174 protein-coding genes, 5 pseudogenes and 1 CRISPR repeat array are annotated in these 194,097 nt (G+C 72.8%); of the genes and pseudogenes, 98 read left to right on the forward strand and 81 right to left on the reverse strand.

Going from position 1 to position 194,097, the window contains the following annotated elements:
* Positions 1-219 precede the first annotated feature (219 nt).
* Positions 220-1,581, forward strand: a complete 1,362-nt coding sequence (gene ltrA, locus ACIQ87_RS19075) for a group II intron reverse transcriptase/maturase (RefSeq protein ID WP_402407865.1) — start codon at positions 220-222, stop codon at positions 1,579-1,581.
* Between the two features lie 140 nt (positions 1,582-1,721).
* Here ltrA and ACIQ87_RS19080 read toward each other — a convergent pair whose 3' ends face one another.
* The 3 genes from ACIQ87_RS19080 to rpmG all read right to left on the reverse strand — a co-directional run bounded on the left by ACIQ87_RS19080 (position 1,722) and on the right by rpmG (position 3,185).
* The gene (locus tag ACIQ87_RS19080; RefSeq protein WP_402407868.1) at positions 1,722-2,120 is read right to left on the reverse strand and encodes a hypothetical protein; all 399 of its coding nucleotides are present in this window, start codon (positions 2,118-2,120) and stop codon (positions 1,722-1,724) included.
* A 615-nt stretch (positions 2,121-2,735) separates the two neighbouring features.
* Positions 2,736-2,987: a type B 50S ribosomal protein L31 gene (locus tag ACIQ87_RS19085; RefSeq protein ID WP_402407870.1), complete on the reverse strand. Its 252-nt coding sequence runs from the start codon at positions 2,985-2,987 to the stop codon at positions 2,736-2,738.
* A gap of 33 nt (positions 2,988-3,020) precedes the next feature.
* On the reverse strand, positions 3,021-3,185 hold the full coding sequence (gene rpmG, locus ACIQ87_RS19090) for a 50S ribosomal protein L33 (protein WP_360501696.1): 165 nt from the start codon (positions 3,183-3,185) through the stop codon (positions 3,021-3,023).
* A gap of 157 nt (positions 3,186-3,342) precedes the next feature.
* Between rpmG and rpmB the strand changes: the two genes are divergently transcribed.
* The 5 genes from rpmB to rpmF are packed head-to-tail and all read left to right on the forward strand — an operon-like array spanning position 3,343 to position 5,495.
* Positions 3,343-3,579 carry a 50S ribosomal protein L28 gene (rpmB, locus tag ACIQ87_RS19095; RefSeq protein ID WP_396530462.1) on the forward strand — a complete coding sequence of 79 codons (237 nt, stop codon included), beginning with the start codon at positions 3,343-3,345 and terminating at the stop codon, positions 3,577-3,579.
* A complete protein-coding gene (gene rpsN, locus ACIQ87_RS19100) occupies positions 3,579-3,884 on the forward strand; it encodes a 30S ribosomal protein S14 (protein WP_402407873.1) in 306 nt (101 codons plus the stop codon). Before rpmB ends, rpsN begins: the two co-directional genes overlap by 1 nt.
* Complete coding sequence (locus ACIQ87_RS19105; protein WP_402407876.1) at positions 3,881-5,053, forward strand: CobW family GTP-binding protein; 1,173 nt, start codon at positions 3,881-3,883, stop codon at positions 5,051-5,053. Before rpsN ends, ACIQ87_RS19105 begins: the two co-directional genes overlap by 4 nt.
* Positions 5,054-5,075: 22 nt before the next feature.
* A complete protein-coding gene (rpsR, locus tag ACIQ87_RS19110) occupies positions 5,076-5,318 on the forward strand; it encodes a 30S ribosomal protein S18 (protein WP_402407879.1) in 243 nt (80 codons plus the stop codon).
* Between the two features lie 12 nt (positions 5,319-5,330).
* Complete coding sequence (rpmF, locus tag ACIQ87_RS19115; RefSeq protein WP_402407882.1) at positions 5,331-5,495, forward strand: 50S ribosomal protein L32; 165 nt, start codon at positions 5,331-5,333, stop codon at positions 5,493-5,495.
* Between the two features lie 50 nt (positions 5,496-5,545).
* Here the strand turns inward: rpmF and ACIQ87_RS19120 are convergent, their stop codons facing one another.
* The 7 genes from ACIQ87_RS19120 to ACIQ87_RS19150 all read right to left on the reverse strand — a co-directional run bounded on the left by ACIQ87_RS19120 (position 5,546) and on the right by ACIQ87_RS19150 (position 13,423).
* Entirely contained in the window at positions 5,546-7,390 is a 1,845-nt protein-coding gene (locus ACIQ87_RS19120) for a putative Ig domain-containing protein (protein ID WP_402407884.1), read from the reverse strand.
* A gap of 130 nt (positions 7,391-7,520) precedes the next feature.
* Positions 7,521-8,183 carry an ABC transporter substrate-binding protein gene (locus ACIQ87_RS19125; protein ID WP_402407886.1) on the reverse strand — a complete coding sequence of 221 codons (663 nt, stop codon included), beginning with the start codon at positions 8,181-8,183 and terminating at the stop codon, positions 7,521-7,523.
* Positions 8,184-8,291: 108 nt separating this feature from the next.
* Complete coding sequence (locus ACIQ87_RS19130; RefSeq protein WP_402407889.1) at positions 8,292-10,484, reverse strand: heavy metal translocating P-type ATPase; 2,193 nt, start codon at positions 10,482-10,484, stop codon at positions 8,292-8,294.
* A gap of 4 nt (positions 10,485-10,488) precedes the next feature.
* The gene (locus ACIQ87_RS19135) at positions 10,489-10,794 is read right to left on the reverse strand and encodes a DUF1490 family protein (protein WP_402407892.1); all 306 of its coding nucleotides are present in this window, start codon (positions 10,792-10,794) and stop codon (positions 10,489-10,491) included.
* 15 nt (positions 10,795-10,809) lie between these two features.
* Complete coding sequence (locus tag ACIQ87_RS19140) at positions 10,810-11,721, reverse strand: metal ABC transporter permease (RefSeq protein ID WP_402407894.1); 912 nt, start codon at positions 11,719-11,721, stop codon at positions 10,810-10,812.
* A complete protein-coding gene (locus ACIQ87_RS19145; RefSeq protein ID WP_402407897.1) occupies positions 11,718-12,995 on the reverse strand; it encodes an iron chelate uptake ABC transporter family permease subunit in 1,278 nt (425 codons plus the stop codon). The genes ACIQ87_RS19140 and ACIQ87_RS19145 overlap by 4 nt, the downstream gene beginning before the upstream one ends.
* The gene (locus ACIQ87_RS19150; RefSeq protein WP_402407900.1) at positions 12,920-13,423 is read right to left on the reverse strand and encodes a hypothetical protein; all 504 of its coding nucleotides are present in this window, start codon (positions 13,421-13,423) and stop codon (positions 12,920-12,922) included. The genes ACIQ87_RS19145 and ACIQ87_RS19150 overlap by 76 nt, the downstream gene beginning before the upstream one ends.
* Positions 13,424-13,604: 181 nt before the next feature.
* Between ACIQ87_RS19150 and ACIQ87_RS19155 the strand changes: the two genes are divergently transcribed.
* Genes ACIQ87_RS19155 through ACIQ87_RS19180 form a run of 6 tightly spaced genes read left to right on the forward strand, consistent with a single transcriptional unit; the run spans position 13,605 to position 18,726 of the window.
* Positions 13,605-14,555: a metal ABC transporter solute-binding protein, Zn/Mn family gene (locus tag ACIQ87_RS19155; RefSeq protein WP_402407903.1), complete on the forward strand. Its 951-nt coding sequence runs from the start codon at positions 13,605-13,607 to the stop codon at positions 14,553-14,555.
* On the forward strand, positions 14,552-15,400 hold the full coding sequence (locus tag ACIQ87_RS19160) for a metal ABC transporter ATP-binding protein (RefSeq protein WP_402407905.1): 849 nt from the start codon (positions 14,552-14,554) through the stop codon (positions 15,398-15,400). The genes ACIQ87_RS19155 and ACIQ87_RS19160 overlap by 4 nt, the downstream gene beginning before the upstream one ends.
* A complete protein-coding gene (locus tag ACIQ87_RS19165; protein ID WP_402407908.1) occupies positions 15,391-16,296 on the forward strand; it encodes a metal ABC transporter permease in 906 nt (301 codons plus the stop codon). Before ACIQ87_RS19160 ends, ACIQ87_RS19165 begins: the two co-directional genes overlap by 10 nt.
* On the forward strand, positions 16,293-17,135 hold the full coding sequence (locus ACIQ87_RS19170) for a metal ABC transporter permease (protein WP_402407911.1): 843 nt from the start codon (positions 16,293-16,295) through the stop codon (positions 17,133-17,135). The genes ACIQ87_RS19165 and ACIQ87_RS19170 overlap by 4 nt, the downstream gene beginning before the upstream one ends.
* Positions 17,136-17,154: 19 nt before the next feature.
* Positions 17,155-17,574, forward strand: a complete 420-nt coding sequence (locus ACIQ87_RS19175; protein WP_402407912.1) for a Fur family transcriptional regulator — start codon at positions 17,155-17,157, stop codon at positions 17,572-17,574.
* Positions 17,575-17,586: 12 nt separating this feature from the next.
* Positions 17,587-18,726 carry a GTP-binding protein gene (locus ACIQ87_RS19180; protein ID WP_402407916.1) on the forward strand — a complete coding sequence of 380 codons (1,140 nt, stop codon included), beginning with the start codon at positions 17,587-17,589 and terminating at the stop codon, positions 18,724-18,726.
* A gap of 29 nt (positions 18,727-18,755) precedes the next feature.
* Here the strand turns inward: ACIQ87_RS19180 and ACIQ87_RS19185 are convergent, their stop codons facing one another.
* The 3 genes and pseudogenes from ACIQ87_RS19185 to ACIQ87_RS19195 all read right to left on the reverse strand — a co-directional run.
* A complete protein-coding gene (locus ACIQ87_RS19185) occupies positions 18,756-19,622 on the reverse strand; it encodes a TIGR03943 family putative permease subunit (RefSeq protein WP_402407919.1) in 867 nt (288 codons plus the stop codon).
* Complete coding sequence (locus ACIQ87_RS19190) at positions 19,619-20,587, reverse strand: permease (RefSeq protein WP_402408268.1); 969 nt, start codon at positions 20,585-20,587, stop codon at positions 19,619-19,621. The genes ACIQ87_RS19185 and ACIQ87_RS19190 overlap by 4 nt, the downstream gene beginning before the upstream one ends.
* A 651-nt stretch (positions 20,588-21,238) precedes the next feature.
* Positions 21,239-21,352, reverse strand: a pseudogene (locus ACIQ87_RS19195) (exodeoxyribonuclease III); the annotation flags it as partial.
* Between the two features lie 122 nt (positions 21,353-21,474).
* Here ACIQ87_RS19195 and ACIQ87_RS19200 point away from each other — a divergent pair.
* Positions 21,475-23,106 carry a recombinase family protein gene (locus ACIQ87_RS19200; RefSeq protein ID WP_402408270.1) on the forward strand — a complete coding sequence of 544 codons (1,632 nt, stop codon included), beginning with the start codon at positions 21,475-21,477 and terminating at the stop codon, positions 23,104-23,106.
* Between the two features lie 43 nt (positions 23,107-23,149).
* A complete protein-coding gene (locus ACIQ87_RS19205) occupies positions 23,150-24,400 on the forward strand; it encodes an IS256 family transposase (RefSeq protein WP_402407922.1) in 1,251 nt (416 codons plus the stop codon).
* A gap of 187 nt (positions 24,401-24,587) precedes the next feature.
* Here ACIQ87_RS19205 and ACIQ87_RS19210 read toward each other — a convergent pair whose 3' ends face one another.
* From ACIQ87_RS19210 to ACIQ87_RS19235, 6 genes and pseudogenes are all read right to left on the reverse strand, one after another.
* The gene (locus ACIQ87_RS19210; protein ID WP_402407924.1) at positions 24,588-28,358 is read right to left on the reverse strand and encodes an endonuclease/exonuclease/phosphatase family protein; all 3,771 of its coding nucleotides are present in this window, start codon (positions 28,356-28,358) and stop codon (positions 24,588-24,590) included.
* Positions 28,359-28,472: 114 nt separating this feature from the next.
* Positions 28,473-28,922: a peptidase inhibitor family I36 protein gene (locus ACIQ87_RS19215; RefSeq protein WP_402407927.1), complete on the reverse strand. Its 450-nt coding sequence runs from the start codon at positions 28,920-28,922 to the stop codon at positions 28,473-28,475.
* 129 nt (positions 28,923-29,051) lie between these two features.
* Positions 29,052-29,384: a hypothetical protein gene (locus ACIQ87_RS19220; RefSeq protein WP_402407930.1), complete on the reverse strand. Its 333-nt coding sequence runs from the start codon at positions 29,382-29,384 to the stop codon at positions 29,052-29,054.
* Positions 29,371-30,095 (reverse strand): annotated as a pseudogene (locus ACIQ87_RS19225) (molybdopterin-dependent oxidoreductase). The gene ACIQ87_RS19220 and the pseudogene ACIQ87_RS19225 overlap by 14 nt, the downstream one beginning before the upstream one ends.
* Before the next feature lie 80 nt (positions 30,096-30,175).
* Entirely contained in the window at positions 30,176-30,601 is a 426-nt protein-coding gene (locus ACIQ87_RS19230; protein ID WP_402407932.1) for an organic hydroperoxide resistance protein, read from the reverse strand.
* 55 nt (positions 30,602-30,656) lie between these two features.
* Positions 30,657-30,860, reverse strand: a complete 204-nt coding sequence (locus ACIQ87_RS19235; RefSeq protein WP_402407935.1) for a hypothetical protein — start codon at positions 30,858-30,860, stop codon at positions 30,657-30,659.
* 340 nt (positions 30,861-31,200) lie between these two features.
* Between ACIQ87_RS19235 and ACIQ87_RS19240 the strand changes: the two genes are divergently transcribed.
* Positions 31,201-34,026 (forward strand): AAA family ATPase, encoded by a 2,826-nt coding sequence (locus tag ACIQ87_RS19240; RefSeq protein WP_402407937.1) that lies wholly within the window; start codon positions 31,201-31,203, stop codon positions 34,024-34,026.
* 9 nt (positions 34,027-34,035) lie between these two features.
* Here the strand turns inward: ACIQ87_RS19240 and ACIQ87_RS19245 are convergent, their stop codons facing one another.
* Entirely contained in the window at positions 34,036-34,782 is a 747-nt protein-coding gene (locus ACIQ87_RS19245) for an alpha/beta hydrolase (protein WP_402407940.1), read from the reverse strand.
* Positions 34,783-35,013: 231 nt separating this feature from the next.
* On the opposite strand from ACIQ87_RS19245, the gene ACIQ87_RS19250 reads away from it, so the two are divergent.
* Positions 35,014-36,081: an alpha/beta fold hydrolase gene (locus ACIQ87_RS19250; RefSeq protein WP_402407942.1), complete on the forward strand. Its 1,068-nt coding sequence runs from the start codon at positions 35,014-35,016 to the stop codon at positions 36,079-36,081.
* Between the two features lie 33 nt (positions 36,082-36,114).
* Positions 36,115-36,315, forward strand: coding sequence for a hypothetical protein (locus ACIQ87_RS19255; protein ID WP_402407945.1), 201 nt, complete (start codon positions 36,115-36,117; stop codon positions 36,313-36,315).
* Positions 36,316-36,393: 78 nt separating this feature from the next.
* Here ACIQ87_RS19255 and ACIQ87_RS19260 read toward each other — a convergent pair whose 3' ends face one another.
* Positions 36,394-38,022: a tannase/feruloyl esterase family alpha/beta hydrolase gene (locus tag ACIQ87_RS19260; RefSeq protein ID WP_402407948.1), complete on the reverse strand. Its 1,629-nt coding sequence runs from the start codon at positions 38,020-38,022 to the stop codon at positions 36,394-36,396.
* Between the two features lie 212 nt (positions 38,023-38,234).
* Here ACIQ87_RS19260 and ACIQ87_RS19265 point away from each other — a divergent pair, with 212 nt between their 5' ends.
* On the forward strand, positions 38,235-39,095 hold the full coding sequence (locus ACIQ87_RS19265) for an alpha/beta fold hydrolase (RefSeq protein ID WP_402407951.1): 861 nt from the start codon (positions 38,235-38,237) through the stop codon (positions 39,093-39,095).
* A gap of 214 nt (positions 39,096-39,309) precedes the next feature.
* Here the strand turns inward: ACIQ87_RS19265 and ACIQ87_RS19270 are convergent, their stop codons facing one another.
* From ACIQ87_RS19270 to ACIQ87_RS19295, 6 genes are all read right to left on the reverse strand, one after another.
* On the reverse strand, positions 39,310-42,030 hold the full coding sequence (locus ACIQ87_RS19270; protein WP_402407954.1) for an AAA family ATPase: 2,721 nt from the start codon (positions 42,028-42,030) through the stop codon (positions 39,310-39,312).
* A gap of 65 nt (positions 42,031-42,095) precedes the next feature.
* Positions 42,096-42,422, reverse strand: a complete 327-nt coding sequence (locus tag ACIQ87_RS19275) for a hypothetical protein (protein WP_402407956.1) — start codon at positions 42,420-42,422, stop codon at positions 42,096-42,098.
* A 481-nt stretch (positions 42,423-42,903) separates the two neighbouring features.
* Complete coding sequence (locus ACIQ87_RS19280; protein WP_402407959.1) at positions 42,904-43,068, reverse strand: hypothetical protein; 165 nt, start codon at positions 43,066-43,068, stop codon at positions 42,904-42,906.
* Between the two features lie 123 nt (positions 43,069-43,191).
* Positions 43,192-44,526: an alpha/beta fold hydrolase gene (locus ACIQ87_RS19285; protein ID WP_402407962.1), complete on the reverse strand. Its 1,335-nt coding sequence runs from the start codon at positions 44,524-44,526 to the stop codon at positions 43,192-43,194.
* 47 nt (positions 44,527-44,573) lie between these two features.
* Entirely contained in the window at positions 44,574-44,933 is a 360-nt protein-coding gene (locus ACIQ87_RS19290) for a hypothetical protein (protein WP_402407964.1), read from the reverse strand.
* Between the two features lie 58 nt (positions 44,934-44,991).
* Entirely contained in the window at positions 44,992-45,336 is a 345-nt protein-coding gene (locus ACIQ87_RS19295; RefSeq protein ID WP_402407966.1) for a hypothetical protein, read from the reverse strand.
* 212 nt (positions 45,337-45,548) lie between these two features.
* On the opposite strand from ACIQ87_RS19295, the gene ACIQ87_RS19300 reads away from it, so the two are divergent.
* The 5 genes from ACIQ87_RS19300 to ACIQ87_RS19320 all read left to right on the forward strand — a co-directional run bounded on the left by ACIQ87_RS19300 (position 45,549) and on the right by ACIQ87_RS19320 (position 50,930).
* The gene (locus ACIQ87_RS19300) at positions 45,549-46,382 is read left to right on the forward strand and encodes an SDR family oxidoreductase (RefSeq protein ID WP_402407969.1); all 834 of its coding nucleotides are present in this window, start codon (positions 45,549-45,551) and stop codon (positions 46,380-46,382) included.
* A 124-nt stretch (positions 46,383-46,506) separates the two neighbouring features.
* A complete protein-coding gene (gene abc-f / locus ACIQ87_RS19305) occupies positions 46,507-48,141 on the forward strand; it encodes a ribosomal protection-like ABC-F family protein (protein WP_402407971.1) in 1,635 nt (544 codons plus the stop codon).
* Positions 48,142-48,220: 79 nt separating this feature from the next.
* Positions 48,221-49,906: an ABC-F family ATP-binding cassette domain-containing protein gene (locus tag ACIQ87_RS19310; protein ID WP_402407974.1), complete on the forward strand. Its 1,686-nt coding sequence runs from the start codon at positions 48,221-48,223 to the stop codon at positions 49,904-49,906.
* A gap of 157 nt (positions 49,907-50,063) precedes the next feature.
* On the forward strand, positions 50,064-50,342 hold the full coding sequence (locus ACIQ87_RS19315) for a hypothetical protein (RefSeq protein WP_402407977.1): 279 nt from the start codon (positions 50,064-50,066) through the stop codon (positions 50,340-50,342).
* Positions 50,343-50,579: 237 nt separating this feature from the next.
* The gene (locus ACIQ87_RS19320) at positions 50,580-50,930 is read left to right on the forward strand and encodes a helix-turn-helix transcriptional regulator (protein ID WP_402407980.1); all 351 of its coding nucleotides are present in this window, start codon (positions 50,580-50,582) and stop codon (positions 50,928-50,930) included.
* A gap of 9 nt (positions 50,931-50,939) precedes the next feature.
* On the opposite strand, the gene ACIQ87_RS19325 is transcribed toward ACIQ87_RS19320, so the two are convergent.
* Complete coding sequence (locus ACIQ87_RS19325; RefSeq protein WP_402407982.1) at positions 50,940-52,073, reverse strand: ISAs1 family transposase; 1,134 nt, start codon at positions 52,071-52,073, stop codon at positions 50,940-50,942.
* Between the two features lie 212 nt (positions 52,074-52,285).
* Positions 52,286-53,089, reverse strand: coding sequence for an exodeoxyribonuclease III (locus ACIQ87_RS19330; RefSeq protein WP_402407985.1), 804 nt, complete (start codon positions 53,087-53,089; stop codon positions 52,286-52,288).
* 354 nt (positions 53,090-53,443) lie between these two features.
* On the opposite strand from ACIQ87_RS19330, the gene ACIQ87_RS19335 reads away from it, so the two are divergent.
* The gene (locus tag ACIQ87_RS19335; protein ID WP_402407987.1) at positions 53,444-54,217 is read left to right on the forward strand and encodes a GntR family transcriptional regulator; all 774 of its coding nucleotides are present in this window, start codon (positions 53,444-53,446) and stop codon (positions 54,215-54,217) included.
* Between the two features lie 139 nt (positions 54,218-54,356).
* Here the strand turns inward: ACIQ87_RS19335 and ACIQ87_RS19340 are convergent, their stop codons facing one another.
* From ACIQ87_RS19340 to ACIQ87_RS19350, 3 genes are all read right to left on the reverse strand, one after another.
* Positions 54,357-55,520 (reverse strand): ROK family transcriptional regulator, encoded by a 1,164-nt coding sequence (locus ACIQ87_RS19340; RefSeq protein WP_402407991.1) that lies wholly within the window; start codon positions 55,518-55,520, stop codon positions 54,357-54,359.
* Positions 55,521-55,767: 247 nt separating this feature from the next.
* Positions 55,768-56,145 (reverse strand): hypothetical protein, encoded by a 378-nt coding sequence (locus tag ACIQ87_RS19345; protein WP_402407992.1) that lies wholly within the window; start codon positions 56,143-56,145, stop codon positions 55,768-55,770.
* Positions 56,146-56,232: 87 nt separating this feature from the next.
* The gene (locus ACIQ87_RS19350; RefSeq protein WP_402407995.1) at positions 56,233-57,777 is read right to left on the reverse strand and encodes a hypothetical protein; all 1,545 of its coding nucleotides are present in this window, start codon (positions 57,775-57,777) and stop codon (positions 56,233-56,235) included.
* A gap of 353 nt (positions 57,778-58,130) precedes the next feature.
* Here ACIQ87_RS19350 and paaK point away from each other — a divergent pair, with 353 nt between their 5' ends.
* The 3 genes from paaK (at position 58,131) to ACIQ87_RS19365 (ending at position 60,786) form a co-directional block, all read left to right on the forward strand.
* Positions 58,131-59,465 carry a phenylacetate--CoA ligase PaaK gene (gene paaK / locus ACIQ87_RS19355; protein WP_402407997.1) on the forward strand — a complete coding sequence of 445 codons (1,335 nt, stop codon included), beginning with the start codon at positions 58,131-58,133 and terminating at the stop codon, positions 59,463-59,465.
* A 99-nt stretch (positions 59,466-59,564) separates the two neighbouring features.
* On the forward strand, positions 59,565-60,236 hold the full coding sequence (locus ACIQ87_RS19360) for a class I SAM-dependent methyltransferase (protein WP_402408000.1): 672 nt from the start codon (positions 59,565-59,567) through the stop codon (positions 60,234-60,236).
* A gap of 112 nt (positions 60,237-60,348) precedes the next feature.
* Positions 60,349-60,786: a GNAT family N-acetyltransferase gene (locus ACIQ87_RS19365; protein WP_402408002.1), complete on the forward strand. Its 438-nt coding sequence runs from the start codon at positions 60,349-60,351 to the stop codon at positions 60,784-60,786.
* Positions 60,787-60,992: 206 nt separating this feature from the next.
* Here ACIQ87_RS19365 and ACIQ87_RS19370 read toward each other — a convergent pair whose 3' ends face one another.
* A complete protein-coding gene (locus ACIQ87_RS19370) occupies positions 60,993-62,429 on the reverse strand; it encodes an aminopeptidase P family protein (protein ID WP_402408005.1) in 1,437 nt (478 codons plus the stop codon).
* 111 nt (positions 62,430-62,540) lie between these two features.
* On the opposite strand from ACIQ87_RS19370, the gene ACIQ87_RS19375 reads away from it, so the two are divergent.
* From ACIQ87_RS19375 to ACIQ87_RS19390, 4 genes are all read left to right on the forward strand, one after another.
* The gene (locus tag ACIQ87_RS19375; protein WP_402408008.1) at positions 62,541-63,158 is read left to right on the forward strand and encodes a helix-turn-helix domain-containing protein; all 618 of its coding nucleotides are present in this window, start codon (positions 62,541-62,543) and stop codon (positions 63,156-63,158) included.
* 78 nt (positions 63,159-63,236) lie between these two features.
* Positions 63,237-63,875 (forward strand): DUF6461 domain-containing protein, encoded by a 639-nt coding sequence (locus tag ACIQ87_RS19380; RefSeq protein ID WP_402408011.1) that lies wholly within the window; start codon positions 63,237-63,239, stop codon positions 63,873-63,875.
* Between the two features lie 100 nt (positions 63,876-63,975).
* Entirely contained in the window at positions 63,976-64,536 is a 561-nt protein-coding gene (locus ACIQ87_RS19385; RefSeq protein ID WP_402408014.1) for a GNAT family N-acetyltransferase, read from the forward strand.
* A 183-nt stretch (positions 64,537-64,719) separates the two neighbouring features.
* On the forward strand, positions 64,720-65,118 hold the full coding sequence (locus ACIQ87_RS19390; RefSeq protein ID WP_402408017.1) for a hypothetical protein: 399 nt from the start codon (positions 64,720-64,722) through the stop codon (positions 65,116-65,118).
* Positions 65,119-65,236: 118 nt separating this feature from the next.
* Here ACIQ87_RS19390 and ACIQ87_RS19395 read toward each other — a convergent pair whose 3' ends face one another.
* Complete coding sequence (locus ACIQ87_RS19395; RefSeq protein ID WP_402408020.1) at positions 65,237-66,592, reverse strand: tetratricopeptide repeat protein; 1,356 nt, start codon at positions 66,590-66,592, stop codon at positions 65,237-65,239.
* Positions 66,593-66,718: 126 nt separating this feature from the next.
* Between ACIQ87_RS19395 and ACIQ87_RS19400 the strand changes: the two genes are divergently transcribed.
* Both ACIQ87_RS19400 and ACIQ87_RS19405 read left to right on the forward strand, forming a co-directional pair.
* The gene (locus ACIQ87_RS19400) at positions 66,719-67,306 is read left to right on the forward strand and encodes an NAD-dependent epimerase/dehydratase family protein (RefSeq protein WP_402408022.1); all 588 of its coding nucleotides are present in this window, start codon (positions 66,719-66,721) and stop codon (positions 67,304-67,306) included.
* Positions 67,307-67,355: 49 nt separating this feature from the next.
* Positions 67,356-68,362, forward strand: a pseudogene (locus ACIQ87_RS19405) (DegT/DnrJ/EryC1/StrS family aminotransferase).
* A 21-nt stretch (positions 68,363-68,383) separates the two neighbouring features.
* On the opposite strand, the gene ACIQ87_RS19410 reads toward ACIQ87_RS19405, so the two are convergent.
* On the reverse strand, positions 68,384-69,262 hold the full coding sequence (locus ACIQ87_RS19410) for a glycosyltransferase family 2 protein (protein ID WP_402408023.1): 879 nt from the start codon (positions 69,260-69,262) through the stop codon (positions 68,384-68,386).
* A 26-nt stretch (positions 69,263-69,288) separates the two neighbouring features.
* On the opposite strand from ACIQ87_RS19410, the gene ACIQ87_RS19415 reads away from it, so the two are divergent.
* Positions 69,289-70,038: a hypothetical protein gene (locus tag ACIQ87_RS19415; RefSeq protein ID WP_402408026.1), complete on the forward strand. Its 750-nt coding sequence runs from the start codon at positions 69,289-69,291 to the stop codon at positions 70,036-70,038.
* A gap of 11 nt (positions 70,039-70,049) precedes the next feature.
* A complete protein-coding gene (locus ACIQ87_RS19420; protein ID WP_402408028.1) occupies positions 70,050-71,420 on the forward strand; it encodes a hypothetical protein in 1,371 nt (456 codons plus the stop codon).
* 23 nt (positions 71,421-71,443) lie between these two features.
* Here the strand turns inward: ACIQ87_RS19420 and ACIQ87_RS19425 are convergent, their stop codons facing one another.
* Positions 71,444-72,484 (reverse strand): Scr1 family TA system antitoxin-like transcriptional regulator, encoded by a 1,041-nt coding sequence (locus ACIQ87_RS19425; protein WP_402408031.1) that lies wholly within the window; start codon positions 72,482-72,484, stop codon positions 71,444-71,446.
* Positions 72,485-72,597: 113 nt separating this feature from the next.
* On the opposite strand from ACIQ87_RS19425, the gene ACIQ87_RS19430 reads away from it, so the two are divergent.
* Both ACIQ87_RS19430 and ACIQ87_RS19435 read left to right on the forward strand, forming a co-directional pair.
* A complete protein-coding gene (locus ACIQ87_RS19430; RefSeq protein ID WP_402408033.1) occupies positions 72,598-72,915 on the forward strand; it encodes a hypothetical protein in 318 nt (105 codons plus the stop codon).
* An 8-nt stretch (positions 72,916-72,923) separates the two neighbouring features.
* The gene (locus ACIQ87_RS19435; protein WP_402408036.1) at positions 72,924-73,151 is read left to right on the forward strand and encodes a hypothetical protein; all 228 of its coding nucleotides are present in this window, start codon (positions 72,924-72,926) and stop codon (positions 73,149-73,151) included.
* Between the two features lie 223 nt (positions 73,152-73,374).
* On the opposite strand, the gene ACIQ87_RS19440 is transcribed toward ACIQ87_RS19435, so the two are convergent.
* The 4 genes from ACIQ87_RS19440 to bioB are packed head-to-tail and all read right to left on the reverse strand — an operon-like array spanning position 73,375 to position 77,226.
* Positions 73,375-73,821: a hypothetical protein gene (locus ACIQ87_RS19440; protein WP_402408039.1), complete on the reverse strand. Its 447-nt coding sequence runs from the start codon at positions 73,819-73,821 to the stop codon at positions 73,375-73,377.
* A 52-nt stretch (positions 73,822-73,873) separates the two neighbouring features.
* Positions 73,874-74,632 carry a dethiobiotin synthase gene (bioD, locus tag ACIQ87_RS19445; RefSeq protein ID WP_402408042.1) on the reverse strand — a complete coding sequence of 253 codons (759 nt, stop codon included), beginning with the start codon at positions 74,630-74,632 and terminating at the stop codon, positions 73,874-73,876.
* Positions 74,629-75,945, reverse strand: a complete 1,317-nt coding sequence (locus tag ACIQ87_RS19450; protein ID WP_402408045.1) for an adenosylmethionine--8-amino-7-oxononanoate transaminase — start codon at positions 75,943-75,945, stop codon at positions 74,629-74,631. The genes bioD and ACIQ87_RS19450 overlap by 4 nt, the downstream gene beginning before the upstream one ends.
* A gap of 27 nt (positions 75,946-75,972) precedes the next feature.
* Positions 75,973-77,226 (reverse strand): biotin synthase BioB, encoded by a 1,254-nt coding sequence (bioB, locus tag ACIQ87_RS19455; protein WP_402408047.1) that lies wholly within the window; start codon positions 77,224-77,226, stop codon positions 75,973-75,975.
* Positions 77,227-77,341: 115 nt separating this feature from the next.
* On the opposite strand from bioB, the gene ACIQ87_RS19460 reads away from it, so the two are divergent.
* Both ACIQ87_RS19460 and ACIQ87_RS19465 read left to right on the forward strand, forming a co-directional pair.
* Positions 77,342-77,491 carry a hypothetical protein gene (locus tag ACIQ87_RS19460; RefSeq protein ID WP_402408050.1) on the forward strand — a complete coding sequence of 50 codons (150 nt, stop codon included), beginning with the start codon at positions 77,342-77,344 and terminating at the stop codon, positions 77,489-77,491.
* 112 nt (positions 77,492-77,603) lie between these two features.
* The gene (locus tag ACIQ87_RS19465) at positions 77,604-78,464 is read left to right on the forward strand and encodes a hypothetical protein (protein WP_402408051.1); all 861 of its coding nucleotides are present in this window, start codon (positions 77,604-77,606) and stop codon (positions 78,462-78,464) included.
* A gap of 148 nt (positions 78,465-78,612) precedes the next feature.
* On the opposite strand, the gene ACIQ87_RS19470 is transcribed toward ACIQ87_RS19465, so the two are convergent.
* The 5 genes from ACIQ87_RS19470 to ACIQ87_RS19490 all read right to left on the reverse strand — a co-directional run bounded on the left by ACIQ87_RS19470 (position 78,613) and on the right by ACIQ87_RS19490 (position 85,676).
* Positions 78,613-81,105 carry a DEAD/DEAH box helicase gene (locus ACIQ87_RS19470; protein ID WP_402408273.1) on the reverse strand — a complete coding sequence of 831 codons (2,493 nt, stop codon included), beginning with the start codon at positions 81,103-81,105 and terminating at the stop codon, positions 78,613-78,615.
* Positions 81,106-81,494: 389 nt separating this feature from the next.
* Positions 81,495-82,145, reverse strand: coding sequence for a hypothetical protein (locus ACIQ87_RS19475; protein ID WP_402408054.1), 651 nt, complete (start codon positions 82,143-82,145; stop codon positions 81,495-81,497).
* Positions 82,138-82,893, reverse strand: coding sequence for a hypothetical protein (locus tag ACIQ87_RS19480; protein ID WP_402408057.1), 756 nt, complete (start codon positions 82,891-82,893; stop codon positions 82,138-82,140). The genes ACIQ87_RS19475 and ACIQ87_RS19480 overlap by 8 nt, the downstream gene beginning before the upstream one ends.
* Before the next feature lie 6 nt (positions 82,894-82,899).
* Positions 82,900-85,191 carry a hypothetical protein gene (locus ACIQ87_RS19485; RefSeq protein WP_402408060.1) on the reverse strand — a complete coding sequence of 764 codons (2,292 nt, stop codon included), beginning with the start codon at positions 85,189-85,191 and terminating at the stop codon, positions 82,900-82,902.
* Between the two features lie 32 nt (positions 85,192-85,223).
* Positions 85,224-85,676 carry a WXG100 family type VII secretion target gene (locus ACIQ87_RS19490; RefSeq protein ID WP_402408062.1) on the reverse strand — a complete coding sequence of 151 codons (453 nt, stop codon included), beginning with the start codon at positions 85,674-85,676 and terminating at the stop codon, positions 85,224-85,226.
* A 175-nt stretch (positions 85,677-85,851) separates the two neighbouring features.
* On the opposite strand from ACIQ87_RS19490, the gene ACIQ87_RS19495 reads away from it, so the two are divergent.
* Positions 85,852-87,060, forward strand: coding sequence for an 8-amino-7-oxononanoate synthase (locus ACIQ87_RS19495; protein WP_402408065.1), 1,209 nt, complete (start codon positions 85,852-85,854; stop codon positions 87,058-87,060).
* 22 nt (positions 87,061-87,082) lie between these two features.
* Here ACIQ87_RS19495 and ligD read toward each other — a convergent pair whose 3' ends face one another.
* A complete protein-coding gene (gene ligD / locus ACIQ87_RS19500; RefSeq protein ID WP_402408067.1) occupies positions 87,083-88,090 on the reverse strand; it encodes a non-homologous end-joining DNA ligase in 1,008 nt (335 codons plus the stop codon).
* Positions 88,091-88,156: 66 nt separating this feature from the next.
* On the opposite strand from ligD, the gene ACIQ87_RS19505 reads away from it, so the two are divergent.
* Positions 88,157-89,218: an ATP-dependent DNA ligase gene (locus tag ACIQ87_RS19505; RefSeq protein ID WP_402408070.1), complete on the forward strand. Its 1,062-nt coding sequence runs from the start codon at positions 88,157-88,159 to the stop codon at positions 89,216-89,218.
* Positions 89,219-89,293: 75 nt separating this feature from the next.
* On the opposite strand, the gene ACIQ87_RS19510 is transcribed toward ACIQ87_RS19505, so the two are convergent.
* A complete protein-coding gene (locus tag ACIQ87_RS19510) occupies positions 89,294-90,775 on the reverse strand; it encodes a serine hydrolase domain-containing protein (protein WP_402408073.1) in 1,482 nt (493 codons plus the stop codon).
* A 572-nt stretch (positions 90,776-91,347) separates the two neighbouring features.
* Between ACIQ87_RS19510 and tdh the strand changes: the two genes are divergently transcribed.
* Together tdh and ACIQ87_RS19520 are read left to right on the forward strand one after the other, a co-directional pair.
* Entirely contained in the window at positions 91,348-92,376 is a 1,029-nt protein-coding gene (tdh, locus tag ACIQ87_RS19515; protein ID WP_402408076.1) for an L-threonine 3-dehydrogenase, read from the forward strand.
* A gap of 30 nt (positions 92,377-92,406) precedes the next feature.
* Positions 92,407-93,600, forward strand: a complete 1,194-nt coding sequence (locus tag ACIQ87_RS19520; protein ID WP_380704996.1) for a glycine C-acetyltransferase — start codon at positions 92,407-92,409, stop codon at positions 93,598-93,600.
* 195 nt (positions 93,601-93,795) lie between these two features.
* On the opposite strand, the gene ACIQ87_RS19525 is transcribed toward ACIQ87_RS19520, so the two are convergent.
* The 3 genes from ACIQ87_RS19525 to ACIQ87_RS19535 form a co-directional block, all read right to left on the reverse strand.
* Positions 93,796-95,331 carry a TolB family protein gene (locus ACIQ87_RS19525; RefSeq protein ID WP_402408079.1) on the reverse strand — a complete coding sequence of 512 codons (1,536 nt, stop codon included), beginning with the start codon at positions 95,329-95,331 and terminating at the stop codon, positions 93,796-93,798.
* A gap of 154 nt (positions 95,332-95,485) precedes the next feature.
* Positions 95,486-96,925, reverse strand: coding sequence for a hypothetical protein (locus ACIQ87_RS19530; RefSeq protein WP_402408082.1), 1,440 nt, complete (start codon positions 96,923-96,925; stop codon positions 95,486-95,488).
* A 151-nt stretch (positions 96,926-97,076) separates the two neighbouring features.
* On the reverse strand, positions 97,077-98,510 hold the full coding sequence (locus ACIQ87_RS19535) for a TolB family protein (protein WP_402408084.1): 1,434 nt from the start codon (positions 98,508-98,510) through the stop codon (positions 97,077-97,079).
* 216 nt (positions 98,511-98,726) lie between these two features.
* Between ACIQ87_RS19535 and ACIQ87_RS19540 the strand changes: the two genes are divergently transcribed.
* The 6 genes from ACIQ87_RS19540 to ACIQ87_RS19565 all read left to right on the forward strand — a co-directional run bounded on the left by ACIQ87_RS19540 (position 98,727) and on the right by ACIQ87_RS19565 (position 104,830).
* On the forward strand, positions 98,727-99,638 hold the full coding sequence (locus ACIQ87_RS19540) for a LysR family transcriptional regulator (RefSeq protein ID WP_402408086.1): 912 nt from the start codon (positions 98,727-98,729) through the stop codon (positions 99,636-99,638).
* A gap of 111 nt (positions 99,639-99,749) precedes the next feature.
* The gene (locus ACIQ87_RS19545; protein ID WP_402408088.1) at positions 99,750-100,292 is read left to right on the forward strand and encodes a TetR/AcrR family transcriptional regulator; all 543 of its coding nucleotides are present in this window, start codon (positions 99,750-99,752) and stop codon (positions 100,290-100,292) included.
* 216 nt (positions 100,293-100,508) lie between these two features.
* Positions 100,509-101,108, forward strand: coding sequence for a sugar phosphate isomerase/epimerase family protein (locus ACIQ87_RS19550; protein ID WP_402408091.1), 600 nt, complete (start codon positions 100,509-100,511; stop codon positions 101,106-101,108).
* A gap of 38 nt (positions 101,109-101,146) precedes the next feature.
* On the forward strand, positions 101,147-102,100 hold the full coding sequence (locus tag ACIQ87_RS19555) for a Gfo/Idh/MocA family protein (RefSeq protein WP_402408093.1): 954 nt from the start codon (positions 101,147-101,149) through the stop codon (positions 102,098-102,100).
* Between the two features lie 225 nt (positions 102,101-102,325).
* Positions 102,326-104,194, forward strand: a complete 1,869-nt coding sequence (locus ACIQ87_RS19560) for an endonuclease/exonuclease/phosphatase family protein (RefSeq protein WP_402408096.1) — start codon at positions 102,326-102,328, stop codon at positions 104,192-104,194.
* Between the two features lie 87 nt (positions 104,195-104,281).
* Positions 104,282-104,830, forward strand: a complete 549-nt coding sequence (locus tag ACIQ87_RS19565) for a GNAT family N-acetyltransferase (protein ID WP_402408098.1) — start codon at positions 104,282-104,284, stop codon at positions 104,828-104,830.
* Positions 104,831-104,940: 110 nt separating this feature from the next.
* Here ACIQ87_RS19565 and ACIQ87_RS19570 read toward each other — a convergent pair whose 3' ends face one another.
* The 3 genes from ACIQ87_RS19570 to ACIQ87_RS19580 form a co-directional block, all read right to left on the reverse strand.
* Positions 104,941-107,316 carry an ATP-binding cassette domain-containing protein gene (locus ACIQ87_RS19570; RefSeq protein ID WP_402408101.1) on the reverse strand — a complete coding sequence of 792 codons (2,376 nt, stop codon included), beginning with the start codon at positions 107,314-107,316 and terminating at the stop codon, positions 104,941-104,943.
* A 67-nt stretch (positions 107,317-107,383) separates the two neighbouring features.
* Positions 107,384-107,797, reverse strand: coding sequence for a VOC family protein (locus ACIQ87_RS19575; protein WP_392871222.1), 414 nt, complete (start codon positions 107,795-107,797; stop codon positions 107,384-107,386).
* Positions 107,798-107,993: 196 nt separating this feature from the next.
* Entirely contained in the window at positions 107,994-109,217 is a 1,224-nt protein-coding gene (locus ACIQ87_RS19580) for a C40 family peptidase (protein WP_402408104.1), read from the reverse strand.
* Between the two features lie 336 nt (positions 109,218-109,553).
* Between ACIQ87_RS19580 and ACIQ87_RS19585 the strand changes: the two genes are divergently transcribed.
* The 7 genes from ACIQ87_RS19585 to ACIQ87_RS19615 all read left to right on the forward strand — a co-directional run bounded on the left by ACIQ87_RS19585 (position 109,554) and on the right by ACIQ87_RS19615 (position 121,375).
* Positions 109,554-111,281, forward strand: a complete 1,728-nt coding sequence (locus tag ACIQ87_RS19585) for an acyclic terpene utilization AtuA family protein (RefSeq protein WP_402408107.1) — start codon at positions 109,554-109,556, stop codon at positions 111,279-111,281.
* Positions 111,278-112,876 carry an acyl-CoA carboxylase subunit beta gene (locus ACIQ87_RS19590; protein ID WP_402408110.1) on the forward strand — a complete coding sequence of 533 codons (1,599 nt, stop codon included), beginning with the start codon at positions 111,278-111,280 and terminating at the stop codon, positions 112,874-112,876. The genes ACIQ87_RS19585 and ACIQ87_RS19590 overlap by 4 nt, the downstream gene beginning before the upstream one ends.
* A gap of 98 nt (positions 112,877-112,974) precedes the next feature.
* On the forward strand, positions 112,975-114,951 hold the full coding sequence (locus tag ACIQ87_RS19595) for an acetyl/propionyl/methylcrotonyl-CoA carboxylase subunit alpha (RefSeq protein WP_402408111.1): 1,977 nt from the start codon (positions 112,975-112,977) through the stop codon (positions 114,949-114,951).
* Positions 114,952-114,964: 13 nt separating this feature from the next.
* Positions 114,965-116,137, forward strand: coding sequence for an acyl-CoA dehydrogenase family protein (locus tag ACIQ87_RS19600; RefSeq protein WP_402408113.1), 1,173 nt, complete (start codon positions 114,965-114,967; stop codon positions 116,135-116,137).
* Between the two features lie 277 nt (positions 116,138-116,414).
* Positions 116,415-118,013, forward strand: coding sequence for a 4-coumarate--CoA ligase family protein (locus ACIQ87_RS19605; RefSeq protein ID WP_402408115.1), 1,599 nt, complete (start codon positions 116,415-116,417; stop codon positions 118,011-118,013).
* Between the two features lie 113 nt (positions 118,014-118,126).
* Positions 118,127-118,747 carry a TetR/AcrR family transcriptional regulator gene (locus tag ACIQ87_RS19610; protein ID WP_392871252.1) on the forward strand — a complete coding sequence of 207 codons (621 nt, stop codon included), beginning with the start codon at positions 118,127-118,129 and terminating at the stop codon, positions 118,745-118,747.
* Positions 118,748-118,894: 147 nt separating this feature from the next.
* Positions 118,895-121,375, forward strand: coding sequence for a SpoIIE family protein phosphatase (locus tag ACIQ87_RS19615; RefSeq protein ID WP_402408118.1), 2,481 nt, complete (start codon positions 118,895-118,897; stop codon positions 121,373-121,375).
* Between the two features lie 94 nt (positions 121,376-121,469).
* Here the strand turns inward: ACIQ87_RS19615 and ACIQ87_RS19620 are convergent, their stop codons facing one another.
* The 8 genes from ACIQ87_RS19620 to ACIQ87_RS19655 form a co-directional block, all read right to left on the reverse strand.
* Positions 121,470-123,041, reverse strand: a complete 1,572-nt coding sequence (locus tag ACIQ87_RS19620; protein WP_402408121.1) for an MFS transporter — start codon at positions 123,039-123,041, stop codon at positions 121,470-121,472.
* Positions 123,038-123,670 carry a TetR/AcrR family transcriptional regulator gene (locus tag ACIQ87_RS19625; RefSeq protein WP_402408123.1) on the reverse strand — a complete coding sequence of 211 codons (633 nt, stop codon included), beginning with the start codon at positions 123,668-123,670 and terminating at the stop codon, positions 123,038-123,040. Before ACIQ87_RS19625 ends, ACIQ87_RS19620 begins: the two co-directional genes overlap by 4 nt.
* A gap of 160 nt (positions 123,671-123,830) precedes the next feature.
* Positions 123,831-124,223, reverse strand: coding sequence for a cell division protein SepF (locus ACIQ87_RS19630; RefSeq protein WP_402408126.1), 393 nt, complete (start codon positions 124,221-124,223; stop codon positions 123,831-123,833).
* Between the two features lie 282 nt (positions 124,224-124,505).
* Positions 124,506-125,021, reverse strand: a complete 516-nt coding sequence (locus ACIQ87_RS19635) for a DinB family protein (protein WP_402408127.1) — start codon at positions 125,019-125,021, stop codon at positions 124,506-124,508.
* Between the two features lie 81 nt (positions 125,022-125,102).
* Positions 125,103-125,849, reverse strand: a complete 747-nt coding sequence (locus tag ACIQ87_RS19640) for a TVP38/TMEM64 family protein (RefSeq protein WP_402408130.1) — start codon at positions 125,847-125,849, stop codon at positions 125,103-125,105.
* 48 nt (positions 125,850-125,897) lie between these two features.
* Positions 125,898-126,476, reverse strand: a complete 579-nt coding sequence (locus ACIQ87_RS19645; protein ID WP_402408133.1) for an RICIN domain-containing protein — start codon at positions 126,474-126,476, stop codon at positions 125,898-125,900.
* Between the two features lie 17 nt (positions 126,477-126,493).
* Entirely contained in the window at positions 126,494-127,273 is a 780-nt protein-coding gene (locus ACIQ87_RS19650) for a dienelactone hydrolase family protein (protein WP_402408135.1), read from the reverse strand.
* A 94-nt stretch (positions 127,274-127,367) separates the two neighbouring features.
* On the reverse strand, positions 127,368-128,657 hold the full coding sequence (locus ACIQ87_RS19655) for an MFS transporter (RefSeq protein ID WP_402408137.1): 1,290 nt from the start codon (positions 128,655-128,657) through the stop codon (positions 127,368-127,370).
* 105 nt (positions 128,658-128,762) lie between these two features.
* On the opposite strand from ACIQ87_RS19655, the gene ACIQ87_RS19660 reads away from it, so the two are divergent.
* The 11 genes from ACIQ87_RS19660 (at position 128,763) to ACIQ87_RS19710 (ending at position 139,217) form a co-directional block, all read left to right on the forward strand.
* On the forward strand, positions 128,763-129,947 hold the full coding sequence (locus ACIQ87_RS19660) for an ROK family transcriptional regulator (RefSeq protein ID WP_402408140.1): 1,185 nt from the start codon (positions 128,763-128,765) through the stop codon (positions 129,945-129,947).
* 91 nt (positions 129,948-130,038) lie between these two features.
* Positions 130,039-130,455 (forward strand): molybdopterin-binding protein, encoded by a 417-nt coding sequence (locus ACIQ87_RS19665; protein ID WP_402408143.1) that lies wholly within the window; start codon positions 130,039-130,041, stop codon positions 130,453-130,455.
* A gap of 108 nt (positions 130,456-130,563) precedes the next feature.
* Positions 130,564-131,022, forward strand: a complete 459-nt coding sequence (locus ACIQ87_RS19670) for a hypothetical protein (protein WP_402408145.1) — start codon at positions 130,564-130,566, stop codon at positions 131,020-131,022.
* The gene (locus ACIQ87_RS19675; RefSeq protein WP_402408146.1) at positions 131,019-131,723 is read left to right on the forward strand and encodes a glycerophosphodiester phosphodiesterase; all 705 of its coding nucleotides are present in this window, start codon (positions 131,019-131,021) and stop codon (positions 131,721-131,723) included. The genes ACIQ87_RS19670 and ACIQ87_RS19675 overlap by 4 nt, the downstream gene beginning before the upstream one ends.
* A gap of 198 nt (positions 131,724-131,921) precedes the next feature.
* Entirely contained in the window at positions 131,922-133,028 is a 1,107-nt protein-coding gene (locus ACIQ87_RS19680) for an AI-2E family transporter (RefSeq protein ID WP_402408149.1), read from the forward strand.
* A gap of 59 nt (positions 133,029-133,087) precedes the next feature.
* Positions 133,088-133,966 (forward strand): virginiamycin B lyase, encoded by an 879-nt coding sequence (locus ACIQ87_RS19685; RefSeq protein ID WP_402408152.1) that lies wholly within the window; start codon positions 133,088-133,090, stop codon positions 133,964-133,966.
* A 298-nt stretch (positions 133,967-134,264) separates the two neighbouring features.
* Positions 134,265-136,037, forward strand: coding sequence for a cytochrome c oxidase subunit I (gene ctaD, locus ACIQ87_RS19690; RefSeq protein ID WP_402408276.1), 1,773 nt, complete (start codon positions 134,265-134,267; stop codon positions 136,035-136,037).
* Positions 136,038-136,155: 118 nt separating this feature from the next.
* Positions 136,156-136,689 carry a hypothetical protein gene (locus ACIQ87_RS19695; RefSeq protein ID WP_402408154.1) on the forward strand — a complete coding sequence of 178 codons (534 nt, stop codon included), beginning with the start codon at positions 136,156-136,158 and terminating at the stop codon, positions 136,687-136,689.
* A gap of 134 nt (positions 136,690-136,823) precedes the next feature.
* Positions 136,824-137,540, forward strand: coding sequence for a response regulator (locus ACIQ87_RS19700; protein ID WP_402408157.1), 717 nt, complete (start codon positions 136,824-136,826; stop codon positions 137,538-137,540).
* A 208-nt stretch (positions 137,541-137,748) separates the two neighbouring features.
* A complete protein-coding gene (locus ACIQ87_RS19705; RefSeq protein ID WP_402408159.1) occupies positions 137,749-138,150 on the forward strand; it encodes a pyridoxamine 5'-phosphate oxidase family protein in 402 nt (133 codons plus the stop codon).
* Positions 138,151-138,377: 227 nt separating this feature from the next.
* Complete coding sequence (locus tag ACIQ87_RS19710; RefSeq protein ID WP_402408162.1) at positions 138,378-139,217, forward strand: alpha/beta fold hydrolase; 840 nt, start codon at positions 138,378-138,380, stop codon at positions 139,215-139,217.
* 63 nt (positions 139,218-139,280) lie between these two features.
* On the opposite strand, the gene ACIQ87_RS19715 is transcribed toward ACIQ87_RS19710, so the two are convergent.
* Positions 139,281-140,978 (reverse strand): GAF domain-containing protein, encoded by a 1,698-nt coding sequence (locus ACIQ87_RS19715; protein ID WP_402408278.1) that lies wholly within the window; start codon positions 140,976-140,978, stop codon positions 139,281-139,283.
* A 602-nt stretch (positions 140,979-141,580) separates the two neighbouring features.
* Here ACIQ87_RS19715 and ACIQ87_RS19720 point away from each other — a divergent pair.
* Together ACIQ87_RS19720 and ACIQ87_RS19725 are read left to right on the forward strand one after the other, a co-directional pair.
* Complete coding sequence (locus ACIQ87_RS19720) at positions 141,581-142,432, forward strand: universal stress protein (RefSeq protein ID WP_402408165.1); 852 nt, start codon at positions 141,581-141,583, stop codon at positions 142,430-142,432.
* Between the two features lie 196 nt (positions 142,433-142,628).
* Positions 142,629-143,636 (forward strand): Acg family FMN-binding oxidoreductase, encoded by a 1,008-nt coding sequence (locus tag ACIQ87_RS19725; RefSeq protein ID WP_402408166.1) that lies wholly within the window; start codon positions 142,629-142,631, stop codon positions 143,634-143,636.
* Positions 143,637-143,807: 171 nt separating this feature from the next.
* Here ACIQ87_RS19725 and ACIQ87_RS19730 read toward each other — a convergent pair whose 3' ends face one another.
* From ACIQ87_RS19730 to ACIQ87_RS19740, 3 genes are read right to left on the reverse strand one after another with little or no spacing between them, the layout of a single operon-like run.
* On the reverse strand, positions 143,808-144,287 hold the full coding sequence (locus ACIQ87_RS19730) for a copper chaperone PCu(A)C (protein ID WP_402408169.1): 480 nt from the start codon (positions 144,285-144,287) through the stop codon (positions 143,808-143,810).
* A 2-nt stretch (positions 144,288-144,289) separates the two neighbouring features.
* Positions 144,290-146,527: a heavy metal translocating P-type ATPase gene (locus ACIQ87_RS19735; RefSeq protein ID WP_402408171.1), complete on the reverse strand. Its 2,238-nt coding sequence runs from the start codon at positions 146,525-146,527 to the stop codon at positions 144,290-144,292.
* The gene (locus tag ACIQ87_RS19740; RefSeq protein WP_402408174.1) at positions 146,524-146,685 is read right to left on the reverse strand and encodes a hypothetical protein; all 162 of its coding nucleotides are present in this window, start codon (positions 146,683-146,685) and stop codon (positions 146,524-146,526) included. Before ACIQ87_RS19740 ends, ACIQ87_RS19735 begins: the two co-directional genes overlap by 4 nt.
* Positions 146,686-146,986: 301 nt before the next feature.
* On the opposite strand from ACIQ87_RS19740, the gene ACIQ87_RS19745 reads away from it, so the two are divergent.
* A complete protein-coding gene (locus tag ACIQ87_RS19745) occupies positions 146,987-148,768 on the forward strand; it encodes a TROVE domain-containing protein (protein WP_402408281.1) in 1,782 nt (593 codons plus the stop codon).
* A 61-nt stretch (positions 148,769-148,829) separates the two neighbouring features.
* Positions 148,830-149,285 (forward strand): hypothetical protein, encoded by a 456-nt coding sequence (locus ACIQ87_RS19750; RefSeq protein WP_402408175.1) that lies wholly within the window; start codon positions 148,830-148,832, stop codon positions 149,283-149,285.
* A 4-nt stretch (positions 149,286-149,289) separates the two neighbouring features.
* Here the strand turns inward: ACIQ87_RS19750 and ACIQ87_RS19755 are convergent, their stop codons facing one another.
* The 4 genes from ACIQ87_RS19755 to ACIQ87_RS19770 form a co-directional block, all read right to left on the reverse strand.
* Positions 149,290-149,691, reverse strand: coding sequence for an NTP pyrophosphohydrolase (locus tag ACIQ87_RS19755; protein ID WP_402408178.1), 402 nt, complete (start codon positions 149,689-149,691; stop codon positions 149,290-149,292).
* Positions 149,692-149,726: 35 nt separating this feature from the next.
* Positions 149,727-150,677 (reverse strand): hypothetical protein, encoded by a 951-nt coding sequence (locus ACIQ87_RS19760; protein WP_402408181.1) that lies wholly within the window; start codon positions 150,675-150,677, stop codon positions 149,727-149,729.
* Between the two features lie 59 nt (positions 150,678-150,736).
* Positions 150,737-151,150: a PPOX class F420-dependent oxidoreductase gene (locus ACIQ87_RS19765; RefSeq protein WP_402408183.1), complete on the reverse strand. Its 414-nt coding sequence runs from the start codon at positions 151,148-151,150 to the stop codon at positions 150,737-150,739.
* 148 nt (positions 151,151-151,298) lie between these two features.
* Positions 151,299-152,615 carry a D-alanyl-D-alanine carboxypeptidase family protein gene (locus ACIQ87_RS19770; RefSeq protein WP_402408185.1) on the reverse strand — a complete coding sequence of 439 codons (1,317 nt, stop codon included), beginning with the start codon at positions 152,613-152,615 and terminating at the stop codon, positions 151,299-151,301.
* 142 nt (positions 152,616-152,757) lie between these two features.
* Here ACIQ87_RS19770 and ACIQ87_RS19775 point away from each other — a divergent pair, with 142 nt between their 5' ends.
* Entirely contained in the window at positions 152,758-152,955 is a 198-nt protein-coding gene (locus tag ACIQ87_RS19775) for a hypothetical protein (protein WP_402408188.1), read from the forward strand.
* On the opposite strand, the gene ACIQ87_RS19780 is transcribed toward ACIQ87_RS19775, so the two are convergent.
* The gene (locus ACIQ87_RS19780) at positions 152,952-153,815 is read right to left on the reverse strand and encodes a TetR/AcrR family transcriptional regulator (RefSeq protein ID WP_402408190.1); all 864 of its coding nucleotides are present in this window, start codon (positions 153,813-153,815) and stop codon (positions 152,952-152,954) included. The two genes, ACIQ87_RS19775 and ACIQ87_RS19780, sit on opposite strands and share 4 nt — an antisense overlap.
* 81 nt (positions 153,816-153,896) lie before the next feature.
* Between ACIQ87_RS19780 and ACIQ87_RS19785 the strand changes: the two genes are divergently transcribed.
* The 3 genes from ACIQ87_RS19785 (at position 153,897) to ACIQ87_RS19795 (ending at position 159,574) form a co-directional block, all read left to right on the forward strand.
* Positions 153,897-154,748 (forward strand): siderophore-interacting protein, encoded by an 852-nt coding sequence (locus ACIQ87_RS19785; RefSeq protein ID WP_402408193.1) that lies wholly within the window; start codon positions 153,897-153,899, stop codon positions 154,746-154,748.
* 198 nt (positions 154,749-154,946) lie between these two features.
* Positions 154,947-158,447, forward strand: coding sequence for a S8 family serine peptidase (locus ACIQ87_RS19790; protein ID WP_402408196.1), 3,501 nt, complete (start codon positions 154,947-154,949; stop codon positions 158,445-158,447).
* Between the two features lie 158 nt (positions 158,448-158,605).
* The gene (locus tag ACIQ87_RS19795; protein WP_402408198.1) at positions 158,606-159,574 is read left to right on the forward strand and encodes an alpha/beta fold hydrolase; all 969 of its coding nucleotides are present in this window, start codon (positions 158,606-158,608) and stop codon (positions 159,572-159,574) included.
* Positions 159,575-159,648: 74 nt separating this feature from the next.
* On the opposite strand, the gene ACIQ87_RS19800 is transcribed toward ACIQ87_RS19795, so the two are convergent.
* The 3 genes from ACIQ87_RS19800 to ACIQ87_RS19810 form a co-directional block, all read right to left on the reverse strand.
* Entirely contained in the window at positions 159,649-161,076 is a 1,428-nt protein-coding gene (locus ACIQ87_RS19800) for a VWA domain-containing protein (RefSeq protein WP_402408200.1), read from the reverse strand.
* Positions 161,073-161,945, reverse strand: a complete 873-nt coding sequence (locus tag ACIQ87_RS19805) for an AAA family ATPase (protein ID WP_402408203.1) — start codon at positions 161,943-161,945, stop codon at positions 161,073-161,075. Before ACIQ87_RS19805 ends, ACIQ87_RS19800 begins: the two co-directional genes overlap by 4 nt.
* Before the next feature lie 206 nt (positions 161,946-162,151).
* Positions 162,152-162,820, reverse strand: a complete 669-nt coding sequence (locus ACIQ87_RS19810) for a Tat pathway signal sequence domain protein (protein ID WP_402408205.1) — start codon at positions 162,818-162,820, stop codon at positions 162,152-162,154.
* Between the two features lie 589 nt (positions 162,821-163,409).
* Here ACIQ87_RS19810 and ACIQ87_RS19815 point away from each other — a divergent pair.
* From ACIQ87_RS19815 to ACIQ87_RS19830, 4 genes are all read left to right on the forward strand, one after another.
* Entirely contained in the window at positions 163,410-164,138 is a 729-nt protein-coding gene (locus ACIQ87_RS19815) for a TetR/AcrR family transcriptional regulator (protein WP_402408208.1), read from the forward strand.
* Positions 164,139-164,324: 186 nt separating this feature from the next.
* Complete coding sequence (locus ACIQ87_RS19820) at positions 164,325-164,981, forward strand: DUF6230 family protein (protein ID WP_392913207.1); 657 nt, start codon at positions 164,325-164,327, stop codon at positions 164,979-164,981.
* 2 nt (positions 164,982-164,983) lie between these two features.
* Complete coding sequence (locus tag ACIQ87_RS19825; RefSeq protein WP_402408211.1) at positions 164,984-165,514, forward strand: DUF6114 domain-containing protein; 531 nt, start codon at positions 164,984-164,986, stop codon at positions 165,512-165,514.
* 226 nt (positions 165,515-165,740) lie between these two features.
* On the forward strand, positions 165,741-166,982 hold the full coding sequence (locus ACIQ87_RS19830) for a globin domain-containing protein (RefSeq protein ID WP_402408213.1): 1,242 nt from the start codon (positions 165,741-165,743) through the stop codon (positions 166,980-166,982).
* Between the two features lie 59 nt (positions 166,983-167,041).
* On the opposite strand, the gene ACIQ87_RS19835 is transcribed toward ACIQ87_RS19830, so the two are convergent.
* Entirely contained in the window at positions 167,042-168,445 is a 1,404-nt protein-coding gene (locus ACIQ87_RS19835) for a selenium-binding protein SBP56-related protein (RefSeq protein WP_402408216.1), read from the reverse strand.
* 177 nt (positions 168,446-168,622) lie between these two features.
* On the opposite strand from ACIQ87_RS19835, the gene ACIQ87_RS19840 reads away from it, so the two are divergent.
* The 3 genes from ACIQ87_RS19840 (at position 168,623) to ACIQ87_RS19850 (ending at position 172,929) form a co-directional block, all read left to right on the forward strand.
* Positions 168,623-170,938, forward strand: coding sequence for an ATP-binding protein (locus ACIQ87_RS19840; protein WP_402408218.1), 2,316 nt, complete (start codon positions 168,623-168,625; stop codon positions 170,936-170,938).
* A gap of 18 nt (positions 170,939-170,956) precedes the next feature.
* Positions 170,957-171,928 carry an alpha/beta hydrolase gene (locus tag ACIQ87_RS19845; protein WP_402408220.1) on the forward strand — a complete coding sequence of 324 codons (972 nt, stop codon included), beginning with the start codon at positions 170,957-170,959 and terminating at the stop codon, positions 171,926-171,928.
* Positions 171,929-172,134: 206 nt separating this feature from the next.
* Complete coding sequence (locus ACIQ87_RS19850; RefSeq protein ID WP_402408284.1) at positions 172,135-172,929, forward strand: spermidine synthase; 795 nt, start codon at positions 172,135-172,137, stop codon at positions 172,927-172,929.
* Positions 172,930-173,025: 96 nt separating this feature from the next.
* On the opposite strand, the pseudogene ACIQ87_RS19855 reads toward ACIQ87_RS19850, so the two are convergent.
* Positions 173,026-173,256: pseudogene (locus tag ACIQ87_RS19855) on the reverse strand (GNAT family N-acetyltransferase); the annotation flags it as partial.
* A 230-nt stretch (positions 173,257-173,486) separates the two neighbouring features.
* On the opposite strand from ACIQ87_RS19855, the gene ACIQ87_RS19860 reads away from it, so the two are divergent.
* From ACIQ87_RS19860 to ACIQ87_RS19900, 9 genes are all read left to right on the forward strand, one after another.
* Entirely contained in the window at positions 173,487-173,729 is a 243-nt protein-coding gene (locus tag ACIQ87_RS19860; protein WP_402408222.1) for a hypothetical protein, read from the forward strand.
* A 5-nt stretch (positions 173,730-173,734) separates the two neighbouring features.
* Positions 173,735-174,247: a DUF6879 family protein gene (locus tag ACIQ87_RS19865; protein ID WP_402408224.1), complete on the forward strand. Its 513-nt coding sequence runs from the start codon at positions 173,735-173,737 to the stop codon at positions 174,245-174,247.
* Positions 174,248-174,255: 8 nt separating this feature from the next.
* Positions 174,256-175,104 (forward strand): helix-turn-helix domain-containing protein, encoded by an 849-nt coding sequence (locus tag ACIQ87_RS19870; protein WP_402408226.1) that lies wholly within the window; start codon positions 174,256-174,258, stop codon positions 175,102-175,104.
* A 94-nt stretch (positions 175,105-175,198) separates the two neighbouring features.
* Complete coding sequence (locus tag ACIQ87_RS19875; protein ID WP_402408229.1) at positions 175,199-175,465, forward strand: hypothetical protein; 267 nt, start codon at positions 175,199-175,201, stop codon at positions 175,463-175,465.
* Between the two features lie 181 nt (positions 175,466-175,646).
* A complete protein-coding gene (locus ACIQ87_RS19880) occupies positions 175,647-176,156 on the forward strand; it encodes a hypothetical protein (protein ID WP_402408231.1) in 510 nt (169 codons plus the stop codon).
* Positions 176,157-176,228: 72 nt separating this feature from the next.
* Positions 176,229-176,897 (forward strand): class I SAM-dependent DNA methyltransferase, encoded by a 669-nt coding sequence (locus ACIQ87_RS19885; RefSeq protein WP_402408234.1) that lies wholly within the window; start codon positions 176,229-176,231, stop codon positions 176,895-176,897.
* A 579-nt stretch (positions 176,898-177,476) separates the two neighbouring features.
* A complete protein-coding gene (locus ACIQ87_RS19890) occupies positions 177,477-177,680 on the forward strand; it encodes a hypothetical protein (RefSeq protein WP_402408236.1) in 204 nt (67 codons plus the stop codon).
* Positions 177,681-178,038: 358 nt separating this feature from the next.
* Complete coding sequence (locus tag ACIQ87_RS19895) at positions 178,039-178,569, forward strand: hypothetical protein (RefSeq protein WP_402408287.1); 531 nt, start codon at positions 178,039-178,041, stop codon at positions 178,567-178,569.
* A 112-nt stretch (positions 178,570-178,681) separates the two neighbouring features.
* Positions 178,682-179,007: direct repeats of the CRISPR family, unit length 21 nt; unit sequence CCCCGCGAGCGCGGGGCCGAC.
* 828 nt (positions 179,008-179,835) lie between these two features.
* Complete coding sequence (locus ACIQ87_RS19900) at positions 179,836-180,432, forward strand: hypothetical protein (protein WP_402408238.1); 597 nt, start codon at positions 179,836-179,838, stop codon at positions 180,430-180,432.
* Between the two features lie 285 nt (positions 180,433-180,717).
* On the opposite strand, the gene ACIQ87_RS19905 is transcribed toward ACIQ87_RS19900, so the two are convergent.
* Both ACIQ87_RS19905 and ACIQ87_RS19910 read right to left on the reverse strand, forming a co-directional pair.
* The gene (locus ACIQ87_RS19905; protein WP_402408240.1) at positions 180,718-181,440 is read right to left on the reverse strand and encodes an LURP-one-related/scramblase family protein; all 723 of its coding nucleotides are present in this window, start codon (positions 181,438-181,440) and stop codon (positions 180,718-180,720) included.
* A 195-nt stretch (positions 181,441-181,635) separates the two neighbouring features.
* On the reverse strand, positions 181,636-182,001 hold the full coding sequence (locus ACIQ87_RS19910) for a hypothetical protein (RefSeq protein ID WP_402408243.1): 366 nt from the start codon (positions 181,999-182,001) through the stop codon (positions 181,636-181,638).
* Between the two features lie 94 nt (positions 182,002-182,095).
* Here ACIQ87_RS19910 and ACIQ87_RS19915 point away from each other — a divergent pair.
* Positions 182,096-182,407 (forward strand): annotated as a pseudogene (locus ACIQ87_RS19915) (hypothetical protein); the annotation flags it as partial.
* Positions 182,408-182,477: 70 nt separating this feature from the next.
* On the opposite strand, the gene ACIQ87_RS19920 reads toward ACIQ87_RS19915, so the two are convergent.
* The 3 genes from ACIQ87_RS19920 to ACIQ87_RS19930 form a co-directional block, all read right to left on the reverse strand.
* A complete protein-coding gene (locus tag ACIQ87_RS19920) occupies positions 182,478-182,855 on the reverse strand; it encodes a nuclear transport factor 2 family protein (RefSeq protein ID WP_402408245.1) in 378 nt (125 codons plus the stop codon).
* 97 nt (positions 182,856-182,952) lie between these two features.
* Positions 182,953-183,258, reverse strand: a complete 306-nt coding sequence (locus ACIQ87_RS19925) for a hypothetical protein (protein WP_402408247.1) — start codon at positions 183,256-183,258, stop codon at positions 182,953-182,955.
* Positions 183,259-183,407: 149 nt separating this feature from the next.
* A complete protein-coding gene (locus ACIQ87_RS19930) occupies positions 183,408-184,082 on the reverse strand; it encodes a hypothetical protein (RefSeq protein ID WP_402408250.1) in 675 nt (224 codons plus the stop codon).
* A 1,183-nt stretch (positions 184,083-185,265) separates the two neighbouring features.
* On the opposite strand from ACIQ87_RS19930, the gene ACIQ87_RS19935 reads away from it, so the two are divergent.
* The 4 genes from ACIQ87_RS19935 (at position 185,266) to ACIQ87_RS19950 (ending at position 188,919) form a co-directional block, all read left to right on the forward strand.
* Positions 185,266-186,081: a class I SAM-dependent methyltransferase gene (locus ACIQ87_RS19935; RefSeq protein ID WP_402408253.1), complete on the forward strand. Its 816-nt coding sequence runs from the start codon at positions 185,266-185,268 to the stop codon at positions 186,079-186,081.
* A gap of 202 nt (positions 186,082-186,283) precedes the next feature.
* Positions 186,284-186,949: a DedA family protein gene (locus tag ACIQ87_RS19940; RefSeq protein WP_117486626.1), complete on the forward strand. Its 666-nt coding sequence runs from the start codon at positions 186,284-186,286 to the stop codon at positions 186,947-186,949.
* Positions 186,950-187,134: 185 nt separating this feature from the next.
* Complete coding sequence (locus tag ACIQ87_RS19945; RefSeq protein WP_402408257.1) at positions 187,135-187,806, forward strand: O-methyltransferase; 672 nt, start codon at positions 187,135-187,137, stop codon at positions 187,804-187,806.
* A gap of 213 nt (positions 187,807-188,019) precedes the next feature.
* Entirely contained in the window at positions 188,020-188,919 is a 900-nt protein-coding gene (locus ACIQ87_RS19950; RefSeq protein WP_402408259.1) for a Gfo/Idh/MocA family protein, read from the forward strand.
* A gap of 157 nt (positions 188,920-189,076) precedes the next feature.
* Here ACIQ87_RS19950 and ACIQ87_RS19955 read toward each other — a convergent pair whose 3' ends face one another.
* Positions 189,077-190,192, reverse strand: a complete 1,116-nt coding sequence (locus ACIQ87_RS19955; protein ID WP_402408262.1) for a hypothetical protein — start codon at positions 190,190-190,192, stop codon at positions 189,077-189,079.
* 306 nt (positions 190,193-190,498) lie between these two features.
* Between ACIQ87_RS19955 and ACIQ87_RS19960 the strand changes: the two genes are divergently transcribed.
* Both ACIQ87_RS19960 and ACIQ87_RS19965 read left to right on the forward strand, forming a co-directional pair.
* Positions 190,499-192,517 (forward strand): transglycosylase domain-containing protein, encoded by a 2,019-nt coding sequence (locus tag ACIQ87_RS19960; protein ID WP_402408263.1) that lies wholly within the window; start codon positions 190,499-190,501, stop codon positions 192,515-192,517.
* 347 nt (positions 192,518-192,864) lie between these two features.
* A partial coding sequence (locus tag ACIQ87_RS19965) for a BTAD domain-containing putative transcriptional regulator (protein ID WP_402408266.1) occupies positions 192,865-194,097 on the forward strand: 1,233 nt, incomplete at its 3' end.

The following is a 194,097-nucleotide window of genomic DNA, read 5'->3' on the forward strand; positions in this document are numbered from 1 at the left end:
GTCGGAAGGTTGTCCTGGGAACTGGAGAGGGCCTACTCGGCCCCGGGCATGCGGCCCGGGAGCGTGGCTCGCCTATAACCGGCGGAACCGGGAAGTGGCGGGCTGCCGAGAGGCAGTCGGAGGGGGCCGTAGTAGTGCCGATCGACGGGACAACACAACCCGTCAGGAGCGAAGGGCCCCTGCTTCATCGATGCGTGACACGAACAAGGAGGTGCCCGGGTGAGTGCCGAATCGGCTATGTCCGCCCGCCGGGAGGACACAGGCCGCGGTGAGCGGCGTCCTCTGGACAAGGTCCGAGCCTTGCAGTGGACGCTCTACCGCTGTGCCAAGCAAGAACCCGAACGCCGGTTCCACGCCCTGTACGGCCACGTCCACCGCATGGACGTCTTGTGGCGGGCGTGGTCCAGCGTGTGTGCGAACCGGGGCGCCCCCGGCGTGGACGGCGTGACCGTCGACGCGGTGGCCGCCGCCGGGGTGGATGAGTTCCTCCAGGGCCTGTCGGATCGTCTGCGGACGCATACGTATCGTCCGTCGGTGCTGCGGCGGGTCCAGATTGCCAAGCCGGGGCGGCCGGGGGAGTTGCGGCCGCTGTCGGTCCCCACTGTGGTGGACCGGGTGGTGATGACGGCCGCGAAACTGGTTCTCGAACCGGTCTTCGAGGCCCAATTCACCGAGGCCAGCTACGGTTTCCGGCCCAAGCGGTCCGCGATCGACGCGTGCGAGGCCGTGCGCGTCGCGGCGAACCAGCGGCAGGAATGGGTGTTCGAGGCCGACATCCGGGACTGCTTCGGGACGATCGACCACGACGCGCTGATGGTCCAGGTGGCCCGGCGGGTGGTGGACCGCTCGATGCTGAAGCTGATCCGGGCGTGGCTGCGGATGGGAGTGCTGGAGGGCGGGGTGACCTCCCCGACCGGGGCGGGGACCCCGCAGGGCTCGCCGATTTCTCCGTTGCTGGCCAACGTGGCCCTGCATGTCCTCGATGAGGCGTGGCAGACGCACGGCCGGCGGGCGGGGACGTTGGTGCGCTACTGCGATGACTTCGTGGTTCTGTCGCCGACCAGGCAGCGTGCCGAGCAGGCGCGTGAGCTGGCGGCGGAGGTGCTGGGCAGGCTCGGGATGCGGTTGCATCCGGAGAAGTCCGGCATCGTCTGCCTCACCAGAGGTGGACAGGGTTTCGATTTCCTCGGATTCCATCACCGGAAGGTGGAGTCGTGGAAATGGCGGGGCAGGTTCTACCTGCAACGCTGGCCTTCGGCGCGGGCGTTGGGGGTGCTGCGGGACAAGGTCCGAGCGGCGACCTCCCGGTCCCGGACCGAACGGCCGGTGGCCGCCGTGGTGGCCGACCTCAACCCCGTTCTTCGGGGTTGGGCAGCGTACTTCCGCAACGGGAACTCCGGGCGGAAGTTCAACGCGATTGACGGCTACGTCCACGAGCGGTTGGCGATCTTCGCCAGCCGGAAGCACGGGCTCGCGGGTCGGAACTGGACCACGCGTTTCACCTACGCGTGGATCACTCGGCTCGGGGTCTACCGCCTGACCGGGAACGTACGCGGGGCGACGGCGCATGCCAGCCGGTGAACGGTGTCGGAAAGCCGTGTGCGGGAGAACTGCATGCACGGTTTGAAGCGGCGGGGACTGGAAACGGAGCATCAGCCACCGCGCCAGTCCCCGACCCTACTAGTGCCGCATCAAGCAACGTTCGCCCTACTCGGAGGACGTTAAGTCCGTTTCTGGTAGCGGCCACGTCCGGGTTGGTCGAGGAGTCCCTGACGAACGAGTCGTCCCAGGCGGGAGCGGGTGACGTTGATCGAGGGCTCGTCGGTGGGCAGTGCGAGGAGTTCGTGGAGGTCGCGAACCTGGAAGACCTGTCCGGGGTGCTCGTTGAAGGCGGTCACGATGCGCTGGTAGACGGTGGCGGGCTCCTCGGAGGCCTGTGCGTGGTCGGGCGGGGCGAGGCTGTCGATGACCTTGCGGGTGGTGACGATCTCGGCGAGGCGGGCCTCGACCTCGGCCATGGCGCGGGTGAGTTGCTCGATCTGATCTCGCAGGCCGTCGGCGCGTGCGGTGGTCTCGTCGTGTTCGGCCTGCAACAGCCGCAGGAGTTCGGTGACGTTCACGCGGCCAGCCCCACCTCGTCGCGCCAGGCGGGGCTGGGCACGACTACGGCAGCTCGAATGCGCCGGCAGTACGGCGTAGGCCCGGATACGAGATAGTCCCGACGCCCTACCACCCCCGGCTGGGACGGCTGATGTCGTCGTGGGAGCCGGGGTGTAGGAGCCACTTCTGCTGCTGTTCGGCACGCCGCGATCGGAGCCTCGTCACCGACTGCTCCGATGGCGGCAGGCTATCCTTCTTGGTCGCGGTCATGCTGGGAGGTCGAGTGGCACCGCCACGCGAATCGCCGTTTGACAGTCTGCAAGGCCCGCCTTGCCGATCCACTGGGCCGTCGGTCACGATCACACCGCCGCCGTCACCATTCCGAAACTCTGGAGCACGGCCGTCTGAACGCCGCACAGCTCGGCGGTGAGGGACGGGCCGCCCTCCGCCAGGCTCACGACTGGCCGTCACAATTACGGCCCGGCATACCGTGGCGGCCGAGGTGCCGGCGTCTTGGGGCCGCGCCCGCCCCGTGCTTCCTCTCCTTGGAGGCCCGGGCATTCGACGGCCGTGGCGGCAAGCTCAGCGGCGCAGTGCGCCAGTCGATCGGCCTGGGCCGGGGGTCGCCGGCCCGGTCAGCGCTGGGTGGTGCCGTAGCGGCGCCGGAAGCGTTCGACGCGGCCCTGGGCGTCCAAGACGCGAGTTTTGCCGGTGTAGAAGGGGTGGCTGGCGGACGAGACCTCGACGTCGATGACCGGGTAGGTGTTGCCGTCCTCCCACTCGACGGTCTGAGTGCTGGTGGCGGTGGAGCGGGTGAGGAAGGCGAGGCCGCCGGTCTTGTCGCGGAAGACGACGGGGCGGTAGTCGGGGTGGATTCCGGGCTTCATGAGGTTGGTCCTCCGGGTGATCTGGGGTGGTGGTCAGCGCTCTTCGCGGAAGTCGACGTGCCGCTTGGCGACAGGGTCGTACTTGCGCAGGACCAGCCGGTCGGGGTCGTTGCGGCGGTTCTTGCGGGTGACGTACGTGTAGCCGGTGCCGGCGGTGGAGCGGAGCTTGATGATCGGGCGCAGTTCGTTGCGGGCCATGGATGTCCCCTCGGGTGGCGTTGATGACACCAGTATATAGCGAAATGAAATCCGTTTTCATCTAGGCTAGTGTGAGTTGCGCTTCCGGGGTCGTCGCGCCGGCCCCGGGAGCGTGACCGTCTGCCTGCCCACACGATCCGCAACGGAGTCGTCCCCCATGTCCGCTCACTGCCAACTGACCGGCCGCAAGCCGTCCTTCGGCAACGCCATCTCCCACTCGCACCGCCGCACCAGCCGCCGCTTCGACCCCAACATCCAGCGCAAGCGCTACTGGCTGCCCAGCGAGGGCCGGTACGTCCGCCTCACGCTCAGCGCCAAGGGACTGAAGACCGTCGACGTGATCGGCATTGAAGCCGCCGTCGCCCGCATCCGCGCCCGGGGGGAGAAGGTCTGATGGCCAAGCAGAGCAAGATCGCCAAGAACGAGCAGCGTCGCCAAGTCGTCGCCCGGTACGCCGAGCGCCGGGCCGAGCTGAAGCGGGTCATCGCCCACCCGGCCGGCACACCCGAGGAACGCGCCGCCGCGCAGCGCCGGCTGGCCCGCCAGCCCCGCGACGCCAGCGCCACCCGGGTCCGCAACCGCGACAGCGTGGACGGCCGTCCACGCGGCTATCAGCGCGCCTTCGGCCTGTCCCGGATCAACCTGCGCAGCATGGCCCACGCCGGACAGCTGCCCGGTGTCCGCAAGGCGAGCTGGTGAGCACGGTGCCCGAACACGTCAGACTCCCAGTCGTGGTGGTGGCCGGCCTGCACCGCGCCGAACGCCGCCGCGCCGTTCAGGAGTTGCTCGACGGCTGCGTCGACGGCATCGTCCTCCACCATGACCTGCGGGACGCCTCGCGCGGCACAGTCCACCGCGAACTGCGCAACAGCAACGGCGTGTACGACACCGTTGAGCTCCCGCTGACCAACGACTGCGCCTGCTGCGCGCTTCGCGAGGACCTGCTGCCGGAATTGGTGGGGATAGCCGAGGCCGGGCAGCACGGCCTGGCCGTCGTCGAACTGTGGGGCGGCAGCGATCCGCACCCGGCGGTCGAGGTGATCGCCGGCGGCGAGGTGGGCGGCCGGCCGATGGAGGAGTTCATCGAACTGACGGGTGTGGTGGTCGCGGTCGATCCCGATCGGCTGCTGGGCGAACTCTCCGTCCCGGACGACCTCGAGGAGCACGGGGAGCACACTTCCGCAGAGGACACCCGCACGCGTGCCGAGGCGCTCGCCCACCAGATCGAGTACGCCACCACCATCGCCGTCGCCCGCGGCGGCGAGACTGGGCTGGCGATGCTGCGTCAGCTGCACCCGACCGCCCGGCGGGTCCTGCTCGGGAACGGTGAGCTGCTGCGGGCCGGGCTCGGCGGGTTCGACGTGGCCGCCACCCGCGACCGGGTGAACCCGGCGCTCGCACTGCTGCCGCAGCAGGCCGACGAGGCGGGGGTGGCCACGCTGGTGTGGGAGCGGCGGCGTCCGCTGCACCCGGGCCGGCTGTATGAGGCGCTGGAGCTGCTGGTGCCGGCCGCGCAGCGCAGCCGGGGCCGGTTCTGGCTGGCCAACCGGCCCGAGCAGATGCTCGCGTGGGACGCCGCCGGGGCGAACCTCGTCGTCGAGGAGTGCGGCCCCTGGCTCGCCTCGTTGCCGGACGCCGCCTGGGAGCTGTACCCGCCCGCGCGGCGGGCCGCCGCGGCCCTCGACTGGCATGCCGAGCACGGAGATCGCATTCAGCAACTCGTGTTCATCGCCGAGGGTTTGGACGTCGACGGGATCACCGAGCTGCTCGACTCCTGCCTGCTCACCGACACCGAACTGATGGCGGGGGAGACCGGTTGGAAGGCCCTGCCCGACGCCTTCGAGGACCTGCTCGAACCCGTCTCCTGAACGACCGTACGAAGGACCCGACATGGCCAAGCGCCCCGGCGGCGGCAAGCCGCCCCGCCCGCGCCCGAACCCTCTCATCGAGGCGGGCATCACCTACATCGACTACAAGGACACCACTCTGCTGCGGAAGTTCATCTCCGACCGCGGCAAGATCCGCAGCCGCCGGGTCACCCGGCTCACCGTCCAGCAGCAGCGAGCCATGGCGCGGGCGATCAAGAACGCCCGCGAGATGGCGCTGCTGCCCTACGCCTCCACCGCCCGATAGGAGAGACCTCCCATGGCCGTTCCCAAGCGAAAGACCTCCCGCAGCAACACGCGCCACCGCCGCTCGCAGTGGAAGGCCGCGGCCCCGCAGCTCGTCCCGATCACCGTCGACGGGCGCGAGCACCTGGTCCCGCGCAACCTGGTCCGCGCGTACGAGCGCGGGCTGATCAGTCCGTGAACGCGAGGGGCCGCAGCGCGCGTGCGCTGCGGCCCCGAACCCTTTCCCGGTCAGGAGGTGGTGAGGGCCGTGTCGTCGATGACGAAGCTGGTCTGGAGGGAGGAGCCCTCGGTGCCGGTGAACTTGACGGTGACGCTCTGGCCGGCGAAGGCGCTCAGGTCGTAGCCGCGCAGGGTGTAGCCGGCGGCCGCGTTGACGTTGCTGAAGGTGGCCAGGGTGGTGCTGCCGGCCTGGACGGTCAGCTTGTCGTACGCCGTCGAGCCGGATTCACCGGTGTCGATGTGCAGGTAGAAGCTGAGGGTGGCCTTGCAGCCGGCCGGGATGGTCACCGTCTGGGCGAGGGTGTCGGTGTGGCTGGAGCCGTAGCCGTCGAGCCAGGCCTTCCAGCTGCCGCCGTGCGCGGGCTCGCTGCTGCCGTTGTCGATGACGCCGGCGCTGGCCGTCCAGGGTGCGGCGCTGCCGGTCTCGAAGCCGGGGTTGCCGAGCAGTTGGGTGGCGGTGCAGCCGCCGGTGCCGGTGACGGTCCAGGTGAAGGTGGTGGAGCCGCTGGCGCCGGTGGTGTCGGTGGCGGTCACCGTCATGGTGGAGCTGCCGGCGGTGGTCGCGGTGCCGGTGATCAGGCCGGTGGAGGCGTTGATGGACAGGCCGGCGGGCAGGCCGCTCGCGCTGTAGCTGAGGGTCTGGCCGGAGGCCGAGTCACTGGCGTGGATCTGCAGGCTGACGGCCGAGCCCTGGGCGGTGCTCTGGTTGCCCGGGTTGGTGACGGTGAAGGTGTCCCCGCCGGTGCCGCCGTTCGTGAAGGCGGCGGTGCCGTTGGGGGTGCCGAGGCCGGTCGGGCCGTCGTAGCCGCTGCCGGCGGTGCACAGGTAGGCCGGGGAGCAGCTGCCGTTGGCGCCGGTGGTCACGTCGTAGAGCGAGCCGGTGTGGGCGTACGGGTAGGAGGCCGGGTGGGTGCCGGTGGCCGGGGTGCCGGCGAGGGCGTAGACGGCGGCGATGATGGGGGCGGAGGCACTGGTGCCGCCGTAGACGTTCCAGCCGGAGCCGCCGTAGGTCTGGTAGACCGCGACGCCGGTGGCCGGGTCGGCGACGGCGGAGACGTCGGCGACGGTGCGCTTGCCGCAGCCGGTGTCGTGCTGCCAGCTCGGCTTGGCGTCGTAGGCGGAGCAGCCGGAACCGGCGCCGTTGCCACCCGAGCTGCTGCCCCACACCTTCTCGCTCCAACCACGGTCGGTGGAGGCGCGATTGAGGCTGGTGCCGCCGACGGCGGTGACGTACTGGGAGGCCGCCGGGTACTCCACGCCATAGCCGGAGTCACCGGAGGAGACGGTGATCGCGACGCCCGGGTGGTCGAAGTAGCTCGCGTCCGAACTCGGGTCGGTGGAGTCCTCGGAGCCGCCGTAGCTGTTGGAGACGTACTTGGCGCCCATCGAGACGGCGGTGTTGACCGCGGCGCCGAGGTTGTCCATGGTCGCGCTGTCGGCCTCGACCAGCAGGATGTGGCAGTTCGGGCAGACGGCGCTGACCATGTCGACGTCGAGGGAGATCTCGCCGGCCCAGCCGCTGTCGGCGGTCGGGTAGCTGGTGCCGCCGCGCTGGTCGACCTTCTTGAAGCAGCCATTGGCGGTGGTGCAGGCCGGCAGGCCGTACTGGGAGCGGTAGGCGGCGAGGTCGGATTCGGCGTTGGGGTCGTCGTTGGCGTCGACGATGGCGACCGTCGCGCCGGAGCCGCCGGAGCCGCCGGAGGCGGGGAGCTTGTAGGCGGAGGCGAGGTCGCTCGGGCCGTAGCCGGACGGCAGGATGTTCGGCGCGAGGCTGTGCTGCTGGACGACGTCGGTACGGGCGAGCGCGAGGCAGGCCATCTCGCCGGGGTGGCTCGGGGCCTCGCACAGCCGCATGGTGGTGACGCCACTGGACCGGCCTTCAGCCCGTTGAGGCGGGCGCCGGCGTCGGCGACCGAGAGCAGCTCGACCTCGTCCAGGTACGGGCCGCCGCCGAGTGCGGTGCCCCAGTAGTCGGAGCGTGCGGTCAGCAGGCTGCTCGCGCCCGGGACCAGCTCTTGGGCACGAACGGACCGGAGCCGACGGCGTGTTCGAAGTCCGCGGTGCCGGCCGGGAAGACGAACATCGACTGGGCGAGCGCCAGATCGAAGAAGCCGTCCGGGGACTTGAGCGCGAGGACAGCGGTCCGCGGGTCCGGGGCCGTGGAGGCGGCCGGGTCGAGCGCACTGAGCAGGCCGCTCTGCGTGGTCGGGTTGGCGGCGAGGGTGCGCAGGCTGAAGAGCACATCCTCGGCGGTCAGCTTCCGGCCGTCGCTGAAGGTCACGCCGTCGCGGACGCGGACGGTCCACCGGGTCGCGTCGGCGCTCGGTTCGACGGACTCGGCCAGCCGCCAGGCCGGCCTGCTGTTCTCGATCTCGCCGAGGGTGTCCCAGATCAGCCGGGCCCGGACGTAGTCGATCGCACTGCCGGTGGCCTGCAGCACGCTGGTCGACTCGGCGGCGGAGCCCGCGAAGGCGGCCCGCAGGCGCCCGCCCTTGCGCGGCGCGGCCGAGGCGTCGGTCACCGCCGCGAGCGGTGGGCGGGTGCCGTCGCTGCCGCAGGCGGCCAGCAGACCGGCGACGGCGGCGGCCCCGATCCCGGCTCCGGCGCCTCTGAGGATGGAGCGGCGGGTTATCTGATCAGGAGTCACGTGGTCCTCATTCGAGCGGGCGAAAGGGTGGGCATGACTCTAGATTAAAACGATAATGCTTTTCAATAAGTCCGCCGCGAGGGGCGGTCCATGGTGATCGGGGCGGCCTCACCGCACCCGGCGGTCCTCCAGCGGCGCCGCGTGCCGCACCGGGCCGGGCTCGCCTGGCAGGTGGGGGGTGTGGTTGACCAGGCGGGCGGAGTTGCCGACCACGGCGATGCTGCTGGTGTTGTGCAGCAGCGCGGCGAGGACGGGGTTGAGGGAGCCTCCGGCGCCGGCGAGGAGTCCGGCGAGGTTGACGCCGATGGCCAGGCCGTAGTTCTGGCGGACGACGCGCAGCGTGTGGCGGCTGAGTTCGACCACGGCCGGGACCTGGCGCAGGTCGTTGCCGGCGAGGGCGATGTCGGCGGTCTCCAGGGCGACGTGCGAGGAGTGCTCGCCCATGGAGATGCCGACGTCGGCCAGGGCCAGGGCGGGGGCATCGTTGGTGCCGTCGCCGACCATGGCCACCAGATGGCCCTCGCCTTGGAGGTCGCGGATGATCTGGAGCTTGGCCTCGGGCAGCGCGTGGGCGTGCACCTCGCTGATGCCGAGAGTGTCGGCGACGACCTGGGCGGTCTCCGGCGTGTCACCGGTGAGCAGCAGGATGCGGGTGACACCGAGGTCCCGGAGCTGCCGGACCACGGTGTCGGCCTCGGCGCGGACCGCGTCGGAGACTCCGAGCATGCCGATCAGGTCCTCGTCGTGGGCGAGACAGATGATGGTCTCGCCGCGGGCGCGCAGCTGCTCGGTCCACCGCTCGGCCTGGTCGGGCAGCGGGACCCCGTGCCGGCGCAGCAGGGCCGGGCTGCCGACCAGGAGTCGGGTGCCGTCGAGTTCGGCGCGCATGCCCATGCCGAGGACGACCGCACAGGCCTGGTGGATCGGCACCTGGACGTGCTGCTCCTCGCTGTGCCGGACGATGGCCTGGGCGAGCGGGTGGCGGGCGTGCAGTTCGCCGGAGGCGGCGAGGCTGAGCACGTCGTCAGCGGTGAAGTCCTCGCTGAAGGTGACGACGCTGGTGACCAGCGGGCGGCCGAGGGTGAGGGTGCCGGTCTTGTCGAAGACCACGGCGGTGACCCGGCCGATGCCCTCCAGGTGGGTGCCGCCCTTGATCAGGGCGCCGTGCCGGGCGCCGGCGCCGATGGCGGCGCTGACGGCGGTCGGGGTGGCCAGGCCGGCGGCGCACGGACAGGCGATCAGCAGCATGGTCATCGCGCGGCGGGCGTCCCGGGTCAGCAGGTAGGTGCCGGCCGCCAGGGCGAAGGAGACCGGGACGAAGCGCCGGGTGAAGCGGGTGGCGACGGTCTGGATCGGGGCACGGTCCGCCTGGGCCTCCTCGACCCGGTTGATGATCCGGCCGACCGTGGTGTCCCGGCCCACCGCGACCGCCCGGACGGTGAGCGATCCGGAGGTGACCAGCGTGCCGGCGTACACCTCGGAGCCCTCGCGGGCGTAGACGGGCAGCGCCTCGCCGGTGATGGCGGCCTGGTCGACCAGGGCCTCGCCGGTGAGCACCAGCCCGTCGACCGGGATCTTGTGGTGCTCGTAGACCGCCACCATGTCGTCGACGGCGACCTGCTCCAGCGGGGTCTCGACCTCGACGCCCTCCTCGCGGACCAGCCAGACCCGCTCCTCGCCGATCGCCAGCAGGTCCTCGATCGCCCGGCGGGTCCGGCGCAGGGTCAGGGTCTGCAGGAACTCGCCGATGTTGAGCAGCCAGAGCACGGTCAGCGCGACCACGTTCTCGCGGAGCAGCAGCGAGATCACCGTGGCGGCGGTGACCAGCGAGTCCGTCCCGGGGCTCCGGCGGCCCAGCAGGGTACGCAGCGCGCCGCGGAAGAACGGCAGGCCGGTGAAGACGGTCACCGCGCCCAGGAGCCCGGCGGACCGGCCCGCGACCAGTGGAGGGCGGCGCAGCAGCAGCCGGCGCAGCGCCACCAGGGCGAGCACGGCGCCGCCGACCACGAGGCGGGCCACCTCGCCGGTGGAGGAGTCCGGCATCGAGCGGCTCGCCCGGGCGGGCGCCGTGGCGGGCGGCGGCTCGTCCAGGCGGGCGACGAGCCGGTCCACGTCCAGGTGGTCGGGCACCAGCCAGATGACCACACTGCCGGTCCGGGGGAAGATCCGCAGGGCGCGGAACCCCTCCAGGCCGGCCAGCCGCTCATCGACGACCCCCGCGCATCCGGGCTGCGTCCGCAGCCAGGGCACGGTCAGTCGTACCCGGCCGGAGGCCACGGACCGTACGACGACGCCGGACATCGTCTCAGTGCTCGTGGTCGTGTGCCTCGGTGCTCGCCGCCGACGGCGGCGGCACCTCCTCGCCGAGCGAGGAGCGGGCCTCGGCGAGCATGTCGCCCGCCTTGAGCCGGGCCTCCTCGGCGGCGCCGGAGATCCACCGGCCGGCCACCAGGCCGCCCGCGATGCCGTTGACCAGCATGCGGCGGGCCGCCGGTTTGGCATGCGGTGCGGCCTGCGCCGCTCCGCGCAGGACCAGGCCGCCGACGACGCCGGAGACGGTGTAGTGCAGCAGACGGCCGGCGGCTGAACCGGCGATGGCGGCGGGGTGCATGGATCTCTCCTTCGCTCAGGGCTCCCCGGGAGCCTGGCGAGCAGGTCTCTCTTCCAGTCTGCGCGTCGGGGGCGGGGCGGGACGATGGTGCGCGCGTCGCCGGGGTGGCCGGACGACGAACGTCGCCGCGTAGACGGCGGTCGCGGCGGCCAGGATCGCGAAGCTCGGCGGCAGACCCGGCACGGCGTACGAGAGCGCCAGGCCCGCCCACATCTCGGTGACCGCCAGAGCGCAGGACAGTGCCAGTGCACGGTACGGGCGGTCCGTCAGCCGCTGCGCCGCACCGGCGGGCGCGGCCAGCAGCCCGAGCAGCAGCAGCGCGCCGACCGCCTGGGTCGCCTCGGCGGTGGCGACCCCCACCAGGGCGAGGAAGGCGAAGCCGAGCAGCCGGACGGGCACCCCGCGGGCCGCCGCCACCGCCTCGTCGAGCGAGGCGAACAGCAGCGGCCGGGCCACCAGGAGCAGCAGCAGACAGACGCCGCCCGCGATCAGGGCCGCCGTCCGGGCCCGATCGGCGGTCAGGCCGAAGATCGACCCGAAGAGCACGCTCACTCCCGCGTTGCCGTGGGCGCTGCGCGAGGTGGTGTAGAGGGTCAGGAAGAAGACGCCGAGGCCGAGCACCCAGGAGAACACGCTGCCGATGACCACGTCGTCGGCCCGGCCGGTGCGCCCGAGCGCGCCGAGCAGCAGGGCGCCGGCGACGGTCGCGCCGAACAGGCCGAGCCGGAGGTCCCAGCCGAGCGCGAGCGCGGCCAGCACGCCGGTGAACGCGACGTGGCTGAGCGCGTCCGCCGTGAACACCTGGGCCCTCAGCACCAGGAAGTAGCCGACGATGCCGCAGGCTGCCGCGATTGCGGTGCCGGCCAGCAGGGCGTTCGCCATGAACGGCTGCGAGAACGGATCGGCCAGCGCGGTGGCAACGCTCATCGCGCACCGCCCGTCGGTACGGCCCTGGCGGCCGCCGACACACGGCGGAGTGCACCGGCGACGGTTCGGCCGAGTCGGACGAGGACGTAGCCGCCGAACGCGAAGCTGGTCAGGAAGAACCCGATCGGGTAGGGCGAGGAGAAGGCCACCACCAGCGCCAGCCAGGTCACCGCCACCGCGATCAGCACCGTCAGGGCCAGGCCGAGCCCGGGCCTCCCGGTGAGCGCCTGGGCCGTCGCCGCCGGCATGACCAGCAGCGCGAAGACCAGCAGCGTGCCGGTGATCTGGCTGGTGGCGGCCGTCGCGGCGGCGAGCAGTAGGAGGAAGAGCACCGACAGCGCACGCACCCGCACGCCCCGCCCGGCAGCCACCTCCGGATCCACCGAGGCGAACAGCAGCGGGCGCCCGATGGCCGCCAGCACCAGCAGTACGACGGCCGCCACCGCCGCCAGCACGGCCACCTGGCCGACGGTGATGCCCAGGAAACTGCCGAACAGCAGTGCGTTCACCCCGCCGAGGGAGCCTCGGTACAGCACGACGAAGAGGTAGCCGCAGGCCAGCAGGAACGACTGGACCGTCCCGGTCAGCGCCGACTCCTGCGCACCGCTGAACCGGCCCGCGCGCGGCACCGCGGCGATCACCAGCGCCGCCACCAGGCAGAACGCGAAGTACCCGGTCAGCGCGGACAGGCCGAGCAGCACCGCTCCGGCCGCCCCCGGGAAGCCGACCAGCGCCAGCGTGTGCCCGGTGAAGCTCTGCCGCCGCAGCACCATGAACCAGCCCAGCGCGCCGGCCAGCACCGCCGTCATCGTCCCCGCCGCGAAGGCGTTGACCATGAACGGGTACGACCAGATCGGCCCGCCCGCCGCGTGCCACTCCTCAACCGCCGCCATCGGTTCGGTGAGCAGCAGCCAGCCGCCGGGGGTGAGCAACTCGGCGAGACCGTGTGCGGCGCCCTCCGGGTCGTGGGCGGCGGCCAGCACGTCCGCGCCGATCACCACGTCGAAGGAGTGCGGGCGAAATCCCTGGTGGTGGGGATCGTGGTGGACGTCGAAGCGGGCGAACCGCACCCGCGGGCGGGTGCCGGTCCGTGCGCGGGCGGCATCGAGGAGGAGGTCGGACGCCTCGGTGCAGAGGTAGTCCACCGCCGTGCCCGGCCTGCCCTCGGCCGCGAGCACCCGGGTGACGGCCTCGGTGGTCACGCCGGTTGCGGCGCCGACCTCCAGCACGCGCAGGGGGCCGGGGCCGGGGTGGGTGGCGGCGATCCGCCGCACCGCCGTGCCGAGGGCGGCGCCGAGGTAGCGGCCGGCCTGAGGTGGGTGGTCCGCGAGCGGGCGAGGTCGGCGAGGAGCTCGTCGGCCCGCTGCTCCCGTTCGCCGCAGTGCACCGTTCCGCCGGTGAGCAGGGTGGCGAGCGCCAGGTCGACGGTGAGCCCGCAGGCCGGGTAGAGCACGGTGTGTCGGATCGGCGGCGGGCCGAGGATGCCCGCCCAGTACTGCAGTTGCTGGTCGTACGGGTCCTTCTCCCAGGCGGGGAAGGCCAGTTGCGTCGCGAGCCGGGCGGCCATAGCCTCCGGCAGACCGCCCGGCGGCACGTCGCCGGCCAGCAGCTCGGCACCGCTGACCGGGTGGCCGTCCGCGACCAGGACCGGTCGGTCGCCGGCCTCGCGCAGCACGCGGACGAGTGGAGAGCTGGAAGCCACGGCGGTTACTCCCGGGTCGGTGGAGGGGCCGGACCAATGAACCACGGAACCCGCCGCGAGCGAGGTCAAGATTCGGTAATGATTTTCATATTTGCCTAAACGTGCTGGTGATGAAAACCGTTCCCATCTAGTGTTTGGCCTCGTCTCCCCATCTCTCCCATCCGCGAGGAGCACTCCAGCCATGCGTACTGCCCTGCCCGCCCGCCTCGTCAGACTCGCCGCCGTCGCGGTCGCCGCGCTGGCCGCCACCAGTGCCTGCTCGACCGCGCCGGCCAAGAGCACCACCTCCCAGGACACCGCTGGCGGCTCCGGCAAGGTCGTCCAGGTCGCCGCCGCCGAGAGCTTCTGGGGCTCGCTCGCCGGCCAACTCGGCGGCGACCACGTGAAGGTGACGAACATCATCAGCAACCCCGACGCCGACCCGCACGACTACGAGCCCACCGCCGCCGACGGCCGCACCGTCGCCGGCGCCCAGTACGTCATCACCAACGGCATCGGCTACGACGCCTGGTCCGACAAGCTGATAGCCGCCAACCCCGCGCCGAGCCGCACCGCCCTCAAGGTGGGCGACCTGGTCGGGGTCAAGGAGGGCGGCAACCCGCACCAGTGGTACTCCCCGGAGAGCGTGCACAAGGTGGTCGAGCAGATCACCGCCGACCTCAAGAAGCTCGACCCGGCCGACGCGGCCCACTTCGACCAGCGCAAGGCCGACTTCCTCGGCAAGACCCTCGCCCCGTACGACCGACTCATCGCCGACATCAAGGCCAAGTACGCCGGCACCCCGATCGGCGCCTCCGAGTCGATCGTCACCCCGCTCGCCGAGGGCCTCGGCCTCAAATTGCTCACCCCCGAAAAGCTGTTGGACGCCGTCAGCGAGGGCACCGACCCGACCGCCGCCGACAAGGCGAGTGCCGACGAGCAGATCAAGTCCAAGCAGATCAAGGTCTACGTCTACAACAGCCAGAACGACACCCCGGACATCAAGGCCCAGGTCGAGGCCGCCAAGGCCCAGGGCATCCCGGTCGCCACCGTCACCGAGACCCCGACCCCGGCCGGCGCCCCCTTCCAGGACTGGCAGACCACCGAACTCCAGGGCATCGCCGACGCGTTGAAGCAGGCGACCGGCAAGTGACCACCGCACCGATCGAGCACGCCGTGGCCACCGAGGCCCCGGCCCCCACCCCCGATCCGGTCCTGGAGCTGCACGGCGCGGCCGTGCGGGTGGGCGGCCGCACGCTCTGGTCGGACGTCGATCTCACCGTCGGAGCCGGGGAGTTCACCGCCATCCTCGGCCCCAACGGGGTCGGCAAGTCCACCCTCGTCAAGACCCTCCTCGGCGCCCACCCCGCCGCCGCGGGCCAGGTGAGCGTCCCGGCCCGCGCCGCCATCGGATACCTCCCGCAGCGCCGCAGCTTCGACGCCGGCGTGCGCATCCGAGGCATCGACGTCGTGCGCCTCGGCCTGGACGGCCACCGCTGGGGCATCCCGCTGCCCGGAATCCACCGCGCCCGCCGCCGCGCCGAACACCGACGCATCGACGAGGCCATCGCATCGGTCGGCGCCACCGGCTACGCGCACCGGCCGATCGGCCAGTGCTCCGGCGGCGAACAGCAGCGACTGCTGCTCGCCCAGGCCCTGGTCACCCGCCCACGCCTGCTCCTGCTCGACGAGCCGCTGGACAGCCTCGACCTGCCCAACCAGAGCGCCATGGCAGCCCTGCTCGGCCGGATCTGCCGCGAGGACGGCGTCGCCGTCGTCATGGTCGCCCACGACGTCAACCCGATCCTCCACCACCTGGACCACGTGGTGTACCTGGCCGAGGGACGAGCCGTCACCGGCAGGCCCGAGCAGGTGATCACCTCGGACACCCTCAGCCGCCTCTACGGCGCGCCCGTCGAGGTGCTGCGCACCGCCGACGGACGGCTGGTCGTGGTCGGCGTCCCGGAAGACTGCAGGAGCTGTGGCCCGTGCTGCTAGCCGACACCGCCTCACCGGCCTTCTCCTGGAACCTCGTGGCCGACTTCCAGCAGATGTGGGCCTACCCCTTCATGGTCAACGCCTTCCGGGCCGGCACCGTCGTCGCCGTCGTCGCGGCCGCCGTGGGCTGGTTCATGGTGCTGCGCCGCCAGACCTTCGCCGGCCACACCCTGTCGGTGGTCGCCTTCCCCGGCGCCGCCCTCGCCACCCTGCTCGGGATCTCCACCACCTTCGGCTACCTCGGCGCCTGCCTGGGCGGCGCGCTCGTCATCGCCCTGCTGCGCGACCGGGGCCGAGCCGGCGTCGTCGAGGAGTCCGCCGGGACGGGCACCGTGCAGGCCTTCGCGCTGGCCTGCGGCTTCCTGTTCGTCACCCTGTACAAAGGGCTGCTCGGCGGGCCGCAGGCGCTGCTGTTCGGCACCTTCCTCGGCATCACCACCGAGCAGGTCATCGTGCTGACCGTTGTCGGCGCGTCCGTACTGGCCCTGCTGGCAGTGATCGGGCGGCCGCTGCTGTTCGCCTCGCTCGACGGCGAGGTCGCCGCAGCGCGCGGAGTGCCCGTGCGGCTGCTGGGCTTCGGCTTCCTCCTGCTGCTCGGCGCGGCCGCCGCCGAGGCCGGCCAGATCACCGGCAGCCTGCTCGTCTTCGCCCTGCTGGTCATCCCCGCCGCCACCGCACAGGTACTCACCGCACGTCCGGCCCTCGGCCTGCTGCTCGGAGTCCTGCTCGCCCTCGCCGCCTGCTGGCTCGGCCTGATCGCCGCCTTCTACCAGCCCTACCCGCTCGGCTTCTTCGTGACCACCTTCGCCTTCGCCGGCTACCTCCTCGCCCACCTCGCCCGCGCGGTGGCCGGCTTCCTCGGCCGCGCCCCGCTGCCGACAGGAGCACCGGCATGACCACCGTCCTCCACCAGGCCTTCTTCCAGCACGCCCTGCTGGCCGGCACCGCGATCGCCCTCGCCTCCGGCCTGGTCGGCTACTTCCTCGTGCTGCGCGCCCAGACCTTCACCGGGGACACCCTCAGCCACGTCGCCTTCACCGGCGCGATGGCGGCCCTCGCCGGCGGGTACGACCTGCGCCTCGGCCTGTTCGCCGCCACCATCGGCGTCGCACTGCTGCTCGGCCTCCTCGGCCGCCGCGGCCGGCCCGACGACGTCGTCATCGGCACCCTGTTCTCCTGGATCCTCGGCCTCGGCACCTTCTTCCTCACCCTCTACACCACCCACCGCAGCACCACCCAGGGCAACGCGGGCATCAGCGTCCTGTTCGGCTCCATCTACGGCCTGAGCGGCGCCCAGACCGTGACGGCCGTCCTGATCGCCCTCGCGGTCAGCGCCACCGCGCTGCTGATCGCCCGGCCGCTGCTGTTCGCCACCCTCGACGAGGCCGTCGCCACCGCGCGCGGGGTACGCACGGGCGCGCTCGGCCTCGCCTTCCTCGCCCTGGTCGGCGCCTGCGCCGCCGAGGCCACCCAGGCGGTCGGCTCCCTGCTCCTGCTCGGCCTGCTGGCCGCGCCCGCCGGCACCGCCCTGCGCCTGACCGACCGGCCGTACCGGGCCCTCGCGCTCTCCGCCGCCCTCGCCGTGCTGGAACTGTGGGCCGGTCTGGCGCTGAGCGCCGCCGCGCCGCAACTGCCGCCGAGCTTCGCCATCATGGCGATCGCGGCGGCCTGCTACGGCGCCACGGCGCTGGTCCGCCCGGCCGCCCGCGCGGCCGACCGCCGGGCCACGGCCTGACCGGGACGGGGCGGCGGCTGTGACGAGGACCCGACGGACACCGGTGCCGGCCTGGCGGGAGACCCCGCAGCAGGTGCTCGTCCGGCAGTGGCTCGCCGCCTGCCCGGGCTTCGTCAGCGCCCAGGCACTGCACCGGCGGATGGTCACGGAGGGTGGTGCGGTCGGGCTGAGCACCGTCTACCGCGCCCTGGCCGCACTCACCGGAGCCGGTCTCGCCGACATCGTCCGGGACGACTCCGGCGAGCGCCTCTACCGCCACCGGCCGGAAGCCCACCACCAGCACTACCTGGTCTGCCGCCGCTGCGGCCGCAGTCTCGCGGTCGACTCCGAACAGGTCGAGGCATGGGCCGCGCGGATCGCCGAGGAGTCCGGCTTCAGGGACGTCCACCACACCGTCGAACTCGCCGGCGTCTGCACTACCTGCACCACCGATGACTAGGAAAGCGAACCCGTGAACACCACCCACCGCCCCCTGCCAGTCACCGTCCTCTCCGGCTTCCTCGGCGCGGGCAAGACCACCGTGCTCAACCACGTCCTCCACAACCGCGCGGGAATGCGGGTCGCGGTAATCGTCAACGACATGAGCGAGATCAACATCGACGCGGCGCTGGTCCGCGACGGCGGAGCCGCGCTTTCCCGCACCGAGGAGCGGCTGATCGAGATGACCAACGGCTGCATCTGCTGCACCCTGCGCGACGACCTGCTGGAAGAGGTCGACCGGCTCGCCCAGGACGGCCGGTTCGACTACCTGCTGATCGAGTCCAGCGGCATCTCCGAGCCGATGCCCGTCGCCGCCACCTTCTCCTTCGCCCGCGACGACGGCGCCACGCTCACCGACGTCGCCGCCCTCGACACCATGGCCACCGTGGTCGACGCCGCCAACTTCCTCCCCGAACTCGTCAGCGGCGACGAGCTGGCCGCGCGCGGCCTCGACCAGTACGAGGACGACGAACGCACCGTCAGCGACCTGCTGATCGACCAGGTCGAGTTCGCCGACGTCATCGTCCTCAACAAACTCGACCTGGTCGGTGAGCAGGAAGCCGTACGGCTGCGGGCCGCCCTCACCCGACTCAACCCCGCAGCCCGGATCGTCCCGGCCCGGCACGGCCGGGTGGACCCCGCCGAACTGCTCGGAACCGGCCGCTTCGACGTCGAACGCGCCCAGCAGGCCCCCGGCTGGGTCGCCGAACTCAACGGCGACCACATCCCCGAGACCGAGGAGTACGGCATCTCCAGCACGGTGTTCCGCGCCGAGCGGCCCTTCCACCCCGGCCGGCTCTGGGAATTCGTCACCGAAGACCTGGACGGCGGCGCCTACGGCACCGTCCTGCGTTCCAAGGGCTTCTTCCGCCTGGCCACCCGGCCGCACGTCACCGGCCTCTGGTCCCAGGCCGGCTCGGTCGCCCGCTTCGAACCGGCCGGCGTCCACGCCGACAGCCAGGGCCAGGAACTGGTCTTCATCGGCACCGCACTGAACGCCGACGCCCTGCACGACCGGCTCGCCGCCTGCCTACTGGCCGACGGCGAGCCGATCCTGCGGGGCGAGGACCCGTTCCCCGCCTGGGAGGCGCACGGCGACTGCCCCGTTTAGGGGCTACTGGTTTCGTGGTTTCGTAGCGGCTACTGGTCCGAGGGCGGGATGTCCCGATACGGGGCGCGCGGCTGGGGGACGGCGTGCTGCTCGGAGACGTCGATCCTCGGCGCTGCGGTGGCCGGTGCGTCCGGGGTGGGCTTCCAGACGCCGGTGAGGTCCACCCAGCTGTCCGCGGCCGGGGCCGCACCGGCGGTGTGCACCAGGACGCGCAGCCGACGGGCGTCGGCCGCACAGCAGCTGACGACGAGCCGGTTGAGGTACCACTCGCCGGGCTGTGCGCCGGGGGAGACGAAGCCGGTGAGCCGGACCTTGCGGTCCGCCAGGCTCTTGTTCGGGTCGCGGCTGCGGCCGATGAACTCGGTCAGCGACATCGGCGTCGGCACCGTGACGGAAGCACCGGAATCGGCCGCGCTGCCCGGGGCGGCCGGCTGCTCGGACAGGTCGGCGTACTTCGCGGGTTCGACGACGGCGTCCGAGCCGTCCCGGGAAGCGGTGAAGGAACCGAGCGGGGGCGGGGTGAGGCAGAGCAGCAGCACGGCGGGGATGGTCAGCAGCCAGGCCACGCGCGGGCCGTGGTCGTGATCGTGCCCTTCCCCGTGTCCGTGTCCGTCGTCCTTGACGGGCCGGAGCCAGACCGCGTTGCCCTCGGCGTCCCGGCCGAACCGCATCACCGGCTCCTGCCGGTGGGCGGTCACGCGGCGCACCACGCCCGCGATCCCGAGCCCGAGCAGCACGATCCCCGAAGCGATCAGCGGGATCCGCAGGCCCTCCTTGACGTACTGCAGGAACACGTCGCTGCCGACGGTGATCCGCAGCAGGGCGGCGCCGACGAGTGCGACGAGCAGGGACGGGGCGAGCCCCCGGACGGCGGCCTTCACAGCAGTGGCCTTCACAGTGCCCCTCCGATCACGATGCTGGCGACAACGGCGACCAGGAAAGTCGCGCTGGAGAAACGGAGCGCGAAGGCGCGCCCGAAGGCGCCCGACTGGAGGGCGATCAGCTTGAGGTCGACCATCGGGCCGACGACCATGAAGGCGAGCCGGGCGGTGGGGGAGAAGCCGGTGAGGGAGGCGGCCACGAAGGCGTCCGCCTCGGAGCAGACCGCCAGCACCACGGCGAGGAAGGCCAGCACGGGCACACCCAGCCACGGCGAGTCGGAGAAGATCCGCAACACCGACGGCGGGACGAGCACGTTGAACGTCGCCGCGGCCGCCGCGCCGACCACCAGGAAGCCGCCCGCGTGCAGGAAGTCGTGCTGCAGTCCGCGCCGGAACTCCTCCAGCGGATTGCGCGCACCCTCGCCGTGACCGGTCGAGCTCTTCGGCAGCCGCAGCCACTCCGGCCGGCCGAACGCCACCCACAGCCAGCCCATCACGACCGCCGTGGCGAGCGAGGCCAGCAGCCGGGCCAGCACCATCTCCGGCTTGCCCGGGAAGGCGATCGCGGTCGCGACCAGCACCACCGGGTTGATCGCGGGCGCGGAGAGCAGGAACGCCAGGGCCGCCGCCGGAGCCACCCCGCGCCTCATCAGGCTGCCGGCCACCGGGACGGACGCGCACTCACAACCCGGCAGGACGGCGCCGGCCACTCCCGCCACCGGCACGGCGAGCGCCGGGTTCTTCGGCAGCACCCGGGTGAACACCCGCTCCGGGACAAACGCCCCGATCGCGGCCGACACCACCGTGCCCAGCACCAGGAACGGCACGCCCTGCACCACGATGGCGACCATGACCGTCCGCCAGGTCTGCACACCGCCCGCGTCCCACACTGTTACCAGCGCGGCCGCCGCCACGACCGCCGGTACTCCGATCAGCAGCGCCGACCTCCAACGTGGTGGCGGGGTTTCCGCCGGCGCCACTGGGAGGTGCCGGACGCTGCCGAGACTCGTCTCCACCAAGGTGACCGCTCCTCAGCCCACTCGCCGCCGATGCGTCGGCGAGACCTGTCTGCTCACCGTCATGTTCGGGGAGCCGGGGACAGAGTAGCGGTGATAATCATATTCATCTAGGTCTTCCGTACCGCTTCCGCAGTCGGTAGCCTGCGTTCACGGGCGGGTCCGACACCGCCGTGACCTCGGCGTTTCCGGTGCGGGTGCGAAGCACCTCAAGGGCGTCGTCGACGACGGCCGCGACCGGCCGTCAGCAGTGCTGCCGGGTGATCGGCGGAGGCGATCAGCGCGGCGAACACGGTGGTGACCGGCACCAGGCGGCCGTCGTCCTGCTGGTCGTTCGGGCCGATAGTTCCCGGGCCGGGTCTCGCTCTTCGCGCCCGCCTCCCAGCGACTGCCACTCCGTCTTGCCTCAGGAAGTGGTTTGCTCCCACGGCTCGGTGTGGGTGTGCACCACTCGCCCGGACCCGGGTGGCCGGGCGGGAGTCAGAAGGTGCTGGAGGGAACGGGATCGTCCGGCGCAGCCAGGCCGGGTCGCCCTTCGTCTGAATAGGCGGACGGGTATCGAGGCGAGTGGGCAGACATCCCGGTCTCCTGCGCCGTCCTGTCGATGGAGAGTTGTCAGAACTGGTGGTCGAACACTGCGGTGACGGGTGCGTGGTCGCTCCAGCGTTCGGCGTGAGACGCGGCGCGCTCGACGTAGGCCTCGACGGCCCTGTCGGCCAGGCCTTTTGTACAAACACATAGGTCAACCCTCCAGCGGATGGACGCCTTTTCTAAAAGAGTCCACTCGTTCGAGTGTGGGCTGTTCGAGGGTGTCCGCTGGCCTGGGCGGTAGGGGACCTCCTGTGAGCATCATGACGGCTTTGGCGCCGGTTCGGGCGGTGGTTGGTTCGCGTGTGTCGGACACGCACGGGGACGAGGGCAAGGTCTCGCATCTGGTGCAGGCGGAGTCGGCGACAAGGCACGCGGTCTCGAAGGAGTGGGAGATCGTCGGGTCCTTCGAGGACCTGGATGTCTCTGCTCAGATCACGCCGTGGAAGCGCCCGGACCTGGGGCCGTGGCTGACCGAGCGGCAGGGTGAGTGGGACGCGTTGGTGTGGGCGAAGGTGGACCGGGCGTTCCGGTCGGCGAAGGACTGTGCGGACGTGGCGCACTGGGCGGAGGAGAATCACAAGGTTCTGGTCTTCACCGACGATGGCATCACCCTGGACTACCGGGAGGGTCGCGAGTCGTCGTTCGGGAACGAGTTGGCGAAGGTGTTCCTGATGCTGGCGTCGATCTTCGCGGAGATGGAGCTCAAGCGGATCAAGGCCCGGGTGACCGCCGCGCACAAGCACCTGCGCAAGACGGACCGCTGGGCCGGCGGACAGCCGCCGTACGGGTACCGGATCGTCGACCGCCCTGGTGGAGGCCGCACCCTCGAACCGGACCCAGTCACGTCCGAGGCCGTGCGCTACATGGGCAAGCTCCTCCTGGAGGGGATGAGCCAGTGGATGATCGCCATGGCCCTGGAGGCCGCAGGCTTCGACACGCCGTCGATGCACGCGTACAAGAACCAGGGCGAGTCGTACTCGAGCAAGCGCAAGACGCCGCCGTCGAACCACTGGAATCCGACCAGCGTGGGGAAGATCCTGCGTTCGCCGGCGACGATGGGCCTGAAGCTGACCGGCCGCTCCGTGAAGGCGCGCAAGATCGCCCGGGACGCGAAGGGCCTGCCGATCCGGATGGCCAAGCCGCTGTTCACCGAGGAGGAGTGGGCCGCGGTCCAGGCGGCAATGGACGAGCGCGCGATCACGAAGGAACGCTCGAACGGCGCCTCACCCTGGCTCGGCGTGCCGCACTGCGACCGCTGCGGCGACCGGTTCTACCGGCAGGTGAACCTCGCCAAGAGCGGAAAGATCTACGAGTACTACCGGTGTGCGAAGACGGCCGGCAAACCGGCCTGCAAGGGCCAGTCCATCAAGGGCGAGCGCGTCACCGCCGCGATCACCGCCCTGGTGGAGCGGTTGGCCGGGATGGCTATGACGGTGCGCAGGTTCATCCCCGGCGAGGACCACACCGAGCAGCTCAACCACGTCACCCAGGCCATGCGTGACCTACGCGAGGAGAAGCGCCGCAACCTGTTCGACTACCCCGGCGGCGACGACGAGTACTCCGAAGCCCTCGAAGTCCTCGTCGACGAACGCCGCCGCCTCGCCACCCTCCCACAACGCCCCTCCACCTGGGTGGAAGTCGAGACCGGCCAGACCTTCGCCGACGCCTGGACCCAGGCCGACCAGGAAAGGCGCCGCCAACTCCTTCTCGGCCTCAAAGCCCGCCTCTACATGACACCCACCACCGAGGGCTGGTACCTGCCCGCCGAACTCGAAGCACGAGTGTCGAAATTGGAGTGCGTCGGAGGGAGTGTCATGAATCAGGTGAACACCCTGATCAAGGGAGACACTGATGAGCTCGCTGACGGATCACCAGATCGGGTCGGTTCCTGACGGAACGGTTTCGTCGGAGTCCGTGGACGCCGATGCCTTGGACATGGGTCCGAGGAAGAATACCGGCGGGTCGGATGTGGTGGCCTCGGTCGCCGAGCTGGCGACCGAGCAGGCCAGGGCCGGCGGGATGCAGCTGCTCGGTGAGGGCGGGCTGCTCCAGCAACTGACCCGGCACCTGCTCCAGGAAGCCCTGGAAGCCGAGATGGACGAGCACCTGGCCTCGACCGCGGAACCGGGCCGCTCGGTGCGCAAGGGCGGCAACGCGCGCAACGGCTACCGGATGAAGACCGTGATGACCGAGGCCGGACCGGTCACGTTGGAGGTGCCCAGGGACCGGGCCGGCACGTTCGAGCCCAAGGTCGTACCCCGGCACGCACGCCGGACCGAGGGCCTGGACAACCTCGTGGTCTCGCTGACCGCGAAAGGCCTGACCAGCGGCGAGATCGTCGCGCACCTGGCCGAGGTCTACGGCATGACGACCAGCAAGGAGACCGTCTCCACCATCACCGACCGGGTGCTGGAGGGCATGGCCGAGTGGCGCACGCGCCCCCTCGACGCGGTCTACCCGGTCCTGTTCGTGGACGCCGTGAACATCAAGGTCCGCGACGGCCAGGTCGCCAACCGACCCGTCTACGTGGTCCTGGGCGTCACCGCCGACGGCTACCGCGACATCCTGGGCCTGCGGACCTCCAGCGGCGGCGAGGGCGCCAAGTACTGGCAGTCCGTCCTGACCGAGATCAAGAACCGCGGCGTGAAGGACTGCCTGATCCTCATCTGCGACGGCCTGGCCGGCCTGCCCGACGCGGTCGCCCAGGTCTGGCCCCAGACCGTGGTCCAGACCTGCATCGTCCATCTGCTGCGGAACTCCTTCCGCTACACCTCCAAGCGGGACTGGGCGGCCGTGGCCCGCGACCTCAAGCCCGTCTACACCGCGCCGAACGAGCAGGCGGCCCTGGACCGGTTCGCCGAGTTCGCCGCCGCCTGGGAGGCGACCTACCCGGCCGTGGTGCGACTGTGGGAGAGGGCCTGGCCCGAGATGGTCCCCTTCCTCGCCTTCGACGCCGAGATCCGCAAGATCATCTGCACCACCAACGCCATCGAGAGCCTCAACGCCCGCTACCGCAGGGCCGCCGGCGCCTGCGGCCACTTCCCCAACGACCAGGCCGCCCTCAAACGGCTCTACCTGGCCACCCTCGCCCTCGACCCCACCGGACGCAGCCGACAACGCTGGAGCAACCGGTGGATGGCCGCCCTCATCGCCTTCGACGGACGCCTGTCAGCCGGACGGGCGTAGGCCAACCGGCCCACACCCACCAGGAAGATCAACACCTAGGCCAACCGGGTGCCGTACACCTAGATCGTGATAGTCCCCTTCCTCCTCTGTTCGGCTGGTCTGCGGCCATCATCGAGGACTCGCCGAGCGGCCGGCCGTCCCGGGGGGCGGCCGGCTACTCGGGTACTGGCGGCCGGAGCCGCGCCGGTTACTGGGTGATCGTGCGGAAGAGCCAGTGGAGCCTGGCGGTCGCGGCTCCGGGGCGGGTGATGGTGACCGTGTCGACCAGGGTGCTGCGGGTCAGGTCGAGGTGGTCGTCGGGGCGGGCGAAGTTGGACAGCAGGGTCCCGTTCGGGCCGTCGTTGGGCTTGCACCACAGGTAGCCGTTGTCGTCGGGGCGGTAGTCGCCCATGGTGACGAAGTCGCCGTTCTGCGGGGCCCGGGGGTGGGCCGCCGTGGAGTTGACGTACTGGTGGCCGTAGACGAGGTACACGCAGTTGTCGCCGCCGCCCTGCCCCGCGGAGATGGCGCTGAAACGCTGGTGGGACCCGTGCGAATCAGGGGCCAGGAAGACCGGGTAGGGCGCGGTCTCCAGATCGTCGACCGAGAGCGCCGGGGCCGTGCCGCCGGAGTCCGTCGCGACGATCTCGGTGAACTGCGTGCTCTCCTGGGGGTCCTGGAGGAACCAGCGCTGGTTGGCCGTGCCGTCCTGGTCGCGGGCCACGATGCCGAGGCCCGGGCCCAGGTCCGTGAGGAACTGGCGGGTGACGTAGTTCTGCAGGGTCCAGGTGCCGTCGCCGTGGGGTACCGGCTGCCAGAGCTGGTCGAGCGCCGCGTTGGGCCACAGCACCGTCCGGGCGTCGCGGGCTCCGCCCTCCTGGCCGAGGTAGCGGCCGGCGTAGGGCGCGTTGGCGTGGAAGAGGCGGTAGTAGCCGCTGTACTCCGGGTCGGGTGACAGGGTGAACACCTGCCCTTGGACGTTCGCCCGGTTGATCGGCTGGTCACTGACGGCGTGGGTGCTGCTGCCGGGGGCGGCCACGTTGGTGGTGGCGGCGTTGCGCAGCACGGAGGGGCCCGCCACCGGCACCGTCACCGCCCCGGAGCGCGGCGGGTTCGGCAGGTTGCCGACCTCCATCACGACGGGATAGTGGTCCGACAGCAGCACGTTGCCCGCCCGGTTGATGCCTTGCACACGGGGGTCCGTGGGGCCCAGGGGGGTGACCGCGTAGTCGAGGATGCGGTCCGGGGTCTGGTTCCCCAGGCGCCGGACGGTCGGATGGGTGGGCAGTGGCGGGGCGGTCACCGCGAACTGGCCGTTGACGGCGGTCGCCAGCGACGTGTCGGGGGTGTTCGGGTCGTCCGGCGGCAGCGGGATCCGGTTGAAGTCGCCGAGGGCGACCCAGGGCAGCGGGTTCTGGTTGGGGCCCGCGGTGGCCATCCGGGTCTGGATGTTCCGCAGCAGCCCGGGGTCGTCGTTGCCGCTCCCCGAGAGGCCGTGCACGGTGAAGTAGACGACGCCGTCGACGTTGACGCCGAGCGCGGGCCGGCCGGAGAAGCCGTTGTTCAGCCCTGCCTGAACGACGTACACGTCCTGCGACGGGACCTGGTGACGGGTCAGGATGGCCAGGTTGACCCGGCCCGTGTCGGAGTTGGGGTCGGTGTCCGTGTGCAGCCAGTAGAGGTAGCCCTGCGGCCTGCTGCCCGTTCCCCCGTACCGGTACTCGCGGACCGGGGGCGTGCGGCCGGCCCAGTCGAAGAACACCGGAGGGTTCTGCGGGATGTCCTGCTCGAACACGGCGCCGTTGGGCGGGGCGCCGGCCTCCTGGAGGGCGACGATGTCGGCCGCGTTCTGCAGCGCCAGCTGGTTCACCCCCAGCGTGTACTTGCTCTCGTAGGCGGCGGAGTCCTCGCCCGTCCCGCCGGCGGTCCCGGCGCCCTGCATGTTCCAGGTGGCGATCGTGCGGCGGTAGCCCGCGCGGGGGTCGAGCTCGCCGGTGTCCCGCAGGAACAGCGACGGCCGCTTGCCGACGTCCAAGGGGACGACGCCCTGCCCGGTGTAGTCGAGGGTCTCCCGGCCCGTCCAGTCGGGGATGGCCTGGCCGCCCTGGCCCAGCGGCTGGAACCTGCCGGGGTTGCCGTTGGCGGAGCCGAACTGGAAGGCGGTGCCGGGCTGGGTGCTGTACGGCGCGTAGGGCTCGTACGGTCCGCCCGGCGTCGCCTGCTTGGTCATCGTGTTGCTGTGGAAGACGTTCTGCGGGCCCGAGGAGCCGGACCACTTGACGGCCTTGGGGCCGGCCGCCCACCAGATCGGATACCACGTCCCCTCGTCGATCTCGCCGCCCTCGCCGCCGCAGTTGGTCGTGCAGCTGCCCGAGCGGTGCTCGTACGGGACCCTCAGCGTGTTCTGCTCGAAGAGGTTGTCGTGCTCCCAGCCGCCGTGCAGGTTGAGGTCGGAGTCGAGGTCGTTGCGGAAGGCGACGTTGCCGCTGGCCGACCACTGGAAGGTGAAGTGGCGCAGGTTCCGGCTGAGGTTGTAGGCGTACAGGGAGTCCCAGACCCGGCTGCCGCGCAGGTAGCCGTTGCCGCCCTTGCCCTTGTTCCAGGCGCCGTCGAAGCTGTTGCGCTCGATCTGGAGGTTGCGGGCGTCCTCGGTGACGATCGGGTGCGAGCCCGTCATCTCGGCCTTCAGACCGCGGGCCCAGTCGTTGGCGGCCCACTTGAAGACGATGCCGTGCATCGCGTACTCGGGTGCCATGTTGCCGTAGTTGTGCACGGCCTGGGCGGGGGTCAGGTCGTAGGTGCCGCCGCCGAGCTTGGGCAGGCCGCTCATGTCCTGGGTGAAGGCGAAGTCCTCGAAGCCGACGCCCTCGACCACCTTCAGCGGGGTGACCTTGCTGGCGTACGGCTTGTCGGCCAGCGCCGGGGAGCCGTCGGAGGTGGAGTCGACCGGGAGGTCCCACTCCAGCGGGCGGTCCAGGGTGACCGTCTTCGCGGCGGCGTCGACCGCGTTGACCCGGAACATCTGCTGCCGCATGTGGAGGTTGTCCATCTGGCTGCGGTCAGAGACGCCCTGCTGCTCGTAGAACTTGACGCTGTTGGCCGCGCCCACCCAGACGTAGCCGCCCGGGGAGAACTTCTTCATGTCGGCCTTGGGGTCCAGCTGCACGACGTCCTGGCCCTGGCGGGCCGCCCAGCCGGGGTCGGAGGCCCGGGCGGCGACCTTGATGCCGGAGGCCCAGTGCTGGTTGACGCTGCCCTCGAAGATGTCCTTGCGGTTCGCCGGGGCGGCGGCCCAGTCGTCCTGGTAGCGGTCGGCGATGTCCCGGGTCTGGACCCGGAACATGCCGCGGCCCGGCCAGATCCAGCCTCCGGTGCCGACGTCGTTGCCGCTGCCGGCCTTCATGCTGTCCTGGTCCCAGCGGCCGTTGACCAGGGTGTCGTAGCGGGTGTTGACGTCGGGCCGGAACACCAGGCGGGTGCCGCCGGCGCCGGAGCCCTGGCCGCGCAGGACGAGGTAGTCGGCGTCCACGGATATCTGCCGGGAGACGTCGATCCGGCCGGCGGGCAGGGAGATCAGCGAGAGGCTGTTGAAGTTGGCGTTCGGCGAGCAGGTGGCCTTGACGTCGTCGATGGCCTTCTGGAGGCCGGTCGTGTCGTCGGTGCCGTCGTCCGCCCGTACGCCGTACTTGGCGGCGAGCACGTCGGGGGTGATCCGGCAGGCGGCGTTCGTGGTCAGGTCGCCGTCGCCGGGCAGGGGCCGGCCGCCGCGGAAGCCGACGCGGGACCAGTCGGGCATGCCAGCCGCCGGGCCGGTGCGGTTGGCGGAGCTCAGGTCCGGGCCCTCGGCGCCGGGGCCGGCCGTGACGGTGCCGACCGCGGCCGGGGCCGCGGTGGCCGGCGCCGTCGCGGCGAGCGCCGGCAGAGTGAGGGAGAGCAGCAGGCCGGACAACAGCGCGGCCGTTGGTCGTAGACGTTTCACGGGACCTCATTTCGGGGGGTCACAGAAATGCCCCCGGCTCCTTGGACGAGACGGGGGCGGTGTGGTGAACGGCCCGGTCCGCCGGCAGTGGCGCCCGCGGACCGGCCGCGTCCGCTAGTAGCAGCCGAACCGCAGGCCGGAGATCCGGTCGTTCTTGTAGTAGTCGGGGCCGCCCGCGTCGTAGTCGGCCTTCTTGCCCCAGCTCCAGGCCGGCGCGTAGTCGACCTGCGAGGGGTGGAGCTCGCCGTACGGGTCGTCCCAAAACTCGACCGAGCACTGCGAGTTGTTGATCCAGGAGGACACCTGGTTGTCGGCCAGGGTCCCGTTCAGGAAGTGGACCTGCGTCAGCCGGACGATCAAGCCGCCGCTGCCGGCGGGCGGCGGGATCACGATCGCCTTCGAACCCGTGCCGCTGCTGTTCTGGTAGAGGCAAAGCGCCCAGTCCGGACAGCCGTCGTACGGGGGGTTGGCGGCGGAGGCCGGCGTCGCCGAGAGGAACATCATCGCCCCGGTGATCGCACCCGCGACGGCGGTGATCGCCAGCTTGAAGGATTTGAGGGTCACGGTGGAACTCGCTTTCCGGGTCTGCCTGCGGCTGTGACGCAGGCGGGTGACAGTGCTCGTGCGCGGCGGGCCCCGGGTCGGGCTCTTCGCACCACGAGACTCCCAGCGAGAGGGAGTCGGTGGCATCAGTCAAATGACTGCGGACCGCCACGACGCCCGGCGGGTGACGCTGCGTATCGGGAAACGGCCCAGAAACTGGTCAGCGCCGGCCTCCCGGGCGACATCGGCCTTCTCTGGGCGGGAGACCAGGCCGATCACGTTCCCGCCGTGCACGGGGAGCAGGATGCCGGACCACTCGTGGGCGGTGGCCATCAGGTACCGCCGGCCCACCGCCTGGGCGAGCGACCCGATGTAGAGGCAGGCCGCCGTCGCCACGCACAGCACCATCAGCGCCGCGGTCGCCCGGTGGACCATCCGCTCGGCGGTGGTGAACCTCCGCACCCGCCCATCAGGTCGTGCCACGTTCGGCGGTGTCGTCGAGCCAGCCGTCGACGTCATATCCGCGTTCCTCCCAGTAGCCGGGGACGACCCGGTCGGTGACCGATATGCCGGACAGCCATTTGGCGGACTTGTAGAAGTACATCGGCGCCACGTAGAGCCGGACCGGGCCGCCGTGCTCGTGGGCGATCGGCGCGTCCAGCATCCGCAGGGCCACCAGCACGTCGGAGCGCCAGGCCTGCTCCAGCGTGAGGCTCTCGGTGTAGGCCCCGTCGAAGCAGGTGAAGCGCAGGGCCCGGCCTCCGGCGCGGACCCCTGCGTCGTCCAGCAGGTCGGAGAGCTTCACGCCCTCGAAGGGCGTCCTGTCGACGCGCCAGCCGTCGGTGCACACTGGACGTCGTGGACGATCCGGGTCTGCGGCAGCGCTCGCAGGTCCGCGAGGGTGTACGTCCGTGCCCGGTCGACCAGGCCGTCGATCCTCAGCTCGTAGTCGTGCTCGCCCTTGCGCGGCACCGAGCCGACGACGCTGTAATAACGGAACCCGCCCGGGTTCGGCAGCAGGGCGCTGAGTCCGGTCGGGTCCGCCTGGGAGACCCCGGCCAGCACGCGTTCCGAGCCGGCCCGTACGTATGGTGCCGTGACCAGCCCCGCTGCCCCGGCGGCGAGCACGCCCGGCATCGTTCTGCGGGCCACGGGGGTGCCGTCCGGCAGGTTCTCGGCTTCTGATTCCGGCATCTGCATTGCTTCCTCCTCACGCGCCCCGGCCGGCCCGCTCGTGCGCGGGCCGGCCGGGGCGTACCCGAGTGTCGGGGTGCTCAGACGGCCACGGCCTCGATGGTGACAGGGATGTTGTCCCGGGTCGCCTTCGAGTACGGGCAGATCCGGTGGGCGGCCTCGGCGAGTTCCTCGGCGGTGCGCTGGTCGACGCCGCCGAGGCGCGGGGACAGCGTGGCCAGGAGCGAGAACTCGCCGTCTTCGCCGTGGTGGAGGGTGACCTCGGCGGTGACCTCGGTGCTGGCCAGCCTGATCGTGCGCTGGGCGGCGGCGTGGCGCAGGGCTCCCAGGAAGCAGGCGGCCCAGCCCGCGGCGAGGAGCTGTTCCGGGTTGGTGGCGTCGCCGGCTCCGCCCAACTCCTTGGGAATGGACAGGCGGTGGTCGAGCAGCCCGTCGGTGGAGCGGACGGTGCCGCCGTTGCGGCCCTCGCCGGTGACTTCGACCGTGGCGGTGTAGCTGACGGACATGGCGGGTCTTCCTTTCTCGGATTTTCTCGGAGTGACGCAACTGCCCCACGAGGCATCAGTACGTGCGGGACTGCTTCCAGTAGATGGCGCCCTGGTTGGAGGTGGCGAAGAGGTAGACCGTCGCGGCGTACGCGATCAGAGCGGGTGCGTACCGGGCGAGGAATCCGTTGCCTTCGAGGTTCCACCCCTGGAGCCAGCCCCCGTGGGAGTAGACCTGGGTCAGCTGGATCCGCGTGGTCTCCTGCTCGCGTACAGCCACCTGCCCCCACCCGGTGTTCGTCATCGCGGTGGTTAGCTGGCTACGGGTCAGTACGCCCGGGCACGCAAGGCATTTCCTCTCATTGAATTCCTTGGGTTCAACAGTCGTGCACGGCTGCGGCCCGGAGCATCGGTCACTTGACCGAAATCGTGATCCGCATTCCGCGGCCGGTTGTTTCCCGGAACCCCAGTCATTTGACTGACGACCCGCACGCGGTCCGAGGGTCAAGGGACGCTGGCCGCCCCGGCCCGGGTACGGGCCAGGGTTCGACACTGGCTCGACGGGCCCGCGTTCCCGGGATCGTGGTCGGTGGTCGGCGAATGCGGGAAGGGGCCGGGGCATGACTGGGTCGCAGCGGTGGGGTGTCACCACGACGATGGTGGGCCGCGAGGAGGAGCGGGCGCAGCTCGCGGAGTTCCTCGGGTCCGCCACGGGCCGGGCGCTCGTCCTGCGCGGGGAGGCGGGGGTCGGCAAGAGTTCGCTGCTGGGCCACGCCGTCGCGCTGGCGGAGCAGGAAGGCCACGTGGTGGTCCGGGCCGCCGGCGTCGAGGCGGAGTCCGAGCTGTCCTATGCCGGGCTGCACCAGTTCCTCCATCCGCTGCTGGCCGACGTCGAGCGGCTGGACGACGGGACCCGGGCGGTGTTCGATGCCGTGTTCGGCGGGGTGCAGGGCGATCCGCCCTCGGTCATGACGCTCGGCATCGCCGTTCTCAGCCTGCTGTCGCTCGCCGCCGCGCAGCGGCCGCTGCTGCTGGTCCTCGACGACGGGCAGTGGCTGGACGACTCCAGCGCCGACGTCTGCGGCTTCGTGGGCCGGCGCCTGGCCGGCGGCCCGGCGAAGATGCTGGTCGCGGTCCGCACCGACCTCACGTCGCGCTTCGACACCGCCGCACTGCCCGAGCTGCCGGTCGACGCCCTCCCCGACGAGGAGGCGGCACTTCTACTGGACCACCGATATCCGGATCTGGGCCGACAGGCCCGCCGGATCGTCCTGGACCAGGCCCGGGGCAACCCGCTGGCCCTGGTGGAGCTGCCCGCCCACTTCGCGGGCCGGTCGAGCGACCTCCCGATCGAAGACCTCATCGGTCAGCGCGGCGTGCCGCTGCCCCGGCGGCTGCAACGGCTGTACGGCGCCCGCATCGCGGCCCTCGACGAGCAGGTCCGGGCCGAACTCCTGACGGGCGCGCTCGACGGAGCCGGAACCCCGCGCGGCGCCGGATCCTCGAGCGGCACCAACGCCGTCCCCGGCACCCGCTACGCCATGCGCGACGCCGACCCGGCGGTGGCCGCCGGGCTGCTGGACATCGACGTGGTCACCGGTGATCTCGTCTTCCGCCACCCGCTGGTGCGTTCCGCCGTCGTGCGGATGGCCACTCCCAACCAGCGCCGCGCCGCGCACCTGGCGCTGGCACAGGTTCACCGGGAGAACCTCGAACGCCGGGCGACGCACCTGGCGGCGGCGACGGTCGATCCGGATGAGGAGGTCGCCGACGTCCTGGAGGCGGCGGCCGAGTCGGCGACCCGGCGCGGCGGCGCGCTGGCCGCCGTGAGCTGGCTGACCCGCGCCGCCGAGCTCAGCGAGAACCACACCGGCCGCTCCCGGCGCCTGACCGACGCGTCCTTCGTCGCCGCTCACGCCGCCCGCCTCGGCCAGGCGCACCGACTGGTCCAGGCGGACCTCGCGCCCGGCTCGACGGAGTCGCCGGCCTCGGTGCTGGCAGCCGCCTACCGGGCGCTCTACCAGGACGGGGACGTCCGCTCCACCCACCGGCGGGTCTCGGCCGCGATCGAGAAGCTCCGGGACGCCGGGACGGCCTCCGGCTCGGCCGAGCCGGAGGAGGTCCTCACCCGGCTGGTGGTCCTCCTCCTGGCGATCAGCCAGTACAGCGGGGACCGCGCGGTCTGGGAGAACACACGCGAACTCCTGGCCTCCATGGGCGACCTCGTCACCGAACACTCGCGCCTCTTCAGCGACACCTGGAGCGATGTGACCAGGCACGGGGCAGGCTGGGCCGGGCCGGTGCGACAGGCCGCCGCCAACCTGTCGAATCCGGAGCCCTGGGACGTCACTCGGTTCGGCGTGGCCGCGTACCACCTCGACCTCCTGAGCCACTACCGCCCCCACCTCCAGCGGGTGGTGGACCGCGAGCTGGAGACCGGAGCCGTGGCCACCGGGATGGTCATGCTGCACCAGATCATGCTCGACCAGATGGCGGCCGGCGAATGGCCCCAGGCCGAGGAAACCGGACAGCGCGGCCTGGACCTGGCGACCGAGCACGGCCACCACCTGTTCGCCGCCCAGAGCCGCGCGTACCTGGCCCAGCTCGCCGCGCTGCGCGGGCAGGTCGGGCGGGCGCGGGACCTCCAGGCCGAGGTGGACGCCTGGGCCCGCCCGCGCGGACTGGGGTTCCTGACCCAGGTCGCCGACTCAGCCGGCGCGACCGCCGCGCTGGGCTCCGGCGACTACGAGACCGCGTACCTCTACGCCATCGGGATCACGCAGCCGGGCACGTTCCGGCCCTACGCGTACCAGGCCTCGCGCACCCTGCTCGATCTCGCCGAGGCCGCCCAGCACACCGGACGCGTCGAGCAGGCCCGGGCTCACGCCCTCGCCGCCCGCGACGCCGGCCTGCCGTCCGTGTCGCCCCGCCTGGCGCTGATCACCTACGGCGCGCTGGCGATGACCGCCGAGAACGAACGGGAGGCCGCCGAGATGTTCGTCCGGGCCGAATCCCACCCGGACGCCGCCCGCTTCCCGTTCGAACTGGCCCGGATCCGGCTGGCGCACGGCATCCGGATGCGCCACGTCCAGGGCCTGGCGGCGGCGCGGCCGTACCTGGTTCCGGCGGCCGAGGCGTTCGAGCGGCTGGGCGCGGCCGGCTGGACCGAGCGGGCCCGGGCCGAACTGCGCGCCACTGGGACCGCGCCCCGCGTCTCGACGCTGAACCTGGCCTCGCTGACCTGGCAGGAACGCCGCATCGCCGACCTGGCCGCCGGCGGTCTGACGAACAAGGAGATCGGCGAGCGGATGCACCTGTCGCCGCGCACCGTCAGCTCACACCTGTACCGCGTGTTCCCCAAGCTGGGCATCACGGCCCGGGCGGCGCTGCGCGACGCGCTGAGCCGGACCGACACCCTGAGCCGGACCGACGCGGCGCAGGTCTGACGCCCGCGCTCAGCCCTGTGCGGCCACGGCCTCGATGCCGTTCGCGGCCAGCCAGGCGAGGACGTGGTCGGCGACCGGGCGCCAGCCGCTGTCGAACACCAGGGAGTGCCCCCGATCGGCGAACTGCTTCAGATCGGTCACGGCGGAGGAGTCTCCGTAGAGCTTGTAGACCGCGCGGGTCACGGCGTCCGGGACCATCCGGTCCTCCTGCCCGGACACGAGCAGGAGCGGCCCGCGCGCCGAATTGGCCGTGTCCACCACGGTGTCGGCGGCCCCGCGTCCCAGGTCCGTGAGCAGCCTGAGCGGGGCCGGTACGGCGTACCGGTCGAAGAGCTCCGTAGCCTCCTCCTCGCCGACCGCGTTGGCGACGACGTGCCGGAACCACGCGCGCGACAGCGGCTCGCAGCCCGGGTACCGGGTCGAACCGGCGGGCAGCGGCGCGAGGGCGACGGCGGCACTGCCGAGGTCGGCTCCGAGGAGGTGCTGGGCGATGAGGCCGCCGGCCGAATGCCCGATCAGGACCGGCGGGTTGTCGAAGGCGCGCACGATCCTCTCGTAGTGGGCGGTGAGCGCGGCGAGCCCGAGGTCGCGTAGCGGCCCGGGATCGCGGCGGACCTGGTCGGCGGTGGGGGCCTCGCCGGGCCAGTCCGGGACGCACACCGCGTAGCCGTACGCGGTGAACCGTTCGGCCCAGCCCTCCCAGGAGGACCTGTGGAACCACGCACCGTGGATGAAGACGACGGGGGTTTGCTTCACGGCCAGACCTTCCGATTGCACACACGACGGCACGCGACGATCCGCCGGCATCGCGGCGCTCCTTTGAGGATCACCGAGCGAAAGCACGGCGGAAACAGTCGAATGACTGAATGTGGCGGCCCGGCAGAGCCTTCACGCCTCTTCGGGTGTCTCGGCGTCATGTGACTGATGTGTCGCGCCGGTTGCCGAAGAACAGTGGAGGCAACAGCGGGCCTCCAGGAAGGATCGGACATGATCAACAGGCGTACGTTCACCAAGGCAGTCGGCCTCGGCATGGGCGCCACGGCGGTGTCGGTCGGCGCGGCGTCGAACGCTCCGGCTGCCTTCGCGGCCGGTTCCGAGCGGCCCGGTCGCCCGGCCCCGGTCATCCCGACCATCGCCCCGGGCACCCACAGCGCGTTCACCGTGCTGAAGCGGGTCCGGGCCGGCGTGCTCGACATCGGCTACGCCGAGGCCGGGCCCGCGCACGGCCCGGTGGTCATCTGCCTGCACGGCTGGCCCTACGACATCCACAGCTATGTCGACGTGGCGCCGCTGCTGGCCGACGCCGGCTACCGGGTGATCGTGCCGTACCTGCGGGGCCACGGCACCACCACCTTCCTGTCCCCGACGACCGTCCGCAACGCGCAGCAGGCCGCGATCGCCGTCGACGTCATCGCCCTGATGGACGCACTCAAGATCCACAAGGCGGTGCTGGCCGGCTTCGACTGGGGCTCGCGGGCCGCCGGCACCGTCGCGGCGCTGTGGCCGGAGCGGGTCAAGGCCCTGGTGGCGGTGAGCGGTTACCTCATCGTCAACCTCCCGTCGCAGCGGAACCCGCTGCCGCCGAAGGCCGAGCACACCTGGTGGTACCAGTACTACTTCGCCACCGACCGAGGCCGCATCGCCATGGAGACCAGGCAGAACCGGCACGACCTGTGTCGGCTGGTGTGGGAGGAGACCTCCCCGACCTGGAAGTTCGACGACGCCACCTTCGAGCGCACCGCCACGGCCTTCGAGAACCCCGACTACGCCGCCGTGGTGATCCACAATTACCGCTGGCGCCTGGGCCTGGCCGACGGCGAGCCCCGCTACGAGCGCTACGAGCAGCTGCTCGCGGCCCGGCCCGCCGTCACCGTGCCGGCCATCGCCGTGGACCCCGCCCTCGACCCGTTCCTGCCCACCACCGACGGCAGCGGGTACCGGCGGTTCTTCACCGGCCGGTACGAGCACCGCCTGCTCGACGGCGTCGGCCACAACGCGCCGCAGGAGGCGCCGACGGCCTTCGCCCAGGCCGTGGTGGACGCCGACCACCTCTGACCCACGCGCATGCCGACCACAGGAGGTACGGACGTGAGTGATCCTGGTCCCAGCACGAACGGACAGGCGGCGGCAGTCCGCAAGGCCCGGTTCGGCGCGCTCCCGGAACGTGTCCCCTTCGAGGACATGGTCGAAGAGAAGGCGGTGCCGCCGGCGTACCGGGCGGTGGACGTCCACGACCCCGACGCGCTGGCGGTGAGGTTCTCCTGTCTGGCGGCGGATCTGGGTCTCTGAGCGCAGCGGGTCACGTACGACAGTGTTCGGGTCCGTACCCGCCCGGGGGACGGACCCGAACGTGTTGTCCCGCCGGTCTCAGCCGCGCGAGGGGCGGACGCAGCGGAAGCTGCTCGCGGCGTTCGGGTCACCGTGGCCGGTGTAGCGGGAGACCATCGGGTAGCGGCACAGGTCACGGGCGACGGTCCCACCGGTGGCGGTGGTCAGGGTGGCGTGCAGAACCGCCGGTGCCTTGCCGTGCTCGACCCAGGCGGTCAGTGACGCCAGGTCGTCGACCTTGCCGCCGTCCAGGCCGCAGTGCGAGACGCCCGGTGCCAGGAAGAGCCGGTAGAAGTCGTCGACCTTCCTCGTGCCGCTCATCTCCTCGTCCACGCGCTTGCGGTAGTCGACCGTGCCCGCGGTGGGGATCAGCTGGTCGGCGTCGCCGTGCCAGGTGATCAGCTTGCCGCCAGCGTCGCGGAATGCTGAGAGGTCCGCGTCCCGGGTGCCGATGACCGGGTCGTACTCGGCGCGGGCCTTGCGGAAGAGCTCCTCGAACTTCGCGGTGGTGAGGGTCGCGGTGTCGAACGAGGGCTGCTCCTGCACGAACGTGGCGGCCCACACCGACGGGACGAAGAACGGCGCGCCCGTGGTAACCCCGTTCGCGTCGGTCTTGGTGGCCGCCAGGGGGAGGAAGTCGGCGCCGATCGGCAGCCCGTACCAGAGCCGCTTGCCGTTCACGTCGCGCGGGCCGTCCCAGATCTTGCGGACCACCTCGGCGTCCGCCTCGGTGACGGTGACCTGCTTGCCGTCGCACTCGATCCGCGTGCCCACCAGGCGGCGCGGGTCGAAGTCGCACCGCTCCGGGTCGCTGATCAGGCCGTCGGCGACGCCGTCGAGCTTGTCGCAGGCCTTGAGGGCGGCCCGCTTGAAGGCGTCGAACTCGCAGCCGGTCGGGTAGGTGTGCGCCTCGTTCATCACGACCTGCGGCCACAGGGTGGCGAGTTCGAACTGGTTCCAGTTGATGCCCGGCGCCGAGGCGTTGATGCCGTTGAAGTCGTTCGGGTAGCGCTGGGCCTCCATGTAGCCCTGGCGGCCGCCAGTGGAACAGCCGTTCCAGTAGGAGTAGGACGCCGCCTTGCCGTAGACGTCGGCCACGACCTGCTTGCCGACCAGCGCCATCTCGTGCGCGGAGCGGGAGGAGAAGTTGTCCAGGAGCGCGGTGTTGACGCGTCCGGAGGCGTCCAGCGCCCAGCTGGTCTCCAGGGCTCCGCCGACGCCGGCGTCGGTCGTGGCGGCGGCGTAGCCCTGCTTGACGGCCGCGGCGAGCCCGGCGCCGTTGTCCCCGGCGGCGTAGGCGAGACCGCCGATCGCCTGGAAGCGGCCGTTCCAACCCGTCCGCGGCAGCCAGACGTTCACCTTGGCGTGGTCGTTCGCGCCGGGATGGGTCAGCGTGACCGTCACCTCGCAGTGCGCCGGGACGTCCGGCACCGGGAAGCCGCCGAGCGGCGGGACCCCGGGCACCTGGAAGGTGCCGGCCGGCACGGCGGCCGCGGTCACGGACTCCACCGCGGTGCCCTCCGGGGCCGGCAGCGTGGACGGAGCGCAGGTGAAGGACGAGGGGCCGGCGACGGCGAGGGACGCCGACGCGCTCGCCGGTGTGGAGATGGCCGCGGCGGCGGCCAGGGGTACACAGGCCGCGACGATGGTCAGGAACCGTCGTTTCATGATCTCTCCTCGGAATCGGGGACGGCGCCCTCACTGTGGTGGCCCAGGCGGTGGCGGCACATCAGTCACCTGACGCAAGTCGGCGGGACGGCTCCGAGGACCGGAACGGCCGGAAGCATGGAGTCACATGACCGATGCGCCGGGAACGGCCCAAGGGCGACAGTGAGGACCGCCAGATCCACTGCGCTGCTCAAACCCCTTGGAGCGTTCCCATGTTCAGCATCGAGAGCAACCGCCTGCGCCGCTTCGTCGCCGGGGCCGGTGCCGGGGCCGGTGCGATCGCCACCGTCGGCGCGTTCGCCGTCGCTGGCACCGCGAACGCCGCGAACGCCGCGACCGAGGACTCGGCCGCCGACCGGGGCCCGAAGCCGACCGTCGTCCTGGAGCACGGCGCGTTCGCCGACGGCTCCAGCTGGGACGGCGTGATCGCCAGGCTGCGCCACGACGGCTACCCGGTGGTGGCCGCCGCCAACCCGCTGCGCGGCCCGGCCTCCGACGCCGCCGCGCTGCGCAGCGTCGTCGACCACATCAAGGGCCCCGTCGTCCTGGTCGGCCACTCCTACGGCGGCTCGGTCATCAGCGAGGCCGCCGTCGGCGAGCCGCGGGTCAAGGCCCTCGTCTACGTCGCCGCGTTCCTGCCCGCGCCGGGAGAGTCCGCGCTGCAGCTGACCAACCGGTTCCCCGGGTCCACCCTGCCCGGCACGCTGGACCCGGTGCCGTTCACCAACGCCGACGGCAGCACCGGCACTGACCTGTACATCCAGCAGGACAAGTTCCGGGCCCAGTTCGCCGCCGACGTCCCGGCCGACAAGGCCGCGCTGGCGGCTGCATCGCAGCGGCCGATCGCCCAGGCCGCGCTGGAGGAGAAGGCCACCGCCGCCGCCTGGCAGACCGTTCCCAGCTGGGACATCGTCACGACCGAGGACCTCAACATCCCGGCCGCCGCCCAGCGGTTCATGGCCGATCGCGCCCACGCCCACACCACCGAGGTGGCCGCGTCCCACTCCGTCGCGGTGTCCCACCCGGGCCTGGTGGCCGGGGTCGTCGAGAAGGCCGCCCGCGCCACCCGCTAGGCCCTGCCCGGCGGCCGCGACCCGTCACACCCCGTCCGCTGAACAGCGGCCCCTGAACGCCGGGAGGGCGGACCCCCCGCCAACATCCTCCGCCTTCCCGGCTCGTCTCGCCCGAGCGGATCCGGCGCCCGCTCGGGCGACCTGCGCAAGGTGTTCACCAAGCTCCGCATAAGCTCACGGCGGGAGTTGCGCACGGCGCTGCCGTAACCCGTGGCTACTGCCCGGCCAGGGCGCCGTCGAGCTCACGGCGGGACGAGATCCCCAGCTTGACGAAGACCTTGCGCAGGTGCCACTCGACCGTGCGGGGGCTGAGGAACAGCCGCGCTCCGATCTCCGCGTTCGGGTGCCCGCCGGCCGCGAGGCGGGCGATCTGCCCCTCCTGCGGGGTCAGGACCGGCGCGCCGGGGGCCCGCTTGCGGACGGTCTCGCCGGTGGCGAGCAGTTCGCGCCGGGCCCGCTCGGCGAACGCCTCCATGCCCGTCGCCGTCGCCGCCTCGTGCGCCGCCCGCAGTTCGGTACGGGCCTGGGCGCGCCGGTTCTGGCGGCGCAGCCACTCTCCGAACAACAGTTTGGCCCGGATCTCGAATACCCGGAGCCCGCCCCGGCCGAAGTGGTCGACGGCCTCGCGGTAGCGGTCCTCGGCATTCTCCGGTGCTCCGGCCAGGGCCTCGGCGACCGCGTGCGCACCGAGGGCCCAGGGGGTGCCGGCCCGGCTCCAGTCGGCGAGCCGCTCGCATGCCCGGGCCGCCGCGGCCGGGTCGCCGGCCCGGGTCGCGGCCTCGACCAGCTCGCCACAGGTCCACTGGTACACGACGAGGTCCTGGTGCTCCGCGCCCCGCAGCGCCGCCTCCAGGGCGAGCGCGTAGTTGCCCAGGCCGTTATGGAGCACGGCCCGGGCGCACGCCGCCACGCCGACGAGTCGTCCCAGGCCGCGCTGCGCGCCCTCGTGTTCCATCGCCTCGATCGCTTCCAGGGCCGGTCGTTCCCGTCCACGGTACGCGCTGATCAAAGCCGCTGTGGCCGTGCGCGGCACCGTGCCGGTGGCCTTCTCGATGGCCGCGGCCTCGGCCAGCAGGTCCTCGGCCTCGGCGAAGCGCCCCGCGTAGCTCAACGAGGCCGCCTGGTAGGGCAGCGCCGTCGAGAGGACCGACAGTGTTCCCGTCCGGCGGGCGAAGCGGACCGCCCGGTCGCCAATGTCCAGCCAGCCCGGGAGGTCGCCCAGCACCGGGGCGGCGTTCGCGGCCGCCCACAGGACGGACGGGTCCTCCTCCTCGGTGAGCGAGCGCTGCGCCCGCGCCAGTAGCGGGAAGGCGGCGGCCGGCCCGTCCACGGTCCAGGTGACCAGGGCCCGGAGGAAGACACCCGCCGTCTCCTCGCCGGGCGGCAGGTCGCGAGCGGCCTCGGCGACCCGGCGCAGTGCGCCTTCGTCGTACCGGCCGGCCCAGAGGGCCGCGTCGAACGCCGCTAGGCAGGTCTCCCGCGCGGCGGCCGGGTCGAGGTCCCTGAACCGGCCCGCCGCGTCGAGCAGAGGCTGCACCGCGCCCCTCCCCGAGTCGGTCATGGACGACGCCTTGGCCCGCAGCCGGCCGGCATGGGCCTGCTGCAGCCGGTCCAGCGGCCCCAGTTCGGCGGCGGCGAGCAGGTCGGGCACCCGGGCCGGCACGCCCGCGGCGACATGGGCTGCCGCGGCCGCCAGCGCGCGCCGCGCCCGCTCCTTCGGATCGGGGGTGAGCGCGGCGGCACGTTCCAGGAAGGCCGCGGCGGCCGCCCGGCCACCGCGCGCCAGCGCCCGGTCGGCGGAGCGCTCCAGTGCGGCGGCGACCTGCTCGTCCGGTCCGACCGCGGCGTGGGCCCGGTGCCACGCCCGCCGGTCGGGGTCGCGCGCGGCGTCGGTGGCCTCGGCCAGGGCGCGGTGAGCCGCCCGCAGGGCGGCGGCGTCCGCGCCGCGCCAGACCGCCGAACGCACCAGCGGGTGCCGGAACCGCACCGGGGCGCCCAGGGTGATCAGGTCCGCGGTCTCGGCCGGTGCCGCGGCTTCGAGCCCGATGCCCAGCAGGCGCAGCGCGTGCCACAACAGCGGCCCGTCGCCGACCGGTTCGACCGCCGCGACCAGCAGCAGGGCGCGGGTGTCGGCCGGCAGCGCGTCGACGCGCCGACGGAAGCCTTCCTCGACCCGGGTCGCCAACGGGCCGGCGCCGGGCCCTGCGAAGCCGAACGCCAGCTCCGCCGGCGACAGGCCCCGGGGCAACTCCAGCAGGGCGAGCGGATTCCCACCGGTCTCGGCGACGATCCGGTCCCGCACCCGGGCGTCGACCGGCCCCGGCAGCACGCCGTCGAGCAGTGCCCGGGCGTCGGCGTCGGCCAGCCCGCGCAGGAGGAGGTCCGGCAGACCGGAGAGACCCTCGTCCCCCTTCCCGTCGGTGGTCCGCTCGGCGAACACCAGCGCCACCGATTCGGCGTCCAGCCGACGCCCGACGAACGCCAGGATCCGCTGGGACATCAGGTCCAGCCACTGCGCGTCGTCGACCAGGCACACCAGCGGTGACCGGGCCGCCGCCTCGGCGAAGAGACCGAGGACCGCGATCCCGACCAGCAGCATCTCGGGCGGGTTCCCCGCACTCAGGCCGAACGCGACGCGCAGCGCGTCCTGCTGCACCGCCGGCAGTCGATCGAGCTGCGGCAACAGCGGGGCACACAGCCGTTGGAGGGCCGAGTAGGCGAACTCGGCCTCGGCCTCGACCCCCGCCGCACGGACGACCTGCGACCCCCCTGCCTCCCCGGCCAGATGATCGAGCAGCGCCGACTTGCCGACGCCCGCCTCACCCCGCAGCACCAGCACCCGGCTGCGCCCGTCGCGCACCTCCCGCAGCAGACGGTCCAGCACCGCCAACTCCCGGGTACGCCCGAGCAGCTGGTGTTTCGCGTGCGGCGGCATGGCACCTCCGGCAGGAGTTCCTCCCGGAGGAGCTACGCCCCCATTGTACGAACCCGCCGGCACTGCTACGGGGCCCGGTCGAAGCCGGTCTTGAACAAGACGTAGCCCTGGGCGAAGGTGGCGATGAGGAAGACGCTCCGGGCGGTTGCCGTCAGCCAGAGGTTGTTCCGGATGCCGGCCAGCGTGTTCTCGTGCTGGAAACGGCTCCAACTGCGCTCGGTCCACTGGCCTGGGTACGCCTGGTGGTTGCTGGTGGGCGAGGTGCCCAGGACGACGATGAGGGCGTCGCCCGTGTCCCGGGTGAACGCGACGCTGGGGGCTCCGACGATCGGCAGGGCGCCGTCGAGCAGCTCCGGCTGGGACCAGCGGTTCTCGCCGTATTGCTGCGTCATGACGTAAGCGTGTCCGTCCACTCCGCGGTGGACGACGGCGATCTGATTCCATTAGGTGCTGTAAACCAAGGAGTTGGCCGTCTCGCTCCAATCCCAGGAACCTGAACGGCCTCCCTCTAGTTCGCTCCGTCGAAGTAGGCGGTGTACTGGCTGAGGTCTTTCGCGCTCCCCCAGGAGAGAAACATCTGGTTGTTGCGGAGCTGGATGACGGACGGCGACAGGGTGGGGCCGGGTGACCACGTTCCCCGCGGGCGACCAGCAGTTTCCGGGCCGACCTCTGCGAGGGGATCCCGCCCAGGGTGAACCGCGGCTGCGTGGAGTAGATCCGCCCGTCGGTTCCGGTGTGGAAGATGTAGAAGCCGTTGGTGGTCCACACCACCCGGGGCGCTACCAGCGTCTCGGGGCCCGGGAAGACCACCGGCCCTCCGTTGTTCAGTGATATCCAGACGCGGTTGTTGTCGTTCCCGCGCCAGACCTGGACCTAGACGCCGAGGGGACTGCGGGCCTCCGAAATGGTGTCACTGGACATCAGGTTGACACCGTCCTCGGTCTCCCCGTACCACATGGTGCCTTCGCCGGTGGTCGCCGACGCGGGCACGGCCGGTCCCACGAGCAGGGCGAGGACGGCGGCGAGGACGGCCGTCAACAGACTGCCACCTCGAAGAGTTTGGACACAGACTCCCCCGTTCGAACAATGGATGGGAAAGACCCGGGGTCGCCGCCGGCACGGCGACCCCGGGCACATCTCTTGGCGCGGTCCTCGCCGGAACTACCTCAACACCCGGAAGGCGGCGCGGAGTTCTTCGGCCAGTAGCTGTGGCTGCTCCCAGGCGGCGAAGTGGCCGCCTCTGTCGACCTCGTTCCAGTGGATGATGTTGCCGAAGGTCCGCTCGCCCCAGCTGCGCGGTGCGGGGTAGATCTCGGCGGGGAAGACCGTCACTGCGACCGGCACCTTCGGAATGGACACCGCGTTGAACGGTCCGCCGCCGGACTGGGCGCCCTCCCAGTACAGCCGGCACGAGGACGCGCCGGTGCCGGTCAGCCAGTACATCGAGATCGCGTCGAGCATCTCGTCGTAGGTGAGGACCTTCTCGGGCTCACCATCGGAGTCCGTCCACTCCGCGAACTTGTCGTAGTAGTAGGACGCCATGCCCACCGGGGAGTCGGTGAGGGAGTAGGCGATCGTCTGGGGGGTCTGGTTCATCATCGCCGCGTAGCCGAAGCCGTCGCGGTAGAAGTGCACCAGCCGGTCGTACGCCCGCTTCTCCTCGGCCGACAGGTTCGCCGGGGTCGGGTCGAAGTTGCGCACCCGGCGCAGGACGTCGTCCGGCACGGTCCCCGGCATGTTGATGTGGATGCCGAGCAGGCCCTTCGGCTGCTGGACGGCGAGCACCTCGGAGAGGATCGCGCCGTGGTCGCCGCCCTGCGAGACGTACTCCGGGTACCCGAGGCGCATCATCAGCTCGTGGAAAGCGCGCGCCGTGCGGGGGAAGTTCCACCCGGGCTTGGTCGGCTTGCCCGAGAAGCCGTAGCCGGGCAGGGTCGGCAGGACCAGGTGGAAGGCGTCCTGGGCGCGCCCGCCGTGCGCCGTGGGGTCGGTCAACGGGCCGATGACCTTGAGCAGCTCGACGATCGAGCCGGGCCAGCCGTGCGTCATCAGCATCGGCATGGCGCCGGCGTGCCGGGAGCGTATGTGGGCGAACTGGATGTCCAGCCCGTCGATCTCGGTGATGTACTGCGGCAGGTCGTTGAGGCGCCCCTCGAGGGTGCGCCATTCGTACCGGGTGCCCCAGTACTCCATCAGCGGCCGCATCTTCGCCAGTTGAGCGCCCTGGGTGCGGCTGCCGACGGTCTCGCGGTCGGGCCACCGGGTCGCGCGGACGCGCCGCCGCAGGTCGTTGAGGTCCGCCTGCGGGACCTTGATGCGGAACGGGCGGATACCCGCGCCTGGCCGCGGTGCGCCGCCGGGCTCCGCCTCCCGGCCGGTGGCCGCCTGGCCTGGGGCGGACAGGCCGACCTGTCCGGCGACGACACCGGCCGCCGCGAGACCGAGGAAGCGGCGTCGACCGGTGCCGGGCCTGCTCATGGCTTCGTGCGCTGCCATCGAGGACTCCTTGTGTCGAAACGGAAGGTGAGGTGTTCCACCCGCCGTCAGGCCGGGACCACCCTGTAACTCAGCACCGGCCACGGCAGGTTGGACTGGACCAGCGAGCCGGTGGCCCACGGGTGGGCGCCGGTGCAGCCCGCGCCGGCGTACAGCACCACGGACGCGGAGCCGGAGACGACCTGGACCGAGCGGGCGGGCGCCGACAGCGTGTGGCAGGTGCCGAGATCGTCGAGGTCGACCGTGGTCACCGCGCCGCTCCCGCCGGTGCCCGAGTAGAGGTGGGCGCCCGGCTGCAACGGGGGCCAGCCGGCGGCGTGCGCCGATCCGGCGCCGATGCCCAGCACGGCGGCGGCGACGGTCGCCGCGGCGGCCGAGCCGAGGAGCACGGCCTTGGGTGTGAACATGTGAACCACCTTCTCTGTCGGTGTGACGGTGTTGCCGGAGGTATTGCCATAGGAGGGCTCAGACCCGGTTCTCCGCCTGGAACATCCAGCTCTGCTTCTCCAGTTCGGCGATGAGCCCGGTCAGCAGGTCCTCGGTTACGGCATCCGCCTCGCCGGCCGGGCCGACGCGCTCGCGCAGTCGGCGGATGACGGTGGCAGACGTTGAGAAGTTCTGGGCGATGGCGGCCACTTCGTCAAGCTGCACGTGCACGGAGCCGAACCGCGGACCGTACAGGTTCCAGTGCGCCTGCTTGGCCACCAGGGCGAGATCGAGGAGGTCGACCAGGGTCGCCTGGAGGGCGCTGCCGGCGACTTCTCGGGCGCCATCGGACAGCGGGCTGCTGATGACGGGGGGTACGGACATGCTGAGTCCCTTCGGAGCGGGCGTGCACTCTCCATCCTTGGCTCCGCACCGTCGTTCGGCATCGGTCATTTGACGGTGCTCGCAGGTGCTGGGTGAACGGGGCTCCACCGATTCACGGGCGCAGTCAGATGACCGATGTGCGGTCCCGTCGCCGACGGGCACTGTGGTGATCGCCGCCCGAACCCACCTGTTCGCGAAAAAGGTCCATCGTCATGAGCGTCTCCAGCGTCGCCCTGGTCACCGGGGCCACCACCGGCATCGGCAGGGAGACCAGCCTGGCCCTGGCCCGCGTCGGCCACGCCGTCGTCGTCTCCGGCCGCCGCAAGGAAGCGGGAGAAGCCGTCGCCCGCGAGATCCGCGACAACGGCGGCGAGGCCGCCTTCGTCGCCGCCGACGTCGACTCCGAGGAGTCCGTCGCCGCCCTCATCACGGCCACCGTCGAGCGCTACGGCCGACTCGACGTCGCGGTCAACAACGCCGGGATCTCCCTCGACCGCGGCCGCCTGGCCGACGAACCCACCAGCCGCTTCCAGCAGATGCTCACCACGAACGTGCTCGGCGTCTTCTGGGGCATGAAGTACCAGATCCAGCAGATGCTGGCCCAGGACACCCCCGGCGGCTCCATCGTCAACCTGGCCTCGATCGCGGGCCTCGGCGGCATCCGCTACGCGGCCAACTACTCCGCCACCAAGCACGCCGTGGTCGGCCTCACCAAGTCCGCCGCACTGGAGTGCGCCACCGACGGCATCCGCATCAACGCGGTCGCCCTCGCCTCGATCAAGACCGACATTCTCAACACCACCATCGAGGCCGGCACCTGGAACGAGGCCGTCATCGCAGCCCTCCAGCCCGTCAACCGGATAGGCCGCCCCACCGAAGTCGCCGAAGCCATCACCTGGCTCGCCTCACCGGCCGCGTCCTTCGTCACCGGAACCATCCTCAACGTCGCAATGTCTGTTACATTCGATGTGATCTGTATTCGTGTGATCGAGGAGTGGCAGACGTGGCGGGTGACGACGACATCTCCGGGTGAGATCCGGATCTGACGGCCATCGGCCGGTGCTTCAGGAGCGCCGCCGCCGGGATGGTCCGTTTCGTCGTACCCATTTTCCGCACGTCTGCCAGGGCAGAGCTCTACCCTCCTGCCCGCTTTCCTTCGAGGTCATCTCCATGTCCGACGCTGCCGTCGTCTGCTCGAACGTCTCCTTCGCCTGGCCCGACGACACCCGGGTCTTCCACGACCTGTCCTTCACCGTGCCCGCCGGCCGGACCGGCCTGGTCGCCCCCAACGGCGCCGGCAAGAGCACCCTGCTCAAGCTGATCGCCGGTGAACTCAAGCCCGCCACCGGCTCGGTGACGGTCACCGGAAGGCTCGGCTACCTCCGTCAGAGCCTCCCCCTGGCCTCCGGCCTCACCGTCGCCGAGGTGCTCGACGTCGCCGCGGTCATCCGGGCCATCGATGCCGTGGAGTCCGGGGACGTCGACGAGCGGCACTTCACCACCATCGGCGACGACTGGGACATCGAGGAGCGCACCCGTGCCCAGCTCGACCGCCTCGGCCTGACCGGCCTCGCCCTGGACCGCAGTCTGAGCACGCTCAGCGGCGGCCAGATCGTCTCCCTCGGCCTCGCCGCCCAGCTGCTCAAGCGCCCCGACGTGCTGCTGCTCGACGAGCCGACCAACAACCTCGACGCGCAGGCCCGGCACAAGCTCCACGACGTGCTGGGGGACTTCAACGGCTGCCTGCTGCTGGTCAGCCACGACCGCGCGCTGCTCGACCGGATGCAGCACATCGCCGAACTCGGCAACGGCGAACTGCGCTTCTACGGCGGGAACTTCACCGCCTACGAGGAGGCCGTCCGGGCCGAGCAGGAGGTCGCCGAGAAGAACGTCCGCAACGCCGAGCAGGAGCTGAAGCGGGAGAAGCGGGAGATGCAGCAGGCCCGCGAACGCGCCGAACGCCGCCAGAGCAACGCCGCCCGCAACCTCAAGAGCGCCGGCCTGCCCCGGATCTTCGCCGGGAACATGAAGCGCGGCGCCCAGGAGTCCGCGGGCCGGGCCGGCCAGATGCACGCGGCCCGGGTCGGCGAGGCCAAGGCCCGGCTCGACGAGGCTGGACGCGCCCTGCGCGAGGAGCAGCGCCTCTCCCTGGAGCTGCCCGACACCCAGGTGCCCGCCGGGCGCAACCTCTTCCTCGGCGAGGGCCTGCAGGTCCGCCACGCCGGCCGGCCGGTGTTCGCGGACGGCGGTGTCGACCTGAGCGTCCGCGGCCCCGAACGCATCGCGCTGACCGGGCCCAACGGCGCGGGCAAGAGCACCCTGCTGCGCCTGGTCACCGGCGAACTCGCCCCGGACGGCGGGGAGATCAGGCGCAGCGACGGGCGGATCGCCTACCTCTCGCAGCGCCTGGACCTGCTGGACCTCGACCGCACCGTGGCGGAGAACTTCGCCGCGTTCGCCCCCGAGCGGCCCGAGACGGAGCGGATGAACCTGCTCGCCCGCTTCCTGTTCCGCGGCGCCCGGGCCCATCTGCCGGTCGGGGTGCTCTCCGGCGGCGAGCGACTGCGCGCCACCCTGGCCTGCGTGCTGTGCGCGGAGCCCGCCCCGCACCTGCTGCTGCTCGACGAGCCGACCAACAACCTCGACCTGGTCAGCGCCGGGCAGTTGGAGAGCGCCCTGAACTCCTACCAGGGCGCCTTCCTGGTGGTCAGTCACGACGAGCGCTTCCTCGCCGAGATCGGGGTGAACCGCTGGCTCCGGCTGGCCGACGGCACGCTGAAGGAGACCGCGGCCCCCGCGTTGTGAACCGCCGGCGTGTGAACCGGCCCGCGCCCGAGGCTCCGTGCCCGGCGGGCCCACCACCCCCCACCTCGGAAGGTTCCCCGTGCTCCAGCACGCCCTGCTCGCCCATGACGTCGTCCGCGACCTCGGCGGTCGGCGCGTCCTCGACGGCGTCAGCCTGACCGCCGCCCCCGGCCACCGGATCGGCCTGATCGGGGAGAACGGCGCCGGCAAGTCCACCCTGCTGCGGGTGCTCGCCGGCGTGGACGAACCCGACGCGGGAAGCGTCTCGCGCCCCGCGGACCTCGGCTTCCTGCACCAGGAGATGCCCTTCGCGACCGACGCGACCGTCGCCGCCGTCCTGGACGACGCGCTGCGCGAGGCCCGCGAGGACCTCGCGGAACTGGACCGGCTCGGCGCGGAGATCGCCCGTGTCCCGGAGAGCGCCCCGGGCCACGCGGAACTCCTGGACGCCTACGGCAGGCGGCTGGAGCAGGCCCGGTACCGGGAGTCCTGGGACGCCGACCGCCGCGCCGCCCTGGTCCTCGACGGGCTGGGCCTCGGCACGCTCGGGCACGACCGCCCGCTCGGCTCGCTGTCCGGCGGGCAGCGCGGCCGGCTCGCCCTGGCCGCGCTGCTCGTCCGACGGCCGTCCGCGCTGCTGCTGGACGAGCCGACCAACCACCTCGACGACGGCGGCGCCGCCTTCCTGGAGGAGCAACTCCGTGAACTGCCCGGCACCGTGGTCCTCGCCTCCCACGACCGGGCGTTCCTGGACGCCGTCTGCACCCATCTGGTCGACCTCGACCCCGCGGTGGACGGACCGGTCCGCTACGGCGGAAACTACAGCGCCTACCTGGGCGAGCGGCGCGCCGAGCGGGAGCGCTGGGAGCGGCGCTACGCCGAGGAGCAGCAGGAGCTGGCACAGCTGCGCCACTCGGCCGGCGTGACCGCGCACCTGGTCGCACCGGACCGGGGGCCGCGCGACAACGAGAAGATGGGGTACGGCCACCGGGCGGGCCGGGTGCAGAGCCAGGTCTCCCGCCGGGTGCGCAACGCCGCCCGCCGGCTGGAGGAGCTGGAGCGCGCCCAGGCCCCCGAGCCGCCGCGCCCGCTGCGGTTCACGGCCGGCGCCCTGGCCACCGCCATCGAGGAGGGGAACCCCCAGCCCCTGGTGTCGCTCCGGGACGTCCGGGTGCCCGGCCGGCTCGCGCTGGACGGCCTGGAGGTGGCGGCGGCCGACCGGCTGCTAGTCACGGGCGGCAACGGGACGGGCAAGTCCACGCTGCTCGCCGTGCTCGCCGGGCACCTCGCCGCCGAGGGCACGGTAAGCCGACGCCCCGGGCTGACGGTCGGGCTGCTCACCCAGGACACCGTGTTCGACCGGCCCGACCGCACCGTCCGCGACACCTACCAGCGAGCACTGGGCCCGGCACGCGCCGAGGATGTCCCGTTGAAGTCGCTCGGCCTGCTGCACGCGGCAGACCTCGACAAACCCGTCGGCCGGCTGTCCGTCGGACAGCGCCGACGGCTCGCCCTGGCCCTTCTCGTCGCCGACCCGCCCCGACTACTGCTCCTCGACGAACCCACCAACCACCTCTCCCCGCGGCTGTGCGACGAACTGGAGGACGCCCTCGGCACCGGTCCCGGCGCGATCGTCCTCGCCAGCCACGACCGCTGGCTGCGCCAGCGCTGGCAGGGCCGCGAACTGCGGCTCGAACCGGCCGGGACCGCGCGCCACCACGGTCGCGAGCCGGTGCGTGACTGCGTCGGGGGTGTGATGCGGTAGGCAATGGGGAGCCCGTCCCGCCTGCGGGTCCGGCGGGGCGGGCCCCTCCAGTGCTTGTCGTCTTCCCATGACACCCTTGCGTTACAGGTCAGAGCAGTGATGCAGGGGGCAGAATCACAGGCACGTATGCCCGCATTCGGCATAGAGAAGGACTGGGATGAGAACCAGCAATCCGATCCTCTCCCGAAGGGGCTTCGCCCGCGACGACAGGCTCCCAGAGCCCGGCATCCGGCAACCACAGGCCGCCGACGTCGGCACGCATCCCCAGGACGGCAACCCCTTCGACGCCCACCAGAACGGCAGCTACCCCGGCGACGGCGACCTGCTCCTCCTCAAGGATGCTCCAGTCGAGCACACCGCGATGACGCTGGACGACGTCCTGGTCCGGACGGCCGGGACCCTGGGCACAGTGGCGCTGGCGGCGGGGCTCTCGTAGGTCCTGCTGCCGGTCGACGCCACGAGCATCGGCCGCTCGTACGGCATCGCCGTCGGCACCGCCCTGTTGCCGCGTTCGGATGTTCCTGCATCACGGCGAGCCTCAGTAAATCCATCCATGTCTTTGATGTCGCGTCATGTCTTGTTTCGGGGAGTCGCTCTCTCTCCGGGAACGCCCTTCATAGGCGTGATCAGACGGGTACGGTCCAAGAGCGGAAGCAGCGAAGGGGGAGACCCAATGAGTCAATGGCAGGACTTCACCACCGGCGAGCGGATCAAGATGCTCCGGGGGAAGGAGACCCAGGCTGATCTGGCTTCCCGTAGCGGGCTGTCGATGCACACGATTCAGAAGGCCGAGCAGGGCGGCAGCGTTTCGTTGCCGACGCTATTGCGCCTCGCGGAGGCGCTTCACTCCGACGTGTCGGTAATTCTCGGGCAGCAGGCTCCGCGGCGCGGAATGGGCCGGGATGACCGGTCGATGCTCCGCGAGCTGTCCCGGACGGTCCACGACACTGCGGTGGGTGCGCTGGTCGATCCCGCCGAGGGCACTGCTCCGGCAGGGCCGTTGCAAAGTCCCGTGATCTTGTAACAGTGCTGGTCACATGATGCCCAGCAGGTCGAGCGGGCGGATGAATGGCTCGTAGGAGGTGTGCCGGATGCCGGCGGCGATGTTGCGGTGCCCGGCGGCGCGGAGGGTGTTGATCGCCAGGTTGCGCAGGGTCGCCATGTTGTCGGGGCCGTGGCCGGTGCGGATCTTCGAAGCGTCCTCGGCGAAGGTGGTGTCGCGGACGAAGTGCAGCCTGTTCTCGATGGTCCACTGCGACCTGGCGAGTCGGCCGAGCCGCTCGGGCGAGGCTTCCTGCGAGGTCAGGTCGGTGATCGCGTAGATGGTCTGGCGGCTGACGGTGCCGGTTTTGAGGTCGGTGCGGTGGCGCAGGATGCGGACGGCCTGGGCGGCGTGGGGGAAGTCCAGGCCGAGACCGGTGACGGTGAGTGCCCTGGTCACGCGGGTCTCTTTGCGGCCGTGGCCGATCTCGCGGTCGTAGCGGCGTGCGGTGACGTCTTTCCACGGCAGCGACCGCAGTCGGCGGTGGAGTTCTGGCTGGTTGGCCTTGACCACCAGCAGGTAGTGGGCCTTCCTCGCCTCGACCAGGAAGTGCGCGTGGGCGCGCTGGGTGTGCAGGGCGTCGGCGGTGACGGTGACCCCGGTCAGGTCGAAGGGCTCCAACAGCGCGGTGAAGCAGGTGATTTCGTTGGTCTTGTCGGGAACCCGCAGCTGGGTGACGGTATGGCCGTCTGCGGTCATCGCGGCCAGCAGGTGGGCGGCGGGCGAGGTGCCGTGTCGGGAGCCGCGGGCGGCCTTGCCGTCCACGGCGATCGAGTCCGAGCCGGAGGGATCAGCGCCGGTCAGGTCGGCCAGGCCGACGATTCGCCGGATCGTGGTGGCGCTCGGTGCGACGCGCAAGCCCAGTGCGCCCGCGACCCGGGCGCCCAGGCGGGCCAGGGTGCGCTGCGGAGCGTTCGCGGACCACTGGCCGATGGCCGCGTACGAGTGCGCGCCGGCGACCACCGCCGAGGCGGCGACGAGCAGCACCGCCACGAACGGGTGACGCACCCCTCGGCGCCGACGCGGATCCGGCAGCAGCCGCAACCGCTCCACCAGCGACAATCCCGCCACACCCTCCAGAGCGGGCGACTTGATCAGGCAGACGGTGGCAGACTGGCGACACATCGAAGCTCCGGTGGTTCAGGGCGACTTGGGAAGGTCACCCTGTTCAACCGGAGCTTCGTTGCATTCGTGACGGTCCGACCCGCACTCCTCGCACCGCCGCGACCTGCGGACTCACGCGCTCACCAGGACTTTGAAACGCCCCTGCCCGACGTGTGGAGTGCTGCACGTCAGGGGCCTTCTCCTGATTCTGTCGAACTACCCGTCTCCGTTGACTAGTTGTTCAGATCGAACACCGCTGTGACCGGTGCGTGGTCGGACCAGCGGTCGGCGTGGGTGGCCGCCCGCTCGACGTAGGCCTCGACGGCTTTGTCGGCCAGGGTTTTTGTAGAGACAACTAGGTCGATCCTCCAGCCGGAGTCGTTGTCGAAGGCGCGGCCGCGGTAGGACCACCAGGAGTAGGGGCCGGTGCGGTCGGGGTGGAGAGCGCGGACGACGTCGACGTAGCCGGCCTCGTCGTAGACGCGGGAGAGCCAGGCGCGCTCCTCGGGGAGGAAGCCGGCGGACTTCTGGTTGGACTTCCAGTTCTTGAGGTCCTCGGGGCGGTGGGCGATGTTCCAGTCGCCGCAGACGACGACCTCGCGGCCGTCGGCGGCGGCGCGGGTGCGCAGGGCGGTGAGGTGGACGAGGAACTCCGCCATGAAGCGTTCCTTCTCGTCCTGGCGCTCGGTGCCGACCTCGCCGGAGGGGAGGTAGAGGCTGGCGACGGTCAGGCCCGGCAGGTCGATCTCGACGTACCTGCCCGAGTCGTCGAACTCCTCGGAGCCGAATCCGATCACCGTGCGCTGCGGCTCCTGCCGGGAGAGGACGGCGACGCCGGCCCGGCCCTTGGTGGCGGCGGGGGCCCAGACGGCGTGCCAGCCGTCCAGGTCGCGCAACTCGACGGGCAGCTGCGCGGGTTCCGAGCGCACCTCCTGGAGGCAGACCACGTCCGCCTCGGTGCCGGCCAGCCACTCGACGAAGCCCTTCTTGGCCGCTGCCCGGATTCCGTTCACGTTCACACTCGTCACCACGATCACCCGGGCAGCCTACCGACTGGTGGTCGCCGACCTGAATCGTGACGCGCGGGCCGAGGCCCCGGCGGGCGTGGACGCGGCCCCGGGCGCGGCCCCGGACGGGGCGCCGACGTGGATGGTGACAGTGGCTGACAGGAGCTGTCGTGAACGCGGCATGAAGATGTGCGGGCGCCCCATCAAGCCGCGTCATTGGTCTTGACCATCTCCGGACGGAGCGCCTAGGGTCACTTACTGCAAGGACCTTTAATAAAGAAGGACGGATAAAGGCCCGCTCTCCCACCTGCCGCGACAGCGGACAGTGGGCCCGGGATCCGCCCTCCTTGCTACAGGGCGGACAGCATCAGGGTGGAGGACACGGTGGGGACGACAGGACAGCTTTCTGCGGTGCCGGAGCCGAAGTACTGGCACCTGCGCACGGTGCTGCTGCGGGCCATCGACTCGGAGTTCTCCACCGGTCAGGTCCTGCCCAACGAGCGCGAGCTCTCGGCCCGTTTCGGCGTCGCCCGGGCCACGCTGCGGCAGGCGCTGGACCAGCTGGAGCTGGAGGGCCGCCTGGTGCGCCGCCGGGGGATCGGCACCCTGATCGCCGCCCCGCGGGTCGGCGTCCCGGTCAGCCGGCAGGAGGAGGGCTGGCCCGGCGCCGCGCGCAGCCAGTCCTGGCGCACGATCGACTGCACCACCGCCCCCGCCCCCGCGCAGCTGGCGAAGGGCCTCGGCATCGCCGAGGGTGCCACCGTGCACACCGTGCGCCGGGTCCGCCTGGTCGAGGGCCGCGCGGTGGCCACCGAGGCACTGCACGTCCCGGCCGCCGCCCTGCCGCACCTGCCGGGATTCCGCGCCGAGAGCGACCGCGCCCGTTCGGTGCTGCGCCAGCTGGAGCGCCTGGAGGTGGACGGCGAGTCCCGCTCGGTGGAGCTGGGCGTCGCCGAGGCCGAGCAGGCCGCGCTGCTGGAGCGCCCGCCCGGCGCGCCGGTGCTGGTGATGACCACCCAGTACGCCTCGGCCGGCCGGCTGGTGGCGCTGGCCGTCTCCACCTACCGGGCGGACACCTGCAAGCTGACCTTCGGCGAGGCCGGACTCGTCGAGGTCACCCCGGTCGGCGCGGCGGCCGAGGTCCGTACCGCCTCCTGAACCATTTTCCGAACACCCTCAGGTAGGGGCCCGGACGCCAACTGGCGTCCGGGCCTTTGCCGTTGGCCCGCAGACGTGACGTGACGCCCGCCCACGAGCGAGCCGCCCCGCCCACGGGGGGAGCCGCCCCGCCGGGGCGTCAGGCCCGGGGCGGGTCGACCGCGAAGAGCTGCTCCTCGACGTGGTCGAGGGCGACGCGCAGGGCGCCCATCGCCACCACCTCCGAGCCGAGGGCCGCCAGGGCGACCTCCGGGGCGCGCAGGGTCAACTGGGCGAGGCGTTCGCGCAGCGGGTCCAGGACGCCGTCGAGGCCGGCCGCCCAGCCGCCGACCACCACCAGCTGCGGGTCGATGGCCAGGACGAGCGCGGCGACGCCCTGGACGAGGCGGGTCAGGAAGCGGTCCATGGCGACCTTGGCGACCTCGTCGCCCTCCCGGGCCAGCCGCAGCACGCGGGCCACGGCGGCCTCGTCCAGCGGGTTGAGGGGCTTTCCGGTGGTGGAGAGCAGGCGCTCGGGGGTGACTTCCTGCCCGAGCAGGTGCAGGGCGCCGATCTCGCCGGCCGCGCCGCCGAAACCGCGGTGCAGCTTGCCGCCGATGAGGGAGCCGGCGCCGGGGCTGAGGCCGGCCATCACAAAGACGACGTCGTCGGCGCCGACCGCCGAACCCTGCCAGTGCTCGGCGATGGCGGCCAGGTTGGCGTCGTTCTCGATCAGGACCGGGCAGCGGAAGGAGCGCCGCAGCCGGGCTCCGAGGTCGAGCCCGGTCCAGCCGGGCATCGCGGTGCCCAGCCGGATGGTGCCCTCACGGTCCACGATGCCGGGGGTGCCGATGCCGACCGACCACAGGTTGTCCCGGGAGATGCCGGCCTTGCGTAGCACCTCGGCGACGGCGGTGCGGACGGCGGCGAGCCGGTCCTCGGCGTCGAGGCTCTCGTCCACGGGCTTGAAGTGACTGCCCACCACCTCGCCGGTGAGGTCGGCCAGGATGACCCGGATGTCGTGCACGCCGATCTCGATGCCGAGGATGTGCCCGGCCTCGGCGCGGAAGCGGAACCAGCGGGCCGGGCGGCCGCGGCGGCCGGTGCCCGGTTGGCCGTCGTCCCTCGGCTGGTCGACCTCGGCGACCAGTCCGGTCTCGACCAGGCCCTCGATCACGCCCTCGACCGTCGGGCGGGAGAGTCCGGTCTCGCCGACGAGCTGAGTGAGGGTCACGGAGTGGCCGTTGCGCAGCGCCCGGAGCGTGACCGCCGCGTTGATCCGCCGCAGCAGCGAGGAGTCTCCTCCGGTGAGCCGATCCGCCAATGCGATGCCCTTCGCCGTTCGCGCGACTGCCCTGGCGCGCGGTGTCGAGTGCGCGGTGCCCACCGAATGGCCCGCGGGGTTGCGGCCCCCGGAGAACGCGGCAGGGCGGCAGGGGGCCGCCTGCGCGAGGGCCGGAGGACAAGCGGAGCCTACCCGGGGACCGGCCCGGGCGGCGAGGATCTTCGCAGCTCATCCCGGCTTCGGTATCGAAATGGTACGGATCGGGTGGCGGTGCGTGACCCGGACTTCACCGCCCGGCCACGGCGGGCGGGCAGGCGAGCCGCCGGGGCCCCACCGACCGGCGGGAGCGTTCTGACAGCAGCGAGCCGAGGCTGAGCCGGGAGCCGGCCGACAGGGCGCCGAGGGTGGAACAGGCCGACCTGATCGACCCGATGGAGCCGACGGACAGGATGGACCCGATCGAGCCGATGGACCCGATCGACCCGATGGAGCCGATGGAGAGGACGGACCCGATCGAGCCGACGGAGAGGATGGACCCGATGGACCCGATGGACAGGACGGACCCGATCGACCCGATGGAGTCGATCGACAGTAGCGATCCGAGGGAGCCGAGGGAGGCGAGGGACCCGCGGGCGGGTCGGGCCGGACGCGTGGATGAGGTCATGACCCTTGAGCGTAGCCAGCCTCACCCCCCGGCGTCGCCCGTCAGTCCGCCCGCGCAGCGAAAAGCCTCACCCCCCGGCGTCGCCCGTCAGTCCACCCGCGCAGCGAAAAGCCGTTGCCCCAGCAGCCCCATCGGGTGCCCCTCCTCCGGCAGGGTCAGCACCGTCGGGCAGCCCGCGGCGGTGAGCGCGGCCCGCCAGTGCTCGGCCGGACGGGCGGTGAGGCCGTGGGGGTCGCCGGTGATCAACAGGTCGAGCTGTTCGGTGGTGGGCGCGAGCAGCAGCAGTCGGCCGCCGGGGGAGAGCAGCCCGACCAGCTCGGGGACCTCCCGCGCCGACTGCCCGGTCACGCTCGCGATGACGACGTCGTAGCGGCCTCCGTCGGGGGCGGTGTGGTGCTCGGTGTTCGGCCGGGGCCGGGCGGCGAGGGCGCGGGCGACGGCGGGCTCGCCGCCCTCGGTGTCGAGTTCGAGGACGCGCAGCGGCCCGGGCCCCTGGTGGGCGTCGGCGGTGCCGCGCACCAGCGCGCCGAGCGCGGCGCCGAGGAAGCCCCGGGCGGCGGCCCAGCGGACCGGGGAGGCGGCCGGTCGGGGGGCCTCCGCGCCGGTGATCAGCCGGGGCAGCCGCAGGGCGCCGCGGCGGACCCGGTCCAGGGCGGCGGCCGGGCCGAGTCCGTCCGCCCAGGTCTCGACGGCCGGGCGCCAGGTCTCCCGGACCTCGGCGGCGGCCGGTCCGGGCCCGCCGTGGAAGACCGGTCCCTGGGCTCCGCCGTCCTGACGGGTGAGCAGGCCGTGCCGGGCGAGTGCGTCCAGCCAGCGGGTGACCAGGGGGCGCTGGGCGGGGGTGACCATGGCCGCGGCCAGGACCTCGGCCTCGGGGTAGCCGCGCGCGGGGTCGGTCAGCGCGCCGCTCTGCTGGAGGGTGTGCAGCAGCGAGGCGAGCACGGCCCGGTCGAGCTGGGCGCCGAAGTCGCGGACCTGGGCGGCGGTGATGCCGATGGCGTACTTCCAGGCGGCGGCCGAGGCGCTCTCGGCGTCGGCGCGCAGCCGGCGGTCGGCGGCCTCGGCGTTGCTGTCCGGGGCGCGGACGTGGGCGAGGACGGCGCCGAGCGCGTCGACGGCGGCGTACACGTCCTCCTGGCGGGGTTCGGGGCCGACGTGCAGGACCAGGCGCAGCGCGCCGAGGTCGTGGGCGGCGAGGCCGGGCTGTCGGCTGAGCCGCCAGAGCAGGGCGGAGGGCAGGCTGAGGTGGGTGGCCCGAGCGGCGGCGACGGCTTCGAGCTGCTGTTCGGGCCGCTGCTCGGGGTCGCCGCAGTGGACGGTGCCGCCGGCCAGCAGGGTGGCGAGGGCGAGTTCGACAGCGAGGTCGGTGACGGGGTGCAGCACGGTGTGCCGGATCGGGGGCGCGCCGAGGACACCGGCCCAGTAGCGCAGCCGCTGCTCGGCGGCCCGGGCGGCGGAGGGCGCCAGCGCGGCGTGCTCGGCGACGCGCCGGGCGAGGGCGCGGGGCAGGCCGCCCGGCGGGGAGACGCCGAGCAGCAGGCCGATGCCGCTGATCGCGCGCCCGTCGGCGACGACGGCGGGTCGGTCGCCGAGTTCGCGCAGCGCGCTGACCAGGGCGGGAGTCGTGGGCACGGTGATCACTCCGGGGTGCGGGGCAGAAACCGCACTACTGAACCACGGGGGCGGGGCGCGGGAGGCCGGTAGCAAGTCAAGCTTCTGTAATGATTTTCATATCGGACAGCCAAGCTGCCGAGGCGAACTCACCGCGAAGTGGTCGGAACCGCACATTCCGGAAGTTCTGTGCGATCCCTTGACAGGTGGTTCGGGTACTGGATCAATGGACCCGAACGGGCCTGACCGAACGATCGGTAGGCAACTTGGGGCGGGCAGGACACAGACCGAGCCCGGCAGGACACGGGCGGCGCCCGGCAGGATACGGCCAGAGCCCGGCAGGACGCAGACAGAGCAGCAGCGAAGGAGCGACGATGACCGGCACCGCACCCGTCCCGCGCCGACACCTCGGGGAGCCGATCCCGCCCGAGCTCCTGGACGCCGGTGAGCGGATGACGCCGGACGAACTGCGCGCCCACCAGCTCACCCGGCTACGGGCCACCCTGCGGCACGCGTACGACAACGTCGAGCTCTACCGCCGCAAGTTCGACGCCGCCGGGGTCCGCCCCGAGGACTGCCACACCCTGGACGACCTCGCCCGCTTCCCCTTCACCACCAAGGCCGACCTGCGCGAGGGCTACCCCTTCGGCATGTTCGCCGTCCCGATGGAGCAGGTCCGCCGGATCCACGCCTCCAGCGGCACCACCGGCCGGCCGACCGTGGTCGGCTACACCGACAACGACCTCTCCATGTGGGCCGACGTGGTCGCCCGCTCGATCCGTGCGGCCGGCGGCCGCCCCGGCCACAAGGTGCACATCGCCTACGGCTACGGGCTGTTCACCGGCGGTCTGGGCGCCCACTACGGCGCCGAGCGGGCCGGCTGCACCGTCATCCCGGCCTCCGGCGGCATGACGGCCCGCCAGGTGCGGCTGATCCTGGACTTCGAGCCCGAGATTATCATGGTCACCCCGTCCTATCTGCTGACCCTGCTGGACGAGTTCGAGAAGCAGGGCGTCGACCCGCGCAGCACCTCGCTGCGGGTCGGCATCTTCGGGGCCGAGCCCTGGACGGAGGAGATGCGGCGCGAGATCGAGGAGCGGCTCGACCTGCACGCCGTGGACATCTACGGCCTCTCCGAGGTCGTCGGCCCGGGCATCGCCCAGGAGTGCGTGGAGACCAAGGACGGGCTGCACATCTGGGAGGACCACTTCTACCCGGAGATCGTCGACCCGTTCACGGACGAGGTGCTGCCCGAAGGGGAGGGCGGCGAACTGGTCTTCACCTCGCTCACCAAGGAGGCCCTGCCGATCATCCGCTACCGCACCCGCGACCTCAGCCGGCTGCTGCCCGGCACCGCCCGGCCGGCCTTCCGGCGGATGGAGAAGGTCACCGGGCGCAGCGACGACATGATCATCCTGCGCGGGGTGAACGTCTTCCCGACCCAGATCGAGGAGATCCTGCTGCGCACCCCGGGCGTCGCCCCGCACTTCCAGCTGCGGCTCGGACGGCAGGGGCGGATGGACAGCATGACCGTCCGGGTGGAGGCCCGGCCGGAAGCCTCCACCGAGCAGCGGGCGTCGGCGCGGGCGGACATCGCCCGCGCGGTGAAGGACGGGGTCGGGATCACCGTCGCGGTCGAGGTGGTGGACCCGTACACGCTGGAGCGCTCGGTCGGGAAGATCAAGCGGGTGGTGGACGAACGGGGTTGAGCCGGTGCGCGGGCTGCGGGGTGACGGGACGGCGGGATGATGGGCGGAGGCATGGCAGCGTGGCGGAACGACCCCCGCGCGGGCTCTATGCTGCGGGGCATGCCGAGTGAGCTGCGCACTCTTCAGCCCGCCGAGGACCTCGCCTTCATCCGGCGGGAGACCGAGCTGAAGCCCGTCCCCTTCGTGCCCGAGATCCGCCTGCACATGGCCGAGGACGCCATCGCCCTGTGGGAGACCACCGAGCGGGCACGCGGGGAGGCCGGGCTGCCGCCCCCGTTCTGGGCCTTCGCCTGGGCGGGCGGTGTGGCGGTGGCCCGCTACGTCCTGGACCACCCCGAACTGGTCGCCGGCCGTACGGTGTTGGACGTCGCGGCCGGCTCCGGGCTGGTCGGGGTGGCCGCCGCGCTGCGCGGGGCCACGGAGGTGCGGGCCGCCGAGATCGACGCCTACGCGGTGGCCGCGATCGGGCTGAACGCCGGGGCCAACGGGGTGCGCGTGGACGGCACCCTGGTGGACCTGGTGGACGGCGACGGCGGGCCCGCCGAGGTGGTGCTCGCGGGCGACGTCTTCTACGAACGGGCCATGGCCGCCCGCTTCCTGCCCTTCCTGGAGCGGGCCGCCGCGCGCGGCGCGACCGTGATCGTCGGCGACCCGGGCCGGGCCTACCTGCCCCGGGAGCGGTTCACCGCGGTGGCGGCGTACCAGGTGCCCGTGGTCGCGGACCTGGAGGACACGGCGGTCAAGACCACCACGGTGTGGCGCCTCGGCTGACGGCCGCTCACACCGAGGGGTGATCGTCCGAGCACCGCAGGGGCGTACGGGCAGCCGTCCGAGCTGCGAAATCCCCGGCGGCGCGGCGGGTCCGGCTGCTAGACAGGCGCGCATGACCGACCAGATTGCCCTGCGTACCGCCGTCCCCGAGGAGATCCCCGCCCTGCTCGCCCTCTGGGCCCGGGCCGCCAAGGGCGCCAGCATCACGGACGACGAGGCGGGGGTGGCCGCACTGCTCGCCCGGGACCCGGACTGCCTGATCGTCGCCACCCCGGCCGGCGATCCGGCGACCGTCCTCGGCACGGTGATCGCCGGCTGGGACGGCTGGCGCTGCCACCTCTACCGCCTCGCCGTCGACCCGGAGCACCGCCGCCGGGGCATCGGCGCCGCGCTGCTGGCGGCCGCCGAGGAGCGCTTCGCCGCGCTCGGCGGGCGGCGTGCCGACGCCATGGTGCTGGACGACAACGCCCTCGGCCACCGCACCTGGCAGGCGGCCGGCTACGCGCCCGAGCCGCAGTGGAGCCGCTGGGTCAAGCCGCTGCCGGCCTGATCGCCCGCCGCCCTGATCGCCCGCCGCCCTGATCGCCCTCCGCCCTGATCGCCCGCCGCCCTGATCGCCCTCCGCCCTGATCGCCCTCCGCCCTGATCGCCCTCCGCCCTGATCGCCTGCCGGCAGCCGCGCACCCGACCGACCGAGCCCGGGGCCGGTGTTCCCGTCCTGACAGGACGGGAACACCGGCCCCGGGCGTTCGTCCGTCAGCCGCGCAGGCGGGCCAGCCAGGCCTCGACCTCGTCGGAGCGGCGCGGGAGGTCGGCGGAGAGGTTCTCGTTGCCGTCCTCGGTGACCAGGATGTCGTCCTCGATCCGCACCCCGATGCCGCGGTACTCCTCCGGCACCGTCAGGTCGTTCTCCTGGAAGTAGATGCCCGGCTCGACGGTGAGCACCATGCCCGGCTTGAGCGGGCCGTCGACGTGCTCCTCGGTGCGGGAGTGGGCGCAGTCGTGGACGTCGATGCCCAGCATGTGGCCGGTGCCGGCCAGGGTGAAGCGGCGGTGCAGACCCAGCTCGTACACCTTGTCCGCGCTCAGGTCGCCGAACAGGCCCCAGGAGGTGAGGTGTTCGGCGAGTTCGCGCTGGGCGGCGTGGTGGAAGTCACGGAACTGCCCGCCCGGCCGCACGGCCGCGATGCCGGCCTCCTGGGCCGCGTACACGGCGTCGTAGACCTTGCGCTGGAGGTCGGTGAACCGGCCGCTGACCGGGAGGGTGCGGGTGACGTCGGCGGTGTAGAGGTGGTTGGTCTCCACGCCCGCGTCGAGCAGCAGGAGGTCCCCGGGGCGGGCCTGGCCGTTGTTGCGCACCCAGTGCAGGGTGGTGGCGTGCGGGCCGGCCGCGGCGATGGTGCTGTAGCCCACGTCGTTGCCCTCGATCCGGGCGCGGACGAAGAAGGTGCCCTCGATCAGCCGCTCGGCGGTCTCCGTGTCGGTGCCGAGGACGCGCACCACGTCCTCGAAGCCGCGGGCGGTGGCGGCGCAGGCGAAGCGCAGCTCCTCGATCTCGAACTCGTCCTTGACCAGGCGCAGTCCGGACAGGAAGACCTCGAACTCCTCGTCCCGCTCGGCGTCCGCCCGGTCCGCGAGTGCCGCCTCCACGCCCGCGTCGTGGCGGCGCAGCACCCGCGCCGGGCCGGTGGCCGCGCGCAGGTCGGCGCCGACGGTGCGCACGTCCCGGCAGGGCAGGCCGAACAGCTGCTCGCTCTCGGTCAGGCTGTTGCGGCGGCCGTCCCACAGCTCGCCGTGGCCGTCCAGCCAGAACTCGCCGTTGTCGATGCGGGAGCGGTTGCGCAGGTAGAGCGCGGCCTCGTGGCCGGTCTCGCCGGTGGGGGTGAGCACCAGGACGCCGTCCTCGGACTGGTCGCCGGTCAGGTAGGCGTAGTCGGAGGAGGGGCGGAACGGGTAGTCGGTGTCGTTGGCCCGGACCTTGGGGTTGCCGGAGGGGATCACCAGCAGCTCGCCGGGGAAGGCGGCGGACAGCTCCGCGCGGCGGCGGGCGGTGTGCGCGGCCTGCGGGACCGGCTCCAGGGCGGTGCGCTCGGTGTCGGCCCAGCCCTGCGTCATGCTCTCGGCGAGTTCGTCCGTGACGCCGCGGGTCAGGCCGTTCTTCCGGTACTTGATGGTCTCGGCGGGCTCGGTCACTGCGGTCTCCTGGTGGGGTGAGGGAAGTGAGGCGTTTCGCTACGCTGCCCCGTCCGTCGGTGTGCGTCCCGTACGGTATATCGAACAGTGCCTGGTGAGAAGAGGTCGAGAGTGAACGACGCCGAGGAATCCGTCCGGGGCGTCCTCGCCGCCAATCTGAAGCGGGTACGGGCCCAGCGTGGCCTGTCCCTGTCCGAGCTGTCCCGGCAGGCCGGGGTCGGCAAGGCGACGCTCTCCCAGCTGGAGTCCGGGGCCGGGAACCCGACGCTGGAGACGGTGCTCGGGCTCTCCCGGGTGCTCGGCGTGCCGATCTCCGACCTGGTCGAGGCGCGGCCGGGCGGCGAGGTCACGGTGGTGCGGGCGGCCGAGACCGAGGTGCTCAGCGGGCGGGGCGTCGATCTGCGCCCGCTGCGCCGGATCGAGTCCGGGGACGCGGTGTTCGAGCTGTACGACCAGGTGGTGCGGGCCGGTGCCGCGCAGGAGTCCGGCGGCCACACCGGCACCGAGCACACCGTCGTCCAGGCGGGCCGGCTGGGCGTGCGGGTCGACGGACGGGAGATCGAGCTCGGCCCCGGCGACTACATCGGCTTCGACGCCGCGCTGCCGCACGCCTACACCGCGCTGGACGGTGAGCGGGTCCGCTCGGTGCTGGTGCTGCAGTACCGGGCCGAGCAGCACGGCCACCTCGCCGAGCCGGCCCGCCCGGCCTCCTGGGGGCTCTGGCACTGAGCGCCCGTGGCGGTTCGGCGCACCGCCGGATCGTTCGGAATACCGAACGTGTCCGACCCTTAGGGCAGGATGATCACCATGACGGACGCACTCAGCTGGCTGGCGGAACCCGAGTCGATCGCCTACGGCGGCTACAGCGTCGTGCTGGCCCGCGGCCTGACACCGGAGGACCTGGTGGCCCGGATCGCCGAGGAGCTGCCGGGACGCACCGCGCGGCCGCTCGGCGAACTCGCCGCGGAGGACCTGGTCGAGGACCACGAGCTCGAGTTCGCCGGCGACGTCGAGGACATCGCGCTGCACCACGGGCGCAGCGGCGACCTCGCCTTCGCGGTGGCGTACGGCTACTGGCAGGGCGAGCTGACGATCCCGCCGTCCGTGTCGCGCGGCGGCGCCGAGATCTACCACCTGGAGTTCGAGGAGGAGAACGGCAAGCCGGTGCCGCCGTTCTTCAGCAGCTACCGGGACGGGCGGGAGCACTGCCACTTCAACCTCCACCTGGACCCCACCTGGGGCCCCGGCGACGTCCGCGGCGAGCCGGCCGCGGCCGCCGCCCTGACGGCGGAGCTGGCCGCCGCCGGACTGCCGGACCCCGAGCGCGAGAGCGGCGACCTCCACCGCACCTGCCTGGAGGTGCTGGGCCGCCACTTCGGGCTCACCCTGCCGCGCGCCCTGGTGCGGGAGGCCGAACTCCCCGCGGTGCTGCTGGAGGTCGACTGATCCGAGGCACGTCGCCGGCCGGGTGCCGGAACGGGCACGGGCGGTCGTAGCCGGTCGTAGCGTGGTGGGTCGAAGAGGCGGTGGGAGCGGGGGAGGCGGCATGACGGGAACGGATCCGCGGTTCGCCGCCTACCTGCCGCATCCGGTCGAGCGGCCTGCCCCGGTGTCCGCGGTGGTGGCGGAGGCGACCGGGGCGGACGTGCCGGTGCTGGCCGGGCTGCAGGCCCGGGCGCGCGGCGGTTCGGCGGACGCATGGGCGGAGCGCATCGATCGGGCGCGCCGCGCCGGACGCAGCCTGGTGGTCACCGCCAAGGTGGCCGGTGAGGCCGTGGGGTACGCGAACGCGGCGTTCCTGCCCGAGCACCCCGTGGACCGCGCCCCGGCCGGCTACTACCTGACCGGCGTCACGGTGGACCCCGCCTGGCGCCGCCGCGGCATCGGGAGGCTGCTGACCCGGTGGCGAATGGACTGGGTCCACCGACAGGACCCGGCCGTCTGGTGCTTCGTCTCCGCCGGGAACCCCGCCTCGCTCGACTTGCACCGGGAACTCGGATTCGATCACGTCAGGACCGGTGCCTCGTTCCAGGGCATCGAGTTCGACGGCGGTGCGGGCCTGCTCCTGCGGGCGGGCCCGCCGAACCGCCCGGCACCGGAGTCCTGACGCCCCGGGGGCCGTTTCCCGGGCGCGTCGTCAACCCGGCTGGCACCTCTCCCTCTTGGGGTGCGAACGGTGCGGGAACGGGCCGTGAATTGTTCACCGGGCGGGTGAAAGGCCCGGCTGTGGTGAGGGCAGCCGAGGGCATCATGGGCCGCGACCGGGACGTCGCGGAACAGGAGTCGACCGATGGGAAGGCCGATGGCGGAGTTCGGCTGTGCGAAGTGCTACGGCGAGGACGAACAGGCCGTCTGGCGGCGGCAGCAGGCGGGCTTCGAGCACGAGGCGGAGGTGGTGGACGGCTCGCACTTCTCGGTGAACCTGCGGCGCTGCAAGGAGTGTTCGCAGCGCTTCGTGTGGATCTTCACCGAGGTCGTCGACTGGATGGGCGGCGACGACGCCCAGTACGTGACGATCCTGCCGGTCACCGCCGAGGAGGCCGCCGGCCTGACCGGCGGAACCCTCCGCCCCCACGACCTGGGCACCCTCGGTCGCAACCGCCGCCACCTCAACCACGACTGGCCCACCGGCGGCCCCGCCCACCTCCACTGGCGCTCCGGCCGCTTCCTGCTCCAGGAAGGCCGGTAGACGGCGAGGTCGACACCCTGCCGGCCCAGCGTGCGCCCAGTCCACCCGGCTCAGGGCCGAGTTCGTCAGCCAGGGTATGGGTTCGGGTGTGGCAGGTCTTTCATCGGGTCATCTGATGTCACATGGAAGCGAGATGGGCCGCTCGCTGCGCGAGTTCTCGCGCGCCGGGGATTCCGCGCCTGCCGTAGACGGTCATGGCTGAACGCACGGTCCTCAGCTCCTGGTTGTTGCGGTCGGATGCCACGCCGTCCATGAGGTCCAGGCATTGGTTCCAGAGGATCACGGCTTCCTCGTGGCGGTGCTGGGCGGCCACGGACTTGGCGAGGTTCGCGATCGTCAGGCCGCGGACTCGCTGGTAGGTGCCCGGAACGCGGTCCTCCAGCGCCGCGCGGTAGTGCCGTTCGGCGGCCCGGTGGTCGTTCATCCCGGTCAGGGTCTTGCCGGTGTGCGATGCCACGGTGGCCGCGACCGGGCCGGAGGCCGCGGCGTAGGAGGGCACGCCGTCGTCGCCGGCGAGCATGGCGTCCTCGGCGGCCAGGAGCGCCCCGGCGGCGTTCTTGGTCTCGCCGCTCGCTCCGTACGCCCGCGCGGCCGTCACCAGCAGCAGTGCCTCCGTCCTGCGGTCGACCCTGCCCTGTGCCCGCGCGAGTGCGGCCTCGGCCAGTTCGACACAGTGCGTGGTCTGGTTCAGGTCGAGGGCCTGGTGGGTGAGGGCCCGCATCATCCAGGCGCCGTGCCCAGCGGGGTCGGACTCGCAGGCGAGCTGGTAGGCGAGGAGGTAGAACCGCTGGGCGGCGCCCTCGCGGCCGAGGTCGTGGCACTTCCAGCCGACCAGGGTCGCCAGTTCGGACGCCGCCCCGAAGGCGCTGCGCCGGACCTCCTCGGACGGGAACGTGGCCTGGAGCATCGGCACGACGGCATCGGCCAGGTAGGACGACACCGTGGACAGGCCGTGGCCGCCGCCCAGCCTCTCGTCGGCGGTCCGGAACATCTCGGTGAGCTGCCGGACGACGGACACCTCCTCGGTTCCGACCCGGCGCCCGCCCGTCGCGGTCCGCAGGGCGGCGGCGACGGCCCGGTGGTCGTAAGCAAGAGGGAGCCCGACGGTGACGGTGGAGAAGGCGAGGGCGAGGAAGTCGCGGCGGTGGAACATGACTAGCCTCCCGAGGTCGGCAGCGGTTGCCAGAGGATCAGGGGCCATGGCCTCCCCGATGGCCGGGAAGCCTAGACCGATCTCGGCGGTCGTCACCTTCCGCTGCGCCGATCTGGTCAGGGCCTCGGCCAGGTAGGCCGCGGTCCGACCGGCCGGGGTTCCGCCCCTGACCCAGGAGAGTACGGCCGAGCGAGAGGTGTGCAGTGTCTCGCCCGCCTCCGCCGCGACGGCGCGGACCGCCTTGGCCAGGGCTTCGTACGTGCACCCTGCTTCCGCGATGACGGCCGCCAGCTGCCGGTTCGGCTCCTTGCGCCCAGTCAACTCGCCTCCCCAGAAGCGATCTTGAACGGATTGAACGGGATGAGCGGGGCATCAACGTACCGCCCGAGCGTGGCCGGCTGTTCACTGAGTTGCACAAACCCGCACTTCAGAGGAGGTCGATGCCCCATGGCCGACGTGTACCGCGACCCACGCCTGCGCGAGCTGACCGGAGCGAGCGTGCTGGTCACCGGAGGAGGTGGCCTGGTCGGCAGCCGCATCGTCGCGCAGCTCGCGGCCTGCGGCGCCGTGCCGATCGTCCTGGACCGGTTCGACGCCTATCCGCAGCCGGTGCGGGACCTGTTCCGGGTGGACCGGCACGGCGCCCGGGTCGTCCTCGGCGACGTGCGCGAGCGGGCCACCGTGAAGTGGCTCACCGGCCGCGCGGACTACGTGATCCACGCCGCCGCGTACGCCGACGTCGCCGCCTGTACCCGTCGGCCCGACACCGCGTTCGCCGCCAACGCGCACGGCACCCAGACCGTCCTGGACGCCGTGGTGGCCTCGCCGGTGAAACGGCTGGTCTTCGTCTCCTCCGCAGCCGTTTACGGCGACGGCACCCCGGCAGGGGACGGCGTGGTGAGGTTCAGCGAGGACCGGCCGCTCAACCCGATCTCGGTGTACGCCAACACGAAGCTGTGGGGCGAGCGCCAGGTGCGCCTGATGCTCGGGGGCAGCGGCACCGCGTGCTCGATCGTCCGGTACTTCTCGGTCTAGCTCGGGCTGGCTCACGGCCGGCCCGAAGGCGGGCCGGTTCGAGGAAGCGGTGAAATCCGATCTCGGCGTCGAGGACGCGTTCGCCGTCTCCTCGTGCACCGCCGCCCTGCACCTCGCCCTGCTGGCGGCCGGGATCGAGGCGGGCGACGAGGTGATCACCCCGAGCCTGACCTTCTGCGCGGCCCCGAACACCATCGTCCGGTGCGGCGGCACCCCGGTGTTCACCGAGGCCGACCCGGTCACCTTCAACCTCGACCCCGAGGCGGCAGAGCAGGCGATCACTCCTAGGACGAAGGCCATCGTGGTCATGCACTACGGCGGCCAGCCCTGCGACCTCCCGGCCTTCCGCAAGTTGGCCGACGACCACGGCCTGCTGCTGATCGAGGACGCGGCCCACGCGCTGCACGCCTGGCGCGACGGCCTGCGGGCGGGCAGCGTCGGCGACCTGGCGGTGTTCTCCTTCTACGCCAACAAGGTCATCACCTTGGCGAGGGCGGGATGATCGTCGGCCGCGCCGACCTCGTCCAGGCCGCCCGCCTGCTCGGTCGGCACGGCATCGACTCCTCCGTGTGGCAGCGCCACGGCAAGCGCCGCACCGCCGACTACGAGGTCACCGTGCCGGGCCTGAAGTACACGATGCCGGACATCACGGCCGCGGTCGGCCTCCAGCAGTTCCAGAAGCTCACCGACTTCACCGCACGCCGGGCCCGGATCGCCGCCTCCTACGACCGGTCCCTGGCCGGCCTCCCGGGACTGCGGCTGCCGACCGTCCTGGACGGGGTCCGGCACGGCTGGTTCCTCTACCCCGTGCTGATCGACCCGGTCGGCGGCCGGAACCGGGACACGGTGGCCGACCTGCTCCTGGACGGCCACGGGATCGGCACCAGCGTGCACTTCAAGCCGGTGCACCGCCTCGCCGCCTACCGCTACCTGGACTGCCACCTGCCCGTCACCGAGCAGATCGCCGCCCGGCAGCTCTCACTGCCCTGCTACCCGGCCATGACAGCTGCGGACGTGCAGCGCGTCATCGACGCCCTGCACGCCATCTGGACCTGACCGGGCGTGCTGGGTCGGTGATCAGAACACCGGCGGCCGGCCCAGCCTCGCCATCCGCCACACCGTGCTCCACCGCATCGGTCGACGCGGCGGACAGGCCGTCCGAACGCCCTCGAAGAAGCCGGACCACCACGCCTTGAGACCGGTCAGCGGCGGGCGACGCAGCAGCGTGTAGGCCGCCCAGGATGTGAGGTAGATCGGCACCAGGACGGCGGGCAGGTGGCGCTTGGCCAGCCACACCCGGTTGCGGGCCGTCATCCGGTAGTAGGCGGCGTGCCGGGCCGGGTCGGTGCGGGGATGTTGGAGGACCAGGTCGGCGCGGTAGTCGATCCGCCAGCCCGCGTCCAGCGCGCGCCAGGCGAAGTCGGTCTCCTCGTGCGCGTAGAAGAACTCGGCGGGGAACAGGCCGACCTGGTCGATCACGCTCATGCGGATGGCGTGGCCGCCGCCCAGGAAGGTGGTGACCTCCCCGGACAGCATCGGGTCGGATGCGCCGAGGCGGGGAACGTGCCGGCGCTGGGTGAACCCGGTCTCGTCCGCGATCCGGAAGGAGACGATGCCCAGCTCCGGGTCCTGCTCGAAGGCGTCCCGGAGCAGCCGGAACGTGTCGGTGCGGGGCAGCAGCCCGTCGTCGTCCAGGACGACCAGCACGTCCGTGCCGCCCAGCTCGCGCAGCCGCTCCACGCCGGCGTTGCGGCCCCCGGGGATGCCGAGGTTCTCCGGCAGCTCCACCGCGTCCACCCACTCCGGCAGCTCGGGCAGCTTCACGCCCTGCCCGAGCACGACGGTCCGAACGCCGGTGTCGCCGCCGTCCTGGGCCCGTACCGACTCCAACAGCGCCGTCAGCTCCGCAGGCCGGTTTCCCATCGTCAGCACCACCACGCCCAGCGTGACGCCCATCGCACCCGACCCTTCGAGGAACCTTCATGATCTCGCCGACACCCCGGCCCGGCGGCGGACCGTCGCTGCGCGAGCTGGCCGGCACCGGCCGTCTGCCGGACCACCAGGTGATGGACCGGCCGACCCTGGACTGGATCGCCCGCCGCCGGCCCGCCGGCCCGGGTGTCCGGCCCAGACTGCCACACCGGCCGCTGCCGCTGGTACCGAAGGACACTTGGTTCGCCCGCAGGGAGACCGCCGCTTCGATCCACGGCGCGCGCCACGGCGCCCGCGTCGCCGTGCTCGTACAGTTGCTCGCCGCCGACCTCGGCCTCGCGCCGGACCAGGGGCAGGCGCTCGCCGCCGCGGCGGCCTGCCACGACTGTCGGCGGTTGAACGACCGCGACGATCCCGGCCACGGCCAGCGCGCCGCCGACTGGCTCGCCGAGCACAGCGCCGACGTGGAGGCGGCCTTCGGGACGGCGGCCACGACGGAGGCGATCACCGCCGTCGCCCTCCACGACGTGCCGCACCACGCCTTCACGGCCGACCAAGATCGCGCCTACTGGCAGCACCAGGCGGCGGTGGACCTCCTCAAGGCAGCCGATGCGCTCGACCGCTACCGGCTGCCACTGGCCCGCTGGTGGCCCGACCTCGGACGGCTTCGCCTGCAGGTTCCCGCCTGGGCACCGGTGCTCGCCCACGACCTGGTGGTGAGCAGCGAGCAGGAACGTCTCGACGGCGCGACCGACGCCCAGGCCCTGGAGCACGCGCTCCAGGCCGTGATGCCCGAGTAGGAGAAGCCCCCGTGCACACCGAGTGGGACCTCGCGCACACCGACTACAGCGCACCGCCCGACCGCCCGGTGCCAGTCGGCCTCACCGACACCGAGGCCGACTGGCACCACCGTCTCTCCCAGGCCCCGAACGGGCACCTGCTGCGCGAGGACGGCAACGCCATGCTCGGCGCGCTCGCCTCCGGCGGTCCGGTCCACCTGCTGCACCTGACCCGCTCCCTGGACGCCGTCCGCTCCAGCGGCCATCTGCTCGCCTCCGCCGGCTGCTTGGTCGGGGCAGTCTACGGCTCACCCCTCACCCCACTGCCCGGCGGTGCCCTGCTGCCCCACAACCTCGGCTCCCACCTGCTGGACGCCCGCCACTCCCTGGCGAGCCGCCGGGGCAGCACGCCGCTGGTCATCGAGGTGACCCCTGACCGCCCGGCGCCGTTGAAGGGCCTCGACTACCTGCGCCTGGGCGGCATTCACCTGCGCGCCTACCAGGCGTACCAGCACGTCCTCACCGCAGCTGAGGACGATCAGGTGCTGCAGTCCGTCGTGGACCGGGTGCGTGTTGCAGCCCCGTTCCTCGATGCGCTCTTGCACAACGCCGGCGGCGGCACGACATCGGAGGAGACGTTCATCGATGCCCTCGCCGTCACGGTCCCGGTCTTCCCGTTTCTCGGGTACCTGTACTTCGAGACGGTCGCCGAGTACCTGATGCTCCACTCCACCAGCCGGGCCACCCGCGAGTACGCGGACCGCGGGGAGATGAACAACCGGCTCTACAAGGACCTCGCCTTCTCCGCCGTGGACGGCATGGGCACGCTCTTCGACCTCGGGCGGTTCCACCCAGGCCATGCCCAGCTCCTCGATCTCGTCGGACACATCGAGCCCGGCTTGGCGGCCTCGGCCGCCAGCTACGTCCGCCGACGAATGTCTCACCTCTTCGCCGTCACGTCCCTGGCCCCGCGCCAGGATGCCCAGGACTTCACGTTCCACGAGGCAGGCCTGGGCACGCTGGCCGAGACGGCACCGTACCTCCTCGGCCAGCTGATCTTTCGGGAGATCCGGCTCCTCGACCGCTACCCGCAGCTCTACCACTGCTTCGAAAAGGCCAAGGCCCTGCAGGCATGGACGTACTGGAACCAGGAGGGCATCTCGATGCCGTTCAACGGTGTCAGCCCCAAGGGGGAGATCGGCATCAACCCCGCCTACCCCAATGCCCGGTTCACGGTGTGGACGGCGGAGACCTGCGAGAGGGGGCTCCTCCGCCCGGTTGATCAGATCGCCGCCGTTCCGGCCCCTCGGCTCGTGCCCTGGCTGGTCGCTCCCCTACGAGAGCGGACGGAGGAGAAGCGGTGGATCGACCGGCTCTCGGTCCCGCTCGGCGAAGTCTGGTGAAGAGTGAGGGGACGGCGGCGGGGTCAGACGGTGCCGAACTCGCCGGACTTGATGCCGGTGATGAAGGACTGCCAGGCGTCGTGGCCGAAGGCGAGCTGGGGGCCGTCGGGGTCCTTGCTGTCGCGGACGGGGAGGATGCCGGGGTGGCCGGGGGCGACCTCGATGCACTGGCCGCCGCCGGTGCTGTACGAGGACTTCAGCCAGGAGTTGGGCGTGACGGTCGTGATGGGGAACATGGTGTGGAGCTCCTTGAGGCGGGCGCGGATGAGAGCCAGCGAGTCCGCACATGAGAGGGATTGGACCTGGAGTCCATCGTATGTCCTTGCGAGGGAGCGGATGTTGTCCTGGTCTTCGCGTTCGACGTAGCCCCGTTGGATGGTTTCGAGGTAGGCCATCCATGTGCCGGTCGGGGAGGTCAGGAGCGTGAACGGCCAGATCGTCGGGAGGTTTTCGCCGAGGCTGGACGGCGCGATCTGCAACGTGACGTGGGGAAGGCCGGCCACGCTCTCCAGTCGGCGCAGTTGTTCGGCCATGACGACCGGCCCGCCGATGGGCCGGAGACAGCTCTCCTCCAGGATGATGTGGATCGAGGGAGCGGGTTCCCGGTAGAGCAAGGCCTGCCGGGCCATGCGGACGTTCAGGCGTTCGCTGATCTGGTCCTGGGAGATCTCGCCTCGCCGGACTTCGGCGTTGACGATTGCGGACGCGTAGGCCCGCGTCTGAAGCAGCCCGGGGATGACGTTCAGCTCGTAGATCTTGAAGGCGGTGGCCTTGCGCTCGTGCTCGATGTAGGCGACGAAGCCGCCGATCAAGGTGCTGCTCTTGGCGGTCCAGTACAGGAGTTCAAGCGCCTCGCAGGTGTCGAGCTCCTTGTCGCACCGCCGGACGAGGTTCAGCGGCGCGGGGCGGTCGCCGTTCTCGATCATGGAGATGAGCGAGTCGCTGTAGTTGGTCCGCCGTCCGAGTTCGACCTGCGTCAGTCCCCTCGCCCTGCGGAACCGCCGGAGCTGAACGCCGATGGCCGCGTGCGCGGATGAGGTCGGGTCAACTTCTCGCTGAGGCATGGAGATCACCCATTTCCACAGTGCCCGGTGTCAAAGTGAAGCTCTTCCCATGTTAACCCCGATTGGACACTCTTGGTGAGGGGGCAACAGCAGAGAGAGACTAGCCGGTGGATATGACGAACAATCAATCCGAAAGCCTGATTCTGCGGCGGAACTTTCCGGCCTGCCGCTGCCCGCAGTGCGGCGACGCCATCCCCGAGGCGCGGATGAGTGCCGACTCCTTCGCCCCGGCGGCGCCGCCCGCGCGGCGGGTGGCGCCGCCGTCCGACCCCTACCGGCCCGCGATCACCGGGGAGCGGGTCTTCGACGTCCGCTCCGGGCGGTGGGCCGCCTTCATGGGGTGGCAGCACGGCCGTGCCTACCTCCGGCCGCTCACCGGCGGCATCGAGTGGGAGACCGAAGCACGTTGGATCACGACCACCGAACAGTGAGATGCCCGATGAGTAGCATGATCGGCAAGATCACGACGGAGGACCGTCGCCTCGCGGCCGACGTCCTCGACGACCTCCAGGCCGTCCTGAGCGCCGCCTCCGTGAAGCTCCCGTCCCTCGGGATCGACTGGCGCTCGGCCAAGGCCACCGGCGTCGTCCTGATCGACCTCGGGGCCGCCCGGCCGGACGTCATCGAGCGGCTGGTCGTCGTCCTCCGCAGAGGTATGCGGCCGTAGTCGGAGCCGGCGTCATCACCGCCGGAAGTCTCGTGTTCGCGGCATCGGCTCTCCTGATGATTCCCGAGCGCGTCTCCCCGGCCGCGAGCGCTCTGGTGTTCGTCCTCGTGTTCCTCGCCGCATCCACGGGCGCATTCATGGTCGCCGCCGGATGGATGAGGGCGCACCCATAACAGCGCGGGCTTCGAGTCAGACTCGAAGCCCGCGCTCATCTCCCCGTCCCTCAGGTGCCGTTGAGCGCGTACGTGCGGAACGTCGCCAGCAGCGGCAGCACCTCGGTCTTGCTGGGGTCCTCGGTGACGGCCCGCATCGCGTCGATCACCGTGTGGGCGATGATCTTCGTCACCGAGAGGTCGTCCGCGGGCGCCAGGGTGCCCCAGGCCTTCAGCGTCTGGGTCAGCAGGGCGCTCATCCTGGCACCGATGTTGGAGCTGACGGCATCGGAGATCTCGGCGATCTCCTCGTCGCTCATGGTGGCGCGCAGCCCGAAGGCCAGCGCCATCAGGGTGTCCATCGCGTGCTCGCCGTACGCGGCGACCAGCGCCGGCAGCGGCCGTTCCCCGGTGCCGCCCGCCGCCAGGGCGAACAGTGCCTCGTCGTCGTCCTTCCACGCCGCCTCCAGGGCGGCCAAGGCCCGCAGGGCCTCGTCTGCGGTGAGCCCGTCTGTCATGGAAGGAACGGTATTGAGCCGTCCCGGCTTCCGACAGGTGCGGAAGCCGGGATCACCCCTTCGAGCGAAGCGGGGCCGATTCGGGCCGGTGGACGTGGGCGAAGTGCTCCGCGTCCCAGCTGCCGCCCAGCTCAGGGGCCAGCGAGGCGTGGGCGAGGGCGGCGAAGTCCGCTGCGCCGCCCGCCCGTTCCGGCAGCGCGCCGAGCAGCGGGGCACCGGCGCAGCGGGGCAGGTCGGCCAGGTTGCAGCGCTCGGCGAGGCCGGGCTCGGCCGGCCAGGAGCCGACGAGCACACCCGCGAGCGGCAGGCGGCGGGCCGCCAGCGCCTCCGCCGTGAGGGAGACGATGTTGAGCGTGCCGAGCCCGGCCGAGGCGATCAGCAGGATCTCGGCCGGGAGCCCGGCGTCGAGCACGGCCCTGGCCTGGTCGGCGAGCGTCCGGCCCTCGTCGTCGTAGCGGACCAGCAGGCCGCCCGCGCCCTCCACCAGGACCAGGTCGTGCGCGCCGGCCAGTGCGGCGACCTCGGACACCACCTCGGCGGGGGAGAGGTAGGCCATCCCGGCCCGCCGGGCGGCGGTGTCGGGAGCCAGTGGCTCGGGGTAGCGCACCAGCTCACGGACCGTCAGATCGCCTGCCAGGCGCCGCACTTCGGCGGCGTCGCCCGGTTCGTCCGGCGAGACGCCGGTCTGCCCGGGCTTGAGCACCGCAACCCTCAGCCCCGCCCGCAGCGCCGCCGAGGCGACGGCCGCGGTCGCGACGGTCTTGCCGACGTCGGTGTTCGTCCCCGTCACGAACAGGATGCGCGCGCTCATCCGGCCACCGCCGCGGCGGTCACGGCGGCGGCGATCCGCGCCACGTCCTCGTCCTGGGTCACATAGGGGGGCATGGTGTAGATCAGGTCCCGGAACGGCCGCAGCCACACGCCCTCCCGCGCCGCCGCCTCGGTCGCCGCCGGAACGTCCACCGGGTGGTCCAACTGCACGACGCCGATGGCCCCCCGGACCCGTACGTCACGCACACCGGGGACGTCCGCGGCCGCCGCGAGGCCCTCGGCCAGCCCGCTCTCGATCCGCTTCACCTCCACCGACCAGTCCTGCCCGAGCAGCAGGTCCAGCGAGGCGTTGGCGACCGCGCAGGCCAGCGGGTTGCCCATGAACGTCGGCCCGTGGGCGAGCACCGGCACCTCGCCGCGGCTGATCCCGTCCGCGACCTCGGCGGTGCACAGCGCCGCGGCCAGCGTCAGGTAGCCGCCGGTCAGCGCCTTGCCCAGGCACATCACGTCCGGGGAGACGCCCGCGTGGTCGGCCGCGAACAGCGCGCCGCTGCGGCCGAAGCCGGTGGCGATCTCGTCGAAGACCAGCAGCACCCCGTAGCGGTCGCACAGTTCGCGCAGCATCCGCAGGTAGGCCGGCGAGTGGAAGCGCATCCCGCCCGCGCCCTGGACCACCGGCTCGACGATGACGGCGGCCAGCTCGTCGGCGTGCCGGGCCATCAACTCCTCGAAGTGCTGCGCGTACCCGGGGTCGAGCGGGGCGTCGAACCCGGCCGGCGGCTCCGGCGCGAACAGCTGGCCGGGCAGCACCCCGCCCCACAGGTGGTGCATCCCGCCGTCCGGGTCGCACACCGACATCGGGTGGAAGGTGTCCCCGTGGTAGCCGCCGCGCCAGGTGAGCAGCCGGCTCTTGGCCGGCCGCCCGGTGGACTGCCAGTACTGGAGGCACATCTTCATCGCGACCTCGACGGCCACCGAGCCCGAGTCGGCGAGGAAGACGTGCCGCAGCGGCTCCGGGGTGATCTCCACCAGCCGGGCGGCCAGCCGGACGGCGGGCTCGTGGGTGAGCCCGCCGAACATCACATGGCTCATCCGCCCCAGCTGTTCGCGCACCGCCTCGTCCAGCACCGGGTGCCGGTAGCCGTGGATCGCCGCCCACCAGGACGACATCCCGTCGACCAGCTCGCGCCGCCCGCCCGCGACCGGCTCGGCCAGGTGCAGCCGCACCCCCGAGGCGGACTCGACCAGGTACGGGGTGACGGTGCCGGGCATCGGCCCGTACGGGTGCCACACATGGGCGCGGTCGAGGGCGAGCAGGTCGGACGCGGAGGCGGCCGTGGACGGCTGGAGCATGGTGCGTTCTCCGGAGGGTCGGAACTGTCAGGCGTTGGGCGCGAGTTCGGTGCCGGCGCCGCGGCGGCGGACCTTCACGAGGTCGCTGCGGAGCCCGTCCTCGGTGCCGTTCTCGCTGTCGGGTACGGCAGCGGCCTCAGCGGTGACGGCCTCCGGGGCGGGGGCGTCCGCGCCGTGGGCGTGCCCGCCGCACGGCCCGCAGCCGCCACCGCCGCTGCCGCAGGCCGAGGCCGCGGTGCCGCAGCCGCCGGCGGCCTGGGCGGCCTCCGCGACGTCCGCGCGGTGGCGCGGCAGGGTGGCCTCGCCGGCGCCCTCGACCTCGAAGCCGGCGTCCCTGATCATGTCGAGGTCGGCCTGGCCGGCCTGGCCCTCGCTGGTCAGGTAGTCGCCGAGGAAGATGGAGTTGGCGATGTGCAGGCCGAGCGGCTGCATCGAGCGCAGGTGCACCTCGCGCCCGCCCGCGATCCGCACCTCGGTGTCCGGGTTGACGAAGCGGACCATCGCCAGGATGCGCAGGCAGCGCTGCGGGGTGAGGTTCCACTCCTTGGCCAGCGGGGTGCCCTCGAAGGGGATCAGGAAGTTGACCGGGACGGAGTCCGAGCCGAGCTCGCGCAGTGCGAACACCACGTCGACCAGGTCCTCGTCGCTCTCGCCCATGCCGGCGATCAGGCCGGAGCAGGCGGACAGGCCCGCGCCGTGCGCCTTCTGCACGGTGTCCACCCGGTCCGCGTAGGTGTGGGTGGTGGCGATGTCGCCGTAGGTGCCCTCGGAGGTGTTGAGGTTGTGGTTGTAGGCGTCGGCGCCGGCCGCCTTGAGCCGCTCCGCCTGGTTGTCGGAGAGCAGGCCGAGGCAGACGCAGATCTCGACCGCGGGGTCGGCGTCCTTGATGGCGGCCATGGTGTCGGTGACCCGGTCGATGTCGCGGTCCGTCGGGCCGCGGCCGCTGGCGACCAGGCAGACCCGCTTGGCGCCGCCGGCCACCCCGGCGCGGGCGGCCTCGGCGGCCTGGTCCGGCTTGAGCCAGGTGTACTTGAGGATCTCGGCCTTGGACCCGAGCCGCTGGGAGCAGTACGAGCAGTCCTCGGGGCACAGCCCGCTCTTCAGGTTCACCAGGTAGTTGAGCTTGACCCGGCGGCCGAACCAGCGGCGGCGCACCTTGCCGGCCGCGGCGACGACGTCGAGCAGCTCGTCGTCGGTGGTGGCGAGGACGGCCAGGGCCTCCTCGCGGGTCGGGACTTCGCCGCGCAGGCCCTTGGCGGTGAGGTTATCGAGAAGATCCATGGGGCCGATCCTGCCTGGTGGCGATCGAGCGGCGCCAGAGCAAACCTGCCAGAAGATCGGCGTGAGGATGTGCCGATTGCCACAGTGTCGAAGGTCACGGGCTCCGTTGCTGGTCATGGGCTTGACGAGGTGCCGGGCCAGCGGTTACCGGCGAGTAGTCAGCGGGTGGCGGACGGGTGGCGGACGGGCGGTGACCGAGGTGGTGACCGAGGTGGTGACCGAGGTGGTGACCGAGGTGGTGACCGAGGTGGCGCCCGGGTGGTGACCGGGGTGGCGGGCGCGCCGCGGACGGGGCGTCGGACGGCTCCGGCGGACGATGATCCACAACCCCCGACCCCGTGATCCACGCCACCCCGGGGGTGCTTAGAATCTGCGCCATGACCACGCAGGGGGAGCGCACCCCGACTCCGGGAGAGGGCCGGGACGGCCGGGCAGAGCAGCGGGTCGGCGGGGCCGCCGACGCCGTCGACGCCGAGGGGGGAACGGACCGCGGGCGGGGCCGTCGGATGACGGCCCGTCGGGCGGCCGGCTGGATCGTCGTGGTCGGGGTGGTCGCGTCCGGGGGATGGATCATCACCCGCCCGATGCCCGGCGACTACATACCCGGGCTCGGCCCGTCCACCAAGGACTCGGCCGCGACGCCGCGGGTGGTGGGCGCCCCGCCGCCGCGCACCGACCCCGAGGCCCTCAACGTCGACACCCTCTTCCCCGCCCAGCGGCCGGTCGAGGTCGGCGCCTTCAAGGCGCGGCGCAACGGCGTCCGGCAGGGCGAGAACTGCGTCGAGGTGCTCCAGGACCGCACCCAGGACCCGCTGAAGGACACCGGCTGCCAGGGCTACCTGGCCGTCAGCTTCACCGGCCAGGACCACCCCGTGCTCAGCAGCGTCACCCTGCTGCGCTTCCCCGACCAGCCGTCCGCCGCCAGGGCCGCCGACGCCCTGCGGGCCAAGCCCGGCGCGGTCGCCTTCATCCTCGCCGACGCGTCCACCGCCCCCACCCCGCCCCCCGGCGCCAAGCCGGGCGGCGAGCCGCGGATCGAGGCGGTCGGGCACTACGTGACGGTCACCAGCTCGCGGCCCGGCGACGGCCGCCCGGCGAGCGCCGCCCCGAGCGGCACCGGGGCGCCGGCCGCGCCGCTCCCGGCGGCCACCGGCACGGCGTCCGGCACCGAACAGAATCTGGACGAGGCGACCCGCGCGCTCTCCTACGCGGCGGGTTCACCGTTCGCCTGGATGTGACGCCCGGCCGACCCGTGACGGCGACCCGTGACGGGCGACCGACGGCGGCCGACCCGTGAGGGCCGGCCCGTGAAGTCCGGCCGACCACGACGGAGCCCCCCGGAGCCGAGAGGACTCCGGGGGGCTCCGACGGTTCGTCGGCTCCCGCTCAGCCGCCGAGCCGGTCCACCGAGGTCACCCGGACCACCGCCCGGCCCTCCTCGTCCGAGCCGTACAGGTCGACCTCGGCGCTGATGCCCCAGTCGTGGTCGCCCTCCGGGTCGTCGAAGATCTGCCGGACCCGCCAGGCGGAGTCCTCCTCCTCGATGATCAGCATCTTCGGGCCGCGTGCGTCCGGGCCGGTGCCCAGGTCGTCGTACTCCTCCCAGTACCCGTCCATGGCGTCCGCCCAGCGGTCCGCGTCCCAGCCGTACTCGCCGTCCAGCTCGGCGAGCTCCTCGTAGTGCTCCAGCGCGCACAGCTCGACCCGGCGGAACATCTCGTTGCGCACCAGGACGCGGAAGGCGCGGGCGTTGGCGGTGACCGGCGCCGGCTTGTCGTCCAGCCGCACCTCGGCGGCCTGCGGCTCGGTCGGGTTGGCCAGCTGCTCCCACTCGTCCAGCAGGCTGGAGTCGACCTGGCGGACCAGCTCGCCGAGCCAGGCGATGACGTCCTTGAGGTCGTCGGTCTTCACGTCCTCGGGCACGGTCTGCTCCAGCGCCTTGAACGCGCCGGCCAGGTAGCGCAGCACGATGCCCTCGGTGCGGGCCAGCTCGTAGAAGCCGACGTAGTCCGAGAAGGTCATCGCCCGCTCGAACAGGTCGCGGACCACCGACTTCGGCTGCAGCTGGTGGTCACCGATCCACGGGTGCGCCCGGCGGTACACCTCGTAGGCGTGGGTGAGCAGTTCCTCCAGCGGCTTCGGGTAGGTGATCTCCTGGAGCCGCTCCATCCGCTCCTCGTACTCGATGCCGTCCCGCTTCATCTCGCCGACGGCCTCGCCGCGCGCCTTGTTCTGCTGCGAGGCGAGGATCTGGCGCGGGTCGTCGAGGGTCGCCTCGACGACCGAGACGACGTCCATCGCGTACGAGGGGGAGGTCGGGTCGAGCAGCTCGAAGGCGGCCAGCGCGAAGGTGGACAGCGGCTGGTTGAGCGCGAAGTTCTCCTGGAGGTCCAGGGTGAGCCGGACGATCCGGCCCTCGGCGTCCGGCTCCGGCAGCCGCTCCACCACGCCGCCCTCCAGCAGCGAGCGGTAGATGGCGATCGCGGTGCGGATGTGCCGGCGCTGCGCGGCCTTGTCCTCGTGGTTGTCGGTCAGCAGCTTGCGCATCGCCTCGAAGGCGTTGCCCGGGCGGCCGATCACCGACAGCAGCATCGCGTGGCTGACCTTGAACCGGGAGACCAGCGGCTCCGGGTCGGCGCCGATCAGCTTGTCGAAGGTCTCCTCGGTCCAGCCGACGAAGCCCTCCGGCGCCTTCTTCCGCACCACCTTGCGCTTCTTCTTCGGGTCGTCCCCGGCCTTGGCGATCGCCTTGTCGTTCTCGATCACGTGCTCCGGCGCCTGGGCGACGACCTGGCCGACGGTGTCGAAGCCGGCCCGGCCGGCCCGCCCGGCGATCTGGTGGAACTCGCGGGCGCGCAGGATGCGCACCCGCTGCCCGTCGTACTTCGACAGCGCCGTGAACAGCACCGTGCGGATCGGCACATTGACACCGACACCGAGGGTGTCGGTGCCGCAGATGACCTTCAACAGGCCCGCCTGGGCGAGGCGTTCGACCAGCCGGCGGTACTTCGGCAGCATGCCCGCGTGGTGCACGCCGATGCCGTGGCGCACGAAACGGGACAGGTTGCGGCCGAACTTGGTGGTGAAGCGGAAGTTGCCGATCAGCTCGGCGATGGCCTCCTTCTCCGCCTTCGAGCACATGTTGATGCTCATCAGCGACTGGGCCCGCTCCACCGCTTCCTTCTGGGTGAAGTGCACCACGTAGACCGGCGCCTGGCCGGTCTGCAGCAGCTCCTCCAGGGTGTCGTGCATCGAGGTGCGGCGGTACTCGTAGAACAGTGGCACCGGGCGGGTCGCGTTGCGCACCACCGTGGTCGGCCGGCCGGTGCGGCGGGTCAGGTCCTCCTCGAAGCGGCGGACGTCGCCGAGCGTCGCGGACATCAGCAGGAACTGCGCCTGCGGGAGCTCCAGCAGCGGGATCTGCCAGGCCCAGCCGCGGTCCGGCTCGGCGTAGAAGTGGAACTCGTCCATGACCACCTGGCCGATGTCGGCCCGGGTGCCGTCGCGCAGCGCGATCTGGGCGAGCACCTCGGCGGTGCAGCAGATGATCGGCGCGGTCGGGTTCACACTCGCGTCGCCGGTCATCATGCCGACCTGCTCGGTGCCGAACATCTTCACCAGGTCGAAGAACTTCTCCGAGACCAGCGCCTTGATCGGGGCGGTGTAGAAGGTCCGCTGCCCCTCCGCCAGCGCGGCGAAGTGCGCCCCCGCCGCCACCAGGCTCTTGCCGGAACCGGTCGGCGTCGCGAGGATCACGTTGTTCCCCGACACCAGCTCGATCAGCGCCTCCTCCTGCGCCGGGTACAGCGTGATCCCCCGATCCTCCGCCCAGGCTGCGAACGTCTCGTACAGCGCGTCGGGGGTGGCGGGCTTCGGCATCAGATCAAGGAGGGTCACGCGGCTATCTTGCCTGCTCGCCGCCACCCCGGGCAAAGCCCACCGCCCCGGCGGGCGGGCCGGCCGGGCGCGGCGCGCGGTTCCCGCGGACGTCGACCACGCGGTAGGGGCGGGCGGGGAGCGTGCGGAGCCGCCCGGTTTCACGTCAAACGGACCAGGTCGGCGTGCCCGTGGTCGCGAGCGCCCAGGACGGGCACCTGGAGCTCTTCATCGCTCGTCGACGGACACGGCGTCCGCCACGTGTTCGCTGTCGGCACCGACGGCCGCGTCCGCCACCGCACCGGCACGACGGCCACCACCTTCGGCGACTGGCAGACCCTGCCGCTCTGACGGCGGCCCCTGACCGGCCCCTGCCGGCCCGCCGGGGGCGGTCAGAAGGGCGCGGCGGGCGCCTGCGCGGCCAGCTGCGGGGCGTTCGTGCAGCCCTGGGCGCGGACGAGCTCCCTCGCGGTGCGCAGGGCGGCGTCGATCCGGATCTGGTGGATTTTGGCGACGGGGGTGCCCGCGGAGGCCCGGTCCCCGCTGACCTCGATCATGCGGAACGGGAAGACGGCGGGGCGTCCGTCCTTCTCCGGGTGGTCGCAGCGGAGCAGCAGCTGCACCGTGCCGTGGCGGAACAGCCAGCCCTGGGCGCCGGGGCCGAAGTCCAGCGGCGCGGGCCGGATCGGCTCCCAGCCCGTCGACTCCGCCTCGGTCTTCACCCGCTGGAACTTCTCGTCACGGGCTTCGACGCCGATGGCGGCGATCGTCGTCCCGTGCCGGCCGACCTCACAGGAGGGGTTGCCGGCCAGGGTGTCCTGCTCCGAGAGCGGCGTCTTGCCCTGCCGGGCGCCGACCTTGCCGCCCTTGCCCGCCAGGGCGGCCAGATCCTCGTGGGTGAACGCGTTCCAGCAGGCGCTCTGCGGCAGGTCCACCCCCTGCCAGGGCCTGGCGTACCACAGCCCGCCGCCGACCCCGGCCACGAGCACCGCCGCACCGACGGCGATCGGCAGGGCACGGCGGCGGCGCGGGCGTTCAGCCATCGGCCTTCTCCTTCGGCAGCTCGGGGACGGCGGGGGCCACGGCGGGCAACTGCACCTGGTTGGTGCACCGGTACTCGGCGGCGGCGACCCGGGCGATCTTCAACGCGGCCTCGGCGTACGCCTGGCGGGCCCCGGCCGGCGAGGCGCCCTCGATCGGGTCGCCGCCGACGTCGACGCGGACGTACGGCGGGGCCTTGGTGCCGGGCTTGTCCGAGGTGGGGACCTGGAAGTCGCAGCGTACGTAGAGCCGGACGCGGTGACTCTCGTCGCCGCTGGCCAGCCCCACCGCACCGGGGCCGAAGTCCAGGTCGGCGACGGGGCGGTGCTTCTCGACGTCCCGGGCACGGTCGGCGTCGACCCCGTCCCAGGCGGGGTAGACCTGGACGTCGAGGAGGAAGCCGCCGGAACCGTCGTCCCCGTTCCAGACGACACGGCAGTCGTTACTGCGGATCCTGGGCTCGTCCGGCGCGGTCGGTGTCTGGATCCGGGCCCGTGGCACGGTCTCGTACACCTTCCCGTACTTTCCGGCCAGCGGCTTCAGGTCGTCCTTCGACAGCGCCGACCAGCAGGCGCTCTGCGCGATCTCCAACGACCGCCACGGCTGCCAGGCCCACAGCCCGCCCCCCACACCGGCGGCGACAACGAGCCCGCCCGCCAGCCACGGCAGCACCCGGGGCCGCCGCCACCACGACGGCGGAGGCGGCGGGTCGTCGGGCGAGCGGGGGATGATGTGTGCGACGTCGACCATGGGTCGTCACTCCTTGGCGGCGGCCGCTGCCGCCTGTTGCTGTTGGAAGAGGCGATGGCCGGTGTTGCAGCCGGCGTCGAGGCTGGCCGAGCCCTGGCGGGCCAGCTCGCTCAGGTAGTTCGGGTCGAGTCCGGCGTCCTGGCCGGCGCTCTTGATGGCGTCGACGACAGCCTGCTGGGAGCCGGTGACCGAGGTGGCCACCTTGGTTCCGGCGTCGTCCGCCGCCTGGTTGGTCGTGTCGACGTGGTAGCTGTTCGCCACGTTGGTCATGATCTCGTCGACCTGGTCGTTGATGAGTCCGCCGACCTTGGGAATCTTCTCGGCCGCGACGCCGCCGGTGTAGTCCCAGATGGTCTTGGCGATGTCCTTCTTCGCGTCGATCGCGTCGTTGACCTCCTGGTCGGAGATCGCGTGGTTGTGGAAGATCTCGTCCGACATGGCGCTGGTGATCAGGCCGGTGACGATCCCGCCCGGCTTCGTCACGTTCTCGATCGACATGCCCAGGTCCTTGTGGAGCTCCGGGTGGGCCAGGACCTGCTGGATCTGGGCGGTCTGGTAGGCCTGCTGCGCGGTGGCGATGGAGGCGTAGGCGTCCGTGTCCCGGCCGACGGCCAGCAGGAGCCGCTGGACGTCCTTCTGCGCGAACTCGGTGGCGACACCGGGGACGGGCGCCACGCCCGGAGTCGGCTCCTTCGCGCCCGGTCCCTCCAGGGAGTTCTCGATGTCCGCGATGTAGTTGGCGGTCATGTTGCCGACGCTGCCGTTGAGGTCGGCGAAGACCCCGCCGTGCAGCAGGCTCGGCCCGTCGCCGTTGCCGAAGCGGCTGACGACCTGCTGCATCACCGAGCTCATCTGCGGCGTGTGCGGCGGGTACTTGCCCTCGGTGTCGTCCCAGGCGCGGCCGGTGGCGGCGGCCTCCAGGGCGTGCCCGAGCGGTCCGACGTCGGCCGGGTCGGCCGGGCCGCCCTCGAGCGGGCGCAGCGGGTAGTTCATGTCGACGAGGACGGAGTTGTTCCCGGAGTCGGTGAACAGCTTGAAGTAGTTGTTCTGGCCGCCGGTGCTCTTGACGGTGCCGTCCGGGTTGTACGTGGTGACCGGGTCGTTGAAGAACTTGGTGGCGGCTTCGGGACTGTGGCCGAAGGCGTCCAGGATGCCGGACAGCGGGTTGAAGCCCTTGAGGTTGCCGTCCTTGTCCGGCTGGCCGATGAACTTGAACTCGTCGAACGGGTAGCCGCCGCTGCGGTAGGCGGGCACCTCCCAGCGGGTCGGGTTCTCCTGGGTGAGCTGGGTGACGTGCTGGGCGATCGGGTTCAGGAAGTGGTCGTCGTACTTCCCGTTCCGCAGCAGGTTGGACATGATCTGGTAGCCGTACGGGCTCTTCGCGGGATCGGCACCGGGCCTGAGCGGGATCTGCGTGGCGCCGGCCGCGCGGAACCGCTTCTCCCACTCGTCCGAGACGTGCACCGGCTGCTTGGTGTCGGTCGCGGTGGCCAGGGTCAGGCCCAGGCCCTGCTGGATGCCCTTGACGGCCGCGCTGCGGGCCGGGCTGTTGGCGAAGTCGCCGCTCTGCGCCATCGCGCCGTACTTGGCCATGAACGTCGCCGGGTCCTGGTTGCCGTAGAAGGAGGTGGCGAACCGCGGGTCGTTCTGGTGGTGTTCCAGGATGTCCTGGAGGTGCTTGAGCTGGGCGTCGGAGGCCTGGGCGCCGAGGCCCAGGATGTAGGTGGCGGCCTTGGCCTCCTCCTCCGGGATGCCGCCGACGGGGTTGGCGTTGAACGCCGTGCCGTCGCTGCCGGTGTCGTCGCCCAGGGCCCTGGAGGCGTCCTGGTCGGCCTCGGTGGCGCGGTCGATCGCGTCGCCTATGGCCTTGGCGGCGGTCTCGGCCTTGGCCTTCCAGCTGTTGGCGTACTCGGGGTCCTTCTTGTCCGCCGGGTTGGTGGCCGGCGGCCAGTGCACGGCGCCCTGGTCGTCGACGGTGAGGCCCTCGTGGGTGGCGTTCTGGACGGCGGTGGTGAGGTCCTTCTTCGCCGCCGTGATCTCGGTGTGGGCGTCGCGGAGCGTCTTGGCCAGGGCCGAGGCCTCCTCGAAGGCCGCGTGGATCTGGTCGCGGGCCCAGGTGAGCTTGGCGTCGGCGAGGCCGGCGGCGTCGCCGTGCCAGCCGGACTGCCGGATGGTGCCGATGACCTCGTTCTGCATCCGCTGGGTGAGGTCCCACTTGCGGACGAGGGTCTCGAAGTCGCCCGCCGCGGAGGCGAGGCCGCCGAGGTCGACCTGCTGGAGCTGGCTGAATGTCACCATGGTGGTGCGGTATCCCCCCGTTTGCGCCGGCGTCAGCTGCCGGCGACCTGCGGCTTGTTGAAGTCGGCCTGGATGTCCGAGTCGGTCTTGCTGTAACTCTGGGCCGTGGTCTGCAGGTTGGTGCCGATGTCGCCGACGGTGGTCTGCAGTCCGCCGGACTGGCTGGTCCAGGTGCCCCAGGCGGCGGTGAGCGCGCCGCCGAGGTTCCAGCCCTTGAGGGACCCGGCCGCGGCGTTGACGTGTTCGCCTGGCTGCTCGCACTCGGTCTTGACGGCGTCCCGCAGGGCGAGGGCGTTCTGTGCGGCCTGCTGGAGCACGCCGGCGTTCACGGCGATGGTCTTGCCGCCGCCCGCCGGGTTCAACGAGACCGGTCCGGAGTCGGCCCCGGCGAGGTCCGGGAACTGCTTCTTCGCCTCTGCGGTCAGATTGCCCTTGTCGTCAAAGAGCCACGGATTCATGCGACGCTCGAATTCGAGGTCGGTCATTGTTCGCCCCCCGGATAAAGATCGGCATGGATCGTACTATTTTTGCGGCGGTGATTTCGGTGAATTGAATATTGATACTCCGTTAACGCCTGGTGAATCACCACAAGGACAGTCCGTTCGCAATGTGCCGATCCGCACATTGCCCCGCACACGGCGGCATGCCAGAGTGCCGAGCATGAACCATCCGCTCGCGGCCGAGCCGCGCCCCGCCGCCACCGACCTCGCCCCCGCCTCCGCGCGCGTCTTCGACTGGCTCGACGAGACGGCCGCGATGCGCGCGGAGGCCGGGCTGACGCGGACGCTGCGCAGCCGGGCGGCGGACGACGCGGTGCTGGACCTCGCCGGCAACGACTACCTGGGGCTGACCAGGCACCCGGTGGTCACCCGGGCCGCCGCGGACGCGGCGCTGCGCTGGGGCGGAGGTTCGACGGGCTCGCGGCTGGTGACGGGGACGACCGCCCTGCACACCGAACTCGAGGAGGAGCTGGCCGAGTTCTGCGGGGCGGAGGCCGCGCTGGTGTTCTCCTCCGGGTACACGGCCAACCTCGCGGCGCTGACGGCGCTCACCGACCCGGACACCCTGATCGTCTCCGACGCCTACAACCACGCCTCACTGATCGACGGCTGCCGGCTCTCCCGCGCCGACGTCCACCGGGCCCCGCACAGCAGCCCGGCGGCCGTCGCCGAGGCGCTCGCCGGGCGGACGCAGCCGCGGGCGCTGGTGGTCACCGACTCGGTGTTCTCGGTGGACGGCGACGCGGCCCCGCTGCCCGGGCTGTCGCAGGCCGTCCGCGCGCACGGCGCCGCGCTGCTGGTGGACGACGCGCACGGGCTGGGCGTGCTCGGCCCCGGCGGCACCGGGGCGCTCGCCGCGGCCGGCCTCGCCGGGCAGCCGGACGTCGTGGCCACCGCCACCCTCTCCAAGTCGCTCGGCTCGCAGGGGGGCGCCGTCCTCGGCCCGCGCCGGGTGATCCGGCACCTCACCGAGACCGCCCGCACCTTCATCTTCGACACCGGCCTCGCCCCGGCCGCCGCCGGCGCCGCCCTCGCCGCCCTGCGGCTGCTGCGCGCCGAGCCGGCCCGCGCCGAGCGCGCCCGCGAGGTCGCCCGCACCCTGGCCCGGCAGCTCACCGCCGCCGGCCTGCACAGCTGCGAGCCCGAGGCCGCGGTGGTCTCCGTCCGCGCCCCGGGCCCGGAGGCCGCCGTCACCTGGGCCGCCGACTGCCGGCGCGCGGGCCTCGCCGTCGGCTGCTTCCGCCCGCCGTCCGTCCCGGACGGCATCTCCCGGCTGCGGCTGACCGCCCGGGGAGACCTGACGGACGGCCAGATCGCCGAGGCCGTCCGCATCGTCGCCGAGCTGGCCCCGCCCGGCGCGCGGGTCTGAGGCTCCACGGCGAAGGGGCGGCCTACTTCTTCTTCGCCCGGCTCGGCTGGACCCGGGGCGGCTCGCCCTTCGCCTTGGGGTGGTCGGGCGGGTAGGGGAGTTCGCCGAGGCCCTCGTCGTGGAGCTGCTTCTCGTAGAGTTCCAGCAGGGCCTCCAGGCGGAACGCGTGCTGCTCCATCTCGGCGTTCAGGTCGCCGAGTTCGGCGAAGCGGGCCGGGACGGTGCGCAGGTCGAAGTCCTCGGGGGCGGCGTCGTCCAGCTCCTCCCAGCGCAGCGGGGCGGAGGCGGTGGCGAGGGGGCGGGCGCGCAGCGAGTAGGCGGAGGCGATGGTGCGGTCGCGGGCCATCTGGTTGTAGTCGACGAAGATCCGCTCGCCGCGCTCCTCCTTCCACCAGGCGGTGGTGACCTTCCCCGGCATCCGCTGCTCCAGCACCCGGCCGAGGGCGATCACCGCGTGCCGTCCGTCGGTGAAGGTCCACTCGGGCGCCAGCGGCACGTAGACGTGCAGTCCGCGCCCGCCGGAGGACTTGGGCCAGCCGCGCAGCCCGTACTCCTCCAGCAGGGCGCGCAGTTCGTGGGCGGCGCGGGCGGCGTCGTGGAAGTCGGTGCCGGGCTGCGGGTCGAGGTCGATCCGCAGCTCGTCCACGTGGCCGGTGTCGGAGCGCCGGACCGGCCAGGGGTGGAAGGTGAGGCAGCCCAGGTTGGCCGCCCACAGCACGGCGGCCGGCTCGGTGGGGCAGATCTCGTCGGCGGAGCGGCCGCTGGGGAACTCGATCCGGGCGGTGGGCAGCCACTCCGGCAGGCCCTTGGGCGCGCGCTTCTGGTAGAAGAACTCGCCGTCCACCCCGTCCGGGAAGCGCTGCAGGGTGGTCGGCCGGTCACGCAGCCCGCGCAGCACCCCGTCGGCGACGGACAGGTAGTACTGCGCGACGTCCAGCTTGGTGAAGCCGCGCTCGGGGTAGTACACCTTGTCCGGGTTCGACAGCCGGACGGTGCGCCCGGCGACTTCCAGTTCCACGGCTGAGCCCATGCCCCTCACGCTAAGCGCGGTATGCCCGGCGCGCGCCCCGAGGCGAACCGGGCGAGGATCGGTCGCATGGACCTGCCCGTGATGCCACCGGTGGCGCCGATGCTCGCCAAGTCGGTGGCCGAGATCCCGCCCGGGATGCAGTACGAGGCCAAGTGGGACGGCTTCCGCTCGATCGTGTTCCGTGACGGCGACGAGGTGGAGCTCGGCAGCCGCACCGGAAAGCCGCTGACCAGGTACTTCCCCGAGCTGGTCGAGGCGTTCAGGCGGGAGCTGCCGCCGCGCTGCGTGCTGGACGGCGAGGTGGTGATCGCCCGGGAGGGGCGGCTGCGCTTCGAGGAACTGCTGGAGCGCATCCACCCCGCCGCGAGCCGGGTGAAGCTGCTCGCCGAGCGGACCCCGGCCTCCTTCGTCGCCTTCGACCTGCTCGCCCTCGGGGACGAGAGCCTGCTGGACGAACCGCTGTCGGTGCGCCGCCCGGCCCTGGAGGCCGCGCTCGCCGACGCCGCCGACCCGGTGTTCACCGCCCCCGCCGCCACCGACCTCGACCTCGCCCGGACCTGGTTCGCCGAGTTCGAGGGGGCCGGGCTGGACGGGGTGGTCGCCAAGCCGCTGGACCAGCCGTACCGGCCGGGGGAGCGGACCATGTACAAGATCAAGCACGAGCGCACCGCCGACTGCGTGGTGGCCGGCTACCGCGAGCACAAGAGCGGACCGGTGGTCGGCTCGCTGCTGCTCGGCATCTTCGACGACGACGGCCGGCTCCAGCACGTCGGTGTCTGCGCCGCCTTCTCGATGGCCCGCCGCCGCGAACTCGCCGAGGAGCTGGCCCCGTTGCGGATGGCGGACGTCTCCGGGCACCCCTGGGGCGCCTGGGCGGACGAGGCCGCGCACGCCGAGGGCCGGCTGCCCGGCGCCGTCAGCCGCTGGACCGGCGGCAAGGACCTCTCCTGGATCGCGCTGCGTCCCGAGCGGGTGGTCGAGGTCGCGTACGACCACATGGAGGGCACCCGGTTCCGGCACACCGCGCAGTTCCGCCGCTGGCGGCCGGACCGCACGCCGGAGAGCTGCACCTACGCTCAGCTGGAGGAGCCGGTCTCGTACGACCTCGGCAGGGTGCTGGGGATCTGACGCGACGCCGACGATCGACGGTCCGCCGACGCGATGTCGGCGGACCGTCGGCGGAACGCTCGAAGACCCCGTGCCTCAGGAGATGTGCAGCGTGGCGGTGGGCGAGACCGCGGGTGACGGGGTCTCCGTGACCATCGGATTCGGCGACGGCGAGGCGGTGGGCGACTCCAGCGGGGAGAGCGTCGGCGAACCGGTCGGCGAGGTCGTCGGCGACGTGGTCGGCGAGGGGGAGGCCGTCGGCGAGCCCGAGGCGGGCGGGGTGGGCAGCGTGTAGACGTTGTTCGGCGAGACGATCTGGGTGATCGCCCGGGCCACGAGCGTCGAGGGCTCCGAACCGTCGTGGGTGATGTCGGTGTTGAGCAGGATGACCAGGCCGGCCTTCGCCTGCGGCAGGTGGAGCACCACGGCCTCGTACCCGGGCAGCGAACCGTTGTGGCCGATCCAGCCGTGGGTGTCGAACACCCCGAAGCCGTAGCCCAGGTCGGGGGTGTCTCCGGCGGACTTGAACTTCAGCCGCTCCGCCTGGGTGGCCGGCTGGAGCAGCGGCTCGCCGGTGGCCAGCACCTTCGACCAGGTCTGGAGGTCGGCGAGGTCGGAGATGGCGGCGCCGGCCGCCCAACCCCAGGACGGGTTCCAGGTGGTGGAGTCCTCGACGGCGCCGCCGGCCGTCTGGTTGGTGTAGCCGTGGGCGTGCGGGTCGGGGAAGGTCGCGTCGGTCGGCAGGCTGGTCCTGGCGAGCCCGGCCGGGGTGAACACCTGCTGGTTCAGGAAGTCCTGGAGCGGCTGCCCGCCGACCTTCTCGACCACCAGGCCGAGCAGGATCAGGTTGGTGTTGGAGTACTCGAACTTGGCGTCCGGCGCGAAGTTCGCCGGGTGCTTGAACGCGTACGCGAGCAGCTGGTCCGGGGTGAAGGGCCGGTTCGGGTCGTTGAAGAACGCCTGCTGGAAGTCGGAGTCCAGGGTGTAGTTGAACAGGCCGCTGCGCATCTCGCCGAGCTGGCGCAGGGTGATGGCGTCTCCGCCGGGCACGTTCGGGACGTACTTGGAGATCGGGTCGTCCAGGCCGAGCTTGCCCTGGTCGACGAGCCGCAGGATGCCGGTGGTCGTGAAGGTCTTGGTCACGCTGCCGATCCGCATGTACAGGTCGGGCGACATCGGCGTCCCGGCGTCCTTGTCGGCGACGCCGAAGGTGCGCTGGTAGCTGCCGTCGGGGGTGGTGTAGCCGATGATCACCCCGGGGATGGCGGCCTCGCTCATCGCCTGCTTGATCGCGGTGTCCAGCCGGCTCATGACGTCCGGGGTGAGCGCCACCACTGCGCCGGTGGGGCTGCCGGTCGGTGTGGCGGTCGGGCTGAGCGCGGCCGGCTCGGCGGTGACCGCAGAACCGGCCTGCCGCGCGGGCGACGAGCCGCCGGAGCAGGCGGAGACGGCGAGCAGGCCGCTCAGTGCGAGGGCGGCGGAGGCCGCCCGTACGGAGCGGGGCACGGCCGGGCGCGGCGAGCGGGATACCGGTGCGGAGCGGGGAACGGCCGGTCGGGGCCGTCGGGTGTCGGTCATCGGCGCAGGCGCCTCTCTGGGGCGGGCGGCCCCTTGGCGACGAAGGGCCCCGGAGCGCTGCTCGGCCGGGCCGGAGCGCTGCTCCACGGGGCCGCGGGGGAGCGTCGCCACCGTAAGCACCGCCGCCGTTCGGCCGCGCGCGGGTCCGTGCCCGGCTGGACCGAACGGGAGCACGGTCAGCCGAGTGCCCCGCCCGGCTGGCGGCCCGCCGTCACCCACCCCGGGACCGTGGTCGGGCCCCGCCGGAGTCGTCCGCCGTCTCCGCGTTCGCCCCCGCCGGAGTCGCGTCTGCCGTCTCTGCGTTCGCCCCCGCCGGAGTCACGTCCGCCGTCTCCGCGCTCGGCCGGACGGGTGAGCACCGGCACGCCGCACCGGCCCGCGGGCGCGGCTCGGGCACGATCGTTCAGCCCAGCTGTGGCCGCCCTTAAGAATTCCTCGATGGACCGCGCCCCCTCCGACCAGGCAGATTGCTGCCTGCCCGGAGCGCGCCCCGTCAGGAGCGGCCGAACCGGGCCCCCTCGGCCTGCCCCCGCACCCGCAGGCGCCGTTCCACCCGCACGTCAGGAGCCGCCGTGAAGGCACTCGTCAAGCAGCAGGCCGAGCCCGGGCTCTGGCTGATGGACGTCCCCATGCCCGAGATCGGCCCCGGCGAGGTGCTGATCAAGGTGCTGCGGACCGGTATCTGCGGCACCGACCTGCACATCCGCAAGTGGGACGGCTGGGCCCAGCAGACCATCAGGACCCCGCTGGTGCTGGGCCACGAGTTCGTCGGCGAGGTCGCCGAGATCGGCGCGGGCGTCGCGGACATCGCGGTCGGCGACCTGGTCAGCGGCGAGGGCCACCTGGTCTGCGGCAAGTGCCGCAACTGCCTGGCCGGCCGCCGCCACCTGTGCCGCAACACCGTCGGCCTGGGCGTCAACCGCGACGGCGCCTTCGCCGAGTACGTGGCCCTGCCCGCCTCCAACGTCTGGGTGCACCGGGTGCCGGTCGACCTGGACGTCGCCGCGATCTTCGACCCGTTCGGCAACGCCGTGCACACCGCGCTGTCCTTCCCGCTGGTCGGCGAGGACGTGCTGGTCACCGGCGCGGGCCCGATCGGCATCATGGCCGCCGCCGTCGCCAAGCACGCCGGCGCCCGCAACGTGATGATCACCGACGTCTCCCCGTACCGCCTCGACCTGGCCCGCGAGGTCGGCGTGACGCTGGCGCTGGACGTCTCCCAGCACACCATCGAGGAGGGCCAGCAGAAGCTGGGCCTGCGCGAGGGCTTCGACGTCGGCCTGGAGATGTCCGGCCGCCCCGAGGCGATGCAGTCGATGATCGCCAACATGACCCACGGCGGGAAGATCGCCATGCTCGGCCTGCCCGCCGAGCAGTTCCCGGTGGACTGGGCCTCGATCGTCACCTCGATGATCACCATCAAGGGCATCTACGGCCGCGAGATGTTCGAGACCTGGTACGCGATGTCCGTGCTGCTGGAGGGTGGTCTGGACCTCAGCCCGGTGATCACCGGCCGCTACGCCGCCACCGACTTCGAGGCCGCCTTCGACGACGCCGCGGGCGGCAACTGCGGCAAGATCATCCTCGACTGGACCGCCTGAGCCACCCCGCCGACGCAAAAGGAGCCTGCTGTGTTCGACAACGTGCGCGCCGACATCGCCACGACCCTCGACGAGATCCGCGAGGCCGGTCTGTTCAAGCCCGAGCGGGTGATCGGCTCCCCGCAGAGCGCCGCGGTCACCGTGACCGCCGGCGGCCGCCCGGGCGAGGTGCTGAACTTCTGCGCCAACAACTACCTGGGCCTCGCCGACCACCCCGAGGTGCTCGCCGCCGCCAAGGACGCCCTGGACCGCTGGGGCTACGGGATGGCCTCGGTCCGCTTCATCTGCGGCACCCAGGATGTCCACAAGGAGCTGGAGGACCGCCTCTCGGCCTTCCTCGGCCAGGAGGACACGATCCTCTACTCCTCCTGCTTCGACGCCAACGGCGGTGTCTTCGAGACCCTGCTGGACGACCGCGACGCCGTCATCTCCGACGCGCTGAACCACGCCAGCATCATCGACGGCATCCGGCTCAGCAAGGCCCGCCGCCACCGCTACGCCAACCGGGACCTCGCCGACCTGGAGAAGCAGCTCCAGGACACCCAGGACGCCCGCCGCCGCCTGATCGTCACCGACGGCGTGTTCTCGATGGACGGCTACGTCGCCCCGCTGCGCGAGATCTGCGACCTGGCCGACCGTTACGACGCCATGGTCATGGTGGACGACTCGCACGCCGTCGGCTTCGTCGGCGCGGGCGGCCGCGGCACCCCCGAACTGCACGGCGTGATGGACCGCGTGGACATCATCACCGGCACCCTCGGCAAGGCGCTCGGCGGCGCCTCCGGCGGCTACGTCGCCGCCCGCCGGGAGATCGTCGCCCTGCTGCGCCAGCGCTCCCGCCCGTACCTGTTCTCCAACTCGCTGGCCCCGGTGATCGCGGCCGCCTCGCTCAAGGTGCTCGACCTGGTCGAGAAGTCCAACGAGCTGCGCGAGCGGCTGGCGGCCAACACCGCGCTGTTCCGGACGAAGATGACCGAGGCCGGGTTCGAGATCCTGCCCGGCGACCACCCGATCGCCCCGGTGATGATCGGCGACGCGGCCAAGGCCGGCCGGCTCGCCGAACTGCTGCTGGAGCGCGGCGTGTACGTGATCGGCTTCTCCTACCCGGTGGTGCCGCACGGTCAGGCCCGGATCCGGGTGCAGCTGTCCGCGGCGCACTCCACCGAGGACGTCGAGCGCGCCGTCGCGGCCTTCGTGGACGCGCGCGCCGCGCTGGGGGAGTAACCCCACCCCAGGCTGCCCGCGGGCCGGACCGCTCGGAACCGGACCGGCCCGCGGGCTCACAACGCCGCGCGGTGGAGGCGAATCGATTCGTCTCCACCGCACGGCCCAGGAACCACCTGCCCCACCCTCCCGCTGCGGGGGCGGGACGCGGCCCGGCCGACGTCCCGCCCCCGTCGCGGTTCCTCCGGGGGCGGGTTACCGCTCGTCGCCGTCCTCGCCCTGGTCGTCGCCGTCGCCCCGGTGGAGCCCGGTGGGCTTGGCGAAGACCTGGGAGTTCTCGACCGCCGGGCCGTTGCCGCCGGCGACCAGGTTGCCGCTGGTCGAGCCGAACAGCACGGTCCTGCCGTCGGCCGACACGAACGGGTCGTTCGACGAGCCGTTGCCGAGCGAGCCGTCCGGAGCGGTGGTGACCCGCTCGGTGCGGCCGGTGCGCAGGTCCTGGCGGTAGACGTCCCAGCCCGGGTGCTGCGGGCCCGGCACCAGGTTGTCGGCGGCGGAGGAGAAGTAGACCCAGCGGTGGTCGGCGGTGATCGAGCCGTGGCCCGAGGAGCCGACCGAACCGGTGCCGGGCAGGCCGCCGCTGACCCGTGTCACGACTCCCGTGCGCAGGTCCCGGACGTGCAGCACGGTGTGGTAGCGGTGGCCGCCGGTCGAGCCGCCGGGCTCGGGCAGGGCGTAGACCGCGTACCGTCCGTCGGGGCTGATGGTGGCGTCGAAGGCCGCGTTGGTGAGCTTGCCCTCGGTGTCGTAGCTCGCGGGCGAGATCGTCCGGGAGGCCACGTCGTACGTGTAGTAGGTGGCGGTCGTCGGGCGGGCCAGGAGCGGCGACGCCCCGGCGGGCAGGGCGGCCTCGGCGCCCGGGGGCAGGTCCGTGTCGGCGGCGCCGGCGGACGCGGCGGGGTCGGGCGTCTCCTCGGACGGCAGCAGCGCGGAGCTGGAGCCGAAGCCGATGGTGCGGCCGTCCGCGCTGATCGTCGGACGGAAGGACGTGTTCTCGCCCGCCCGGCCGTTGTGGTCGCGGGTGACCAGCCGGGTGGTGTGGGTCCAGCGGTCGGTGAGGTAGACGTTGATCTTCCACGTGTAGGGCCTGGTGAGCGAGGGGCCGGCGGTCGGCTCCGTTCCGGGCTCCGGCTCCACGACGGTCGGGTCCAGGTCGTTCCGTGAGGACACGTAGACCACGTACCGGCCGTTCCCGCTGACCTGCGCGTTGTACGAGTAGTGGTACTTGTCCTTGTCGGTGTTGGTGGGGCTGCTGCTGACCAGCTCGGTGCGGCCGGTCCTGCGGTCCCTGATGTACACCTCGGTGCGGTCCTTGACCTGCGCGCCGGGCGCCACGTTCTCGCCGTCGCTCTCGAAGACGACGTAGCGGCCGTCGGCGCTGATCCCGGCCTGGTCGGTCGCGCCGCTCGGCGCCGCACCCGAGTCGGACAGGTTGACCTGCTCGACGCGGCCGGTGCGCAGGTCCTTCACGTAGGCGTTGCTCCAGCCCACCGGGGGCTGGGGCAGCAGGTTCGTGGCCCGGGACGTGAACAGCGCGTAGCGGCCGTCGGCGCTGAGGCCCTGGGCCGAGGACAGGTTGTCGGGCACGGTGCCGTTGACCCCGGTGCTGACCTGTGCGGTGCCACGCGGCGGCGGGGCGGCCTGGGCGGGCGCGGCGGTGACGGCCAGTACGGCGGCGGCGGCCAGCACGCCGCCGCCCGCCGACCACCGGTTGCGGGTGGTACGTGTCATGAGGTTGTTCCTCCCCAGCGATCGCCCGGCCGGGCTCCCTCCCGGCGACGGGCTTTCGCAGAGCCAATCGTCGGGAGGGTCGGAGGGTCAACGTCCTCGGTTGATGTCGGCGGAAAATACGTCAACGGACGTATGCGGAACGGGGATCAGGGCGTCACAGGCGGCGCAGGAAGACGTCCTGCCGGTCGCCGGTGTTCCCCGGGACCAGGTTGCCGCCGACGGCGGTGAAGATCACCGTGTTGCCGGCGGCGTCCACGGCCGGGCTGTAGGAGGCGGCACCGGTGGTCTGCTCGCCGTCCCGGGTGAGGCTGACGCGTTCGATCAGCCCGGTCCTCAGGTCGCGGCGGAACACGTCGGTGCTGTCGTTGGTGTCGCCGGGGACGAGGGTCTCGGCGTTGGAGGCGAAGTAGACCCAGCGGTCGTCGAACGTCATGACGCCGCCGAAGGACGACCACTTCGTGCTGGTGCCCGGCAGGTCGGTGTTGACCTTGGTGACCTTGCCGGTGGCCAGTTCGTGGACGTACACGTCCATCCGGATGCCGTGGGCCGGACCGGGGGAGCCGCCGATGAAGATCGGGAGGCTGTAGACCGCGTAGCGGCCGTCCGGGCTGATCCGGCCGTCCTGGGAGCCGATCAGCCCCCCGGTGTCGTTCAGGCTGCCGCCGACGATGCCGGTGGCGGCGTTCCAGACGTAGTAGCGGTAGTAGTGGGGCCCGGTCAGCCCGGGTGCCCCGCCGTCGGGCGCGGACTCGGCGTCGGGCGCGGACCCGGTGTCGGCGGTGGCCGGGTCGGTGGCCGGGTCGCCGGTCGGGGCCGGCGGTTCCGGGAGCAGGTTGCCGGCCCGGGAGGTGAAGCCGACCGTGGAGCCGTCCGCGCTGATCGTCGGCTCGAAGGAGTTGTTGTTCGCGCCCTCGCCGTCCGCGCCGACGGTGACCAGTCGGCTGGTGTGGGTCCAGCGGTCGGTGATGTAGACGTTGTTCCTGCCGCGCCGCAGGACGCCCGGGGCGAGGTCGCTGCGGTTGGAGACGTAGGCGACGTAGCGGCCGTCCCGGCTGATGCTGGGGCTGAGGGCGCCGTAGCGGCTCTGGTCGTCGGTGCTCGGCAGGGCGGCGGCGGTGACCAGTTCGGTGCGGCCGGTCCAGCGGTCGCGGACGAAGACGTCGCTGGCGTGCTGCACCTGGCCGGGCACCACGTTGGTGGCGGCGGTGCTGAACGCCACGTAGCGGCTGTCGCCGCTGATCGAGGCCTCGGTGGTGGGGGCGTTCAGCGGGGAGCCGTCGTCGGCGACGCTGGCCCGCTCGATGTGCCCGTTGCGCAGGTTCCGCACGTAGATCTCGTCGGAGTTCGGGGTGCCGGCCACGGGCAGCAGGTTGGTCGCGGCGGACGTGAAGAGCGCGGAGCGGCCGTCCTCGCTCAGCCCGAGCGCGGACGAGGGTCCGTCGAGCTGCTCGCCCTTCGGGCCCTCGCTGACCTTGGCGGTGTCGCCCTTGGGCGGCTTGGCCTCGGCGGCGGGCATCGTGGCGCCGGCCACGGCGGTGGCCGCCAGGACGGCGGCGGTGCGGGCCAGCCATCGGCGGGTGCGTGCGGTGGTCATGGATCGTCCTCCCCTGGGGTCGCCCGGCCGCGCTCCCTCCCGGCGGCGGGCTTCCGCAGAGCCAACCGTCGGGAGGGCCGGTGGTCAACGGCCGCGGGTGATCCCGTCGGGAAATACGTCAACAGGCGTATCCCGCAGGGGAGTCAGGCCGTCACAGGCGGCGCCGGAAGACGTCGGTGGTGGCGCTGTCGACGACGGGCGCCAGGTTGCCGTCCTCGGCGCTGAACAGCAGCGTCGTGTCGCCGTCGTCGACCTGCGGGAAGAAGGCGGAGGTGGTGCTCTGCGAGCCGTCCTCGGTGAGGGGGACCCGCTCGGTGAGCCCGGTGCGCAGGTCGGTGCGGAAGATGTCGGCCTGTCCGTTGGTGTCGTCGGGGACCAGGTCGGCGACCTCGGAGGTGAAGTACACCCAGCGGTCGCCCAGCGACATCACGGGGTTATAGGACGATTCGAGGGTGCTGCCGGACAGCGGCTTGTCGACCTTGGTGGTGAGGCCGGTGGCCAGCTCGCGGACGTAGACGTCCTGGTGGCGGCCGTGCGAACCGGGCCGGCCGCCCTCCTCGTAGACCGTGTAGAGCGCGTAGCGGCCGGAGGGGCTGATCCGTCCGTCGTTGCCGCTGCCGACGAGCTCGCCGGCCGCGTCGTAGCTGGCGCCGGTGATCTTCCCGGTGCGGGCGTCCCAGACGTAGTAGGGGTAGGCGCGGATCCCGGCCAGCTCGGCGTGGGCGCCGGCGCTCCGCGGGGCCTGCGCGGCCTCGGCGGCGGGCACAGCGGTCTCGGCGGCGGGCACAGCGGCCGCGGGCGGGGCCTGGTCGGCCGGGAGCAGGTTGCCGGCCCGCGAGTTGAAGCCGATGACGGTGCCGTCGGCACTGATCGTCGGGCGGGAGGAGTTGTTGTCGGCCGGGGTGCCGTCCGCCCCGGTGGAGATCAGCCGGGTGGTGTGGGTCCAGCGGTCGGTGACGAAGACGTTGAACTTGCCGCGGCGCACGCCGGGGGCGAGGTCGGTGCGGTCGGAGGAGTAGACCACGTAGCGGCCGTCGGCACTGATGGCGGCGTCGAAGGCGTTGCGGCCGCTCTGATCGTCGCCCGCGCCGGAGCTGCCGTCACCGGCGGTGACCAGCTCGGTGCGTCCGGTCCGGCGGTCGCGGACGAAGACGTCGGTGGGGTGCTTCGGCTGGCCGGCCACCACGTTGCCCGCGTAGCTGCTGAACACCACGTACCGGCCGTCGCCGCTGATCGCCGCGTCGTTGGTGCCTGCGTCCAGCGCGGAGCCGTCGGGGGCGACGCTGATCCGCTCGGTGTGGCCGTTGCGCAGGTCCCGGACGTAGACGTCGCCCACGGCCCCGGCGCCGCCGGGCAGCAGGTCGGTCGCCGAGGAGGAGAACAGCGCGTAGCGGCCGTCGCCGCTCAGGCCGAGCGCGAGCGAGGGCCCGTTCAGCGCCTCGCCCTTGGCGCCCTCGCTGACCCTGGCGGTGTCGCCCTTGGGCGGCCGGGCCTCGGCGGCGGGCATCGCGGCCCCGGCCACGGCGGCGGCCACCAGGACGGCGGCGGTGCGGGCCAGTCGGCGGCGGGTGCGTGCGGTGGTCATCGATCATCCTCCCCAGATGACGGCCCCGGGCCCTCGGCCCCCCGTGGCCCGGTCGGTAAGAGCCAAGCGCCGTACGGATGGTCGGTCAACGACCTGGAGCGATCTCGTCCGGAAATGCGCCACCGGCGCCGCCTCCGGCCGAAACCGCTGCTCCGGAAGGTGCCGCCGCCGCTCCGGCCGGTCCGGCGGGCCGCGCCGCGCTGGCAGAATTGGTGCGTGATCGACGCACGACGGCTGCGGACCCTGCGGGCCGTGGCGGACCACCGCACCGTGACCGCCGCGGCGGCCGCCCTCTACCTGACCCCCTCCGCGGTCTCCCAGCAGCTGGCCGCCCTGGAGCAGGAGACCGGCCACCACCTGCTCGCCCGGGAGGGCCGGGGTGTGCGGCTGACCGCCGCCGGGGAGATCCTGCTCGGCCACGCCGACGTGGTGCTCGCCCAGCTGGAGCGCGCCGAGGCCGACCTCGCCGCGTACAGCGCGGGCGTCTCCGGAGAGGTCACCGTCGCCTCCTTCGCGACCGCCATCGCCTCCGTGCTCGCCCCGGCCGTCGGCCTGCTCGCCGAGCGCGCCCCCGGGGTGCGGCTCAAGGTGCTGGACGCCGAAGGGGACGCCAGCCTGCCGATGGTGCTGGACGGCCGGGCCGACCTCGCGGTGGCCGTCGAGTACCGGGGCGCGCCGCGCGCCGACGACGCCCGGCTGACCAGGGTGCCGCTGTACGCCGAGCCCTTCGAGGCCGTGCTGCCGCTCGGCCACCGGCTGGCCGCCGAGTCGGGACCGCTGGCCGTCGCCGCGCTCGCCGACGAGCCGTGGATCGGGCCGTACCCGGGCAACCCCTGCCACGACGTGGTGCTGCTGGCCTGCGAGCACGCCGGGTTCCAGCCCCGGCTGCTGCACTCCTCGGACGACTTCCGGGCCGTGGTCGCGCTCGCCTCGGCGGGCCTCGGGGTGGCGCTGGTGCCGCGCTCGGCGCTGCGCGGGGTGGACCTGTGCGAGGTCGCGGTGCGCCCGGTGGACAGCGAGCTCGCCACCCGCAGGGTCTTCGCCGCCGTCCGGGCCGGCGCCGACGGGCATCCGCTGGTGCGGCCGGTGCTGGACTCCCTCGCCGAGGCGGCCGCCGCGGGCGCGTGAGCCCGCCGGACGGGTACCGACCGCAGGACGGTACCGACCGCAGGACGGTACCGATCGCAGAACGGTACCGATCGGTACCGTTCGGCGTCGGGGGTGGTTAGGATCTGCCGCGTGGCAGTCAACGCGAGGGCGCGCCTGCTGAGCACGGCCGAGTCCCTCTTCTACGCCCACGGGATCCGCGCGGTCGGCGTGGAGCGCATCCTCTCCGAGTCCGGCGTGGGCCGGGCCTCCTTCTACCGGCACTTCGCCGGCAAGGAGGCGCTGGTGACGGCGGTCCTGGAAGGCCGCGACGTCCGGTGGCGGGAGTGGCTCACCGAACGGGTCGCCGCCCACGGCGGCCACCCGCTGCACGTCTTCGACGCGCTGGCCGAACGCTTCGCGGCGCGGGACTACCGCGGCTGCGTCGCGATCAACACGATGACCGAGATCGCCGACCCGGCCAGCCCGGCCCGCCGGATGGCGGCCCTGCACAAGACCCGCGTCATCGAGCTGGTCGAGCAGCTCATGCGGGGCGCGGACGTCCCCCGACCCGGGGAGCGGGCACGGCAGTTCGCGCTCCTGATGGACGGCGCCATCGTCACCGCCCTGCGCGAGGGCACCCCCGACGCCGCCTGGCGGGCCCGGGGCATCGCCGAGGCCCTGCTGGCGACCTGACCCGCTGCCGGAGGCCGGGCGAGCGGCCCGGGCAGCCCGGGCTCAGCCGCGGTCCGGCGCCGCCGGGCTGCCGTCGGGGCGGACTCCGGCGAACTCGTCCAGGACGGCCACCCGCAGCTCGTGGGCGCCGTCGGCGCGGTAGAGGTACCAGCGGCCGCGGGCCAGGACGAGGTCGGCGTACCGGACGTCCAGCCAGGGGCCGTCCGGGGTGAGCCGGTGCCAGCCGCGCGGGTCGGCGGAGGCGGCCAGGCCGCAGCGCTCCTCGTAGTTGCCGCAGGCGTCCGCCGAGCCGTCGTAGAGCGCGAGCCAGCCGTCCGGGTCTTCCCGCGCGGCGGCGACGGCCCACGGGCCGAGGCCGACGACCGGGCCGCCCGGCGGCTCGCGGCGGTCGCGGAGGACGCCGGGGCGCTGGGCGTCCGCGTGCTCGTCGAGACCCACGACTCCCACCGGGGCGGACGGGCGGTGGCCGGGCTGCTGGCCCGGGTCGCCCACCCGGCCGTGGGCGCCGTATGGGACCTGATGCACACCCATCTCGCGGGCGAGACGCCGGTCGAGACCCGGGCCGCGCTCGCCCCGTACCCCGGCCACACGCAGGTCAAGGACATCGCCGGCCCGCACGACCGCACCCCGCTCCCGCTGGGCGCCGGCGTCCTGCCGATCGCCGACTGCCTGCGCCTGCTGGCGGCGGACGCGTGGGTCTGCTGGGAGTACGAGGCCCCCTGGCACCCGGCGGCCGCCCCGCTGCCCCCGCTGCTGCCGGCGGGTGCGGCCTTCCTCGCGGCCGCCGACCGTTCCGCCGATCCGGACGGTTTGTAGGGTATATCCGTACGACGATCCCACCGTCAGGAGAGCCGATGAACGCCAGTGCCGCACCCGAGACCCGGCTCCCGGTCGGGGTGATCGGCCTCGGCGACATCGCGCAGAAGGCCTACCTGCCGGTGCTCACCGCGCTGCCCGGCCTCGACCTGCGGCTGATGACCCGGGACGCGGCCAAGCTGGACCGGCTCGGCGAGGCCCACCGGATCGCCCCCGAGCACCGCTTCACCGACCTCGGCGAGCTGATCGCCGGCGGTATCCGCGCCGCCTTCGTGCACGCCGCCACCGACCAGCACGTCCCGATCGTCGAGCAGCTGCTCACCGCCGGGGTGGACGTCTACGTCGACAAGCCGCTCGACTACACCCTGGACGGCGCCCGCCGGCTGGTCGACCTCGCCGACCGCACCGGCCGCTCGCTGATGGTCGGCTTCAACCGCCGCCACGCGCCCGGCTACGTCCAGGCCAAGGAGCGCCCGCGCGACCTGATCGTCCTCCAGAAGAACCGCGAGGGCCTGGCCGAGGCCGCCCGCACCCTGGTGTACGACGACTTCATCCACGTCGTGGACCTGCTGCGCTTCCTGGCCCCCGGCGAGATCGAGCACGTGGACGTCCGGGCCCGCACCCGGGACGGACTGGTCGAGCACGTGGTGCTCACCCTCGGCGGGGCGGGGTTCACCGCGCTGGGCATCATGAACCGGGTCTCCGGCTCCACCGAGGAGGTGCTGGAGGTCTCCGGCGGCGACTCCAAGCGCGAGGTGCGCAACCTGGCCGAGGTGATCGACCACCGCGGCCAGCCGACCGTCCGCCGCCGCGGCGACTGGGTGCCGGTGGCCCGTCAGCGCGGCATCGAGCAGTGCGTACTGGCCTTCCTGGCGGCCGTCCGCTCCGGGCAGACCCTGGACGCCCACGACGCGCTGCGCACCCACGAGCTGTGCGAGCTGGTCGTCGAGCGGATCGAGGCTTCCTGGGAGTCCGCTGGGAGCGGGCTGTGAGGAGCTCGGACTGACCGTGCGTCACGTCACCCCGGTGGAACCGACAGTTCACCGGCAGGGTCTTGTCGGGGCATTTTCTACGCGCGTATCTTGAGGGGCGCCGCGGGGGGCGGGCGTCCGTCCTCCGCTTCTTCCCCATGCGAGCAGCGCGCGCTCGAAGCGCGCCTCCGCCCGGACCGCCGTGCCACACCAGTGCCGCACGGCGGAGCTAGGAGTCCTGCCCCGGTGACCACCGCCCCCGCACCCCGCCCCCGCAGAGCCCTGCTGCGCGCCGCCCTGATCCCGGCGTCGCTGGCCGCCTCGCTGGTGCTCGTCCCGCTGCCGGTGGCCACCGCCGCCTCCGCCGCGACCCCCGCCCCGACCGAGGTCGGCCCGCTGCGGATCCACGACATCCAGGGCAACACCCGGATATCCCCGCAGGCCGGCAAGCCGGTCACCGGCGTGCCCGGCATCGTCACCGGCGTGCGCGCGTACGGCAGCTCCAAGGGCTTCTGGATCCAGGACCCGAACCCGGACGCCGACCCGGCCACCAGCGAGGGCGTCTTCGTCTTCACCGGCGGCAACCCGACCGTGAAGGTCGGCGACTCGGTGCTGGTGAGCGGAAAGGTCACCGAGTACTACCCGAACCTCGGCGGCGGCTCGCAGTCCCTCACCGAGATCTCCGCCCCGGGGGTCACCGTCCTGTCGGCCGGCAACCCGCTGCCCGCCCCGGTGGTCGTGGACACCCGCAACATCCCCGGCACCTACGCCCCGCCGGCCGGTGCGGACGGCTCCATCGACGGCGTGAAGCTCGACCCGGAGAAGTACACCCTGGACTTCTACGAGTCCCTGGAGGGCATGCTCGTCCAGGTCAAGGACGTCCGGGTGATCCAGGCGACCGACAAGTACAACGAGCTGTGGGTCGCCGCCGACAAGCAGGACCAGCGCAGCAAGCGCGGCGGCGTGCTGTACGAGTCCTACCGCGAGCCCAACGTCGGCCGCCTGATGATCCAGCAGCAGGCCCCGACCAACCAGCAGCCCTTCCCGGTGGCCAACGTCGGCGACGAGCTGACCGGCGCCACCACCGGCCCGCTGGACTACAACAACTTCGGTGGCTACACCCTGGTCGCCGGCACCATGGGCACGCTGAAGGACAACCACCTCCAGCGCGAGGTCACCGCCCAGGCGACCGACCGCGAACTCACCCTCGCCACCTACAACGTGGAGAACCTGGCCCCGGGCAACCCGGACGCCAAGTTCGCCGAGCTGGCCCAGGGCGTCGTCACCAACCTGCGCTCGCCCGACATCGTCGCCCTGGAGGAGATCCAGGACAACAACGGCGCCAAGAACGACGGCACGGTGGACGCGAGCCAGACCGTCGCCAAGTTCGTCGCCGCGATCAAGGCGGCCGGCGGCCCGGCCTACGACTGGCGCTCGGTCGACCCGCAGGACGGCAAGGACGGCGGCGAGCCCGGCGGCAACATCCGCCAGGTCTTCCTGTTCAACCCGCAGCGGGTGTCCTTCACCGACATCCCCGGCGGCACCGCCACCACCGCCGTCGGCGTGACCGGCACCGGCGCGAGCACCGCGCTGACCGCCTCGCCCGGCCGGATCGAGCCGAACGACGAGGCCTGGACCAACAGCCGCAAGCCGCTGGTCGGCCAGTTCTCCTTCCGCGGCAAGAAGGTCTTCGTCATCGCCAACCACTTCAACAGCAAGGGCGGCGACCAGGGCATCGACAGCCGCTTCCAGCAGCCGACCCGCGGCTCCGAGGTGCAGCGGATCAAGCAGGCCACCGTCGAGCAGGCCTTCGTCGCCCAACTGCTGGCCGCCGACAAGGAGGCCAAGGTCGTCTCCCTCGGTGACTTCAACGACTACCAGTTCTCGCCCGCGCTCGCCGCGCTCACCAAGGGCGGCGTGCTGCGCGACCTGGTGAACGAGCTGCCGGAGACCGAGCAGTACTCGTACGTCTACCAGGGCAACTCGCAGGTGCTGGACCACATCCTGGTCAGCCCCGAGGTCGGCTACGCCAAGTACGACGTGGTGCACATCAACGCCGAGTTCGCCCAGCAGGCCAGCGACCACGACCCGCAGGTGGTCCGCATCAAGCCGTAGTTCCACCCGTGGTTCCCCCCGCGGTTCCCCCCCCGCGGCTATCCTGCCTCCGCCGCCGGTGATCACCGGCGGCGGAGGCGGTGTCGTGTGACGGGGGAGAGCATGGAGTACCGGATCGAGCGGATCGGGCGGGGCGACTGGCAGCGCCTGCGGAAGGTCCGGCTGGCCCAACTCCTCGACACACCCCTGGCGTTCGGCGAGACCCACGAGCACGCGAGCCGGCACGGCGAGGGCGAGTGGCAGGCCCGGTGCGGCTGGCTCAACGAGCCCGAACGGCTCGGCCTGGTCGCCGTGGACGCCGCGGGGGAGTGGGTCGGCACCATGCTGTCCGCCCCGAACCGGGCGCAGGCCGGCGTGCTCGACCTGATCGGCGTCTGGGTGGACCCGGCGCATCGCGGCCGCGGGCGCGGCGTCGCCGACGCCCTGCTGGACGCGGTGCTCGCCTGGGCCCGGGTCCGGGGCGCCGGGCGGATGCTGCTCGGGGTGCACGAGGCGAACCCCCGCGCCGCCGCCTTCTACCTGCGGCGCGGGTTCGCCTACACGGGGGAGGACACCCCGTACGTCCTGGACGCCTCGGCGCGGATCCTGGAGATGGCCCTCCCGCTCGACCCGGCCGCGGCGGCCCGGCCCAGGTAGGACGGCCCGGCCCTGGTGGCCCGGCCCGCGTGGCCCGGCCCAGGTAGGTCGGCCCGGCCCGGGGCGGACGACTCGGGCGAGGCAGGACGGCTCCGACCAGGCAGGACGGCTCAGCCCAGGTAGTCGGCCAGCGCCTCGCCGGTCAGCGTGGAGCGGGCCGCGACCAGCTCGGCCGGAGTGCCCTCGAAGACCACCCGCCCGCCGTCGTGGCCGGCGCCCGGACCGAGGTCGATGATCCAGTCGGCGTGCGCCATCACCGCCGGGTGGTGCTCGATCACGACGACCGACTTGCCGGACTCGACCAGCCGGTCCAGCAGCCCGAGCAACTGCTCGACGTCGGCCAGGTGCAGCCCGGTGGTCGGCTCGTCCAGGACGTAGACACCGCCCTTGTCCGCCATGTGGGTGGCCAGCCTGAGCCGCTGCCGCTCGCCGCCGGAGAGCGTGGTGAGCGGCTGGCCGAGGCTCAGGTAGCCGAGCCCGACGTCGGCGAGCCGCTCCAGGACGCGGTGCGCGGCCGGGAGCTTCGTCTCGCCCGAGCCGAAGAACTCCTCCGCCTCCGTCACCGACATCGCCAGCACCTCGGCGATGTCCCGCCCGCCCAGGTGGTACTCCAGCACCGCGGGCTGGTACCGCTTGCCCTCGCAGTCCTCGCAGGTGGTGGCCACCCCGGCCATCATCGCCAGGTCGGTGTAGACCACCCCGGCGCCGTTGCAGGTCGGGCAGGCGCCCTCGGAGTTGGCGCTGAACAGGGCCGGCTTCACGCCGTTGGCCTTGGCGAAGGCCTTGCGGATCGGCTCCAGCAGCCCGGTGTACGTGGCCGGGTTGCTGCGCCGGGAGCCCTTGATCGCGCCCTGGTCGACGGAGACCACGCCCTCCTCCGCCCGGAGCGAGCCGTGGATCAGCGAGCTCTTGCCCGACCCCGCCACCCCGGTCACCACCGTGAGCACCCCGAGCGGGACGTCCACGTCCACGTCCCGCAGGTTGTGGGTGTTCGCGCCGCGGATCTCCAGCGTGCCGGTGGGCTTGCGCACGGCGTCCCGCAGCGCCGTGCGGTCGGCCAGGTGGCGGCCGGTCGCCGTGCCGCTGGTGCGCAGCCCCGCCACGTCGCCCTCGTAGCAGACCGTGCCGCCGGCCGTACCGGCCCCCGGGCCGAGGTCGACCACGTGGTCGGCGATCGCGATGGTCTGCGGCTTGTGCTCCACCACCAGCACCGTGTTGCCCTTGTCCCGCAGGCGCAGCAGCAGCCGGTTCATCCGCTCGATGTCGTGCGGGTGCAGGCCGGTGGTCGGCTCGTCGAAGACGTACGTGGTGTCGGTGAGCGAGGAGCCCAGGTGGCGGATCATCTTGACCCGCTGCGCCTCGCCGCCGGACAGGGTGCCGGAGGGGCGGTCGAGCGAGAGGTAGCCGAGGCCGATCTCCACGAAGGAGTCGAGGGTCTGCCGGAGCGTGCCGAGCAGCGGCCCCACCGACGGCTCGTCGAGGTCGCGGACCCAGGTGGCGAGGTCGCTGATCTGCATCGCGCAGGCGTCGGCGATGCTGATGCCCGCGATCCTCGAGGAGCGGGCCGCCGCGCTGAGCCGGGTGCCCTCGCAGTCGGGGCAGGCGGTGAAGGTCACGGCCCGCTCCACGAAGGCCCGGATGTGCGGCTGCAGCGCGTCCTTGTCCTTGGACAGCATGGACTTCTGGATCTTGGGGATCAGGCCCTCGTAGGTCAGGTTGACGCCGTTGACCTTGACCTTGGTCGGCTCCCGGTACAGGAAGTCCCGCAGCTCCTGCTCGGTGAACTCGCGGATGGGCTTGTCCGGGTCGAGGAAGCCCGAGTTGGCGTAGACGCCGACCGTCCACCAGCTGTCCGTCTTCCAGCCGGGGATGGTGAACGCGCCCTCGGAGATCGACTTGCCGTCGTCGTACAGCTGGGTGAGGTCGATGTCCGAGACCGAGCCGCGGCCCTCGCAGCGCGGGCACATGCCGCCGGTGATGCTGAAGCTGCGCCGCTCCTTGACCGTCCTGCCGGCCCGCTCGACGGTGACGGCGCCGGCGCCGCTGATCGAGGGGACGTTGAAGGAGAACGCCTTGGGGGAGCCGATGTGCGGGGTGCCTAGGCGACTGAACAGGATGCGCAGCATCGCGTTGGCGTCGGTGGCGGTGCCGACGGTGGAGCGCGGGTCGGCGCCCATCCGCTGCTGGTCGACGATGATCGCGGTGGTCAGGCCCTCGAGGACGTCCACCTCGGGGCGGGCCAGGGTGGGCATGAAGCCCTGGACGAACGCGCTGTAGGTCTCGTTGATCAGCCGCTGGGACTCGGCGGCGACGGTGTCGAAGACCAGGGAGCTCTTGCCCGAGCCGGACACCCCGGTGAACACCGTCAGCCGGCGCTTGGGGATGTCGACGCTGACGTCCTTGAGGTTGTTCTCGCGTGCGCCGTGCACGCGGATTAGGTCGTGGCTGTCGGCGACGTGCGGCTGCGCGTCCGTCCGGTCGGGCATCGTGGTCTTCGCTCCCTGGCTCTCGGTGGTCCGTGGGTGTCCTGAAGGGTACGGGTACCGGCGGGGGTCAGCCCAGCTCGTTGAAGCGGACCATGTTGCCCGCCGGGTCGCGGAACGCGCAGTCGCGGACGCCGTACGGCTGCCGGGTCGGCTCCTGGACCAGCTCGGCGCCGCCGGACTTCAGCCGGTCGTAGACGCCGTCCAGGTCGCGGGTGCCCAGGACGATCCGGGCGAAGGTGCCCTTGGCCATCATCTCGGTGACGGTCCGCTGCTCGTCCTGGGTGCGGCCCGGGTCGGCGGACGCCGGCTCCAGCACCAGGGAGACGTCGGGCTGGCCGGCGGGGCCGACGGTGATCCAGCGCATCGGGCCGCCGCCGATGTCGCTGCGCACCTCGAAGCCGAGCAGGTCGCGGTAGAAGGCGAGGGAGGCCTCGGGGTCGGTGTGCGGGAGGAAGGTCCAGTGAATGGTGATGTCGCTCATGACTGCAACGCTAGGGGTGCACCCCGGTCGGGCGCTTCTCGAATCCTGATCGGTCGGGGCGGGCCCCGATCGGTCGCCGCGGTCCCCGACCGATCCGCGCGGGCCCGACCGGTCACGCGCGGGCGCCCCGGCAGAACGCGACCGTGCCGGCCGCACCACCTCGTCGGTGGCCGCGGCCGGCACGGTCGGCCCGCCGCTAGCAGTCGGGGATGGTCGTGCCGTTGTTGTCCTTGGCCTGGTCGCTGCCCCAGCGCGACAGGTAGTACGCGGAGACCCACTGGCCGGCCGGGCCGCCGTCCGAGTCCGTCTTCAGCCACCAGTGGTTGTAGCTGCTGCCGTTCGACACCTCGCGGCCCCAGGCCTTGCAGTAGACGTAGTTCGTCCCCTGGTTCAGCGTCCCGGTGGCGTTAGTGGAGGTCGGCGAGGAGTAGACGCTCGCGCTGGCGAAGGTGTCCACCCAGTACTTCCCGGTGGCGGGCGGGGTGCCGCCGCCTTCGCAGGTGGGGATGGTGGTGCCGCTGTTGTCCTTGGCGACGTCGTTGCCCCACCGGGAGAGGTAGTACGCGGACACCCACTGGCCACCGGGGCCCACGTCCGGGTCGGTCTTCAGCCACCAGTGGTTGTAGGCGCTGCCGTTGGAGACCTCGCGGCCCCAGGCCTTGCAGTAGACGTAGTTGGTGCCCTGGTAGAGGGTGCCGGTGCTGGTGGTGGAGGTCGGGGAGCCGTACACCGGAGCGTTGGCGTTGGTGTCCACCCAGTACTGGCCGCCGTTCGACGGGGGCGGCGGGGTGGTCGGGGTGGAGTTGCCGGGGCCGTACAGGCGGATGGCGCCGTAGTAGTCGCTGTGCGAGGAGAGCGCCACCACCCGGACGTAGCCGCCGGAGTACGGGGCCTCGACGATCCAGCCCTGTCCGAGGTACATCGCGACGTGGTGGATGGTGGAGGCGGTGTTGCCGAAGTACACCAGGTCGCCGGGGAGCAGCGGTGCGGTCCCGTCCGACCTGTAGTAGCGGGCGACGGCCCGCGAGGTCGGCCACTGGGTCCGCGTGGTGCCGTTGATGACGTCCTGGCCGACGGCCAGGTAGTACGCGTAGCGGACCATGCCGGAGCAGTCCAGGCCGCGGACGTTGCAGTCGTTGGGCGCGCCGTTGGCCGAGTCGCAGAGGCCGTACGTCGGGCCGGGCTGCGAGCCGTGGCCGCCGCCCCACGAGTACGGGGTGCCTATCAGGCCGCAGGCGGAGCGGACGGCGGCGTCGGCCTGGGAGGCCGCGCCGGTGGAGAGCACCGCGCAGGAGGGCGTCGCCTGGGCCTCACCGGCGCCGGCGAAGAACACCCCGACCGACACCAGCAGCGACAGCAGGGCCGCCAGCCGGAGCGGGGCGATCAGCCGTCTTGACAGAAGGTTTACGCGCGTAGTCATGGTGGCGCATCCTTTCGGAATCGCTGACTCCGGGTCAATGGTTGTCGTCCACACACCCCCTGTGGCCGCTGTAGCTGCCGGTTCGGGGCTCGCGGACCCCGTGATCGGCAACTTTCGAATAGGGGTTGCCAAAGCCCTGTCCAGCCGGAATCTGCCGGTCCGGATTCCCGCCGTCCGCCGCCGGCATGCCGGTGCGCCGGTCGAACGGCGCGACCGGCGCGAACGGATGTCGAAAAACAAGCAAGCATGATTGCTTTTTTCTCGGGGCGGTGCCACGCTGCTGCTCGGCGCCACCCCGCCCGAGGGTGCGCCCAACTCACCGGCAGGGGAGGCGCATTGGCGCGCGACGGCACGGTACTGCGGATCGGCAACGCCTCGGGGTTCTACGGGGACCGCTTCGCGGCGGTGCGGGAGATGCTCACCGGCGGGCCGCTGGACGTGCTCACCGGGGACTACCTGGCCGAGCTGACCATGCTCATCCTCGCCCGGGACCGCTTGAAGGATCCGTCGCTCGGCTACGCCCGGACCTTCCTGCGCCAGATGGAGGAGTGCCTCGGCCTGGCCCGGGAGCGCGGCGTGCGGATCGTGGTCAACGCGGGCGGCCTCAACCCGGCCCGGCTCGCCGAGGAGCTGCGCGCGCTGGCCCGGCGGCTCGGCGTCGAGGCGGCCGTCGCCCATGTCGAGGGCGACGACCTGCTCCCGCGCCGCGCCGAACTGGGCTTGCCCGATGATCTGTTGGCCGCCAACGCCTACCTCGGCGGGTTCGGTGTCGCGGCCTGTCTGGCCGACGGCGCCGACGTGGTGGTGACCGGCCGGGTGACGGACGCGGCGCTGGTCGTCGGCCCCGGGATCGCCCACTTCGGCTGGACCCCGCGGGACCTGGACGCCCTGGCCGGCGCCGTGGTGGCCGGGCACGTCCTGGAGTGCGGCGCCCAGGCGACCGGCGGCAACTACGCCTTCTTCCAGGAGCACGACGTCACCCGCCCCGGCTTCCCGCTCGCCGAGCTGCACGCCGACGGCTCCAGCGTGATCACCAAGCACCCGGGCACCGGCGGCGCCGTCACCACCGGCACCGTCACCGCCCAACTCCTGTACGAGACCGGCGGATCGCACTACCTCGGCCCCGACGTCACGGCCCGGCTGGACACCGTACGGCTCACCGGGCAGGGCCCGGACCGGGTCCGGATCGACGGCGTGCGCGGCGAGGCCCCGCCGCCGACCCTGAAGGCGGGCCTCAACCGGCTCGGCGGCCACCTCAACGAGGTGGTGTTCGTCCTCACCGGCCTGGACATCGAGGCCAAGGCCGCCCTGGTCCGGCGGCAGTTCGACGACGCCCTGCCGCCCGGCGCCCGCCCCGCCGAACTGCGCTGGACGCTGGCCCGCACCGACCACCCGGACGCCCCGACCGAGGAGGCCGCCTCCGCGCTGCTCCGGCTGGCCGCCCGGGACCCGGACCCGGCCAAGGTCGGGCGCGAACTCGGCGAGGCGGCCGTCGAGTTGGGGCTGTCCGGCTATCCGGGCTTCCACCTCACCGCCCCACCGGGGCCGGGTGCGCCGTACGGGGTGTTCAGCGCCGCGTACGTCGACGCCAAGGCCGTCGAGCACACCGCCGTCCTGCCGGACGGCCGCCGGATCGCCGTACCGCCGCCGCCCGTCACCGGGCGGGCCCGTCCGGTGGAGGGCGAGCTGCCCGAGCCGCTGCCGGCCGGCCCGACCCGGCGGGCTCCGCTCGGGCTGGTGGCCGGCGCCCGCAGCGGTGACAAGGGCGGGGACGCCAACCTCGGCGTCTGGGCCCGTTCCGCGGACGGCTGGCGCTGGCTGGCGCACGCCCTCACCGTCGAGAAGCTGCGCGAACTCCTTCCCGAGACCGCGGAGTCGACCGTCACCCGGCACGTGCTGCCGAACCTGCGCGCGGTCAACTTCACCCTCACGGGACTGCTCGGCGAGGGCGTCGCCGCCCGGCACCGCTTCGATCCGCAGGCCAAGGCCCTCGGCGAGTGGCTGCGCTCGCGCCGGCTCGACATCCCGACCACGCTCCTGGACAGCCCGGAGGCCCCGCTGTGACCGTCCTGACCACCCGCGTCGACCCGGCCGGGCCCGAGTACGCCGAGCACCGCGCCACGATGCTCGGCCGGCTCGCCGAGCTCGACGCCGAGCACGCCAAGGCGCTGGCCGGCGGCGGCCCCAAGTACGTGGAGCGCCACCGCAAGCGCGGCAAACTGCTGGCCCGTGAGCGGATCGAGCTGCTGCTCGACCCGGACTCGCCCTTCCTGGAGCTGTCCCCGCTGGCCGCCTGGGGGAGCGACCACCCGGTGGGCGCGGCGCTGGTCACCGGCATCGGTGTGATCGAGGGCGTCGAGTGCGTGGTCACCGCCAACGATCCGACGGTGCGCGGCGGCGCCAGCAACCCGTGGACCCTGCGCAAGGCCCTGCGGGCCAACGAGATCGCGCTGAACAACCGCCTCCCGCTGGTCAACCTGGTCGAGTCCGGCGGCGCCGACCTGCCCAGCCAGAAGGAGATCTTCATCCCCGGTGGCGCACTCTTCCGCGACCTCACCCGGCTGTCCGCCGCCGGGATCCCCACCGTGGCCGTGGTGTTCGGCAACTCGACGGCCGGCGGCGCCTACGTACCGGGCATGTCCGACCACACCGTGCTGGTCAAGGAGCGCGCCAAGGTGTTCCTCGGCGGCCCGCCGCTGGTGAAGATGGCCACCGGCGAGGAGGCCGACGACGAGTCGCTCGGCGGCGCCGAGATGCACGCCCGGGTCTCCGGCCTGGCCGACCACTTCGCGGTGGACGAGGCGGACGCCCTGCGGATCGCCCGCCGGATCGTCGCCCGGCTGGACCACCGCAAGCCCGGCCCCGCCCCGGACCCGTCCGCCGAGCCGCCGAAGTACGACGAGGAGGAGCTGCTCGGCATCGTCCCGGGCGACCTCAAGGTGCCCTTCGACCCGCGCGAGGTGATCGCCCGGATCGTCGACGGCTCCGACTTCGACGAGTTCAAGCCGCTCTACGGCGCCAGCCTCGCCACCGGCTGGGCCCGCCTCCACGGCTACCCGGTCGGCGTCCTGGCCAACGCCCAGGGCGTGCTGTTCAGCCAGGAGTCCCAGAAGGCCGCCCAGTTCATCCAGCTGGCCAACCAGCGGAACATCCCGCTGCTGTTCCTGCACAACACCACCGGCTACATGGTCGGCAGGGACTACGAGCAGGGCGGCATCATCAAGCACGGCGCGATGATGATCAACGCCGTCGCCAACTCGAAGGTCCCGCACCTGTCCGTGCTGATGGGCGCCTCCTACGGGGCCGGCCACTACGGCATGTGCGGCCGGGCCTTCGAGCCGCGCTTCCTGTTCGCCTGGCCGAGCGCCAAGTCCGCGGTGATGGGCCCGCAGCAGCTCGCCGGGGTGCTGTCGATCGTCGCCCGGCAGTCCGCCGCGGCGAAGGGGCAGCCGTACGACGAGGACGCGGACGCGGCGATCCGGGCGATGGTCGAGCAGCAGATCGAGGCCGAGTCGCTGCCGGTGTTCCTCTCCGGCCGGCTCTACGACGACGGCGTGATCGACCCGCGCGACACCCGTACGGTGCTCGGCCTGTGCCTGTCCGCGATCCACAACGCGCCGGTCGAGGGCGCACACGGCTACGGCGTCTTCCGCCTCTAGAAGCCCCTGTGGAAGCCGTAGAAGCCCTGAAGCCCCGAGAAGCCCTGGAAGCCCTGTCAACGGCCCCGCACAGGACCCCGTAAAGGACCCCCGAGACAATGATCACCAACCTGCTGGTCGCCAACCGGGGTGAGATCGCCCGCCGGGTCTTCCGCACCTGCCGGGAGCTCGGCATCGCGACCACCGCCGTCCACTCCGACCCGGACGCCGGGTCCCCGCACGTGCGCGAGGCCGACGCCGCCGTCCGGCTGCCCGGCGCCGCGCCCGCCGACACCTACCTGCGCGCGGACCTGATCGTCGGGGCCGCGCTCGCCGCCGGGGCCGACGCCGTCCACCCCGGGTACGGGTTCCTCTCCGAGAGCGCCGGGTTCGCCCGGGCGGTGCTCGACGCCGGCCTGGTCTGGGTCGGCCCGCCGCCGGCCGCGATCGCCGCGATGGGTTCCAAGACCGCCGCCAAGCGGCTGATGGCCGAGGCCGGGGTGCCGGTGCTGGGCGCGCTCACCGAGCCCTCCGAGGCCGATCTGCCGCTGCTGGTCAAGGCCGCGGCGGGCGGCGGCGGGCGCGGCATGCGCGTGGTGCGGAGCCTGGCCGACCTGCCCGGCGCGCTCGCGGCCGCCCGGGCCGAGGCGGCCAGGGCCTTCGGCTCGGACGAGGTGTTCTGCGAGCGCTACCTGCCCGCCGGACGCCACGTCGAGGTCCAGCTGCTGGCCGACAGCCACGGCACCGTCTGGACGGTCGGCGACCGCGACTGCTCGCTCCAGCGGCGCCACCAGAAGGTGATCGAGGAGGCCCCGGCCCCCGGCCTGCCGGCCGACGTCCGCGCCGGACTGCACGCGGCGGCCCGCGCCGCGGCCCGGGCGATCGGCTACACCGGCGCCGGCACCGCCGAGTTCCTGCTCGCCGAGGACGGCCGGTTCTTCTTCCTGGAGATGAACACCCGGCTCCAGGTCGAACACCCGGTCACCGAGGCCGTCACCGGACTGGACCTGGTGGCGCTGCAACTCGCCGTCGCCGAGGGCGACGCGCTGCCGCCCGAGCCTCCGGCCTCCCGCGGGCACGCGATCGAGGCCCGGCTCTACGCCGAGGACCCGGCCAGGGACTGGCAGCCCGCCACCGGCCCCCTGCACCGGCTCGAACTGACGCTCCCGTACCAGGAGTTCACCAGTGCCGGAGCCGGAGCCGGAGCCGGAGCCGGAGCCGGAGCCAAAGCCGAAGCGGGCGCCGGACTGCGACTGGACTCCGGCGTGGCGGCCGGCAGCGAGATCACCCCGCACTACGACGCGATGCTCGCCAAGGTGATCGCCTGGGCCCCCACCCGCGCCGCCGCCGCCCGCCGGCTCGCCGACGCCCTCGCCCGCGCCCGCGTCCACGGCCCGGCCACCAACCGGGAGCTGCTGGTCCGGGCCCTGCGCCACCCGGCGTTCCTGGCCGCGGACCTGCACACCGGCTTCCTGGCCGAGCACGCCGCCGAGCTCACCGCCCCGGACACCAAGGGCGCCGACCGCGCCGCCCTGGCCGCCGCCCTCGCCGACGCGGCCGGCCGCCGCGGTGCCCTGCCCTCCGGCTGGCGCAACCTGCCCTCCCAGCCGCAGCTCAAGCGCTACCGGGCCGAGGACGGCACCGAGTCGGCCGTCCGCTACCGGCTCACCCGGGCCGGCCTGCTGGCCGAGGACCACCCGGGCGTCGAGCTGGTCGAGGCCGCGCCGGACCGGGTCGTGCTGTCCGAGGACGGGCTCCGCCGCACCTACCGCGTCACCCGGTACGGCGACCGGGTGCACGTCGACACCCCGGCCGGCTCCGCCGCGCTCACCGCCCTGCCGCGCTTCCCCGACCCCACCGTCCGCACCGACCCCGGCGCCCTGCTCGCCCCGATGCCCGGCACCGTCGCCCGGGTGGCCGCCGCCGTCGGGGACACCGTCACCGCCGGCCAGCCGCTGCTGGTGCTGGAGGCGATGAAGATGGAGCACCGCATCGCCGCCCCGACCGACGGCACCCTCGTCGAACTGCGCGCCGCCCCCGGCCGGCAGGTCGAAACCGGCACCCTGCTGGCCGTCGTCCAGCCCACCGAAGCCTGAGGAAGGACCCCGCATGTCCACCATCGGCAGTCAGCTCCTGGAGACCCCCGAACGCCAGGCCCTGCGCCGGGCCGTCGGCGACCTCGGCCGCCGCTACGGCTCCGCCTACTACCTCGCCAAGGCCCGGGCCGGCGAGCCCGCCGACGAACTGTGGGCGGAGGCCGGCAAGGCCGGCTACCTCGGCGTCAACCTGCCCGCCGAGTACGGCGGCGGGGGCGGCGGCATCACCGACCTCGCCATCGTCCTGGAGGAGCTCGGCACCGCGGGCTGCCCGCTGCTGCTGCTCATCGTCTCCCCGGCGATCTGCGGCACCGTGATCGCCCGCTACGGCACCGAGGAGCAGAAGCGGCGCTGGCTGCCCGGCCTGTCCGACGGCAGCCGCAGGATGGCCTTCGGCATCACCGAACCGGACGCCGGCTCCAACGCGCACCGGATCTCCACCGTCGCCCGCCGGGACGGCGAGGACTGGCTGCTGACCGGCCGCAAGGTCTTCGTCTCCGGCATCGACCACTGCGACGCGGTGCTGTTCGTGGCCCGCACCGAGGACGCGCGGACGGGCAAGCTGAAGCCCTGCCTGTTCGTCGTCCCGCGCGAGACCCCCGGCTTCGAGTACCGGGCGATCCCGATGGAGCTCGTCGCCCCGGAGAAGCAGTTCCAGGTCTTCCTGGACGACGTCCGGCTGCCCGCCGACGCCCTGGTCGGCGACGAGAACGCGGGTCTGCTCCAGCTGTTCGCCGGCCTCAACCCCGAGCGCGTCCTCACCGCCGCGTTCTCCCTCGGCCTCGCCCGCCAGGCCCTCGGCAAGGCCGTCGAGTACGCGAAGACCCGCACCGTCTGGTCCACCCCGATCGGCGCCCACCAGGGCCTGGCCCACCCGCTGGCCCAGTGCGCGGTGGAGATCGAGCTGGCCCGGCTGATGACCCAGAAGGCCGGGCTGCTCTACGACGCCGGCGAGGACCTCGCCGCCGGGGAGGCCGCCAACATGGCCAAGTACGCCGCCGGCGAGGCCGCCGCCCGGACCGTCGACCAGGCCGTGCAGACCCTCGGCGGCAACGGCCTGACCCAGGAGTACGGGCTGGGCGCGCTGCTGGCCGCCACCAGGGTCGGCCGGGTCGCTCCGGTCAGCCGGGAGATGGTGCTCAACTACGTGGCCCAGCACACCCTGGGGCTGCCCAAGTCGTACTGAGCCTCGACGTCGCGAACGGAGGTGCGGACGCCCTCGCACCGGTCCCGGTGGCCGGTGCGAGGGCCCGCGGTCGGGGGAGGGCCGGGGGCGCACGGGCACGGTGCGCACCGCCGCGTCGGGCGCCCCCCGGGAGCAACCCGCGCCACCCGAGCTCCCGCACGGGTTCCCCACAATGGCCGAGCCAGGCCCCCGACTGTCCGTATGCTCCTGAACGCGCCCCGCACGGAACTGCTCGCCGGTTTTGTTGCTACGTCAACTTCCTTACTGGAGGCTCACCTTGGTGTTCCGCAGCGAGTTCCCCGACGTTCCCGTGGTCGACCTGCCGATCCACGAAGCGGTGCTCGGCGCCGCGGCGAGGTACGGCGACCGCCCGGCCCTGATCGACGGCGTCACCGGCGACAGCGTCACCTACGCCCAACTCGCCATCACCGTTGAGCGGATGGCCGCCGGCCTGGCCGACACAGGCGTCCGCCGCGGTGACGTCGTCGCCCTCTTCAGCCCCAACTCGACCGCCTACCCGATCGCCTACTACGGTGCGAGCAGGGCCGGCGCCACCATCACCACGGTCTCCTCCTTCGCCACACCCACCGACCTGGCCGGCCAGCTGAGCGACAGCGGCGCCCGCTGGCTGGTCACCGTCTCCGCCTTCCTGCCGACCGCCCGTGCGGCCGCCGAACTCCTCGCCGAACAGGGCCGCCCGCTGGCCGAGATCGTCGTCCTGGACGGCGCCGAGGGCCACCGCTCGCTCACCGACCTGCTGACCACCACCGCCCCCGTCCCCGAGGTCGCCGTCGACCCGGGCGAGGACATCGCCGTACTGCCGTACTCCAGCGGCACCACCGGCCTGCCCAAGGGCGTGATGCTCACCCACCGCTCGATCTCCACCAACCTCGCCCAGTGCGACGCCCTCTACCACCCAGCCGAGGGCGAACGGGTGCTCGCCGTCCTGCCGTTCTTCCACATCTACGGCCAGGCCGCACTGCTCAACCAGCCGCTGCGCTGCGGTGCCACCGTGGTCGTGCTGCCCCGCTTCGACCTGGAGCAGTTCTGCCGCACCGTCCAGGAGCAGCGGGTACAGGCCCTGGTGGTGGCCCCGCCGATCGCCATCGCGCTCGCCCGGCACCCGATCGTGGACCGGTACGACCTCTCCTCGGTCGAGTACCTGCTGTGCGCCGCCGCCCCGCTCGACCGCGAACTCGCCGACGCCTGCGCCCGGCGCCTGGGCCTGCCGCACCTGCTCCAGGGCTATGGCATGACCGAACTCTCCCCGGTCACCCACGTCGTCTCCCCGCGCGAGGCGGACCCCTCGCCCGGCTCCGTCGGCCGGATGCTCCCCTCCACCGAGCTGCGGATCGCCGCCCTGGACGGCTCCGACGGCGACCTCGGGCCCGACGAGCACGGCGAGCTGCTGATCCGCGGCCCGCAGGTGATGAAGGGCTACCTCGGCCGCCCCTCCGAGACCGCCGCCGTGGTCGACGCCGAGGGCTGGCTGCACACCGGCGACGTCGGCTTCGTGGACGGACGCGGCTACCTGCACATCGTCGACCGGGTCAAGGAACTGATCAAGTACAAGGGCTACCAGGTCGCCCCCGCCGAGCTGGAGGCCGTCCTGCTCGGCCACCCGCAGATCACCGACGCCGCCGTGATCGGAGTCCGGGACGCCGAGGGCACCGAGTGCCCCAAGGCCTTCGTGGTCCGCGCCCCGGGCAGCACCCTCACCGCGGACGAGGTCACCGGGTACGTCGCCGGGCAGGTCGCCCCGTACAAGAAGGTCCGCGTCGTGGAGTTCGTGGACACCGTCCCCAAGTCCGCGGCCGGCAAGATCCTCCGGCGCGAACTGCGCGCCCGCGAGGCCGCTCGCACCGCCGTCCACTGACCGGCCGCAGGCGCCCCGGCGGCCGAGGACCCGCACCCGTCTGTGAGGATCTTCGTGCCGCGCCCCGACCGGGAGCCGCCGCGCCCCGACCGGAACAGGAACCGCCCGCCGCCATGACCAGCCACCCCGCCGCCCGTACCCCGCAGCAGGACCGCAGCCGAGCGACCAGGGCCCGGCTGCTGGCGGCGGCCGTGGACTGCCTGGCCGAACTGGGCTGGCACGGCTCCACCGTTGCGGTCGTCGCCGAGCGGGCCGGGGTCTCCCGGGGCGCGGCCCAGCACCACTTCCCGACCCGCGAGGACCTCGTCACCGCGGCCGTCGAGCACGTCACCGCCGAGCGGCTGGCCGCCGTCCGCGCCCACGCGGACGAGCTGCCGGCCGCCGGACCGGACCGCACCCGCGCCGTCGTCGACATGATCGTGCGCCTCTACACCGGCCCGCAGTTCCGCGCCGCCCTGCACCTGTGGACCGCCGCCGCCACCGAGGAGTCGCTGCGTGAGCGGATCATCGCCCTGGAGGGCCACGTCGGCAGGGAGGCCCACCGGGCCGCCGTGGAGTTCCTGGACGCCGACGAGAGCCGACCCGGCGTCCGTGAATCCGTGCAGGCCACGCTGGACCTCGCCCGCGGACTGGGCCTCGCCAACCTGCTCACCGACGACAGCCACCGACGTTCCGGAGTGATCCGGCAGTGGGCGGGCGTTCTGGAGAGTACGCTGCGGCCGGTACGCCCATGACGCCCGTACACCCGGAGCGGCCGGAAGCCCCTGACCAAGGGGTCGCCGGGCGGCCGATGTCCGTGCAGTCTGGAGAAGAACCCCGGCCGGCACGGACCGCGAGGCCCACCCGGCCGGGCACGAGCCGAACCGGGGTGCTGCCTGATCATGCACGGACACGAGTGGGACGCTACCGACGCCGCCGACCCGGCACCGGGCGGTACCCCGGGCCGCCCCGAGGTCGCGCACCCCGAAGGCCACCGGCTCGTCCCGTTCGCGACGGCGCTGCTCCAGGACGACGGACTGATCCTGCACTGGAGTGAGGACGCCGAGACCCTCCTGGGCTACACCGCCGAGGAGGCCGTCGGCAGCTACGCCGCCCAGCTGCTCACCGACGAGTCCGACCGCACCGAGGTGCTCGACCTCTTCCAGCGGATCATGAGCGGTACCGGCTGGTCCGGCGTCTTCCCGGTGCGCCACCGCGACGGCCACAAGGTCGACCTGGAGTTCCGCACCTACCCGATCGCCGGCCCGGCCGGCACCCTGCTGCTGCTCGCCACCGCCTCCGACACCCGCGCCCTGCACGCCGTCGAGGCCGACCTCGCGGTGCTCGACGGCATCTTCGACCGCTCGCCGATCGGCATGGCCGTCTACGACACCGAGCTGCGCTACGTCCGGATCAACGAGGCACTCGCCCGGATGAACGGGGTACCGGTCGCCGCCCACCTCGGCCGCCGGATATCCGCCGTACTGCCCGGCATCAACAGCGCCGAGATCGAGCAGATCATGCGCCAGGTGCTGACGACCGGCAAGCCCGTGGTGGACGCCCGCTCGCACGGCAGGGTCCCCGGCGACCCCAAGCGGGACCACGCCTGGTCCGCCTCCTACTTCCGGCTGCAGGACTCCACCGGCCGGATCTTCGGCGTCTGCTCCTCGATCATCGACGTCACCGAGCGCTTCCAGGCCGAGGCCCGCGCCGCCCGCGCCCAGGAACGGCTCGCCATGATCGCCGAGGCGACCGCCCGGATCGGCACCACCCTCGACCTCCAGCGCACCGCCGAGGAGCTGATCGAGGCCGTCGTCCCCCGGTTCGCCGACTTCGCCACCGTCGACCTGCTGGAGCCGGTGCTGCGCGGCGCCGAGCCCACCGCGATCCCCTCCGACCGCAACATCACGCTGCGCGCCGTCGCCGTCGGGGAGTCCTACGAGACCGGCCTCGCGAACGCCGTGGACGTGATAGGCGAGACCTCCGAGTACGCCCCCGACCGCAGCTACGTCCAGTGCCTGCGCAGCGGGAAGCCGCTGCTGCGCGCCCGCGTGGACGAGGAGGCGCTGCGCGGACTGGTGGCCAGCGAGGACCGGGTGGCCCCCGGCATGGCGGCCGGCATCCACTCGTACCTGATGGTGCCGATCACCGCCCGGGGCATGGTCCTCGGCGGCTCCGAGTTCATCCGGATGCGCAACCCCCACCCGTTCACCGCCGCCGACGTCGCCCTCGCCGAGGAACTGGTCGCCCGCACCGCGCTGGCGCTCGACAACGCCCGGCTCTACCGCCGCGAGCGGGAGACCGCCCTGACCCTCCAGCGCAGCCTGCTGCCGCAGGAGGTGCACCGCACCCTCGGCCTGGAGATCGCCTACCGCTACCTGCCCAGCAGCGTGGTCAGCGAGGTCGGCGGCGACTGGTTCGACGTGGTGCCGCTGTCCTGCGGGCGGGTCGCCCTGGTGGTCGGCGACGTGATGGGCCACGGCATCCGGGCCGCCGCCACGATGGGCCAGCTGCGCACCGTGGCCCGGACCCTCGCCACCCTCGACATGCCGCCCGAGCAGGTCCTCACCCGGCTGGACGAGACCGCCTCGGGAATCGGCGAGGGCCAGTTCGCCACCTGCATCTGCGCGGTGTACGACCCACTGGAACGCACCGTCCAGGTCGCCTCGGCCGGGCACCTGCCGCCGGTCCGGGTCGCCCCCGACGGCACCGCCACCCGGGTGGACGTGCCGCCCGGGGTGCCGCTGGGCGTCGGCGGGGTGGCCTTCGAGTCGATCGAGTTCACCGTCCCCGAGGGCGGCATGGTCACGCTCTACACCGACGGCCTGGTCGAGCGGCGCGGCCAGGACCTGGACGCCGGGATCGACCAGCTCGCCCGCACCGTGGCCGGCCCCGGCCGGACCCTGGAGGAGAGCTGCGACGCCGTCCTCGCCGCGCTGGTCACCGACGGCACCGAGGACGACATCGCGATGATCATGGCCCGGGTGCTACCGCTGCCCGCCGACCGGATCGCCAGCCTGCCGCTGTCCGGCGGCGGCAGGCTGCCCGGCAGGGCCCGCCGCTTCACCCGCGCCACCCTTGAGGCCTGGGGCCTGTCCGCGCTCACCGACTACGCCGAACTGCTGGTCAGCGAGCTGGTCACGAACGCCCTGCTGCACGCGGACGCCCCGCGCCGGCTGAGACTGTTCCGCGACCGGGTGCTCACCGTGGAGGTCTCCGACGCCGGCGGCCAGACCCCGCAGCTGCGCCCGTTCGCCGAGCAGGACGAGGGCGGGCGCGGGATGTTCCTGGTCAGCGAGCTGGCCCAGCGCTGGGGCAGCCGGCTCACCCGGGACGGCAAGGTGGTCTGGGCGGAGCTGGAACTGCCCTTCGGGGTCTCGTAGGAACGACCGTTCCGCGAACGAGAACGGCCGTTCCCCAGGGGGAAACGGCCGTTCTCATCCGTTCTCATCCGTTCTCGGGCGTCCTCGCGGGTCTCTACGCGTCGACCTTCGGCTGGACGGCCGGCACGTCGACGGTGCCCTCCGCGCCGCTCTCCGCCCCGGCCCTCCGCTCGGAGAGCCCGCGCAGCAGCCGCCAGGCCATCACGGCCGCACCGACCAGCAGCGCGGCGGCCAGCAGTCCGGCGCTGTTCATGCCGTGGACGAAGGACTCCCGGGCGCTCGCCAGCAGCGGCTGGGCGAGCTCCGGGGACAGGCCCCGGGCCGTCTCGACGGCCGAGCCCAGCGACTCGCCGGCCCGGGCGGCGGCCGCCGGGTCCGTTCCGGCCGGGACGGCCAGACCGCTCGCGTACAACGAGCCGACCACCGAGCCCACCAGCGCGATGCCGAGCGCGGTGCCCAGCTCGTACGCCGTCTCCGAGACCGCCGAGGCGGCGCCGGCCTTGTCGGCGGGCGCGGCGTCCAGCACCAGGCCGGCGCCGAGCGTGTAGACCACGCCCTCGGCCGTCCCGACCAGCAGGAAGGAGGCGGCCAGCAGCAGGTAGGTGGTGTCCTGCGACAGCCAGCCGAGCGCGCCCACGCCCAGACCCATCGCCAGCAGACAGACCGTCAGGGCCTTGCGGGCGCCGAAGCGCCGGGCGATCGCGGCGGTCAGCAGGCCGCCGGCCACCGAGCCGGCGAAGGCCGGCAGCTCGGCCAGGCCCGCCTGGAGCGGCTGGTAGCCGCGGACCAGCTGGAGGTACTGCGAGACCACGAAGATCACGCCGGAGAGTCCGACCAGGGAGATCAGCGAGGCCGAGACGGCCGCGGTGAACCGCCGGTCGCGGAACAGCCGGACGTCGAGCAGCGGGGTCTCCAGCCGCAGCTGGCGGCGGACGAAGACGAACAGCGCGGCGGCGCCCAGCACGAAGGCGACCGGCACGTCCCAACGGTCCACGCCGTGCGCGGCGGCCTCCTTGACCGCGTACACCACGCCGATCACACCGGCCATCGACAGGAACACGCTCAGCACGTCCCAGCGGCCCGGCTTCGGGTCCCTGGACTCCGGCAGCAGCCAGGCGCCGGACACCAGCAGCAGGATCAGCACCGGGATGTTCATCAGGAACACCGAGCCCCACCAGAAGTGCTCCAGCAGCACCCCGCCGACCACCGGTCCGAGGGCGGCGCCGGCGGTGGCCGCCGCACCCCAGATGCCGATCGCGGTGGCCCGCTCCCGGTCGTCCGGGAAGAGCCCGCGGATCAGCGAGAGGGTGGAGGGCATGATCGTCGCCCCGGCCACGCCGAGCAGGGCGCGGGCCAGGATCAGCCAACCGGCGCTCGGCGCGTAGGCGGCCAGCAGCGAGGCGGCGCCGAACGCGGCGGACCCGGCCAGCAGCAGCTTCTTGCGGCCGATCCGGTCGCTCAGGGCGCCCATGCTGACCAGCAGGCCGGCCAGGACGAAGGAGTAGGAGTCGCCGATCCACAGCAGCTGGGTGCCGCTGGGGCGCAGCGTCTCGCTGATCGAAGGGATGGCGAGGGAGAGGACGGTCGCGTCCAGGGCGACCACGGTCACGGCCAGGACGAGGACGGCGAGGCCGGTCCAGCGCTGGCGGGCGGTCAGGGTGTTCATGGTTTATCGGTGTCCGGCCTGTGGTCGGCGGTGCTGTGGGTGGGGGTGGTGGTGCTGCCGGCGAGGGGAGCGGGAGTACGGACGTCCGGTCTGCGCAGCGCGCCGCCGAGGAACAGCTCGGCGAGCGAGAAGGCGGCGTCGCGCGGGGCGAGCCGGCCGTCCTGGATGGCCCAGCCGACGCCGGCCACCAGGTCGAAGAAGGCCTCGCTCAGCCAGGCGGCGCTCAGCTCGATGCGGAACACGCCCTGCTGCTGGCCGCGCAGGAAGAGCGCGTGCAGCCGGGCGATCTGGACCTCCCAGAGGTCGTTGATGTCCTCGTGCTCGTAGAGCTGGTTCTCGCCGGCCAGGAAGGCGCAGAGCGTGGCGTCCGGGACGGAGGCGTCCACCAGACGGCGCAGCGCGGCCTCGGCGTCGCCCTGCTCGACCACGGCGGTGTCCAGCGCGGTGGCGAACCGGCGCAGTCCGAGCAGGCCGATCTCGCGGATCAGCGCGTCGCGCCCCGGGAAGAGCCGGTGCAGCGTGGCGCGGCTGATGCCGGCGGCGCGCGCGATCTCGTCCAGGTGGGCGGTCGGGCGGCGGGAGAGCACGCCGACGGCGGCTTCCAGGACGGTGTCGCGATCGGTGGCCATGAGTCGAGTCTAGTTCACATGAGACACTGATGTCTCATTATTGATTTCCGGCTCTCATCTGAGGCATGGAGAATCGATGTCCGGGCAGCAAAAAACCGGGGACGGTGGGTGCACCGTCCCCGGTTCCGGGGTGTCGCCGTCGCGGCTCCGCCTGTGCGGCTCAGCTCTGGTTGTAGAAGCCGGTTTCGTCCATCGGGCGGTCGATCACCATGACCTCGACGTCGGCCGGGGTGAGCAGGAACACCCGCTTGGCGATCCGCTCGATGCCGCCCCGGGTGCCGAAGATCAGCCCGGAGGCGAAGTCGACCATGCGCTTGGCCTCGGCCTCCTCCATCTCGGTGAGGTCCATGACCACCGGGATGCTCGCCCGGATGTGCTCACCGACCGTCCGGGCCGCCTCGAAGCCCGTCGGCCGCAGGGAGACGATCTTCGCGGGCGCGGGGACGGCCGGAACCGTCTCCTGATCGACCCACTCGTCGTCGTACACCGCGGCCGGGTAGTTCCCCGAGGGCATCAGCCACCCGTTGTGGTGCTCGTCGCGAAGTGCTCCCATGCCGCGCCTCCCTGCCTCGTCCCGTCCTGGTCCCCCGGGGGTGTGTGCCGTTCTTGACACGTCATCCACTCGTCGGAACTGTCCGAGTATCGCACTGTTCACCGGTCCCGTGCCCGCTCGCAACCCCCGTACGAGTCGTGCCGCGCCGGAAACCCGGGCGAACCCGGGCACTCCCACTGACGCGGCGCAGCGTCGTACGGTTGCGCGCGTTGACCTTATCGGTCGCCGTCACGGCGTAATTGACCTTCTGTCAACAATGCGGAAACGATTTCACCCGCGGCGTCACTCGCCGGTGGCACCGTCGATCAATTCGCGCAGAAGATCCGCGTGGCCGTTGTGTCGCGCGTACTCCTCGATCATGTGGGTGAGGATCCAGCGCAGCGTCACCGGCTCGCCCCGGCGCGGCTTCTTGCCGACGGTGTCCAGCGGCAGGCCGGCGGCGGCGCCGCGGGCGGCCTCGACCTCGGCGCGCCAGATGGCGAAGTCGGCCGCGACGTCGGCGGTGTCGACGTCGTCGAAGTCGCCGTCCTCGTTCTCCTTCGTCCAGAAGTGGCCGCTGGTGGTCTCCCGGCCGAGCAGGACGGACTGGAACCAGTACTGCTCCACCTCGGCCATGTGCCGGACCAGGCCCAGCAGCGAGAGGTTGGACGGCGGGACGGAGCGCAGCCGCAGCTGGTCGTCGGTCAGGCCCTCGCACTTCAGCGCGAGGGTGTCGCGGTGGTAGTCGAGGAAGGCGGTCAGGGTGGCGGCCTCGTCGGCCGTCGTCGGCGGGTCTACCCGCGGGTCCGGTTCGATCATGCGTGCCATCCTGGCGTCCGGCCGCGCCCGGGCGCGAACGATTTTGCGCGGCGGGGGCATGGCGGCGGGCTCGCGCCGGGTTCAGCCCGCCGTCGCCCGGCGGCGCGTGCGGGCCGTCCGCCACAGGCCGACCACACTGCCCAGCACCAGCAGCGCGATCACCCCCGCCGACAGCAGGAAGGCCGCCGAGCCCGGCCGGCCCGCGCTGGCCGCCGCCGTGACGTACACCGCGGTGGTCGGCACCACGCCGAGCGCGGTGGCCAGTACGAAGGGCAGGAAGCGGACGCCGGAGAAGGCCGCGCCGTAGTTGGCCGCCTGGAACGGCATGCCCGGCAGCAGCCGCAGCACCAGCACGCTGCGGAAGCCCTGCTCGGTGAACCGCCGGTCCAGCGTCCCGAGCACCTTGCCGCGCAGGTGCGGGCGCAGCGCCTCGCGGCCGAGGCCCCGCCCGAGCCCGAAGGCCAGGGCGGCGCCCACCGTGGTGCCGAGCACCGCCAGCAGCACGCCCTGCTGGATGCCGAGCAGCAGCCCGGCCGCCGCGTTGAGCGCCGGCCGGGGCACGAAGGCGAGCGTCCCCACCGCGTAGACCAGGGCGAACAGCGGGCCGAACCAGTACCCCGGCATCCGCTCCGCAAGCCCGCCGGACAGCAGCTCCGTCGGGCTCCACAGCAGCAGCGACCCGGCCGCCGCCGCGAGCACCACCACCAGCAAGGCGAACCGCCACCAAGGCGAACGCGACGGGACGGCGGGAGCGGGCGCCGGAGGCGCGACGGGCGGCGCGGGAAGGGCCACGACGGGCGGCGCGGGAACGGCATCGGGCTCGAACACCGCCCGAGCCTAACCGGTGCCGGGGCCCCGCCCGCGCCGGGTCCCGGCTCAGCTGTACGGGCTCTTCTCCGGGTTGTAGTGCCAGTACTGGTTGTAGGCGCCCGCGAGGTACTGCCACTGGATCACCGGGGTGCCGTTGTCGATGACGCCGCCGGAGACGTCGAGGACCAGGCCGCTGTTGGCGTTCACGATCCGGCGCGGGGTGCCGGGGTGGCTGGCCGGCGGGTCGCTCCACTGCTGGTTGCGGCCTCCGTTGCAGCTCCACTGGCCGGCCTGGGCGCCCGGGGCTCTGCTGAAGGCGGCGATCTCCAGGCACTTGCCGCTGTGCAGGTTGATCCAGCCCTGGGCGGTCTGGGTCCACTTCTGGTTGTCGCCGCCGGTGCAGGTCCAGATCCGGACCGGGGCGCCGTTGTCGGTCCGCCAGTCGGCGACCTCGAGGCAGAAGTCGTTCGGCCCGGCGTACATCCCGGTGCGGATCTCGGCGGGCCCGAAGTCGGCGGTGATGGTGGCGGTGGACGCGGTGGACGCGGTGGACGCGGTGGACGCGGTGGCGGGCGGGGCGGTGAGGGCCACCGCCGCGGTGGCGAGGACGGCGGCGGCGGTGGAGAGACGGGCTCTGAGGGGCATCTGTTCGACCTCCGTGGTCAGTGCACCGGGCGCGGCCGGGCGAGGAATCCCAGCAGGCGTTGCCAGGAGTCCCGGGCCGCGTCGGCGTGTTCGACAGCGGAGAGTTCGAAGAAGTTGTGCGGTGCGCGTGGATATTTGACGAACTCGTGCGGGCAGCCGGCGGTGGTGAGGGCCGCGTCGAAGGCCTCGACCGCGTCCGCCGGGATGTGCTCGTCGGCGCCGCCCCAGAAGGCGAGGATCGGGGCGGTCAGCTCCCCGGCCAGCTGGGTGGGCCCCGGGGAGCCGTTGATGGTGTCCGGGTAGCCGTAGTAGCCGACGGCGCCGGCCAGGCCGAAGCGCGGCGCGGCGGTGCGGAAGGCCTGCCGGCCGCCGAAGCAGAAGCCGAGCGCGACCACCTCGGCGGGCCCGACGGCGCGCAGCCGGGCCAGGGCGGCGGTGATGTCGGCGTCCAGTCCCTCCGGGGTGAGCGCGAGCAGGTGGGGGAGCAGGTTCGGCAGTTCGCCGAATTCCGCCGGGCGCTTTTCCGGGAATGCGCCGGCGGTGCGGCCGTAGTAGTCGAGGACGAGCGCCGGGTGGCCCTGTTCGGCGAGTCGGGCGGCGGTCTGCCGGTAGAACGCGGAAAGGCCCTTGTTGTCCGGCAGGACGAGCACACCCGGTCCGGTGGCGATCTCCGGGCGGGCCAGGAAGGCGCCGAAGCGGGTGCCGTCGGCCGAGGTCAGGACCAGCGGGGCGGCCTCGGCCAACGGCCACAGGGCGGAGGTGAAGGCGGGCGGGGCGGCGTCCGGGTCGTAGCACACGGGGAATCCCTCTCGCGGAACAGGAAGAACCGCCGGGCGCGGCTGCGCCCGGCGGTTCGAGACCTTAACGGGGAATTCCCTCGAGAATTCACCATCATATCGCGGAGAGATCTTTTCCGGAAGGCTTCTCCGGTGACGGTGTGGTCACGTTTTCGCCGGTCCCGCTTTTGTCGGCGGCGTTTTTGCCGGCGGTGCTTTCGCGGCCGGAATTCCGCTCGGCCAGCCGCAGCGCCCCGGCGCTCAGCAGCAGGGCGAAGGCGAGCGCGGTGACCAGCCCGAAGGAGACAGTCAGCGAGGTGGCCTGGGCGAGGGCGCCGATGATCGCGGGGGCGATCAGGCCGGAGGTGTAGGTGACGGTGGCGACGCCGGCGATGGCCTGGCTGGGATTGGTGCCGATCCGGCCGGCCGCGGCGAAGGCGAGCGGGACGATCACCGCGATGCCGACGCCGATCAGACCGAACCCGGGGATGGCCAGGGCCGGGCTGTCGGCGGCGACCACCAGCAGGCCGCCGGCGGTGGCGACGGCGCCGCCGATGCGGGTGGTGCGGACGGCGCCGAGGCGGCGGATCACCGCGTCCCCGGCGAGCCGGCTGACCGCCATGGTGAGTGAGAAGGCGGTGTACGAGGCGGCGGCGACGGTGGCCGAGGCGCCGGTGACGTCCCGGAGGTAGACCCCGCTCCAGTCCATCGAGGCGCCCTCGGCGAAGACCGCGCAGAAGCCGACCAGTCCGATCACCAGCGAGCTGCGCGGCGGCAGGGCGAACCGCGGCGGCTCCTCCGCGCCCTCGTGCGCCCGGATGTCCGGCAGGCCGCGGCAGACGGCCTGGGCGAGGGCGAGCAGGACCACCGCGGTGACGGCCAGTTGGAGCCGGGCGTCGAGGTCCAGGTGGGCGGCGAGGATGCCGAAGGGGGAGGCCAGCAGGCCGCCCGCGCTCCACATCCCGTGCAGCCCGGACATGATCGAGCGGCCGAGCCGCTCCTCGATCTCCACGCCCTGGGCGTTCATCGCCACGTCCGCCATCCCCGAGGTGGCGCCGTACGCCAGCAGCGCCACGCACAGCGTCGGCAGCGAGGGGGCGAGCGCGGGCAGGGCGAGGGCGAGGCACCAGAGCGAGAGCAGTCCGCGCACCGCGGCCCGGTCGCCGTAGCGGTGCACGAAGCGGCCGGCCAGCGGCATGGCGAGGGAGGAGCCGACGGCGGGCATGACCAGGGCCAGGCCGAGCTGGCCGGCCGAGAGGTGGAGGTGGTTCTGGATCCAGGGGATGCGGGTGACGAAGCTGCCGGTGACGGCCCCGTGCACGCAGAAGACCAGGGCGATGCTCGCCCGGGCCCGGCGCGGTGCGGTCAGCGGCTCCGGCGGTGGTGGTGTGGTGGTCCCGGTCATGCGGTGTCCCTCCCGGTCGCGCGGCACGGGCGCGACAGTGCCTTGACGGTCGATAAATTATCAGGGAGGGACCCTGATAGAAAGGCTCTGGAAGGATGATCTGCCATGACCACCGCGCGTACGGCCACGCCGAGCACCGCCCGGGCGATCAACGACCGGCTGGCGCTCAACCTCCTGCTCGAACAGGGGCCCCTCACCGCGACCGAGCTGCGCGGCCTCACCGGCCTGTCCCGGCCGACCGTCGCCGACCTGCTCGAACGCCTCCAGCGCACCGGCCTGGTGGCCGTCGTCGGTGAGCGCGGAGAGCAGCGGCGCGGCCCCAACGCCCGGCTCTACGCGCTCGTCGCCTCCCGGGCCCACCTCGCCGCCGTCGACGTCCGCTCCGGCGGCGTCAGCCTGGTCGTCGCCGACCTGGCCGGGCGCAGCCTGGCCACCGCCGAGGTCCCGGTCGAGGGGGACGGCGGGCCGGACACCGCCGGAGCGATCGTCGCCACCCTGCTGGAGACCGCCCACGGCGTCGGCGTCGAACGGCTGCACACCGTCGCGGTCGGCGCCCCCGGACTGGTCGACCCGGCCACCGGGCGGCTGCAGAGCACCGGCAATCTCCCCGGCTGGCACGCCGAACTCCTCGCCGCGCTGCAGGAGCTGCCCGGCACCGAGGTGATCCCGGAGAACGAGGTCAACCTGGCCGGGCGCGCCGAGTACCGGGTCGGCGCCGCGCGCGACCGCGACACCTTCGTGCTGATGTGGCTCGGCCACAGCGTCGGCGCCGCCGTGATCCTGGACGGCCGGCTGCGCCGGGGCTTCTCCGGCGGCACCGGCGAGATCTGCTTCCTGCCCGTCCCCGGCACCGTCGGCCTGCCCAGCGCCGACAGCTGCGAGGGCGGCTTCCACGGCCTGGTCGGCAGCGCCGCGATCTGCGCGCTGGCCCGCGCCCACGGACTGCCCGCCGACCGGGCCGGGGACGCCTCCGCCGCCGAGGCCGCCGTACGGGCCGCCCTGGCGGCCGGCCCGGCGGGCGAGGGCTTCCTGGACGAGCTGGCCGAGCGGATCGCGCTCGGCGCGGCGAGCGTCTGCGTGGTGCTGGACCCCGGCTGCGTCGTGCTCGGAGGCGAGGTCGGCCGGGCCGGCGGGCCTGAGCTGGCCGGCCGGGTCGAACGGCGGCTGTCCCTGCTCTCCCCGCTGAGCACCGAGGTGCGGGCCGGCACGGCGGGCGGCGGCGCGGTGCTCGCCGGCGCGGTGCTCACCGCCGGCGACGCGGTGCGGCGCGACCTCTTCGGCGAGCCGTGACCGACCTCGCGTGACCGCCCGCGCCGCCGGTACGGCAGGATGGCGCGGGGGCGCACGCCTCCCGATCCCGAACCACCGTCAGGAGACGCACATGGGCCAGCCCGAGGTGCCGGCCAACCCGTACCGCATCGGCGAGGCCGCGGCGCTGCTCGGCGTCAGCGCCGACACCATGCGGCGCTGGGTGGACGCCGGGCGGGTCGCCGCCGCGCGGGACGAGAACGGGCACCGGATCATCCCGGGGGCCGAGCTCGCCGCCTTCGCCCGGGAGCTGGCGCGGCCGGAGAACGCCGAGACGGAGGGCCGGCCGTCCTCGGCCCGCAACCGCTTCCCGGGGATCGTCACCGACGTGGTGCTCGGTGACGTGGCCGCGCAGGTGGAGATCCAGGCCGGGCCGTTCCGGGTGGTGTCGCTGATCAGCCGGGAGTCGGCGGAGGAGCTGAACCTGGTGCCCGGCGCGCCCGCCACGGCGGTCATCAAGTCCACCAATGTGATGATCGAACGGCGCTGACGCTTCCCGCACGAGCCGCCGCACGAGTCGCCGCACCGAGTCGCCGCAGTCCCGCACGCGTCCCCGCAGGACCCCGTCACGAGTCCCGGAACCGAACGAGAGGCCCGGATGCCACCCCCGCACCTGCCGACCACCCAGAGCGCCGTGCTCGCGATCGAGGCCGTGGCCGCCCGCCACGGCCGCACCGTCCGCGCCCAGCACGACATCGGCCGCGACCGGACCTTCGCCGGGCTGGTCGGCCCGGACGGCCCGGGCGACGAACTCGACGGGGCCTGCGGCGCCATCCCGCACGAGGCGCTGCTGGAGTTCGACGGCAGCCCCGCCGTCACCGTCCGGCTGTTCACCCACGACGAGGTCACCGTCACCGTCGAGGGCATCGCCTTCGACGTCGACCGCGACCGCGTCCCCGGCTTCCTGAACGCCGTCTGGTCCGACCTGGTGCACGTCAGGGCGCGCACCTTCCCGCCGTCCACCACGCTGATCGTCACCGTCCCCGGGGAACCGAGCCACCGCGAGGACGTCGGCGTCCGCGACCTCACTCCCTGGCTCGCCCGAAGGGTCCGATGAACACCGCCGCCAAGCCGCTCGCCGTCGCCCACCGCGGCGACCCGTTCCGCTTCCGCGAGAACACCCTGCCCTCCGTCGAGTCCGCGCTCGCCGCCGGCGCCGACGCCGTCGAGGTGGACGTCCAGCTCACCCGCGACCGGGTGCCCGTGCTGCTGCACGACCGCACCCTGGGCCGGCTCTGGGGCGACCCGCGGTCGATCGACCGGGTCACCGCCGAACAGCTGGAGGAACTGCGGCAGGGCCCGCTCGCCGTCCCCACCCTCGCCGAGGCGGTCAAGGCGGTGGCCGCCGTCGAGGGCCGCCGGCTGCTGATCGACCTGGACGACGCCGGACCGGCCGCGGCCACCTGGGAGGTGGTCACCGGCCTCGGCGCCGAACGGGCCGTCGCCTTCTGCGGCCCCACCACCGCCATGCTCGCGGTGCGCGAACTCAGCCCCGACGCCGAGATCGCGCTCACCTGGAAGCAGCCCCGGATGCCCGTGCGCGCCCTGCTGGACGACCTGCGCCCGCGCTACCTCAACCCGCCGTTCGGCCTGGTCACCCCCGAGTTCACCGCCGCCGCGGCGGGCGAGGGGCTCGCCGTGTCCACCTGGACCGCCGACCTGCGCCGCACCATGCGCCGACTGCGTGACACCGGCGTCGCCTCCATCACCTCCAACCGGATCGGCGTGCTGCGCTCGGTGCTGGACGGCCGCCGGTGACCGAACCGGTCCCCGGGCGGCGGAGGCCGAGGCGGAGCGGGTGCCGGCCTTCGCGGGGGCGGGCGGCGGGTCCGTGCGGTTCGGGGAACCCGGGTAGCTCGTTCGGGTGCTCCCGGCCGATCCGCCGCGCGGGCCGTCGGAACCTCTGCTGAGCTGGGGCGGTTCGGAAACGTCGACGACCCCCCGGCGGAGGTGGCCGTGTCCGTGGAGCGTGGGCCCGGTGAGGAGCCGCGGCCGGACCACCGCAGGCCGTACCTGATGCTGCCGCCCGCGCTGCGGCAGGCGGCGGCCTGGTCGCTGGCGGTGATCCTGCTGATCGCCGTCGCCTCGCTGGTGGTCTTCGCGCTGGTCGAACTGCGGGCGGCCACCGTGCCGTTCATCCTGGCCCTGCTCGGGGCCTCGCTGCTCCACCCGGTGGTGCCCTGGCTGGTGCGCCGGGGCGTCGGGCGGAGCCTGGCCGCCGGGCTGACCTGCGCGGTGCTGGTGGCCGCGGTCGGCGGGGTGATCGCGCTGCTGGTCAACTCCCTGGTGCACAGCGCCCCGCAGATCGCCTCCTCGCTCCCGGCGGCCGGGCGGCGGCTGGCCGGCTGGCTCGGACCCTTCGGGGCGAAGATCGAGCACGCGCTGAGCAACGCCAAGGGCGAGACCAACTCGCTGATCTCCACCCTCACCAACGGGGTGCTCTCCGGGCTCGGGCTGCTCACCCAGGTGATCACCGGCGGGGTGCTGGCGCTCGCCCTGGTGTTCTTCTTCCTCCGGGACGGGCACCGCACCGGCGACGCCATCCGCGCCTACCTGCCGGAGCGCAGCGCCACCACCGTGATCGCCTGCGCGGAGCGGGCCTTCGAGGCGATGGCCGGGTTCATGCGCGGCACCACCCTGATCGCCCTGATCGACGCGAGCTTCATCACCATCGGCCTGGTCGCCCTCGGCGTGCCGGGCGCGCCGGGGCTCGGCGCGCTGGTCTTCATGGGCGCCTACATCCCCTTCGTCGGCGCGTTCCTGTCCGGTACGGCGGCGGTGCTCGTGGCCCTCGCCAACGGTGGCCTCGGCACGGCCCTGTGGGCGCTCGGCGTGGTGCTCGCGGTGCAGTTGATCGAGGGCAACATCCTCCAGCCCGTCATCCAGAGCCGCACGGTCGAGCTGCACCCGGCCACCATCATGGTCGCCGTGGTGGCCGGGGCCGGCATCGCCGGCATCATCGGCGCCCTGCTCGCCGTCCCGGTCTGCGCCGCCGGCATGGGCGTCGTCACCGTGCTGCGGGGCGACCGGGAGCGGGCGGGGAAGTCGCTTGCCGGGCCGTGAGCCGCCGTGTGATCATCGCTAATGCGAAATAAGTCGCAATAGTGTCCGAGGGGGCGTTCATGGAACTGATCGAGGTGGCCGGGGCGGGGGCCGGGCCGTACGGGGTGGCGGTGGGAGCCGACGGGGGTGTCTGGTTCACCCTGGTGCACGGTGGGGAGATCGGCCGGCTGGCTCCCGACGGGACGGTGGAGCGGTTCGGGCTCGGGGCGGCCGGATGCGGGCCGGCGGTGATCGCCGCGGGGCCGGACGGGGCGATGTGGTTCAGCCGGCTGCGGGACCACCGGATCGGGCGGATCGACGCGGGCGGGGCGGCGACGTCCTTCGCGCTGCCGACGGCGGACTCCGGGCCGTACGGGATCGCCGCGGGGCCCGACGGGGCGCTCTGGTTCACCGAGTCGAACGCGAACCGGGTCGGGCGGATCACCGTCGACGGCGAGGTGACGGAGTACCCGCTGCCGGTCGACGGGGCCTTCCCCTCGCTGATCACGGCCGGGCCGGACGGCGCCCTGTGGTGCACGCTCCACCAGGCGGACGCGGTGGCGAGGGTCGCCACGGACGGCGAGGTGACCGTCCACCGGCTGCCCGCCCGGGGCACCGCTCCGGTCGGCATCGCCGCCGGTGCGGACGGGGCGCTCTGGTACGTCGGGATCGGCGGCGGCCTGGTCGGGCGGATCACCGTCGACGGGAAGGTGACGGAGTACCCGCTGGCCGACCGCTCGGCCAAGCCGCACGCGATCGCGGCCGGGCCGGACGGCCGGCTCTGGTTCACCGAGTGGGGCGCCGGGCGGATCGGGGTGCTCGCACCGGACGACCGGCCGGACGGACACCCGATCCCGGGCGAGCGCGCCGAGCCGCACGGCATCGCCGTCGCCCCGGACGGCACGGTGTACGCGGCGCTGGAGCGCGGGCAGATCGCCCGGCTGGAGGCCGGGGGCTGACGCCGCGACAGCTCGTCCGGGACGCGCGGAGGGTGACGCGCTGACGGAGGGCGGCGCGCGGTCGGCGGCGCGGCGGCGCGGGCGGGAGTCCTGACCCGCCGCCGCCCGACGGCCGGTCAGGAGGTCCCGGTCGGGGCCCGGGAACTCGGGCCCAGCGGCCCCGGGCGGGCGGGCCGAAGGGCCCTGGGGTGCGGAGGCGGCGAATTCGGATCATGGATCGCCATCCATTCGCACGACGTTCCGAAGGAGTGCGTCCTTGAGCGCCACCCAGGCACAGGGCGACCCCACCTCACCGCCAATGGCCATCCCCGCGGGGACGGTCAGGGCCAGGAGGCCCGGTTCGGCCCTGGTCAGGCTGCTGACCACCACCGACCACAAGACGATCGGCACCATGTACCTGGTGTCATCGTTCGCGTTCTTCCTGATCGGCGGCATCCTCGCCCTGGTCATGCGCGCCGAACTCGCACGGCCCGGAACGCAGATCCTCTCCAACGAGCAGTTCAACCAGGCGTTCACCATGCACGGCTCGGTGATGCTGCTGCTGTTCGCCATGCCGCTGTTCACCGGCTTCGCCAACTGGATCATGCCGCTCCAGATCGGTGCCCCGGACGTCGCCTTCCCGCGACTGAACATGCTGTCGTACTGGCTGTTCATGTTCGGCTCGCTGATCGCCGCGGCCGGCTTCGCGACCCCGCAGGGCGCCGCCGACTTCGGCTGGTTCCTCTACGCGCCGCTGTCCGACGCGATCCACTCGCCCGGCGTCGGCGCCGACATGTGGATCATGGGCGTGACGCTGTCCGGCTTCGGCAGCATCTTCGGCGCCGTCAACTTCATCACCACCATCATCTGCATGCGCGCGCCCGGAATGACCATGTTCCGGATGTCCATCTTCTGCTGGAACGTGCTGCTCACCTCGGTGCTGGTGCTGCTGGTCTTCCCGGTGCTGGCCGCCGCGCTGCTGGCGCTGGAGTGCGACCGCAAGTTCGGCTCCCACGTCTTCGACCCGGCCAACGGCGGGGCGATGCTCTGGCAGCACCTGTTCTGGTTCTTCGGGCATCCCGAGGTGTACATCCTGGCGCTGCCGTTCTTCGGGATCGTCTCGGAGGTCATACCGGTGTTCAGCCGCAAGCCGATGTTCGGCTACGCCGGCCTGATCGCCGCGACGGTGGCCATCGCGGGCCTGTCGGTGACGGTGTGGGCGCACCACATGTACGTCACCGGACAGGTCCTGCTGCCGTTCTTCTCCTTCATGACCTTCCTGATCGCCGTCCCGACCGGGGTGAAGTTCTTCAACTGGGTCGGCACCATGTGGAAGGGCTCGCTGAGCTTCGAGACCCCGATGCTCTGGACGGTCGGCTTCCTGGTCACCTTCCTGTTCGGCGGCCTGACCGGCGTGCTGCTCGCGGCCCCGCCGATCGACTTCCACGTCTCCGACTCGTACTTCGTGGTCGCGCACTTCCACTACACGCTGTTCGGCACCGTGGTCTACGCGATGTTCGCGGGCTTCCACTTCTGGTGGCCGAAGATGACCGGCAAGAAGCTCGACGAGCGGCTCGGCCGGATCACCTTCTGGACGCTGACCATCGGCTTCAACGCCACCTTCCTGGTCCAGCACTGGCTGGGCGTGGAGGGCATGCCGCGCCGCTACGCCGACTACCTGGCCTCGGACGGCTTCACCACCCTGAACACCGTCTCGACCATCGGCTCGTTCCTGCTCGGCCTGTCGATCCTGCCGTTCCTCTACAACGTCTGGAAGACCGCCAAGTACGGCGAGAAGGTCACCGAGGACGACCCGTGGGGCTGGGGCCGCTCGCTGGAGTGGGCCACCTCCTGCCCGCCGCCGCGGCACAACTTCGTCAAGCTGCCGCGGATCCGCTCCGAATCCCCGGCCTTCGACCTCCACCACCCGGACATCGCGGCCCGGGACATCCTGGAGAACAGCGGCAAGCCCGCCACGCACCTGGGTGACGTGGAGCCGGCGAAGTACGACCGGCCGCTGAGCCGGGCGGACCGGGCGGCCGCCGCCGTGGCCACCAAGGACCCGGACGCCGGGCCCACCGAGGGCGGCTGATCCCGCCCCCCCGAACGCCGTCCCCGCCCGCGTCGCTGCCCCCGGGCGGGCGGGGACGGCCCCTCCGCTCCTGATTTCTCCCCTCTCCTCACCCCTTCGTGACCAGGAAGGCCGGGTCGTGAACCACACCGTTCTCGCCATCGGCACCGCCGCCCTCACCGCGAGCGGCTGTGTCTGGTACCTGCCCGCCATCGCCGACCTCCAGGCCGGCGCCGACCGGCCCCGCTCCACCCGCACCGCCGCCGCGGCGTGCGTGCTGTGGTGGGCCGGGCTCGCGCTCGCGGGCGGGCTGCTGCTCGTCCTCACGGACTGGCGGCCCGCCGCACAGGTCGCGCTCGCCGGACTGGTCGGCGGCACGGCGCTGCGGGTGCGGGCCCTGTGGGACCGCCGCCGGGAGGTGCGCGAGACGGCGGCCCGCTGGGCCGCCCTGGACGCCGGGCCCGCCCCGCGCTCCAACCGCCCGCCGGCGCTGGCCCTGGCCGGGTGGCTGGTGGTCGGTACGGCCGTCGCCCTGCTCGGGGCGGTGGCCATCCTGCTGTCCGGCGGCGGCGAGGTCGTGCCCCGGGTGGCGCTCGCGGCGGTCAGCGGCGCGGGCGTCGCGCTCGCCTTCCTGCTGATGGGGCTGGGCAACATCCGGCGGCAGGGGCGCTGAGACGCGCCCGTCGGCCGGGTCCTGCGACCCGGTCGCGATGGGGCCCTTGGGCCCTGGGCCGGTGGCCGGCCGTGGGGGATGATGCCCTGGGCCCCGCTGGGAGTGTGCGGGGGTGACGAAGGTGGAGCCGCGTGATGGCGACCAAGACGGAGGGTGCCGAGGCCTCGGCGCCGGTCCGGGTGTTCCTGCTGGACGACCACGAGGTGGTGCGCCGCGGGGTGCACGACCTGCTGGACGGCGAGCCGGACCTGGAAGTGGTCGGGGAGGCGGCGACGGCCGAGCAGGCGCTCGTCCGGGTGCCCGCGCTGCGGCCCGACGTGGCCGTGCTGGACGTCCGGCTGGGCGACGGCGACGGCGTCTCCGTCTGCCGTGAGCTGCGCTCGCGGATGCCCGGCCTCGCCTGTCTGATGCTGACCTCCTTCGACGACGAGGAGGCGCTGCTGGACGCCGTGATGGCGGGCGCCGCCGGGTACGTGCTCAAGCAGATCAGCGGGACCGACCTGGTCGCCGCCGTCCGCACCGTCGCCTCCGGGCGCTCGATGCTGGACCCCGGCGCCGCGACCCGCCTCCTCAACCGGCTGCGCAGCGACGCCGAGCCCGCCCAGCCGGTGACCACCGGCCCGGGCCTGACCGCGCGCGAGCAGGAGGTCCTCGAACTCATCGGCGAGGGCCTGACCAACCGGCAGATCGGCGAGCGGCTCTACCTCGCCGAGAAGACCGTCAAGAACCACGTCTCGCGGCTGCTCGCCAAGCTCGGCGTCGAGCGGCGGGTGCAGGCCGCCCTGATCGCCACCGAACTGCGCCAGGCCGCCGCCCCGCAGTCCTCCGGGCTGCGCTCCGGCCGGTACTGACCCGGCCGTTCGCGGCTGTCCGGGCCCGTTCGGTGTCGTTCGGGCCCGTTTGGTGTCGCTTGGGCCCGTTCGGTACTGTTCGGGCCTGTTTGGTGCCGTTCGGGGCCGAACGGGCCTTCGGTCCCGGGGTCGGCGCTCCTCGGAGCGGGCCCTCGCCGGGACCATCGGCCCTCGCGACCGGGCCCGGTCGCGGGCGAGCATCGCTCGCATGAACCGCGACCACCTCCCGTTCCCCCGGCCCGTCCCGTACGACCTTCCCGAACTCCGCGAACTCGACCGCAGGCGCTCGCTGGAGCTGCTGGCCAGGGCCGACGTCGGCCGGGTGGTCTACACCGTCGACGCCCTCCCGGCCGTCCTGCCTGTGCCGTTCCGGCTGGGCCCCGGCGGCGTGCTGCTCTCGGCGCCGGCCGGCTCCGAACTGGCCAGGGCCGTCGACGGCGCGGTGATCGCCTTCGAGGCCGACGAGGTGGACGGCCGGGACGGCTCCGGCTGGTTCGTCACCGTCCTCGGCCGCGCCCAGGTCCGCCCGGCCGGCAGGAGCGCCGACGCGGGTGACACCGTACGGATCCGGATCCGTCCGGAACTGGTCATCGGCCGCTGCCTCGCCTGAGCCCCGCCGGCACCCTCGGGCGGCCCGGGCAACTCCTCGGCGGTGTGCGGGAATTGGGCGTACGCCGCAGTGTCCGGATCGGAGTGGACGAGCGGGTGGCCTCGGCTGGCACGGCGAACTCCCGGGCGCGGGCCCGCCGTTCCTCCTCCGCCGGGCCGCTCGGCGCCCGGCGAGGAGCCCCGGCACCCGCCCGGGGCCGGCAGGTCACTCGAACCTAAAATCGCGTCATGACTGAATCCGCCGCGACCGGTTCCCCCGACGACCTGCGCTCCTTCGACAGCGGCCACGGCCGCCTCGCCTACCTCGACGCCGGTACGGGCGAACCGCTGGTGCTGCTGCACGGCGGCCTGCTGGACCACCGGAGCTGGGCGGACCAGCTCCCCGCCCTGCTGCCCGAGTACCGGGTGATCGCACCGGACACCCGCGGCCACGGCGCCTCCGCCAACGCGAGCCGGCCGTTCCGCCCGGCCGACGACCTGGCCGACCTGCTGCGCCACCTCGGCCTCGGCCCGGTGGTCGTGGTCGGGCTCTCCATGGGCGGGACGATCGCCCTCGACCTGGCCCTCGAACACCCCGAGCTGGTCCGCGCGCTGGTGATCAGCGGCAACGGCACCGGCGAGTCCGAGTTCAAGGACCCGTGGCTCGGCGAACTCCGCGACGAGCAGAACGCCGCGCTGGCCGAGGGCGACGGCGAGCGCTGGCTCGACTCCTTCACCCGCCTCGCCTCCGGGCCGCACCGCCGCCTGGACGAGGTCGATCCCGAAGTGGTGCGCCGGCTCAAGGAGATGACCCGGAACACCGTCGCCAAGCACACCCCCGACGAGCCCCAGTACCTGGTGCCGGTGACGGACACCTGGAAGCGGCTGACCGGGATCACCGTCCCGCTGCTGGCGATCAACGGCGGCATCGACTCCGTGGACCACATCGGCCTGGCGGAGCGGGTCGTCCGCACCGTCGTCGACGGGCGCGCGGTGATCGTCGAGGACACCGGGCACTACCCGAACATGGAGCGGCCGGAGGAGTTCAACGCCCACCTGCTCGGCTTCCTGCGGGCCCTGCGGGGCTGACGGCCCTGGCCCGCCGCCGGGGCCGGCCCCGGCGGCGGCGGGCCTCCGCGTCGGGAGGGGTCCTCAGGACCCGATCGGGGCCTCCCACACCAGCCGGGTGCCGCCGCCCTCGGCCGGGTCGACGGTGAACGAGCCGCCGGCCCGGTCGGCGCGCTCGGCGAGGTTGCGCAGCCCGCTGCGCCGCCCGCCCTCGGGCACGCCGACACCGTCGTCCGTCACGGTCAGCACCACCCGCCCGGCCAGGGCGCGCAGCGTCACCTCGACCCGGGACGCCCCGGCGTGCCGGGCGGCGTTGCTGAGCGCCTCGGCGAGGACGGCGACCACGTGCCCGGCCAGCTCCTGCGGCACGTCGGTGTCCAGCAGGCCCTCCATGCTCAGCCGGGGCGGGAATCCGAGCGGGCCCTGGGCATCGGTGACCACCCGGGTGGCACGGGCGCGCAGACCGCGGTCCGGCTCGCTGTGGGCGCGCAGGCCGAAGATGGTCGAGCGGATGATCTTGATGGTCTCGTCCAGGTCGGCCACCGCCCGGGCCACCCGGTCCGCCGCGGCCTGGCTCTCGATCAGCCGGCCCGCGCTCTGCAGCGTCATCCCGGTCGCGAACAGCCGCTGGATCGCCAGGTCGTGCAGGTCCCGGGCGATCCGGTCACGGTCCTCCAGCAGGTTCAACTGCTCGGCGTCGCGCCGCCGTTCGGCCAGCTCCAGGGCCAGCGCGGCCTGGTCGGCGAAACCCAGCAGCGGGCCGGTCTCCTCCGGCCCGAAGGCCGGCTGCCCCTGTGCCCTGGCCAGCAGCAGCACACCCCGCCCGTACCCGGCACCGGTGCCCAGCGGCACCGCCACCGCCGCGCCCAGCCCGTCGAAGCGGCCCGCCGGGCCGGCCCTGAACCGGTCGTCGCAGGCCAGCTCGTCACTCGTGGCCGGCGAGCCGGAGGCGTACGCGGCACCGGACAGCGTGCCGTCCACCGGCACCGTCACCCCCAGCCGCGCCGACGGCGTGCCGCCCAGCGCGACCTCCACCGTCAGCTCCTCGGCCCGCTCCTCCGGGCCGGCCAGCGCCACCGAGACGTCCGCCAGCTCGGCGCCCGAGATCTCCCGCGCCCGGCGGGCGATCAGCTCGACCACCTCCAGCCGCGGCGCCCCCGACAGCAGGCTGCGGGTGATCTCCGTGCTCGCCCGCAGCCAGCGCTGGCGCAGCTGCGCCTCCTCGTACAGCCGGGCGTTGTCGATCGCCACGCCGGCCGCGACCGCCAGGGTGGCGATCACCGCCTCGTCGTCCTCGTCGAAGTCCAGTCCGCCGCGCTTGTCGGTCAGGTAGAGGTTGCCGAACACCTCGCCGTGCACCCGCACCGGCACCCCCAGGAAGGTGTGCATCGGCGGGTGGTTCGCCGGGAAGCCGACCGAGGCCGGGTGGTCGGACAGCACCGGGCAGCGCAGCGGCTGCGGCTCGCGGATCAGCTCGCCCAGGATGCCCCGGCCCGACGGCGGCGGGCCGATCTCGGCGATCTCCTCCTCGGTCAGGCCCACCGTCAGGAACTGCGACAGGGTGTGCCCGTCCGGCCCGATCACCCCGAGCGCCGCGTACCGGGCGTCCACGAGGTCGGCCGCCGCCTCCACGATCCGGTGCAGCGCCTGCGCCAGGTCCAGCTCCCGCCCGACCGCCAGCACCGCCTCCAGCAGGCTGTGCACCCGGTTCTGGGTGCCGCGCGCCGCGTCGATCCGCCCCTGGAGCTCCTCCAGCAGCTCGTCCAGGCGCAGCCGTGGCATCCGCGCGCCGCCACCCGTCGCGCTGCCGTCCGCTCCGCCCACCGCTGTCCTCCTCGTCGTGCCGCCCTGACCGGCCCGTCCACCGTCCGGACGTGCCCCATCCGCCCTGCGGACGGCCGCTCCCACCGCCCGGCCCGGCTCGGGCGCCGTCCGACCAGCGGGAATGTCCATTACACGATAGACCGAACGGGGGACCCGGCACCGGGCCGGGGAGGGATCCGGGCGGCCGGCGGGCCCGGGGTGTCAGCGTCGTGTGCCGGCCTTCCGGTGGACGCGGGACGGAACGGGACGGCGGTGAGGTGGTGACGACGCGGGACGGAGCGGGACGGCGGTGAGGTGGTGACGACGCGGCAGGACGCCGCGGGGGGCGGGGCGGCAGGAGCCGGGCACCGGTTGCCGTGTCATTGGTGGGGACGGCGGGGTCGGCCGTAGGCTCCGTCGGGCGGGGCCTTTCGTCCCGCCGCAGGGGGTCCTGCGGCCTCTGCCGCCGGTCCTGCGTCACTGCCAGGGTGGGGAAGGAGCGGACGGGGCGTCAGAGCGCACCGCGGCCCGCACCGAACCGCCGAGCGTCGACAGCGTGTCGACAGTGTGGAGGAACTCTCATGACGTCAACCGTGCTGGCCGGGGTCGACGGCTCGCCGCAGAGCACCGCGGCCGTCCACTGGGCCGCCGCCGAGGCGGTGCGCCGCGGCGCCTCGCTGCGCCTGGTGCACGCCTGGCCGTGGCTGACCGACGGGGTGTCCTCCTTCGCCGAGCAGGACGACCTGCCCGCGGCCGTCCGCAACACGCTCGCCGAGGCCGCCGAGGACGTCCGCCGCCTGCACCCGGACCTGACCGTGGGGACCGACGCCGTCCTGGACGCGCCGGTGGACGGTCTGGTGGCCGCCGCGGCGGAGGCGGAGCTGCTGGTGCTCGGCTCGCGCGGCCGCGGCGGCTTCACCGGCCTGCTGCTCGGGTCGGTCAGCATGTCGGTGGCCGGGCACAGCAGCGTACCGCTGGTCGTGGTGCGCGAGGAGGGCGAGGCCGGCGAGGGCGAGGTGGTGGTCGGCGTCGACGCCCACACCCCCGAGACGGAGGTGCTCGACTTCGCCTTCCGTGAGGCGGCCCTGCGCGGCGCCCGGGTCCGGGCGGTGCACGGCTGGGACCTCCCGCCGGTGTTCGGCTACGCGGGCGGCGCCGTCCCGGCGGCCGAGCTCGCCCAGCTGGAGGCGCTGGAGGCCAAGCTGCTCTCGCTCGCCCTGGCCGGCCCGCGCGAGCAGCACCCGGAGGTCGAGGTGGTCGAGGACGTGCAGCTCGGCGCCGCCCGCGCCCTGGTCGAGGCCTCCGCGGGCGCCGCGCTGGTCGTCCTCGGCCGCGGCCGCCGCCCGATCGAGATCGGCCCCCGGCTGGGCCGGGTCGCGCACGCCGTACTGCACCACGCCGAGGCCCCCGTCGCGGTCGTCCCGCACGGGTGACGGAGCGGCCCGTCCGGTGGATCCCGCCCCCGTCCCGGATCCACCGGACGGGCCTGATGACGGGCCGAAGGACGGGCCCAAGGGCCCTGTCCTCGGGCCCCACCGGGCGCGCACGCTCGGAAGCAGCGGGACCTCCTGGCGGGTGCGCGTGCCCGGAGGCGAAGCCGACGCCCCGTGGTTGAAGGAGTGGATCGCCATGACGCTCGACCCGGCTCTCACCCAGATGCTCAGTGCGGCCGACCTGCGCCTGCTCGCCGCCGCCGGCGGCGCGGCGCCGTCGCTGCACAACAGCCAGCCCTGGCGCTTCGTGCCGACCCCGGACGGGCGCGGGCTCGCCGTGTACGCCGACACCGCGCGCTCCGTGCCGCTGGCCGACCCGGTCGGCGCCGCGGTGCACATCGCGGTCGGCGCGGCCGTGTTCAACCTGCGGGTGGCGGCCGGGCAGCTGGACCGGGAACCACTGGTCCGGCTGCTGCCGGACGCCGCCGAGCCCGAACTGCTCGCCGTGCTCGACCTCTCCCGCCCGGCCGCCGAACTCACGCCCTTCGGCCGGGACCTCTACCCCGCCATCGCCGCCCGGCACTCCAGCCGCGAGCCGTTCGCCCAGCGCGACGTGCCCGAGGCGGTGATCGGTGAGCTGATCGACGCCGCCCGCGAGGAGGGCGTCACGCTGGCCGCGCTGGAGGAGGACGGCGTACGGCGGGTGCAGGCGCTCACCGCCGAGGCCGAGAGCCGCAACGCCGCCGACCCGGCCCGTACCGCCGAGTCGCGGGCCTGGCTGCGGTCCGACGACGGCACCGCCGAGGACGGCATCCCGCACGCCGCGCTCGGCCCGCAGGACCACGACGCCCGGGTGCCGATGCGCGAGTTCGGCGGCCGCCCGCCGGAGGCCCCCGCGCAGCCGTCCCGGCGCTTCGAGGCGCTGCCCCAGCTGTGCACCCTCACCACCCCCGGCGACGGCCCGCTGGACTGGCTGCGCACCGGGCAGGCGCTGGAGCGGGTCTGGCTGCTGGCCACGGCGTACGGCGTCCGGCTCACCATCTGGCACCAGGCGATCGAGTGGCCTGACACCCGCTGGGCGCTGCGCGACCCGGACAGCGGGCCGGGCCACGTCCAGCTGGTGCTGCGGGCCGGCTACGGCCCGTCCGGCGCGGCCACCCCGCGGCGGAAGGTCGAGGAGACGCTCGGGGAGCGCCCGTCCTGAGCGCTGCCCCGAGCCGGTGGGGCTGCCTCGAGTCGGTGGGAGTGGCCCGAATCGGTGGGGCTGCCCCGAGTCGGTGGGAGTGGCCCGAGTCGGTGGGGCTGCCCCGAGTCGGTGGGAGCGGCCCGGGCCGGTGGGAGCGGCCCGGGCCTTCGCCGTCGCGTTCGCCGTTGCTCAGCGCGGCCGCTCGGCCGCGGGCAGCACCCGGGCGCCGAGCCGCAGCGGCGGGCTGTGGCGGAAGGTGAGGGTGAACTCCACCCACTGGCCGGCCCGCAGCGGCGGCGGGTCGGCGATCATCAGGTCCGCGTCCTCCGGGGCCATCCGCAGCTCGCCGCGGCCCGGCACCGGCAGCGCCGGCGCCGGCTCCCAGCGGCCCGCCGCGCCCTGGTGCAGATGCCGCTTCGGGGTGATCCGGCCGCCGAACTCCCAGCTGGCGCCGGTCAGTTCGTCGGGCACGTCGCCCGGGTTACGGACCGTGAAGAAGGCCGCCGTGGCGGCGGACGCGCCCGCCGTCGGCAGCAGCACCCAGCCCGGCCCGGCCTCCACCGGGCGGGTGCGGCCGGCCCCGCCGACCGCCGTCCACCCGGTGAGCAGGACCAGCGCCAGGGCCGCCGCGCCGACCGGCGGGCCCGCCACCCTGAACCTCTCGGACACCCTCACCGGCGTCCCCCTCGGCTCTTGCCCCGCCCCGGCTCCCAGGTGCGCAGCCGCAGGCTGTTGCCCACCACGAGCAGCGAGCTCAGCGACATGGCGACCGCCGCCAGCATCGGGTTGAGCAGTCCGACGGCCGCCAGCGGGATCAGTACCAGGTTGTAGCCGAAGGCCCAGAGCAGGTTGGCCCGGATGGTCGCCAGGGTCTGCCGCGCCAGCCGTACGGCGTCCACCACCGCCTCGATGTCACCGCGCACCAGGGTCAGCCCGGCCGCGCCGATCGCGGCGTCGCTGCCGGAGGCCAGTGCCACCCCGAGGTCCGCCGAGGCCAGCGCCACCGCGTCGTTGACGCCGTCGCCGACCACCGCCACGGTCCGCCCGGCGGCGCGCAGTTCGGCGACCACCTCGGCCTTGTGCTCGGGGGAGGCCGAGGCGTGCACCCCCTCGATGCCCAGCTCGGCGGCCACCGCCCGGGCGGCGCCGGGGCCGTCCCCGGTCAGCAGGACGGTCTCCAGGCCCAGCCCGCGCAGCCGGTGGAGCGCCCGCCAGCTGCCCGGGCGCAGCGTGTCGCCGACCGTCAGCACGGCCGCCGGCCGCCCGTCCAGCTCGACCACGACGGCCGTGCGGCCGGCCTTCCCGGCCCGCGCGGCCGCCTCGGCCAGGTCCGGCGGCAGGGCGGTGTCGTCGGGCCGCACCACCCGTACGGCCCGGCCCTCGACCGTTCCGGACACCCCGAGACCGGTGGCGGCCCGGAAGCCCTCCGCCGCGGGCAGCGGTCCGCAGCGCTCCCGCGCCGCGTCCGTGACCGCCCGGCCGATCGGGTGCTCGGAGCGGTGCTCGACCGCGCCGGCCAGGCGCAGGGCCTCGTCCCCGGTGAGGCCGCCGGTGGTGGTGACGTCCGCCAGTTCCATCCGGCCGGTGGTCAGCGTCCCGGTCTTGTCCATCACCACCGTGTCCACCCGGCGCAGGCTCTCCAGCACCTCCGGGCCGCGCACCAGCACGCCCAGCTCCGCGCCCCGCCCCGTCGCCGCCAGCAGCGCCGTCGGCGTGGCCAGCCCCAGCGCGCACGGGCAGGCCACCACCAGCACCGCGACCGCCGCCGTCACCGCCGCCTGCGGGGCCGCGCCCGCGCCCAGCCAGAAGCCCAGCACACTCGCCGCGACCGCCAGCACACAGGGCACGAACACCCCGGCCACCGCGTCCGCCAGCCGCTGCGCCCGCGCCTTGCCGGCCTGGGCCTCCGCCACCAGGGCGGTGATCCGGGCCAGTTGGGTGTCCGCGCCGACGGCCGTGGCCCGGACCACCAGCGCACCGCCGACGTTCACCGTCGCGCCCGCCACCGGATCCCCGGGGCCGACCTCGACCGGCACGCTCTCCCCGGTCAGCAGGCTCAGGTCGAGCGCCGAACCCCCTTCGACCACCACCCCGTCGGTGGCCACCCGCTCGCCGGGCCGCACCACGAACTCCTGCCCGGGCAGTAGCAGTTCGATCGGCACCAGGCGCTCCTCGCCGTCCGCCCCCCGCAGGCACACCTGCTTGGCGCCCAGCTCGGCCAGCGCCCGCAGCGCGGACCCGCTGCGCCGGCGCACCCGGCCCTCCAGCAGCCGCCCGGCCAGCACGAACAGCGGCACGCCGACCGCCGCCTCCAGGTACACGTGCGCGGTGCCGCCGCCGTCGGCGGTCAGCGAGAACGGCATCCGCATGTCCGGATCGCCGGCCCCGCCGAGGAACAGCGCGTACGCCGACCAGCCGAAGGAGGCCACCACGCCCAGGCTGACCAGGGTGTCCATGGTCGCCGCCGCGTGCCGCAGCCCCTGCCAGGCCCGACGGTGGAAACCGGCCGACCCCCAGGTCACCACCGGGACGGCGAGCGCGAAACAGACCCACTGCCAGGCGGTGAACTGCGCCGACGGCACCATCGACAGCACCAGCACCGGGACGGCCGACAGGGCGGTGACCAGCAGCCGCCACCGGTCGTCCGGCTCCTCGGCCGCGACCCCGACCGGCGCCCCCGCGGGCAGCGGCTCGGCGGTGTAGCCCGCCCGCTCGACGGCCGCGACCAGCTCCGCGACCGGTACCCCGGCCGGATGCAGCACCCGGGCCCGCCCGGTGGCCAGGTTCACCCCGGCCGTCACGCCCTCGATCCGGGCCAACCGCTTCTCGACCCGGCCCACACAGGCGGCGCAGGTCATCCCGCCGACCGCCAGATCGGTGGCGACCACGGGCTCGGCGACGGCGCTCATCGCATCCCGCCCATGTCGTGCCCGCCCATCCCGGGCGACGCGCCGCCCCCGCTGCTCGGCCGCAACCCGGGCGCCACCGGCCCGACCTGCCGTCCCACCCCGTAGGCCACCACGAACACCACCACCAGCAGCAGGACGAACCCCGCCAGCACACTCAACGGCCGGACACCCGGCGACTTCGCACTCACGCCCCAGCAGTCGGACGGGCACCGCGATCGGTTCCCGTACGGTCCGAAATCGGAGCGCCGATCAATTCGGATGACGGCCGCGGCCCGAGCGGGTAGCGTCCCGGACGGCGCCTCCCGATGCGCCCCGGCCCCGGTTACTTCCTGACGAAACCAAGTGCACCCGGTGCCACCTCTGATCCCGGGAGGCGCCCGCTTCAGCCCGTGCCCCGCACCCCGCACCCCGCGCCTGCGCGCCCGCCTCAGCCTGACCACCCACCAGGGGGACCTCTGCATGACCCGGTTCAACCGCCAACGGACCAAGGCCGCCACCAGGGCCGAGATCCAGCGAGAACTACCGGGACTCACCAGGCGAGGGGTGTCCTCCCCGCTCGCCACCGGCGACCTGTGGCCGATTCCGGCGGTCGAGCACCTGCGCTCGGCACCGCCCCCCGTCGTCCGCAGGGCGGGCACCGCGAAGGCCGCCCCGGGAGCGGCGGTCACCAACCACCAGGGCGGCACCGGCCACCTCCGGGAACCGAAGGAGGAGCTGTTCCTGCTGGCCGTCACCCACCTGTACGGACAGGAGAGCTTCTACGAGGCGGCCGCCGAACGCGACGAGCGCTACCGGCGACTGGTCCGCGAGCACGCCGTGAGCGCCCCCGAGTGGACCCTCGACCTGCTGCGCCGGCTGCGCACCGAGTTCCGCATCCGCACCGCCGCCCTGGTCGGCGCCGCCGAGTTCGTCCACGCCAGGGCCGCGGCAGGAGCCGCCGGGCACTCCCGGCAGGCCGTCGACGCGGTACTCCAACGCCCTGACGAGCCTGGCGAGTTGCTGGAGTACTGGACGGGCCGGTACGGCCGCCGGCTGCCCCAGCCGCTGCGCCGGGGCATCGGCGACGCGGTGCGCCGGCTCTACACGGGCCGTGCCCTGCTGAAGTACGACACCCCCTCGCACGGCTTCCGCTTCGGCGACGTCCTGGAGCTCACCCACCCCGCGCCCGACCCGGACAGGCCCTGGCAGGGCGCACTGTTCCGGTACGCCCTGGACCGCCGCCACCACCCGGACCGCGCCCAGCCGCCCGCCGGCGAGCACCTGCTGAGCGCCCACCACGCGCTGCTCGCCGTCCCGCGGGCCGACCGCCGAGCGCTGGTCACCGAGCCCGGCGGCGCGCAGCGCCTCGCCGACGCCGGGATGACCTGGGAGGCACTGGCCGGCTGGCTGCAGGGCCCGCTGGACGCCGCCGTCTGGGAGGCCGTCATCCCCTCGATGGGCCTGATGGCACTGGTGCGCAACCTGCGCAACTTCGACCAGGCCGGGGTCGGCGACGAGGTGGCGGCGCGGGTGGCCGGCCGGATCGCGGACGGCGAGGAGGTCCGGCGCTCCCGGCAGTTCCCGTTCCGCTTCCTGGCCGCCCACCGCGCGGCGGGTTCCGCGCGCTGGTCCGAGGCGCTGGAGAGCGCCCTCGGCCACTCGCTGGCCAGGGTTCCCGCGCTGCCCGGCCGCACCCTGGTGCTGGTGGACCGCTCGGGCTCGATGTTCGACCAGCCGTCGGCCCGGACGCGGCTCAACCGGGCGGACACGGCCGCCCTCTTCGGCACCGCGCTGGCCCTGCGGGCCGAACAGGCCGACCTGTTCCAGTTCGGCACCGGCAGCCGGGCGGTCGAACCGGAGCCGTCCGTCCTGGGGACCCTGCGGCTCTTCCGCGACATGGGCGGCACCGACACGGCCGCCGTGGTCCGCCGGCGCTACCGGGAACACGACCGGGTGGTCGTGGTGACCGACGAGCAGGCCCACCCGTCGCGGACCGACCCGTTCGCCTTCGTCCCCGAGGACGTTCCGGTGTACACCTGGAACCTCGCGGGCTACGCCACCGGCCACACCGCCCCGGGCCCGCACCGCCACACCTTCGGCGGGCTCAGCGACGTCTCCTTCGAGCTGATCCCGCTGCTGGAGGGCGGCCACGCCGCCGGCCGCCCCTGGGAGCGGTCGGTTCCGCACACCGCGCGGGCCGGTGACGGTGGCGCCAGACAGGTCTCCTCCGGGCAGACGTGGTCTGTCAGTGGGGCGTCGTAGGTTTGCTCCGTGCGCCGAACACCAGGCGTACGACCAAGGGACACCGAAGGGGGAATCAGCGGTGAAGCGTATGAAGAAGCGCGGCTTCGTGGCGGTGGCGGGGGCGGTGGGGGCGGTTCTCGCCGTCGCCGGGTCGGCGGTGGCGGAGCCGGCCACGGGCGGGGCCACGGCTCCGGCCGGGGCTCTGGGCCAGCCGGGGACGGGCGAGATCCTGCCGCACCCGGGGCCGGAGGCGCTGCTCTGGATTCCGGACTGGATCGGCGACGGCGGCGCCGTGTCGGCCTCGGTGAACCCGTCGCTGCCGTTCACGTTCACGCTCGGCTGCCGTGGCGGCGGCTCGGTGGACGTGCACATCGGCGGCGAGGCGCCGGCCGACTTCACGGTCCAGTGCCCGACGGACTCGACCGGCATCGGCTCGGTGGAGGTCCCCGCCCGCCCGGGCCAGGACCTGCTGTTCACCGCGCACACCTCGGACCCGTCCATCCACTGGGGCATGTACGCCGTCCAGGCCGACTGAGGTCCTACGGCCGCACGCTGCGCGGCCCGGTGGCGGCGGCGCCCAACGCGCCGACCCGGGCCCGCAGTTCGCGGTCGGCGGTGGCGACCAGATAGGTGCGGGCAGGGTGGCGGGCCTTCTCGTCCCGGACCAGCTCCACGATCCGGTCGTCCCCGCTCCCGCTCGCCTCCACCACCCGCACCCCCGGCACCCCGGCGACACCCCGGGCCGCGCCCTCCACCACCAGGACCACCTCCAGCGGTCCCGGCAGCTCGGGCACACCCCGCCCGGCGACGGCGACCAGCGCGTCCCGCAGCCGCTCGGCGGCACCCCGCCGGTCCCGCCACCAGCCGTCCGGCACCGACCCGACCACGTTCGCGCCGTCGACCACCAGCAGGGGGAGCGGCGCGGCCTCGTTCTCGTCCATGGCCGTCAGCCTGCCACCCCCGCCCGCGGCACTCCTCAGGGCGTGGCGGTCCAGCGGACCGGGTGGCCCGAGGAGTCGGTGGTGAGCCAGGAGCCGTCCCCGAGCGGCAGGACGTCGTACGGCTCCGCCGTGTGGGCGTCGAACCCGCCCCGGATCCGGCCGGACCGGGCGTCGACGAGGTAGTGCCCGAACCAGTCCTGCTCGTCCTCGGTCTCGCCGACGAGGGTGGCGACGAGCGTGTCCGCGGTCAGGTAGCCGCCGCTCCACTCCAGGCAGACGGCCTCCGGGTCGTGCCCGAAGTCCTCGGCCGTCAGGGTGAACGCCACCTCGCCCCCGGGGAAGGTGTGGACGGTGAGGTCGTTCTGCGCGTGGTCGACGGTCAGGAACCGGTGGCCGTCGGGCGAGAGGTCGATGAGGCACCGGTCGACCCAGGGGTAGCCGACGAGCTCGATCCGGCCGTCGACCAGCGACGCGTGATGGACGACCGTGCCGTCCTGTCCCTCGCCCACGTTGAGGAAGATCCGGCCGCTCGCCGGGTGCGGAAGCTGGATGCCGCCGTGCCCGGCCGTCTCCAGGTCCGTCCGGGCGAGGACCGCTCCCGTCGCGGCGTCCACGGCGACCCACTGGTCCGGCCGGTCGCGGCCCGCCAGCACGTCGGGCCGGTAGACCCAGAGCACCCGTCCGTCCGGGGACAGCTCGCAGGCGGGCCGGTGGCCGTGGACGGAGTGCCCCTCCGGCTCGAACCGCGACCGCCAGACCTCGGCGCCGTCCGCCGTCGCCACGCAGACGGCGGCGTCCAGGGTCGTGTAGTACGCGTGCCGGAGGTCGGCGGCGACGGTGTGGCCGACGACCTCGTCCCCGGCGGCCGGCCGGCAGGCCACGGCGGGCGACAGCACGCCCACGGCGTCGGGGGCCGGGGCGTAGGCGCAGACGAGTCCGTCGACGAGCCGGGTGGTGAGCCGAACGGGGCGGGGGGAGGTGGCCATCCCCGGAGGTTAGCGAACCCGGCCGCCGCCCGTTCGCCCGGCCCGGGGGCCGGGTGGGGTCAGTCCGTGAGCGTGATCCGGATGCCGACGGTGCCGCGCTCGCCGCGCCGCAGCCGGCTGCCGAGCAGGGTGAGCACGCCGAGCAGGCCGTACTTCTGACGCAGCAGGGTGCGGTAGGCGGAGGTGCGCTCGGGGCCGAGGATCTCGGCGGTGGCGGGGTACTGCTCGCCGGTCGGGCGGCCCTTGACGTCGCACGGGCCGACCAGCACGTCGGAGCGGTTGCGGATCCGCTTGACCTTCCAGGAGTCCGCGACCGTCCAGACGCCCAGGGCCTCCCCGTCACGCACCACCCACACCGGGGTCGGTACGGCGGTGCCGTCCTTCTTGTAGGTGGTGACGAGCAGGTAGCTCCCGGCGGAGAGCCGGACGATCCGGTCGAGCCGGGCCGCGGGGGAGGAGTCGGGCGTGGTCATGGCCGGAAGTCTAGGGCGTGTCCGACAGTGCCCGCCCGGCGCGAATTGTCGGACACGCCCTGGGGCCGGTCGGCGCGGGACACCCGGCCGGGCCGTCCCGCGGACGACGGCCACCGGTGTGGCCCGCCCGGCCGGGATGTCCGCTCGGTCACCGGGGTCCGCGGCCACGGGCGGCCCGGGCGGAGCGGACCAGGGCGCGGGCCCGGCGGGTGAGGCCGCGCCTGCCGACGCCGGTGGCGCCGCCCCCGTCGTGCCCCGGGGCGGCCGCGGGTGCGCCCGGGGCGGTGCGGCGGCGGGCGGCGGCACGGGAGACGGCCCAGGCGGCGAGGGCGGTGCCCAGGACGGCGGCGGTCCAGACGGCGGGGGCGAGGCCGAAGCCGGAGCCGTCGGCCACCGGCGGACGGGACCAGGGCGGCAGCTGCTCGTCGGCCTCGGACCGGCCCTGGCCCTGGGCCGTGGCGCCGGGGGAGGGAGCGGCGGTGTCGTCGACCAGCTTGCCGACCGGCTGGACCTTGCCGGCGGCCGCGAAGCCCCAGTCGAGCAGGCTGGCGGCCTCGTCGTACACCGCGCCCTGCACGTTGGGGTGCATCACCGTCACCAGCAGGGTGCGGCCGTCGCGTGCGGCGGCGCCGGTGAAGGTGGCGCCCGCGTTGGTGGTGTAGCCGTTCTTGACGCCGATCAGGCCGGGGTACTTGCCGAGCAGCCGGTCGGTGTTGGCGATGTCGAAGCTGGTGCGCTGGCCGGTGATCTTGTCCAGCCCGCCGGGGAAGCGCGCGGTGCGGGTGGAGCAGTAGGAGCGGAAGTCGGCGTTGCGCAGCCCGGCCCGGGCGAAGAGCGTGAGGTCGTAGGCGGAGGAGACCTGACCGTCCATGTCGTAGCCGTCGGGGGAGATCACCTTGGTGTCGCGGGCCTGGAGTGTCCGGGCGCGCTCCTGCATCTCGGCGACGGTCTGCTGGATGCCGCCGTTCATGTGGGCGAGCACGTGGACGGCGTCGTTGCCGGAGCTGAGGAACACGCCCCGCCAGAGGTCCTCGACCCGGTACGGCAGGTTCTCCTTGACGCCGACCAGGCTGCTGCCGGCGCCGAGGCTGGCGAGCTCGTCCGGGGTGACCTTGTGCTCCAGCGCCCGGTCGAACTTGGGCAGCACGGTGTCCGCGAACAGCATCTTGAGGGTGCTGGCCGGAGGCAGCGGCAGGTGGGCGTCGCGGGCGGCGAGCACCTCGCCGGTGGACGCGTCGGCGACCAGCCAGGAGCGGCCGGTCAGCTCGGACGGCAGCGCGGGCGCCCCGGCCAGCGGCGCGACCTGGACGGCGGTGCGGCCGAGCCGCTCCCCGCCGACGGCGGGGACGGCGTCCTGGGCGAGGGCGGACGAGGCGACGGCGGTGAGCACCAGGGCGGAGGCGGCGGCGCCGGCCGCGGCCCTGGTGACGGAACGTTTCTTCTGCGCCGCGTGGGTGGGAAGCACACGGCGAACGTACCCGGGCCGACGCCGGAGCGCCGGGCCTGCTGCTCCGTCCGGAGCCGCCTGGGCGGAGACGACTTTGGTGGCGCCGGGCCGCACCGAAAGTCGGATGTCCGGCCGCGGGCGGCTTCCTAGGCTCGGGAGCATGAAGACCCTGCTCGGCTACCTCGGTTTCGTGTTGATCGTCGGCGGCGCCTCCGGCCTGGTGTCCGGCTGGATCGCCGGCTTCCGGCTGTTCGGCTTCGTCCGGTTCCTGGTGCCGGAGGGCCACGAGACCGCCGGGTACGCCGTCCTGGTGGCGCTCGGCGTCCTGCTGGCGATCCCCGCCGCCCGGCGGGGCTAGACGAGTGGTTCCGAAGGTCCCCCTGCCGAGGGTTCCCCCGCCGACGGCCGCCGCACTGGCGGTTCCCCCATTGACGGTTCCCCCGCCGGCGCTTCCCCCGTCGACGGCTGCCGCGCCGCGATGCCGTCGAGGAGGACGGCGAGCCCGCTGCGGAAGGCCTCCCGGTGGCTGTCCTCCGGGGCGCCGCCGCCCGCGCTCTGCAGGGCGACCAGCAGCGGGAAGCGTTCCGCGAAGTCCGGTGCCAGCTCGGCGAGTCGGGCCGAGCGGCCGGCCCACCACTCCTCGTCGGCGACCCCGGTCGCGGCCGCCGCGCCGCGCGCGTCGGCGGTGGTGGCGGCCAGGCCGCGGACGAACTGCCAGAGCGCGGCGACCGCCCCGCGCAGCCGCAGCGGCGGCAGTCCGGCCGGTCGCAGCGCGCCCAACAGCTCCTCCATCGCGGTGAGTTCGGCCGGGCCGAGGACCGGGCGGGCCTGCGAGACCTGGAGCACCCAGGGGTGGCGCAGGTAGCAGGCGTACAGTTCCTCGGCCCAGGCGGTGACGTCATCCCGCCAACTGCCCGACACCCGCCGCCCGGTGGGGATTTCGGCGAGCGCCCGGTCGTGCATCAGGTCCAGGAGTTCGGCCTTGCCGGGCACATAGGTGTAGAGCGCCATCGCGGTCCGGCCGAGCCGTTCGCCCACGGCGCGCATCGAGAGCGCGGCCATGCCCTCGGCGTCGGCGACCGCGATTCCGGCGGACACGATCGCGTCCACGCTCAGGCCCGGCTTGGGGCCGCTGCGCCCGGTGCGCGGCTCCTCGGGTGCGCCCCAGAGCAGGGCGAGCGAGCGATGGGCGTCGCCCTGCCCGGCGTAGACGGTCATCCGGCATCTCCTTATGGCGTAAAGTATCGCCCCGACGGCAACTCTTTATGCCGTAAGGTTACCAACCGAAGGGGTTTCGCGATGACATTGCCCGTCACCTTCGTCGAGGTCGTCGAAGTCCGCCGGATCACGCCCCGCACCGCCCGGATCACCTTCGCCGCCGAGGAACTGCCCGACGCCGTCGGCACCGCCCCCGACCAGCAGCTCAAGCTCTGCTTCCCGCGCCCCGGGCAGCGCGAGCCGCTGCTGCCCGCCCGGCAGGACGACCCGATGGGCTGGTACCGGGCCTACCTGGCGATCCCCGAGGAGCGGCGCCCGCTGCTGCGCAGCTTCACCCTGCGCGGCCGCCGCCCCGGCACCCGGCTGGTCGAGATCGACTTCGTGCTGCACGGCGACTGCGGCCCGGCCGCCGCCTGGGCGCTGCGCGCCGCGCCGGGAGACCGGCTCGGGATGGTCGGCCCCTCCGGGCTGTACGCCCCGCCGGTGCCGTTCGCCGAGGCCGCGGCGGCCGCCGACTGGGTGCTGCTGGCCGGGGACGAGACCGCGCTGCCGGCGCTCGCGACGCTGGTCGGGGCGCTGCCCGAGGGGGTGTCGGCGTACGCGTGGATCGAGGTCGCCGACCGGGCGGAGCGTCAGGAGCTGACGAGTCGCGCCGAGCTGGAGGTGACGTGGCTGTACCGCGACGGCGCCGCTCCGGGCGCCGTGCTGACCGAGGCGTTCCTGGGCGGTGTGCTGCCGGCCGGTGAGCCCTTCGTCTGGCTGGCCGGGGAGGCGGGGGCGGTCCGGACGATCCGGCGGCACCTGGTCGAGCGGGAGGGGGTGCCGAAGGGGAACATCGACTTCACCGGCTACTGGCGCCATCGGCTGACCCAGGACGACGCGCCGACCACCGAGGACCTGGCGGACGCTCAGGAGCGTTCCGCCGGGTACTGACCAGGGGGAACGGGGTCGGATCCGCTCGGGGCCGATCGGTTGAAAGATGCGGATTCGGCCCGATTTCCTCCCCGAATTTTACTGATTGATGGTCAACTTTACTTTCTGATGGGGATTTACCCCCTTGTCGTGATCCTCTCAGGTGCGTTGGAATGCGTCAGCTATCCATTCGACTATCCATCTGACGAGAGGATTTATATGATCGGCTGGCGGAAAGCCCAGCTAGCAGCCGCCGTCACGGTCACCACCGCGTCCATGGTCCTGAGCCTCGGGACCATCGCGAGCGCGGCCCCGGCCCCCGATCCGCAGAACGCCCGGGCGGCGTCCGCGGACGGGGCTCCGGTACCGGTGATCGTGATCCTGAAGGACCAGATCGCGGACGCCCCGGCCGACCACGGCCACCTGGGCGCCCGGCAGCAGAAGACCGCCTCCACGCAGGCGCCGCTGCTGAACAAGGTCAAGGCGGGCGGCGGCACCGACATCAAGAGCTTCGTGGTCGGCAACGCCTTCTCGGCCACGGTCAGCCCCGCCCTGCGCGCCCAGCTCCAGGCGGACCCGGCCGTCTCCTCCGTGGTGGCGGACGTCCAGGTCCAGGTCGCCCCGCCGGCCGCCACCAAGGCGAAGGCGGCCAAGGACGCCGCCGCCGGTGCCGGCGCCAAGGCCCCCAAGGCCGACGCCGCTCCGCAGGCCGTTACGGGCAGCAACGGTCAGGGCGCCGAGGAGAACGCGACCAACACGGTCTGCCCCTCCGACCCGGGCAAGCCGCTGCTGGAGCCCGAGGGCCTGTACTCCACCCGGGCCGTCACCGGCAACGGCAAGCCCGGCGTGGAGGACCTGGCCACCGGCAAGGGCGTCAAGGTCGCCTACATCGCGGACGGCCTCGACCCGAACAACCCGGACTTCATCCGGGCCGACGGCTCGCACGCCGTGGTCGACTACCAGGACTTCGCGGGCGACGGCTGGGACGCGCCGACCGGTGCGGCCGAGGCCTTCGGCGACGCCTCGGCGGTCATCGCCCAGGGCCGCCAGGTCTACGACGTCTCCAAGTTCGTCAACTCCTCGCACCCGCTGCCGGCCGGTTGCAACATCCGCATCCGCGGCCTCGCCCCGGACGCCGACCTGGTCGCGCTGAAGGCCGGCGGCGAGATGATGTCCAACTCCTCGATCCTGCAGTCGATCGACTACGCGGTGCGGGTCGCCCACGTCGACGTGCTGAACGAGTCCTTCGGCGGCAACGTCACCCCGGACAGCGGCGCGCACGACACCATCTCGCTCTTCAACGAGCAGGCCGTCAAGGCCGGTGTCACCGTCGCCGTCTCCAGCGGTGACGCCGGGATCAGCGGCACCATCGGCACCCCGGCCACCGACCCGTACGTGATCGCGGTCGGCGCCTCCACCGACAACCAGAACTACCAGCAGACCGGTTACGCGGCCTCCAAGTTCTCCAACGGGACCTGGAGCGACAACCGCATCTCCGCGCTCTCCTCGGGCGGCTTCACCCAGGCCGGCCGGACCGTCGACCTGGTCGCGCCCGGTGAGTCGGACTGGGCGCTGTGCACGCCGGACACCGCCAAGTACACCGACTGCACCGGCTACAACGGCCAGCCCTCGCCGATCCAGCCGTTCGGCGGCACCAGCCAGTCGGCCCCGTTCGTCACCGGCGCCGCGGCCCTGGTCATCCAGGCCTACCGCGACACCCACGGCGGCGACTCGCCGTCCCCGGCGCTGGTGAAGAAGTTCCTCACCGGTACCGCCACCGACCTCGGCGTGCCGGCCGAGGAGCAGGGCGCCGGCCTGCTGAACGTCCGCGCCGCGGTCGAGGCCGCGCGCGGCTACGACGACGGGGACGGCACCGACGGCGCCAGGACCGTCGTGGTCGACACCGGCCAGGTCGACATCGCCGGCGCCCCCGGCTCGACCCACACCGCCGACGTGACCGTCACCAACACCGGTGACAGCACCCAGACGGTCAGCGCCGCGACCCGCAGCTTCGTCCCGCAGTCGGGCGACCGGCAGACCGTCCAGCTGGACCCGTCCTCGAAGGACACCTTCAAGTACGCGACCAACGGCGCGGACTGGGTGCAGAAGCAGGTCAAGTTCACCGTCCCGGCCGGCGCCGACCGCCTCGCGGCCTCGATCGCCTGGCAGGGTGCCCCCAACCCGGTCACCAACGGCCCGGTGGTCCGCATGACGCTGCTCGACCCCTCGGGCCGCTTCGAGACCAACACCCGTCCGCAGGGCGGCGCCACCCCGGCGAACTTCGGCCTGGTGGACGTCCCGCACCCGGTGGCCGGCGAGTGGACCGCGATCCTCTACACCCCGGCCGGCAAGGCCGGCTACAGCGGCGCCGTCCAGCTCGGCACCGCCACCCAGCGCGCGGTGCCGGCCGGCGCCGTGAGCCCGAACACCACCGACCTGAAGCCGGGCCAGACCAAGACCCTCAAGGTCCAGCTCACCACCCCGGCCACCAGCGGCGACTCCAGCGAGGCCGTCCTGGTCTCCGGCTCCAACGGCAACACCACCAGCGTCCCGGTCGTGCTGCGCAGCCTGGTGCCGGTCAACCAGGGCAAGGGCACCTTCACCGGCACCATCACCGGTGGCAACGCCCGCAGCTCCTCGCCGACGCAGAGCTTCTCCTACGCCTTCGACGTCCCGAAGGGCCAGCGGGACCTGCGGGTCGGCCTGACCGTCCCCAAGGACTCGAAGCTGCTCATGCAGGGCGCGCTGATCAGCCCGAACGGCACCCCGGTCGACATCGAGGGCAACGGGCAGTTCGACGCCCAGGGCAACCTGGCCGGCACCGGCAACGGCGTCTCGGCCACCGCCGTCAACCCGGCCGCCGGCCGCTGGCGGTTCGTCCTGAACGTGCTCGGCCCGGTCAGCGGCCAGGAGCTCGCCCAGGACTTCACCGGCACCGTCGCGTTCAACCAGAACCAGGCCACCGCGGCCGGTCTGCCGAACGACCCGCGCACCGGGCTGGCGGCCGGCAAGCCGGTCACCGTCCAGGTGAACTACACCAACAACACCGTCGCGACCCAGCGGATCGCGGCCGACGGCCGACTGGACCGCCGGGTGGACGTGCCGCTGGTGCCGCAGGGCTCCTCGGCGACCGTCAGCCTGCCGCTGAGCCTCAGCTCCAGCGTGCCGTCCTTCCTGGTGCCCCCGGGCACCGACCGGCTCAAGGCCGTGGCGGCGTCCTCGACGCCGGCGCAGATCGAGCTGAGCGCCACCGCCGGCTCGCCGGACCTGTTCGGTGACCTGAAGAAGGCCCAGGACGGCTCGACCGTCTCGGTGGTGACCGACAACGGCACCCCCGAGCAGCCGGTCGTCCCCGGCACCTGGGGCACCTTCGTCCAGCAGATCGGCCCGTTCGGCAGCGGCTCCGCGCCGGCCGGCACCTCCACCATCACGGCCACCGCGCACACCCAGGCCTTCGACCCGGCGCTGACCTCCAGCACCGGTGACCCGTACGCCGGTTCGGTGAACGCCTCGGCCGCGGCCGCCACCCCGGTGACCGTCGCCCCCGGCGCCACCGGTTCGCTCCAGGTGACGCTGACCCCGACCGGCCCGAAGGGCAGCACCGTCAAGGGCGTGCTGTACCTGGTGTCCGGCCCGACCGGCGTGGCCACCGCCAACAACGTCCTGAACACCACCGGTTCGGTGCTCGCGGCGATCCCGTACAGCTACACCGTGAACTGACGTAACGTCACTTCATCTGAGGCCGAGGCCGTCCCGGAGTTCCGGGGCGGCCTCGACCGCTTCCGGTGGGTCGTGGTCCGCGGAAACCTTCGGGCGCCTCCGGGCGTTGGGCCGGACAGGGGCCGTTGCGGCCCGACCGACCGACCAGGGAGCGGGAGTTGAACGACGCGATCAAGCACGGCGAGGTCGAGGTCAACGGCGTACGGCTGCACTACGCCGAGCAGGGCGAGGGGCCGCTGGTCCTGCTGCTGCACGGCTTCCCGGAGAGCTGGTACTCCTGGCGGCACCAGTTCGCGCCGCTCGCCGAGGCCGGGTACCGGGTCGTCGCGCCGGACCAGCGCGGCTACGCCCGCAGCTCCCAGCCCGAGCAGGTGGACGCCTACACCCTGCTGCACCTGGTCGGCGACGTGACCGCGCTGATCGGCGCACTGGGCGAGGAGCGGGCCGTCGTGGTCGGTCACGACTGGGGCGCGCCGGTCGCCTGGACCACCGCGGCGCTGCGGCCGGACCTGGTGCGTGGGGTGGCCGGACTGAGCGTGCCGCCGCTGCCGGTGGGCGGGCCGCGGCCGCTCGAGGCCGCCCGGGCGGCCTTCGGCGAGGGCTTCTACCAGGTCTACTTCCAGGAGCCCGGCAAGGCCGACGCCGAGCTGGCCGCGGACGTCAAGGCCAGCCTGCGGCGGATCCTCTGCGGCAAGCAGCCGGACGGCGTGCCGCGGCCGTGGATCGTCCCCGAGGGCGGGAAGCTGCTGGACACCGTCCCGGAGCCGGAGCGGCCGCCCGACTGGCTCACCGACGCGGACCTGGACGTCTTCACGGCCGACTACGCCGCCCACGGCGAGCGCGCCTTCACCGGCGGCCTCAACTGGTACCGCAACCTCGACCGCAGCGCCGAACTCCTGGCCGCCTTCAGCGGGGTGACGGTCGAGGTGCCCGCGCTGTTCGTGGTGGGCGAGCAGGACCTGGTCAACGCGCTGGTCCCGCGCCCGGTGCTGGACCACCTGTTGGACCGGCTGCCCAGGCTGCACGGCCACGTCCGGCTGCCGGACACCGGGCACTGGACGCAGCAGGAGCGCCCGGCCGAGGTGACCGCGGCACTGCTGGACTTCCTGGCGCACCTCGACAAGTAGTGGGGCGCCAGGCCGCGGTCGGACGTGGACGGAGGCCGCGGCCGTCCGGGGACGGAGGGCCGCGGCCGACGGCGTCAGACCGGCAGCAGGCGGGCGATCAGTTCGCCGAGGCGGCGGGCGTTGCGGCAGGAGTGCATCTCCACCACGCCCGCGTAGGCGAGCGCGGCGGAGTCGCCGGTCGGCCAGAGCGAGGGCTGCTCCGGGTTGAGCCAGAACACCCGGCGGGCCCGGCCGGCGATCCGGCGCAGCGCGTCCAGGTTGGGGTCGCGCTGGTTGTTCCTGGCGTCACCGAGGACCAGCACGCAGGTGCGCGGGCCGACGGCGTCCAGGTGCCGCTCGGCGAACTCCCCGAACGCGGCGCCGTAGTCGCTGTTGCCGTGGTAGCCCGTCACCTTGGCCTCGGCGAGGATCCGGGCGGCCAGCCGCGCCGGGTCGTCGCCGCCGCGCAGCAGCCCGGTGACCTCGGCGGTGCGGTTGACGAAGGCGAACACCCGGACTTTGCTGAACTGTTCGCTCATCGCCTGCACCAGCAGCATGGCGAAGTCGGCGAAGCCCGCCACCGAACCGGAGACGTCGCACAGCAGCACCAGCTCCGGCCGGGCCGGGCGGCGCAGCCGGTACGCGGGGCGCAGCGGCACCCCGCCGGTGGTCAGCGAACGGCGCAGGGTGCGGCGCAGATCGATCTCGCCGCGGGCGGCGCGGCGGCGGCGGGCGGCCAGCCGGGTGGCCAGCTTGCGGGCCAGGGGGTGGACGGTGCGGCGCAGTTCGGCGAGCTGGGTGCGGCCGGCGTAGAGGAAGTCGACCAGGTCGGTGGTCGGGGCGACGGCGCGTTCGGCGATCCGCTCGGGGCCGCGCAGCTCGGCGACCCGGCGGCGGGCCTCGCCGGCGGCCATGGCGCGGAAGTCCCGGATGCGGCGGCGGATCTCGTCGGCGAGCACCCGGTCCGAGAGGTCCCGGGTGTTCTGCCCCTCGCGCAGGGCGGCGAGGACGCGGGCGAGCAGGGTGTCGGGGGCGAGCCGGCCGAGCGCCTGCTGGGCGGACCAGCCGTCGGAACCGGGCGAGCTGCCGACGCCGTACCGGCCGAAGGCCTCCAGGACCTCGCCGGCCAGCCGGGCCTGGGTGGCGCGGTCGTCGGCGGCCAGCGCGGCGGCGAGCCGGTCGCGCAGCTGGTCGCGCAGCGGGTCGGGGCGGCCGAAGCGCGGCGGCTCGGGGTCGTCGGGGATCGGCGGCGGGTCCGCCCGCACGGCCTCCGGGGTGCCGACGCCGAGCGGGAAGAACAGGTCGAAGGTGGCGTCGAAGACCGCCCGCTGGCTCTGCGAGCGCAGCAGGGCGGCGGCCAGGCCGGCCCGCATCGGCTCGCGGTCGGTGAAGCCGAGGACGTCCAGGACGGCGGCGGCGTCCACCGTCTCGGCCGGGCCGATCGGCAGGCCGTGGCCGCGCAGGGCGCGGACCAGGCCGGTGAGGCGGGCGGCGGTGTCGGCTTCCGGGGGCGGCGTCGTCACGCGAGGGTGAGCTTCTGGGTGGCCTTGCGGACGTCGTCCTGGTGCTTGAGGATCACCCCGAGGGTGTCCCGCACGACGGCGTCGTCCAGGGTGTCGGCGCCGAGGGCCAGCAGGGTGCGGGCCCAGTCGATGGTCTCGGCGACGGACGGCGCCTTGCGCAGCTCCATCGCGCGCAGCGCGCCGACCACCCGGACCAGCGACTCGGCCAGCGTGTCGTCCAGCCCGGGCACCTTGAGTCGGACGATCTGTCGCTCCAACTCGGCCTCGGGGTAGTCGAGGTGGAGGAAGAGGCAGCGACGGCGCAGCGCCTCGGAGAGCTCGCGGGTGGCGTTCGAGGTGAGCAGCACGAAGGGGCGGCGGCTCGCGGTGATGGTGCCGAGCTCGGGGACGGTGACCTGGAAGTCGCTGAGCACCTCCAGCAGCAGCGCCTCCACCTCGACGTCGGCCTTGTCCATCTCGTCGATCAGCAGCACGGTCGGCTCCTCGCCGCGGATCGCGGTGAGCAGCGGGCGGGTGAGCAGGAACTCCTCGCCGAAGATGTCGGTGCGGGCGTCCTGCCAGCCCTCGTCGCGGCCGGCGGTGATCCGCAGCAGCTGCTTGGCGTGGTTCCACTCGTAGAGCGCGCGGGCCTCGTCGATGCCCTCGTAGCACTGGAGCCGGACCAGCCGGGCGTGGCCGATCTCGGCGACCGCCTTGGCGAGTTCGGTCTTGCCGACCCCGGCCGGGCCCTCGACCAGCAGCGGCTTGCCGAGCCGGTCGGCGAGGAACACGGTGGTGGCCACGGAGGTGGAGGCCAGGTAGCCGGTGGCGGCCAGCTGTTCGGCGGCGTCCGCCACCGAGGTGAAGAAGCCCGTGCCGTTGTCGCTCATCCGTCTGCCCCGTTCCGGTTCGCCGTCTCCGTGCGGCGCCACCCTACCGGCCGGTCACTTCGCTGTCTCGGGTTCGCCGTCTCGGGATCGCCGTCTTGGTTCGTTGTCCTGGGGACTGGGCAGGGCGATGCGGTACGGCGGCGGACGGCTCCCGGTGAGGGGGCCGTACGCCGCCGTCGTCACGACGGGCCGGGTGGGCCCTGGTGTCAGTTGACGAAGAGGACCGGCTGGCCGGGCGCGGTGATGTCGATGACCTGGCCGTAGGTGGCGCTGAAGTAGCCGGTCGGGAAGCACAGGCTCGGGCCGGAGGCCAGGGTGAACGGCTGGCCGGAGAAGCCGATGGTGTTGCCGGTGTTCGAGGTGGTGCCGTTGATCCCGGTGCTGTTCTGGTAGTTGCAGTTGATGCTGCCCAGGATGGTGTTGAGCACCACCGTGGTGCCCATCACGCCGGCCGCGCCGGGGGTGAGCTTGACCGGGTTGCCGGGTGCGTCGCTGACCGTGTTGGTGAACGGCAGGTTGGTGACGGTGATGCTCTTGACGCCGGTGACGCCGACGACGTTGGAGGTGCAGGACCCGAAGGTCTGGGTGTCGAGCCGCTCGACGGCGCTGCCCGGCGCGGCCGGGTTGGAGGTGACGGTCGCCGAGAAGGAGGAGGCGGCACACTTGACGCCGGTCGTCCCGGTGGCGCTGTTGTTGAAGGTCGCGTAGGTGCCGGAGACCAGGTTGGCGGTCAGTACGTCGCCGACGGCGACGGCCGGGCCGCTCGGGCTGCCGGTGGTCAGGACCGCGCCGGCGGCCTGGGCGGGGGCGACGGCCGCGCCGGTGAGGGCGAGCGAGGCGAGGGCGGCGGTGGCGAGGGTGCGGCTGATGCGCATGAGGGTGCCTCTCTCCGTCCGGTGGACGGGTGGGGGAATCCCCGCGTGCGGGTGTGGTGGTGTGCACGGCGGGGGAGGTGCATGGCGTACCAGGGGCTTCGTACCGGCGGCCGGTGCCGAACGCCGCTTCGGAGGCCCGGAGTTTCGGGCTTCGTCCGGTGGGCGTCGGCACAGGCCGAGGGGCGGGCGGGCCCGGCGCCACGGGCCCGTCCGTGCGGTACGGCGGTGCGGACGTACGCGAGGGTGGGCGCGTACGGCGGTGCGGTGGTACGACAGTGCGGTGGTGCGGTGGTGCGACCTTGCGGTGGAACCGCGGTGCGGTGGTGCTGACTTGCGTACGGGCGGCGGCGTGGACACCAGCGGCACTGCGCCGTTCGGTCGGGGACGTGCGGTGCCGTGGGGCACGTGGACGGCTGCCACCGTCGCGTCCCCGCCTCCGCCGTGGTCCCGTGGCCTGGGCGTTCGCCCGGGCCGTCGGAGCCCCCGGAGGGTTCCTCCGGTGGGGGCCTGCTGGCCCACCGGTTGGAAACCTGTCAGTGTTGTAAACCCGGTGTTCCGTCAATGTCAATACAGGACACAGGAGTTGGTGATGGATCGGAACTACCTCCGCGGAGCCGACGTGGTCCTGCTGCCGGGTGCCCGGACCGGCCGTGATCCGGCCCGATCGATCAAGCCCGGGCCGCGCCGACTGCCCGCCGGCGTGGTCGCCGCGACCCAGCGCGAACGGCTGCTGGACGGGCTGGTGCGGACCGTGGCCGAACGCGGCTACCAGCACGCCACGATCAGCGACATCTGCCGTGCCGCGGGCGTGACCAGGCCGGTCTTCTACGAGCTGTTCAGCGGCAAGGAGGACGCCTTCCTGGCCGCGCACCGGTACGGCACGGGCGTGGTGATCCGCCGGATGGCGGAGGCCTTCGCGGCCGAAACCGACTGGTGCCGGGGCATCCGCAAGAGTCTCGGGGTGATGCTCCAACTGCTGGCGGGAACACCGGCGTTCGCGAAGATGGCGGTGATCGAGATCGAGGCCGTCGGCCCGGCCGGCCGCTGGGAGCGGGCCCAACTGCTCACCAGGTTCCGCACGTTCTTCTCCGAGGTGCCCCAACTCCCGGGCGGGGTGGAGTCCAGGGAGATGGTGGACGCGGTGGTGGGTGGCGTCTACAGCGCCATCTACCGGCGGATCGACTCCGGAAGGACCGAACAACTGCTGGAGATCCTCCCGGTGTTGAGCATGTTCTGCCTGTCGCCGTTCCTCGGCCCGGCGGAGGCGGCCGAGCGGCTGGGGGTGCGGGACTGGCCGAAGCGGGTCGCGGACTGGTGAAGATCCTTCGTGCACCCGTATTGACCCGGCCAATACCGAGCAGTAGCTTCCCAGTTACTTACCGCGTGCTGACCGGAAGAACCCCGCTGCCGAGGGGTTGACGGCCGGTCGCGCCGGAGAACGCTGTCCGCGCCAGGACAACGTGCCAAGTGCCTGCACACCCATCCACCCACAGGGAGCACACACATGGCCATGTCCGAGGACGCCGCCACGGCGGCCGAGGCCCCGCAGACGCCGGGCACGCCGAGAAGAGGACGGGTCCGCCTCAAGCGCACCGCCCTGATGGCCGTTCCGGCCATCGCGGCCGGTGGCGTCCTGATGGCGCTCACCGCCCAGGGCGTGCTCGCCGCCCAGTTCTCCATCTCCGGCATGCCGTTCACCATCACCGCCGACAAGCTGGAGGGCGAGGGCTTCGCCCAGTTCGGCGCGCTGGACTCGATGATCCCCGACAGCCCCAACGCCGGCTCCACCGGCGGCCAGGTGCTGGTCGCGGTCTCGGCGATCAAGAAGGCCGAGATCACCAACCTCTGCCAGAGCGTCGACCTCGGCGGCGTCAACCTGGTGATCCACGCGGGCGACGGCGGCACCCCCGTCTCCGCCAGCAACCTCACCACCGACTCCGACCTGCTCTCCGGCGACGCGGAGTTCACCAACATCGAGATCGGCGGCGACGCCAGCACCTACACCAAGGCCGGTCCGATCGGCAAGGGCGGCCCCGGCGTGTTCGGCCAGCAGGCCGACACCGTCAAGCTGACCCACCTGAACCAGCACAACTACGCGAGCACCGCCGTCGGGTTCAAGCTGCCCAACCTGCGGCTGAGCTTCAGCTCCACGGGCTGCTGACCATGACGGAGTCCGTACCGGAGCCGGCCGGCACCGGCGAGGGCACCGCGGCACGGGCCGAGGGGGTGGCCGCCGAGGGGACGGCGGCCACGCCCGCCCAGGCCGTGGCGGCCCCCGTCGCCGAGCCCGCCGCACACCCGGTCAGGAACGACTGGCGCGGGCGGCGACCGTTCTGGGGCGGGCTGCTGGTGACGCTCGGCGGCGCCGAGATCCTGTTCACCCTGAAGGCCCCGCTGCCCGTCCTCCTGCATATCGGGATGGAGGGGCTGGCCGGGTACCTGGTGCCCGCGGTGATGGTGCTGTGCGGCCTGCTGATCCTGTTCAACCCGGCGCAGCGGCTGTTCTACTCCATCCTCGCCGTACTGGCCTCGCTGGCCACCTGGGTCACGTCCAACCTGGGCGGCTTCGTGGTCGGGATGATGCTCGGGGTGGTCGGCGCCTGTCTCACCTTCGGATGGTTGCCCGAGCAGCCGCTGCGCCAGGGCCGGCAGCGGCGGCTGGAGCGCCGGGAGGCGCGCCGGGCGGCGGTCTGACGGCGGTGCCCCGGGTCCTGGTGGTGGGAGAGCACCAGGGCGTGGGGCACCTCGCCGTCGGCGCGCCCGCCCGCGGGTGCCGCGGTCCGGGGTGGCGGAAAACCATCCCGGACCGCACGCACCGACGCAATGGGTCGAAGGTCCCGGGTCTCTCCGGGGCGATCGGCCCTTCTCGCGTTCGGCGGCCGGGCAGTTGACTGGACAGGACATGGACAACAGCAGCAGCATGAGCACTGGCACCGCCGCCACCGCCGCCACCGCCGAGTACGACCGCCTGATCGCCCGCCATCACGCGATGCGCCTGCGACGCCAACTCCTCGCCCCGTCCTCCTCGGGCGGCGGCGACTTCGGGTACGGCGCCTACGGCGAGGACGGCGGCTACGACGGCGCCGCCGACCAGCACCTGATCCGGCGCGACCTCGACCTGATCTCCCCGCTCTCGGACCTGATCGACCACCTCTACGCGGTGATGTTCAGCCACCGCCCCTACCTGCGACCGATCTTCCCCGCTTCGATGGAGTTCCAGCAGCTCCACCTGGAACGGATCTTCCACCATCTGATCGACAACCTCGACCGCCCGGTGGAACTGGAGCAGACGCTGCGCCAACTCGGCCGCGACCACCGGAAGCTGGGCGTCCGGCCGGTGCACTACGAGGCCTTCGAGGAGGCCCTGTGCGCGGCCGTCCGGCACCGGGCCGGCGGGCGCTGGACCGAGGACCTGGAGGGCGCCTGGGTGCGGATGCTGCGCTTCGCCGTCGGCGCGATGGTGGCCGGCGCCGACTCCGCGCTCACCGAACCGCCGTACTGGCACGCCGTGGTGACCGGGTACGAGCGCCGCCGCCCCGACCTCGCCGTGCTGCGGGTGCGCACCGGCGAGCCCTACCCGTACCGGGCCGGGCAGTACGGCACCGTCGAGCACCCGGCGCTGCCGCACACCTGGCGGCAGTACTCGATGGGCTGCGCCCCGCGGTCCGACAACGAGCTGGAGTTCCACGTCCGCCGCACCGGCCCCGGCGGGGTCAGCGCCGCCCTGGTCGAGCACACCGCCATCGGCGACCGGCTGCGCCTCGGCCCGCCGCGCGGCAGCCTGCTGCCCGACGGAGACGCCCGCGACCTGCTGCTGGTCGCGGGAGGCACCGGCCTCGCCCCGATGAAGGCGATCGTCGAGCAGCAGACCACCCAGCGGCCGACCGGCCGCCGGGTCCATCTGTTCGTCGGCGCCCGGGACCGCGGCGACCTCTACGACTGGCAGGCGCTGTCCGAACTCGGCCTGCACAAGCCGTGGTTGACCGTCACCCCGGTCACCGTCGGCGAACTCGCCGACGCCGTCGCGGCGGCCGGCGACTGGCGCGAGCACCTGGCCTGCGTCACCGGTCCTGTGGGCATGGTCGGCTCCGTCCGCACCCGGCTGGCGGAAGTCGGGCTGCCGTCGACGCAGGTGCGGTTCGACCAGGCGCTCTTCCGCTGAGGTCCGGTCGGCGCCGGTTCTGGTTCCGGCGCCGGTGTCGGCATCAGGGTCCGGGTCAGTCAGCGGAAGCAGTAGGAGTCGGAGGAGGCGTCGCCGCCCGCCAGATGGGTCTGGTGGACGCGCAGACCCCGGAAGTCGGCGCCGTGCGGGAAGAAGCGCTCGTCCACGCTCAGCCCGCCGGCCTCCGGATCGGCGTCCAGCTTGACCATCCAGGGCTCGATGCCGTCCGGGTAGAACTGGTCGTCCCAGGCGCCGTAGAGCGAGTTGGTGAGGTAGAGCCGCCGGCCGTCCCGGCTGATCTCCACCATCTGCGGCGCCCCGCTCAGCGGACGGCCGGGCTCGGCCGGGTGCGGGGTGCGGGCGGCGATCCCGCCGAGCCGCACCGAGTCCGTCAGCCGGGGGTGGAACGGGTCCGAGACGTCGTACTGGAACAACTCGCCGGTGCCCCAGGCGGACACGTACAGCCAGCGGTCGTCCACCGACAGGTTGATGTCGGTGACCAGCGGCGGCACCGCGCCGAACGGCTGCAGCGCGGGCGGCAGGTCCTCGGCCTTGGCCGGCTGGGCGGGGATCTCGATCACCTTGCGCGCGGTGAACGCCGGCCCCTCCCGGTACCAGAGCCAGACCGAGGAGGACAGGTCCTCGACGTTGGTGACCACCCCGACGAACCCCCACTCCGCCTGCGGGTCGTGCGCCGGGCGCAGCTCCAGCACCATCTGGTACTGGTCGCCGAGGTCCACCCGCTGGAGGTGGCGGCCGGAGTCCAGCTCCCAGAAGTGCAGCGCGTGGCCGTACTTGCGCCCGAGCAGGAGGTCCGGCACCACCCCGTCCTCGACCATCCGCGGGCTGCCCCACTCGCTGGTGATGCCCACGTTGGTGCCCAGGTGCCACCAGACGTCGTACGCGAAGTGCTGCGGCCCGCGCTCGGTCTCCCAGGCGCGCAGCACGTCGAAGGTCGTGTGGTCGAGCAGCGCCACCCCGCCCGGGCCGTCGTCGCCCTCGCCGCTGCCGAGGCAGGAGAGGAAGACGCCGTCAGGGCCGCAGTGCAGGGTGTGCGGACGCGAGTAACCGGCCTTGGCGGCGAGCTCCTCGGCCTCGATCGTCTTCACCAGCCGCGGACGGACCGGGTCGGGCCGGGTGTCCATCACGTGCAGCCGGGAGGAGCGCAGCCCCGGCAGCAGCAGGTAGCGCCGCTCCGGGTTCTCGTGGCAGGCGTGGGCGAGGGCGCTGGAGCAGGCGTTCCAGCCGAAGTGGTGCAACTCATCACCGAGCGTGGGCAGTTCGGCGAAGTTCAGGACCTTCCCGTAGCTCGCCGAGTCCGGATCGGTGTCGACGCTCAGCAGCGCGTCCGGCTGCCGCCCCGACCGGTCGAACCCGGCCACGTACGCCAGCTTCTCCGGCGGAGCGGCGATCGCCTCGGCGGCCGAACGGTAGAGCGACGGATCGGTATGCCCGTGCTGCATGCAAACTCCCCAACTCGCCGTGTCTGTCCGGGAAGCGTTCCACAGAGACACCGGCGCACAGCAGGCGCACGAGGGGCGGACGGGGGCGGTCCGGAGGCGGGCCGGGTGAGGGCACGGAGGCGGGCCGGGTGACGGTACGGAGGCGGTCGGGGAGTGCGGGCGGCTACCCTCGGCCGGGTGCACAACAGTATTCGCGGGGGGAATTTCCACGGCCCGGTCGTCCAGGCCGACACGGCGCACGTGACGGTGACGGCCCGGCCGCCGACGATCGTGGGGCTCCCGCCGCTCACCTCCGCCTTCACCGGCCGTGACCGGGACCTGGCGGACCTCCAGGCCCTCTTGGCCGCCGACGGCCCGTCGACGGTGACGGTCACCGGCCTCGGCGGCATCGGCAAGACGACGCTGGCGATCGCCGTCGGCCACGCGCTGCTCGACGCCGGCCACGTCCACGCCGCCTTCTTCGTGGACCTCCGCGGCTACGACGAGACCCCGGTCGGGGCCGGGCAGGCGCTCGACACCCTGCTCCGAGCCCTCGGCGTCCCCGCCGACCACATCCCCCCGGACCCGGAGACCCGCGCCGCCCTCTACCGCGACCGGCTGGAACGGCACGGCGGTGGCGTCCTCGTCATCGCCGACAACGCCTCCGCCGCCGACCAGATTCGCCTCCTCCAGCCCTCGTCCACCCGCCACCGCCTCCTGGTCACCTCCCGGGAGACCCTCCCCAGCCTCGGCGCCCGCCTCCACCGCCTCGGCGTCCTGGACCCCGGGGCGGCCACGGCCCTTCTCGACACCGCCGTCCGCGCCGCCCGGGCGGACGACGACCGCGTCGCGGCCGACCCGGCAGCCGCCCGACGGATCGCGAAGCTGTGCAGCCGCGTCCCGCTCGCCCTGCGCCTCGCCGCCGCCCAGCTCGTCCTGGACCCACACCTGAACGCGGACGAACTCGCCGCGGACCTCGCCGATCACGCCGCCCGGCTCGACCTCCTGGACGACGGTGAGGTCGGCATCCGGATCGTGCTCGACCGCTCGTACCGGAGGCTCACCGAACCGCAGGCGGAGCTCTTCCGGCTCCTGGCCCTCAACCCAGGACCCGACGTCTCGACCGAGGCCGCCGCCGTGCTGGCCGACGTGAAGGTCCGCGAGGCCCGGTCCAAGCTCGCGCAGCTCGCGGGTAGCGCCCTGGTCGAGCAGACGGCGGGCGGCGGCCGCTGGTACCTGCACGACCTGGTCCGCGACTACGCCCTGGAACAGGCCGGTCGGGGCCCGGAGGCCGCCGGGACGGCCCTGCGGCGCCTGCTGGTGCACTACGCGGAGACGGCCGTGGCCGCCGACGAGGAGATCGAGGCGCTTCCCGCGAGCCCGGGTCCGGGTCGGTTCCGTGACCGGGGCGAGGCCCTGGCCTGGCTGGAGTGCGAGCGGGCCGCCCTGGTCGTGACCGTGCCTTTGGCGGTGGCGGTCGGCCTGCCCGACGTGGCCATGAGACTGTCCTCGTCGCTGGTCGGTTATCTGGTCCAGTGGTCCCGGAGCGATGACGCCGTCTCGGTGGCGACGGCCGCGCTGTCCGCCGCCCTCGACCTCGGGATCAGGGCCGAGGAGGCGACGGCGTGGCACAACCTCGGCTTCGCGCGGGGCAAGGCCCGCCGGTTCGAGGAGGCGATGGAGGCGCTGCTGACCGCCGGCGAGATCTTCCAGGAGATCGCCGACCGACAGGGGGAGGCATCGGCCCACGCCAATATCGCCGACGTCCTGGCGAGCCTGCACCAGCGGCAGCCGGCCATCGACGCGATGCAGTACGCCCTGAGCCTGGTGCACGGCAGGGACGACCGACGGTGGGAAGCCCGGCTGTCGTTCAACCTCGGGGTTCTCCTGGCCGACGCGGGACAGGCGGACAAGGCCTACGAGACCTTCCGGCGGACGGCGACGGCCTTCCGGGACCTCGGTGACCGGAGCGGCGAGGGGATGTCCTGGAACTGTGTCGCCCAGATCCTCAGCCGCCGGGGTCGTTACGACGAGGCGATCGAGGCCCAGCAGCGGGCGCGGGCCATCTGTCAGGAGGCCGGCGACCGGCACAACGAGGCACTGGTGCTGGGCGATCTCGGCGTCACCCTCGTCGGGGCGGGCCGGATAGGGGAGGCGGTCGAGGTCCACGAGCAGGCCGGCCGCCTGCTGCGGGAGACCGGCGACCGCCAGGGGGAGAGCCTGAGTCTGCGCAACCTCGGCATCGCCCTGCGGCGCGACGGGAGGGCGGCCGAAGCCCTCGTGGCGCACCGGCGCTCCCTGGCCATCTGTCAGGAACTCGGCGACCGCGTTGCCGAGGGCAGCACCTGGGTCGCCCTCCAAGCCGTGTTCGAGGACCTCGGGCGGCCCGAGGACGCCGAGGAGGCCCGTCGGCAGGCGGACCGTGCCATCGACGACGCCTACGAAGCACTCTCCGAAAGCATTGCGATCATCACATCGCGGCAGGTCGGCGATGCCGCGGACGGGGACGGCTGAGCCAGTACAGTCACCCTCATGGAGTTCCGTGAAGACATCCTGGGTGCCCCCTACGAGGCGGCCGAGCTGACGCTGCGGCCCGACGACGAAGGGGCCGTGTGCGCGACGCTCGTCCGTCGGCCGGTACCCGGGTCGGAACGGGCCGTGCTGTACATCCACGGCTACAACGACTACTTCTTCCAGACCAACCTCGCGGACCACTACACCGCGCTCGGGTTCTCCTTCTACGCCCTCGACCTGCGCAAGTACGGCCGCTCCCTGCGCCCGCACCAGTCGCCGAACTTCGTCCGCGACCTCGCCGAGTACGACGAGGAGATCGACGAGGCCGTCCGGATCATCCGCGAGGTGGACGGACACCGGCAGCTGCTGCTGAACGGGCACTCCACCGGCGGGCTGATCGGGGCGCTGTGGGCCGGGCGCCGGGCCGGACGCGGAGTGGTGGACGGGCTGTTCCTCAACTCGCCGTTCCTGTCGATGCCCGCCGGGCCCGCGGTCCGCACGCTCGGCGGGCCCGCCGTCACGGCGCTCGGGCGGCTGGCGCCGACCCGCGTCCTGCCCTCCGCCCTCAACCCCCACTACACCCACAGCCTGCACAAGGACCACCAGGGCGAGTGGGACTTCGACCTCACGCTCAAGCGTCCCCAGAGCTTCCCGCTGTACGCGGGGTGGCTGTCGGCGATCCACCAGGGCCACCGGCGACTGCACCGCGGGCTGGGCATCGACGTGCCGGTGCTGCTGATGGCCTCGACCCGCTCCATCTCCACCACCAAGTGGCACAACGCGCTGCACCACGCCGACGCCGTGCTGCGCGCCGACGACATCGCCGCGCAGGGGCCGCGGCTGGGCCGGCACGTCACCATCGTCCGGATCAAGGGCGGCATGCACGACCTGGTCCTCTCCGGCGAGGCGGCCCGCACCGAGGTGTTCGCCGAGCTGGACCACTGGCTCGCCGCCTACCTCGACGTCAAGCCCGTCGAGGAGCACGCGTGACCTCCGAGCACGGCCCGCAGGACTCGCAGGACTCGCACGACTCGTACGGCCCGCAGGACCCGCACGATTCGGACGACGGGGCGGGCGGGCACGACCCGCACGACTCGCACGACCTGGACGACTCGCACGACTCGCACGACTCGCACGACTCGCACGACGAGCCCGTGCCGGTCGGGCGGCACACCGACCTGGGCTTCGCCAAGCTCATGCCCGACCTCGACCGGGACGGCGGCTGGCTGCTCACCCTGGACGGCACCCCGCAGTCGTACGTCGACCTCGCCGACCCGACCCACCTGGAGTTCGAGTACACCCGGCGCCTCGGCCACCTCGCCGACGCCCTCGCCCCCGCCGGCCGGCCGTTGGACGCGCTGCACCTCGGCGGCGGCGCCCTCACCCTGCCCCGCTACCTGGCCGCCACCCGGCCCGGCTCGCGGCAGCGGGTGGTCGAGGTGGACGGGCCGCTGCTGGAACTGGTCGCCGAACAGCTGCCCTGGCAGGGCCCCGGCGCGGACATCACAGCGACCGTCGGCGACGCCCGGGCGGCCCTCGCCGAGACGCCGTCCGGCTCGCAGGACCTGGTGATCGCCGACGTCTTCCACGGCTCGCGCACCCCCGCCCACCTCACCTCGGTGGAGTTCCTGCGGCTGGCGGCGGCCGCGCTGCGCCCCGGCGGCTGCTACGCGGCGAACCTGGCGGACGGCCCGCCGCTGGCCTTCGCCAAGGCACAGGCGGCGACGGTGCGGGCGGTGTTCCCGTACGTCTGCCTGGTGGCGGAGGCGCCGGTGCTGCGCGGCCGCCGGTACGGCAACATCCTGCTGGCCGGCTCGACGGCCCCGCTGCCGGTGGCCGAGCTGACCCGGCTGCTCGCGGGCGACATCTTCCCGGCCCGCCTCACCGAAGGGGACGACCTGGCGGCCCTGGTCGGCCGCACCGCCCCGGTCACCGACGCCGAGGCCACCGACTCCCCGCCCCCACCGGACGGCGCCTTCAGCATCGGCTGACCCCGCGCCCCCGCGCCCCCGCGCCCCGACGGCCCGGGGCGGTCGGATGGAGTAGGTCACGAATCCGCCGTGTTCGCCCGTCGGGACGAATCCCGCCTTGAGCAGGACCCGGCCGGAGGCGGGATTGTCGGCGCGGTGCCTGGCGCGGACCTTCGGCACGTGGAGGTGGCCGAAGGCCAGGGCGAGGATCCTGCGGACTCCTTCGGCCGCGTAGCCCCGGCCCCAGGCGCCCGCGCGCAGGATGCAGCCGATGGCTGTGCCCGGCCGGTCAGGGTGGACCTTGACCACGCCGAGCAGGTCTCCGCCCGCAGCCTCGCCGCCCACCACTGGGGCAGCCGTATCTGACCGCCCCCAGCATGCCGGCCTTGGCCGCCCATCGAACTGGGCGGCCAGGGCCGTTGTCCCTTGGCCGTTACTCTCACTCAATCGGCGTGCGGTTTAGCGAGGTTGACGGAAAGCCCAAGGAGCCGACGTGCACAAGGCACTCTTGACGTTGATCAGTCGTGGGGCTGAAGCTCATGCGCACTGATGCAACCCCCTCGACAACGGGAGTGGACATGGCCCTGAGGTTCGTCGGGATCATCCCGAACACGCCGGACACGGAGTCTCCGACGATCTGGCTGGACGAGGAAACGGGAGACCTGCTGATCCAGTCGTACAAGGCCACCGAAGCTGAGGTGAAGGAGTGTCAGGAGGTCGGGTCGATCCCTGGTCACTCCACCGCTGTGCCGGACCATGAGACGATCATCAGGCTGCCGAAGATCATGCTTCAGTTCATCCCCAAGCCTGACAGCGAGTAGGAACCATGAAGCACCCGGTACTTGAGGGGCTGGCCAGGGCCAAGACCTCCGCCGTGCACCTTGAGATGCGCGATGCCTACCAGCCCAGCGATCCTGAGTTCATCGCGTGGCAACAAGGCAAGCGGTTGGACCCGTCCGACAGGACCTCCTGGTGGCGTCCGTTTCTCGACGTGGTGGCGGAGACGACGGCACGTGGTGTCACGATGCGGCGTGCCCGGATCATCTCCGAGCCGGTCACGGAGTACATCCGGTATGAGTACGACGTGACGTTTCCGAACGTCGCCGCAGGCGAACTGGTTCGATGGCTGCCGCGACGCAAGGCAGCTGACCTCGCGTTGCCCGGTACAGACCTGTGGCTGTTCGACGGAACCTCGGTCCTTTTCACCTACTTCTCCGGCGTTGGGGAAGTGGTGGACCGAGAATGGCGCACTGAGCCAGCGGTAGTGGAGCTGGTGAGGTCCGCCTTCGAAGCGGTCTGGGAGCGCGCCACCCCGCACGAGGAGTACCGGCTCCGCTGACTGCAACCATGGCTGTCTCACCTTCATCAAGTGCCCAGCACGCCCGGCAAGCGCTTGCGACTCGACTCGCGGAGCTTTGCCGGGATGCCGGGCTGACCGGGCTCAGTATCGCCCGCCTGTGCGGCTGGCACCCGTCGAAGTCGTCTCGCATCATGAATGCCCGGACGCCCCCTTCCGCCGATGACATCCGGGCGTGGTGTCGCGCGTGCGGAGCAGAGGATCAGTCCGCCGACCTCATCGCATCGCTGCGGACCGTAGAGGACATGTGGGTCAGCTGGCGGCGCATGGAGCGGTCCGGACTCAAACAGGCTCAGGAAGCCCGGTTGCCGCTGTACGAGCGAACCCAACGGTTCCGTGCTTATTCATCATGGCTGGTACCGGGACTGATTCAGACTCGTGGATACACCGAAGCGGTTCTACGGTCAGTGCAGCGCCGAAGAGTTGAGGTCGACGACCTTGCCGAAGCTGTGACGGCGCGGATGGAACGCCAGGCCGTGCTGGGCGAGGGCGGCCGGCGGTTCGCCTTCCTCGTCGAGGAATCGGTCCTACGCAACGGCCTCGGGGGTGTTGACGTCCTGATAGGGCAGCTTGGCCACCTACTCGCGGTCGGCTCGCTTCCGAGCGTCAGCCTGGGTATCGTCCCCGACCGGCCGGACCGTTCGCGGATGCCTGTCGAGGGGTTTTGGATCTTCGATTCAGCGCAAGTCAACGTCGAGCTTGTATCGGGCTACCTCACGATCACGCAACCAAGTGAGGTCAGCGCCTACGCCGACACCTTCTCCGAACTTGCCGAGGCGGCTGTTTACGGTGCTGGTGCCCGTGCGCTGATCGCGAAGGCGATCCACTCCCTCGAGTGAATCCATGCAATGTGATGCAACGTTCTGGAATCCAACAAGCCTGACTTTCTAGCGTGTTGCTCATCGGCTCTGACCAGTCTGAGGGAGCGGCCGCATGTCGGTGATCACCAAGACGCACAAGCCCGACCGAGCCCCGCACAGGCGGACCCCCACCGCTGACCCGTTGGCCGACCGCGCCACCGCGGATTCCGTCCCGGACCGGGTCGGCATCCTGCGGGAGTGGTCGCCCGTGCGGCCGTCCGGGTCCCGACTGGTCCTCACACCGGAGGAGCTCGGAGTGGTGCCCCTGCCGCCCGAGGACCGAGCCCGCCGGGCGAGGCTGCTGGCCCGGGTGCGCGAGGAGAACCACCCCTGGCGCTGAGACTCGCGTCGACCTTGACCACCGCAGCGGCCCCGGAGACGGGTGTCCACGGCCGCGCGCGGGTCCGGGCCCTGCCCTGACCGAACCCCCGCGCAGGGACGGGCAGGGCACTTATCCAGACCCCCGTCCTTCTGGGCGGGTCATGCAAGGCAGTGCGCCACCGAGAAGAGAGGAACGAGCCATGACCGTTGCGCTGGAAGCGACTGCGGACACGAAGTTCCGTGACCCCCGCGCGCTCCTCAACGCGGTTCGGCCGTACGTCAAAGAGCTGACGTACAACGTGTTCGAGGGTCCCGGTAACACCGGCGACCTGTACGGCCGGGAGATCGCGCTCCTGCTCCGCGACAACACCATGGTCCGCAACATGGCGGAGCGGATCCTGGACAACGCCATCGCGTACACGATCACCGCCATGGAGCACCCGGAGGTGCACCTGGGCGTCGGCAAGATCGTGGACATCGGAGTGCACCAGCTCCTGTTGGACACGCCGGTGTACTTCGCCATCTGCGAGGCGTACAACGCCGGTCAGTACAAGCACCACGCCCCGCTGATCCAGCGGCGCGGCGACGGCATCGTGACCCGTACCGCCGAGTTCCTGCGCGGCAACGGGTTCGACGCCGACGAGGAGCTGTGGGCGATCGACGGGGCGAACTGCTCCCCGTGCGACGACAAGGTGCCCGACAGCCACTGATCGGACGCTAGGGTGCCTCCGCCCCCTGGGGCAGAGGCACCCACCTGCCAACTCTTCTTCAAGGGAAGTCCGTTGCCTGCACAGCACAACATCGATTCCGAGCGCGAGCTCTGGGATGCGTACGCTTCCGGTATCAAGGGCGACGTATTCGACGCCGGGCCCGCTTTCCGCTGGACCCAGTACGCCGACCACGGGCCCGGCCCGGAGCTGCTCGGGTCACCGACCAGCGCGCTGGAGATCGGGTGCGGCACCGGCCGCGCGCTGGCCACGCTGGCCGAACAGGGCGTGAGGGTCACGGGCGTAGATCTCTCGCCTGTCATGGTCGAGAAGGTCGCCGAGCGATGGGGACCGTCCGGCGTCCAGATCCACTGTGCCGAAGTCCTGGACTTCCTGAGCGGCACTGACGAGACATGGGACGCGGTCTACTCGGTGTTCGGAGCGGTCTGGTTCACGGACCCGCTGAAGCTGTTCCCCCTTATCGCCTCCCGTCTGAATCCCGGAGGCATCCTGGCCTTCTCGCAGCCCCCCGCCATCCCCGGTGCCTACGGCCCACAGGGCATGTACAAGGGGGGCTTTGCTGGAAGAGCGCTGTATACGTACCGCTACTCCTACACGCCTCGTAGGTGGGTCGGCCTGCTTCGGCAGAGCGGATTCGAGTCGGCGGACGCGGCAGTTCTCGACGCGCCGACCGAGGGGCACATCGGAACTCTGATCGTTACGGGCAGGACCCCGAGGGCCTGACAGCCCACTGCGCGGCTGGATGGCCCGACAACCCTATTTCCACCCGAGTCCGACACCCGGACCGCCGCCGCTCCCGGGCACCTCAGAGTTCGGCGAGCGGCGGGCCAGGCCCCCGTCCCACGCTCACTCGGAAGACCGGCGGGGCCGGGGGCCGCCAACCCTCCCGGAGAGACCGCATGTGGGCCACCACCGAACAAGACCGTCAAACCGTGATCAGAACCCTCGTGATCGCAGCCTTCCCGGCCATTGCTGTGATCCGAACTGGTTGCGTGACCTGATACTCAAGGCCGGTCACCGGGTCAGGCCTCTGGAAGAGGCAACGGCCATGCGCCCAACTGCCGCCATGCCGTGGAAGCCCACCCCGTTCCCGAAGTGGGCACTGCTTCCCTGACTTCCGGTGGGCGGTGGCGCGGGCGTTGCCCCTTGCACCTCAGCCCGCTTCCGCAGGTCGAAGGCAAGGGGCAAGAGTCATACGTTCTTCTGGCAGGAGGAAGCGGATGCCTTCATCGCCCCCTGCTCCGGCTGCCCGCCCTGCCGCACATCGCCTGGTCCGAGCCGCGGCCCGAGCCGGACGGCGGTGTGTTCTGGAAGACCCCGCAGATCGTCGACTGGGTGCGGGGCCGCCCGTTCGCCTGGGTCGACGACCTGATCACCGACGCCGACCGGGCCTGGGTCGAAGCCCACCACCAAGGACCGGCCCTCCTCCACCACGTCGACCCGAAGGCCGGCCTGACAGCGGACGACTTCGCCCACCCGGCCGCCTGGGCCCGCCAACTCGGCTGACACCAGCGGCGTCATCTCCTCCGAGTCGTTCGACCCCGAGTTCGGTGGGGCCGGCGCCTCGCCCGCACCGGTGTGCTGCCCCGACCCCATTGCCCGCGGCACTTGTGCACTCTTCCACCACATTGGTTTCCGCGCTGGCGCCCGACCTTGGCTGCCGGCCATCGCTGGACCCCCCCTCGCGAGCGCGGGGCCGACGCCGAGGCCACGGACTCCCCGCCCCCGCCGGACGGTGCCTTCAGCATCGGCTGACCCCACGCCCCGACGGCCTGGCCCCGGAAATCCACTGGGCCTCCGCCCGTCCCCGCCGGTAGCGTGCGGGGACGATCCCGGAGGTGAGACGGTGCGGCCGCTGCTGCTGATGGACGTCGACGGGCCGCTGAACCCGTACGCGGCGAAGCCGCACCGGCGGCCCGAGGGCTACCGGACCCACCGGCTGATGACGCCGAGCTGGGAGGCCGCCGAGCGCCGCCGGCTCGCCGCGTGGGGCCTGCCCCACAAGGCGCCGAAGCCCCTGCGGGTCTGGCTCAACCCGGCCCACGGCCCGGCCCTCGCGACGCTGCCGTACGACCTGGTGTGGGCGACTACGTGGCAGGATGAAGCGGATGCTTTCATCGCCCCCCTGCTGGGGCTGCCCGCTCTGCCGCACATCGCCTGGTCGGAGCCGCGGCCCGAGCCGGACGGCGGCGTGTTCTGGAAGACCCCGCAGATCGTCGCCTGGGCGCGGGGCCGCCCGTTCGCCTGGGTCGACGACCTGATCACCGACGCCGACCGGGCCTGGGTCGAAGCCCACCACCCCGGCGCTGCTCTCCTTCACCACGTCCACCCGAAGGCCGGCCTGACGGCGGACGACTTCGCCCACCTGGCCGCCTGGGCCCGCCAACTCGGCTGACGCAGCGGCGTGCCACCGGCGGCGTCATCTCTTCCGAGTCCTTCGACCCCGAGTTCGGCGGAGCTGGCGCCTCGCCCGCACCGGTGTACTGCCCCCGACCCCACCGCTCGCGCCCCGCGAGCGCGAGGCCGAGGCGCCGAGACCGGCCGGGGTGGTGACGGTCTGGGAGCAATCCCCGCGAGCGCGGGGCCGACCCGTCGCCGGCGCGCAGGCCTCCGCGTTGCAGGGAGCAACCCCCGCGAGCGCGGGGCCGACATCTGGCAGAACGCGCACGCCGAACCGGACGCGGAGCAACCCCCGCGAGCGCGGGGCCGACTTCCGGCGGGCGTTCTGGGAGAGGTCGATGATGGAGCAACCCCCGCGAGCGCGGGGCCGACATGGGGCCGAGGGCCGACGACCTGGCCGACACGGAGCAACCCCCGCGAGCGCGGGGCCGACACTTGCTGACCTGCGGCGATTGACGTCAGGGGGCGCCGATTGATTCAGTTCGATCGGATGGAAACCTAGAGGGCAAGTGATGTCGCACCGTTATTCTCGTCGCCCCAATCCGAGTTGCCGGCGTCATGTCCCGTGCTCCCTAAGCGTACTTGCACGTGGGGGTTCGGGATGATGTCGAGGCCTCTGGCAGCGGTAGCTGCCCGAAGTCAGTGGCTGGTTGCGCGCCGTGTGAGACACGTGCGCGAGGAAGGTCAGCGGGGCCGCTCCGGCTTCCAGCATCCTGATCACGGGCCGTACGACCAGGGAGGACTCTCCCGCCCCGGCGGGACCGGCGACCACCAACCGGCGCGATGTGAGCGCTCAGAGCCACGCGACCACGTCCTCGAACCCGAGCTGTCCAGGCAGTCCCGTGTACGAGTCGCTTCCGTGAGGCTGCTCCGGCTCCCACGGAATCGGCATCGCGACCCGTTCCCGTAGACCGCGGACATCGGCCTTGCCACGCCCTGCCCCAGGACCTCGTGGGTCAGCCCGTCCGGGGCGGCTTCCTCGGTGCTGGCGGCGGAGGCCTTCCGACTTGGGGTTGGGGGCGGAGCCGAGATGGAAGGTGTCGGTCATTCTCCTGGACCACGTTCCCGGGGCGGCACCTCGATTCGGTTGGTCACCGGGGCGAGCAGCCGGAGATCGTGCTCGGTGACCAGGGCTGCAAGCACGAGAAGCGTCCGCAGCCTTCCGCCCGGGCGACCCGTAAATCCGGGTGCGGGCCGTCCCCTGTGCTGTCGTAACATCCGGACGGCATGACGCACACCTGTTCACGGGGGAGTACCGCACTTGTTCAAGAGATCGACGCCCACCGTGCCGTCCGGAGCGGGCGTGCGGGTCGCCCGTGCGGCCGTACTGACCGTGGCGGGCGCCCTGGTGCTCAGTTCGTGCTCGCTTGTGGAGCCACTGGTCGGCGGGGCGGAGAAGCCGAGCAGGCCGGTACGGGTCGAGTCCCGGGAGGAGGCGCTGGTCCGAGCGGACCAGGTCCAGAACCATGTGCGCGAGCTGACAGGCCTCGAACGGGATCCGTGGACCAAGCTCACCGCCTACTACCGGTGCTCGGGGCGGGGGACGGGCATCGCCGATGAGGGTGAGGCGTACGAGCTCAGCTCGGCGATCCGCTTGAAGGCCACGGACGGCCAGCGTTCCGAGGTGGTTCGGGCACTGCGGGAGAAACTCGCGGGCGAGGGCTTCACGATCACCTCGAACGGGCCGGATTCGGCCGATCAGTCCACGTGGGAGTTCGAGGCCGTCCACGGGCCCGACCGCTACACCGTTCGGGCGGGCAAGGCGAAGCCCGGTCAGGGCGTGGGCGTCATCGTCACGCTGCCCTGCCAGGCTCCACCGACCACCGCGGCCTCGCCTGCTCCGACGGCCACCCGCTGACGACCGCGCTGGCGAGCACCCACTCGGCGGCGGTGACGGTGCGCCGGGTGGGCGGTGGGCGTGGGCGGTGGGCGGCTGACGGCGGCAGGCTGGTGAGTCCGGAACGAGTGGCCCAACCACGGGCGCCGCGGCCGTCCACCACCCGGCTGAGGTGGCCGTCTACCGCCCGGTCGCGGCCACCTCGTCCGGTCCCCGGGCATGGGCGATCCGGACGCGTGGCCGCAGACCGCTGATGTTCACCGCCACCGGTCCGGCAACTGCCGCCGGGCGACGTGTGGTTCGCGGTTAGCCGAAGCCGCGGGCGTCCTGCTTCAGCGCGGTGTCCACGGTGAGCGCGGCTGCCAGGACCAGGCTGAGCAGTGGGTCGTTGAGCGGGCGGTGGATCTGGAGCACGTAGTTGTCGGCCGTGGTGAACATCGTCTTCGCCAGGCCTTCCCAGGTCTTGGTGATCCGGGCGACCTCGGTGTCCGTCGCGTCGACGATGGAGAAGTTCCAGGCCCGCCAGTTCTCGGCCTTGATGGCGCCGACCTTCCGGCCGTCGACCTCCAGCGCGAAGTCGATCTTTCCGATGACGTTCTGCTGGATGATCCGGCCGACCTCCTGACCGTTCGGACGCTGCACGATCACCCGCGACTTGATGAGCTTCGCCGGGCGGGTCAGCAGCAGCACCGGGGTGCCGTGCGCGTCGCGGATCTCCAGCTTGTGGGTCAGGTACTGGTCGATGGAGGAGAGCAGCCGCAGCACCTTGCGCAGACCGCTCTGGCCGACCTGGACCACCGAGCCCAGCGTGGCGCCCTGCTGGTCGAAGACCGAGTACTCGTTGGTCAGCTCGATCAGCTTGACCTTCTGGTTCACCACCAGGACGGGCTCGGAGAAGAGGGTGCCGCCGCCACCGGAGACGGGGCCGACGCCCGCCTGGTGCCGTACCTGGCGCTGCACCCTGGCGGCGTCGCCGGACGGGGCGGCCGACTGCCCGGGGTAACCGGAGGTGTTCGTGTTCTGGGACATGGCGGGCAGGTTAGGGCCGGCAGCACGCGGACAGCCAGATCATTTTCACCGGTTCCCAGGCTCGTTCGGTTGCGAACTCGACAGGGAGGTCGAGGTGTTGCGCATGACAGTCGACCGGCACTCGGCGGGTGGATGTGGCTGATGTCACATCCGCTCGACCTGATTCGAGTTCCGTGCCGGCGCCTGGCCCGTCGCTCAGGCAGTGTGCAGGGGAGAGGTGACCGGCTGCTCCGGTCCGGCTTCCGGGACGACCGTCAGGGGAGCAGGGGCCTCGGCGTCCCCCTCCGTCCGACGGCTCAGTTTGGCTTTGAGGCTGGTCAGCCCGCTCCTGACGTGTGGAGCGGCCTTCGCCGCGGCGACTCCCAGGACGACGCCCGCGCCGAGGAGTCCCAGGGCCACCTTGGTACCGGGAAACAGCACGGCGTGCGTGGCGAGTTCGTTGTCGTCGTCCCGCGCCAGCGCGCTCTTCCCACCCGGAGTGCTCGACTGCGAGAGGTGCGTATCGGAGGGGCGCTGTACCAGCATCAGTTCCCAGGTCGAGTCGTCCCAGTTGACATCCATGGCGCCACTGTAGGGGTGACCGGGTGCGCCGCGGCCCGGAACGTCGTGGGCGACGACCGCCTGTGGGGCGGTCACGGCGGCGTCACACCGGCGCCACACCGGCGCGGGCATCCGTCGCTGGGCGAAGAAGAGCAAGGCCGAGCTGTGCTTCACCCCGACCTGCGCTTCCTGGTCCAACCCGGTCGAGGCCCACCTCGGCCCGCTGCGGCAGTTCGCCCTGGCCGACTCCCACCACCGCAGCGGCCCTGCGCAAAACCGGGAACCGCACCGCTACCCGCGCCGGCGCAACACCAACGCCCGCCACCCCGGCGTACTCGCCGCCCAACGCCCAACGCAAGGAACGCGCCCGCGCCCCAGCGAAACGGGCACTCGCCGGGGCGGACGCCCTCTCGACACCGCGGCCTGACCAACCGCGAACAGCGGCCCCGAACGCCGACGGGGCAAGTTCAGGAGAAGGACAGCGACAGAAGGATGACTCAGGAGACGAACGGCTCGATCTCCCCCGCGAAGACGATGATCTGGTCGATGAGGCTCCGCCGCAGATGGACGACATCCGTTCCCGCCAGGCGGGGGCCTCCGTCAGGCGTGGTGAAGACCCACTGGTACCGGGCCCATTCGTCGGGCATGTCCACCGCTGAGCAGCGCACCATCGTGCCGATCCCGGCCGGGTGGCGTCGGATGTCCAGCACGAACCGCTCGACCGCCCCGATTCCTTCGGTGCGACCCAACGGCCCCCAGAAGACCACGTCTGAGGTCAGGGCCTGGGAGAGCAGGGCAGTCACATAGCTGTCGTCCGAGGCGTTGAACGCGGAGATGAACGTGTCGATCGCGGAGCGTGCGGTCTCTTCCTGCATCCCCCAGTAATACCAGCCCTTTCGCGTGCGCTCGACCCGCGAGCCGCCTTCCGGTCGCGGTGAACCTTCCCGGTCACAGCACTACTGGAAACGGTTCTTAGGAATGATCCTTCTTGCGGTGGTTGACGATGCTGGCGGGGGCGCCGCTGTAGTTGCAGTCGGCGCACTTCTGCCACGAGCAGTCCGGATCGGCGACAGCGGCATGGCGAACGGAGTGGTGCGAGCCGTAGCCGTGGGCGTGGAGCAGTTGAGCGACGGACCCGTCGTACTTGAGTGCCATGAGCGCTGCTTCGGCGATCTTGTCGTGGCCGGCGGCGAAGAACTTGCCCAGGCCGACGTCCCTCCCGCAGCCACACCAGCACTTGCCGGTCGGGATGAGGCGGGGCTTCTCGTTGCTCGTCATGAATCCAAGGTATCGATCCTTGGGTTGAAGTCAAGACCTCAATCCAAGGGCTGCATACAAGAGTTGAGGTGGCGTCAAGCGACATGTGCACGGCGCGCGGCCGCGGGCAGGAGTGCTGTACGAGGTCTCTCCGGGGGTGCGGCGATCCGTCACCGGCCCAGTTCGGGGTAGTAGCCGCGCTGGTACGGCGACAGATCGGTGACAGCGAGCTCCGCCGCGCCCCGGCAGATCACGCAGACGCGACGCCGGTGGCAGGCCGGGCAGTTGACCCGACCGCGGGCCTCGTCGGGGCGCCAGCCACGGCCTCCGCAGTCGTGGCACCAGCCCAGCCCGTCGCACTCGTAGCACAGTACGTAGCCGGGGGTGACGGTCTCGGGCGTGAGCAGCGGCTCCGGGTGCTGGAACTCCTCCGGCTCGTACAGGGCCATCGCCGGCGTCTGGCCGCTGAACCAGAGGGTGGTCATGTGGTCGACCGCGCGGACCTCGATGCCGCAGCCGTGACGGCGGCCGATGGCGACGGTGCGGACCGTCCCGCCGACCTCCTCCCGCGAGGTCGCGACCGCCCAGCCGGCCGAGCCGAGCAGCGCGGCCGCGCGGGACGCGGCGTCGGCGGCGGTGACGTTCGCTGGGCGCATGCCCGTGAAGCAGCCGACCGAGTACCGGTAGCGGAGCGGATCGTGCCAGTCGAAGACCTCCGGCTCGGCGAGGTGCAGCGGGCTCAGATCGCTTCCGGGGGCCAAGTCGTCGATCAGATCGACGAGTTGTGCCCGCAGTGCGTGGCCCAGCCGGTCCAGCTCCTCCCGCGCGCCCGGTACGGGCCCCATGGCGCCCTCCTTCTCGCCGGACCTGCCGTCGCCGGGATTCTACGCGGGGATCGTGGCACCGGACCCGTGTCGGCGAACGGTTGTGACTGGTGCGGCCCTCAAGCGATCCGGACGTGTTTAGAGATCCCCCGCGAGCGCGGGGCCGACACCATCGCACTCGCTCTAGCGAACCGGGAGCTTGAGCAATCCCCGCGAGCGCGGGGCCGAGGTCGCGCAGTGGGACTCCCAGGTCACCACCGGGGAGCAATCCCCGCGAGCGCGGGGCCGAGCCTGCGAGGGCGCCGGCCAGGACCAGCCAGGGGGAGCGATCCCCGCGAGCGCGGGGCCGAGGGGTGCTCGGCAGATCCAACGAGCGCCGGCCGGGAGGGATCCCCGCGAGCGCGGGGCCGAGGCGGCCGGCGTGCTCCGGGCGCTGGAGTGGTCGGAGCAATCCCCGCGAGCGCGGGGCCGAGAAATTCCTCAAAAAAGGCCTCTGACCTGCGGTTGAGCAATCCCCGCGAGCGCGGGGCCGAGGCTCCGTGACCTGCGCCGATTCTCCTCAGAGGGCGCCGATTGCTTCAGTTCGAATCGGTAGACGGTCCATGGCGGCACTCATGTGGCGTCGTCACCTCTTCTCATGGCCAGGCCATTGTCAGTGCTGCGGCTCCCGAAGGGTACTCGCTCCTGGAAGGCGGGATGAGTGGTACCGCCTGAGGTCACGCGCGGGCTGGGTTGTGAGCGAAGTCGGCTGGGCGGGGCCGGGGTTCTGCCAGTTTTGCCGTTGTCTTACCGCTGATGGTCCGCCCGGGCGCCGTATCGGTCAGGACGGTGCCGAGGGCGGCCATCCGGCAGGTCGGTTGGGAGGATGCACGCTTCGGTGTAGCCGGCCGTCTGTGCGACCGAGTCCGTGAGGAGGAGCTGGGCGCGGTCCGCGTACGACCAGAAGCCGGACAGGTTCTCGTTGCGCAGATGCCCCGCCTTGAACACCAGGCCTCCGTCTCCGAGGTCGGCGCCGACCCGGGGCGGCCCGTCGAGGCGGGCGCACGCAGTGCTGCGCGCGCCCCCACCGCCGGTGCGCCCGCCCCCTGCCGACGGTCGGCGCGTCGGCGGGAGGGGTGGGGTGGACGGGGTGTCAGAATCGGCGGGTTCATGCCCATGGCGGGGATGCGTCGGGAGTGCGGCGCCACGTCCGAAGGAGCGAGCGATGAGTGGCGGCGGGGAGCAGCCGGAGCTGGGGCAGGTACCGGAGACGGCGCTGTGGACGTTGTGGCACCGGGCGGTGGAGGCGCGGCGGCCGGACACCGTGTTGCCGGACCCGGTGGCGGTGGAGCTGGTGGAGCGGATCGACTATCCGTTCGCGGTGCGGTTCGGGGAGAACGCGTTGGTGAGCCAGCTGCAGGCGCTGCGGGCGGCCTGTTTCGACCGTGAGGTGGCCGACTTCCTGATCCGCTGCCCGCGCGGCACCGTGGTCGGGCTCGGGGACGGGCTGGAGACCCAGGGCTGGCGGGTCGACAACGGACGGGCGAACTGGCTGTCGGTGGACCTGCCGGAGATCGCCGAGCTACGGCGCCGGCTGTTGCCGCCGGACGAGCGGCACCGGATCGTCGCCCGCTCGGCCACCGATCCGGGCTGGATGGACGAGGTGGACCCGGCGAACGGGGTGCTGATCAGCGCCGAGGGGCTGCTGATGTACCTGCGGCCGCAGGAGGTGCGCGCCCTGATCGCGGCCTGCGCCGAGCGCTTCCCCGGTGGGGCGATGGTGCTGGACGCGGTGCCGCGCTGGTTCAGTCGGCGGGCCGTCGAGGGCAAGCTGCGGGACCGGTACTACCAGGCGCCGCCGATGCCGTTCGGGATGGACGCGGACGAGCGCGACCGGCTGGCCTCCGCGCACCCGCGGGTCACCGACATCCGCGAGGTCTATCCGGAGGGCGGGCGCCGGCCGCTGAGCGCCCTGCTGCCGCTCGCGCGCTGGATCAAGCAGCGCCCGTCCGTCGTCGCACTGCGTTTTGCCGAATCTTGAAGAAATGCAGGTCAACCTGGAACCATGGTGTGTGGGGCGTACGTCGTAACCACGGGTGATCGGCCGGGGGGACAGGCCGCCCGGCACGTTAGGCTCGCTCCGGGGGAGCGGCCTGGTGCCGCCATCGGAATGAACTGCCGGGACGGGCACGCTGCTCCAGGGGGAGCGCGGCCGGTCCCGTCCTGCCACGGAGGGACTGGCCTTGCACATCGACGCCTGGATCGAGGGGATTCCGCCGACGGCGGTGTACGCCGTGGTCGGTCTGATCATCGGGCTGGAGTCGCTGGGTATCCCCTTGCCCGGCGAGATCGCCCTGGTCACGGCGTCCCTGATGGCGGTCAAGGGTGTGGTGAGCCCGTGGGGCGTCGCGATCTGCGCGATCGCCGGTGCGATCATCGGTGACTCGATCGGCTACTCGATCGGACGCAAGGGCGGAAAGCCGCTCTTCGAGAAGCTGGGACGCAAGTTCCCCAAGCACTTCGGGCCCTCCCACCTGGCCACCGCCGAGCGCTCCTTCCAGAAGTGGGGCATGTGGGCGGTCTTCTTCGGCCGCTTCATCGCCCTGCTGCGCATCTTCGCCGGTCCGCTCGCGGGCGCGCTGAAGATGCCGTACTGGAAGTTCCTGATCGCCAACGTGCTGGGCGGTGTCGTCTGGGCCGGTGGCACGACGCTGCTGGTCTACAAGGTCGGCAAGAGCATCGAGCCCTGGCTGGCCCGGTTCTCCTGGGCGGGCCTGGGGGCGGCCCTGGTGATCGGCCTGCTCTCGGCCTGGATCATGAAGCGCCGCGCCGCCAAGACGCACGCCAAGATCGAGGCGGAGGAGGCGGCCAAGGCCGCCGCCGCGGCGAAGGAGCCGGTCGCCGACTGACCACCCCCTCCGGCCGGTCTCCCGATCGGCCGTCCGGCCGGTCTCCCGATCGGCCGTCCGAACGGTCTCCCGGCCGGTCCTCGGACCGGTCGCGGACCGGTCCTCCGCAGCCACCGTCGTGGTGCCCTCGGGCCCTCGGAGTAGCATCGGCCGGGTACTGCCGATCTTGCACTCCGGAGGGCCCGATGTCTTCGCAGCCGACCTGGGACGCCGTGGACGCCTACTTCTCCGAGCAGCTGGTCGGGTACGACCCGGTGCTGGAGGGCGCCACGGCCGCCGCCGACGAGGCCGGGCTGCCGAAGATCGCGGTGGCCCCCAACCAGGGCAAGCTGCTGCACCTGCTGGCACTGACCCAGGGCGCAAAGCGGATCCTCGAGGTCGGCACGCTCGGCGGCTACAGCGCGATCTGGCTGGCCCGGGCGCTGCCCGAGGACGGCACCCTGCTCACCCTGGAGCTGGACCCCCGGCACGCCGAGGTCGCCCGGCGCAACCTGGCGGCCGCCGGGCTGGCCGGGACCGCCGAGGTGCGGGTGGGCCGGGCCGCGGACTCGCTGGCCGAGCTGGTGGAACAGGGCGTGGAGCCCTTCGACCTGGTCTTCATCGACGCCGACAAGCCGAGCAACCCGGAGTACTTCCGCCGGGCGCTCCAGCTGACCAGGCCCGGCTCGCTGATCATCGTCGACAACGTGGTGCGCGGCGGCGCCGTCGCCGACGCGGCCAGCACCGACCCGGCGGTGGTCGGCACCCGGGCGCTGCACGACCTGATCGCGGCCGAGCCGAGGGTCGACGCGACCTCGGTGCAGACGGTCGGCAGCAAGGGCTACGACGGCTTCACCCTGGCCCGCGTCCGGGGCTGACCACGGGCCGGGCACCCACTCGCTCGCCTGGCCCCACCCGCTTGCCTGCCACCCACTTGCTTGCCTGCCACCCACTTGCTTACCTGCGACTGACTCGCGCGCCCGCGACCCGTGCGCCCGCGACCCGTGCGCCCGCGACCCGTGCGCCCGCGACCCGTGCGCCCGCGACCCGCGCGCCCGCGAGTCACTCGCCCACCGGAGAACGGAGACATCGTGCGGATCGGACTGCTGGGAACCGGCCCCTGGGCGGAACGGGTGCACGCGCCCGTCCTGGCCGAGCACCCCGGGCTGGAGTTCACCGGCGTCTGGGGACGCCGACCGGAGGCGGCCGAGGCGCTGGGCGCCGCGCACGGCGTGCCCGGGTACGCGGACCTCGACCGGCTGCTGGCCGAGGTGGACGCGGTCTCCATCGCCCTGCCCCCGACCGTGCAGGCGGGCCTCGCGGTACGGGCCGCCGAGGCCGGGTGCCACCTGCTGCTGGACAAGCCGGTCGCGCTGACCGTGCCGGACGCCGAGGCCGTGGTCGAGGCGGTGCGCGAGCACAAGGTCGCGTCGGTGGTCTTCTTCACCGTGCGTTTCGGCGGCGAGCAGATGCCGTGGATCGAGCGGCAGGCGGAGCTCGGCGGCTGGTTCACCGGCCGCTCGGACTGGCTCGGCTCGGTGTTCGCACCCGGCAGCACCAGCCCGTACGCGGCCTCGCCGTGGCGGGTGGAGAAGGGCGCGCTGTGGGACGTCGGCCCGCACGCGCTGTCCGTACTGCTGCCGGTCCTGGGTGACGCGACGCAGGTGACGGCGGTGTCCGGTCCGCTGGACTCCGTGCACCTGGTGGTGCGGCACGCCGGGGGCGCCTCCAGCACGCTCGCGCTCAGCCTGACCGCGCCGCTCGCGGCGGGCGGGACGGGTATGGAGCTGCGCGGCGAGCACGGCGTGGTGCAGCTGCCCCCGCGCGGCGAGGGCCCGGTCGCGGCGCTGCACCGGGCGCTGGACGCCCTGCAGGCCTCGGCGGCCTCGGGCGAGCCGCACCCCTGCGGGGCGGACTTCGGCCTGCGGGTGGTGGAGATCCTGGCCGCCGCCGAGCGCTCGCTGGCGGGCGGTGGACCGGTGGAGGTCTGAGTACCGGCGGACTCCTGAGCGGGCAGAGCGGCGGGGCCGGGTGCGGAGGGAGATCCGCACCCGGCCCCGCCGCGTCACCGGGCCCCGCCGCGTCGCGTGCGAATCACCGGCGAGTCACCCGCCCCCGCCGGGTCGCCCCCACCGCGTCGCCCGCGCGTCAGTCCGGTGGCAGCGGCAGCGGCGGAGGGGTGGCGGAAGGACGGCGGTCGGCGGGGCGGGCCGGCGGGATGACCGGGGCGCGGAAGTCGCGCGGGCCGGTCCACAGGGCCGGGACGGCGTCGCCGCGGCGGGCCAGCTCGTACGCCAGCGCCTCGTAGTTGACCCGCCAGCCGTGGAAGTGCGCCCAGGCCTCCTCGACCGGGCGCTCGCGCGGGAAGCCGGCCGCGGTGATCATCGCGACGGCGCCCAGGTACTCGGCGTAGGTCAGCCGGATCGGGACGTCCGGGTCCGGGTCCGCGTCGAAGTCGAACCGCAGTGAGCGGGCGATGTCGCGCAGGGCGGTGAAGCCGGCCCGGAGCACCAGCCGGGCCTCGGGCGGGGCCGAGCGCGGGCAGAGCGCCAGGTGCAGGGCGGCGGCGTCCATCACGGCGATCAGCCCGACCACCCAGCTGCGGTTGGGCTGGGGGGAGCGGAAGGAGAGCAGCACCGGGTAGTTGGAGTGGCTCTCGCCGATGTCGGCGGCCAGCCGTTCCCAGTCCCGGTAGAGCTGGGGGAGCGCGGTCTCGGTGTCCACCAGGGACTGGCGGGCCAGCAGCTCGGGGCCCCAGGCGGGCTCGCCGGCCCGCGACTGCAGCAGGGTCACCTCGGTCTCGCGGCGCTGGTAGGCGGCGTAGAGGGTCGGCAGGTAGGAGATCTGGAGGGCGATCACCAGCGGGCCGCTGGCGGCCGCCAGGAAGTCGATCGCGGACAGGTGCAGCCGCTCGCCGCTGGCGAAGCCGAGGGTGAAGAGGCTGGACCCGGCCTCGCGCACGGCCACCGACCAGCTGAGTTCGGAGGTGCCGTGCAGCAGCAGGGTGTAGGCGATCAGCATGCAGCTGAGCCACACGCCGAGCATGCCCAGCAGCACCAGCGGCGCCAGCCAGGTGAGCGCCCGGTCCTGCGCGTGGTAGCCGCGGGACGGCCCGGCGAACAGCCGCAGCAGCTTGCGCAGCACCCGCCAGAGCCGCATCACCAGTGCCGAGTAGAGCCCGCGCGGAACGACCAGGGTGCGCAGGATGCTGCCGACGACCAGCAGGAGCAGCAGCGCGCCGAGCGCGGTCTGGATCATCCTCATGGCGCCATTCTGGCGGTACGCCGGGGCTGGGGTGGAACGCTCCGGTACGGGTCGGCCGACCGGGGGCGGCCCGGCACCTGTGCGTCACCCGGCCGCTGCCCGTCCGGCGCTCACCCGAGGCCCGTCCGACGCTCGTCCGCCGTGGGCCTGCCGACCGCCCGCCGACACCCCCGCCGACCGCCTGTCCCACGCCCGTCGCACGGAATATGACCATGATCACACCGAATCGAGGCTTACGTACTGACGTTCCCATCGCGTCTACGTGGACGGAGGAATCAGTCCCACGAGCGAATCGGAGACCGGACTGTGCGTGCTCAGCAAGACGGCGCCGCCGAGGAGGAGAAGCCCGGGCGCCGACGGCTCCGGAAGCGTCGCCCGTCCCCGCGGATCGACTACCCGCGCCGAGGACGGCGCGGGGTCCGCCGCTGGCTCCCGTCCTGGCGGCAGCTGCTGTTCGTGGTCGGGACGGGGGCGACGGCGCTGACGGGCTGGCTGGTCTGGTTCTACGCCACCACCGCCGTCCCGGAGGATCTGAACGCCTTCGCGACCCAGCAGAACAACGTCTACTACTGGGCGGACGGCACCGAGATGGCGCGGATCGGCCCGACCAACCGGCAGGACGTGCCGCTCGACCAGGTTCCGGAGCCGGTGCGGTGGGCAGTGCTGGCCGCCGAGAACGAGACCTTCTACACCGACCCGGGCATCTCCGTGACCGGCATCGGCCGCGCCGTCTTCCAGATGGTCAAGGGCGGCGACACCCAGGGCGGCTCCACCATCACCCAGCAGTACGTCAAGAACATCTACCTGAACCAGCGCCAGGACATGTCCCGCAAACTCAGCGAGATCGTCATCGCGATCAAGCTGGACGACCGGATGCGCAAGCAGGACATCCTGGCCGGCTACCTGAACACCAGCTGGTTCGGGCGCGGCAGTTACGGCATCGAGCGCGCCGCGGCGGCGTACTACGGCAAGGACGTCTCCCAGCTCGACCCGAGCGAAGGCGCCTTCCTGGCCGCCCTGTTGAAGGGCGCCGGGCAGTACGACCCGGGGGTCGGCCCGGAGAACCACAAGCGGGCCGAGGAGCGCTGGTCCTGGATCCTGGACCGCATGGTGGAGGTGGGCAAGCTGTCCGCCGCCGAGCGCGCCCGGTACACGGTGTTCCCCGAGCCGAAGCCGCAGCCGAAGTCGGCGGGGCTGAGCGGCCAGATCGGCTACCTGGTCGACATGGCCCGCGCCTACGTGGAGAGCCACAGCGACATCACCCCGGCCCAGTTCGACCTCGGCGGCCACCAGATCCGCACCACCTTCGAGAAGCCGAAGGTCGACGCCCTGGTCGCGGCCGTCCAGGAGGGCAGCACGGGGATCGACCCGGACAACCGGGAGTCCGACAAGCTCCTGAAGGTCGGCGCCGCCTCGGTCGCCCGGGACGGCCGGATCGTCGCCCTCTACGGCGGCCCCGACTACCTGAAGCAGGGCTTCAACAACGCCAACACCACGACCGTACCGATCGGCTCGGCCTTCACCCCGGTGGTGTACGCCGCCGGGCTCGGCCAGGGAACGCAGCGCCAGCGGGGCGGCAACCGCACCCCGGTGACGCCCGCCACCACCTACAACGGCGACGACGGGGTGAACGTGATGACCCCGGAAGGGCCGTACTGGGGGCGGGACGGGAAGATCGTCAAGACCGCCAACGACGGCAAGCGGAACTGGGGCAACGTCACCCTGCGGAACGCCGTCGAGCAGTCCGTCAACGGGCCGCTGATGCAACTCGGCATGGACGTCGGCCTGGACCGGGTGCAGAACACCGCCACCGACCTCGGCCTGCTCCCCACCAGCCTGGGCGAACTCGTCCCGGCCCTCGCCGTCGGCAACTCCACCCCCAGCGCCGTCCGCACCGCCGACGCGTACGCCACCTTCGCCGCCGGCGGCACCCACACCGACCCCTACTCGGTGCTCGGCGTCTCCCGCAACGGCGTCCAGCTCCCGCTGCGCTTGCCGGCCGCCGCCCAGGCGCTCACCCCGGCGGTCGCGGGCGAGGTGGACGCGGCGCTCAAGGGCTCCGTCCGCGACGGGGCCGCCAAGCCGGTCGCCGAGGCGGGCCCGAACCTGGCCGGCAAACCCGGCACCACCGCGGACCGTACGGCAGGGTGGTTCGTCGGCTACAACGGGCAGCTGTCGACGGCGGTCACCGTGTTCCGCGCGGACCTGAAGGACATGAAGCTCCTCTCCCTCGAAGGCCTGGGCGGCGCCACCCCGGACACCTCCGACGCCGCCCTGCCGACCCGGATCTGGACCGCCTACATGAAGTCCCCGGCCACCCGGTAGCCCTGTCGGCCGCGGGGCCCGTGGAGCGGCGGGCCCCGCAGTGCGCACCCGGAAGGCGGAAGCCACGGCGGCGGGGGAGGGCCCGTCGGCCGCGGCACGGTCGTGAGGTCTGCGGGAGTCAACGTGAACCGGCTTCGCAGAGGCCGGGCTTGTGGGTAGGGCGCCCGGTCGATGTGGCGGCACCGGGAGCATTCCCGGCTGGTGCACGGCGGGTCGACGTACCGGAGCATCGGTCGCCGCCCAGCCTTCCGGAGGGCTGCTGCGACGTTCCGGGACGCAGGATCCCGGATACGATCCGTCCCCTCTCCGAACCGGCAAGGGCCCGTCGCGCTACTAGGCTGAAGCGGATGAAGATGACGTTCGGGCTGTTGGGGCCCCTGGCGGTCGAGGTGGACTCCGTGCCGCAGGTGCTGCCGCGGGCCACCGTGCTGCGGGGGCTGCTGGGCGCGCTGCTGCTCGCGGAGGGGGAGCGGCTGCCGGTGGGGCGGCTGTTGGACCTGGTGTGGGCCGGGCAGGCGGACCGGGTGGGCCGGGGCGCGGTGCACACCGGGATGTCGCGGCTGCGGACCTGGCTCGGGGGCTTCGGGGACGAGAGCGTGGTGCTGGAGTCCGACGCGCAGGGGTACCGGCTGGTGACCGGGCCGGACGCGGTGGACCTCGGGCGGTTCCGCAGGCTGGCCGCCGGAGGGGACCAGGCCGGGGCGATCGGGCTGCGGCGCGGCCCGGTGCTGGCCGGGCTGGAGCGGGTGAACCGGGAGGATCCGCTGGTCGCGTCCGTGGTGGACGAGGTGCGCGCCACCGTCCTGGCGCTGGCCCGGGCCGGCCTCGCCGCCGGAGCGCCGCGGACGGCCGTGCCCGCGCTGACGGCGCTCGCCGAGGAGCACCCGTTCGACGAACCCGTGCAGGCCGCCCTGCTGGAGCTGCTGGCGGCGGACGGCCGGGCGGCCGAGGCGCTGCGCCGCTTCCAGGCGCTGCGCCGGCGGCTGTCCGAGGAGCTCGGGATCGAGCCGGGCGAACAGGTGCAGAACGTCTTCCTGGCGCTGCTGGCGCAGGACCGCGACGGCGCCCGTACGAGCCCGGGGTGTGCCCGGGTTCCCTCCCAACTGCCGCGTGACATACCGGACTTCACGGGGCGGGGCGAACAGGTGCGGCTCGTGCTGGACGCCCTGGCGGCCGGCCGGGTCCCGGTGATCGCCGGCATGGGCGGCATCGGCAAGACGGCGCTGGCCGTCCACACCGCCCACCGCGCCGCCGCCGACTACCCGGACGGCCGGCTGTACGCGGACCTGCGCGGGGCCGACGAGTCGCCCGCCGACCCGGCCGGCGTGCTGGCCGCCTTCCTGCGCGCCCTCGGCGCCGACCCCCGGGAGATCCCGGCCTCGCTGGAGGAGCGTTCCGCGCTCTACCGCACCCTGCTCGCCGGGCGCCGCGCCCTCGTCCTCCTCGACAACGCCGCGGGGGAGCAGCAGCTGGGCCCGCTGCTCCCCGGCACACCGGCGGAGTGGGGCGGCGACCCGGCGCAGGGCCACCCCCCGGGGCGCGGGACCACCCGCGCCCCGCGCACCGCCCGGCCCCGCGGC

Origin of the sequence: Kitasatospora sp. NPDC096204 (genome assembly GCF_044763205.1) — a bacterium.
Taxonomy (GTDB): domain Bacteria; phylum Actinomycetota; class Actinomycetes; order Streptomycetales; family Streptomycetaceae; genus Kitasatospora.

Excerpts from the sequence above, each read along its gene's own strand:
- ACIQ87_RS19085 (WP_402407870.1), bottom strand. The coding sequence starts at position 2,987 with ATGAAGCCCGGAATCCACCCCGACTACCGCCCCGTCGTCTTCCGCGAC.
- rpmG (WP_360501696.1), bottom strand. The coding sequence starts at position 3,185 with ATGGCCCGCAACGAACTGCGCCCGATCATCAAGCTCCGCTCCACCGCC.
- rpmB (WP_396530462.1), top strand. The coding sequence starts at position 3,343 with ATGTCCGCTCACTGCCAACTGACCGGCCGCAAGCCGTCCTTCGGCAAC.
- rpsN (WP_402407873.1), top strand. The coding sequence starts at position 3,579 with ATGGCCAAGCAGAGCAAGATCGCCAAGAACGAGCAGCGTCGCCAAGTC.
- rpsR (WP_402407879.1), top strand. The coding sequence starts at position 5,076 with ATGGCCAAGCGCCCCGGCGGCGGCAAGCCGCCCCGCCCGCGCCCGAAC.
- rpmF (WP_402407882.1), top strand. The coding sequence starts at position 5,331 with ATGGCCGTTCCCAAGCGAAAGACCTCCCGCAGCAACACGCGCCACCGC.
- ACIQ87_RS19120 (WP_402407884.1), bottom strand. The coding sequence starts at position 7,390 with ATGCGGCTGTGCGAGGCCCCGAGCCACCCCGGCGAGATGGCCTGCCTC.
- ACIQ87_RS19130 (WP_402407889.1), bottom strand. The coding sequence starts at position 10,484 with ATGTCCGGCGTCGTCGTACGGTCCGTGGCCTCCGGCCGGGTACGACTG.
- ACIQ87_RS19135 (WP_402407892.1), bottom strand. The coding sequence starts at position 10,794 with ATGCACCCCGCCGCCATCGCCGGTTCAGCCGCCGGCCGTCTGCTGCAC.
- ACIQ87_RS19140 (WP_402407894.1), bottom strand. The coding sequence starts at position 11,721 with ATGAGCGTTGCCACCGCGCTGGCCGATCCGTTCTCGCAGCCGTTCATG.
- ACIQ87_RS19155 (WP_402407903.1), top strand. The coding sequence starts at position 13,605 with ATGCGTACTGCCCTGCCCGCCCGCCTCGTCAGACTCGCCGCCGTCGCG.
- ACIQ87_RS19170 (WP_402407911.1), top strand. The coding sequence starts at position 16,293 with ATGACCACCGTCCTCCACCAGGCCTTCTTCCAGCACGCCCTGCTGGCC.
- ACIQ87_RS19200 (WP_402408270.1), top strand. The coding sequence starts at position 21,475 with ATGACGGCTTTGGCGCCGGTTCGGGCGGTGGTTGGTTCGCGTGTGTCG.
- ACIQ87_RS19205 (WP_402407922.1), top strand. The coding sequence starts at position 23,150 with ATGGGTCCGAGGAAGAATACCGGCGGGTCGGATGTGGTGGCCTCGGTC.
- ACIQ87_RS19230 (WP_402407932.1), bottom strand. The coding sequence starts at position 30,601 with ATGTCCGTCAGCTACACCGCCACGGTCGAAGTCACCGGCGAGGGCCGC.
- ACIQ87_RS19240 (WP_402407937.1), top strand. The coding sequence starts at position 31,201 with ATGACTGGGTCGCAGCGGTGGGGTGTCACCACGACGATGGTGGGCCGC.
- ACIQ87_RS19250 (WP_402407942.1), top strand. The coding sequence starts at position 35,014 with ATGATCAACAGGCGTACGTTCACCAAGGCAGTCGGCCTCGGCATGGGC.
- ACIQ87_RS19260 (WP_402407948.1), bottom strand. The coding sequence starts at position 38,022 with ATGAAACGACGGTTCCTGACCATCGTCGCGGCCTGTGTACCCCTGGCC.
- ACIQ87_RS19265 (WP_402407951.1), top strand. The coding sequence starts at position 38,235 with ATGTTCAGCATCGAGAGCAACCGCCTGCGCCGCTTCGTCGCCGGGGCC.
- ACIQ87_RS19270 (WP_402407954.1), bottom strand. The coding sequence starts at position 42,030 with ATGCCGCCGCACGCGAAACACCAGCTGCTCGGGCGTACCCGGGAGTTG.
- ACIQ87_RS19275 (WP_402407956.1), bottom strand. The coding sequence starts at position 42,422 with ATGACGCAGCAATACGGCGAGAACCGCTGGTCCCAGCCGGAGCTGCTC.
- ACIQ87_RS19285 (WP_402407962.1), bottom strand. The coding sequence starts at position 44,526 with ATGGCAGCGCACGAAGCCATGAGCAGGCCCGGCACCGGTCGACGCCGC.
- ACIQ87_RS19290 (WP_402407964.1), bottom strand. The coding sequence starts at position 44,933 with ATGTTCACACCCAAGGCCGTGCTCCTCGGCTCGGCCGCCGCGGCGACC.
- ACIQ87_RS19295 (WP_402407966.1), bottom strand. The coding sequence starts at position 45,336 with ATGTCCGTACCCCCCGTCATCAGCAGCCCGCTGTCCGATGGCGCCCGA.
- ACIQ87_RS19300 (WP_402407969.1), top strand. The coding sequence starts at position 45,549 with ATGAGCGTCTCCAGCGTCGCCCTGGTCACCGGGGCCACCACCGGCATC.
- abc-f (WP_402407971.1), top strand. The coding sequence starts at position 46,507 with ATGTCCGACGCTGCCGTCGTCTGCTCGAACGTCTCCTTCGCCTGGCCC.
- ACIQ87_RS19315 (WP_402407977.1), top strand. The coding sequence starts at position 50,064 with ATGAGAACCAGCAATCCGATCCTCTCCCGAAGGGGCTTCGCCCGCGAC.
- ACIQ87_RS19320 (WP_402407980.1), top strand. The coding sequence starts at position 50,580 with ATGAGTCAATGGCAGGACTTCACCACCGGCGAGCGGATCAAGATGCTC.
- ACIQ87_RS19325 (WP_402407982.1), bottom strand. The coding sequence starts at position 52,073 with ATGTGTCGCCAGTCTGCCACCGTCTGCCTGATCAAGTCGCCCGCTCTG.
- ACIQ87_RS19345 (WP_402407992.1), bottom strand. The coding sequence starts at position 56,145 with ATGACCTCATCCACGCGTCCGGCCCGACCCGCCCGCGGGTCCCTCGCC.
- paaK (WP_402407997.1), top strand. The coding sequence starts at position 58,131 with ATGACCGGCACCGCACCCGTCCCGCGCCGACACCTCGGGGAGCCGATC.
- ACIQ87_RS19360 (WP_402408000.1), top strand. The coding sequence starts at position 59,565 with ATGCCGAGTGAGCTGCGCACTCTTCAGCCCGCCGAGGACCTCGCCTTC.
- ACIQ87_RS19365 (WP_402408002.1), top strand. The coding sequence starts at position 60,349 with ATGACCGACCAGATTGCCCTGCGTACCGCCGTCCCCGAGGAGATCCCC.
- ACIQ87_RS19380 (WP_402408011.1), top strand. The coding sequence starts at position 63,237 with ATGACGGACGCACTCAGCTGGCTGGCGGAACCCGAGTCGATCGCCTAC.
- ACIQ87_RS19385 (WP_402408014.1), top strand. The coding sequence starts at position 63,976 with ATGACGGGAACGGATCCGCGGTTCGCCGCCTACCTGCCGCATCCGGTC.
- ACIQ87_RS19390 (WP_402408017.1), top strand. The coding sequence starts at position 64,720 with ATGGGAAGGCCGATGGCGGAGTTCGGCTGTGCGAAGTGCTACGGCGAG.
- ACIQ87_RS19400 (WP_402408022.1), top strand. The coding sequence starts at position 66,719 with ATGGCCGACGTGTACCGCGACCCACGCCTGCGCGAGCTGACCGGAGCG.
- ACIQ87_RS19410 (WP_402408023.1), bottom strand. The coding sequence starts at position 69,262 with ATGGGCGTCACGCTGGGCGTGGTGGTGCTGACGATGGGAAACCGGCCT.
- ACIQ87_RS19415 (WP_402408026.1), top strand. The coding sequence starts at position 69,289 with ATGATCTCGCCGACACCCCGGCCCGGCGGCGGACCGTCGCTGCGCGAG.
- ACIQ87_RS19425 (WP_402408031.1), bottom strand. The coding sequence starts at position 72,484 with ATGCCTCAGCGAGAAGTTGACCCGACCTCATCCGCGCACGCGGCCATC.
- ACIQ87_RS19430 (WP_402408033.1), top strand. The coding sequence starts at position 72,598 with ATGACGAACAATCAATCCGAAAGCCTGATTCTGCGGCGGAACTTTCCG.
- ACIQ87_RS19435 (WP_402408036.1), top strand. The coding sequence starts at position 72,924 with ATGAGTAGCATGATCGGCAAGATCACGACGGAGGACCGTCGCCTCGCG.
- ACIQ87_RS19440 (WP_402408039.1), bottom strand. The coding sequence starts at position 73,821 with ATGACAGACGGGCTCACCGCAGACGAGGCCCTGCGGGCCTTGGCCGCC.
- bioD (WP_402408042.1), bottom strand. The coding sequence starts at position 74,632 with ATGAGCGCGCGCATCCTGTTCGTGACGGGGACGAACACCGACGTCGGC.
- ACIQ87_RS19450 (WP_402408045.1), bottom strand. The coding sequence starts at position 75,945 with ATGCTCCAGCCGTCCACGGCCGCCTCCGCGTCCGACCTGCTCGCCCTC.
- bioB (WP_402408047.1), bottom strand. The coding sequence starts at position 77,226 with ATGGATCTTCTCGATAACCTCACCGCCAAGGGCCTGCGCGGCGAAGTC.
- ACIQ87_RS19460 (WP_402408050.1), top strand. The coding sequence starts at position 77,342 with ATGGGCTTGACGAGGTGCCGGGCCAGCGGTTACCGGCGAGTAGTCAGC.
- ACIQ87_RS19465 (WP_402408051.1), top strand. The coding sequence starts at position 77,604 with ATGACCACGCAGGGGGAGCGCACCCCGACTCCGGGAGAGGGCCGGGAC.
- ACIQ87_RS19470 (WP_402408273.1), bottom strand. The coding sequence starts at position 81,105 with ATGCCGAAGCCCGCCACCCCCGACGCGCTGTACGAGACGTTCGCAGCC.
- ACIQ87_RS19475 (WP_402408054.1), bottom strand. The coding sequence starts at position 82,145 with ATGGCTGAACGCCCGCGCCGCCGCCGTGCCCTGCCGATCGCCGTCGGT.
- ACIQ87_RS19480 (WP_402408057.1), bottom strand. The coding sequence starts at position 82,893 with ATGGTCGACGTCGCACACATCATCCCCCGCTCGCCCGACGACCCGCCG.
- ACIQ87_RS19485 (WP_402408060.1), bottom strand. The coding sequence starts at position 85,191 with ATGGTGACATTCAGCCAGCTCCAGCAGGTCGACCTCGGCGGCCTCGCC.
- ACIQ87_RS19490 (WP_402408062.1), bottom strand. The coding sequence starts at position 85,676 with ATGACCGACCTCGAATTCGAGCGTCGCATGAATCCGTGGCTCTTTGAC.
- ACIQ87_RS19495 (WP_402408065.1), top strand. The coding sequence starts at position 85,852 with ATGAACCATCCGCTCGCGGCCGAGCCGCGCCCCGCCGCCACCGACCTC.
- ligD (WP_402408067.1), bottom strand. The coding sequence starts at position 88,090 with ATGGGCTCAGCCGTGGAACTGGAAGTCGCCGGGCGCACCGTCCGGCTG.
- ACIQ87_RS19505 (WP_402408070.1), top strand. The coding sequence starts at position 88,157 with ATGGACCTGCCCGTGATGCCACCGGTGGCGCCGATGCTCGCCAAGTCG.
- ACIQ87_RS19510 (WP_402408073.1), bottom strand. The coding sequence starts at position 90,775 with ATGACCGACACCCGACGGCCCCGACCGGCCGTTCCCCGCTCCGCACCG.
- ACIQ87_RS19525 (WP_402408079.1), bottom strand. The coding sequence starts at position 95,331 with ATGACACGTACCACCCGCAACCGGTGGTCGGCGGGCGGCGGCGTGCTG.
- ACIQ87_RS19530 (WP_402408082.1), bottom strand. The coding sequence starts at position 96,925 with ATGACCACCGCACGCACCCGCCGATGGCTGGCCCGCACCGCCGCCGTC.
- ACIQ87_RS19535 (WP_402408084.1), bottom strand. The coding sequence starts at position 98,510 with ATGACCACCGCACGCACCCGCCGCCGACTGGCCCGCACCGCCGCCGTC.
- ACIQ87_RS19555 (WP_402408093.1), top strand. The coding sequence starts at position 101,147 with ATGAACGCCAGTGCCGCACCCGAGACCCGGCTCCCGGTCGGGGTGATC.
- ACIQ87_RS19570 (WP_402408101.1), bottom strand. The coding sequence starts at position 107,316 with ATGCCCGACCGGACGGACGCGCAGCCGCACGTCGCCGACAGCCACGAC.
- ACIQ87_RS19575 (WP_392871222.1), bottom strand. The coding sequence starts at position 107,797 with ATGAGCGACATCACCATTCACTGGACCTTCCTCCCGCACACCGACCCC.
- ACIQ87_RS19580 (WP_402408104.1), bottom strand. The coding sequence starts at position 109,217 with ATGACTACGCGCGTAAACCTTCTGTCAAGACGGCTGATCGCCCCGCTC.
- ACIQ87_RS19595 (WP_402408111.1), top strand. The coding sequence starts at position 112,975 with ATGATCACCAACCTGCTGGTCGCCAACCGGGGTGAGATCGCCCGCCGG.
- ACIQ87_RS19600 (WP_402408113.1), top strand. The coding sequence starts at position 114,965 with ATGTCCACCATCGGCAGTCAGCTCCTGGAGACCCCCGAACGCCAGGCC.
- ACIQ87_RS19610 (WP_392871252.1), top strand. The coding sequence starts at position 118,127 with ATGACCAGCCACCCCGCCGCCCGTACCCCGCAGCAGGACCGCAGCCGA.
- ACIQ87_RS19615 (WP_402408118.1), top strand. The coding sequence starts at position 118,895 with ATGCACGGACACGAGTGGGACGCTACCGACGCCGCCGACCCGGCACCG.
- ACIQ87_RS19620 (WP_402408121.1), bottom strand. The coding sequence starts at position 123,041 with ATGAACACCCTGACCGCCCGCCAGCGCTGGACCGGCCTCGCCGTCCTC.
- ACIQ87_RS19625 (WP_402408123.1), bottom strand. The coding sequence starts at position 123,670 with ATGGCCACCGATCGCGACACCGTCCTGGAAGCCGCCGTCGGCGTGCTC.
- ACIQ87_RS19630 (WP_402408126.1), bottom strand. The coding sequence starts at position 124,223 with ATGGGAGCACTTCGCGACGAGCACCACAACGGGTGGCTGATGCCCTCG.
- ACIQ87_RS19635 (WP_402408127.1), bottom strand. The coding sequence starts at position 125,021 with ATGATCGAACCGGACCCGCGGGTAGACCCGCCGACGACGGCCGACGAG.
- ACIQ87_RS19645 (WP_402408133.1), bottom strand. The coding sequence starts at position 126,476 with ATGCCCCTCAGAGCCCGTCTCTCCACCGCCGCCGCCGTCCTCGCCACC.
- ACIQ87_RS19655 (WP_402408137.1), bottom strand. The coding sequence starts at position 128,657 with ATGACCGGGACCACCACACCACCACCGCCGGAGCCGCTGACCGCACCG.
- ACIQ87_RS19660 (WP_402408140.1), top strand. The coding sequence starts at position 128,763 with ATGACCACCGCGCGTACGGCCACGCCGAGCACCGCCCGGGCGATCAAC.
- ACIQ87_RS19665 (WP_402408143.1), top strand. The coding sequence starts at position 130,039 with ATGGGCCAGCCCGAGGTGCCGGCCAACCCGTACCGCATCGGCGAGGCC.
- ACIQ87_RS19670 (WP_402408145.1), top strand. The coding sequence starts at position 130,564 with ATGCCACCCCCGCACCTGCCGACCACCCAGAGCGCCGTGCTCGCGATC.
- ACIQ87_RS19675 (WP_402408146.1), top strand. The coding sequence starts at position 131,019 with ATGAACACCGCCGCCAAGCCGCTCGCCGTCGCCCACCGCGGCGACCCG.
- ACIQ87_RS19685 (WP_402408152.1), top strand. The coding sequence starts at position 133,088 with ATGGAACTGATCGAGGTGGCCGGGGCGGGGGCCGGGCCGTACGGGGTG.
- ctaD (WP_402408276.1), top strand. The coding sequence starts at position 134,265 with ATGGCCATCCCCGCGGGGACGGTCAGGGCCAGGAGGCCCGGTTCGGCC.
- ACIQ87_RS19700 (WP_402408157.1), top strand. The coding sequence starts at position 136,824 with ATGGCGACCAAGACGGAGGGTGCCGAGGCCTCGGCGCCGGTCCGGGTG.
- ACIQ87_RS19705 (WP_402408159.1), top strand. The coding sequence starts at position 137,749 with ATGAACCGCGACCACCTCCCGTTCCCCCGGCCCGTCCCGTACGACCTT.
- ACIQ87_RS19710 (WP_402408162.1), top strand. The coding sequence starts at position 138,378 with ATGACTGAATCCGCCGCGACCGGTTCCCCCGACGACCTGCGCTCCTTC.
- ACIQ87_RS19715 (WP_402408278.1), bottom strand. The coding sequence starts at position 140,978 with ATGCCACGGCTGCGCCTGGACGAGCTGCTGGAGGAGCTCCAGGGGCGG.
- ACIQ87_RS19720 (WP_402408165.1), top strand. The coding sequence starts at position 141,581 with ATGACGTCAACCGTGCTGGCCGGGGTCGACGGCTCGCCGCAGAGCACC.
- ACIQ87_RS19725 (WP_402408166.1), top strand. The coding sequence starts at position 142,629 with ATGACGCTCGACCCGGCTCTCACCCAGATGCTCAGTGCGGCCGACCTG.
- ACIQ87_RS19735 (WP_402408171.1), bottom strand. The coding sequence starts at position 146,527 with ATGAGCGCCGTCGCCGAGCCCGTGGTCGCCACCGATCTGGCGGTCGGC.
- ACIQ87_RS19745 (WP_402408281.1), top strand. The coding sequence starts at position 146,987 with ATGACCCGGTTCAACCGCCAACGGACCAAGGCCGCCACCAGGGCCGAG.
- ACIQ87_RS19755 (WP_402408178.1), bottom strand. The coding sequence starts at position 149,691 with ATGGACGAGAACGAGGCCGCGCCGCTCCCCCTGCTGGTGGTCGACGGC.
- ACIQ87_RS19760 (WP_402408181.1), bottom strand. The coding sequence starts at position 150,677 with ATGGCCACCTCCCCCCGCCCCGTTCGGCTCACCACCCGGCTCGTCGAC.
- ACIQ87_RS19765 (WP_402408183.1), bottom strand. The coding sequence starts at position 151,150 with ATGACCACGCCCGACTCCTCCCCCGCGGCCCGGCTCGACCGGATCGTC.
- ACIQ87_RS19775 (WP_402408188.1), top strand. The coding sequence starts at position 152,758 with ATGAAGACCCTGCTCGGCTACCTCGGTTTCGTGTTGATCGTCGGCGGC.
- ACIQ87_RS19780 (WP_402408190.1), bottom strand. The coding sequence starts at position 153,815 with ATGACCGTCTACGCCGGGCAGGGCGACGCCCATCGCTCGCTCGCCCTG.
- ACIQ87_RS19785 (WP_402408193.1), top strand. The coding sequence starts at position 153,897 with ATGACATTGCCCGTCACCTTCGTCGAGGTCGTCGAAGTCCGCCGGATC.
- ACIQ87_RS19790 (WP_402408196.1), top strand. The coding sequence starts at position 154,947 with ATGATCGGCTGGCGGAAAGCCCAGCTAGCAGCCGCCGTCACGGTCACC.
- ACIQ87_RS19805 (WP_402408203.1), bottom strand. The coding sequence starts at position 161,945 with ATGAGCGACAACGGCACGGGCTTCTTCACCTCGGTGGCGGACGCCGCC.
- ACIQ87_RS19810 (WP_402408205.1), bottom strand. The coding sequence starts at position 162,820 with ATGCGCATCAGCCGCACCCTCGCCACCGCCGCCCTCGCCTCGCTCGCC.
- ACIQ87_RS19815 (WP_402408208.1), top strand. The coding sequence starts at position 163,410 with ATGGATCGGAACTACCTCCGCGGAGCCGACGTGGTCCTGCTGCCGGGT.
- ACIQ87_RS19820 (WP_392913207.1), top strand. The coding sequence starts at position 164,325 with ATGGCCATGTCCGAGGACGCCGCCACGGCGGCCGAGGCCCCGCAGACG.
- ACIQ87_RS19825 (WP_402408211.1), top strand. The coding sequence starts at position 164,984 with ATGACGGAGTCCGTACCGGAGCCGGCCGGCACCGGCGAGGGCACCGCG.
- ACIQ87_RS19830 (WP_402408213.1), top strand. The coding sequence starts at position 165,741 with ATGAGCACTGGCACCGCCGCCACCGCCGCCACCGCCGAGTACGACCGC.
- ACIQ87_RS19835 (WP_402408216.1), bottom strand. The coding sequence starts at position 168,445 with ATGCAGCACGGGCATACCGATCCGTCGCTCTACCGTTCGGCCGCCGAG.
- ACIQ87_RS19845 (WP_402408220.1), top strand. The coding sequence starts at position 170,957 with ATGGAGTTCCGTGAAGACATCCTGGGTGCCCCCTACGAGGCGGCCGAG.
- ACIQ87_RS19850 (WP_402408284.1), top strand. The coding sequence starts at position 172,135 with ATGCCCGACCTCGACCGGGACGGCGGCTGGCTGCTCACCCTGGACGGC.
- ACIQ87_RS19860 (WP_402408222.1), top strand. The coding sequence starts at position 173,487 with ATGGCCCTGAGGTTCGTCGGGATCATCCCGAACACGCCGGACACGGAG.
- ACIQ87_RS19865 (WP_402408224.1), top strand. The coding sequence starts at position 173,735 with ATGAAGCACCCGGTACTTGAGGGGCTGGCCAGGGCCAAGACCTCCGCC.
- ACIQ87_RS19870 (WP_402408226.1), top strand. The coding sequence starts at position 174,256 with ATGGCTGTCTCACCTTCATCAAGTGCCCAGCACGCCCGGCAAGCGCTT.
- ACIQ87_RS19875 (WP_402408229.1), top strand. The coding sequence starts at position 175,199 with ATGTCGGTGATCACCAAGACGCACAAGCCCGACCGAGCCCCGCACAGG.
- ACIQ87_RS19880 (WP_402408231.1), top strand. The coding sequence starts at position 175,647 with ATGACCGTTGCGCTGGAAGCGACTGCGGACACGAAGTTCCGTGACCCC.
- ACIQ87_RS19895 (WP_402408287.1), top strand. The coding sequence starts at position 178,039 with ATGGACGTCGACGGGCCGCTGAACCCGTACGCGGCGAAGCCGCACCGG.
- ACIQ87_RS19905 (WP_402408240.1), bottom strand. The coding sequence starts at position 181,440 with ATGTCCCAGAACACGAACACCTCCGGTTACCCCGGGCAGTCGGCCGCC.
- ACIQ87_RS19910 (WP_402408243.1), bottom strand. The coding sequence starts at position 182,001 with ATGGATGTCAACTGGGACGACTCGACCTGGGAACTGATGCTGGTACAG.
- ACIQ87_RS19920 (WP_402408245.1), bottom strand. The coding sequence starts at position 182,855 with ATGCAGGAAGAGACCGCACGCTCCGCGATCGACACGTTCATCTCCGCG.
- ACIQ87_RS19925 (WP_402408247.1), bottom strand. The coding sequence starts at position 183,258 with ATGACGAGCAACGAGAAGCCCCGCCTCATCCCGACCGGCAAGTGCTGG.
- ACIQ87_RS19930 (WP_402408250.1), bottom strand. The coding sequence starts at position 184,082 with ATGGGGCCCGTACCGGGCGCGCGGGAGGAGCTGGACCGGCTGGGCCAC.
- ACIQ87_RS19935 (WP_402408253.1), top strand. The coding sequence starts at position 185,266 with ATGAGTGGCGGCGGGGAGCAGCCGGAGCTGGGGCAGGTACCGGAGACG.
- ACIQ87_RS19945 (WP_402408257.1), top strand. The coding sequence starts at position 187,135 with ATGTCTTCGCAGCCGACCTGGGACGCCGTGGACGCCTACTTCTCCGAG.
- ACIQ87_RS19955 (WP_402408262.1), bottom strand. The coding sequence starts at position 190,192 with ATGAGGATGATCCAGACCGCGCTCGGCGCGCTGCTGCTCCTGCTGGTC.